The sequence below is a fragment of the Pseudomonas alliivorans genome (assembly GCF_017826695.1).
In the GTDB taxonomy this organism is placed as follows: domain Bacteria; phylum Pseudomonadota; class Gammaproteobacteria; order Pseudomonadales; family Pseudomonadaceae; genus Aquipseudomonas; species Aquipseudomonas alliivorans.
This window is the reverse complement of the sequence record NZ_JAFFZW010000001.1, coordinates 862,420-1,052,446: the sequence shown is the minus strand read 5'-3', so window position 1 is coordinate 1,052,446 and position 190,027 is coordinate 862,420. Positions and strand designations below refer to the sequence as shown.

Here is a 190,027-nt window from a genome sequence, read left to right as displayed (position 1 = left end):
TTCCGAGCGTTATCCCCCACTACCAGGCAGATTCCTAGGCATTACTCACCCGTCCGCCGCTCTCAAGAGAAGCAAGCTTCTCTCTACCGCTCGACTTGCATGTGTTAGGCCTGCCGCCAGCGTTCAATCTGAGCCATGATCAAACTCTTCAGTTCAAACATCTAACTGGGTTTTGAGAAAACCCTAAACTTGGCTCAGCAATCGTTGGTTACATCTTTGATTTCTCGCGGAGTAACTTGGGTTGCTGATAATCTGTTGACTTCAGTCTGACACCACAAGCACCCACACGAATTGCTTGATTCAGTTGTTAAAGAGCGGTGGGTTGAGCCTTTCGTCTCAACCGAGGCGCGCATTCTACAGCGTCCTCTGTAACTGTCAAGCGATTATTTTCTGAAGTTTTCCAAGTTTCCTGATCAACTTCAATCACTTGCGCTTCGATCAACTCTGCGTTGCTCGTCAGCGGGAGGCGAATTCTACAGCGTTACAACCGCGTGTCAAACTCTTTTTTCTCACCGCTGTCGATTCAAACAAACTCGACCGACTTCCTCGCTGACCTCATCCGACAAACCCTTGTAACTCATTGAATCGCAAGGCTTTTTCGTTTCCGTCTGCGCCGGAAGTGGGGCGAATTATAGACACCTCAACGAGCGCGTCAACCGTTATTTTCAAAACGCTGAGAAATAGGTATTCGATACCTGTTGCTATATAGAAGAGGGTTTGCAGGTGCGCAATATATTGCCCAATGACCTAATATTCAGCATCATGTCCACGCATCACATCACCTCCCTGACAGGACGCTTTACCGATATGTCTGCCAAACCCCGCAACATCGCCCCCCTCCTGTTCCCTCTGGGATTGCTGATCATCGCAATGATATCGATCCAGAGCGGTGCATCTCTGGCCAAGAGTCTCTTCCCGGTGGTCGGTGCGCAAGGGACGACCGCGCTGCGTCTTATCTTCGCCAGCCTGATTCTTCTATTAGTGTTGCGGCCATGGCGCGCACGCCTCACGGCCAGATCATTGCGCACGGTGATGCTCTACGGCATTTCGCTGGGCAGCATGAACATGCTCTTCTATATGTCATTACAGACCGTACCGCTGGGTATCGCCGTCGCGCTCGAATTCACCGGGCCGTTGGCCGTAGCCCTGTGGGCATCACGCAAGTTGATCGATTTCCTGTGGGTGGCCCTGGCTGTGCTAGGCCTTCTGCTGCTCATCCCTTTAGGGGAGTCGAGTACACGTATCGATCTGGTGGGGGCTGGTTATGCGCTGGGAGCAGGCGTTTGCTGGGCGGCCTACATACTGTTCGGGCAGAAAGCGGGCGCCGATAACGGCATTCAGACCGCAGCGCTGGGTGTCACGATCGCGGCCGTTTTCATCGCGCCCATTGGCTTGGTGCATGCAGGCGCCGCCTTGCTGGATCTTTCGCTGATCCCGGCAGCACTGGGCGTTGCCGTTCTTTCGACCGCCCTGCCCTACAGCCTGGAGATGGTCGCACTGACCCGAATGTCAGCACGCACCTTCGGCACCCTCGCCAGCCTGGAGCCGGTGTTTGCCGCCCTGTCAGGGTTGATTTTTCTCCACGAGGATCTGTCGCTCACCCAGTGGCTGGCCATCAGCGCAATCATCGTTGCCTCTATCGGGGCGACGCTGGGCTCGACACCGACCAAACCCCAGCTCGTGCATGCGGACTGAACGTGTTGGTCTGGAACCAGTCACAAGGCACTGGTAATTGTCACGCGCTTGAGCCATGTTTAGTCCGTAGCCCATCTCGTTTTCGAGATTCGATCTGCGCGTTACCCCGGAAACACATAATAAGAAACTCAAGCACGTAAGGCGCTCACGTAATGGTTTGCTCAAGGAAAGGAATGAAATACATCTTTATCGCAGTGGCCGTTCTGGCCATGGCTGGTTGTGCGGCAACCTCGAAACCAGTCAAGCAGACCAAACGCGGAATTCATATCAATTGCTCCGGGCTGTCATCGTCCTGGGCCAAATGCTACGAGCTTGCGACCAATGCCTGCACGTCAGGGACTTTCAAGGTCATCGCCAAATCAGGCGACGCCGAGGAAGAGCCGGAAGACTACCCGTTCGGCCTCAATCCAGCCGGCTACACCAGCCGCAGCATGATCATCGTCTGCAAGAAAGGCTCATCGTTGAGCAATCAGTTGCCGAAGCCCTGAGACTGCGGCAACTGAAACCAGGATCAGATCGCAGCAGTCCGCGCCTGCAGCCATTGCAGCGCAGTGCCTTCAAGCAGCGGACTCAAACGCTGGCTGACGTGGGCATGGTAGTCATTGAGCCATTCTCGCTCCTCAAGACTCAGCATCGAAAGCTCGATGCATCGCGTATCGATCGGGCAAAGGGTCAAGGTTTCAAACTTCAGAAACTCACCGAACTCGGTCTGCCCCGCCTCTTGATTGATCACCAGATTCTCGATGCGCACGCCCCAGCGTCCCGGCCTGTAGGTTCCAGGTTCGATTGAAGTGATCATCCCCGCAAGCATGGCCGTCTGTGGAGTGGCCGGAGCCTGATAGGCGATGACTTGCGGCCCCTCATGCACGTTGAGGAAATAGCCGACACCATGACCCGTGCCGTGACCGTAATTGACGCCCTCGGTCCAGATCGGTGCGCGAGCAATGGCATCAAGCAAAGGGGACAGGATGCCTTTGGGGAAATGCGTACGCGAGAGCGCGATGACGCCTTTCAGTACTCGGGCGCAATCCTGCTTCTGTTCAAGGGACGGTGTGCCTATCGCGACCATACGGGTGATATCTGTGGTGCCACCCAGGTATTGTCCGCCAGAGTCGATCAGTAACAGGCCGTTACCCTCGATCTGCGCGTGTTCGGCTTCGGTCGCCCGGTAGTGCGGCATGGCGCCATTGGCGTTGAAGCCGGCGATGGTTGCGAAACTGGCGGAGATATAACCCGGACGGCGTTCACGCGCAGCGGTCAGTTTTTCATCGATGGTCAGCTCGCTGACTGGCTGCTGCCCCAGCGCATTGTCCAGCCAGGCAAAAAATTCACAGAGCGCAGCGCCATCCTGCTCCATCGCCTGACGAATATGTGCGGTGTCGGCTTCGGTTTTCTGCGACTTGAGCAAGGTGCTCGGATTCAACCCTTCGACCAGAGTGACTTCGCTGTCCAGGTAATCAAGCAGACCACAGGTCACTCGAGCCGGGTCAATCAGCAGACGTGCAGACTTTGGCAATTCACGCAGCGCGGCACCGATTTGCGTGTACTCCATCAGGTTGACGCCATCCAGTTCCAGATTCCGACGGACCTCGGCACTCACTTTCTTCGAGTCGACAAACAGCGTGACACTTTGCGGACCGATCAGGGCAAACGAGATAAACACCGGGTTGTACGAAACGTCGGAGCCGCGCAGATTGAACAGCCAGGCAATGTCATCCAGCGTCGGAACGAAATGCCAATCCGCGCCCTTTTCATCCATCGCCTGGCGAACCAGGTTCAGCTTGTCGCGGCGCGAGACCGACGCCTGGGGCGGCAGGTGTTCGTAGACCGGGCTGACCGGCAGGGCTGGGCGATCCTGCCAGAGCTCGATGAGCAGGTCGGTATCGGTCCGCAACCGCGCACCGCGCGCATACAGTTTGCTTGCCAGGGTGCGTGAAGACGCCACCGCCAGCACAGCACCGTCAACCGCAACCACAGTTTCGGCAGTCGCCTGATCAGCGAGCCACTCCAGCGGTCCCTGTTGACCGGGGATCAATTTGACCAGTTCGATGCCACTGCCGGCCAGTTCCTTGGTCGCCTGCTCCCAATAGCGACTGTCCGCCCACACGCCAGCGAAGTTCTGGGTGATGACCAGCGTGCCCACGGAGCCATGGAAACCCGATAACCACTGGCGCCCTTGCCAATAACCGGGCAAATACTCGGAAAGATGAGGGTCTGCCGACGGCACCAGATAGGCATCGATGCGCTCCCTGCTCATCAAGGCGCGCGTTTGCGCCAATCGTTCTGCCACTGCGTTACTGGCGCTCGCTTGCGTACTCATTGATTCTCCTGCTGACCGAAAATGGCTGCTATCACCGGTCAGATAATGGAGCACTCATCAAGCGTGAGCAACTGCCCAGAACACAGGCTGGGTCACGCTCGCACGAATGGCTTCGGCGGCACGGCCGATGTCCTGCTCGCAAGTAAAGCGCCCGATGCTCAGGCGGATTGTCTGACTGGCAGCCTGCGGACTATGGCCCAGCGCAAGCAAGACGTGCGAGGGCGTATTTTTCGCTGAATTGCACGCTGACGTCGAAGAAAACGCGAGGTGCTGTCCCAGTGCTGCGACATTCAAGTCATGGTTACCGAAGGTGAGGCTCAGCGTATGGGCAATCCTTCTCGAAGGGCTGCCATTTATACAAATGCCGGGTATGCCGCGCAGTTGCTCGCGAAGCAGAGTGTTCAGGCGTTCGATTTCCGAAAGCTCCTGATCAAACGTTTCGCCTGCCAACGCGAACGCGGCGCCCATACCCGCAATCTGGTGGGTGGCCAGGGTACCGGAACGCAATCCGGATTCATGTCCCCCGCCATGAATCTGCGCCAGGACGCGCTGCTGCGCGCGGGGGCCGACGTACAAGGCACCAATGCCTTTGGGGCCGTAGATCTTGTGAGCGGAAAATGACATCAGATCGACGGCAAGACTGTTCAGGTCAATCCTGACCTTGCCCGCGCCCTGCGCCGCATCGACATGCAGCAGCGCGCCATGGCTGCGGACACGCCGACCGATCTCGGCGACATCATTGACCGTACCCAATTCGTTATTGACCAGCATGAGTGACACCAGAAAAGTGTCCTCACGCAAGGCGGCACTGACGGCATCGGCGCTGATCAGACCGTCGGCATCAGGTGCCAGGTAGGTGACGGTGAAACCACTCGCCTGCAACTGCTGTGCGGTATCGAGCACCGCCTTGTGTTCGATCTGGCTGGTGATGATATGCCCGCCTGGCTTGTCAACGCGCCCTGCCCGCTCCTGGGCGACCCCCTTCAAGGCCAGATTGTTCGACTCTGTCGCCCCGGAGGTCCAAATGATCTGTGAGGCCCGAGCCCCCACCAGACCCGCAACCTGCTGACGGGCGTTCTCGACCGTCAGGCGGGCGCTCCTTCCGAAGCCGTGGGAACTGGAAGCAGGATTTCCAAAATTGCCCGACAGGCCTAGGCACTCGACCATCACCTGGATGACGCGCTCGTCGACAGGCGTGGTGGCGGCGTAATCGAAATACAGGGCTGACTCTTTCATGGCGATTCCTCTGACTGGCGTGGCCTGCGCGATGCAATATCCAACTGATCACCGAGCCATCGCGATCAGGCCTGTGAGGTCATCATGCACGACCCACCATAGAACCAAAAATTATCAATTGATATTTGTATATTCTTTTTAAATATAAAGACCAAGCACGCAATACATCAGTTGCGTGATGGACGTGCTTCAGCACTTGAATTCACTCTACCGCCTGTCCGATGGGTCCGGGTTTTACAGAAAGTTCGCCAGCGCGCCGTGCCCAAACGCATTTTCCACGTCAGCAAAACGTCCCACTTGACCGCCCCCGCCATCACTTCAGGCACTCACAGGTAATAAAATCCGCTTTACCACGTATTGAAACAATCACACACCGTGACTGATTTGAATCAGTCTGCGATCACTGGATTGACAGGAATCACACACTGTAAAGACGCCTGAAAACTGTCAATTCACAGGCTCTGCATAATGGTTGTTTTTTGACGCCCAGTAAAATCAATGAATTAGTCATTGAATGAAACCATTTATCAAAAATTTAACAGAAAGCTGACGAAATAATTTGACAGAATCGCTGACGCTACCAATATATAGCACTGTCAGACACCTCCTGGTTTGTACGCTAATGCCACAGTGCACGGCGCTGGATGTTGTCAAGCTATCGCTATTTGCAGTTCTGCCCGCGAAGTTAGTTGTTTCCACAGTGCCTTATCGGCGCCGGTGGATGTCTGTTGACTCATAAAAGCCTTGAATTTACTGAACGCGTTCGGTGTGGCGGTAGCATTGCCTGAAGCAATCTGCCACTCGATGCAGTGGTAACCAAGTGTCGCGTGGGCATTCGTCGGATAGATGTAGAGCATGGATCGCATGATTCGGGCGGTAGCGTGCCCGATAGACCGTTTTCCCACTCAGCAGCCAGTTATATGTATTTGGTTGTCCGCCTCCCCTGAACCGAGGTGCCACCGAATGCCCTGCCTACCCGATTTTAATACGCAACATGTTCAACACTTGGCCCAGGACATGGATACCCGGGGTTTTGCAATATTAAAGAACGTACTCAATGAAACCGATCTCGAACAGTTAAGGGCCTTTACCGACCGACAGGCCTCGCAACACCCCGGTGAATACTTCGCCTATCACGGCGAAACGGCATTGAGCGAGAGCCTGTTGGCCAGCCTGTGGTCGACACCTGAATTCAAACACCTGCTGGGCCAACTCTATGAGCACGGTGCACAGCAGCGAAGCATCAGCGATCAGATCTTTCCTGTGTTGCGCTGCGTGCAAGGCGAACAGGGTTTGCGCGAGTCCAACTGCTTTCACTATGACGCCAGCCTGGTGACCGCACTGATCCCGATCTACATCCCGACAGAGGGAGAAGAATGTGGCGACCTGATGCTGTTCCCCAATCTGCGCAACGTCCGTCAGCACATCGCACTCAACATCATCGAGAAGTTGCTGCTGCAAAACCGCCTCACGCGCTGGGCCATGCGCATTGCGATCAGGCGAGGATGGCTCAAGCCCAAGGTACTGAAACTGCAACCCGGCGATATTTACCTGTTCTGGGGTTATCGCACCCTGCATGCCAATCAGGCCTGCAGCCCTGGCCTCAAACGTGCGACGGCGATCTTCCATTTCGGTGACCCGCACAGTGGCAGCCGGGTGACTCGCCTGATTCTCGACCACACCCAACAACGGGCTGCACGTGTCAGCGCGCAGACCGGCAGTTCGCCTCCGAAGACCGATACACGGCAGTCGCCGACGCTCTGAATCAACCCTCGCTACACACTGATCCACAGGAACATGGAGGCTTCGATGATTAACGTGACCAAGACCTACCTTGGTGATATCGACAAGTTCAAGCGGTATGTCGAGGGGATCTACGCACGTGGCTGGCTGACCAATCACGGTCCGCTGGCTGGCGAGCTTGAAAACAGGCTCAAGGAGTATCTGGGGGTCCGGCATATCATCCTGACCAATAACGGCACCCTGGCCCTGCAAGTGGCGTATCGCGCGCTGGGTCTGAGTGGCAGCGCCGTCACAACACCGTTCAGCTTTGTGGCGACCAGCAGTTCGTTGCAGTGGGAGGGCATACGGCCGATCTTCGCCGATATCGACCCTGGCACCTGGAACATTTCGCCCCGGCACATCGAAAGCCGTATCGAAGAAGACACCACCGCTATCGTCGGCACCCACGTGTTCGGTAACCCATGCGCGGTAGATGCCATCGAGCAGATCGCAAGCAAGCACAAACTCAAGGTCGTGTATGACGGAGCCCATGCGTTTGCCGTACGTCACGCCGGTCAGTCAGTGCTCAATCGGGGCGATATCAGCACGCTCAGCTTCCATGCGACCAAGCTGTTCCACACTATTGAAGGCGGCGCGATCATCACCAATGATGACGAACTGGCCCGGCGCGCCTATCTGCTGTGCAACTTCGGCATTGCAGACGTCGACAAGATTGACGGCATTGGCATCAACGCCAAGCTCAATGAGTTCTCGGCGGCCATGGGGCTGTGCATTCTGGACAACATCGAGAACATCCTCGAAGAACGTGCCGAGATTGCCCATCGCTACACCTCACGGCTTGAAAACTATCTGGATCTGCAGGAGCCGCAGGCCGACAGCGAGCTGAACCACAGCTATTACCCGATAGGCCTGCGTGACGAACAGGCGCTGCTGGAGGTGCGGGCGGCGCTCAACCTGCGCGAAATCAATCCCCGCCGCTACTTCTACCCGTCGCTGGACACCCTCGAGTACCTGCAACCGCAACCAGGACAGCCCGTCTCCCGTGCGTTGAGCGAGCGCGTGCTATGCCTGCCGATCTACCCCGGTCTGCTCAAGGATGACCAGGACCGGATCATCCAGACTCTGCTTGAATCATGCAGCCTGGACCGCCTGAGTTACCAAAGCCCTGCCATCGCTCAGGTCATTTGATCAACATGTCCAACAAACGGTCCGTTATTCGCAACACCGCCCTGAACTATTTGGGCCAGGCCTACGTCCTGCTGGTCGGCATTCTGATCCTGCCCTTCTACCTCGGCCATCTTGGCGCCGAGGTATATGGACTGATCGGGTTCTTCACGGTGCTGCAGGCGTGGCTGCAATTGCTCGATGCAGGATTGTCACCCAGCCTGGTGCGTGCCGTGGCTCACGGGCAAGGGACGCCTGCCGGCGAACATACAGCGGGCCGTCTGCTGCGGTCTTTCGAACTGATGTTTCTGCCGATGGCGATCATCAGTTGCACGACGATTTACCTGACCAGCCCGTGGATTGCCACGCACTGGCTCAACGCCAACACGCTGCAACCGCAGACACTGATCAACTGCATCGGTCTGATGGGCGTGGTGATTGCGCTGCGGTTGTATTCGACCCTGTACAAAAGCGGCATTCAGGGCCTTGAGCAACACGGCTGGCTGAATGCGGTCAACGTGCTGATCGCCACCCTGCGCTATTTCGGCGGCCTGGTGCTGGTCAGCCAGTTCTCGCAGGATCCACAGGACTTCTTTGAGTTTCAGGTGATCGTGGGGCTGATCGAAGCCTTGATCTTCGCGACCCGCGCCTGGCAGCAAATGCCGGTTGCCCGTTGGTCCACCGGTCTGGACTGGTATCTGGTCAGGCCGATCCTGCCCTTCGCAGCCAGCATGTCGTTCAGCGCGGTGCTATGGATCGTGCTGACACAAATGGACAAGGCGTTGCTGTCCAGCCTGCTGCCGCTGGACCAGTACGGTTATTTCTCACTGGTGGCGTTGATGACCACCGGCATCATGATGCTGACCAATCCGCTGGTTCAGACCCTGCTGCCACGCCTGACCGTGCTGATGGCCGAGGGCAGACGCGATGACATGCACGCCCTGTTTCTGGCAGCCCATCGTTTCGTCTGCACCTTTCTGTTCCCACTGGCGGCAGTCATTGCTCTCCATGCCGAACCGTTGGTGCTCGCCTGGACAGGCGATGCGGACGCCGCCCGCTGGAGTCGGCCGATCCTGAGCTGGTATGCGCTGGGCAGCGCGATCATGGCAGCCAGCGCCTTTCAGTTCTACCTGCAGTACGCCTACGGCCAGATGCATCTGCACCTCTGGTACAGCGTCATTTCAGCCGTCATCACCGTACCGACGCTGTTTCTGGCCATTCACTTTCAAGGCGTTTACGGCGCGGCGCTGGCCTGGTTCTTTCTGCGTGCAGCGTCGTTCGCCATCTGGCCAATGATCGTCCATCAACGTCTCGCACCGGGCATTCATGGCCAGTGGCTGCGCGACGTCCTGCGCATCAGCGTGATGACCGCCGCGGGCCTTTTCATCAGTCAGCCGGCGTTCGACCTGATTGCCGGTCAGAGCCGCGTCAGCCTGTTTCTGGCTCTGGCGGCGAGCGGCTTCATCACCCTTGCGCTGGTCGCCGCGAGCTACAAGCCACTGGCATTGAAGATCTACATCTTGTTCAGCAAACCGAGTACATGAGCCATGGATGTCACTGCAAAAACCGCCGGCACAACGCGTCCGGAGCCCCAGACGCCACTGCTGAGCATCGTTTGCCCGGCCTACAATCAGGAGGCGTTCATCGCCCAGACGCTGGACGGCTTTCTGTCGCAGCAAACCTCGTTCAGCTACGAGATTCTGGTCCACGACGATGCCTCTACCGACGCAACGGCGCGCATCATTGCGCAGTACACCGAGCGCCACCCGACGATCATCCGGCCTTTCTATCAGCAGACCAACCAGTACAGTCAGGGCATTCCCTGCGTACCGAACCTGTTCGCCAAGGCGCGCGGGCGTTACATCGCCTACTGCGAGGCCGACGACTACTGGACCGACCCGCGCAAGCTGCAACTGCAAGTGGATTTTCTTGAAAGCCATCCTGACTACGTCATCACCTACCACGATGCGTTCGCGTTCGACGAGAACGGCCAGTACGGCATTCAGTTGCAAGGCAACCTGCGCAGCGACGCCACGAGCCTGGAGCTGCAGAAGGCGCGCCGTATTTCGACCCTGACCACCTGTTTTCGCAATGTGTTCAGCGCCATGCCGCCCGAACTGCACATTCGCATCGCGCCGTTGAATGACCTGTGCTGGTGGTCACTGCTGGGTGCCCACGGCAAGGGCAAGTTCATGGCCGAGATCAAACCGGCTGCTTACCGGTTGCATCCGGGTGGCGTGTTCTCGATGCGCAGCGACAAACGCAAGTTGCACATGAGTCTGCAGACCTGCTCAAGCCTGGCCAACTACTACAACCGCCTCGGCAACCAGGCGTTGTACGAGTACTTCCTGATGCAAAACGTCTGCCTGTCGCTGTCGGCACTGGAACCGCGCCACAAGCTTCAGACGCTGTTGATGGTGGCGCGCAATTTCGCCGTCAACCTGAGCAAACGACTCTGGTCCGCCACCGGCAAAGCCCATGTTCAGTAACGTGCTGGTGGTGTGCGTTGGCAACATCTGCCGCAGCCCGATGGCGGTGGCGCTGTTGCGTCATCGTCTGACAGACCCGGATGTACGCGTTCAGTCGGCAGGCATTGCCGCGCTGTCCGGCTCGGCGATGGACCCGCTGGCCAAGGCGGTCCTGCAGTCGCATCAGGTACCGACCCGCCGCCATGAAGCTCGACAGGTAAACCGGCATCTGCTCCTTCAGGCGGACCTGATCCTGCTCATGGAGCAGGCCCACGTTCCCCGAATTCTCAAGCTGGCGCCGGAAGTGCGCGGCAGAACTTTCCTGCTCGGCAAGTGGCAGCACACGCTGGAAATAGCAGACCCGTATCGACGACCCAAGTCAGCCTTTGAACAGACCTATCAGCATCTCTCGCGATGCATCGATGACTGGCTTCCCCATCTTCAGTCAGGAGAAACAAGATAAATGACCGTCATGAACCGTCCCACCCTGGACTATTACCAGGACACCCGGATCGATTTGGCAACTATCTTGCGCATGTTGTTCGATCACAAGGCCTTGATAATCTGGACCGTCAGCCTGTTTTTCCTGACCGGGCTTGCGTACGCCATTCTCGCCACGCCGGTGTTTCAGGCCAGTGCAATGATCCAGATCGAGCCGAAGAAGGTCGGTATCGAGGGCACACCCGAGGTCAACAACAAGCCGTCGTCGGTCTCCCAGGCCACCACCGAAATCGAACTGATCAAATCACGCGCCCTGCTTGGCAAGGTAGTGGATGACCTGAAGCTGAATCTTGTCCAGACACCTGACTTCTTTCCGGTCATCGGGCCTTATCTCTATCGCACGTTCAAGCCTGAATATGAGGGTGCGCTGGCCGAGCCACTGTTCGGCATGACCCAGTACGCCTGGGGCGGCGAGAAAATCGATGTCTTCCAGCTGGAAGTACCCGAAGCCCTGCTGGGCGAGAAGCTGACGCTGGTGGCAGGCAACCCCGGCCAGTTTTCGCTGTATGACAGCGACCACAACCTGTTGCTCAGCGGTGCCATCAACCGGATCGTGGAGGGCAACGGCGTGAAGATCCAGGTCGCCGCCCTGCATGCGCATCCTGGTACTGAGTTCACCGTTTCGCGCCAGCGAACACTGACCTCGGCACTGATCTATCAGAATCGTTTGAAGATCACCGAAGCGGGCAAGGACTCCGGGATCATTTACCTGTCCATCGAGGATCAGGACGCCGACAAGGCCAACAAGATTCTGGACGAGGTCAGCCACCTCTATGTGCGCCAGAACGTTGAGCGCAGCTCGGCCGAAGCCGCACAGCGCCTGCAGTTCCTGCGTTCGCAACTGCCCATGGTGCGCAAGCAGTTGGAAGAGTCCGAAGTGGCCCTTAACAACTTTCAGACCAGCGCCAAATCGGTGGACCTGAGCATCGAGACCAAGGGCGTGCTGGATCAGGTCGTCAAACTGGACTCGATGCTGTCGGAGCTCAAGCTCAAGCGCGTCGAGATCGAACGGCTGTACACCCAGGAGCATCCGACCTATCGCAGTCTGATGAGTCAGATGAGCCAGCTTGAACAACAGAAACAGGGCCTGTTGAAGAAGATCGAGGCCCTGCCTATGACGCAGCAGGAATTGCTGCGCCTGACCCGCGACATGCAGGTCACCAGCCAGACCTACACCCTGATGCTCAACAAGAGTCAGGAACAGGACATTCTGCGGGCGGGAAGCATCGGTAACGTCCGGGTGATCGACAACGCAGACACCAACGTCGAACGTCCGGTGAAGCCGATGAAGACGCTGGTCGTGCTGCTGGCCACGCTGGTCGGAGCACTGGTGGCCGTGACCATTATTTTTGTTCGCCAGGCGTTCTACCGCGGCGTGGAAAGTGCCGAAGTCATCGAAAACAGCGGCATGCCGGTCTACGCATCGCTGCCGTACTCCCGCCAGCAGGATCGTCTGGAGAAAACCACCAAGGGCGGCGGTGCTCCCAAGGAATCCCGGCTGCTGAGCATTGCGGCGCCCAACGAACTGGCTATCGAGTCCTTGCGCAGCCTGCGCACCAGCCTGCATTTCGCGATGCTCGAAGCGCGCAACAACGTGCTGATGATTTCCAGCCCGTCGCCCGGTGCGGGCAAGTCATTCGTGTCCAGCAACCTGGCCGCCATCATCGCCCAGACGGGCAAACGCGTACTGCTCATCGACGCCGACATGCGCAAGGGCTACCTGCACCGCATCTTCGGCCTGCAACCCAAACATGGCCTGTCCGACACGCTGGCCGCTCGCCTGAAATGCACCGAGGTCATCAATCACACCCAGATTCGCCATCTGGATTTCATCTCCTGCGGCTTTGCGGCCCCCAACCCTTCCGAGCTGCTGATGCATGACAACTTCAACAAGATGCTCACCGAGTTGTCGCCCCTGTACGACCTGATCCTGGTGGACACCCCGCCCATTCTCGCGGTCACCGATGCCACGCTGGTCGGCCGTCAGGCGGGCACCTGCCTGCTGGTCGCGCGTTTCGGCATCACCACGCTCAAGGAAATCGAGGCCTGCAAACGCCGCCTCGGTCAGAACGGCATTCTGATCAAGGGCGCCATCTTCAACGCCGTGGTCCGCAAGGCAACCACCTCGGACTACGACTGCGCGGCGTATGGCTACAACTACCACCCCGTCAACAAATGAACGCGCCGGACGACGCGCTCTTCAAGCCCTAAAAGGAATTAATCATGGCCAGAACCGTAGCAATGATGCAGCCATACCTGTTTCCCTATCTGGGCTATTTCCAGCTGATCGCAGCCGCTGACGTGTTCGTCCTGGGCGACGACCTGCAGTACATCCGGGCGGGCTGGGTAAACCGGAACCGGATCCTGAGCAACGGTCAGGCCCGGCTGATTACCTTCCCGCTGAAAAAAGACCACTTCGAACTGCCCATCATGCAGCGCAGCCTGATCGACAACTTTGCAGACGAAGCCAGTCGCCTGATCAATATCATCGCTCAGAGCTACCGCAAGGCGCCGTACTTTGCGCAGGTCATGCCGTTGCTGGAGCGACTGATCCGCCATCCGCAGCACAACCTGGCGCTGTATGCGGAGAACGCCTTGCGCGAGCTGTGCGCTTATCTGCAAATCGATACGCCAATGGTTCGGGGCTCCGACCTGAAGATCAACCAGTGCACCGACAAGCAGGACCGGGTGATCCGGGTCGCTCACGCGCTGTCCGCCAGTTCGGTGCTCAACCCGCTGGGTGGCCTTCAGCTTTACGACCGCGACCGCTTTGCCCGCAATGGTCTGCTGCTGCGCTTTTTCTCTATGCGACCCTTCACGTATCCACAGTTGGGCCAGCCCTTCGTCAGTGATCTGTCGATCATTGACGTGTTGATGTTCAACAGTCTGGAACAGGTTCAGGCGCTGCTGAGTCATTGCACGACTCACGATCTGCAGGTTGCCAACGATACCTGTGTGCGGATTGGCTCTGACGCAACACTTGCCCCTTCCCCGCAACTGGCAGTGGAGTGACCCCATGTCCATGTCCGAGCGCCCCGCCCGCTGGTATCTGATTCAGACCAAACCCCGTCAGGAAGCCCGTGCCGAGGAGCACCTGCAGCGCCAGCATTTCGAGTGCTACCGGCCACTCAAGTCAGGGGAAAGAAAGCGCAGCAACCGTACGCCGATCGAGGAAGAACTGTTCCCGGGCTACCTGTTCATCCGCATGGATCAGGTACACGACAACTGGTACCCGATCCGCTCGACACGCGGCGTGGCCCGCATCGTCACCTTCGGCGGCCACCCGGTGCCGGTGCGTGACGAGCTGATCGAGCAGATCCGCGAGCGCCTGTCTGCTCCCGTCCCAAGGATTGTGTTTACCCAAGGCGAGCCGGTGCTGATCAAAGCGGGAGGCTTTTGCGATGTCGAAGCCATCTTCCTGGCCACTGATGGCACCGAGCGCGCCGTGATCCTGCTCAACATGCTGCAACGTCAGCAGAAGGTCGTTTTGCCGATCAGCAGTCTGACGCGGATGGAAGCGCGGGCTTGAGGGCTCGCGCAGTGCATGCCAGCCAGCCACATCATGACCATCGGCGTTCCCCTTCAAGCCACCACCGGAAACAGACCATGACCCACCGGACCACCCTGGTGACGCTCACCTATGGTGATCGTTTCAACTACCTGCACACGCTGGTCAGCCGCTCGCTTGAAAGCCCATTGATCGAGCGGGTCATCATTGTCAGTAACGCTTCGGTCGCGCCGCTGCAGAATCTGAGCAGCAAGTGGCCCGGTCAGGTCGAGGTCATCCGGCTGGAGCACAACACAGGTTCGGCACATGGCTATTCGGTCGGCATTCAGGCCGCGCTGGATGCCGGGGCCGAGTACATATGGCTGATGGATGACGACAACGCCCCCACCATCAACGCCATCGAAGTGCTTCACCATCATCTCCATCAACGGGAAAGCATCGATGGGCGAGACAAGACCGCCGTGCTCGGGTTTCGTCCCACCCATCAGGCTGACATCGCAGCAGGCGTACCCCGACGATACGCGGTTCAGCTGAGATCGAGCTTCTTCGGCTTTCACATCGCGCAACTGCCTTACAAAATCTGGCGTCGTCTGCCATGGGGCAAACCGGTGGCCGATCACGCTGTGCCACAGACAGTCCAATTGCCCTTCGCCACCTACGGCGGATTACTGGCCCATCGCAGCCTTTACGTCAAGATCGGCCTGCCGCTGGAAGCACTGAAGCTGTATGCCGATGACAGTGAGTACACCTGGCGAATCACCGCGGGTGGCGGGCGGATTTATCTGGTGCCCGAGGCGCTGCTCGATGACCTGGAAGACTCCTGGAACATCAAGGCACGCACCCGAAATGTCTACGAAAACTATCTGCTGGCCGGTTCGGATCTGCGTGCCTATTACGGGGCACGCAATCAGGCCTGGTTCGACAAAAACGTCTGGGCGTCGTCCCCTCTGCTCTACCGACTCAACCGCTGGGTGTTTTTCTGCCTGCTGCGCGTGATCGCCAGGCGTTGTGATGCCGGACAGCGCCTGAGCCTGATCGAGCAGGCCATCCACGATGGCGAGGCTGGCGTGCTGGGCCTCAACAGGTCATATCCTCTATGAAAATCCTCTTCATCAGCAGCCTCTATGCACCTGACATCGGCGGCGGCGCGGAAATCATCCTGCAGCGCACGGTCGAAGGCCTGCAGAAGCGTGGCCACGCGGTTGCCGTGCTGGCCACCACGGACCAACCCGGATTGCACATGACCGCCGTCAACCAGATCAAGGTTTACCGCGCCGGCCTGCATAACCTGTACTGGCATTTCACAGCGCAGCGGCCCGGCCGTCTGATCCGCCTCGGCTGGCACCTGCGTGACCGCTACAACGTGGGCATGCGCGAGTACGTCAGTCAGGTCATGGAAATGGAGCAGCCGGACCTGGTGGTGTGCCATAACCTGACCGGCTGGTCGGTCTCGGCGTGGGATGAAATCACGGCGTCAGGCCGTCCCATCGTTCAAGTCCTTCACGACCTCTATCTGCTCTGTCCCAGCAGCACCATGTTCAAGAAAGGCCACAGCTGCCAGCGCCAATGCGTGATGTGCAAGCAGTTTCGCAAGGGACATGACGAGCGCTCGGCCCAGGTCAGCACGGTGGTGGGCGTCAGTCAGTACATGCTCGACACGTTGCAGGCCCAAGGCTATTTCAAGGGTGCCAAAAGCTACGTGGTGCACAACGCAAGTCCCATACCGATTGCCCTGCCACAGCCACGCAGTATTGATCCGCAAACGGCAGAGCCGAGCAACGCGCCGCTGCGTTTTGGCTATCTGGGCACCCTGTCGGACTCGAAGGGCGTGGGCTGGCTGATCGATCAGTTTCAACATCTGCCATTCAACGCAACGCTGCAGATTGCCGGACGCGGACAGATCAACGACGAGAAACGCTTCAAGGCCATGGTGACCTCACCGAACATCAGCTTTGTCGGTTACCAGAAGCCCGAAACGTTCTACAGCCAGATCGACGTGGCCGTGGTGCCGTCCATCTGGAACGAGCCGTTCGGCATGGTAGCCGTGGAGGCCTGTGCCTATTCCCGTCCGGTCATTGCCAGCCGCATGGGAGGGTTGACAGAAATCATCCAGGACCAGCTCAACGGCCTGTTGTGCAGCCCGGACGATCCCGACTCATTGGGGCTGGCGATGCTCAAGCTGCACCAGCAGCCCCGCCTCCTGGCACGACTCAGTGCTCAGGCGCGCAACAGCGTCGCGTCGCTGCTGAACCTGGACCTGATGCTGGATCAGTACGAGACGCTCTTTGCCCAGACCGTACTGGACAGCATCACAACACCCGACCAGCGCCAGTACAACCCGGTCTAGGATCGGGCAATTCCACGATGCAGTGATCTTCCTCGGCACGTGCTCCGCCAGACAGTGCTGCGCAGCGTGCTTCCTGACTGAGCCAAGACATGTCCAAGCCACCCGCACTCCGTCGACGACGATCATTGACGGTCTTTCTGCTGGGGCTGTTCACCAGCCTTTTCGCCACGGGCGAGGAACACTTCATCATCGGCGTCGACGCGCAACTGATGAGCAGCGACCGCCTGCCGACGCAGGCCCTCGAGTTGCTGGAGCGCGCAGGCGTCAATTCGGTTCGCGACAGCGCGTACTGGACCCAGGTCGAACCCCGACGCGGCTTTCTGCGCATCAATCCCGTCTGGCAGGCGTATCTGGACGGGGTTCGCGAGCATCGTCTGAGGCCGCTGCTGGTGCTGGGTTACGGCAGCCCGTTTTATGACAACCACGCCAAACCGCGTCACCCAGTCGTGCGCCAGGCATTCGGCAACTACGTGAGTTTCATCACACAGGAACTGGCCAACCGGATCGATCTTTACGAAATCTGGAACGAGTGGGATCGGGAAAACCCGGTCGATGCCTGGGCGGCGAAGGACTACAGCACGCTGGTCGAAGAAACCGCGGCCCGCATCAGAACACAGAAAAAGCCGGTCACGATTCTGGCCGGCGCCGTCACCAGCCTGGGAATGGAGCTGGGGTTCGCCGAGCGACTGATCCAGAACGGTCTGCTCAATCAGGTGGACGGCCTGTCACTGCATCCCTACGTGCATTGCCGGACCGAGCAGCGCCACACACCCGAGCGCTGGATCGCGTGGCTGCGCTGGATCGATGCGGACCTGCGTGCGCTGGCGACCCGTCCGGTACCGCTGTATTTGACCGAGATGGGCTGGCCGACAGGCACCGGTGACTGCAGCGTCAGCGAACAGAACCAGGCCGCCTTTCTGGCGCGCAGCTTTTTTCTCGCCCGCACGCTGCCGGATATCAAGGGGCTTTGGTGGCACGGACTGATCGACAGCGGCACTGACAGTGAAGACCCGCAACAGAACTTCGGCCTGCTCAGGAAAGACCTGAGCACCAAGCCTGCCTACGCGACGCTCAATGCCATCAGCAGGACCTTGCTGGATTACCAGTACGACGTCGAGAGAAGCCAGGAAATGGATTCGACTTACCTGCTCAGGTTCTCCCGCGGCCAGGAGCAGATTCTGGTGGCGTGGACCACCGGTGTGCCACACCTGACCCATGTCGAAGCGAGCAGCGTGCAGCGCGGTAACGTGGAAATTATCGACAGCGGCCAGCCGGAAAAGGGCCGCTTCGAGACCGATACACCCTGGAACTGCACCGACGCCCGCTGTTCGGCCCAGATCCGGATTGACGAATTTCCGAAAATCATCAGCCTGGGCATGAGGCCCGTGCTGTTCGCCCAACAAGAACGGGATCGAAGGTCGCAAACCCTTCAAAAAAGCACCCGCATCCACCCTACATCACCATGACCTTGCAGGATGCTTGAGATGATCTTTATCAATTCACGGTTTCTCACCCAGGACGTCAGTGGCGTTCAGCGTTATGCCGAGCAGATCTGCATGGCGCTGAAAAGGCTGCGCAACGATCTGGTATTCGTCGCGCCTCACGGCATCAAACTGCACGAAAGTGCCAAAGCGCTGAACGTACAGTGCATCGGTCATAACAAGGGTCATCTCTGGGAACAGATTGACTTGCCCCTGTACCTGCGGCGGCAGAAAAATCCGCTGCTGATCTCCATCAGCAGCACCGGCCCGATGTTTTACCGCAACCAGATCGCCACTCATCACGACATCAATTACGTACGCTTTCCACAGAGCTATACCCGGCTGTTCCGCCTGGCCTACCGCACCATCACACCGATCCTGCTGTCGCGCATCAAAACCCTGGTGACCAGCAGCACCTTCTCCAGAGGCGAGATAGCGCAGTTCTACGGTTTTCCCGAAGCCAGGGTGCTGGTCGTGCCGGCTGCGGTGAGCGACAGCTTCCGTCCTCGCCCGGTGCAGTCCGATACACCGAAATACCTGCTGGCTGTGTCCTCACCCGCTGCGCACAAGAACTTCAACCGTATGATCCAGGCGTTTCTGAGCTTGCGGGATCACAACGATCTGCAACTGCACATTGTGGGCGCCGCCACTGGCATCTTCGCCGATCCGAACCTGCAGCGCCTGGCCTGTCGTGATCCGCGCATTCGTTTTCTGGGACGGCTCAGCGATGCCGAGCTGATCGAGCAGTATCAGGGCGCGACCGCATTTGTGTTTCCGTCCCTGTACGAAGGGTTCGGCATACCGCCGCTGGAAGCCCAGGCGTGCGGCTGCCCGGTGCTGGCCGCCAATGCTGCCTCGATTCCGGAAGTACTGCAGGCCAGTGCCCTGTATTTCGATCCGCTTGACGTCGGCCACATGGCAGCGGCCATGCACCGGGTGCTGGTCGATGCCCCGTTGCGCGACGCCTTGCGCCTGCACGGGCTGAACAATGTGAAACGCTTTTCCTGGGAGTTGTCCGCACACCGCCTTTCCCAGCGCATCGATGCCTTGCTGGGGCCGGAACCGGCGCTGCTCGGCAAACAGCGCATCAGCCCCGAATCCTCTTCAAGCAAACCCTGAATCAATAACAGCAACGTCAAGACGCGCCCTGTCGCGCCTGCAGTAGAGCGAGCGAATACAGCAAGGAATCTCCATGAGAATTGCGATCGTCCACGACTGGCTGGTGACCTATGCCGGTGCCGAGCGTGTGCTGGCTTCACTGATCAATATCTGGCCCCAGGCCGACCTGTTTGCCGTGATCGACTTTCTGAACGATGAGGACCGTGCCCATTTGCACGGCAAGGTGGCCACCACCACATTCATCCAGAACCTGCCAAACGCCAGAAACCGCTACCAGCGCTACCTGCCCCTGATGCCGCTGGCTATCGAACAACTGGATCTGTCCGGTTACGACCTGATCATCAGCAGCAGTCATGCCGTGGCCAAGGGCGTGCTGAGTGGCCCGGATCAACTGCACGTCAGCTACATCCATTCACCGATCCGTTATGCCTGGGACCTGCAACACCAATACCTGCGCGAAGCGGGCCTGAACACCGGCATCAAAGGCCGGCTGGCGCGACTGGTGCTGCATTACATCCGCCTGTGGGACCAGCGCACCTCGGCCGGTGTGGATGCCTTCATCGCCAACTCAGGGTTTATCGCCGCGCGCATCTGCAAGGCCTATCGGCGCGAATCGACGGTCATTTACCCGCCGGTCGATACGCTCGGCTTCACCGCTAACGGTACACGCGAGAACTTCTATTTCACCGCCTCGCGCATGGTCCCCTACAAGCGCATGCCGATGATTGTCGAAGCCTTCGCTGCCATGCCGGACAAGCGTCTGATCATGATCGGCGACGGTCCTGACCTGGCCAAGGCGCAGGCCATCGCAAGCCGGGCGCCCAACATCACACTGATGGGTTTCCAGCCGGCAAGCGTCCTGATCGAGCACATGCGCACCGCCAGAGCATTCGTGTTCGCTGCCGAAGAGGATTTCGGCATCAGCCCGGTGGAAGCCCAGGCCTGCGGCACACCAGTGATCGCTTTCGGCAAGGGTGGCGTGCTGGAGACCGTGCGCGGGCTGGATCATCCACACCCTACCGGGGTGTTCTATCCGCAGCAGACCGTTGAATCACTGATCGCAGCGGTCAACGAGTTCGAAAGTGCGCAGGCGCGCATCACCGCGCAGGCCTGCCGCGCCAACGCCGAGCGGTTCTCGATTATCCGTTTCGAGCAGGAAATCAAAGCCTTTGTCGACAACCACCTGGCCACCGCACACCTGTCCCGCCTGCCCGCTCAGCCCTGGACACCCCAGACCTCGCAAAGCCTTGCCAGCGAGTTGCCGTCCCGAGTCGTTCCCATCAAATCCGTTTGAGCGAGCACCGTCATGCGCACCTCCGTTCGCGGCATTCTGCATGCCCATCAGTCAGCGCTGTCGGTCGCTCACCGTCTGCTGGACCTGGCGGTCATCGTACTGATCGGTTACTGGCAAAGCCGACTGGCAATGATCGACAGCACCGAGGCCTGGCTGCATATCATTCTGGCTGTGCTGGTGTTTCACTGGGTCGGCGAGTACCACCAGCTTTACGGCTCCTGGCGCGGCGAGCGAATCCTGCGCGAGCTGACCAAGGTATTCAATTACTGGGCGCTGACCTTCATCACGCTGCTGTCAGTGGATTACCTGCTGCTCGACCGGGACAACCTGCCGGATAACGGACAGATGACCTGGTTCGCGCTGGTGCTGGCGATCCTGTGTGGTTATCGCCTGCTGATCCGCCTGCTGCTGCACAGCCTGCGACGCCACGGTTTCAACACCCGGCGCGTGGCGATTGTCGGCACCGGTCAGGTCGGCGAGCGGCTGGCCGAGTCGATTTCCAGCGCGCCCTGGATGGGCCTGAATCTGCTGGGCTTCTACGACTCGAATCCGCAGCAGATGAACCTGAAGGCCACTGGCAGGCGTGTGCCGGTGCTCGGCGATCTCGAGCAACTGGTCGAGGACGCCCGTCAGGGCCGGATCGACAAGGTGTACATCACCCTGGCGTTCAGTGCCGAACCTCACCTGCGCGAACTGATCACCGGCCTCAGTGACACCACTGCCTCGGTGTACCTGATACCGGACGTGTTCATGTTCGAGTTGCTGCACGCGCGCAGCGAAAGTATCAACGGGCTGGCCAGCATCAGCATTTTCGACTCGCCCATGGATGGCGCGTGGAGCGTGGTCAAGCGCGTCGAAGACATCCTGCTGTCGAGCCTGATTCTGGTGTTGATCGCGATTCCACTGTTGCTGATTGCCCTGGCCATCAAGCTGACGTCTAAAGGTCCGGTACTGTTCCGTCAGCGCCGTTACGGGCTGGACGGTCGGCCGATCATGGTCTGGAAGTTTCGCAGCATGAACGTGCAGGAAAACGGCGATGTGGTGCGCCAGGCCACGCGCAACGACACACGGATCACGCCGCTGGGTGCGTTCCTGCGCCGCACGTCGCTGGACGAACTGCCCCAGTTCTTCAACGTGTTGCGTGGCGACATGTCCATCGTCGGCCCGCGTCCGCATGCCGTGGCTCACAACGAGCAATACCGCAAACAGGTCAGCGGCTACATGTTGCGCCACAAGGTCAAGCCGGGCATCACCGGCTGGGCGCAGATCAACGGCTGGCGTGGCGAGACCGACACGCTGGACAAGATGCGTAAACGGGTCGAGTTCGATCTGGAATACATCGAACACTGGTCGATCTGGCTGGACCTGAAAATCATTCTGCTGACGCTGTTCAAAGGCTTCTTCAACAAGAACGCCTTCTGACTTTCCATTGACTAGACGACGGCTCCGGCAGCCTTTGCCCGGAGGGAGGTATGTGCGCGCGCTAAAAACGATCACGACGTGGACCGGTGCTGCTGCCGGTAGTGGAAATGGACGTAACGAAATCATTCAGGTGCAAGGTGCACCGTCACGAAGGAACACTCCCATGAATCGAAGCCTGGCTGTCCTGCTACTCTCCTCCCTGATCCTGCAGGGGTGCGTATTCGCTCCCGGCCAACACATGACACCCGGCGATGTCACCACCAGCGACCCGGACGAACCCAAGGCGCAGCTGGTCGACATCAGCCCGAAGACCCTGCAGCAACAGCAGCAGAACACCGCGATGGACGCCAAGGCCTTGCCCGCCGAATTGCTGAACTACAAGACCCCGGAGTACGTCGTAGGGCCTGGCGACACATTGCTGGTGACGGTCTTCGAACACCCCGAGCTGACCGCGCCGGGCTCGCAGGACCAACTGGACGCCAACACCCGAGAGGTGCTGAGCGACGGTACGCTGTTTTTTCCGTATGTCGGCAGGATTCGCGCGGGCGGCAAGACCGTCAGCCAGATTCGTGAACAACTGCGCATGGGCCTTGCGCCGCAATACACTGAAGTCAAGGTCGACGTGAAGGTGCTGCGCTACAACAGTCAGCGCGTGCTGCTGTCCGGCTCGTTCAAAAGCCCTGGTCCGCAATCGATCACCAATATTCCGCTGAGCCTGGTGCAGGCCATCAGTGTCGCGGGCATCGACCTGACCGACGCCAACCTGGCAGGCCTGACGCTGCGCCGTGATGGTCGCGACTACATGATCGACATCGACTCGCTGAACCGCAAAGGCTCGCAACTGAGCAAGGTCTTCTTGAAGGACGGTGACTACCTGCACCTCAACAGCGCTTCCAAGAACAAGATCTACGTGTTGGGCGAAGTGCGTAATCCGCAGGTGATTTCCTTCGCCACCACCAACGTGACCCTGCTCGAAGCTCTGGGCAATTCCGGCGGTCTGAGTCCGGACAGCGCCGATGGCGATGCGGTCTATGTGATCCGCGGCGCAGAGAACTTCGCCAATGCATCGTCCACCGTGTATCACCTGAACGCCAAGAAGCCCACGGCCTACCTGCTGGCCGGACAGTTCGAACTCAAGGCTCAGGATGTGGTGTTCGTAGGCCCGGCCAACATCACCCGCTGGAGCCGCTTCATCAGCCAACTGCTCGGCTCGGCCAGCGTTGTGCAGACCGGGGCGGCCTTCCGTAACTGATCCGCTCGACGTTCGAACCTTGTACCCGCGACTTCGGTCGCGGTTTTTTTTGCCTGGGGTTTGGCAGAAGTGTTGCGGGCGCAACAGCAGTTCAACAGTTGGCCGGCTTTTCAGCAGCTATTGCAAGGTGCGCTTTGCACGGGAAAAAGGCCACAGCCCCAGTGTTTCAGAGGCATGAGCCGCTGCATGACGCTCTGGCACACAAGCTGCTTTACAGCCTTACGCTTATCGCAAGGAATTCCCGCATGCTCGTTGTGTCACTGTCAGGCAGTCCCTCCCCCAAATCCCGCTCAGGCGTTGTGCTGGCTCACGCTGGACGCTGGCTGCAAAGCCACGGTGTCGGCGTAACCACGCTACGTATTCGTGATTTCAATGCCGAAGATTTGCTGTTCGCGAAATTCGACAGCCCGCAAGTGCTGGAATTTGTCGAAGCGGTTCGGCAGGCCGACGGCCTGCTGATCGGAACGCCCGTCTACAAGGCCTCGTTTTCCGGCGCCTTGAAAACACTGCTCGACCTTTTGCCCGAGCGCGCCCTGCACGGCAAGGTGGTACTGCCACTGGCAACCGGCGGCAGCATTGCCCATATGCTGGCGGTGGATTACGCCTTGAAGCCTGTGCTGTCGGCGCTCAAATCCCAGGAAGTGCTGCACGGCATTTTTGCCATCGACACCCAGATCACCTATGGCGACAACGAGGAAGGTGGCACGCTCGACGAAATCCTCACCGAGCGGCTGAACGAAGGGCTTGAGCACTTTTACCTCAGCCTGCAGCACCGACTTCAGGCGCGACACAAGGCGGCAGGCGGGCATTTACAGTTAGCGTTGTGATCGGCTGAACCTGCTCCCGCAGCGAAACACAGGGCTGTGGGAGCCATCATGAGACGTCCCGGCCATCAATGCTCGATAATCAGCGGATACAGCGACGCCACCAGCAAGGCAGCCATCACACCGTTGAATATCCGCAATCCGACGGGATCACGCAGCACGTTGCGCAGCAGACTGCCGAATCCGGCCCAGATGCCGACGCTTGGCAGGTTGATCAAGGCAAACACGCCCGAGATGATCACCACATTGGTAAAGTAACCCTGCATTGGCGTGTAGGTGCTGATCGCGCCAATCGCCATGATCCAGGCCTTGGGGTTGACCCACTGGAAGAGCGCTGCGCCCATGAAGCTCATCGGCTCGCCACGACTTTCGCTGGAGTCGGAGGCCGGGCCGGCAGTGGCGATTTTCCAGGCCAGGTAAAGCAGATAGGCCGCGCCCACGTAACGCAACAGGGTGTAGAGCATCGGCCAGGCCTTGAACACACTGCCCAGACCAAACCCCACCGCCAGAACCAGAACGAAAAAACCGATGCTGATGCCCAGCATGTGCGGCAGCGTGCGGCCGAAACCGAAGTTGACGCCCGAAGCCAGCAACATCATGTTGTTGGGGCCGGGGGTCACCGACGTGACGAAGGCAAACGCGAAGGCCAGCAGTAAATCCAGAGAGAACGACATGAAGCGATCCAGGTGTCTGTGAAGCCGTGAGTCGGGTACTCACCCTATCGAAAGACCGACAGGAAACACATGGACAGTTAAGCGAAGTTTCTTACCATACAGTTCGAGCGAAAACCTCGTTCAAGCCTGACTGTTAACCTTGAGGATTCTGGCTCAATGTACCGCGATCAACGCTGATTTCACCCTGGTCGTCGAACTGGCGAACCTGCTGGATCTGCGGATCTGCAAGGAGTTGCGCCTTGCGGGCCTGATACTCCTCAAAGGACAGACCGCGACGATTGAGGTCTTCCATCGCCAGTTGATGGCTCTCTTCGACCGAGTAGGGACGCAACTCGACCGCATGATGAGTCGAGCAACCGGAGACCAGTGCGACGGTGAATGACAGAACAAGAGCAAGGGCAAATAAACGGTTCATGGCGGGCCTCCAGGCTGGCTTCATTTCGGGAATGAAGCAAGGTTACGCCCCGACCCTGCGTGGCAAAAATCAACAGCCGTGATAGTGGCTATCGACTTTCACGCCCCCTGTTCACGGGCATGCTCAATCAGCACCTCGCGCAGTGCCTGAGCCGCCGCCGACAGCTTGTGATCGGCCAGCATCATCAACCCGATACGCCGTTCGATACGCGGTTCCACCAGCGGTACGCAACGCGCACCAAGCTCCCGCATCTGTTCGATGCACAACGATGGCACCGCACTGACGCCCAGACCGTTGGCGACCATGCGCCCGATGGTCGAGAGTTGATGACTTTCAAAGGCCACCGACAGCTTGCCATGTTGCGACTCGATGGCGTGTTCCAGCAGCAGGCGTACGGCTGAAGGCCGCTGCAGGGCAATGAAGTCTTCGTTCAACAGCTCGGCCCAGGACACTTCCTCGCGCCCGGCCAGCGGCGATTGCTTGGAGACCACGGCCACGAATCGATCCATGTAGAACGGCGTGAACGACAGTGCGTTGCTTGATTCAGGCTCGAAACCGATGCCCAGCTCGACCCGCCGATGCCGCACCATTTCCAGGACCTGCTCGTTGACCACGTCATGCACCGCCACGTTGACCCGTGGGTAGCGCTCTCGAAAAGTCTTCAAGGCGCCGGGCAAAAGGTTGCCTGCAAACGATGGCATGGCGGCGATGGACACACGTCCCATCTGCAAGGTGAAACGCTGGCGCAGCAACTCCTCGGTATTGTCCCAGTCGGCCAGCAGCTGGCGTGCCAGTGGCAGCAGCGTCTCGCCCTCGGGCGTCAGGCTGACATTGCGCGTGGTGCGCGTGAGCAACTGGCCGCCAAGGTCCTCTTCCAGGCTTTTTATCGTCAGGCTCAGGGCCGGTTGTGACAGATTCAGCCGTTCGCCCGCCTGCGCAAAGCTGAGGTACTGCGCCACGGCCAGAAAAGCGCGGAGCTGCTTCACGTTCATATATTTATCTTTCTTATCAATCCATCAGAAAAACAAAATTAACAAATCATTGAAGCCGAGAGAAGATGCAGGCAACCCGATCCTCCGGCAGCACCTGCCGGTCACAACTATAAAAGGCGGATCATCATGGCTGGACTCGACAAGCGAGTGGCAACTTACGAAGAGGCCCTCGCCGGCCTGACCGACAACATGACCGTGCTCTGTGGCGGCTTTGGGCTGTGCGGCATCCCGGAAAATCTGATCGCGCAAATCAAGCGCATGGGCATCAAGGGCCTCACCGTCGTCTCCAACAACTGCGGCGTCGATGGCTTCGGTCTGGGCATCCTGCTCGAAGACCGCCAGATCAGAAAGATGATCTCGTCCTACGTAGGTGAAAACGCCCTGTTCGAACGCCAGTTGCTGAGCGGCGAACTGGAAGTCGAACTGACACCGCAAGGCACCCTCGCCGAAAAACTTCGTGCGGGCGGCGCAGGCATCCCGGCGTTCTACACCGCCACCGGCTACGGTACTCCCGTCGCTGAAGGCAAGGAGACCCGCCAGTTCAACGGCCGCAACGTGATTCTTGAAGAAGCCATCACCGGTGACTTCGCGTTGATCAAAGGCTGGAAGGCTGACCATTTCGGCAACGTGATCTATCGCCATACCGCGCAGAACTTCAACCCCGTGGTCGCCACAGCAGGCAGGATCACCGTGGTCGAAGTCGAGGAGATTGTCGAACCCGGCGTGCTGTTGCCGACCCAGATTCACACTCCCGGCATTTATGTCGACCGTGTGATCCAGGGCACTTTCGAAAAACGCATCGAGCAGCGCACCCTCAGAAAATCCTGAGGGCGACAGGCGCTTCACGAAGCAGGAATCGGCACACAACCACAAAGAGCATTCAGACCATGGCACTTTCCCGCGAACAAATGGCTCAGCGCGTCGCCCGCGAACTCAAGGACGGCTATTACGTGAATCTGGGGATCGGCATTCCAACGCTGGTCGCCAACTATGTCCCGACAGACATCGACGTCATGCTGCAATCGGAAAACGGCCTGCTGGGCATGGGTGAGTTTCCCACCGAAGACACCATCGACGCCGACATGATCAACGCCGGCAAGCAGACGGTCACCGCGCGTGTTGGCGCATCGATTTTCTCTTCGGCCGAATCCTTCGCCATGATCCGTGGCGGCCACGTGGACCTCACGGTGCTGGGCGCGTTCGAGGTGGACGTCGAGGGCAACATCGCCTCGTGGATGATTCCCGGCAAGCTGGTCAAGGGCATGGGCGGCGCAATGGACCTGGTGGCAGGCGCGGACAACATCATCGTGACCATGACCCATGCTTCCAAGGACGGCGAGTCCAAACTGCTGCCCCGCTGCAGCCTGCCACTCACCGGTGCGGGCTGCATCCGCAAGGTATTGACCGATCTGGCCTATCTTGAAATCGAAGACGGCGCATTCATCCTGCGCGAACGTGCGCCGGGGGTCAGCGTTGAAGAAATCATCGCCAAGACCGCTGGCAAGCTGATCGTACCGGACGATGTGGTCGAGATGACGTTCTGATCGAGCAACCTGACGCAAACCTGGTTTGAACGACTGCTCTTCAGACAACAATGTAACTTGCTGAATAAACGCAGTCTCCTGTGGGAGGCGACTTGCCGGCGATAGATTTTTTCAGGCGCTACCGCTGCGACTGAACTGACGTCATCGCCAGCAAGCCGCCTTCCACCGTCCGGAGTGTGCCAAAAGACACGCCGGAAACGCTCGCACACACGCTCCCAATAATAATGACAACAGGACGCCCAGATGGCCGCCAACCTCGAAGAAAGCCGCTCCGCCCGATTTGCCCTGCGCTGCGCTGCCTGGGCTGAACGCTGGTTCCCCGACTCATGGGTCTTCGCCGCCCTGGCAGTGGTGATTGTCACCGTAGCGACGCTGGCCATCGGTGCAAGACCAGCAGAAGCGGCCAAGGCCTTCGGTGACGGCTTCTGGAGCCTGATTCCGTTCACCATGCAGATGGCGTTCGTCGTGATCGGCGGTTACGTGGTGGCCAGTTCGCCGCCTGCGGTCAGGCTGATCGACCGACTGGCGCGTATTCCGCGCAATGGCCGCTCGGCGGTGGCCTGGGTCGCGCTGATTTCGATGCTCGCGTCGTTGCTCAACTGGGGGCTTTCCCTGGTGTTTGGCGGTCTGCTGGTACGCGCCCTCGCCCGCCGCACCGATCTGCGCATGGATTATCGAGCCGCCGGTGCAGCGGCCTATCTGGGGCTGGGCGCCGTCTGGGCGTTAGGGCTGTCGTCATCGGCGGCGCAATTGCAGGCCAACCCGGCCAGCCTGCCACCGTCGATCCTGGCGATCACGGGCGTTATCCCCTTCACCGAAACCATTTTCCTCTGGCAGTCCGGCGTGATGCTGGCGGCGCTGGTGGTCATTTCCCTGATCGTCGCCTATGCCACTGCGCCCGGCCCGAACAGCGCTCGAGATGCGAAAGACTGCGGCGTGGACCCGGCCTTCAACCTGCCACCGCTGCCTGTCCGTTCGCGGCCCGGTGAATGGCTGGAATACAGTCCCCTGCTGATCATTCTGATGGTGTTGTTAGGTGCGGGCTGGCTGTTCAACGAGTTCTCGACCAAACCGGCGATCACTGCGATTTCCGGGCTGAACACCTATAACTTCCTGTTCATCATGCTGGGCGCACTGCTGCACTGGCGGCCACGCAGTTTTCTGGATGCCGTGGCGCGGGCAGTACCGACCACCACCGGGGTGCTGATCCAGTTTCCGCTTTACGGCTCGATTGCCGCGCTGCTGACCACGGTCAAGGGCGGCGACGCGCAGACCCTGGCGCATTACATTTCGACGTTCTTCACCAGCATCGCCTCCCACGACACCTATGCGGTGCTGATGGGCGTGTACTCGGCGGTGCTCGGTTTCTTCATCCCGTCGGGCGGCGGCAAGTGGATCATCGAAGCACCTTATGTGATGCAGGTCGCCAATGAACTCCAGTATCACCTGGGCTGGGCGGTGCAGATCTACAACGCCGCCGAAGCCTTGCCAAACCTGATCAACCCGTTCTACATGCTGCCGCTGCTGGGTGTTCTGGGCCTCAAGGCGCGCGATCTGATCGGTTTTTCGTTCGTGCAGTTGCTGGTTCACGCGCCGCTGGTGCTGTTCCTGCTATGGGCACTGGGCACGACACTGACCTACACCCCACCTGTCATGCCCTGACAGCAGACCGGCCGACTCACGCGTACTCGTCGCCGTAGTCGGCCGCTGCAACCTGCGCCAGCAGGGTGCGCAGTTCCAGTGCCAGTTCAGGCCCCAGCGCGGTTTCATAGGAGCGCTGGGCCTGTTCCCACAATGCCTGGGATTCCAGCAGTTTCTCGACACCAGCCTGCGTCAGGCGCACCAGGCGACTGCGTTTGTCGTTCGGGTCGACGTCCACCGACAACAACCCTTCACGTTCCAGCGGCTTGAGATTCTGCGCCAGCGCCGAGCGATCGATAACCAGAATCGTCGCCAGTTCGGTCATGGTCGGCGCCTGATTGCGGGCGATCTGCATCAGGATCGAACGTTGCGTCGAACGCAGGCCGCACGGCGCCATGACGGCGTCGTATAGCTGGCAGATGCGTCGGCTCGCCCTGCGCAGACTGGTGGCGTGGCAAATCACCTGCGCGGGAACATCCAGGCCTTCCGGAATGCGCACCGTGCCGTTCGGAGTCAGGTCGTGATTCATAAGGGCTCCCGTGTCTGGAGCCCAATGCTGGCATATCCCCGCAAATTGAAACAGCACCTTGGGTCGCATTCCCTGTTTCAACTGCTTTACGCAGTGCTGCGCGGTGTCAGGCTGCCCGGCATCAAAATGAATAGTCGCGCTCGACCTTGCACACCCGCGTCGTGAACGACTGGTACCAGTACGCCCGGCCCTGTTCACGAACCTCGGTATGCTCGGCATGAGCCTTCCAGGCCCGAATCGCGGCCTCATCGGACCAGTACGACACGGTAATGCCCAGACCGGTTTCGTCACGCGCCGACTCCACCCCGAGAAATCCAGGCTGCTGCCGGGCCAGTTCGACCATGCGTTGCGCGGCTGAGTTGTAATCCTGCCCGTCATCAGCACTGCGCAGTGATGTAAACACCACCGCGTAATAAGGCGTGGGAAAACGCGAGGCGATCATCGGGCGTCACCGCTGCACGCCTGAACGAACGCCTTGGCCAGCGCGGGCGTGCTGCCCAGTAACGCGGCACGCTCAGGCTGAAACAACGTGGCGACGAAAAACGGATGACCTTCCAGTTCCATGCTGCGCACTTCACCTTCGGGACCTCGTCCGCTGATTTTCATTGCCGCGCCGAAAACCTGCTGTTCCAGCTCACGCACCAGACCGTAACGACAGTGATAACGCTCCTCGATCTCCAGCCTGCCGTAGGCCCGGGCAATCAAGGTGTCCGGCACCAGATGAATCGTCGACAGTGCATCGACGAGAGAACAGCTCAGCGGCGCAATGATCGCGTTCGGGGCGTCCGGGGCTGATTCAGCGTGCTCGGCATCGCTCCAGCCCAGGTCGTTACGGGCGAACTCCAGCAACGCATGCTGAAATCCGCCACAGGTACCGAGAAACGGAATGTGCTGCTCGCGCGCCAGACGAATCGCTGTCATCGCGCCCTGCATGTCCTGATAGGGACTGCCCGGCACACACCACAGGCCATCGAAGGCCGTCAGCCGGACTCCCTCTCCGATTTCAGGCGTTGGCAACCACTGCGCCTCGACTTTCAACTGCAACGCGTCACCTGCCATCTGCAAGGCCTGCGGTATTGCCTGATGCGCCGCGAACTGCGTATTGAAATCCCCTACCAGACCGATTCGCACGGTTTTGCCTGCCCCGCTCATTGCGTCCATGCCCTGCTCCCTGATTGATGTCATGCGTGATGGGCCGGACTATAGACAGGCAGCAGCGCAAGCAGAATGGGCGATCAGGCAAGCCATCCGTGCAGCCACGCACGACCGCTCAACTGTGAACAGGCGTCAGTACAGGCTTGCCGGCAAAGAAGGCCAGCAGGTTGTCATTGACCATCTGCACACTGTCTTTCGATGCCTCGGGCGACAGGCCTGCCACGTGTGGCGTCAACACCACATTGCCCAGGGTCTTGAACACGTCAGGTACGCTGGGCTCATCGTCGAACACATCCAGTGCCGCTCCGGCAATCTTCTGCGCTTGCAATGCGGCGACCAGAGCGTCTGTGTCGACGACACTGGCGCGGGCGATGTTGACCAGAAACCCGTCGCCCCCCAATGCCGCGAGCACCGAGGCGTTTACCAGATGATGGGTGCTGCTGCCGCCCGGCGTGGCAATGACCAGAAAGTCCGACGCTTCGGCCAGCGACTGCACGGAGGCGTGCCAGGTGTAATCGCAGTCGGAGCGTGCCTTGCGATTGTGATAACCGATGCTGATATCGAAAGCCGCCGCGCGCCGGGCAATCGCCAACCCGACCGCGCCCAGCCCGATGATGCCCAGACGCTTGCCCGCCAGCGACGGACGCACCGCCTTGCGCCACTCGCTGCGCCGCACCGAGGCGTCAGCCTGAGGAATGTCACGTACCAGTGAAAGCAGCAGTGCAAGCGCATGATCGGCCACGGTGCAAGCATTGACCCCCGCACCATTGGTGACAGTAATGCCACGTGCTTCGGCCGCTGGCAGGTCGACCTTTTCATACCCCGCCCCGCTTACGCAGATGATGCGCAGGTTGGGCAAGGCGTCCATCTCTTCGGCGAAGAAACCCAGCGGGCCACGGGTCACGACCGCGCTGATGGCCGCCCCATGTGCGGCAATCGCTTCGGCACGCTGCGCGGCTGTGGGTGCGCGAATCAGCTCGAAACCACTGTGTTCCAGAATCGGCAGATAGGTATCCAGATTTTCGACCAGCACCAATACCGTTGTCATGCCCACTCCTGCCTGATGATCAAAAACCTGACAGTAACCCGAGTCGACGCGCTTGGGCAGAGGCATTCGCCGAATGAACAGCCTGCGTTCATACAGCCGTCTCATTCGTCGCCCAGACTGTGCGCCAGCCCTCGGGGCCATGCGGCTGCGGCGTTGCGCTATCGTTGTGTGCCGTAAATGACATTCAGGACGACATCACGCAACCGGGAACGACACTGCACTTGCCGTATCGAAAGCGATGTTGTTAATGCTTCAGGGTGCGTCTCCGTCGAACTGTACGAGGCGATCAACTGTTTTCTCCATTCAAGGAATCATCGGCCCATGCAAGGATTTTCCTCTTTCCGGTTCACCAGAACGCCCTTGGCTCGACTGCTGGCGGCGACCGCCATCGCAGGTGTGATGCTGTCGTCAGGCACAGCATCGGCCGCAGATGCACCGGGTAAAGTATTGAGCGAAAAACTGGGATTGCCATGGCCTGCGGTGGTCGCTCACCGGGGCGCCTCGTTCGACGCCCCGGAAGAAACCATCCCGGCCTATACCCTGGCTCGCGATCTGGGCGCGGACTATCTGGAGATGGATATCCAGCGCACCAAGGACGGCGTGCTGATCGCCCTGCATGACGATGTGCTGGAGCGCACCACCAACATTGCCGAGGTTTTTCCGAGCCGTGCCAAGGACCCGGTCAGCACGTTCACGCTGGCCGAGCTCAAGCAACTGGATGCCGGTTCGTGGTTCAACAAAGCCTACCCGGACCGCGCCCGTGACAGCTACGCCGGTCTGCAGATTCTGACGCTGGATGAGGTGATTGATATTGCCGAAGGCGGCGCGAACAAGCCGGGGCTGTACATTGAAACCAAGGTGCCGTCGCAGTTTCCCGGTGTCGAAGCCGACCTGAAGAAAGTCCTGGCCAAGCGCGGCTGGCTGGCGCAACGCCCTGCTGCAGCGCCGGGCCATGTGAACGTCGCGCACATGCCGGGCCGTGTGGTGTTGCAGACCTTTGAGAAACAGAGCCTGGAGCTGCTGCAGAAAGAAATGCCGAAAGTGCCGAAAGTCATGCTGCTGTGGATCGGCAAAGGCTCCATCGAACCCAAGTCCGATGTGGCGTTCAAGGATTCAGGCATGAAGGACAAATCCAGCTATTACGCGAGCCAGGAGGTCAAGTCGCCGGAAGAGTTCGAGAACTGGATCAACTGGGCCAAGGCCCACGGCGCCATCGGCACCGGCCCGTCGTCACAACTGGCCAAGGGCGGCGACCAGAGTTACATGGATCTGGTCAAACCCTGGATGAACAACCTGACTCACGAGAAAGGCATGGTCATCCATCCGTATACCGTGGATGACCCGGCGGACTTCAAGCGCATCAGCCAGGATGGTGCAGACGGCTTCTTCACCAATCGCACCGCCGAGCTGCTGAAGTACTATGGCCGTCCGGCCAAGGAAAGCATTGACACGATCCTCAAGCGCAACGGCTACTGAGGGCGTGACAGACCGGCTGACGGTGTCAGGGGGCACTGTCAGCCGGTTGTCGATCAGAAGTCGATGGTGCCCGACACTTTCAAGGTGCGTGGCTCACCCTGAGTCAGGTAACCGCCGTTGGTGGACGCCCAATAATCCTTGTTCATCAGGTTTTCGACGTTGGCGCGCAGGGTGATGTCTTTCTGCGCCACGTTGAAGGTGTAACGTGCGCCCAGGTCGAAGCGGTTCCAGGTCGGGATGCTCAAGGTATTCGACGCGTTCAGGTACTGGCCTCCGGTGCGCAGCATGCGTGCGTTGATTGCCGCGCCTTCAATGCCGGGAATGTCCCAGTCTGCCCCGGCGTTGAACTGGAAGGTCGGTACGCCCACGGCATCGTTGCCATCGTTGCTGCCGCCCGCAGTGCCGCTCAGCTCAGTGTCCATCAGAGTCAGACCGGCCAAAAGACGCAGTCCGCTGACAGGCTCACCGAATACATTCATTTCCACGCCCTTGTTACGCTGCTCGCCATCGCGGACATAGCGGGTCCCGCTACCGTCCTGAACTTGATAACCGTCGGCCGGCTGCTCGATACGGTACACACCCAGGCTCGCGCCGAAAGTGCCCATGTCGAGCTTCACGCCGGCCTCGACCTGCTTGGAACGCGCAGGCGGGAAGATCTCGCCGGGGTTGATCGTCACCGTACCCGGCGCGGTCGGCCCTTGGGCCAGGCCCTCGATACGGTTGGCATAGAACGAAACGTAGCGCCACGGTTTGAACACGACACCGTAGATCGGTGTGGTGATTGCTTCGTCATACAGCGATGTGCGCGGACCGCTGCCGTAGGCATAACCCTGGACTCGCAGTTGCTGACGACGCAGACCTGCGGTCACCAGCAGGCGGTCGTCGAAGAAGCCCAGGGTGTCGGAGAATGCCGCGCTGCGCATGCGGCTCTTGCCGGTGATGCCGGGATCGTTCAAGTCGCCGGCGGTGATGCCGTTGAGAGCAGGACGCTCGGTCGACACCGGGTCGTAAAGGTTGCTGCCGGCGCGGCTGCCGCCGAACAGGTACGCATTGCGTTGTTCGGTCCAGATCCCTGACAGTCCGAAGTTGACCTTGTGGCTGACCGGACCGGTCTGCAGGTTGCCATTGATGCCCGCCATGGCGGTCTTGTTGTCTTCATCATGAGGGATGAAAGACGGCGTCGCCGTTATGTTTCCAGCTGCGTCGTTGATGGTCGGGGATCCATAGATACCGGTTTCGCGGGTGTGTTTGGCACCGGCAGCGGCATAGAGCATCCAGTCATCGTTGAGGTCGTATTCGACCCGGCTCATGCCGAAGGTGTCTTCGGTTTCGGTCCAGGTCCAGTTGGGCGCGTAGTTGGTATCGGCGTCAGGCGCGTGCGGTACGCTGGTCAGGCCGCTGCCCACGAACACGGTGTTGCGGCTCTGATTGATGCGCTGTTTCTGATAAGCGAAATCACCGGATATGCGGAAGTTATCGCCGCGATAATCCAGGCCCAGCGCGAACAGCTTGCTGCGGTGCTCTTCGTCATCGACGCCGGTTTCACCTTCGCGCTGGGCCAGGTTCAGGCGTGCGCCGAACCGGTTGTCCTCACCGAAGCGCTGCCCCAGATCCAGGTGCTCACCGACCCGACCGTCGCTGCTGATGTCGGTGGTGAAACGACGTGTCGGTGTGTCTTTCGCACGCTTGGGCTGCAGGTTCACGCCGCCGCCGATGCCGGAACCGGTTGGCGTCACGCCATTGATAAAGGCGTTAGGACCTTTGAATACTTCGACACGCTCCAGCGCGTCAGTCGAGATGATCTGCCGAGGCAGTACGCCGTAAAGGCCGTTGTAGGAGATGTCGTCAGTATTCAGCGCGAATCCACGGATCACAAACACCTGCGAGGCGTTGGCATAACCGGAGGACTGACGAACCGACGCGTCATTGAGCAGGACGTCGCCGATGTTTTCGGCCTGCTGGTCCTCGATCAACTGCTCGGTGTAGCTGGTCATGCTGAACGGCACATCCATAATGTCCGAACTGCCCAGTACACCCAGTTGCCCGCCGCGAGCCACCTGGCCACCGGCATAAACGGGCGGCAACGCTTGAGGGGCGACCTTGTCAGCGCTGATTGCGGTTTCGCCCAGCACCATGGGGCCGCCTGACGAGGCAGACGTGGCCGTAGCGGCCCAGGCGGGAAGACCAAAGGAGCAGCAAAACGCAATCAGCGTCAGGCGAAAAGGAAACGGCGAGGTGTGCATGGAGATGTCCTGCTGAACGATAAGGTGGGCTGGGCAGTGTCCTTCCATGAATGCGCCCTTGTTATGGGAATGCGAAATGCTATCAGGTGTTACTGGGAACGGTTATCGTTTATTTGTATGCAAGCGGCTACAACGCGGGTTTCACGACGAAAGGCGTGGCGGGAGCGGCCGTTCAGGCATGCCCACGCGGAGCATGGGCACGATCGATACGTCGGACCATTGTTGCGGATCAGTCAGTCGCTCGAGTTGCATCACCTTTTCAGAGCGCCAGATGGGATCAGGAAATGCCTTGAAACGCATGGTCACAACCTGAAACAGGACACTGGCGGCGACCTGATGCGTTGGGTGGTGTAAGCTCAGCCGCTGTTGGTTATCCCATCGAGAGGCCTATGCAGTCCAACTTCCGACGCTCGACCCTGGCGGCGCTCCGCGGTTTTGCCTTGCCGAGCGATGCAATCTCCATCGTCCCCTCTGCCGCCGACTATCGGCGCTGCCTGCTGGAAAGGATCGCTTCGGCGACCCGTCGCATCTATATCATCGCGCTGTACCTTCAGCAGGATGAAGCGGGCCAGGAAATCCTCGATGCCCTTTACGCCGCAAAAACCGCCCGCCCCGAGCTGGAAATGGTAGTGCTGGTGGACTGGTTCCGGGCGCAGCGCGGCCTGATCGGTGCCGGACGTCAGCCGGGCAATTCGACCTGGTATCAGGCGCAGAATCTGGAGCACGACCAGGAAGTGCCCATCTACGGCGTGCCGGTCCAGACCCGGGAATTGTTCGGCGTGCTGCACCTCAAGGGCAGTGTGATCGACGATTGCGTCATCTACAGTGGCGCCAGTATCAACAACGTGTACCTGCACAAGCTCGACAAGTATCGGCTGGACCGCTATCACCTGATCGAGAGCTCACCGCTGGCCGACAGCTTCGTGGATCTGGTACAGCGCGAAATACTGCCCTCACCGGCCGTGCATCGCCTGGACCTGCAGTCTCCGCCCAGTTCCCGCAGCCTGCGCGGCGAGATTCGCGCCTTTCGCAGCAACCTGAAGCGGACGGCCTACGACACCTCGGCGGGCGAAAGGGAAAACGGCGAATTTCGCGTCGTACCGCTGCTGGGCGTCGGTCCGCGCAACGGGCTGAATCGCGCCATCTGCGACCTGATCGCCTCCAGCAAGATCCAGCTGACGATCTGTACACCCTACTTCAATCTGCCGGTGGCCGTGACCCGCGAGATCAACCGGGCACTCAAACGCGGTGTGAACGTCGATATCATCATCGGCGACAAGACCGCCAACGACTTTTTCATCCACCCGGACGAACCGTTCAAGGTGATCTCAGCCCTGCCATACCTCTATGAGATCAGCCTCAGGCGTTTCACCCAGAAGCACCGCAAGGCCATCGCCCAGCACCGTTTGAACGTGCACCTGTGGAAGCATGGCGACAACACCTTCCACCTCAAGGGCATCTGGGTCGATCAGCGCTATACCCTGTTGACCGGCAACAACCTGAACCCGCGCGCATTCAACCTCGACCTGGAAAACGGTCTGCTGATCGATGATCCGCAAGGTCAGTGGACTGCGCCGCGAGAAGCAGAGATCGCCCACCTGATGCGCAACACCCAGCGCGTCAACCAATACGACGAGCTGGATACGCTGGCGAATTACCCGGAAGGGGTGCGCAAGTTTCTGCGCCGCGTGAGTCGTGTCAGGGTCGAGCGTCTGCTGTACCGGATTCTGTAGAAGACGCTGACGGTCGAGAACAGTGTTCGCGATAGGGTTCGCGAACACTGTTGCGATCATTCAACAAGCGCAATCAACTGCTGCCGCTGCGCATCGGTCAAAGTCGGACCGAACCCGGCGCCGACGTTTTCGGCCATGTAGCGCGGGTTCCCGGTTCCGGGAATCACACAGGTGACAGCGGGATTGGCCAGCAAAAACTTAAGCGCCAGTTGCGGCCAGCTGTTCACTTCGACCTGGGCAGCCCAGCCCGGCAAAGGCTTGTCCTTGAGGCGCGACAACAGTCCGCCGCCGCCAAACGGCCGGTTGCAGATCACGGCAACACCGCGCTCCTTGCACAGCGGCAGGATCCGTTTCTCGACGTCACGGTCGTCAAGCGCGTAATTGATCTGCAGAAAATCCAGTTGCTCGCTCTTGAGCACTGCTTCAACGTCCGCGTAAGCCGCCGAGGTGTAGTGGCTGATGCCGATGTAGCGAATGCGGCCTTGCTCCTTCCACTCGCGCAACGTTGGCAGATGGGTCTTCCAGTCCAGCAGATTGTGAATCTGCATCAGGTCGATCCGGTCGGTCTGCAGCAGTTTGAACGACTCTTCCATCTGCGCGATGCCTTCGTTGCGCCCGCGGGTCCAGACCTTGGTCGCCAGAAACGCCGGTGACCGCGGTTCATGGATCGACAGCAATTCTCCGGTGGTTTGCTCAGCGCGTCCGTACATGGGCGAGCTGTCGACCACACTGCCGCCTGCCGCGAACAGCGCGTCGAGAACAGGGCGCAATTGCTTGTAGGCCGGGCTGGAAGTGGCCACATCAAAGCCGCGATAAGTGCCCAGGCCAACGACAGGCAGCGGTTCGTTGCTGGAGGGAATCGCTCGAGTCTGCATGGTCTTGCCTCCGGGTTTCAGCTTTGTGGGAAGTGAGGAAGGGTCAGACGGCGATGGCAGCGTCGGCGGCTTATCGTCGCTGGCGGCTGTGTCGAACAGCAGTGCGGCGCTTACACCTGCCGCAAGAGTCAGCAGTCTTCTGCGGGTCAGGTGCTGGGGTGGCGTCATGACGTTCTCCTTATCTGTCCTGCATGTGCTTATGATTCTTCAGGCCTGCACTGCGCGGGCACACCCCGGGCGACCGATCACTGCGTGAAACCGCCCGTTCAAGGCCGTTTGGCCCCCAACTGCTTCCACATCTTTTGCGTGATTCTCTGCCGGTTACGGTAACCCTCCCACGGATCGCCTTTCAATTCACGCAGACGTTGCTCCAGATTGGTGATGTCCCACTGGGCCGATGACGTGAGGCCCGCCAGTTCATCGAGCGCTATCGGCACCGAGACGGGCAGCCCGGGCCGGGCACGAACCGAATATGCGGTGACCGTGCTGCCACCTCGGCTATTGCGCAAATAATCGACGAAGATGCGGCCGACGCGGTTTTTCGGGCCCATGGTGGCCGTAAAACGCTCGGGCAACTGCTGGGTCACAAACTCGGCAATGGCTTTGGCGAAGCCTTTGACCGTCTCCCAGTCGGCATGTCGGGCGAGCGGCACGATGATGTGCATGCCTTTGCCGCCGCTGGTTTTCAGAAAGGCCTCGAGTCCCAGTTCTTCAAGTACCGCCAACACCATTTGCGTGGCTTCGATCATGCTCCGCCAGGGCAAGGCCGGATCGGGGTCAAGGTCGAGCACCAAATGGTCAGGCGTTTCGATGCCGTTACTGGTCGCACCCCAGGTGTGAAACTCGATAGCCCCCATCTGCGCAGCACCGACCAGGGCCTGCACGGTGTCGATTTCCATCAGCGCGGCGTGGCCCGGATCGAGCTTGCGGTCAAGTTGCCGGATGTGGGGAATCGCCAGGCGCTCGGAGTGCTTCTGAAAGAACTGCTCGCCATCGACGCCCTCGGGGCAACGCAGCAGCGCGACGGGGCGATTGTTCAAATATGGCAGGATCCAGCCGGCGATCGACTCGTAAAACTGGGCCAGCTCGATCTTCTGCGTGCCGCTCTTGCTGTCAATCACCCGGTCCGAATGGCTGATACCGACCCCGGCTACATTGGCCTTGCCTCGTGCAGGCTTGCGCGCCACGGGTGCCTGCGCAGGTTTGGTTTTCGAGCCCTTGGCCACTTTTGGACGGCTGGCGACGTCTGCCGACTGAGGGTATTCGCGCGCCACCTCGCTGGCGAGTTTGTCGCTACGCAACCCTACAAAAGCCGCCTGACGCAGAATGCCTTCGCGCGTCCACTCCGCGAATTCCACCTCGCAGATCAATGTGGGCTCGACCCACTGCACACCGCGTCCTTGCATCGTGGTGAGTTTCTTGTCCAGTGGCGAGGTGTCACGCTCCAGCGGCTTTAACTGCTCGTGCAGTTGCTTGAGGGTCTGGCTGGTGAAACCGGTGCCGACCCGCCCGGCATAGACTAGGCCGTCGTCGTCATTGACCGCCAGCAGCAAGGCACCGAATGCCGAGCGACTGCCCTGCGGCGCGGTATAGCCGACGATCACGAATTCCTGACGCAGCCGGCATTTGAGCTTGATCCAGTCGGCGTTGCGTTTGCTGACATATGGGCTGCCGGCCCGTTTACCGATCACGCCCTCCAGCCCCATCGCGCTGGCGCTTTCGACGATGTCCTTGTGCCCCGAACGAAACGCATCGGAGAAACGCAGCAGACGGCTGCGCTGTTTGCCGAGCACCTGTTTGAGCGCATCGCGGCGCTGCTCGATGGGCACCTCGCGCAAGTCCTCGCCAGTCAGGTATGGCATGTCGAACAGGTAATAGAGGATGTCCTTGCTGCGACCGATCTCGAACGCATTCTGCAACGCCTGAAAATCCGGAAGTCCCTGTTCGTCAAGCACCACGACTTCGCCATCGAACCAGGTGTCCTGCAGTTTCAGCGCCTTGATCGCCTTGACCAGTTCAGGCAGCCGTTCGGTCCAATCGTGGCCATTGCGCGTGAACAGCCGCACGTCGTCGCCCTGAATACGCGTCATGATGCGATAGCCGTCGAACTTGATCTCATACAGCCACTCGCCTGCAGGCGGCGCGTCCACCAGTGTGGCGAGTTGCGGGGTGAGCAATTCCGGGAGCGCGCTCTTGGCTTTGGTGCGGGAAGAGGCGCGAGAAGGTTTTGCAGGCGCGGTAACGCTTCTGGTCTTCGCCGAGCGAGACTTGGCCTTCGACGCAGGAACCCGCCCGACACCGACGTGGGCACCGCTGATCACGCTCTGCGGCTGTTGCTCGGTGATGTCGTATTCATCGGCAGACCGGGCGACCGAATCCTTTTCCTTGATCAGCAGCCACTGCTCCTTGCTGCCGCTGCCCTTGAGCCGGGTACGCACCAGTGCCCAGTCACCGGTGAGCTTTTCGCCGACCAGCGTGAACTTGAGCTTTCCCTCGGCGTAGGTCTTGCGCGGGTCGCCATGCGGTTCCCAGACACCACGGTCCCAGACGATAACGTCGCCACCACCGTACTGCCCTTTGGGAATACTGCCTTCGAAACTGGCGTAACCCAACGGGTGATCCTCGACATGCACCGCCAGACGCTTCTGCGTCGGATCGAGGCTCGGCCCCTTGGGCACCGCCCAGCTTTTCAGCGTGCCATCCAGTTCGAGACGAAAGTCATAATGCAGGTGACTCGCGTCGTGTTTCTGGATGACGAAGCTCAACGCATGAGCCTTGGTTGTGCGCTTTTCACTGCCAGCCTCGGCAGGCTCCGAGGTGATGTCGAAGTTGCGTTTGCGCGTGTATTCGCTGACAGGCTTGGGCATGGTCAATGTCTCCGAACGGCTCAGGAGGCCTTGCTGGTTTTCTTGCGAGCCGGCGCACGGCGCTTGGCGGGTTCTTTGGTGGCGGGCGCTTTGGACTTGCCGCTGGCAGGTTTGCTCGCCTTGCTCTTGCCCGGGGTGCCCTTGCCCGCCAGGCTTCGACGCAACAGGTCGGTCAGATCAATGACATCGGCGCTCTTGCGTTCTTCCTCACCCGAATCGGTTTCAAGGTCCTGGATCTTGCCCTCTTTTGCCTTGGTTTCGACCAACTGCATGATCTTGTCCTGAAAGGTGTCGCGGTAGTCTTCCGGCGTCCATTCAGCGCTCATGTCCTTGACCAGGCGTTTGGCCATGTCGCGCTCGCTCTTGTTCAATTGCACGTCGGTGACCGCATCGCTCAGGTCCAGATCATCGAGTTCACGCACATCGGCGGGCCAGCGCAGGATCACCATCACCAGTGCCGAAGCCAGCGGCATGACGGCAGCCAGATGTTCCTTGGTGTGCAGTACCACATTGGCCAGCGCCACTTTTTTGGTGTCGTGCAGGGTCTCGCGCAGCAGAGCGTAGACTTTTTCGCCACGCTTGTCGGGAGTCAGAAAGTAAGGTGTGTCGATGTTTTGCAAAGGGATCTGCTGGCTATCGACAAAGCCGAAGATATCGATGGTTTGCGTGGACTTGGGATGCGCAGCGCGAATCTCCTGCTCGCTGAGCACCACATATCGGTCTTTTTCGTACTCGACGCCCTTGACGATGTTCTCGCTGGACACTTCCTTGCCGGTCACCTTGTTGATGCGCTTGTAACCCACCGGGTCCATGCTGCGTTTGTCGAGCCAGTCAAAATCGACGCCTTTCGATGATGTCGCCGAAATCAGTGCCACCGGTATATGCACCAGCCCGAAACTGATCGCGCCCTTCCAGATTGCCCTTGCCATTGCCTGACTCCCTCTGAACTTAGAAAGGTGACAGGTCGGAGTGGGCAAAGTTTCGGCTGGCGGACGAGCGCCAGAGGGATGCGGGTCAGGCATCTTGAGCAATAGCTTTTTGATATATAACTCAAGCGTCTAAAAATATGGATTAACGTTCTTTTACGGAATAAATCTGAGTGTCTATAAATGGCGTCACTTCGAGGCTCTGTTGACCTGCTGTATGTGATCCAACAGCTGCCTTCACCGACTCTGACCCGGCCGACCACTCAAGGATTTTTCATGAACGTTTTCTGGTTTCTTCCGACTCACGGCGATGGCCACTACCTGGGCACGACCAAGGGCGCGCGCCCGGTCACGCTCAATTACCTCAAGCAGGTGGCGCAGGCGGCTGATGATCTGGGTTACTACGGCGTGCTGATCCCCACCGGGCGCTCATGCGAAGACTCCTGGGTGATCGCCTCGGCGCTGGTGCCGCTTACTGAAAAGCTCAAGTATCTGGTGGCGATTCGTCCGGGCATTATTTCTCCTACCGTGTCGGCGCGCATGGCGGCAACGCTGGATCGGTTGTCCGGCGGGCGTCTGCTGATCAATGTCGTCACTGGCGGTGACCCCGACGAGAACCGGGGCGACGGCAGCTTCCTCGATCACAGCGAACGCTACGAGGTCACCGATGAGTTCCTGAAGATCTGGCGTCGGGTCTTGCAAGGCGAAGCTGTGGACTTCGAGGGCAAGCACCTGCGCGTGCAGAACGCCAAGGCCCTCTACCCGCCGATCCAGAAACCCTACCCGCCGTTGTATTTCGGCGGTTCCTCCGACGCAGCCCACGATCTGGCCGCCGATCAGGTGGATGTCTACCTGACCTGGGGCGAGCCTCCGGCCGCCGTCGCCCAGAAACTGGCCGATGTACGTGAGCGCGCCGCCCGCAAAGGCCGGACCGTGAAATTCGGTATCCGTCTGCACGTCATCGTTCGCGAAACCAGCGAAGAAGCCTGGAAAGCAGCAAGCACGCTGATCGAGCACATCAGTGACGAAACCATTGCCGCAGCGCAGAAATCCTTCTCGCGCTTTGACTCCGAAGGGCAACGCCGCATGGCTGCCCTGCACGACGGGCGTCGTGACAATCTGGAAATCGCCCCGAACCTGTGGGCTGGCGTCGGCCTGGTACGTGGCGGTGCTGGCACCGCGTTGGTGGGCAATCCCGAAGAAGTGGCGGCACGCATCAAGGAGTACGCAGACCTGGGCATCGAAAGCTTCATCTTCTCCGGTTACCCCCATCTGGAAGAGGCCTACCGTTTCGCGGAGTTGGTGTTCCCGCTGCTGCCTGAGCCGTACGCCAGCCTGGCGGGACGCGGCATCACCAACCTGACCGGCCCGTTCGGCGAGATGATCGCCAACGATCTGCCGCCGCAGGCCAAGTAATGTCGGTGCAACTGCTGACCCTACCTCACTCGCCTGCGCTGGCCACCTCGATCAGGGCCACTGCGCAGGTGTTCGAAGACCCTAAATCCAAGGCTCTGCTGGAGCACGTCAGGCAGGTCGCACCCAGTGATGCCAGCGTGTTGATCATTGGCGAGACCGGCACCGGCAAGGAACTGGTTGCCCGTCATGTTCACGCACTCAGCGCCCGCCGCGACAAACCCTTCGTGGCGGTCAACTGTGGAGCCTTTTCCGAAAACCTGATCGAGGCCGAGCTGTTCGGTCACGAAAAAGGTGCCTTTACCGGCGCGGTTGGCACCAAGGCAGGCTGGTTCGAGGAAGCCAATGGCGGCACGCTGTTTCTCGACGAGATCGGCGATCTGCCCATGAGCCTGCAGGTCAAGCTATTGCGCGTACTTCAGGAGCGCGAAGTGGTACGCCTGGGTTCGCGCAAGAGCATTCCGATCGATGTCCGGGTGCTGGCGGCCACGAACGTACAACTGGAAAAAGCCATCAACGCCGGGCATTTCCGTGAGGACCTTTACTACCGGCTGGACGTGGTCAATCTGGAGCTGAGCCCGCTACGGGAGCGGCCCGGTGATATCCTGCCGCTGGCGCTGCATTTCATTCAGGTCTATAGCCAGCGTCTCAGACATGGCCCTGTCAGGATCAGTCCCGAGGCCGAGCACAAGCTGAAAACCTACAGCTGGCCCGGCAACATCCGCGAGCTGGAAAACGTGATTCACCACACGCTGCTGGTATGCCGTGACGGCGTGATTCAGCGCGACGACTTGCGCATGTCCAACCTGCGTATCGAGCGTCAGGATGAGTCTGCGCAGCAGGAAGAGTCCCCGGAACAGTTGCTGAACCGCGCGTTCCAGACACTGTTCGAGGAACAGGCCGGTGCCCTGCATGAGAAGGTCGAGGACGCGCTGCTCAGAGCCGCGTATCGGTTCTGCCATCACAATCAGGTACACACCGCCAGCCTGCTGGGCCTGACGCGCAATGTCACTCGCACCCGGCTGATCAGGATCGGCGAGCTGGCCGTCAACAAACGCAGACCGGGCGAGGCCCTGCAGGGCGACCGTATGCTGCACCTGTCCGTGTAACCGGACCGTCGCTCAAGGACGAGCCATCACCTGCCCCATGATCCGAAAGCTGCCAAATGTGGCGCTCGTGGCCCGGTAGCGGCGCATCAGCGTGTGCAGATCCAGCTCAGGGTTTTCCACATTGAGCCCGATGTCTTCACAGTGCGGCCTGGAGTGCCAGAGCACATGATGCAAGACACGCACCCCGTCTTCACTGGCCTGCACACTTGAGCTGATGAAGCCTGGGCAGGTCGAGATGAAGCGTTCGTCTCGCACGACCAGCGCATTGATCAGATCGTGCTGATGCTGTGCCTCGACGACGAACTCCACGACCTGACTGAACGGATGTTGAGCAGCTGATAATCCCATGACAGTTCCCCGCTGGTGCTATTGCGACTTAAGTGCAGGCAGGGTAAAACCTCTACCTAACTAGAGGTCAAGCGGATTGCGCGAACATGATTAACCACCCGGAAAAGAAGCCTGCGCCGATGCTCACCGTAGGCCAGTTGGCGGCCCGCAGCGGTGTGGCAGTGACCGCGCTGCATTTTTACGAAACCAAAGGGCTGATCAGCAGCCAGCGTAATGCGGGCAATCAGCGGCGTTACCCGAGAGAAACACTGCGTCGCGTATCGTTGATCAAGGTCGCTCAACGCCTGGGCATTCCGCTGGCCAGCGTTCACACCGCCTTTCAGAACCTCCCCGAGGACCGTGCACCGAGCGCGGCTGACTGGCAGCGGCTGTCCGAGCAATGGAAAACCGAACTGGATGAGCGAATCCGCAGCCTGATCGCGTTGCGCGACCAACTGACCGGTTGCATCGGTTGCGGGTGTCTGTCGATGGAAGCCTGCCCCCTTCGCAACAAGGGGGATGAGCTGGGTAAACGCGGGGCAGGACCTTATCTGCTGGATCAGGCCTGAAACGGAGTGGACTCAGTCTGCCAGATGAATCGCCAGCGCCTTGGCCTGAGTGCTTATATCCATGATGGCAGTGCTTTCCCACCACACCCCTCGCAACGGCGGCCCCATTGCGAACAGGCGCGATGAATGACGACCCTGTGCATCGAGCACGGCACCGTGGGGATCGGCTGCGATGCCCAACGCCAGTGGACCTGGCTGGACCAAACCTCTGGCCAGCAATTGGCGCGGCAGCGGACGGTTGACCCTGCGCCAGTCGTATTCGATGCCGGTGGAATTGACCAGCGCGTCGCCGGTGACCAATGACGGCTGATCCTGCCCCCGATAGCGCAGCGTGATCTGCACCTGTCCGGACGCCAGTCTCCCAACGCCCTGCAACGACGCTGCATCGACGGTCAATCGCCCCGCTTTCACCAGCCGGTCCAGCAAGGCTGCACCCAGCGGCGGCGAACGATGATGATGACTTTCCCACCAGGGCCGCACATGACGGACAAATTGCCGACGCTGCGTGTCAGTGGCCTGACTCCACAGTCGACCAATGTTGGCGCGCACCGTGTCGAGCGGTGCCTGCCAGTCGATCCCGCTCTCGATGGCCAGCTCACATTGTTCGCGGACCTTGCGAAGCAACTGTCGGGTGCTGCGAATGCTGTGATCCTGGCCGAGAAAATCCGGCCATTCAGGCGGCTGTCGTCGAACATGGGGCAACAGTCCGTGACGGGAATAGACCTGAATCGGCCCCCGGTGTCCGGCCTGTTCGAGCGATACCACGGCGTCCACCATCGTCAACCCGGAGCCAATGATCAACACCCGTGCCTGCGGGTCGAGCTCGCGCATGACCTTGACGTTCCATGGATCGAGGGCCATTGCATTGAGCCCGCTCGACTCGCGCTGCGGGGTACGCGACGCCGCGTACATACCGGTCGCCAGTACCGCGAAGTGACCTTGCAGTACGCGGCCATCGGCAAGCGTGGCAGACACTCCGGCGGCCTGTTCCTGAAGATCCACGACTTCACCGCGCACGTGCTCCACGGTCGATCCATGAGTCGCACCCAGTGCCTGGGCTTCCCTCAATCGCTGCTGAACGTAGAGTCCGAACACCCCGCGTGGTGGAAACAGCTTGGCGACGGGCACCCGTTGTGTGGCTGCCTCGGGCCAGCCGCCTTTGGCCAGGTATTCGGTAAGCCAGCGTGTCAGATCGTCAGCGTCATCCGCGTCGGCACTCATGCGAGCCGCATTGCCGTTAAGGGTGTGACCTGTTTCCGTCGCACTGTAAGCCTCACCGCAGCCCAGTTCTTCACGGGTTTCGACAATCAGGATTCGACGCTTTCCCGGTCTGCGCAACAATTGCACGGCCAACAGGGTGCCGCTCAGGCCACCGCCGATAATCAGGAAGTCGGCGGTCATGTTCTTGTCATCGGTCATCGAACGTGGCCTCGCGCAGGCGCCTGAATGAACGGGTTAATAGCATTACAGCACTACGTTGCGTACAAACCTCAGCGTAACGTTATCTTCATTGCAATAGCGATGCGGCTGGCTGCTGGGGAACATATAGAACTCGCCGGGGCCGACGTTGCGAGGTTCGATTCCATCGGAAAACCGAATGGTCAGATGCCCTTCAACGACATAGACCTGCTCGCTCCAGCCTTCCGGATCTGCATCGGCTGAGTACAGGTCGCCGGGCGCCAGACAGAACTCCCACAACTCGACTTCGCGCCGCGCATTGGCCTTGGCCAGCAGAACGGCCTTGCTGCCATTAATTGTGCCAGCCCAGGCCAGTTCGTTGATACGACTATGATCGCGAATGTCCGGGGCCTGGATCAAGTCGCTGAATGCGACGTCCAATGCTTCGGCAACACGGTCCAGGGTCGCCAGGCTGACATTCTTTTCACCGGCCTCGATGGCCACCAGCATGCGCCGACTGACCCCGGACCGTTCTGCCAGCGCAGTCTGGCTGAGGTCGGCAGCGTTGCGCAGGCGTCGCACGTTTTGACTGACGTGCTGCAGTACCGGCGCGCGCAGGGAATTTTCTTTGTCCATGGGAGTGCTCATCCGAATCCGTTGCGCATTATACTGCACACTTTCGCGGCACCATTGTGTGTCGACCCTCTTGTCACAAGCAAGGCCGTGGGATCTGGAGCCGACATGAAGTCTATCAGCCGTACACCCCGTATCAGCAAGGCGGAAGCCGTACTGATCTTCATTACCATGCTGTGGGGCGGTACGTTCCTTCTCGTGCAGCACGCCATGACCGTCAGTGGTCCGATGTTCTTTGTCGGCCTGCGCTTCGCTGCTGCCGCCGTGATCGTCGCGCTGTGCTCGATGAACGTCATGCGCGGCCTGACGCTGCTGGAGCTCAAGGCCGGCGTCCTGATCGGTGCGGCAATCATGCTGGGCTACGGCTTGCAGACCATCGGTCTGCAGACCATTCCCAGCAGCCAGTCGGCGTTCATCACTGCGCTCTACGTACCCTTCGTGCCGTTGCTGCAATGGTTGGTGCTGGGACGGCGCCCTGGCCTGATGCCCAGCCTGGGTATCGTACTGGCCTTCACCGGACTGGTATTGCTCTCGGGTCCGCAGGGCACTTCGCTACAGATGAGCCCCGGTGAAATCGCCACGTTGATCAGCGCCGTGGCCATCTCTGCCGAGATCATTCTGATCAGCGCCTACGCGGGCAAGGTGGATGTGCGACGGGTGACCGTGGTGCAGCTGGCGACCGCCTCGGTTCTGGCCTTCCTGATGATCGTCCCGACCCAGGAGCACCTGCCGGACTTCTCCTGGCTGCTGGTGCTCATCGCCGTGGGCCTCGGCGCCATGAGCGCGGTGATTCAAGTGGCCATGAACTGGGCCCAGAAAAGCGTCTCGCCGACACGGGCAACGGTGATTTATGCCGGTGAACCCGTATGGGCCGGCATTGTCGGACGACTGGCGGGTGAGCGCTTGCCCGGTATCGCATTGGTGGGCGCAGCGCTTATTGTGGTCGGCGTCATTGTCAGTGAAATGAAACGCCGTTCAGTGACTGTAGAGCAGACATGCACTGACGAAGACGGCTTTAAAAAACCGGATTGACGCAACAGTCCGATGCTGTAATCGACATCCGCCCCGGTGAAGCTGGCGTACAAAACGCCATCAGACACTTTTTGTAGGAAATTCGGAAAACTGTCCCTTTGGTATCGAAGTGTCTGGCACGTATGATGCTTGATATTTCCCTGCAGATTAGAAGCCTATGTCCCTGATAGTTCTACTGCTTCTGCCTTTCATCGGCAGCTGTCTGGCGGCGTTTTTGCCGCACAATGCGCGTAACGCAGAATCCCTTCTTGCAGGTCTCGTCGCCTTGATCGGCGCGGTTCAGATGGCCTTCTGGTTTCCGCAGATCGCAGACGGCGGCGTCATCCGCGAAGAATATTTCTGGCTGCCGAGCCTAGGGCTGAATTTCGTCCTGCGCATTGACGGCTTCGCCTGGCTGTTTTCAATGCTGGTGCTGGGGATCGGCGCACTGGTATCGCTGTATGCCCGTTATTACATGTCGCCGGACGACCCTGTACCCCGCTTCTTCGCATTCTTTCTGGCTTTCATGGGCGCCATGCTCGGACTGGTGATGTCCGGCAACCTGATTCAGATCGTGTTTTTCTGGGAACTGACCAGCGTGTTCTCGTTCCTGCTGATCGGCTACTGGCACCACCGCGCCGATGCCAGGCGCGGCGCCTACATGGCGCTGATGGTCACCGGCGCAGGCGGTCTGGCCTTGCTGGCGGGGATGATGATCCTCGGCCATATCGTTGGCAGCTATGATCTGGACCGCGTTCTGGCTGCCGGCGACGCCATCCGTGCCCACGCGTTGTACCCGGTCATGCTGACCCTGGTGCTGATCGGCGCACTGAGCAAAAGTGCACAGTTTCCGTTCCACTTCTGGCTGCCCCACGCCATGGCCGCCCCCACGCCGGTCTCGGCCTATCTGCACTCGGCAACCATGGTCAAGGCAGGCGTCTTTCTCATGGCGCGCCTGTGGCCTGCCCTTTCAGGCACCGAGCAGTGGTTCTGGATCGTCAGCGGTGCCGGAGCCTGCACCCTGATTCTCGGCGCCTACGCCGCGATCTTCCAGAATGACCTGAAAGGCCTGCTGGCCTACTCGACCATCAGCCACCTTGGCCTGATCACGCTTCTGCTGGGCCTCAACAGCCCGCTGGCTGCCGTCGCTGCGGTGTTCCACATCCTTAACCACGCCACCTTCAAGGCCTCGCTGTTCATGGCGGCGGGCATCATCGACCACGAAAGTGGAACCCGGGATATCCAGCGACTCAGCGGGCTTATAAAGCTGTTGCCCTACACCGCGACGCTGGCCATGGTCGCCAGTGCTTCAATGGCGGGCGTACCGCTGCTCAATGGTTTTCTGTCCAAAGAGATGTTCTTCGCCGAAACCGTATTCATTTCTGCCACGACCTGGGTCGAAATCGCGCTGCCCGTGGTAGCGACCATTGCCGGTGTGTTCAGCGTGGCCTATTCGTTACGCTTCACCGTCGATGTCTTCTTCGGCCCGGCCGCCAAGGACCTGCCGCACATGCCCCATGAACCGCCGCGCTGGATGCGTGCGCCGGTCGAGTTTCTGGTACTGGCCTGCCTGATCGTCGGCATCTTTCCGTCCCAGTCGGTCGCGCCCTTGCTGGCTGCAGCGGCTCAACCGGTGGTGGGAGGAACCTTGCCCGAGTACAGCCTGGCGATCTGGCACGGCTGGAACGCGCCGATGATCATGAGTCTGGTGGCAATGGCGGGAGGCATCATTCTGTACCTGCTGCTGCGCAACTCCCTCAAGACCGACCGGTTCCCCGTTCCGCCACTGATAGGCCGCCTCAACGGCAAGCGCTTTTTCGAACGCAGTCTGGTGGTCGTGATGCACTGGGCGCGGCGCTTCGAGCGCAAGGTCAGCACGCGCCGGCTGCAGCCGCAGTTGTTCCTGCTGGTACTGGCGGCCGTCATGGGCGGTTTCATTCCGATGTACTTCAGCGGCCTGACCTGGGGAGACCGTCCGAAGATTCCGGGCTCCGGCGTGTTCGTGACACTGTGGCTGATCGCGATTGTCTGCGCACTCGGCGCAGCATGGCAGGGCAAATATCACCGCCTCGCGGCACTGGTCATGGTCAGCGTCTGCGGCCTGATGACCTGCATCACCTTCGTCTGGTTCTCGGCGCCTGATCTGGCCCTGACCCAACTGGTCGTGGAAGTCGTGACGACCGTACTGATTCTGCTCGGGCTGCGCTGGCTGCCGCGCCGTAACGAAGATGTCGCGGCCACCAGTACGCGCCTCAGAGCCCGCACCCGCCGGATCCGCGACTTCGTGCTGGCGGTCATGGTCGGTCTCGGCATGGCGATCCTGTCCTACGCCATGCTGACCCGCCAGACACCAAACGCCATTTCCTCGTTCTACCTGAGCCGCGCCCTCCCGGAAGGCGGCGGCACCAACGTGGTCAATGTGATGCTGGTGGATTTCCGCGGCTTCGATACCTTCGGCGAGATCACCGTGCTGGCCGCTGTCGCCCTGACGGTCTTCGCCCTGCTGCGCCGTTTCCGCCCGCCCAAGGAGAGTATTCCATTGCCTGCCCAGCAGCGTCTGCTGGCGCGCGACGTCGTCACCGACCTGATCAACCCGCGCGGCGCCAGCGACACCGCACTGGGCTTCATGATGGTCCCGGCCGCACTGGTACGCCTGCTGCTGCCGATCGCCTTCATCGTGTCGATGTACCTGTTCATGCGCGGCCATAACGAGCCAGGCGGTGGTTTCGTTGCCGGGCTGGTCATGTCGGTGGCGTTCATTCTGCAATACATGGTCGCCGGCACGCAGTGGGTCGAAGCGCAGATGAGCCTGAGGCCCTTGCGCTGGATGGGCACCGGCCTGCTGTGCGCCGTGCTCACCGGGGCAGGCTCGATGGCGCTGGGTTATCCCTTCATGACCACCCACACCGCGCATCTGCATCTGCCGATCCTGGGTGATATTCACTTTGCCAGCGCACTGTTCTTCGACGTCGGCGTTTACGCCGTGGTCGTGGGTGCCACCCTGCTGATCCTCACCGCACTGGCTCACCAGTCGGTACGCAGCCATCGCCCGACCCCGTTGCCCAAGCCCGTCGCCAACCCGCAAGGAGCCCTCTGATGGAAGAAGTCATCGCAATTGCCATCGGCGTTCTGGCCGCATCGGGTGTGTGGTTGATGCTGCGACCACGAACGTTCCAGGTGGTAATGGGGCTCTGCCTGCTGTCCTATGGCGTGAACCTGTTCATCTTCAGCATGGGCAGCCTGTTCATCGGCAGAGAGCCGATCATCAAGGACGGCGTTCCACAGGACCTGCTCAACTACACCGATCCCCTGCCACAGGCACTGGTGCTCACGGCCATTGTGATCAGTTTTGCCATGACCGCGCTGTTTCTGGTGGTGCTCCTGGCTTCCCGAGGCCTGACCGGCACCGACCACGTTGATGGCCGGGAGCCCAAGGCATGAGTTGGCTGAATCAACTGATCATCGCCCCGATACTTCTGCCACTGGCGACTGCCGGGCTGATGCTGTGGCTGGGCGAGAAACGTCGTCCGCTCAAGGGCCGTATCAATCTGTTTTCCAGCATGATCGGGCTGGGTATCTCCGTCGTGCTGCTGTTCTGGGTTCAGGACACCGGCAGCACCGGCTCGATAGGTGTGTACCTGCCGGGCAACTGGGGCGTGCCGTTCGGCATCGTGCTGGTGGTGGATCATCTGTCGGCCATGATGATGGTGTTGACCGGCATTGTCGGCGTCTGCGCGCTGCTGTTCGCCCTGGCCCGCTGGGACCGGGCCGGAGCCAGTTTCCACGCGCTGTTCCAGATTCAGTTGATGGGCCTGTACGGCGCGTTCCTGACCGCCGATCTGTTCAACCTGTTCGTGTTTTTCGAAGTCCTGCTCGCAGCCTCCTACGGTCTGATGCTGCATGGCTCCGGGCGCGCCAGGGTCACCTCGGGCCTGCATTACATCTCGATCAATTTGCTGGCGTCGTCACTGTTTCTGATTGGCGCAGCCCTGATCTACGGGGTCACTGGCACCCTGAACTTTGCAGACCTCGCGATAAAGATCCCGCAAGTGTCCGAAGCCGATCAGGGCCTGCTTCACGCAGGTGCGGCGATTCTGGCCACCGCGTTTCTGGCCAAGGCTGGCATGTGGCCGCTGAACTTCTGGCTGGTGCCTGCTTACTCTGCAGCCAGCGCCCCGGTCGCGGCGATGTTCGCGATCATGACCAAGGTTGGCATTTACACGCTGCTGCGGCTGTGGACGCTGCTGTTTTCCGGCCAGGCCGGTGCGTCGGCCTTTTTTGGCGGCGACTGGCTGATTTACGGCGGCATGGCGACCATCGTCACGGCGGCCATCGCAATCATCGCGGCCCAGCGACTCGAACGTATGGCCAGCCTGAGCATTCTGGTGTCGGCAGGCATTCTGTTGTCGGCCATCGGATTCGCTCAGCCGAGCCTGACGTCCGGCGCACTGTTTTATCTGGTCAGTTCCACGCTGGCCATGAGCGCAATGTTCCTGCTGGCCGAACTGGTCGAGCGCTCGCGGTCGGCCAACGAGATTCCTCTGGAAGAAGACGCCGACCAGTTGCCGCGTACCCTGGAGTCGCTGCATCCGCCGCCCGGGACCAACCTGGACGAAGAGCAGAAAGTCGTGGTCGGGCAAGTCATCCCGGTCACCATGGCGTTTCTGGGCCTGAGCTTCGTGATTTGCGCGCTGCTGATCATCGGCATGCCACCGCTGTCGGGCTTCATCGGCAAACTGACGCTGCTCAGCGCGCTCATGAACCCGCTCGGTCTGGACGTGGCGCAGGACGAAGCCCTGTCGACCCCTGCCTGGATGCTGATCGGTCTGCTGATCTTCTCCGGCCTTGCGTCGCTGATCGCTTTCTCCAGACTCGGCACCCAACGATTCTGGACGCCATACGAGCGCCCTTCGCCAATTCTGCGTCGCAACGAATGCCTGCCGATTATCATTCTGCTGGGCCTGTGTGTTGCCCTGACGTTCAAGGCCGAACCATTGCTGCGTTACACCCAGGACACGGCAGCCGCCCTGCATGAACCCAAGCAGTACGTGCAGTCGGTTCTGGCGACGCGTCCGGTGCCCGGCCCCAACAGCAACGCTGGCGCGCCGGAGGTACAGCCATGAAACGCCTGTTTCCTGCGCCTGTCTTTTCGCTGGCTCTGTGGATGTTGTGGCTGGTACTGAACCTGTCGATCAGTCCGGGACATCTGTTGCTCGGTGCCGTGCTGGGCTTTCTGGCCCCACTGCTCATGGCACCGCTGCGACCGATGCCGGTGCGCATTCGCAAGCCGGGCACCCTTCTCAAATTCCTGCTGATGGTTGGACGGGATGTGGTTGTCTCCAACATTCAGGTCGGGGTGAGTGTCTGGCGACTCAAGCGTCGTCCACCGCGCTCGGCCTTCGTACGGATACCGCTGGACCTGCACGATGCCAACGGCCTTGCGGCCCTGGCGATGGTGACTACCGTCGTGCCGGGGACCGTCTGGTCGGAACTGGCGCTGGATCGCAGCGTGCTGCTGATGCATGTCTTCGATCTGGAGGACGAGGCGCAATTCATCGAGCACTTCAAGACCGTCTATGAGCGCCCCTTGATGGAGATTTTCCAATGAGTGCCCTGCTCGACAATGCCATTCTGGTCAGCCTGCTGATCTTCGCCCTGTCCATGGTCATTACGCTGATCCGGCTGATCAGAGGACCCTCTGCCCAGGACCGCGTCCTGGCGCTGGATTACCTGTACATCACCGCGATGCTGATGATGCTGGTACTGGGTATCCGTTATGCCAGCGACACGTATTTCGAAGCCGCCATGCTGATTGCACTGTTCGGCTTCGTCGGCTCATTCGCCCTGGCCAAGTTTCTGCTGCGCGGAGAAGTAATCGAATGACTTCACTACCGATGAACGTCCCTTTCTGGGCCGAGGTACTGACTGCCGTGCTGTTGATTGCCAGCAGCCTGTTCACGCTGACCGGCGCACTGGGTCTGCTGCGCCTGAGGGACTTTTTCGAGCGAATGCACCCGCCTGCGCTCGCCTCGACAATGGGTGCCTGGTGCGTCGCACTGGCCTCGATCATCTATTTCTCCGCACTCAAGTCAGAGCCGGTGATTCACGCCTGGCTGATTCCTGTGCTGCTGGCGATCACAGTCCCTGTGACCACACTGCTGCTGGCGCGGACCGCACTGTTCCGCAAACGCATGGCCGGCGATGACGTACCGGCAGAAGTCAGCGGCGGGCGCAATGAAGGCGAATCCGCTGGCGGATGACCCTGCAATCGCCAGCGTTATTCGCTGGCCTTGAACGATAGTTCGCCCTTGCGCCATTTCGCAGCCTTGCCGACGGCGGTCTTGAGCGTCTTGCTCATGCCGGATTGAAGCTGTTCTGTGGCGGCAAACACCATGAACACCGTATGGCCTTCCTTGAAGACGATACCGTGACCTTCCGCAGTATCGACGAACGCGTAATCGCCAAGACCGTAGACAGTCAGTTTTATTTCGCGAAACCTGATTTCGAATTTCCCGCCTTCACGGCTCGGAAGGACAGAGGCGCGAAAATGATCGCCGACCTTGAGTTCAAGGCGCGGCTTGTCATCGACGACCATGGCGGACTCGGTGTCGATCTCTGCGATGTAGATGCCTTCGGCCGACTGTTCGGTGACGTAGACAAAACGTGATTGAAACTGCTTGACCAACTGTGCCCGCAGATCGCCGAGCACGAACAACGCGTGCGTATCCAGGTTGCTTACCGCCAAAGTACAAACCCCCAACGTGATAAATGATGCTGCCCGGTATGCGGGCAGTTGAAAGTCGTTCATCCGTGTTGCCGCATGGCGCGGCCAAGACCTGCTGACGCGCTGCACTGCGGTGTGCCAGGCAGGCCACCCCGTACCCTGTGCAGGCTGGCGACGGATTCTACCGGCTCACAGCGTCAGCGGGATATATACCTTTTGTACAAACGATGTCGTAGACGCGCCACCTGCGATTGACCCCGGACGCGAGGGACATGTAAGGGGCACCTGATTCTTACTGGAGAGAACTCGTCACCGGTATGAACATAGCACTTGCCTTGCGTCCAGGAAAAGTCAGCGTATGCAGAAGGAAAAAAAGCATCGAACTCTTGTCCGGCCCCACCACTCCGATACTGAACCAATGACTGTACGGGGTTCGCCCTCGTCGAGGAGATGACATGGAATTGCCCAACCCTGACCTGCCAGGCCTGTTCGCCCAATTGGGTCTGGACAATGACGAGACAAGTATCGATGCTTTCGTTGCGCAACATCGATTGTCCGATGATGTGAAACTGATCGACGCCGAATTCTGGACACCTCAACAGGCAGCATTCCTCAAAGAAGAGCTGCGCGCCGACGCCGAGTGGGCGCCTGTGGTCGACGAACTGAATGTTCTTCTGCACAAAAAACCCTGACAGCATAAGAGTGATGCAGGCCAGCCTGCATCACTCTTGCGTCAAGGCTTACTGAGGATAGCCCGGCTGACCGATATTAGGGTGCAATATCCGCCCGCCAGGCTCGGGAGCATGCACGAACACCGCATCACTGAGGCTGCCCAGCCTGCCTATCGCCGCGCTCCAGTGGGCCGAATGATGGATGTAGCGCCAGCGAAGAATCTTCTCTTCATCGTCACTCAGGTTGTAAGGATCCCCCCGCGCATAATCGATCAGCTTGGAGGCAATGCCTTCGAGTTCTGGCGGCAGCTTGAGGTCCTGTGTAAGGGGAATCGGTTCGAACGGCACGCCCTCGTCACAGGCCAGCGCATGCATAACCCGCAGATGCACCCGTGACAGATGGCCGAACACCTGACGCCGCAGACAGACGGCAATCACTGTCGAACGCCCTCCGAAAGATGTCCTGCCGCGGGATCTGTATTGCGCATCACACGCCTGAACCTGCAGCGAGGCCTGGGTGTCCAGCGGATCGATCCAGCGTTCTGCATCCATCGCACTCAGCTCGGCCTGCGCTTGCAGCCATGCCGACGTCGATTCGGGCAGATCGTCGGCATACAGCGTGCTGATACGTGGCCGGGTGAGCAAGACGTTTTCCTCCATCTGCGGAAGATACCCGCCGCCGATGTCGGCATGCGCTCCCGGCAGAACGATTTCTCGCGGCCACACCGGCCTTATGCTGTTCAACGCAAAATTGCGTCGCAGTTCATCCCGGGCCACCAGATGCAGGACCTGTTGTGCGCAATCGGGCGGCAGGTAAAGATTGACGCGGCGATTGGCCGAGTCACTGACGCTGCCCAGATCCTTGAGGCTGCCGATGGCCGCCACGGTATCGAACAGACCGACAACCTTGATCCGCACGCTACCGCCCTTCCAGCTGAAGTCTTCGCTCAACCGAACCTTGCGACTGCTCAATACAGGCTCAAGCAAGCCTGCGGACTGTTTGAGCACTTCGTTGACAAAGTGTCTGGCCGATGCGGCGCCCCGGCTGAACCCAAAGACGTCCAGCTCGATTGCTTCAATGACACACCCCGGGTTGGAGTGCGCAAACGCCCTGAGCCGCGAGTCGAGCTTTTTGATCGCCCGCTCGACTTTGGCCACAACACCCGTGGGCCCCCGCCCAAAGCTCTGCCCCGGCCAGAGCGAATCACGACTGCCCGACGTCGTTCCGGCACCACTCACATAGATCGACCAATAAACCCGCAACCCACCACCGTCATTGGCGGCAACTTGCTGATCACGATAAAGATCGGCCAGTCGGGCGATATTGGTCAGATCATTGCTATAACTGCTGGAAGGATCGGAATGCCGTCCTGCACATTCTCGAATATGCCGCTCGCCATTGACTTCCATAAGCGCCTGACAATCCGCGCCGATCCGGCTATTGAGTCTGTTATTGCCTGTTCCATCGAAGAATACGCCTGCCCGTAGGGTCACGCGCAGCGCCGCCGCGTCCGAAACGACAGCGTCTCCTTTAACATTCCCTGTATTTTTCATGCTGTTTCCGTCCTTAGATGTTCCCTGTAACGGCAACTGTCAAATCAACCATTCATGCCGTCGATTTAACTAGCTTGCTCAAGCCATAAGAACAGTCAAGTAACGGAAAGACTTTTCGGAAACTTCCTACAACAATAAAATAACAATAAAAAATCGGGAAAATAAACACTGTAAAAACAGAGAAGCGATATTTTTATATATCCACTCCGACGACGGACGCATTCAATATAGTTGCCGATCTTTTGAACTGCGCCCCTTCAGCGTTGAGTGGTCTGTTATTTCATGGCCGTGGCTTCGGGCTTGTAGCCCAGCCTCAAGCCGCCCCAATGCCTGCCCTTGACCATGATCGGCACAGACAGGTCATGCATCAGTTCACCGGTGTCGCGGGTATAGGTCTGCAACAGCACGGGCTGTTGATGGCTGCCGCAACGGATGCCGGTCCGGTCATCGAATTTGCGCTTACTGCGGTTGCGGGCGTTGTCGACGGCAGAATCGCCGGTCAGAGGCTGATTGAAGGCATTGTTGTGCGTCGGTACGTAACCCTGCTGCGTGCAGGCAATGGCGAAGACCAGCCCCTCATGCCGTGACAGCAACGGTTCCTGCACAGCGGGCAGGACCTGATCGGTATAACGGTCGAAACGGGTATTGAAACGCGTCGGCGACGTGTTCGGGATGGGTTTGTACTGCCGGTCGAACAAATCATCGAGGCTGACGGTTCCCCGTTCGATATCGGCTTCGAACTTCGCTGCGATCTGCTGTGCACCTTCGCGGGCCAGGTCATAGATGCGCTGATGGTAGTCATCCAGACCGACCTGTGCCAGACGCTGGCTGATGGTTTCAGCCTGCCCCTCCATCTGTACGGCCGCCTGAGCCAGATGCCGGGTCTGCTCATCGCTGACGGCCAGATCGCTGCGCATGCGCTCGACCGCAACGAACAGGCCAGCCAACTGATCCTGATTGGTCTGCGCGCCATGGGCAATTTCACCCACCTGACTTTCCACCTCGACCGCCAGACGTGCAATGCTCTCAAGGTGCTCGCCGGTCAGTTCCACCTGCTGGACACCGCTGTCCAGATCCGTCGACAACTGGCGGATCTGCTCGACAACCTGACTGGTGCGTTGCTGGATATCGGCGACCATCTGCCCGACTTCCTGCGTAGCGCTGGCTGTGCGGCCGGCGAGTCCGCGCACCTCATCGGCCACCACGGCAAAGCCACGCCCGTGCTCGCCAGCGCGCGCGGCCTCAATGGCAGCGTTGAGTGCCAGCAGGTTGGTCTGGCTGGCAATGGACTGGATCACCAACGTCACACGCTGGATTTCTTCACTGCGTTGATTCAACGCCTCGATCAATTCACGGCTGTCCACCGCTCCCTGACTCAGGCGGTGCATGCGCTGGATGGATTCGTTCAGGACCACGCTGCCCGCATCACTTCGCTGACGGGCCTGGCTGGCCGCGCTAAGGGCCTGCTGACTCAGTTGGGCGGTCTGTCGTTCAGTGGCAATCATGACATCGGCGCTGCCCACCACCTGTTCCGCAGCATCGAGTTGCGACTGCACCCTGCCTGCCAGCTGGCGCACGGAAAACGCGACCTGCGCAGCGGAAAGCGCGTTGTGGCTGGTGGTGTGGGAGAGGTCACGGGTCAGACGCCCGATGGCGCTGTCTTCCGGTGCTTCCACGGGCCGGGCGGTGTTTGCGGGCAGCAGACGTGGCAACCAGATCACCAACAGGACAACCGGCACGGCGAGGTAAAGGGAGACGCTGGCAAAATTGCTCGTCGCCAGCAGCAGGCACAGGGCGAGCGTCTGTAGCACGGGGACCCAGAGCCGTTTTGCCACGAATGCGTTGTCGGACATGCTGCATCACCCCAAGCGTCTATTTATCGTTGTTTGTCCTCATTAAACGCTAGAAACCGGCCATCTGCCATGAGCCATTGGTGGTAGTGGGCAACATTCCCTTTAATAAATCGCAGGCACAAGAAAACCGGGAGGCAATTGCTCGCCTCCCGGTTTCGTGACACCTGCCCGCTGCCTGTGGATCAGGCCTGGCGCTGGTGCTTGTCGATCTGCTCGTGGCGCTCTTGCGCTTCGATGCAATACTTGGTCGTCGGGCTGATCAGCAGACGCTTCAGGCCGATCGGCTCGCCACTGTCATCGCACCAGCCGAAGGTGTCTTCAGCGATACGCGAAAGGGCCATTTCCAGCTGCGGCAGCATGCGCTGGTCACGGTCGATCACGTTTACCAGCCAGTGACGCTCTTCTTCGACAGAGGCAGCATCGGCAGGGTCGGCAGGCGTATCCAGGCTTTCGATGGCAATGCGGCTCTGCTCGATTCGCTCGTGGATTTCGACCTTCATGTTCTGCAACAGCTCGACGAAGAAAGCGTGCTGCTCGGCGTTCATGTAGTCATCGGCCGGCATGGCCAGCAACTTTTCCTTTGTCATTGATTTCTCTATAAAAAAACGTGCATTGAGGAGCGGCTCAACGTTGCCGTACAAGCGCCATGATCTCCAAGCGCCACCAGGCACTCAATTTACGAGGGGCGGCAGTCTAAGGCCGCCTCGCGCACTCGGCAACACAATTGAAGTTTTTTGGCCAACAATTGCGCGGCAGCCCCTGAAAACCGGGCACCAAACCTGTATTGCGCTCGGTTGGATGAGGGTCTGACCGGCACAGAACCAATCGGTTCCAGCTACCTTGCAACACACAAAAGGGCCTCGAAGGCCCTTGTGTGTACAGGTTGCGCTCAGCGTTTGGTCTTGCGCTTGTTGCGATACTGATCGATGACGACCGCCACTACAATGATCAGCCCTTTGATGATGTCCTGAACGTAAGCATCGACTCCGACAAAGGTGAACCCGCTGGCCATGACACCCAGGATCAACGCGCCGATCACCGTACCGGTGATGCGCCCTACTCCGCCCGCCAGACTGGTGCCACCGATCACCGCAGCAGCGATGGCGTCCAGCTCATAAGACATACCCATCCCCGCCTGCCCGGTCGCTGCCCGCGCCGATGCCACCACACCGGCAAGACCTGCCAGCAATCCGGCGATGCTGTAGACAATGACCAGATGGCGTTTGACGTTGATCCCCGAGGTACGGGCCGCCTGCATGTTGCCGCCGATGGCATAGGTGTACTTGCCATATTTGGTGTATCGCAGCGCGATGTGGAAGATGACCGCCACCACCAGAAAGATGATCACCGGCATCGCGCCTTGACCGATAGCGGTGTAAGAGTCCGACAGCATGCTCACTGGCTGGCCTTCAGTGTAGAAGCGCGCCAGGCCGCGGGCCGACACCATCATGCCGAGGGTCGCGATGAACGGAGGAATACCGGTGATGGCAATGATGCTGCCGTTGATCGCACCCGCCAGCAATCCGACCCCCAGACCGACCACTACCGGTATCCACACCGGCAGATCCGTCAGTGAAGGAAAGACCGCACGGGAAAAATCCGAGGTCTGCGCCAGACTGGCAGCGACCATCGCCGACAACGCCAGCACCGATCCTGAAGACAGATCGATGCCGGTGGTGATGATCACCTGCGTCACGCCAATGGCCAGCAGTCCGATGATCGACACTTGCAGGATCATCAGCACCAGCCGCTGCGAATTGAGCAGGAAGCTCTGATCGCGGACGATCCAGCCGAACAGCTCGAAGATCAGACCGATACCGATCAGGACCAGAAAAATGCTCAGCTCGGTCGGCAGTCGCCGCTTGTTTTTGGTCGGCGCCAGGGCCGGCTTGTTCTGCAAGATAGCATTGCTCATGGTGTTACCCTCTTGTTCTTGTTCTGGCGTGCTCTTCTGGCCAAGGCTGGCCCTGCGAACTCAATGGACTCGATGTCCGGAAGCCAGATGCATGACTTTTTCCTGAGTCGCCTCACTGCGCGGCAAGATCCCCATCATTTCGCCTTCGTGCATGACCATGACCCGGTCGCTCATGCCCAGCACTTCGGGCAACTCCGAGGAAATCATGATGACCGCCATGCCTTCGCTGGCCAGAAAGGCAATCAGGCGGTAGATCTCGGCCTTGGCGCCCACGTCGATACCGCGGGTCGGCTCGTCGAGAATCAATACTCTGGGGTTGGTCATCAGCCAGCGGGCCAGCAACGCTTTCTGCTGATTGCCTCCGGACAGTGTGTCGATGCATTGTTCCAGCGAAGGGGTCTTGACCCGCAGCTTCTTGCACATGTCTTCGCACAGCGCCCGCAAGGCTTTCTGTTTGACGAAGCCATTGCCTGCGTAGTTGGCCAATACCGCCATTTCCATGTTTTCCATCACTGACAGGCAGGGAAACAGCCCGGTCAATTTACGATCCTCGGTCAACAACGCGAATCCCAGCCCGATGGCCTGATGAGGGTCGCCGATGCGCACCGCTGTGCCATCGTAATGAATCTCTCCGCCGTCGCTGGGCGTGATGCCGAACAGGGTTTCGGCCACGTTTGTTCGCCCCGAGCCCATCAGCCCGGCAATGCCAAGAATCTCGCCCGCATGCAGGTCGAAGGACACGTCCTTGAAAATGCCGTCCAGGCGCAGATCACGTACCGACAGGAGTAGATCCCCGATCGGTTTTTCACGCTCCGGAAAGAGCTGGGTCAGCTCGCGACCGACCATCATCGAGATCAGGCTGTCGCCGTCCATGCTTTCGGCGCGCTGCAGGCCGATGTAGCAACCATCACGAAACACGGCTACTTCGTCTGCAATCTCGAACACTTCATTCATCTTGTGCGTGATGTAGATGATGCCCTTGCCCTGCGCACGCAGGTCGGAAATGATCGAGAACAGATGCGCGACTTCGGTCTCGGTAATGGCCGAGGTCGGCTCGTCCATGATCAAGACATCGGAGTTGTAGGAAACCGCCTTGGCGATCTCGACCATCTGTCGTTCGGCGATGCTCAGATTGCCCACCAGTTCCTCCGGATCCAGCTTGATGCGCAGGCGCTCGAGCAGTTCGGCGGTGCAGCGGAACATCTCCCGGTGGTCGATCATGTGCAGCCCGTTCAGTTGCTCACGGCCGATCCAGATGTTCTCTGCAATGCTCATGAACGGCATCAGGTTCAGCTCCTGATGGATCATGGCAATCCCGGACTGCAGGGCGGACAGCGGGGTGTCGAACGTGACGGGCTTGCCCCGCAGGCGGATTTCGCCTGCGTCGGGCTGATAGATGCCGGCAATGATTTTCATCAATGTCGACTTGCCGGCGCCGTTCTCGCCCATCAGCGCCAATACGCTGCCGGGACGGACCCGCAGTTGCACGTCGTTGAGTGCAATGACGCCTGGAAAACCCTTGCTGATGTTGCTGATTTCCAGCAGGTAAGGCGGTTGGGCATTCAGGGCATCGTGACCTGCACTACCGGAAGAGTCGCGCTGGGCGGGCGTGGGGGTGGCAGTCGCTGAACCGGACATGGTGACAAGCTCCTCAAGCGACAGGACCGGGGTGCAGGATCCGCCCCGCCTGTCGGCTGTTCTTATTTGAAGGTGACGACGTTTTCAGGCGTGATCAGGCGGTACGGAATGACGATGGTCTGAGACTCGAGGGTCTCCTTTTTCGCCATTTTCACGGCTGCATCGATAGCACCGTTGGCCTGACCCTTGGCGTCCTGGAAGACCGAGACCGTCAGATCACCCTTGGTGATCGCATTGAGCCCGTCGGGCGTGCCATCCACACCGGCGACGAAGACCGAGCCCTGCTTCTTGCCAGCCTGCTTCAGAGCCATTGCCGCACCGATTGCCATCTCGTCGTTATTGGCGAGTACGGCGTTGAAATCACGGCCCTGGGTGATCCAGTCATTGGTCAGATCCATGCCTTTCTGGCGCGACCAGATGCCAGTCTGTTCCTGGTCGATCTTTATGCCGGGGTATTTTTTCAACACTTCCTTCACGCCGTCGGTACGGCCTTTCGTGGAGTTGTTGGCCAGATCGCCCAGCAGGATCATTACGCTGCCCTTGCCGCCCATTTTTTCGGCGATGTACTCCATCTGCAGCCGGCCGGCCTCGACGTCATCGGACGTGACGGTAGCAACGCCTGCGGGCAGTCTGGGATCGTCAGGACGACGATTGACGTAGACCAGCGGAATGCCGGCTGCGACTGCAATTTTGGTGATTCTGGCGGTGGCGGCAGTGTCCACCGGGTTGACGATCAGGGCGTCGACTTTCTTGCCGATCAGCTCCTGGACCTGATCGAGCTGCTTGTTCACGTCAGCTCGTGCATCGACGAACTGCAGCGACACGCCATCCGGCATGGTCTTGGCCTTGGCGCTCATGTCTTCGCGCAGGTAGGTCAGCCAGGTGTCGTCGAACTGCGACATCGCCACGCCCACCTTGATATCGGCCAGGGCGGCACCGCTGCCGAGCATCAGCGCCAGGGCCATTGCGGTGAAACGAATCGGGGTCTTCATGAAGGTCTGTCTCCAAATTCTTGTTGTTGTTCGGACTTGGTAACGACGTAGCGATGAAGCTATCAAGCAAAGGGGGACTTATCGGGGCAGGCGCACCCCGGTTGCGCCGGGAATGCAGAACAGCAACGCATCCTTTTGGCGCACACACATGCCGCTTGCGACGAGGGTCAGGAAGCGCTCCATGAGCCGGATCCAGAATGCGGAGGGTGCAGAACGCTTGGCGGGTACGCCAGAGATGGGGGTTTTCATCGACATTACCTATCTTGTTTTTGTTGGCTTGCTACCTGTGACGTTCAGACATGTCTGACAGCCCAGAGGGTTCGATAGTCGGTAACCTGAAAACGACTCTATTGGAAAATATTTTCCAATTCAACTGATTTTAGAATTTATTCTGTTTTTTCTTTTGTCTGCCCGAGAATGCCAGAAAGCCCGACTCCCTCATGGGTGCCGGGCTATCCGAATGCATCTATTCATCCACTTGAAACGTTACAGAACCACGACGCGTCCCTCACGTGAACTCAGACGTGCTGCGTCCATGACCTGAGCCGACGCAATGGCATCGTGCGGATCCACCGGTAGCGGTGCCTGCCCCTGAACCGCGTCCTGCAACTGGCGATAGAACGCCAGCCAGCAGCCGCGTTCGGAAGGCACTCGCTCACGATGATCGCCCTGCTCGAACCAGCCCCAGCGTCGATGCTCCTCCACGCCCCAGCGCTCGCCTTCGGAACGCGGCGTCAGTCCTGCAAACGCGGCATCCTCCTGACCGTCCAGCCCCTCGACGCTGTAACAGCCCTGCGAACCGCTGACCCTGAAACGCGGCCTCGGGGTGTTCTGCAGACAACTGCCGGACAGGTGCGAAACCACACCATTGGCATGGGTCAGCGCGACGAAGAAGGTATGGTCCAGTTCACGTTCAGTGCCTGCGAACTGCAGCTCGGCGTACACCCGTTCTACCGGCCCGAAAAGCACCAGTGCCTGATCCACCAGATGACTGCCCAGATCGCGCAATACCCCGCCGCCACTCGCCTTGCCCACGGAGCGCGGCGAATAGCGCTCGATACTGGACTCGAAACGACTGATCGTCCCCAGCACCTGATTGTCGATCAGCTTGCGTACCGTCAGAAAATCCGAATCCCAGCGTCGGTTCTGATAGACGCTGAGCAGCACGCCACGCCGTTCGGCAGCCTCGACCAGCTCGCGCGCCTGAGCGGCGTCGTTGGCAAACGGTTTATCGCTGACCACCCCTACGCCCAGCTCGATAGCTTCCAGTATCAGCTCACGACGTGACGCCAGGGGCGTGGAAATCACCACCACATCGACCCCGGCGTTCACCAGTTCAGCCAGCGTGTCGAACGTGGCCACGCCGGGATGATCGTTGGCCACTTCCTGCCGTCGCTCGGGTGAGCGGGTAACGACGCCCACAAAAGTCGCGTCGGGCAAACTCGAAATCAGCGTGGCATGGAAGTAACGCCCTCCCTTGCCGTAACCCACCAGTCCTGTTCGCATGGCATTCTCCTGTCCAGCAATAGCCTGGCAATGGTTCAAAACAGGTGCCGCTTATAGAGCGGCGCCTTTACGTCAGCCCTGGGTCAGCTGTAAAACACCGGGCGTTGTTCCAGGCTGATCGGCACGATCGCTCCGCTGCCCTGCGCCTGGACGCAGGCATCGGCGGCGACCGCGGCGCAATAGCCGTCCCAGGCCGAAGGACCCGTGAGTGTGCCAGCAGAGACGCCATCAATGAAAGCCTGCAGTTCGACGTCATAGGCAGCGATGAATCGATCCTTCCAGTCCATCAGGATCGCGTTGGACAGCTTGGCCTCGCTGCGCAGCTGGACTTGCGACGGCTCAGGCAGTTTGGCGATGCCGGTTTCGCCGACCACTTCGCATTGAATGTCATACCCATACTGGCAATTGACGAAGACCTCGACATCGATGCGCGTGCCGCGCGCGGTTTCCAGCATCACGATCTGCGGGTCGCGCATGTGGGCCAGCGCCTTGCTGGTCTTGCGCGGGAAGACCACTTGCACCGAGACGTAATCGTCGTTGAGCAACCAGCGCAGCACATCGAGTTCATGAATCAGCGTGTCGGTGATCGCCATGTCGGTCTTGTAGTTCTCGCCGACCCGCGGATTGCGATGCGCGCAGTGCAGCATCAACGGCTCGCCGATCTGACCGCTGTCGATCACCGCCTTGAGGGCGCGGTAGCCATGATCGTAGGGCCGCATGAAGCCGACTTGAACCAGACGCCTGCCGCCCGCGATTTCGGCTTCGACGATGTGCCTGCAGCCTGCCGCCGTCACGGCAAGCGGCTTCTCACAGAACACCGGCTTGCCCGCTGCGATGGCGGCCAGCACGTACTCTTCGTGAGTTGCACCCCATGAGCAGACCAGCACCGCCTCCACGTCGGGCGCTGCGATCAGCGCATGGCCGTCGGCATACACCTCGGCTTTGATGCCCAGATCGCTCACCACTTTTGCGGCCTGCTCCAGATTGATGTCCGTGACGGCCACCACCTGACTGCCGATCAAGGCTTTGCTGCAACGACGGATATGGTCCTGACCGATTGCGCCTGTACCGATCACACCTAGTTTCAAAGTCATTTCACTGTCCTGTCTGAATGATTGTTCTTGTTTGAAGGTCTGAAAAAACGCGGGTGATCAATACTGGCGAGCCTTGGCCAGTTGCTGGTTGAGCTTTTCGTACACCTGGGCCGTGGTGCCGGTCGTCGATACTTCGGCCACTCCGACCCGCCACCACGACAGGTATTTGTGAATCATGGTCTTGGGCAAAACCTTGATATCGATCAGGGTGGAGACGGTGTGACGCTGCGCATCCGCCAAGGCTTCATGCAGCTGTTCGGCGGTACTGACCTTGTAGGTCTTGCAGCCATAGGCCGCCGCGCTCATGGCAAAATCCACCGGCACGAAATCGCCGTCGAGCTGGCCAGTCTCCTGGTTGCGGAAACGAAACTCGGTGCCAAAACTGTTCATGCCGTGTTCCATCTGCAAGTTGTTGATGCAACCGAACGTCATGTTGTCGAGCAGCACGATGTTGATCTTGCGCCGCTCCTGAATCGAGGTGGCCAGTTCGGAGTGCAGCATCATGTAGGAGCCATCCCCCACCAGTGCGAATACTTCCCGCTGCGGCTGAGCGAGCTTCACGCCCAGCGCGGCGTTGACCTCGTAGCCCATGCAGGAGTATCCGTACTCGACGTGATAGGTATCAACGCCGGTGCTGCGCCAGGCACGCTGCAGATCGCCGGGCAGGCTCCCCGCCGCGGCGACAATCACCGCGTCAGTGGGCAGGTTCTGATTGAGAATTCCCAGCACGCGGCTCTGGGTCAGACACGACCCGGTCAGCTCGATGAATTCGCGCAGCACAGCCGGATCCGTGTGGTCATTGATTTCCGGGACGAAATCCTCGTGCTGATACTCCACCGCATACACGCGGTCGACTTCGGCATCCAGTTCGGCCTTTGCCGCGCGCGGTGCATCGCCCCAGGCAGCCCGGTAATCGCGGTTTTCCAGGTGCCCGATCAGCGCCTGCAAGGCCGTTTGCGCATCGGCCAGCACCTGCACACCGTCCAGCTTCTGCACATCGAAGGCGCCGACATTGAGGTTCAGGAACTGTACGTCAGGGTTCTGGAACAGCCATTTGGACGCAGTGGTGAAATCGCTGTAACGGGTGCCGACACCGATGATCAGGTCTGCTTCCTTCGCCAGGCGATTGGCCGCGACGGTGCCAGTTTCGCCGATGCCACCCATGTTCAATGGATGCGCCGAGACGATGGCGCTCTTGCCCGCCTGGGTTTCAGCGAAGGGAATACCGAAGCGTTCTGCAAAGGTTTGCAAGGCCTGCGCAGCACCGGAATACCGCACGCCCCCGCCACATATAAGCAGCGGCTTGCGCTTGCCGGCGAGCAACGCCAACGCGTCATCGAGCATTGCCTGGCTGGGCGGTCGGCGGTCGATACGGTGTACGCGCTTCTGCAGGAAGCTGTCAGGGTAATCCCAGGCTTCAGCCTGCACATCCTGAGGCAGTGACAACGTCACGGCGCCGGTGTCGGCAGGATCGGTCAGCACGCGCATGGCATTGAGTGCGGCGCTCATCAACTGTTCGGGACGGTTGATGCGGTCCCAGTATTTGCTCACGGCCTTGAACGCGTCATTGGTACTGATGCTCAGGTCATGGAATTGCTCGATCTGTTGCAGCACCGGGTCCGGCTGACGACTGGCGTAGACATCGCCGGGCAACAGCAGCAACGGAATGCGGTTGGCCGAAGCCGTGGCGGCTGCCGTGATCATGTTCGCCGCACCCGGCCCCACCGACGAGGTGCAGGCGTAAATCTTGCGACGCAGGTGTTGCTTGGCAAAACCGATGGCCGCGTGGCACATGCCCTGCTCATTACGGCCCTGATGAACCACCAGCTCGCCACTGTCCTGTTCCAGTGCCTGGCCCAGGCCCAGTACGTTGCCGTGACCAAAGATGGTGAACATGCCAGCAACGAATTTGCTCTGTACGCCATCGATTTCGACGTACTGGTTATCAAGAAACTTCACCAGAGCCTGAGCCATGGTCAGTCGGGTAGTACTCATGTTCGCACCTTGTTGTTGTTTGAGGTGGAAGGTGTTTTCAGCCCGGCTGACGTCGGTCTTCGGGCTTTTTTCCTTTTCTGCCGTGCTGCTCGGCGCAGCAGACAAGGGACTGTGGGAGGCGGCTTGTTGGCGACTGCGTCAGTCCGGTCACCGACACGTCGTCAGGCAGAATGCATCGTCGGCAAGCCGCTTCCCACAGACTGTTTATCTGTCACAGTTCGTTAACCCGCCGCTACAGCGCGGGAAAGGTGGCCCATGCTTGCCGACATCGCCTGAGCGATGTCGGCAAGCGCATGCACGCTCTCGGCAAAGGGCTCGAAGGACAGGTAACCGGTATAGCCGCCACTCAGCAGGCGCTCTATCTGTGAGGTGTTGCCAAGAATGTCGGCCTCGCCCACCAGTACCCGATGCCCGTCGCGAATGCTGTTGAGCGGTGCATTTGAATCTTCGACGCCAGAGATATGCACCAGCCCGGTCAACTCCGGAAACAGTTCGACCTCGCCCGCCAGATGGTGGTGAAAGGTGTCGTGAACCAGACGAAACACATCCAGACCGCCCACCTGTTTGATCGCATCGACCGCCTGACGCTTGAGGCGCAACGCGCACTCCTCGAACCCCAGCGGCTCGACAAAGCCCAGAAGGCCATGCTCGCGCAGGATCGGCGCCAACGCCGTCAGTGCAGTGCGCAGGGCCGAGGCACGCTGCGCGGCATTGCGCGGGTCGGCACGGTCATTGAGTGGACACAGCACCAGCCCCTCTGCGCCACAGTCCCGGGCGTACTGCGCCAGTTTCGTCACCTGCGCACGACGCTCATCGTTCCAGACGTCGAACGGATACAGCGCATTGATCGAAAGGACACGCACACCTTTTGCGGCGCACTGCTCACGCACCCTCTGTGGCGGCGTACCGTCCTCGATCTCGATGCCCTTCAGGTCATTGCGGATTTCGATGGCATCGGCCCCAAGGCTGACCGCCATATCAAGGAAATCAACCAGCGACAGACGCGGTGCGACCATACGGTTGAGGGCAAAACGAAGGGATTGGCTCATTGTTTTTGTTCTCCACTTCCCGTTGAAGAAAACCTATTTGGCAGTCGGCATGCTGAATTCCGGGCCCTTGGCAATGCTGTCCGGCCAGCGCTGCATGACACTCTTGTAGCGGCTGTAAAAGCGCAGACCTTCCTCGCCGTAGGCATGGTGATCGCCAAACAGCGACCGCTTCCAGCCGCCAAACGAATGCCAGGCCATGGGGACTGGAATCGGTACGTTGATGCCGACCATGCCGACCTTGATGGATCGGGCAAACGCACGTGCCACCCCCCCATCGCTGGTGAAACACGAGACGCCGTTGCCGAATTCGTGAGCGTTGATCAGCTCGACCGCACGGGCGAAATCAGGTGCATGCACGATGCCCAGCACCGGTCCGAATATCTCTTCCTTGTAGATCTGCATGTCTGGCGTAACGTTATCGAACAGCGTCGCACCGACGAAGAAGCCCTGCTCGGCACCCGGCACCTTGAAGTTGCGCCCGTCGACGATCAGTTTCGCGCCCTCCTTGACGCCCTGGTCGATGTAGCCTTCGACCTTGGCCTTGTGCACCGCAGTGACCAGCGGGCCCATGTCCGAATCGGCGTTCATGCCGTTGCCAACCTTGAGCTGATCGATGCGCGGCAACAGCTTGTCGATCAGCGCCTGACCCACGTCACCCACGACGACCGCGATGGAGATCGCCATGCAGCGCTCGCCGGCGGAGCCGAAGGCAGCGCCAATCAGTGCATCGGCGGCCTGATCCAGATCGGCATCGGGCATCACGATCATGTGGTTCTTCGCACCGCCCAGCGCCTGTACGCGCTTGCCGTGCGCCGTGCCCTGCTGATGGATGTACTCGGCAATCGGTGTCGAGCCGACGAAGGACACCGCTTCGATATCAGGGTGCTGCAACAACGCGTCGACTGCGACTTTGTCGCCCTGTACCACGTTGAACACACCATCGGGCAGACCGGCTTCCTTCAACAGACGCGCCATCAACAGGCTGGCCGAAGGGTCACGCTCGGACGGCTTGAGAATGAAGCAGTTGCCAGTGACGAGTGCCATGGGAATCATCCACAGCGGGACCATTACGGGGAAGTTGAACGGAGTGACTCCGGCACAGACGCCCAGTGGCTGGCGCAGGTTCCAGTTGTCGATGCCACCGCCGATGTTGTCGCTGAAATCGCTCTTGAGCAGGCTGGGTGCACCGCAGGCAAATTCGACGATCTCGATGCCGCGTACCACTTCGCCGCGAGCATCGGACAACACCTTGCCGTGCTCGCGGCAGATGATCTGCGCCAGCTCGTCATGATGACGGTCCAGCAATTCCTTGAACTTGAACATCACCCGTGCACGCCGCAGTGACGACTGATCGGCCCAGGCCGGGAAGGCCGCTTTTGCCGAAGCGACCGCTTCATCCACGGTCTTGAGACTGGCCAGCGCCACGCGTGCCTGAACATTGCCGAGCGCCGGATTGAACACGTCGCTGTAGCGTTCGCCATCGCCGTCATGCACCTGCCCGTTGATGTAATGGCCGATCACCGGTGAATCGCTCATCTGACTGACTCCATGTAAAAGAGAAAATTAAAGTTCCAGCAGCCAACTGTGCTGCGGATCGTTATGGAACTGCCACGCGCGGGTCGGTCCGGCCATCACGTTGAGGTAATAGGATTCGTAGCCATAAGGCACGGTGACCGGGTGATAGCCCTTGGGCACAACCACCAGATCGCTGTTTTCCACCGCCATGGCCTGATCGATGCTGCGGTCATCGGTATAGACGCGCTGGAACACAAACCCCTGAGGTGGGTTGACCTGGTGGTAGTAGGTTTCTTCGAGAAAGCTCTCGTGAGGCAGGTTGTCCCGATCATGCTTGTGGGGCGGATAGCTGGAGGAGTGACCCGACGGCGTGCGGACCTCGACCACCAGCAGCGAATTGGCGACTTCGGTGTCCGGCAGAATGTCGCACACGTAACGGGTATTGGCGTTCTTGCCACGCACACTGCGCTTCATGCTGTCGGGTGTGATCAGGCGCGCCGGGGCGCGTTTCGTGCGGTCGCCAGGCGCTGCACAGACCGCCAGATGAGCCGGCCCCAGCGCCGTGAAATGCGCCTGACTGTCAGGCGGCAGGTAAACGGCGAACGGCGATTTCTCTTCGAATACCGAGTGCCGGTCGCCGATGTTTTCCCAGCTGAACGCACCCTGCCCCGGCGCTTCGCCGCTGACACTGGCATGCCCGGTGAGCAGCACCACGCACAGCTCGTGGTCTCCAGCGTTCAGCGGCAAACGGTCCCCGGCTTCGAGCCGGTAGGCAGAGAAGCCCACGTACTCGAGTGTGCCCTCAGGTAACGCAACGATGTCTCGACCCTGAGCTTCGCTTTTGATCAACAGATTCATTGTCCAGTCCTCTTTATCGAGCATCGGCCAGCAACTGGCGCAGCGTGTCATAACCCTTTTTGGCGTAGACGTAGCTGGGCGCGACGGCTGGATCCTGTTCGGCCTCGACCACCAGCCAGCCGTTGTAATCGGCTTGCAACAGCACCTTGAGCAACGCCGAAAAATCAATATCACCATCACCCGGCACCGTGAAAGTGCCGTTGATGATGCAGTCAGGAAAACTCCAAAGATTGTTGCGAGCCAGTTGCACGACCGGCTTGCGCACATCCTTGAAATGCACGTGGCAGACGCGGTCGATATGGCGGCCAAGCACATCGACCGGCTCGCCGCCGCCCATGTAGCAGTGACCCGAATCGAACAGCAGACCCACTTCATTGCCAGTCAACGCCATCAGGCGGTCAATGTCCTGCGGTGATTCGATGTACGCGCCCATATGATGGTGGTATGCCAGTCGCACACCTTGCGACAGCGTGAATCGGGCCAGCTCGGTGAGCTTGTCGGCATACTCGCGCCAGGCGGCATCGGTGTGAAAGCGCGGTCGTTCGACCAATGGAACACGCTGCCCCTGGATCGAGTCGGCCACCTCGCCATACACCAGCACCGAGGCACCGTTTTCGGCCAGCAGTTGCACGTGCGAGGCAATGGCTTCGATTTCTTCGGCCACGGAGCGACGGGCCAGCCGACTGGAATACCAGCCGGACACCAGGGCCAGATCGTGGGGGCGCAGGACATCGCCGACGCCCTTGGCATCCTTGGGGAATTTGCCGTTGAGCTCGAAACCCTCGTAGCCGATGGCCTTGCCTTCACTCAGCGCAGTACTGAGCGGCGTTTCGCCGCCCAGCGCAGGCAGGTCATCGTTGCTCCAGGAAATCGGGTTGATGCCGATGCGGATGTTGGATACGGAAGCGGGCATGGCTGGACCTTTTTGTTGTTATCACGGCGTCAATGACGTTTGAATTCAGGCGCGGCTTTCGCGCCAGGATTCAATCAACCAGTTGAACGTGCTCTGGACCCTGGCCACCAGGGTCGCGTCATCGATCTCCCCGGCCATCCAGGCCCGGCTCGGTTCGCGAAAGATTGTCCGGCCGACGGCAAATCCCTGACAGGTGCGGCTGTCGCGTGCCGCGGCAAATCCGGCCGCCAGGTTTTCGACAGGCGCGTTCAGACCCAGCAGCACCACTCCACGGCAGTACGGATCGCGCTCTTCGATCAAGGCATCCAGCTGCTGCCAGACTTCGGCGGTCTGCGCCTCGATCTTCCACCACGCAGGATAGATGCCCAGGTTGTACAGGCGCTTGAAGGCTCGCAGCATTACGTCGGGATAAGTCGAGGGGTGATCTTTCGGCGGGATGATTTCCAGCAGCAACTCGTGTCCGCTGACCTTCGAGGCGTCATACAACGCCTTGATCTGCGCTTCCTGTTCCAGGCGCAGCATCGGTTCATCATCGGGGTGGTATTGCACCAGGCACTTGATGATCTGCTCCTGCGGCCAGTTGATCAGGTTGCTGCCAATCGAACGGCCATGTTCGAACGCCAATGGTCTGGAGCCCTGAATTTCCACAGGACGCGCCACCCACCAGCCACGACCGGTGGCGGCATTGAGCGCATCCTGGCCAAAACGCTGGTCGGCCAGCAGTCCCACGTCAGCCTCGATACCCCGGTTGCGCAAATCGCTTTCGACCCGGTCCACCGCTTGCACGAACAATTGCTTGATCTTGCCGATACTGCTCAGGTCACGACCCGCCTGCTGCGCCAGTTCGACAAGCTGCCCGCGATGATCGAACGCAAAAATGAACAATTGCTTCCACTGTTTGCGTGGGATGCTGACCTGATGCAGGCGTTGCAGGCCGACATCCTGGTCCGGCCGGGTGATCGGTGCCGAACTGTTGAACAGGTAGTCCAGCTCGGCAGGCGTCGGCATGGCCGGGGCGCAGGCGTGACGGGACACCACCAGACCGCCACAGGCGTTGGCCAACTGGCAGCAACGCTCGTCGCTGGCGTCCTTGAGCCAGCCGCTGAGAAAGCCGGACATGAAGGCGTCGCCCGCCCCCAGCACATTAAGTACTTCGACACGCACGCCGGGGTAGATCGCGCCGTCCTCCAGACGCGCCGGAATTGCACCATGGATCACCGTGCAGCCCTGCGGACCGAGTTTGACCACCAGCGTGGCGGCCGTATGCTCGCGCACCGTGCGCAGGGCGCTCAGCAAATCCGTCGCACCGCCTGCAATCAGGAACTCTTCTTCAGTGCCTACAATCAGGTCGAAACGCGGCAGGATGCGCTGCACATGCTGGGTGACGTTCCGATCGGCGACAAAGCGCGTTTCGCCGTCGGCCTTGCCGGCCAGCCCCCAGAGCACGGGGCGGTAATCGATATCCAGCACCCGGTGCACCTGATGCTTCTCGGCGTAATCGAGGGCTTGAATGCTGGCTTTGAACACCTGATCGGTGGAGAAATGCGTGCCGGTGATCAACAGCGCCTTACTGGACGCGATCTGTGCTTCATCGATGTCTTCGGCCCGCAGGGCCATGTCGGCGCAATTCTCGCGGTAGAACACCAACGGAAATGTTTCGCGATCTTTCAAGCCAAGCAGCACCATCGCGGTCAGCCGCTCGGGGTCGCGCTTGATTGCGCTGACATCGCAGCCTTCGCGCGCCAGGGATTCAACCAGGAAACGTCCCATGTGGTCGTCGCCGACTCGACTGAGCATCGCTGATTTCAAGCCCAGCCGCGCCGTGCCAAACGCGATGTTGGCCGATGAGCCGCCCAGGTATTTGGCGAAGCTTGAAACGTCCTCGAGGCGGGCACCCACCTGCTGCGCATAAAGATCGACGCCCAGGCGTCCAAGACAGATTAGATCCAACTGACGCCCGGTAGCAAAGCGTGTCTGGCCCATGGTGGCTCCTGTTATTTTTATCAGCCTGCACGGCGAATATCGTGTACGCGTCGTGCCTTTGTGAATGCAGCCTAAAACGTCCCGCAGGATCAATCAATATTTATTCTATAATTTTTTATTGTGGAATATTTTTTCCATAAGCCTTTGCAAGTGCTGGCACAATGGGCGGGCAGGTGCGATATAGTTCCAGCCCTGCCAAAAGCAGCCTTTATTGTCGGGGCTTCCGTACACGCCAACGCCCCGAAAAAACGTAAGAAGGATTGACTATGAACAGCACCGACCAGCCGTCTCTGCCAGACGCTAGCGTCGACATGCCACCGACCAGCGCCGAAGGCCTGTTGCGGCTGATCACCGACGAGTACGACGCCCTGCCCCGTCAGCTCAAACGCATTGCCAGCTACATGAGCCAGCAGAGCGACCGGATCATGGTCGACCGGATCAGCGATATTGCGCGCGAATGCGAGGTCCACCCGTCAGCCATCGTGCGTTTCTCGCAGCGCTTCGGGTTCAGCGGGTTCAGTGAAATGCAGGCGCTGTTTCGCGAAGCGTACACGCACAAGACCACGCCGGTGCAGAACTACCAGCAGCGTATTCGCAGCATGATCGCCAACAAATCCCACAAGGCCAGTGGCGGTGACCTGGCCCGTGAGTGCGTGAATGCGACCCTGTCCGGGCTGGAACGCCTGGGTGCGGAACTCGATGATGAGAAATTCGATAAAGCCGTGGATCTGGTGGTCAATGCCGACAACATCTACGTGGTGGGTGTACGCCGTTCATTCGCGGTCGCGGACTATCTGGTCTACAACCTTCAGCACACCAACAAACGCATCCACCTGATTTCGGGGCTCGGGGGCAGTTACCGTGAGCAGATGCGCAGCGTACGCGCCAACGATCTGGTGATCGCCATCAGTTTCACGCCATACGGCAAGGAAACCCAGCACTGCCTGCGTATCGCCCAGCACCATCAGGCCAAGACACTGATCATCACCGACAGTAACCTGTCGCCGCTGGCCAAGCGGGCAAATTCGGTCCTGCTGGTCAATGAGGGCAGTTCGTTTGCCTTCCGCTCACTCAGTGCCACGCTGTGCCTTTGTCAGGCACTGTTCATTGCCGTGGCGTATCGACTGGAGCTGAAAGTGGACGAAATACACGAACAGGTGGGATTCGATGATTGAAGACGGATGCGAGACGGGGAAGTGAGATCCGCCAGAACGGCTTCCACTTCCCCGCCAGGGTCAGGACTTGGCCTGCTCCCCCATGCGCTGCTGGTTTCGTTCGCCCATTTTCTTTGCCCGCTTCTCCAGCACCAGGTACACCACCACCGCCAGCAACAAAGGCAACAGGAAATAAATCGCACGATAACCGATCAACGCGGCCAGCAGGCTGCCCTTGGAGAACTCGTGCGAAAGCAGTGTGATGAATACCGTTTCCAGCACGCCAAGCCCGGCAGGAATATGAGTGATCACACCTGCAATGCTGCTGATCAGCAGCACACCGAGAATCGCCGGGTAGAACGCTTTTTCCGGTAGTAGCGTGAAAATTACCGCCGCCATCAACGACCAGTTCAAGGCACCGAGACTCGCCTGCATCAAGGCCTGCTTCATCGAAGGCAGGTTGAATTCCTGATCGCGAATCTTCCACGAGCGGCGCTTGGAGAAACGGCACGCCGCCAGGTACGCAAAGCACACCGCCAGCAGACCGAAACCGATCAATTGCAAGGTGTCAGTACCGATCGACCATTCCTTGGGCAACGACAGAAAGCGCATGGAAAACACAAAACCCGCGAGCAGCATGTAGCCCAGCCAGTTGGTAATCAGGCTCAGGCTGAGAATGCGCGTGATGGTCGCCACGTCCAGCCCGAGCCGGGAATACAGCCGATAACGCAAGGCAATCCCGCCCACCCAGGAACTCAGATTGAGGTTGAAGGCATAGCAAACAAATGTCACCGGAACGATCTGCTTGATCGACAGCTTATGGCGTGTGTAGTAACGCGCCAGCACATCGAAGCCGCAGTAGGTAAGGTAGCTGAGCAGCGCCACGAAGGCAGCCATCAACAACGTGCTGAGCTTGTAGGATTGCAGCGCCTGCTTGACCTCCTGCCAATCGAGGTTCTTGACCAGCAGGAACAGCAGCACCGGCACGGCGATAAAGAAAAACAGGTTGAACGCCCGTTTCGCCCACTTCCACTTGTCACTTTTCTTGTTGCCCTTTGCGCCCTGCGAGGATGCGCTGGCTGCCTGCGTCATGATGTCTTCTCCTGATCCAGCTCGTGATGCGCCTGTTGCTGCTCAATGACTTTGGCTTCCGGCACCACATCTTTCGCCCGCAACGGCTTCAGGCGCATGCCATGAACCGGAAACAGGCCGGCGATTGCCGGAAATCTGCGCAGGAAAAAGAAACTCAATACAATCATCGGCGCGCGCCACCACTGGCCACGCGCCGCCCCCTTCAAACTCATCTGGGTGCTGTGCGCGGCCGCAAGTTCCATCAGATGGGTCTGCAGCCGATCATTGAGCGACTGATCGCGGATAAACAGATTGGCTTCCAGGTTCAGCGCCAGGCTCAGCGGGTCGAGGTTGCTGGAGCCTACGGTGGACCAGTCCTGATCGATCAGCGCCACCTTGCCGTGCAGCGCACGCTGTTTGTATTCGTGAATGACCACACCATCGCGCAGCAGATAGGTATAGGTCAGGCGCGAGCACACCCGCACAAAGGGCATGTCCGGTTTGCCCTGCAGGATCAGTGTCACCTTGACGCCACGTCGCGAGGCATTGCGCAGCTCACGCAGGAAGCGGTAGCTGGGGAAGAAATAGGCGTTGGCCAGCGTAATGCGCTGTTTCGCCTCGCGGATTGCCTCGAGATAGCGTTCTTCAATGTCGGTGGTGTGCTCGGCGTTATCGCGCTCGGCCAACAACATACGCGCAGCGCCTGCGGGCTCGAGCTTGAGCGCAACAGGCGTCAGTTTGGCGCGTACTGCATCACTGAGCATGTGCACGGCGCTGCGATGGATGTCCTGAATGATCGGCCCGCGCACCAGCACGGCATAGTCCTGCTTGGCGGTCAGACCGGTGTCGGTCATGTGATCGACGCTGTAATTAATACCGCCGATGAAGCCGATTTCGCCGTCGATCACCACCACTTTGCGGTGCAGACGGCGAAACAGATTGGTGCGCATGCCCATGAACCGGGGGCGCGGGTCGAACAGTTGAATCTGAACGCCCGCATCGATCATGGCCCTGACGAACGCGGAGCTGAGGTCGGAGGTACCGTAGTCATCGACCGTGATCACGACTTTCGCGCCGTTTCTGGCCGCTTCGATCACAGCCTCCTGCAGGCCGATCCCGATACGGTCTTCGAAAATGATGAAGGTCTCGATCAATACTTCCGTGCGAGCGGCACGGATGCACTCGAACACCCGAGTGAAGAAATCCTCACCGTTGATCAGCAGCTCTACCGAGTTGCCGTCGCGCCACTGTTCTTCAGTGCGGCCAGTCGTGTTTCTCATAAGGTCACCTCCACCGCCAGCGGTGCATGATCGGAAAGATGAGACCAGGGTCGATTGGAAAGCACCTTGGGTCTGTGGGTCGTGGCGTTGCGTACGTAAATCCTGTCCAGTCTGAGCAATGGCCATCGCGCCGGAAAACTCTTTGCCGGCGAGCCAAAGCGCTCCACGAAAGCTTCATGCAACCCGGTTCCCTGCAACAAGGCGTCGGCCCGCTGACGCCAGTCGTTGAAATCTCCGGCAACGATCACCGGTTCTCCGGCGGGCAAACGGCCCATCAGTTCAGCAAGCAGTCCGAGCTGCTTGCGCCGATGACTTTCGAACAGGCCCAGATGCACGCAGACGGCATGCACGTGACCATGATTCGGCACATCGAGAATGCAATGCAGCAGACCGCGCTGCTCTGTTCCATCAATGGAGATGTCGAGATTTTCATGGCTGACGATCGGGTACTTGGAGAGCAACGCATTGCCATGATCACCGTCCGGGTAGACCGCATTACGACCGTAGGCGAAGTCGCTCCACATGCTGTCGGCCAGAAACTCATACTGAGAAATGGTCGGCCAGTCCTTCACATTCCGGGCATGGCTCTGATGCTCGCCGTGCACTTCCTGCAAAAACACCACATCAGCCGACACGGTGCGCACCGCTTCACGCAATTCGGGAAGAATGAAGCGACGATTGAAAATGCCGAAGCCCATGTGCATGTTCATGGTCAGTACATTCAGGGAAATGCTGGCCGATACCGGCGTTGTCTGGCCGACGGGCGTATTGGCACTGGTCAAGACTGACTCCTGGATAGATATTCAACGTATATGAAGCCGCTCGGTGGCACAGGTTCCGTTGCTGAACGGGAATGCCATGCCTTTGCCATATCGGCCCACTCGTCGAGCCTGAAGGAACTTTGATCGCCTGATTTATTCGGACTTTTGCAAGCGCAGTGGAGAAAATCCGCATCGAGGAACCACACGATGTTCAGGTCATGGATCAAGTCGTGGAAAGGACGTTGCGTCATTCTTGCAGCGTGCCTGCTATATGCCGGTATCGCCTGGGGTGAGGCTTGCGACGTCACGACAACGTCCGCCAGCCCACAGGTGCCTGTCGTTCAGGGCCATACCTGCTATGAGTTTCAAAACATGCCGCCCGGCAGCATCGATTGGTCATGCAGTAACGAAGAAAAGGGTTCAAAACCGCGACAGAAACGAAAGGTCTCAACATGCCCGGATAAACCGATAGCCTCCTGCAGCGCGACGCTGACTCAGGAAGCATTGGCCAACGAGCAGTCGACCAGCAAGGAACCGGGACAAGCCACGCTGGCTATTCCCGACAACGCGAAAGTGATCACCTGGTATTACGATCTGCCGGAGCAGGCTCAGGCCAGAATTGATTGCGAGCAGGCTGGGGGTAGGTTCGAATACCCACTGAAACAGCATTGAGGCACAAGGCTTGCTTATTCACACGTGTCAGGAGGACTCTTGTCAGTAAACCGGCATTCTGATCAGCGTATGGGCGCAGGCCCATGCACTGCCGGTGAACGCATTGCCGCTGACAGACTCTTACGCTGTGTGCCGAATCGGATGCACCCTGCCTGAAAAAAGCGACAAGGAATTAACCGTGGATGCACTGACGTCGCAACGCTACACCTCCAAAGCCCGGTGGTTGCATTGGGTTATGGCTGCGCTGATCGTGCTGGCATATACCCTGATTCTCAGCCGCACACAGTTCGGCAAGGGATCAGAGTATCGCCTGCTGGTCGTGCAGAGTCATTTCTGGGTCGGCCTGCTGATTCTGACACTGGCATTCTTCCGCGTCGCCGAGCGACGTCGTCATCGGCCACCGGGCATCACGCCGCCGCTGGAAGGTGTGTTACGCGCTGCTGCGACGGTTTCGCATTACGCGCTTTACGCATTTCTGTTCATTCAGCCGGTGCTGGGGTTGCTGACTGTGATGGTGGAAAAAGGCGCCCTGCCCGTCCCGCTTACGGACTTGCAGATTCCCTGGCCGTTTGCGACCTCGGATCGCACGGCGGAATATTTCGAAGACCTGCACAAACTGCTGGCCTCGATCTTCTATTACGTGATCGGGCTGCATGTGGCCGCAGCTATCTGGCACCATTTGGTGCGCAAGGACAATACCCTCAAGCGCATGCTCTAGCGGTAATCAAGGGCTTTCACTGAAAGCCCTTTTCCCCGTGCCGTCGGGCCAGATACCTACTGAGCAGACAACACCCGCGCCAGCGTCGACTTGACCTTGCCCATCCCGTCACGCAAAGCCTGCTCGATTTCAGCCATGGTGATGACAGCGGTCGACTTGCCTGCCGCCGGGTTCACGACCAGCGCCAGACAGGCATAATCCAGCTCCAGCTCGCGAGCGAGCGCCGCTTCGGGCATGCCGGTCATCCCGACGATGTCGCAGCCGTCGCGCTCCAGACGAATGATCTCGGCCACGGTTTCCAGACGAGGCCCCTGCGTACAGGCATATACACCACGATCACTGAACTCGCAGCCTTCAGCCGCCAGCGCCGTAACCAGACGGGCGCGCAGCGCTTCGCTGTAGGGATAGCTGAAGTCGATGTGAGTGACCTGCTCCAGATCGTCGGCGAAGAATGTATGCTGACGGCCGCTGGTGTAATCGATCACGTCGTGGGGCACGCAAAAGTGCCCGGTGCCCATCGCAGGATGAATGCCGCCCACTGCGTTCACGGCCAGAATCGCTTCGGCGCCGGCCTGTTTCAAGGCCCAGATATTGGCGCGGTAGTTGACCTGATGAGGCGGCAGGCGATGCGGATGACCATGACGCGCAAGAAACATCACTTCACGCCCGGCGTACTCACCTATCTGAATGTCGCCGGACGGCGCCCCGTAAGGCGTGTTCATGGGCAGCGACTGACGAATGTGCAGCCCTTCGAGCTGGGTCAGGCCGGTGCCACCGATAATCGCGTAAACAGTCATTGCTAATCCTTAATCGATCAATTGGGCGCTGCGCAGTGCAGCAAGCGCAGCGAGCCAGCGTGGATGCTGTCGGTACTCGGTGCTGGCAACGGCATTGCTCCGCATGCGGGCAATACGCGCCGAAGGCTTGACCTTCATGCGCTGCGCCGCGCTGAGCGCCAGCTCTGCGGCCGCACGGTCATTGCACACCAGCCCCATGTCGCAGCCGGCGGTCAACGCGGCCTCGATGCGACTTGCTGCATCGCCCACCACATGCGCGCCCGCCATCGAGAGGTCGTCACTGAAGATAAACCCGTCAAATTTCAGTTCGTCGCGCAGGATGTCCTGCAACCAGCGGCGTGAGAAACCGGCCGGCTGCGAATCCACTTTCGGGTAGATGACATGAGCCGGCATGACTGCGGCCAGTTGCTGACTCAGGCGTGCGAACGGCACCAGATCATTGGCACGGATCTGCTCCAGGCTGCGTTCATCGTTGGGGATCGCCACATGAGAATCGGCTTCCGCCCAGCCATGACCGGGGAAATGCTTGCCGGTGGCCGCCATACCGGCTGCATTCATTCCACGAATAAATGCACCTGCCAACAGGGCCGCGCGCTCGGGATCACCCTCGAAGGCTCGCGTGCCGACGACCGCGCTGCGCTGATAATCCAGATCCAGCACCGGGGCAAAGCTGAGGTCAAGCCCTACGCCCAGAACCTCGGTTGCCATCAGCCAACCGCAATGCTCAGCCAGAAGCTCGGCCTCGCGCTTTTCTGCAATGGCGCGCATCGCCGGGAGTCGTACAAAACCCTGACGAAGACGCTGGACCCGCCCGCCCTCCTGATCCACTGCAAGCAGCAAGTCAGGCCGAATGGCACGAATCGCGGCACTCAGTTCACGAACCTGACGGGGATGCTCGATGTTTCGAGCGAAGATGATGAGACCGCCCACCTCGGGCTGACGCAGAAACTGACGGTCTTCGCTGGTCAGCCAGGTACCGGCGACATCGACCATCAGGGAGCCTTGCAGGCCAGAACTCATAGAAAAACCCTTACACACCAGTGCCCGATTGCAATGCGGGCATGGTGCTTGATCCTGAAGCCCGGTGCAATGCGAAGGGCTTCAGTGACGTCAGGCCTTGGCGGCGACAGGTGCAGGTGTGCTGCTGCTCTTGCTGCGCGGCCTGAGCTGGGCAGCGATCATGGCGGAATCGGTCACCCCGGTGTCCGCGCGCATACCGGCAGCCAGGAATGGCACCATCAGGCGCATGACCTGCTCGATGGAGGTGTTGACGCCGAAATCGGTTTCGGCAATGGCACGCAAGGCCTTGATGCCGGACATGCTGAACGCTGCGGCACCGAGCATGAAGTGCACGCGCCAGAACAGCTCGATAGGCGGAATACGCGGCGCAGCCTCGTTGACCAGCGTCATGTAACGGCGAAACACCTTGCCGTACATGTCCTCGAGATAGCGTCGCAAATGGCCCTGGCTCTGACTGAAGGCCAGTCCCAGCAAGCGCATGAAAATGGAAAGATCGTTACCACTGCGCGGCTGTACGACCAGCGCCTGCTCTACCAGGATTTCGAGCAGTTCTTCAAGCGTGGGCTTGTGCTCGGGTCTGGACTGACGACGCTCCAGCTCACGCTCAAGGCTGATACAGAACGGCCCCAGAAAACGCGAGAACACCGCCTGAATGAGCGCTTTCTTGGACCCGAAATGGTAATTCACCGCAGCCAGGTTGACAGAGGCCTTGCTGGTGATGAGACGCAGCGAGGTTTCAGCGAAACCTTTCTCTGCGAACAACTGCTCCGCAGCATCAAGAATGCGTTCAACGGTTTCCGACTGGGCCATGGCTCTCTGCCTAACAAACGAACGTTTGAAACATACGTATCATACGCCCCGATTGTCAAGCAAACGCGTTCATTTTATGGCCAGACAGTCACGAATTCATGAAATAAACGATGAAATCATCTGGCGTCAAGTACAGCCGTTGCATCGCCCCGCACATCGGCAGGCACGCTAATTCACAACCGCTCGGCGGCGAAAACGAAATAGTCGATTGCCATTGCGCTTTCACTGTATATAATCCCAGTCACTGTATAAAAAGACAGAGCGCTCGACATGATCAAACTGACGCCACGCCAGGCCGAAATCCTGGGTTTCATCAAACGCTGTCTCGAAGACAACGGCTTTCCCCCGACACGTGCGGAAATCGCTCAGGAACTGGGCTTCAAGTCGCCGAACGCCGCTGAAGAACATCTCAAGGCGCTTGCACGCAAAGGCGCAATCGAAATGACACCGGGCGCCTCACGCGGCATCCGTATCCCCGGCTTCGAAGCCAAACCCGACGAGAGCAGCCTGCCTATCATTGGCCGTGTTGCTGCCGGTGCGCCCATTCTGGCGCAGCAGCACATCGAAGAATCCTGCAACATCAACCCGACCTTCTTTCATCCCAGCGCCGACTATCTGTTGCGCGTGCACGGCATGAGCATGAAGGACATCGGCATTCTCGACGGCGACCTGCTGGCGGTGCACACCACGCGTGAAGCCCGCAATGGCCAGATCGTTGTTGCCCGGATCGGCGACGAAGTCACCGTCAAACGTTTCAAGCGTGAAGGCAGCAAGGTCTGGCTGCTGGCTGAAAACCCGGAGTTCGCACCCATCGAGGTCGACCTCAAGGATCAGGATCTGGTGATCGAAGGTTTGAGCGTCGGCGTCATTCGCCGCTAAGGAGACGTTATGCAGTTCCATCAAGCACCGCATTCGCAATTACCGCTGTTCGAGGCGTTCATGGCCCAGCCCATCGCCCCGATGCTCACGGACATCGTCGAAACGCCCTGGAGCAATGAGCCGGAGCCTTTCAGCGAACTGTCCTTGCGTGGTGCTGCAGGGAACTGCATGAACCTGCTCGCCCCTATCCTTCGCGAGCTCAGTCAGGATGACGATGCGCGCTGGCTGACCCTTATTGCGCCGCCATCGAACGTGACCCAGGCCTGGCTACGTGATGCCGGTCTGAACCGGGAAAGGATTCTTCTGCTTCAGCCACGCGGCAATCAGAGTGCACTGGAATTGACGCGGGAGGCGCTACGGCTGGGACGCAGCCATACCGTGGTGAGCTGGATCAATCCACTCAGCACGTCGTCGCGCCAGCAGTTGATCGGTGCAGCGAGGGTTGGTGAAGCGCAAAGCCTGAATATCAGACTGGGCTGAAGGCCGGTCACTGATCAGCATCGCCGATCAGTGCAGAACGTGAGGCCCGTCATCCTTTTCGATTTCGCCTTCGGCCAGGCGACCAGCCATTTGAACACCTACGCTCAACATGGCCTTGGCAACTTCGACATGCTGACCCTGCATGAACGCCTTGGCATCGGCCGAGAAATCCAGCGTGACCAACGAGCCCTCGTCATCAGCGCGACGCAGTTCAATGCGACCGTCAGGCAGTTCGACAATTTCAAGAAAAGAGGTAGGCATCAGTACAGTACTCCGCAATAGGCTGGCATTGTAACAGCCTGCCAGCCCTTCCATCATTGCTTTTCAGCACTCGCTCAAACCTTCACGGAAACGGACCGCCAGACTTTTCAGCTGTTGGCGCCAGCTTTCCAGCTCTTCACGGGTCAATTCCGGCTCTGACTCGGCATCCAGATTCACCGCCACAATCATCGGCTGAGTCACGTCACCCTTGGGCTTGACGGGGGCACGAGGCGGCTGGAACAGCGAGTTGTAAGCCGCCAGCAGCCTGGCCAGCCACGTCTCGCGGTGCTGAGCCAGTTCGACCAGTTCAGCCATCTCCGGGATCGCAGTGGCGTCCAGCACGTCCTGCGTCAGCAATTGCTCGGCACGCGGGGCGTTGGCCTGTGGCAGACGGTAGTAACCTGCGATCTCGTGGCACAGCCCCAACAAGGCACCGTACAGATGAAACAGAACCGATTCGCGCTCCGCCTGCTGCAATGCTTGCGCATTGATGACCTGACCGTTTTCCGCTTTGCCCAGAGCCTCGAGCGCGAGACCGGCGAAATAAATCTTCTGGTTGGTGCGGGTGTAGAGTTCATGAGCCATGGCAACACTCTCCATCACAATCGAATAAGACCAGCATAGCCTGACCGCATTGTCGTGGAAGAAGGTCCGGCAGGTGAATGCCGGACCTCAGTCGATCAACGCTTGTCTTCGACCTTCCAGGCACTACCATCGTAGAACGCACGCCAGCCGGTAGGCTTGCCTTCAACCTCGGTCTGCACGTACTGCTCCTTGGTCTTGCGGCTGTAACGGATCACCGACGGACGGCCGTCCGGGTCCTTCTTCGGCGCTTCGCAAAGGAAGTGATACTTCGGATCGATCTCGTCTTTGTGCGGCGCGATCTCGATGACCAGAGGCGCGCGGGTCTCACGGTTCTTCGGGAACTGACTGGCCGCCAGAAACAACCCGGAAGCACCGTCACGCAGGATATACGTGTCGTCGACCTTGTCGCACTTGAGTTCCGGCATCTTGACCGGATCCATCTTCGGCGGCGCCGCATCGCCACTCTTGAGCAGCTTGCGGGTGTTTTTGCAGTCAGGGTTGGTACAGCCGAAGAACTTGCCGAAACGGCCAGTCTTGAGCTGCATCTCGCTGCCACACTTGTCGCATTCCAGGCTCGGGCCTTCGTAGCCCTTGATCCGGTAGGTGCCCTTCTCGATCTCGTAGCCGGTGCAATCCGGGTTGTTACCGCAGATGTGCAGTTTGTGATTCTCATCCAGCAGGTAGGCATCCATGGCCGTGCTGCAGATCGGGCAGCGATGCTTGCCACGCAGAACCCTGGATTCGGACTCGCCCTCGTCATCCTCGGCAATCTCGTCGCCAGGGGTGAGGTTGACGGTGGCCTTGCAGCGCTCCTTGGGCGGCAGGCTGTAGCCCGAGCAACCAAGGAAAACACCGGTGGAGGCGGTACGAATCTGCATCGGACGACCACAGACCTTGCACGGAATGTCGGTCATGACCGGCTGGTTGGCACGCATGCCGCTGTCCGGCGCTTCGGCCACTTCCAGCTTCTTGCGGAAATCGCCGTAGAACTCGTCCAGCACGTTTTTCCAGTCACGCTGCCCTTGGGCCACGTCGTCGAGATTTTCTTCCATGCCGGCGGTGAAGCCGTAGTCCATCAGATTGGCAAAGCTCTCGGACAGGCGACCGGTAACGATGTCCCCCATTTTCTCCGAATAGAAGCGACGATTGTGCAGCGCCACGTAGCCGCGATCCTGAATGGTCGAAATGATCGCTGCGTAAGTCGAAGGACGACCGATGCCGCGCTTTTCCATTTCCTTGACCAGGCTCGCTTCAGAGTAACGCGCAGGCGGCTTGGTGAAGTGCTGGGTCGGATCGAGCGTGTTCAGCTTCAGGGTTTCGCCCTGCGCCATGTCCGGCAACACGTCGTCGTCGCCAGGCTTGGCCATCTGCGGCAATACGCGGGTGTAACCGTCGAATTTGAGGATGCGGCCCTTGGCACGCAGCTCGAAATCGCTGGCTGCAACGCTGACGGTGGTCGACAGGTATTGCGCAGGCGGCATCTGACAGGCCACGAACTGGCGCCAGATCAGTTCATACAGGCGCTCGGCGTCGCGCTCCATGCCCGACAGCATGGACGGGTGCATGTTGACGTCGGAAGGACGAATCGCTTCGTGCGCCTCCTGTGCGCCTTCCTTGCTGCTGTAGACGTTTGGCGATTCCGGCAGGTATTTCTTGCCGAACTCGGTTTCGATGTAATCGCGCGCCATGCTCACTGCGTCGGCCGACAGGTTGGTCGAGTCGGTACGCATGTACGTGATGTAGCCTGCTTCATACAAACGCTGGGCCATCATCATGGTCTTCTTCACGCCGAAGCCCAGACGATTGCTTGCGGCCTGCTGCAGGGTCGACGTGATGAACGGCGCCGACGGCTTGCTGCTAGTAGGCTTGTCTTCACGCTTGATAATGCTGTAGCTGGAAGCCTTGAGCTTTTCCAGCGCGGCCATGGCCTGCGCTTCGTTCAAGGGCTTGAAGGCCTCGCCGTTCTCACGGGCGACTTCGAAGCGCACGTTGGCACCCTTGGCAGTGCCCAGGTCGGCGTGGATCTCCCAGTACTCTTCGGGATTGAACGCACGAATTTCGCGTTCGCGCTCCACCACCAGCTTCACGGCAACCGACTGCACACGGCCGGCGGAAAGGCCGCGGGCGACTTTCTGCCATAGCAGCGGCGAAACCATGTAACCGACCACGCGGTCCAGAAAGCGACGTGCCTGCTGGGCATTGACCCGTGCGATGTCCAGCTCGCCCGGTTTGGAGAAGGCTTCCTGGATGGCTTTCTTGGTGATTTCGTTGAACACAACGCGCTTGAAGCGGCTGTCGTCGCCGCCGATGGCTTCGCGCAGGTGCCAGGCAATGGCTTCCCCTTCGCGGTCCAAGTCCGTCGCGAGATAGATGGTGTCGGCATCCTTGGCGAGCTTGCGCAGCTCTTCGATCACCTTCTCTTTGCCGGGAAGGATTTCGTACTTGGCTTTCCAGCCGTGCTCCGGATCAACGCCCATGCGAGAGACCAACTGGCGCTGCGCCTTTTCTTTCGGCGTCAGTACCGGGCCCTCGCCTGCGGCGGCCTTGCCACGCTTGGCGGCAGGCTCTTTGGCAGCACTGGCCGAACCGCTGGTGGGCAGGTCTCGGATATGGCCGATACTCGACTTCACCACGTACTGGTTGCCCAAATACTTGTTGATGGTCTTGGCCTTAGCCGGGGATTCCACGATGACCAGCGATTTGCCCATGGATCAGAAAATTCCTGAATACTAGATGAAAGACAATGACGAGCTTGTAAAGGCCACGCTATATATAGTGGCTACAAGGTGAGGTCAAGCACAGCCTGTTGTGAATTTCCGAGTCACGAACCCGAAAACAGGCTCGGTTCGGCCTGGACCAAAGCAAAGCGCGGGACTTGCTCGCCGTCAACCTCGACGGACTCCAGGAACATTTCCAGAGGACGAACCCACATGCCGAAATCGCCATAGAGCGCCTGATAGAACACGACCTCTTCTTCGGTTTCAGAATGCTTCGCCACACTGAATACCCGATATTCCGGGCCTTTGTAGTGGCGGTAGAGCCCTGGTTGCAATTGCATGATGCAGCCCTCGTGAAACGGGTTCAAAACAGAAACACAGTCAAGACATTGGGTCTGAAACTGCTTTTTCAAAAAAACAAAAGCCGGGGCATCAAGCCCCGGCTGCATCACTTCAGGCAAATCAGACGCGTTCGAAAACGGTCGCGATGCCCTGACCCAGTCCGATGCACATGGTAGAAACCCCGAGGTTGCCGCCATTCTGCTTCATAACATTGAGCAAGGTGCCGGAGATGCGTGCACCGGAACACCCAAATGGATGGCCCAGAGCAATGGCGCCGCCATGCAGGTTAACCTTCTCGTTCATCTTGTCGAGCACTTTCAGATCTTTCAGCACTGGCAGGGCCTGTGCAGCGAACGCTTCGTTGAGCTCGAAGAAGTCGATATCCGAGATGCTCAGACCGGCGCGCTTGAGGGCCTTTTGAGTCGCAGGAACCGGGCCATAGCCCATGATTGCGGGATCTACACCGGCAACGGCCATGGAACGGATAACCGCCATTGGCTGGATACCGAGGTCCTTGGCACGCTGCGCCGACATCACGATCATGCACGAAGCGCCATCAGTGATTTGCGAAGACGTGCCCGCTGTCACGGTGCCACCCTTCGGATTGAAAGCCGGCTTGAGCGCCGCCAGACTTTCCAGAGTGGTGTCCGGACGAATGGTTTCATCGTAGTCGAAGACCTTGAGGAAGCCGTTTTCATCGTAACCCTGCATCGGGATGATCTCGTCCTTGAACTTGCCCTCCAGCGTCGCCTTGTGGGCGAGCTGGTGGGAACGCAGGCCGAAGGCATCCTGTTGTTCGCGGCTAATGCCATGCATTTTGCCAAGCATTTCTGCGGTCAGACCCATCATGCCCGATGCCTTGGCGGCATACAGCGACATGTGCGGGTTCGGATCGACGCCGTGCATCATGCTGACGTGGCCCATATGCTCCACGCCGCCGATGACGAATACATCGCCATTGCCGGTCATGATCGCTTGCGCAGCGGTATGCAGCGCGCTCATGGACGAGCCGCACAGGCGACTCACGGTCTGTGCAGCAGAGGTGTGCGGGATCTGGGTCAGCAGCGACGCCATGCGCGCGATGTTCCAGCCCTGCTCCAGGGTCTGGTTGACGCAGCCCCAGATCACATCCTCGACTTCAGCCGGATCAATCTTGTCGTTGCGCTCCAGCAGCTTGCTGATCAGGTGCGCAGACATGTCTTCGGCACGGGTGTTGCGGTGCATGCCGCCCTTGGAGCGGCCCATCGGGGTACGACCGAAGTCGACAATCACGACGTCTCTTGGATTCAAGCTCATACGTTCATTCCTCAGAAGGCGCTTAACCGAAGAAGCTCTGGCCGTTGCTGGCCATCTCACGCAGCTTCGCGGTCGGTTGATACAAGGCACCCAGCTCGGCATATTGGTCAGCGAGGGCAACGAATTCGGCGACACCGATCGAGTCGATGTAACGCAGCGCACCGCCACGGAATGGAGGGAAACCAATACCGTAGATCAGGCCCATGTCGGCTTCGGCGGCAGTTTCAACGATGCCGTCTTCCAGACAGCGCACGGTTTCCATGCACAGCGGAATCATCATCCAGTTGATGATGTCTTCGTCGGTGACTTCACGCTGCTCGAAAACGATCGGCTTGAGTACGTCCAGCACAGCAGGGTCGTTGACCTTCTTCGGCTTGCCTTTCTTGTCCATCTCGTAAGCGTAGAAGCCCTTGCCGTTCTTCTGACCCAGGCGATTGGCTTCGTACAGAACGTCGACAGCCGAACGACGGTCGTCCTTCATGCGGTCCGGGAAGCCTTCGGCCATGACGTCACGACCGTGGTGGCCAGTGTCGATACCAACCACGTCCATCAGGTACGCAGGCCCCATCGGCCAGCCGAATTTTTCCATGACCTTGTCAATGCGCACGAAGTCGACGCCAGCGCTGACCAGCTTGGCGAAACCGCCGAAGTACGGGAACAGCACGCGATTGACGAGGAAGCCCGGGCAGTCGTTGACCACGATCGGGTTCTTGCCCATTTTCTTGGCGTAAGCGACGGTGGTAGCGACCGCTTCTTCACTGGACTTCTCACCGCGGATCACTTCCACCAGCGGCATCATGTGCACCGGGTTGAAGAAGTGCATGCCCACGAAGTTTTCGGGGCGCTTGAGCGCCTTCGCCAGCAGACTGATCGAAATAGTGGAAGTGTTCGACGCCAGGATGGTGTTTTCACCCACCTGCGCTTCAACTTCGGCCAGAACTGCCTGCTTGACCTTAGGGTTCTCGACCACGGCTTCAACCACCAGATCGACGTTACCGAAGTCGCCGTAGGACAGCGTAGGACGAATCGCATTCAGCGCTTCAGCCATCTTCGCAGCGGTCAGACGGCCTTTTTCGACACGGTTGCCCAGCAGTTTCGACGCTTCGTTCAGACCCAGTTGAATGGCTTCTTCACGAATATCCTTCATCAGGATCGGCGTGCCCTTGACCGCCGACTGATACGCAATGCCGCCGCCCATGATGCCAGCGCCGAGAACGGCAGCCTGCTTCACGTCTCTGGCGACTTCGTCATAACCCTTGGCTTTCTTTTTCAGTTCCTGATCGTTCAGGAACAGGCCGATCAGGCTCTGCGCAGCAGAAGTCTTGGCCATTTTCACGAAACCGGCAGCTTCAACCTCCAGCGCCTTGTCACGACCGAAGTTCGCGGCTTTCTGGATGGTCTTGATCGCTTCGACCGGTGCCGGGTAGTTCGGGCCGGCCTGACCTGCGACAAAACCCTTGGCGGTTTCGAAGGCCATCATCTGCTCGATGGCGTTGAGCTTGAGCTTGTCCAGCTTGGGCTGACGCTTGGCCTTGAAATCGAACTCGCCGGAAATGGCGCGTTTGATCAGGTCGAGAGCCGCTGCCTGTAGTTTCTCTGGCGCAACGACCGCATCCACTGCACCGACCTTGAGCGCGTCTTCGGCAGCGTTTTCCTTGCCGGAGGCAATCCACTCGATGGCGTTATCGGCACCTATTATGCGTGGCAGACGAACCGTACCGCCGAAGCCCGGGTACAGACCCAGCTTGACTTCCGGCAGGCCGATCTTCGCACTGCTCGACATGACGCGGTAATCGGCCGCCAGACACATCTCCAGACCGCCGCCCAGCGCGATGCCGTTGATGGCGACGACTGTCGGCACGCCAAGGTCTTCGAAATCGCTGAAGATCCGGTTGGCTTCCAGGTTGCCGGCGACCAGTTCGGCTTCGGGCAACTTGAAGTTGTCGACAAACTCGGTGATGTCAGCGCCGACGATGAATGCGTCTTTGCCGCTGGTGACGATCACACCTTTAACCGACGCGTCAGCCTTGACAGCATCCACTGCCTGACGCAGTTCGTTGAGGGTGAGACGGTTGAACTTGTTGACGGACTCACCCTTGAGATCGAAATTCAATTCGACGATGCCACTTTCAAGAGCCTTAACCGTGATGGCTTTACCTTCGTAAATCATCAACTGATCTCCACAATATGGAAGCTGAACAATACTCTCTGAACCTTACGTTCAGCGAGACTACGACGTCGCCGTCGATGAACACGCCAAATCACACGTACATCCGCTGCGACGCGGTAGCCAGGATTCTGTCAGAGCCGTCTGACGACCAAACGCTCATTTCATACGCCCGTTTGATTTGGGTATGCACACCATCAGGCAAAACCGGATAATTGTCAATTCGCCAAAACTCCGATGAAAACGGCGGATTGCAAAAGGCACAAGCGATTCCTGACCAGCAAACCGAGGTTTGATTTGCCACCATTCAACAAACTGATAATGCAAAGGTGAGCTCAAACCCTGCAGATCCTGCACCGTTGAGGCTCATTTGAGGAAAGCGTCGAGAAAAACGCGACAAAAGGGAGCAGAAGGTCTAGAGTCAGCGCACTGCGCCACAAGAGGCCCGCGATGATTCCGATCACGGGTGCGCAGCGGTGATAACCGGCATTCAGAGACTGGATGCCGGCATACCAGGAATTATCGGCCTGCCTGGCCAACCCCGGCCCGATGTTGTTATCGGGCTTTTTATTGCCTGCGATTCTGTAACAGTTCAGGCCAGCGCCTTGAGCGCCGCATTAATATGCTGCAACACATCTGCCTCGCCCCGCTCGGCCCAGTACACGGCGATCATTTGCGAATCCGCCTCGACCTTGAAGACATCGGCCGGCAGTGTACGGAAATGCGCCAGCAATGTGGCGTCCTCGCAGGGCTCACGCCAGCGGTTGACCCAGACTCCAGGTTCAAGCTGCCAGTAGGTCCACGCATCGGGTTTTGAGCCTCTGCGCGGCCGATGGTATTGCGCGCACGGGCTGGGCGGCTGCCTGGGGAGCCAGTGAGGCCACTCCTGCGGCGCGAGCTGCATCGCCATGCCGATGCGCCGCGCTTCCATGCGCAATGCCATCCTGCCGCTCTGATGACGCGACGGACGCAACCACACAAGTGGGCTCAACATCACACAAATGATTGACAGGACTATCCAGACCGTCATATTTCTTGCCCCCGCCCGATTCAGGCTAAACAACAATTTGAAAACAGTGGCTTGCACGGGGTCTGCCCAGATGCGAACGAAAGAGCCATACTCACCCTATCGCAACCCTCTCGGAGGACACCCTCATGTCGTATCAACATATTCTGGTTGCCATTGACCTCACCGACGAATGCAGTGCGGTGCTCAAACGTGCACTGGAGCTGGCAAAAGAGAGCAATGCGAAGCTGTCCACGGTGCATATCGTCGAACCCATGGCAATGGCCTTCGGAGGCGACGTCCCGATGGACCTGTCGCAGCTGCAACAACAGCAGTTCGATCAGGCCAAGGAAAAACTGGAAAAGCTGAAAATCACCCATCCTGATTTGAGAGCCGGCGAAAGCCATCTGGTGTATGGACAACCCCGCCAGGAAATCCACCAACTCGCGAGCAAGCAGGACTGCGACCTGATCGTCATCGGCAGTCACGGCCGCCATGGCCTTGCATTGCTGCTTGGCTCCACCGCCAATGACGTCCTGCACGGCGCACCTTGCGACGTGCTGGCGGTACGTCTCAAAAAGTCCGAGTAGCGTTGGCATAGCATAAATGTGAAAAGCCCGGACATGATCCGGGCTTTCTGCTTTCAACGCCAGGCGATCACTCGTCCAGCTCGGCCCAGCGCTCCAGCAAGGCATCCAGCTCGCCTTGCAGACTTTCCATCTGCGCCAGCGCCGCAGTGGTCTGCTCGGCCGGCTGCTGATAGAAGCCCGGCGCAGCCATTTCAGCAGTGAGAGCAGCCATCTTGCCTTCGACTTCGTCGATCTGGCCCGGCAAGGCTTCCAGCTCACGCTGATGCTTGTAGCTGAGCTTCTTTTTGGCGACCGGCATTTCCTGAGCGGCTACCGGGGCAGCCTGAACAACAGCACTGGCCAGCTCGGCCTTGCCCGACTTGGTATCCGCCACACCCAGCAGACGTGGGGAACCCCCCTGACGTAGCCAGTCCTGATAACCACCTACGTATTCGCGAACCTTGCCCTCACCTTCGAATACCAGTGTGCTGGTCACGACATTGTCGAGGAATGCCCGGTCGTGACTGACCATGAGTACCGTGCCCTTGAAGGTCAACAGCACTTCTTCGAGCAGTTCCAGGGTTTCAACGTCCAGGTCGTTGGTCGGTTCGTCGAGAACCAGCAGGTTGGCAGGTTTGCTGAACAGCTTGGCCAGCAACAGGCGGGCACGCTCACCACCCGAAAGCGCTTTCACCGGAGTGCGGGCGCGCTGAGGGCTGAACAGGAAATCCCCCAGATAACTCAGCACGTGACGGCTCTGCCCATCAATATCGATGAAATCGCGACCCTCGGCGACGTTGTCGATCACGGTCTTTTCCAGATCGAGCTGGTGACGCAACTGGTCGAAGTAGGCAACGTCGAGACGCGTACCGACTTCGACCTTACCGCCGGTCGGCTGCAGGTTGTCGAGCATCAGCTTGAGCAGCGTGGTCTTGCCGGTACCGTTGGCACCCAGCAGACCGATACGGTCCTCGCGCTGCAGGACCATGGAAAAGTCCTTGATCAGCATCGGACCGCCCGGGTGCGCAAAGCTGACGTTGTCCAGCACCATGACCTGCTTGCCGGATTTCTCGGCAGTGTCGAGCTGAATATTGGCCTTGCCGGTGCGCTCGCGACGTTCGCTGCGTTCGACACGCAGCTCCTTCAGCGCACGTACACGGCCCTCGTTACGGGTACGACGGGCCTTGATGCCCTGACGAATCCAGACTTCCTCTTGGGCCAGACGCTTGTCGAACAGCGCGTTGGCGGTTTCTTCGGCCGCCAGCGCTGCTTCCTTGTGGACGAGGAAACTGGCGTAGTCGCCGTTCCAGTCGATCAGGCCGCCGCGATCCAGCTCCAGAATACGGGTCGCCAGATTCTGCAGGAATGCCCGGTCGTGCGTGATGAACAGCACTGCGCCCTGGAAATCCTTGAGGGCTTCTTCCAGCCAGGCGATTGCGCCGATGTCCAGGTGGTTGGTCGGCTCGTCGAGCAGCAGCAGATCGGGTTCGGAAACCAGCGCCTGTGCCAGCAGGACACGACGACGCCAGCCACCAGACAGCTCGGCGAGCGTCTTATCGGCAGGCAACTGCAGACGGCTGAGGGTGCTTTCGACCAGTTGCTGCAGACGCCAGCCATCACGGGCCTCGAGGTCCTGCTGCACGTGCATGAGCTTGTTGAGGTCGTCCTCGGTCACGCAGTTCTGGGCCAGATGGTGGTATTCGGCGAGCAAGGCACCCACGCCATCCAGACCTTCGGCCACCACGTCAAACACTGTCCGTCCGTCGGCTACCGGCAATTCCTGGGGCAACTCGCCGATCTTGAGACCGGGTGCACGCCAGACAGCGCCTTCATCGGGCTTCTGAACGCCCTTGACCAGCTTCAACATGCTGGATTTGCCAGTGCCATTGCGGCCAATGATGCACACCCGCTCACCACGGGCGATCTGCCAGGACACCTTGTCCAATAACGGCATGGCGCCGAAAGCAAGGGACACATCGCTGAATTTGAGCAGGGTCATGAGCTTCTCCAAAAACCGGGCGCGCATTCTACCTGAGATAGCCGGTGGATGTCGGGATTCGTCGCGCAGGCGGTCGACACAGCGTCTTCTTTATACCCGCCAATTATTTCTTCATGAGTCAAGCTCGTCGGCAGTGCTTTCACGATGAGCTGGCAAAAGGCTAAGCTAGCCGCACTTTTCACGACTCATCTGCTCGGAAGTCTCATGCGCAGTCGTTTGTTCAGCTTTCTATCGTGCCTGCTCCTCTCCGCCACTGCCGTCCAGACCGCTCACGCGGCAGACCTTACCCAACAACGCAAATATTACGACGAGGCCAAGCGTGCGCTGGCCAAGGGCGATTCAGGCCCGTACCAGATGTACAGCACGGCACTGGCCGACTATCCGCTCGAGCCGTATCTGGAATACGACGAGCTGACTGCGCGCCTGAAGACCGCCAGCAATGCCGAGATCGAGAAGTTTCTCGCCGAGCATGGTGATCTTCCCCAGGCCAACTGGATGAAGTTGCGCTGGCTGCGCTGGCTCGCCGAGCGCGGCGACTGGCAGCCGTTCGTAAAGTATTACGACCCCAAAATGAATTTCGTCGAACTGGACTGCCTGTATGGCCAGTATCAGTTGAATAACAACAAGCGCGCCGAAGGCTATGCCAGTGCCGAGAAGCTGTGGATGACCGGCAAGACCTTGCCGGCTGCCTGCGACGCGTTCTTCGCGCAATGGGCTGCGGCAGGTCAGTTGACCGAGCAGAAACGCTGGCAGCGCGCCAAGCTGGCGGCACAGGGCCGCAACTACACCCTGGCCAACACGCTGGTCAACAGCCTCAACTCGCTGGCACCACAGGGCAAACTGCTCGTTGCTGTGGCCCAGAAGCCGGAGATGATCAACAACCCGGGGCAGTTCCTGCCGGTGGATGAAGCCATGTCAGACGTCGTGGGCCTTGGCCTGCGTCGATTGGCACGTCAGGACCCGCAGAAAGCCCTGGCGATGCTGGACAGCTATGCGATCACCATGCACTTCTCCCGGGAAGAGCAGGTGGAAATCGCCAAGGAAATCGGCCTGACGCTCGCGCGCCGCTACGATGACCGTGCACTTGAGGTCATGACCAAATATGACCCGGACCTGCGCGACAACACCGTGACCGAATGGCGTCTGCGCCTGTTGCTGCGTCTGGGCCGCTGGGAAGATGCCTATGAACTGGCGCGCCGCCTGCCCAAGGATCTCGCCACCACCAACCGCTGGCGTTATTGGGAAGCCCGCGCACTTGAACTGGCCCAGCCCAACAGCCCGATGATTGCCGCGCTGTACAAAGACGTAGCCAAGGAGCGTGATTTCTACGGTTTTCTGGCCGCCGACCGCACCCAAAGCCCTTACCAGCTCAACAACAAGCCGCTGGTGCTCAGCCAGGCGCTGATCAACAAGGTACGCAACACGCCGGGTGTCCGTCGCGCGCTGGAGTTCCATGACCGGGGCGAGATCGTCGATGGTCGTCGCGAGTGGTACCACGTCAGCCGCCATTTCAATCGCGATGAAATGGTTGCGCAGGCCAAGCTGGCCTACGACCTGAAGTGGTATTTCCCCGCCATCCGCACCATCAGCCAGGCGCAATACTGGGATGACCTGGATATCCGCTTCCCGATGGCGCACCGCGACACGCTGGTTCGCGAAGCGAAGATTCGCGGCCTGCATTCCAGCTGGGTATTTGCGATTACCCGCCAGGAAAGTGCCTTCATGGACGATGCGCGCTCAGGTGTAGGCGCCAGCGGCCTCATGCAACTGATGCCCGCCACAGCCAAGGAAACCGCTCGCAAGTTCAGCATCCCGCTGGCCTCGCCCCAGCAGGTGCTCGACCCGGACACCAACATCCAGCTTGGCGCTGCTTATCTGAGCTCGGTGCACAGCCAGTTCAACGGCAACCGCGTGCTGGCCTCTGCCGCCTACAACGCCGGCCCCGGCCGCGTACGTCAGTGGCTCAAGGGTGCCAATCACCTGGCATTCGATGTCTGGGTGGAAAGCATTCCGTTCGACGAAACCCGTCAGTACGTGCAGAACGTATTGTCGTATTCGGTGATCTACGGCCAGAAACTCAACTCGCCGCAGCCGCTGGTGGACTGGCACGAACGGTTTTTTGATGACTTATGAGGTGAAGCAGACATCGCTATAAAGATGCCTGCCTCGACGCTGATAGTGCCCACCGCGCCGCGTGGGCATCCATCCCGTGACGCTACACGTCACACAGGGCACAGATTGCGGATTCAGTGAGCCGAGCGCAGGGCTCACGTCACCCTGTCACTCCAACACCTCCACCTCCATCCCCACCTCGAGCTCGCCCGGCCCGATATTGACCATGTTCTGCCCAAACATGACGTTGCCTTCGACTTCACGGTAGGTCTTCAGGATCGCAAAGGGTTCGCGGTCAGGGCTGCGTTCACCGGTGGCAGGGTCGACAGTGGTGAGGATGCAGCGGGCACAGGGCTTGAGCAGTTCGAAGTGCATGTCGCCTATGCGGATACGCTTCCAGTTGTCTTCGGCGAAGGCTTCGGCGCCTTCGATCACCAGATTGGGCCTGAAGCGCAGCATTTCCACATCCCTGCCCAGCCTGGCAGACAGGTCGTCGAGCGAGCCCTGGCCGATCAGCAACAGCGGAAAACCGTCGGCAAAGTTGACGCGGTTGTCATTGGGGCCATAGCCGCCAGGCAGCCAGCGCGCACGCTCGACGGGCATATAGACCATGCGCGTCGGTTTGCCGATGAAGCGACTGACCCATTCGGCCGCCTCTTCGCCTGCGTCAGGCACCTGCAGCGAATCGCGCCATACGGTCACGCCGCGCAGGTTTTCATGCACATCGGCCGGGACAGCGACATCAAGCGGCTCGAAGTCTGGCGCACTCAGGGTCACGCCTCCGCCAGCGTTCCACAGCACCGAAAGTTGTGACATGTGCGACACGGCGCGCTGGGTCAGAAAACGCCCCGTACTCTCATCAACCAGCATCCAGCGTCGATCACCCGCCAGCCCCAGGCTGTCGAACGACGCCCTCTGCAGGATTTGCGCCTTGCAGGATTTGAGAGGGAAACGATAAAGCGCGCGCAGACGTAACATGAACGGTTCCTTGGGTGGCTCGATAAGCTTTGCCGTGAGCGGTAAAGCTTATACGAACAGGAACCCGACAGGCAGTCTCGATCAGGCAGTGAATCAGTGAGTCAGCATCATCAGGCGCTCGCGCACCACTTCCACCAGCTTGTCGGGCTGGAACTTGGACAGGAAGTTGTCGCAGCCGACTTTCTTGACCATCGATTCGTTGAAGCTGCCGGACAGCGAGGTGTGCAGCACGATGTACAGCGCCCGCAGACGCGGATCGTTACGAATCTCGGTGGTCAGACGGTAGCCGTCCATTTCCGGCATTTCCGCATCGGTAAACACCATCAGCAGCTTTTCATGCACGTCCTCGCCCGCATCAGCCCAGCCCTTGAGCATGTTCAGTGCTTTCAGACCATCACTGGCCACGTGCAACTTGAGACCCAGTTGCGACAAGGTGTCGCGCAACTGTGCCAAGGCCACCTTGGAGTCATCCACCAGCAGCACTTCGCGACCACGCGCGCCCTCAAGCACCGGATCCTCGAGCTTCTCGCGGGACACCTTGGCGTTGTAAGGCACGATCTCGGCCAGCACTTTCTCGACGTCGATGATTTCCACCAACTGGTCATCGACCTTGCTGATCGCGGTCAGGTAGTGCTGACGACCAGCGCTGGTAGGCGGCGGCATGATCGCGTCCCAGTTCATGTTCACGATACGGTCCACACCGCCCACCAGAAACGCCTGAACCGAGCGGTTGTATTCGGTCACGATAATGGTGCTGCCGGGGCCAGGCACCAGAGGTCGCATGCCGATGGCCTGAGACAGGTCGATGACCGGCAGCGTCTGGCCGCGCAGGTTGACGACGCCGCAGACGAAGGAGTGCCGTTGTGGCATCAGCGTGAGTTTCGGGAGCTGCAACACTTCCTGAACCTTGAACACGTTGATCGCGAATAGCTGGCGACCGGCAAGGCGGAACATGAGAATTTCCAGGCGATTCTCGCCCACCAGTTGTGTGCGTTGATCTACTGTGTCGAGAATGCCAGCCATTTTAGCTCCTGAAGCGTTGGTCACGATGAGTCTGCTTAACGTGTATCGGCTGAAACGAGCCGGACCTTAATGGCGATGAAAGGCCAATTTCAGACATTGATGTCACATTAACATCATGCTTTACTGATGTCGCATTTCAAAAAGTGTCCGTGCGACAACAAACTCGCTCCCGACGCTCCCCCCCGATAAACAGGGTCGATACGCTCGGCCCTAGGTGTTGCCCTGAATGTCTATCGGGGAAAGCCTGATATGATCGCTATCTCATTGCCACTATTGTGACGCCATTCTCATTGCACGAAGGGAGTCAGGCTTGTGTTCGCGTTCCAGTCCTTGCAATCGACCAGCCCCGTTGAGATCGATGTTTTGCTCGCTCGGGCCGCCATTGCAGACGAAGCAGAGCGTTTTTTACGCCCTGACACAGGGATCGGATCCACATTGACGACCCCCGGCGCATATCAATACGACATCGCTGAGATACATTCCGAAACGCCCTACAGACTTTCAGATGAAATCGACATTAACTGTCAGCCATTCGCGGCGGGCGAGAGTTCGCTGTCCATGATGTGTGGAGATACAGGATGCTGAGCAGTAACGATTGGCAGCAGAAACATGAACAGTTTCTGGCCGAGTCCCAGGCGCTTCTATATAAATCGGAAGAGTGCCTGTTACACCTTGAGTTGATCGGCGGCGATGAAGATGCAGTCGATTGCTTGCTGGCATCACTGCTGACGCTGACCCATAAAGCCGACGACGCATCCGTCCAATGTATAGCGGATTTTACCCGGCGACTGCGCAGTCTTCTCGATGACGCCGACCCGGTCACCGGACTGTCACAGGAAACACTGGCGACCGTCAAAAGTTGTCTGGCCCTGATTTCCTGGCAGTTGGAGTTTCTCGATCCGAACACCGGCGAGTTGGTGATGGACAATGAGGAACAGCAGGAATTGCTGGGCAGACTGGCCTCCCTCGCGGCCTGTTCAGGCAAGCCTGAGGATGCTGTCCGCGAATAAACCATTGCAGGTCGACCCCTCGTTACTGAAAACGCTTGACCCTCCTGCACATGGCGAGGAACGGGCGTCGTGCTCTCTCCGGTGGAAGCTGAGACTTGCGTACGAATACCCCTTTGAATTCCCTGCCCTGCATGTCTTCCATTCCGTCGGCGCATACTGCAGTTAAACGCTTGGTTGACGCTGCAGTACGGTAAGATTGTCCGACACCCATGACTTGCTGTTCCCGGACGTGACCGCGGACATGAATGCGGGTTTGACTGGAACGGAATCAAAAGTGTCGAGTTCAATTTCCTTGAATATACTCAAACAGTCAGCTGACCCTGCAATTAATATCAAATTGACATCAAGCTGTCCGATTATTGGCTATGGCTATTAATGGCGCGAATCGATATGCATGCCATCGTTCGGTCTTTCTGGTTGGGTTCTGATACAACCAACCGGGTCAAATGGGTCACAGCCGCGTTCTGTACCAGCGCAGCACTGGGCAATATCGTGCTGTTTGCCCGCTCTCCGGATTTTCCGGCATCGTTGCTGACGCTCAATCTGATCACATTCGCGAGCATCTGGCTGTGGATGTGGCGCAACAGCCGCTTGATCCAGCTGCAACCGCAGGAACTGGCGCAGCGAATGCTGGATGTTCAGGAAACCGAGCGGCAACGCCTGAGTCGCGAACTCCATGATGACATCGGTCAGATGCTGACAGGCGCGCAGTTGCAACTGGCCTGGCTGCAGCGCCGACTGCCTGACGCATTGAACACCCCTGCCGGGCAACTTGAGTCCACCCTTGCAGAAACACTGGAAAAAGTCCGCGACCTGTCCACCATTCTCAATCCTCGCCAGCTATCCAGCCTGGGGCTTGAAGACGGCCTGCGCGCCCATCTGGTCAGCGTTCTGGCCAACAGCCAGATCAACTGGAGCCTGGAGTGCAGACAGCACCTGAACGGGGTTCCCGAAGAGATGGCTGTCGCCGCCTATCGCGTCTGCCAGGAAGCAGTGACCAACATGCTGCGCCATGCGCAGGCAAAAAATCTATTGATACGTTTCGAGCGTCAACCTGCAGGGTTGTTGCTTCTGATCGCCGATGACGGCACGGGCTTCGAGCCTGCCGTCGGCCCGCGACCTGAAGGCAATGGCCTGACCGGCATGCGTGAGCGTGTCATGTTGCTGGACGGGTCCTGGTCGCTGCACAGCGGCCCGGGGCGGGGTACTCGAATCGAAGTCATGTTTCCCTGGGCGCCCCGTTCGGGCGAGCGCGCCCGTTTACACAAGAAAACACAATGACCTGCAACCTGTTACTGGTCGATGACCACTCACTGATCAGAGCCGGCGTACGCGCCCTGGTCTCGGACATTCCCGGTTACGCCATCGTCGGGGAGGCGTGCGACGGCAGTCAGTTGTCGAGTCTGGCACAGCGCCTCAAACCTGACATTGTCCTGCTGGACATCGGCATGAAAGACATGAATGGCCTGGACGCACTGGAGCAACTGCTCAATGTCCAGCCGGACTGCAAGGTTCTGATCCTGTCGATGCACACCGAGCCGGACATCATCATGCGTGCGCTGGAAACCGGGGCTCATGGCTATCTGCTCAAGGACGCCACAGCGACCGAGCTGGAGCAGGCGTTGAAAGCCTTGCGCAATGGTGAACGCTACCTGAGTCCCGCCATCGCCCATACCGTGATCAACCGGGCCTTGCAGGGCCAGCGCGCAGGAAAGTCCGAATTGCCGCAGGAGAAGTACAACCTCACGGCTCGCCAATTGGAAATCCTGCGCCTGATCGTGCGGGGTAAATCCACGCGTGAAATCGCCAGCGGCTTGAATCTGAGCATCAAGACCGTGGAGACTCACCGCTCACAGATCATGAAGCGGCTGCAGATCTTCGATGTAGCCGGTCTTGTGCTGTTCTGCGTCCGGGAGCGAATCATCAGCCTGGACGATTGAGCTGCTGAACCCTGCCCGCTGAAGAGAGTACCGGCGAGTCGTCCGGCAAGTGAACCCTGAGCGCCGCAGGCCGTGCCTGGAAGCGCAGGTCCTCGCCAGACAATGGCTCGCCATCCAGATTGATTTCCAGCCCCTGTGCAGACTTGAGTTCCACCCACGGCAGACGCGCACGAACGAACATGTTGTCGAAGCCAAGCCCGCCTTCAAGCAGGCTCCTGAGCGTACCGACCACTTCCTGAGGTGCAGGCAGGATGCTGATATCCAGCAAACCGTCATCGGCCATTGCCGTCGGGCACAGCACATGCCCGCCGCCCGCCTGCCGCCCGTTGCCGATGCCCAGCGCCAGCAGATCACCACGCCAGTGGAAATCCGGACCGATCAGTTCGCCGTGAGCGGAATGCAGTTCGCTGAATCGGGTAAGCCCGGTAAACAGGTAAGCCGCGCCACCCAGCACTTTCTTGAGGTCTTCCGAGGTGTTGGCTGTCACCTGACTGCCGAAGCCGCCAGTGGCCATGTTCAGGAACAGCTTGCCACCCACTTCGCCCAGATCAACGGCACGCGGCGTACCGTCCATCAATTCCAGCGCCCTGTCGATTTCAAGCGGCACGCCAGCGGCGCGCGCGAAATCGTTGGCGGTGCCCAGCGGCAGGATAGTGAGACTGGTATCGGTCTCTGGCGCCTGTGCCAGCGCCTCGGCGATGTCGCGCAATGTGCCATCGCCACCGCCCGCCACGATATGACGATGCCCGGCCGCAAGTGCTTCACTGACCAGACGCTGAGCATCGCCCCCCTCCCAGGTCAGGCGCACATCCAGTTCCCAGCCCTGCCTGCGCTTTTCAGCGACCCCATCCCTGACCTCTTCATTAAGCGATTGCTTGCCGTGAAGAATGAGCATAGCTCTGCGTTGTGTCATGAAACCCCCTCTGGTGACCGGTACGAGTACCACGTATGAGTGACGCTTTCGTTTGCCAGCGCCTGACTGCATTTGGCACAGCGCAGGGTTGTGACCCCGCCGGATCGAAAAAAGCCCGTCCACGTGAATATTTTTTTATGCCCTTGACGGAGGGTTTGCCCCCAAAAAACAGGAGGCAAGTCAGTTCGCCAGAGTGCTAGCCATTCACAGGCACAGCTCATCGCAACATTCGCCCTACCGGTTTCTGTTTCATGAGCTTTACTACAGCGAACCCCTTCGTTTGAGGGTTTTCACTCACAAGCAGCTGAAATTTCTCACGTTAATGCGAGTGCTGGTCGATATACACAAAGTGGTATCTACAAATAGCAGGGTTCAAAACCCATCGTTTCGACAACTTATTGGCTACGCTTCAGCAAAACCCGTAAAGAAGGTGTTTTTTTGACTCTGCGCTTTGACGACACAGCTCATATAAAGATTAGGCCCGGGTGCCGCGGGGTTACAGGAAGTAAGGGAGCTTTATGAGGTTGCAACCGGTAGACAGCCTGTCGCTCACTCGCACCAGTCTGGTGGAGTATTTTCTGTTCGGTATCCGCATCGCACACGCGCTCGCCTGCATGCTTCCCGGCCTGCTGCTCGGAGCATTCATGCAAGACGGCGTAATGGAAAAGCCGCAAAATTTTCTGGCGATGCAGGTCTTTTTCGGCATTGTTGTGGTGCTGATCTTTCAAGCCATGGGGGTGTACTCGGAGGCGCTGTTCAGCAACGCGCTGCGATTGCGCTCGATCGTGATTGCCTGGTCCGCTTCGTTCGGCCTGCTGCTGTTCATGCAACGCACACTGGGTCTGTTCGGCTACCTCTCCAATGAACACCTGGTGTTCTGGTATCTGGCCAGCCTCTTCCTGTACTGCATCATTCGTCTGTTGCTGCTGGCATTGTTCAAGCACCAGATGCGCAAAGGCGTGTTCCTGCAGCACGCCGTGATTCTGGGAGCAACCGAGAACGGTATGCGTCTGGCCGAGTACCTGCTCCAGCATCAGGACATCCGCTCTGGCGTGACCGGCTTCATCGATGACCGCATCGGCCGCATGCCGAAGACCGTCGCCAACCTGCCGCTGCTGGGCAACACCAGTGACCTGGAGCGGTTGATCCGCGAAGAGAAGGTTACGCAAGTGCTGGTCGCCCTGCCCTGGACCGCCGAAAACCGTATGGACCACATCATTCACGAGCTGCGCCGGTTTCCGGTCAACGTGTTGCTGGTGCCGGACATGGTCGCGTTTCGTCACAGCCATAACCGCATCACGGAAGTGGCCAAACTGCCGATGTTCAACGCCTCGGACGTACCGCTCAACGGCTGGTCTCCATTTATCAAGCGCGCCGAGGACATCGTGCTGTCCTCGCTGGCGCTGCTCGCCCTGTCGCCGTTCATGCTGCTGGTCGCCTTGGCAATCAAGCTCGACTCGCCAGGTCCGGTGTTCTTCAGGCAAAAGCGCTACGGCTACAACAATCGCCTCATCGAGGTGTTCAAATTTCGCTCAATGCATCAGCACCAGGCCGATGCAACAGCGGAAAAACAGACCATCCGGGGCGATGCCAGGATCACCCGGGTCGGGCGCTTTATCCGCAAGACCAGCCTGGATGAGCTGCCACAGCTGTTCAACGTGGTAGCAGGCAGCATGTCGATGGTGGGCCCGCGCCCCCATGCAACGGCAACGAAAGCGGCCGGCATTCTTTTCGAGCAAGCGGTGAAGGAGTACACGTCGCGACATCGGGTCAAACCCGGCATCACCGGGCTGGCTCAGATCAACGGCTATCGTGGGGAAACAGACACCGTGGAAAAAATCGAAAAACGCGTCGAATTCGATCTTGAGTACATAGAAAACTGGTCCGTCTGGTTCGACCTCTACATCCTTATGCGCACTGTTCCGGCAGTGCTCTTCACTCGTGAGGCTTATTGATGAGCACCCTTATTCCCTGCATCATCGCCGGCGGCTCCGGCACCCGTTTGTGGCCTGTCTCCCGTGAAGCCATGCCCAAGCCGTTCATGCGCCTCCCCGACGGCGAAAGCCTGCTGCAGAAAACCTTCAAGCGCGCGGCCGCCCTGCCCCATGTCGAGCGCCTGCTGACGGTGACCAACCGGGAAGTGTATTTCCGCACCGTCGATGACTATCGGCAATTGAACAAAAGCAAGGTCCGGCTGGATTTCATTCTTGAACCATTTGGTCGCAATACCGCAGCGGCTATTGCTGCAGCCGCTGTGCATGTCACCCGCCTGTATGGCGGCGACGCGCAGTTGCTGGTCTTGCCAGCCGATCACCTGATCACCGATATCGAAGCCTTTTCAAGGGCGGTCACATCGGCACAGTCACTCGCGGCACAAGGCTGGCTGGTGACGTTCGGCATTGTGCCGACCAAGCCGGAAACCGGTTTCGGTTACATCGAGAAAGGCCAGTCACTCAATACCGACGCGTATCAGGTTGCATGTTTCGTCGAGAAGCCCGATGCGGCGAGTGCCCAGGGCTATCTGGACGGCGGCCTGCACCTGTGGAATGCCGGGATGTTCTGCATGCGCGCCGATGCGGTTTTGCGTGAACTGGAAACCCATGCACCGGACGTATTGAGCGCTGTCCGGGCATGCCTGGAACTGAGTCAGAGCAAAGAAGGCAACCGCGAATTGCAGGTTGAACTCGACAGCGAGTCGTTTGGCCTGGTGACGGATATCTCCATCGATTACGCCCTGATGGAGCGCTCCGACAAAGTAGCGGTCGTGCCCTGCGAACTCGGCTGGAGCGACATCGGCTCCTGGGAAGCGGTGCGCGAACTGAGCGGCGCCGACACCCACGGCAACCAATGCAACGGCCAGACCGTGCTGCATGACGTGACCAACTGCTACATCGACTCGCCCAAGCGGCTGGTCGGCGGCGTCGGTCTGGACAACCTGATCATCATCGACACGCCGGACGCCCTGCTGATCGCCGATGGCACGCGCAGTCAGGACGTCAAAATCATCGCTCAGGAACTCAAGCGTCAGGGTCATGACGCCTATCGCCTGCACCGCACAGTCACTCGCCCCTGGGGCACTTACACCGTTCTGGAAGAAGGCAAACGCTTCAAGATCAAGCGCATCGTGGTCCGCCCGCAGGCGTCGCTCTCGCTGCAGATGCACCACCACCGCAGCGAACACTGGATTGTCGTGAGCGGCATGGCGCGGGTTACCAACGGCGAACGCGAGTTCATGCTCGACACCAACGAGTCGACCTTCATCAAGCCCGGATTTACCCATCGACTGGTCAACCCCGGGGTCATTGATCTGGTGATGATCGAGGTACAGAGCGGTGAGTACCTGGGCGAAGACGACATCGTGCGGTTTACCGACGTCTACGGGCGTGTTCCCGAGCAGACCTTGAAAATCTGATCAGACTCAATGCGAGCAGGCCGCTGATGGCGGCCTTCGCTCAACCACCCTAGAGGACTGGACCCACCCGATACGAACCTGGCTGTAGCCCTACACCATGATTTTATTACCCGAAAGGGAGCCGTATTCGTGCATGACAGGAGTTCAGGATAAATGAAACGCATGATGCTGATCGTCAGCGTATTGCTGCTTGGCGCTTGTAATACCCCATCCAGGGTCGGTCTGCCCGACGACCCGGCGCAGATCGAAGCAGGCCAGGCAGCCGGCAGGGCGCTGGCGGGCAAGCCGTTGCCACCGGAGCGTATCCGGCCCGGTGACACCTTGCGCATCGTGCGTAATACCGGAGAGTCGCCGTCCATCTCGGCGTTCACCGCCAACTCGATCTATGAGCTGACCCTGTTTCAGGTGCTCAACGATGGGACCTTTTCCTATCCCTACATAGGTACGGTCAAGGCAGCCGGTCTGACCCTCCAGCAGCTCAATGACCTGCTGGAAAGCAAGCTGCAGAACGTCTATCGCGAAACGGCTCTGACCATCAACATCTCCCAGTCTCCGGGCAATACGGTATTCGTGGGCGGTGCCGTGCGCAACTCGGTGACCCTGCCGGTCAACGTGGCCACCAGTCTGGCTCAGGCGATTGTCGGTGCAGGCGGTGTCGCACTCGATGCCGATGCCTCTCTGGTGGCCCTGTTGCGCCAGGAAGACGACGGCCTCTACAAGACCTATTTCTTTGATTACAGCAAGTTTCTCTGGGCAAGCGCGGGCGGCCCCACGGCGCCAGTCCTGCTCAAGCGCGGCGACATCGTGTTCGTTCCCAAATCCACGGTCGGCAACAAGGTTGACGGCGTAACCCTGTACTTCAACCAGTTGATCCCCTTCGCGAAGTCGATCGGGCTGGGTCTGAATTACGAGTTGCGCAACAACAATTAATTGTCAGGGAAACAGACATGATCAATATCCGCTCATTTCGCGACCTGCTGCGCCTGCTGTTTATTTTTCGGCGTGAGGTCAAGATCACCGTCATAGCGACCTTCGTCGTCGTACTGCTGGGGGCCTTGCTGCTGCCCAACCGTTATGAATCCACCGCACTGCTGCTGGTCAAGCCCGGCCGGGACAGCAGCACGGTGCCTATCGAGCTGTCCAACCGTCAGGCCATCGTGGTGCCCAGCGCATTGCGCGACCCCTTGCTGGACGAGGAGCGCATGCTGACGGGACGTCCGATCATGCGCAAGGTGTCGGAAAAGTACCTGGCTGAACTGTCTCGTGCCGAACCTGAATCCGGTGTTCTGGCCTCGATCAAGAACGGCCTCAAGGGTATTGTCGGCGCGGTCGTGGACGCCGGTCGCAGCGTCCTGCAATTCATCGGACTGGTCGAAAAACGCACTCAGGCCGAACGTATGGCCGAAGACCTGGAAAAGAACTTCAAGGTCCGTCACGAACCCGGCTCGTCGGTCATGGAACTGACTTTCACCTGGAATGACCCGACCACCGCCCAGACCGTGCTCAGAACCTGGATCGAAGAATATCAACTGCAACGCACCAAGACCCTGGGCCGCGTCAGCCTGTATACGTTCTACGAGTCGGAGGTGAAGAACACCGGCGACAACATCATTTCGTACAAGAAGCAGATTCAGAACTACCTGAATCAGCTGAGTGCAGTGAGCATTTCCCAGCGTCTGGCCGACACCTCTCAAGGTTTGAACGACTTGCGCACCGAGCGCAACAACACGACCCGTGCCATTGCCTCTACCAAGGCAGGGCTGGATCTGTTGAAAAAACAATTGGCCGCACAGCCCAAGACGGTTTCCGCGGGACGGGAATTGACCCTCAACCCCAACCGCCAGGATCTGCAGAACCGCATCAATGGCAAGGAAGTCGAGCGTCAGGAACTGTTGCGCTCGTTCAAGGAGCAGGCGCCGCCAATCCGGGCAGTGAACGAGGAAATCAACAACCTCAAGAAACTGCTCAACGAGCAGGACACCACGGTTCAACGCTCGGAAAGCATCACGCCCAACCCGATCTACAACCGCATGCAGAACGTGTATGCCGACCAGCAGACCAGCTTCGCCCGCCTGCAGACCCAGCTCGCGCAGCAGAATGCCCAGATCGCCCAGCTGGAAGCCGATCGTCAACAGGCACTGAATCTGGAACCTGAGCTTTCGCGACTGCAGAACGAGCTGGATGCAGCCGAGAAAAGCTACGCGCTGTACACCGACAGCCTGGAAAAGGCGCGCATCGACCGTGAGCTGGACAACAGCCAGATCAGTAACATCGCGACCATCGAAGAAGCCACTTACAACCCGAGCCGGGTCTTCCCGAAAAGCCTGCTGATGGTGCTGCTGGCCTTCCCGCTCAGCCTCGTGGTCGGCGCGCTGGCTCTGTACTTCTTCTACCTGCTGGATCAACGCATCCATGACGGCGACAAGATCGAGAGCACGTTCAAAGTGCCGGTCTGGACCACCCTGCCCGACCTGGAACACGCTCAGGAACGCAGCGCCGCGTTCATCTCCAACCTGCATCGGGTATACGGCATCCTGCCGTTGGATCAGGTGGATGAGAAAGGTCTGACGCTGGGCTTCACCTCGGTGAAGGCCGGCGCCGGCGTGTCGTTCGTGATCGAGCGCCTGGCCGCGCTGCTGATCGAGCAAGGGCATCAGGTGCGTACCGAAAATCGGGCGCCTGCGCGGCCGGGCGAGATCGTGCTGATCAACGCCTCGGGTGTATCGACCAATCAGGAAGCCTTCGTGTTGCTGCGCAATGCCGACCTGATTCTGCTGGTAGTGCGGGCCAAGGACACCACGGTGCCAATGCTCGAAGACACCTTGCACAACCTCAATACCGCGTTCAAGAAAGTCGACGGCGTCATCATCAACCGCCGTCGTTTCGAAGTGCCCGAGAACGTGCTGAAGTTCCTCAAGCGTATCGGGAGCCGTGGCTGATGCGTATTGCCTTGCTCGCCCCCCTGCCACCGGAGCAGAACGGCATCGCCGACTATGCGGGCCATTTAAGACATGCGCTCGAAGCGCTGGGGCTGCACGTGGTCACGCCGTTGCAGGGCGTCGGCAACGACCCACGTGCCGCCATACAACGTGTGGCCGAAATCGACTGGAGCGCAATCGACGTGGTGCATGCCGAACTGGGCGGTGGCCGACTGGCTGAGTTCCAGGCGTTGCGCGCGTTGCAGCGGGGCTTTCCCAAATTGCCGCTGACCGCCACCGTGCATGACCCGGAGCGTCTGGTCTGGCGCCGTGAAAAGCTGCCCTGGCCGCTGTCGATCGCCAGTGGCATGCGCTCTCCGCTGCCGGAAATGGCCACTGTGCTGGCCGATCCGTTGTGCCTGTATGAAGAGCGGCAACTGGCCCGGCACATGACCCGCCTGGTGACACTGACGCAGGCTGGCAGCCAGAGCCTGCGTCAGCGCATGGGCCTCAAGCCTGCGCAGATGGAAGTCATCAGCCATGGCAACAGGGACATTGCTCCGGCACCGTTACCGCCGATGAAACCTCTGCGCCTGCTGTACTTCGGTTTCATCTATCGCGGCAAGGGCATCGAAGACCTGCTCGATGCACTGGCCGGGGTCTTCACCGCAAAACCGGCGTTACGCTCGACCGTACGCCTGACCCTGGCGGGCGGCAGCGAGCCGGAAATGGCGTTCGGCCCTTCCGGCAGTTATCTGGAGCAACTGAGGCTGCGTATCCGCCAACTGGGTCTGGTGGACCTGATCGACTGGCAACTGGACCTGCCCGCCGAGCAGATTCCACAGGTCATCCAGGCGCATCACGTGATGGTCTTGCCGTACCGCGAATCCAGCAAATTGAAGATCTTGGGCAAATTGCGCGGGACCAGCGGCGCGCTGTCCTGGGCCGTGGCCTGCGGTCGCGGCGTGATTACCTCTGACGCACGCTCGTTCGCCGAAGAGGTGTCGCACGGTAACGGCATGATCTATCCGCAGGGCGATGTTCAGGGGCTTGCCGATGCGCTGGTGAAAGCCTGCACCAGCCCGGAGCTTATCGCTCAGTGGGCCGAAAAGGCTTCACTGATGGGCCGGGCCAGAGTCTGGAGCCACACCGCCGAGCGATTCCAGAAGGTATTCCGGCAAGCCTGCGAGGTGCATTGAAATGTTCCATCGTTCAATCGTGTGGCGGTCTGTTGCCGCTGCTCTGATCAGTGCCACGCTGGCCACTGCCGGTCAGGCGGCGACCGTGCTGAAAGCACCGCGTCCGGTGGTCTGGCAGGACTTTCTAGGCGTCAACGTGCAGTTCCAGTATTTTGCGCCGGACATCTATCAGCAACAGATGGCGCGTCTGGACGAGCTGGGACTGAATTGGGTCCGCCTGACCATTCACTGGCCCATCATCGAACCGCAGAAAGACAAACTGGCGCTGTCGGAACTGGACGCGGCTATGGAGGCGATCAAGGCGCACCGCTACAACACGCTTGCCTATATGGTGGGCTCCGCGCCTTTCGCCAGCAGTGCACCGGCCGGCGCGACCGGTCGTGACCAGTATCCACCCAAGGATTTTTCCACTTTCGCCGCGCGCATGGTGACCCTCGCCCAGCGTTACCCGCAGGTGAACAACTGGCAGGTATGGAACGAGCCGAATATCGTCTGGCTGCCCAAGGAAGACCCGGCAGCCTACGGTCGACTACTGACGACCACCGCCCAGGCCCTGCGGACCGCACTGCCGGAAAAAACCATCGTGACCGCCGGCATGGCCTACTACAGCCAGATGCACAGCACGCCCGGCTACATGCTGCAGAGCCTGCTCGACGGTGGCCTGGGCACTCAGAACATCGTGGCGGCCTATCATCCGTATTCCGAGTACCCCGAAGGCGACTCGATCCCGGATCGGGATTTCCTGGTGCGGGCCAATGCCATGAACAACCTGCTGCACAGCAACGGTGTCAGTCAGGTATGGGCCACCGAGTGGGGCTGGTCGAGCTACGACGGCCCGGTGGAAATGCAAAGACTGATTGGCACGTCCGGTCAGGCCGACTACACCCTGCGTCGTCTGGCCCTGATGAGCGCTCTGGATTTCCAGCGCATCTTCCTGTTCAACCTCAGCGACCTGGACGAACGCGCCTCGGCCCGTGATCAAGGCTATGGCCTGCTGGATCTGCAGGCCAGCCCGAAGCCTGTCTACACCGCGCTGAAGAATTTTCTGACCATCACCGGACCACGCCTTACACCGACCGACCCGCCCGCCGTCAGCCAGGTGCCCGATGACCTGTATGCCGTGACCTGGAGCCGCGAAGACGGCAAGCATCTGCTGATGGTGTGGAGCGCCTCGGGCGTCAGCCTTACCTTCCCCGCGATCAACGATGCCATCGTGCACGACCCGCTGACCGGCAGCCGGATTCCCTTGTCCGCCACCAAGGGCATCACCCTGGCGCTCAAGCCGACCCTGCAAATCCTGGAATGGAAGCCCTGAACATGCGGATACTCTGGACGCTCCCGTACCTGCCCTGGCCCACCACCAGTGGCGGCAAGACCCGGGAATATCACCTGTTGCGCAACCTGGCCGCACGCGGCCATCGCATCACCTTGCTGGTGCAATCCAAGATGGCGCTGGATGACAGCTGCCGTTCGGCACTCGAGCCCTGGCTGGAGCGGCTGATCGTTATCGAGCGGCGCCCTCTGCACAGTCTCAAGACCTTGCTGGCCGTCGCGCTGGCCAAACCGCCAATGCTTGCCAGCGTCAACGGTTATGCGCCGAAACTGGAAAAGGTCTTCGAAGAACTGTTGCTTGAAGACTGGGACGTGATCCAGCTGCAGCACACCTATGCCTTCCAGCCTTTCGAGCAGGCGCTCAAGCGCTCGGGCAAACCGTTCGTGCTCACCGAACACAACGTCGAATCAGACCTCGGCGCCGCCAGTTACGAGCGCATACCACGCTGGGCCAACGCGTTCGCGGTGTATGACCGCTGGCGTTATCGCCGCTGGGAGACCCACGTTTTCCGTCAGGCGGGTGAACTGGTCGCCGTGACCGAAGACGATGCCAAAGTTCTCTCACGCCTGAGTGGCAAGGCCACGTCTTTCGTGGTCAACAGTGTGGATTGCGGCTACTACGCCAGCGTCCATGCCGACCGCACGAGCCGTCGGCTGCTGTACATCGGCAATTACGAATACGGTCCCAACATCGACGCCATCGAATGGGCGCTGGACGAGATCATGCCCCAGGTCTGGACCAGATCGCCCGACGTACGCTTTGCCATCGGCGGTTTTGCGATGCCTGAGTCGTGGCGCGAGCGCTGGCCGGATCCACGCATCGAATGGCTCGGGTTCGTGCCAGACCTGCGCGCATTGCAGACCACCACAGCGATCTTTTTCGCCCCGCTGCGCCAGGGCGGCGGCTCGAAACTCAAAACACTGGAATCGATGGCCGCCGGATTGCCCATCATCACCACCAGCCAGGGCGTCTCGGGGCTGGCGGTCAACAACGGTGAGCATTATCTGGGCAGCGAAGAGGCCGCGGGGCTGGCGGACTTGATCATCGACAACATCGACAAGCCCACATGCCTGGACAGAATCGGCGAAGCCGCGCGCGTTTACGTGCGCTCTCACCACGACTGGTCAGTATCGGCGTCACAACTGGAAGTCATCTACACCCGACTCACGCACACAGGCAAGGATCGCGCTCATGCGTATAGGACTTGATTACCGCGCAGCAGCCGGTTACCCCGTCAGCGGCATCGGCCGCCAGAACTTCGCGCTCGAAGAAGCGTTTCGCGCTCATCCCGACGTTCAATTGCAACTGTTCGGCGTGGCCCCTTACGACCATCCGATCCGGCGGTTGATCCATGCGCCGCGGTGGGCCACGCCCCTGAACGCGGTACACCGGATCCCGGACCGGCTGCGCTTCGAAGGTTTATTCCTGCCGCGTGCCTTGCGCGACGCGGATATCCAGATTTACTTCGCCAACATCAATATGGGGCTGCCACTGGGTCGTAAACCGGAGGGCCTGCGTTACGTGCTGCAGCTGCACGATGTGTTTCAGATCACTCAGCAGAACAACCATGGATCGCGCCTCAAGGCCCGTGTCTATCGCCTGACTGACTACCTCTCGATTGCCCACTCGATCCGGGTTGCCGATCAGGTCTGGCTGCCGTCGAGCTACACGGCGAGCGAAGTCTTGCGTCTTTTTCCCAACGCGCGGAACAAGATTCGCATCGTGCCGCTGCTCGTCGAGGGTTTCAAAGGTGAAGCGGCCGATATCCGTTCATTGAGACTGCCGCAGCGCTATTGGCTGTGCGTAGGTACCCGGGAGCCGCGCAAGAACATCAGATGGTTCGTCGATGCCTGGCAAACGGCGCGCATGCAATTCGTGGACACACCGGATCTGGTGCTGGTCGGCGGTGACGAACCGCTGACCGAGGCCCAGCGTCAGCTTCAGGGCCTGCATGTATTGACCGGCCTGAGCGATGCCGAGCTGCATGCCGTCTACCGCGACGCGGATCGTCTGTGGCAACCGTCGCTGTGTGAAGGATTCGGCCTGCCGGTTATCGAGGCGCTGAGCGTCGGCACCCGCGTGGCCGTTGCGACCGGCTCGTCGCTGGATGAAATCTCGCCGCCCGACAGCCCGCATTTTTCGCCCACCGACAGCGCTGGCCTGATTCACCTGATGGGCGCGCTGTCGAACGCCCCCGCAGAAGATCCGGCGGTATCGAAAGACTGGGCAGCCCGCTACAACCTCGACGCGTTCTGCAAGCAGGTGCATGCCACGCTTGAGGAGCTTCGCTGATGCCGATGGCCATGCCCATAGGACTGTTTTTCAGTCTGCTGTTCGGCGTGATGATCTGGATGCTGCCGGTGCCGTTCGTGTTGCTGGCGGCTGTCGGTGCTGCTTCGGTCATCACCATCATCAGACGTCCGGTACGCGGGCTGCTGCTGTTTGGGGTGATCGCGACGTTCATTCCCTACTCCACCGTACAGATCGGCATCCGCACCACGGTGTCCGAAGCCTTGATCATGCTGACCTGGGGCAGTTACCTGCTGCAGGCCGTGATCCAGCAACAGGCCCGGATTCCGAAAATGCTGCGCACCGAACGGTTGCTGGTAGCGCTGATGATGTTCAGCGCGTTCCCGTTCCTGATCGGCGAATTGACCGTGGTGGCTGAAGGTAACGGTCCGATCAACTGGGTGCGCTGGCTGTTCAACCTGTCGGTCCTGTTTCTGGTGCCGCGCCTGCTGGTGGACCTGCAGACGCTGGAAAAGCTTGTCATCGCTTTGCTCGGCGGCACGCTGATGCTGTTGCTGCTGTCGATCCCGATCTATGTCTTCAGCGGTTCGGCCCTGAGCATCACGCCCATCCTCAGGGTGATGGGCTACAGCGGTGCCGATGTGCTGGGTGAGGCCTTGCTGTCGCTGTCCAGCCGCATGGGCTCGCCATGGATGCACCCCAACGTGGCCGGCGGCGCACTGGCGATGCTGTTGCCGCTGGCGTTCTGTTTCGGCATGACCCGCACAGGCTCCGCCCGTGCACTGGGTCTGTCGGTCGCGGCGCTGGGTGCCCTCGGGCTGTTGCTGACCGGATCACGCGGCGCGCTGGTGAGTCTGGTTGTCGTCATGCTGTGGATGACCCGCCGACGCATTCCGCATCTGGGGAGGATACTGATGGGCGGTGCGGCGGCAGGCGTGGTACTGATGATGTTCTACCCGCCGCTTCAGGAACGCCTGATGGGCCTGTTTTCCGATGACGACACCAGCACCGCGATTCGCTTTCTGGAGTACAGCCACTTCCCGGATGCAATGGCCACCTTCCCGTTCGGGATCGGTTTCAAGACCGACCCGCCGGTACTCGGTTACACCGACTTCGGGATCTCCAACCTGTGGCTGAACTTTATCTACAAGATGGGCCTGCCGGGCATGCTGCTGTTCATCGCCATCACGGTCAGTTGGTGGAAGGAAGTGCGTCCGCCCGTTGGCAGGATCGTGCTGACACCGGAAAACGCCATCAACCTTGGCTGCATGAGCGGTGTACTGGCTGCGTTGTGCAGCGGCCTGTTCGACCACTATTTCAGTTTTACCAGCGTCCTGGTCGCGCTGTTCTGGCTGTTCATCGGCATCAGCCTGCATGAAAGCAGACGCCTGCGTGCCGTAGCCGCCAGACCGCAACCATCCCCCGTCGCCTTACCCGAGCAGGGAGCCGCCACATGAAACATCGCATGATGCACTCGCACAATCTGCGCGACGCATTGCCTGATTACGCACGCAAGATGGGTGTGCCGCTTGAAGAGCTGCAATCCACCTATCAATGGATGCTGCACAACGAAGTGTGCTTCGAGACGCGCATCAAGGACACCACCCTGTCGTTCATCTGCTACCTGAACATCGAACCCAGAATCGAGCCGCCGCTGGCTCGACGTTTTTATCGCCTGCTGGCCAGCGAAACCCTCGGCGCACTGATCCCGCTGTACGGCATCAACTGGCCGACCCTGCGTGACCGGATGCTGCGCACTTGGGAACAGATGTACAACATCCTGATCTGCAAGATCCCCAGTCACACCCTGCGTCTGCTCTGGTTGCGCATGGGTGGCGCGAAGATCGGCAAGGGTTCGACGGTGTGGCGCAATACCGAAGTGCTGGGCGTGGACAGCCTGCGCATCGGCAGCGACACCACGGTGGGCTGGCATTGCCAATTGGATGCACGGGGCGGTCTGGTGATCGGTGATCACGTCACCATCGCTTCCCACGTGCTGATCATCGCCGGCGGACATGACCTCAACGAGCCTGAATTCTGGGCCGTCGGCGGTCCGGTGTTCATCAGGGACTACGCGTGGATCTGCAGCCGCGCCTTGCTGTCGTTCGGGGCTGACATTGGCGAAGGCGCCGTGGTCGGCGGCAACAGCGTGGTCTCCAAGCCGGTGCCGCCCTACGCCATCGTCAGCGGTCCGAATGCTGAAATCAAAGGCGAGCGAGCGCGCAATCTCAACTACAAGGTGGGCGGCAAAGGCCTGTTCACTCTGTTTCACTGACAGAAACGACGACCATGTTGGGTTCGACATTGTGGCTGACCCTGGCCACCCTCACTGGACTGGCGGCTGGCTTCGCCCGCGAGTGGCTGCTGGTTGCCGCCTGGGGCGCCGGCGGGCAAAGCGATGCGTTTCTGGTGTCGATGTTTCTGCCGGAAGCCCTGCGCATGTCGCTGGCCGCCGGGCTGCTCAGCGCCGCCGCCCTTCCCCTGTATCAACAACGCTCAGCGGACGGGCAACAACGCTGGCTGGGCGCAATGGTGCCCCGCCTGACACTGGCTGGCGTCCTGCTCAGCGCGCTGCTGGTGGTGGGTGCCGGTCTGCTGGTGCGCCTGATCGGACCGGGTCTGGATGCAGACGGCTACGCCCAGGCAAGCAGTGGTCTGCGCTGGCTGGCCTGGTGCGCGCCGGGTTTCATGCTGCACGGTCTGCTCTGTGTGCCGTTGCAGGCGCGCTCGCGATTTGTGCTGGCAGGGCTGGGGTCATTGCTGTTCAACCTGCCGCCGGTAATCTATCTCGCCACTCTCGGCCATGCCGCCACCCCCACGGGACTGGCCGGCGCCTGCGTGTCGGGCAGCCTGCTGATGCCGGCCGTGCTGTTGCCGAGCCTGTATCGCTCGGGCTGGCGACCCTGGCAGTGGAAGGCTGAATCGGGCGTGGTGCGTGAACTGTTGCAACGCATCGGGCCGCTGTTGAGCAGTAATCTGGCCAGTCAGGGCCTGGCGCTGCTGGAGCGCATGGTTGCATCGCTGCTGGGTGAAGGGGCTGTGACCTGGGTCAATCTGGCGCGCAAGCTCATCAACCTGCCGTTGATCGCCTTGATGAGCCTGAATCAGGTGTTGCTGGGATTGATGAGCGGCAGCGCGGGCGATCAACGGCTGACGTTGCTGAAACGGGGACTGGGCAGCGCGACACTGCTGACCCTGCCTGCCGTCACGGGCCTGATCGGCGCAGCGGGCGCACTGGTAGTTCTGCTGTTGCCCAACCAGACCCACGACGGTCCGCTGCCGGGCTTGCTCGCGTGGTTTGCCGTGCCACTGATGTTCGGCGCCTGGAATGCCTTGTTGGCGCGTTACGCCTATGCTGCCGGAGACACGCGCCTGCCGCTCAACTGTGAGCTGATCGGCAGCCTGTGCAACGCCGTGTTGCTGGGCCTGTTGCCGCTTATGTTCGGTTTGACCGGCATCGCCATCGCCGCGCTGGGCGGCGCACTGGTGACCGGCCTGCTGCTGATGCGCCGCCAGTCGCTGATGAGCGTTCTTCCGTGGCGCAGCCACTGGCTGCTGGCCGCAGGGCTGATGACCGTGGCTGCGCTGATGCTGCATCCGTTGCAGGATACCTGGCTGCAGCTGGGGCTTAGCTGCACCTATGGCGCGCTGTTGCTGGTGGGGTTGGCGCTGTGGCTGAAGCCGTGGCGAGTTGTGATTGATCAGGCCTGAAGCAGCGCTGTTGCGTGGCAAACGCCTGTCCGTTGGAGGCGGGTTTTCCTCTCACGCCTCACCCGCCGACTCCCTGCATTGTTCGCTGAACCGCTGCAGACGGGTCGAGACAAACTTGTCGCGATGACGGATCAGGAAGAACCGGCGGGTCAGCGGTGGCAAGGGGCTGTTGAGCAACTGCAGCTCTCCGCTCGCCAACAGGTCAGCCACTACCCGGCGGGACAGACAACTGATGCCGATCCCTTGAGCCAGGGTGCGTTTGATCGCTTCCGAGCTGCCCATCTGACGCATGTCTTCAAGGTCATGGAGGTGCCTGAGTAATAGATGCTCCACCTCGCCACGCGTCCCCGACCCTGGCTCGCGCAGCAGCCACTCGGCGTGTTGCAGGTCACTCAGCGACACCTGCTTCTGCACAGCCAGCGGGTGATCACGTCCGGCAACGATGACCATTTCATCGACCAGCCAGGGTTCAGCGATCAGTTCGGGCAGATGACACGGCGCCTCGATCATCCCCATGTCGATCTCGAATTGCGCCACCTTGCGAGCAATCAGAGCGCTGTTGCCGATGTCCATGTCCACCCGCAAGGAAGGCGCCGAGGTACGCAGCGCCGCAACGATCTGCGGCAAAACATAATTGGCGATGGTGCTGCTGCAGCCGATCCGTAACCGGGTATTCAGACCGGCATCGGGCAACAGAAAGCTGTCTTCGATCTGCTGGGCACTTTCCAGTATCTGCCTGGCCTGGGGCAGCAATGCATGTCCGTTGTCGTTCAGAACAAGCCGCTTGCCGACCCTATCGAAAAGCCGGGTACCCAGCGCGCTTTCCAGCTCGTTCAAGGCGGCACTGGTCGCCGATTGCGAAAGTGACACGGCAAGGCCTGCGCCAATGGTGCTGCCGTGCTGAGTAACGGCGCAGAAGATTTGCAACTGCCGCAGGTTAAGTTTCAAACGATGACTCCCGTAGACTTATCTACCTGAATAACAGGTAACGGGAATCGAGATTACCCGTTTAGAGAATTGTTCGCACACCCGTAGACTGCGCCGGTCAACCATCGCTGCCCGCAGGAGAACGTCATGAGCAGGCTTGCAACCGTCATAGAGGGCATTGCTCCCCTCGCCTCGCTATCGAGCCCGCGCGAAGCTGTCAGGCAATTCACCCCCAACTGGTTCGCGGTAACCATGGGCACAGGGGTTTTATCGCTGGCGCTTGCTCAACTGCCCGGCGACATGGCATTGCTGCGCAATGTGGGCGAAGTCCTGTGGCTCTTCAACATCGGCCTGTTCGTGCTGTTCAGCGTCATGTACGCCAGCCGCTGGCTGCTGTTCTTCGATGAGGCGCGGCAGGTGTTCGGGCATTCGACGGTGTCGATGTTCTTCGGCACGATCCCCATGGGCCTGGCGACGATCATAAGCGGTCTCGTGGTGTTCGGACCCAAGCGCTGGGGTGACGGGGTGATCCCAGTGGCAGAAGCCCTGTGGTGGCTGGATGTGGCGATGGCCATGGCCTGCGGTGTGTTGATCCCGTTCATGATGTTCACACGCCAGGAGCACAGCATCGAAAAGATGACCGCTGTCTGGCTGTTGCCCGTGGTCGCAGCAGAAGTTGCCGCTGCCTGCGGCGGCCTGCTGACCCCGCACCTCATCGACACCGCCTCGCAATTCACCGTGCTGATCACCAGCTACGTGCTGTGGGCCTACTCGGTGCCGGTGGCGCTGAGCATTCTGGTGATCCTGTTGCTGCGCCTGGCGTTGCACAAACTGCCTCATGAAAGCATGGCCGCCTCAAGCTGGCTGGCGCTGGGCCCCATCGGAACGGGCGCGCTGGGCATGCTGGTGATGGGCAGCGAAGCACCTCAGGTGTTCGTCGCGCACGGACTGGCGTCGGTCGGCGAGGTGGCCGCAGGTATCGGCGTGATTGTCGGCACGCTGTTCTGGGGCCTCGGCCTGTGGTGGATGGCGCTGGCTGCGTTGATCACGCTGCGTTATTTCAAGGCCGGTATCGAGTTCAATCTGGGCTGGTGGGCCTTCACCTTTCCACTTGGGGTATATGCGCTGGCCACGCTGAAACTGGGGTCAACCCTGCAACTGGGCTTCTTCGACCGTTTCGGCATGGTGCTGGTCGCCCTGCTGGTGCTGATGTGGACGCTGGTTGCAACCCGAACGGTGGCAGGCGCATGGCAAGGTCATCTGTTCGTTTCACCTTGCATTGCCACTTGCCAGAACAGCCGCGCTAAAGGTCCATCTGCCGAGGCACCGAACACACCTCTTTAAGGGTCTGGCGCAGCCAGCGGTGCGCCGGGTCCTTGTCGAAGCGCGGGTGCCAGGCCTGGTTGACCGACACGGTTTCCAGCGCCAGGGGAATGGCGAAGGCACGCATCTTGAGGCCCAGCTGCTTCAGGCCCCAAAGCACTGGCTCGGGCAACGACAGGATCAGATCGGACTCGGCGACCCCGAAAATCGCCGAGTGAAAATGCGGTGTAATGAGCGCGATGCGCCGTTCAAGGCCCAGCTCTGCCAGTGCCGGATCGATCGGCCCGCGAGCACGCCCCCTGCGAGACACGCTGACGTGATCGAACCCGGCGAATCGCTCGGGTGTGATCGGCCCGTCGAAGATGGGATGCCCTTCACGCGCAAGACCGCAGAAGCGGGTGTTGAACAGGTTCTGTATCTTGATCTCCGGACCGAAATTGAGCCGTGACGAGATGTACAGATCGATCCGCCCTTCACGCAACGCATCATCGTCGTCGGCTCCTTCGGGCACGAAGCGCAGGGTGCATCCTGGCGCACCGACGCGGATCGCCTCCAGCACACGCGCCCCGAACGAGCCGAAGAACACGTCGTTGGAGCGCACATTGAAGCAGCGCTCCAGGGTGCTCATGTCCACTTCATCGCGGGCCTGAAACACCTGAGCGGCCTGTTCGACCAGTTCGCGCACCTGCGCCTGCATGGCCAGCGCACGCGGCGTAGGCACCAGCCCGCGTCCGGCACGTACCAGCACAGGATCGCCGGTGGCTTCACGAATCCGCGTCAGTGTGCGACTCATGGCCGCCGGGCTCAGGTGCATGCGCCGCGCCGCGCCCACGACGCTGCCTTCATCGAGCAAGGCATCAAGGGCGATCAACAGGTTCAGATCGGGCAACTGCATAAGGCTATCCGCTGGCAAGGTGCGCCGATGATAGCGCGACTGGTCCGCCGAGGCAGGCTGCGAATGGTCACCCGCCGGGCATATTCCTTGAACTAAAGCGGCCGCCGGAGCGCCTCATTCAGACACTTCAGCGCAGAGCCTACTCATGCACACCTCAAACTTCGCCGACAACCACGGCGCGCGCGACCAGCGCATCGTCATCAATACCTACACCACGGTGCTGCGCAGGCCCGGCGTGCCCCACGAGCTCTTCGCCACTTACTGGCGTGACGTGCACGGTCCTTTGTGCGCACGTCTCGATGGCCTTGGCTGGTACGTGCAACACCACCTGTCCCGCGAACAGGACGCTCATCTGTGGCCGATCATCGAAGGCGTCAAGCCACTGGAAGGCTACGTGCTGGATGGCGGCGTGGAGATCGGCTTTCTGTCGGCCGAAGACCAGCAGCGCTTCCAGAAAGCCAGCTCGATTCTGTTTTCCGATGAGCAGAACATGTTCGAGGAGACCCTGGCCTATGATGTGCCGGACGGTTCCAGCACGCTGATGGATCGCCTGCCCGACCCGTCCCCCAACGAAACCTCGACACTGGATCGCCTGCACCTGCACTTTCATCTGAATCCCGACAACCTTGCCGTCGCGCGCCAGGCCATCGACACCCTGGCCCGCGATCTGGCCGGTCTGGACGACGTACTCAAACTGCGCCTGCACCTTGCAGAACCCTACGACAACGACCAGCCCGCGCCCCCTGCCCCGGACGTCGCTCATTACGCCAGCGAGTCTCGCCTGAACATCGTGTTCATGGAACTGACCTTCGAATCCGCCTGGGCCCGGCGCACCTGCTATGCCAGCGAACGCTTCAAGGCACTCACCCATGGCATCAGTGCCCACGTCAGCCACATCACCCCGTTTGGCGTCAGCGGCGTCTACACCTACGTACGTGACGGGGCCATGACCACAGCCGGTATACGGGGCAGTCGTCAGGCCGAACTGATTCGGCAGTTGGGCGCTATCAACCAGACGCAGCCTGAAGTCGAAACGCTGTTCGGTGCAATCCGGCCCGATGAAACACCCGCCGAGTGACAGCAGGACGACCGGCTTTTATGCTGGTCGCCCTTTTCAGCCTGATCGCGGACACCCATGAGATCCACTTCAACCCTGAGCGCCCGTGAGGTCTATCAACGCTTGAAAGAGGCAGCGCTGGGTGTTCGTTCGTTGCGCCGCCTCGATGATTGCGAGTCGAATCCGATCAGGATCGACATTGAAGGCTGGCGCCTGACGCTGGAAATCTCGGGCAGTCGCGTGACGGGTTGCCTGCATTGCCTGAGTGCAGACGGCCAGCAAGGAACCGCCGAAGACTGGCCACGCACCGACCCGGTAAGCCTGCTCAGCGAATGGGAGCAGGCGCAGATCGAGGGCCTGCTGAGTCAGATGGATTGATCACGATTCCTGCCGCGTCACGCCTGAGAAAACACCCCGCGCCCCAGCTCAAGCGCCCTCGCCAGCGTGACGGCAGGGTCCGCGGTCTCGGAATCCAGCAACAACGCTGATTGCAGAACAGGCGCGCCGCAGTAGCCAAAGATGCCGTGGTCGATCTGGGTCTTGATGGCCTGTTCGTAACCGTGTCTTTCGTAAGTGCCTGCGTCGGCACCGCCCACCCCGACAAGGTGCACCTTCATGTGCCCGAGCTTTTTCACCAGACCTGCGTCAGGGCTGAAGTCGAATGCCCAGCCGCTGATGAATACCCGGTCGATCCAGCCTTTCATTAGAGCCGGCATCGACCACCAATAAATCGGATACACCAGCACCAATGCGTCGGCACGGTCGATCCGTGCCTGTTCGGCGAGCACGTCGGCGGGTGGCCGGGCCTGTTCGCGATGTACCCTGTGATCATCTGCGGTGAACACGGGTTTGAAGCCTTCGGCAAACAGATCGACGATCTCGGCGCTGTGGCCGGCGCCAGTCTGTGAAACCCCCTCCGCAACATGGCGAGCGACGCTCTGACTGAGCGATGCAGGGTCGTAATGGGCAACGATGATAAGCGCGTGCACATGAATCTCCTGATGATGGACAGTCGGCACTACCTTATGTACCTGACAAAGCAAAATAGCGCTTCTGGGCAAATCTGCAGCGTGTGTGCACGAATACGGCTAAATTCTGCTCCACAGCGTCCACGACTTTGGCTAGACTCCGCTGACTGCTGAAACGTTTAATCCAGTCCAGCACACCCATAATTCCAATAAGTCAAAAGGACAAACCATCATGAAAACCCTTCCCCTGCTGGCAGGCCTCAGCGCCCTTTCCCTTGCGTCCAGCGCCTTTGCCTGGGACTACGTTCTGCTCGACACCGACAAGGCTGCGCAGAACCAGCAGATCACCAGCAAGCAACTGGGCGTCAAGACCGACAAGCCGTTCACCGTTACCCTGCGCACCCTGCATGGCGGTCGCCAGGAAGGCGTGAGCATCATCGATATCGACAATGGCACCATGAAGCTCTCGGTTGTGCCGACGCGCGGCATGAACGTGCTGCAGGCTTCGGTTGGCGATGTGCGCATGGGCTGGGACTCGCCGGTCAAGGATGTGGTCAACCCGGCGTTCATCGAACTCAATGGTCGCGGCGGGCTGGGCTGGCTGGAAGGGTTCAATGAACTGGTTACCCGTTGCGGCTACGAATGGGTCGGCCACCCAGGCATGGACAATGGCGAATTGCTGACCCTGCACGGTCGCGCCGCCAATATCCCGGCCAGCAAGGTGACGCTGCACATTGACGAGAAGCCGCCTTACGCGATCCGCCTCAAGGGCGAACTCAAGGAGCAGGCGTTCAAGAAGGTCGACTTCTCGGTGCAGACCGAACTGGTCACCGAGCCAGGCAGCACCCGCTTCTCGCTGAACGACACGCTCACCAACAACGGCGACTATCCGAAGGAATATCAGGCGCTGTACCACAGCAACTTCAGCACGCCGTTTCTGGAACAGGGCGCGCGCTTCGAAGCGCCGGTCAAGCAGGTGTCGCCGTTCAACGAAAAGGCCAAGGGTGATCTGGGCGACTGGCAGACCTACCGCGGGCCGACTCCGGACTACGACGAAACTGTCTACAACATCGTGCCGTACGGCGATGCCAAGGGCGATACTGTCACTGTGCTGCACAACAAAGCAGGCAGCCTGGGCGTGGCGGTAGGTTTCAATACCCAACAATTGCCAGTGTTCTCTCTGTGGAAAAACACTGACACCAAGGGCCAGGGCTATGTGACGGGTCTGGAGCCTGGCACCAGCTTTTCCTACAACCGCCGCTTCCAGCGTCCGCTGAATCTGGTGCCGACCATTGCGCCGAAGGAGCAGCGCCAGTTCCAGATCAGCTACAGCCTGCTGGCGGACAAGGGCGCCGTCGACAAGGCACTGGGCCAGATCAAGACGATTCAGGACGGCCGAGACACCGAAGTGCGTCAGGAGCCGCTGGTGGACCTGACCAAGGAATGATCGCTCGCGCCTGACACAGGCGGTCATCGTTGCTGCATGACAAGGCCGGATCTCGACGCATTGATGTCGAATCCGGCCTTGTTTCATTCACGTTCAGCATTGCGCACAACACTTGACGTTTTCGTCTGTCTACACCTTCTCACTCCTTCAACGACGAGCACACTCATGAAAATCCTGATGGTTCTGACTTCACATGACCAACTGGGCGACACCGGCAAGAAAACCGGTTTCTGGCTCGAGGAATTCGCGGCGCCCTACTACGTCTTCAAGGACGCCGGCGCCGAAGTCACGCTGGTATCGCCTGCAGGTGGACAGCCACCGCTGGACCCCAAGAGCGATGAGGAAGACGCACAGACCGCCGAAACCCAGCGTTTTCGTGAAGACTCTGCCGCGCAGCAGGCGCTCGCCAATACGGGCCGCCTGGCTGACGTAAAGGCCGACGACTTCGACGCCGTGTTCTACCCGGGCGGCCATGGCCCACTGTGGGACCTGGCGGAAGATCCAAAGTCCATCGCCCTGATCGAAGCCTTCGCCAGGGCCGACAAACCCCACGCGCTGGTTTGCCATGCGCCCGGCGTGCTGCGCAAGGTCCGCGCGGAAAACGGCGAGCCGCTGGTCAAGGGTCGTCGCGTCACCGGCTTCACCAACAGCGAAGAAGAAGGCGTTGGCCTGACCGATGTCGTACCTTTTCTGGTTGAGGACATGCTCAAGGAACTGGGCGGCGACTATTCGAAGACCGATGACTGGGGCGTCCATGTTCTGACCGACGGCAAGCTGGTGACCGGCCAGAACCCGGCCAGTTCGGCTCAGACGGCCAAGGATCTGATTACCCTGCTGAGCTGATCAGACAGATCCGGCACTGCCTGTGCGGTTGCCGGGTCGTCATCACGATAAATCGAATCTTGGGCGCGCCACGTTGACCAATACCCAGAGAGTCCATCTAGTTGGAGGCAGGTCATGAACCAGGAATCAGAACGCGAAGACCTCGATCACAAGCCGGAAAACGCCGGCAAAGTGGGCGAGAAGAACAAGCAGCTCAATGAAAAGGGCGAGCAGCCACGGCCGGCAACCGAGCCTGATCCGCAGAAAGACCGCTGATCAGAGCAGCCCCTGCTCGGCACACACCTTGACCACCTGTTCGCGGAACCAGCCATTGGCTTCGTCCTGATCGGCATGAGCGCTCCACACCATGTCCAGGCTGAAGCCCGGCAGGTCAGGCGGCAGCTCGTAAACCGCTACCCAAGGCTCGTTGCACAACAGTGTCTGGATACGCCGTGGCAGCACCAGAATGAAATTCGTCCCCTCCAGCAACTGCAGAGCTGCCCGGTAACTGTTGGCCCGCGCCACGATGTGACGCTCAAGGCCCTTGGTCTGCAGCCAGCCATCGATCATGTTGGTATCGGACGTCCACGGCGTCGGGTAGACGTGATGCCGTTCGGTAAACGTGTCGAGGTCGATCTGCGCGCTCAGCGGTGCCGACTGGCTGTCCATCACACAGACCAGATCGTCTTCCAGCAGCACTTGGGCAATCAGACTGTCAGGCACCCTGTGAAACCCCGGCCCGAAACACAGTGCCAGATCGAAACGACCGTCGGCGAGCCGCTCGACCGGCAGGTGCCTGTCCAGTTTCTGAACATTGACCGCAACCGAAAAGCCCGCAGCGACGAAGCCGCGCAACAGATGCGGCAGCACCAGCAGCTCAAAGTATTCAGGTGCGCAGACCGTGAAGGTGGTTTGCCCGCTGCTCGGGTCGAACAGGTTCAACCCGTCATGGCAGAGGTTGACCTTGAGCAGTATCTGCTGCACGTGACCGAGCATGGCGATGGCCTTGCGCGTGGGTCGCATGCCGTTGCGGGTGCTGATGAACAGGTCATCCTCGAAGTTGGCCCGCAGCTTCTTGAGGCAGTAGCTGACCGTGGACTGGCTGACATTCAGCGCCTCCGAGACCAGCGTCAGGTTGCGCTGTTCGAAGACCGAGACGAAGATCATCAGGTCCTGCATGTCCAGCTTTCTGAGGGCATTACTGTTGAGCATCGAGTCATCTCGTTGGCACTGCGATCAAGGACCGGATCAGCACCCACAAGATAACATCAAAACGCAATCACGCCGTCTTCCCGTCAGCGATACCGGCATGCCCTGTCGAATCGTGCAGGTGCCGGGCATAGTGCCGTGGATCGAGGCGCACGACCATCAAAAGCATTACGGCGACCAGCCCGATCAACGACCACCACGCGCCTGCAAAACTGCCTGTCATGTCACGGATCACCCCTGCCAGCAACGGCGACAGGCCAGCGATCAGATAACCCACGCCCTGGACGAATGCAGTCAGGCTGCCTGCCTGCTGCGGATCATCGTAATGGTCCATGGACACGATCAGGCTCATGGGGAAAAGACCGCCGATGCCCAGACCCAGCAAGCCGGTCCACAGCAGGCTCAATTGCTGCGGCATCAAGATAAGACCGACGAAGCCCGCCATGATCAACCCCAACAGCGTCGCCAACACCAGACGCTTGTCGCGGCTGCGGTTGGCCAGCGCCGGTGTCACCAGACCCGACACCACTTCCATCAGGGTCATGAAGCCCAACAGCAGTCCGGCGTCCTGCTCGCTCCAGCCATTTTCAAGGTAATACGGTGCCAGCCAGGCCAGCGCGCAGGTGTAGGACGCCGTGCCCAGACCAAAGAAGACGCCCAGCATCCAGGCCCTGGGCATCCGCGAAAACGCATGTTTGCGGGGCGCGGCGGACGATCCGCTGCTCTGGAATGCGTTTCGCTGAAAGGCCCAGAAACACAAGGCCAGCAGCGCCAGCGCAGCCCAGATCGCCAGGCCGAACCGCCAATTACCGCTGAGACTCAGCATCAGTGGGCTGAAGGACGCGGCAATCGCTGCGCCGCCCATGATCGCCGTGACGTACAGCCCCATGCACAACGAAACATTGTCTTTGAAGCGTGACTTGATCAGCGCAGGCATCAACGCCTGGATCATCGCGATACCCAGCCCGGCCAGCACGGCACTGAAAATCAGTTCAACCGCCGAGTCGAGAAACAGCCGGGCCAGGGTCGCTACGCCGATCAGCGCCAGCGAGATCGTGATGGTCCGGTACGAACCGACACGAGCGGCGATGCCCATGCCGACGAACATCGCCAGCCCCATGGCCATGACCGGCAGCATGGTCAGCAGTGACGCCATGCCGAAGCCCAGCGAAATATCCACCCGGATCGCCGACAACAATGGACCGACCGCTGCCATCGAGGGGCGCAGATTCAAGGCCACCAACACGATGGCGACCATCAACCAGACACCTTGAGAAGCTGACCCGCGAGCACCTTGCATATCATTATCATCCTTTCAGAGAAGAGATGATTAGGCCGGGCCGGGTGACAGGCGGCAAATCAAAAAACAGGCAGCCCTATCGATAAATCAGTTCGAACCCTTTGAAACTCAAGCGCTCTGGCGACGGCGACTGCAGGCTGCGCCCTGGCCTTCAAACCTGGCTTCAGACTCGGTTTCAGGGGTGGCGACCTCATCGACGCTCATCCACCAGGTCATGCCGCGGCAGGGATAATCCATGTAGAACGGCTGGCCCATCATGGGTGTGGTGATGGTCACGTTCTGCTCCCAGGCCAGGGCCAGAATCCGGTCGAACGGCTCGTGCCAGGCGTGCATCGACAGGTCGAAGGTGCCGTTGTGGATCGGCAGCAGCCAACGACCACGCAGGTCGAGGTGCGCCTGCAGCGTTTCCTCAGGCTGCATGTGCACCTGAGGCCATTCAACGTTGTAGGCACCGGTTTCCATCAGGGTCAGGTCGAACGGGCCGTATTGCTCGCCAATAGTCTTGAAACCATCGAAGTAACCGCTGTCGCCGCTGAAGAAGATCCGCTGCCGGTCGTTGATCATCACCCAGGACGCCCACAACGTCTGGTTGCTGTCGCGCAAGGTGCGGCCCGAGAAATGCTGGGACGGCGTGGCGACGAATTCAATGCCCTCAACGTCTGTGGACTGCCACCAGTCCAGTTGCCGCACCTTGTGCGTCGGCACACCCCACTCGATCAACGTATCGCCCACGCCCAGCGGCGCGATGAAGTGCTCGGTCTTCGCCATCAACGCCTTGATCGCCATACGGTCCAGGTGATCGTAGTGGTTGTGCGAGAGAACCACTGCGGTGATGGGCGGCAGGTCTTCCAGGCTGATCGGCGGCTGATGAAAGCGTTGCGGCCCGGCCCACTGCACCGGCGACGCCCGCTCGGCAAACACCGGATCGGTCAAAAAGAAGCGGTTGCGCAGTTTCAGCAGAACGGTGGAGTGCCCGAGTCGGTAAACCGTGTTGTCGGGCGCGGCCAGCAGTTGCTGACGGGACAGCGGCTGAACCGGCACCTCGCCTGCCGGACGGGTGTCCTTGGGTTTGTTGAACACCTGATCCCAGAAAATGCCCAGCGTTCGAACGAGGCTGAACGGTTTCATCGGCGCATGATTACGATAACGCCCCTCGTGACGAGACAGGACGGGCAGTGAAGAGACATCCGTTTTCTGGTGGGTCGTGGCCATGGTTTGCTGACTCCCTGGGACAGGTTGAGGCTCAGCCGTGCAAAAGTGGTCTGCGATTACGTTGCAGGATTCTGATGTCAAGCATGTGGCATCGACAACATCGCTTTAAGTGTGTAACAGTGCATTACACTACACGGTGTAGTTTTAAGCTTGCATGATCCTCCGCTACAAGTAAACTGCCGAGTGTAATTTTCTCTAAACGCACGTTTGAAGCGAGCCTATGACAGCCCCCATGCGCCTTACCGATCAGAAACGCGAAGCCATCGTCCTGGCAGCCATTGCCGAGTTCGGTGACCGTGGTTTCGAGGTCACCAGCATGGACCGCATCGCCGCGCGCGCCGAGGTTTCCAAGCGCACAGTCTATAACCACTTTCCCAGCAAGGAAGAGCTCTTTGCCGAGATACTCCAGCGTCTCTGGAGCTGCTCTCCCCCGCAATCAGACGTGGTGTATCACGCCGATGTCGGTCTGCGCGAACAACTGAGGGACCTGCTGTGGGGCAAGATGCGCACGCTTAATGACAGCAGTTTCCTGGACCTCGCCCGGGTCGTGGTCGGTGCAACCATCCATTCCCCCGAGCGTGCTCAGGTCTGGCTCGCGCGCATCAACGAACGTGAGGAAACCTTCAGCGCCTGGATTCGCGCCGCACAGAAGGACGGACGTCTCAAGCCGGTCGATCCGGGCTTTGCCGCCACGCAAATGCACGCACTGCTCAAGTCGTTCGCGTTCTGGCCGCAGGTGACGCTCAGCGCCGCTCTGCTCAGCCCCGAGAAACAGGACGAAGTGGTCGAGTCAGCCCTGAACCTGTTTCTTGGCTGGTACGAGAAGCCGATCGAGTCCTGATGGGCAGCCAAAAGCACCCCGGAGGCTGACATGGTGTATGACCTTCTGATCCGTGATGCGTATGTGATCGACGGCAGCGACGCGCCCGGCTACCGCACCGATGTGGCCATCCATGACGGACGCATCCTGCGCATCGGCGCGCTGCACGACATCTGTGCAGCCGAAGACATCAACGCCCATGGTCTCGTCCTGGCCCCCGGATTCATCGACGTGCACACCCACGACGACACCGTGGTGATTCGCAAGCCAGAGATGCTGCCCAAGATCAGTCAGGGCGTCACCACCGTCATTGTCGGCAATTGTGGCATCAGCGCTTCACCGGTCAGCCTGGCCGGCGATCCTCCCGACCCGATGAACCTGCTCGGTTCAGCCCGCGAATTCGTCTACCCGCGCTTTGCCGATTATCGTGCCGCCGTGCAGGCCGCCCGACCAGCCGTGAATGTTGCCGCTCTGATCGGTCACACGGCCCTGCGCAGCAACCACATGAAGGACCTGCTGCGCACCGCCAGCGCGGTCGAGATCAGCGCCATGCGCGAACAGTTGCGCGACAGCCTTGCAGACGGCGCGCTGGGGCTGTCCACCGGACTGGCTTACGCATCGGCCTTCCACGCCGAGACCGACGAAGTCATGCAACTGGCCGAAGAACTGACGGTGGCCGGCGCGGTTTACACCACGCATCTGCGCAGCGAATTCGAGCCGGTGCTGGAAGCCATGGACGAGGCGTTTCGCATTGGACGTCATGCACAGGTGCCGGTGGTTGTCTCACACCTGAAATGCGCAGGCGCAGGCAATTGGGGCCGCAGTCCACACCTGTTATCCGCGCTGGAAAACGCAGCGTCGAGTCATCCGGTGGGCTGTGACTGTTATCCCTATGCGGCCAGCTCTTCGACGCTGGACCTCAAGCAGGTGACCGATGCGTTCCGGATCACCATCACCTGGTCCACACCGCACCCGGATCAGGGCGGGCGCGACCTGACGGACATCGCCGCCGACTGGAATCTCTCTCTGGAGGAAACCGCACGCCGGTTGCAGCCTGCGGGCGCAGTGTATTACGGGATGGACGAGGCTGATGTGGAACGCATCCTAAGCCATCCGCTGACCATGATCGGCTCTGACGGCCTGCCGGAAGATCCCTTCCCTCATCCGCGTCTGTGGGGTGCGTTTCCCAGGGTGCTGGGGCATTTCAGTCGAGACCGCAAATTGTTCGAGCTGCACACGGCCGTACACAAGATGACCGGGCTTTCGGCCGCGCGCTTCGGGTTGCATCAGCGCGGTTTGATACGTGAAGGCCACTGGGCGGATCTGGTGTTGTTCGACCCGCAGCGCATCAGGGACATCGCCGATTTCAAGGACCCGCAACGCGCCGCCGAGGGCATCGAGCGCGTCTGGGTCAACGGCCGCTTGAGCTACGCCGACGGCGCCGGGCAGACCGAACGATGGGGACAGTTTCTGCCCCGCACCGATTCGGGGGTGGGCGGTTTCAACGCGGGTTGACCACTGGCACAACCGTCAGCCGACGATGATGCCGCTGCACTCGCCGAAGCCGATCGACACCTGCCCCTCGCGATGACAACGCGCACGCAGAATCACTTCGTCGCCGTGTTCCAGAAAGCGTCGTTCCTCGCCATTGGGCAGGGTCACCACCTGTTTCCCGCCTTCAGTCATCTCCAGAAGACTGCCGAACTGTCCCGGCTGCGGGCCGGACAAGGTGCCGGTCCCGAACAGATCACCCGGCTGCAACTTGCAACCATTGACGCTGTGGTGCGCCACCATCTGGGCCACGGTCCAGTACATGTTCAATGAACTGCTCACGGCAAGCCGGTGTGCCTGAGCGCCAGCAGCTTTCATCTTCGCCGTCAGCAACAGGACTTCGAGCTGGATGTCCAGTGCGCCGACCTGCTGATCCGCCTGATCGAGCAGATACGGCAACGGCTGAGGATCGCCTTCGGGACGAGCTGGCTGGGCGCTGCGGAAAGGCTCCAGCGCTTCCGCTGTCACCACCCAGGGAGAAATCGTGGTCGCAAAGCTTTTGGACAGGAAAGGACCCAGCGGCTGGTACTCCCAGGCTTGAATGTCGCGTGCCGACCAGTCATTGAGCAGACAGAAACCGGCGATGTGTTCGCTCGCCTGCCCGATCCCGATGGCCTCGCCCTGCGCATTGCCCGGGCCGATCCAGACGCCCAGCTCCAGCTCGTAATCCAGGCGCTTGCAGGGTCCGAAGGTCGGAGCGTCCTGGCCTGCCGCAAGGGTCTGGCCATTGGGGCGTTTGATCGGTGTGCCCGAGGTGCAGAGTGTCGAAGCCCGGCCGTGATAGCCGATGGGCACGTATTTGTAATTGGGCAGCAGCGGATTGTCGGGCCGGAACAGCTTGCCGACGTTCAGTGCATGATGAATCCCGACATAGAAATCGGTGTAATCGCCCACCCTGGCGGGCAAGTGCATTTGGCAGTCGCTCATCGGCAACAGCAGTTGCCCGGCGTTGGCTTGAGGCGCAGTGGCTTCATCCAGCCAATGCAGCAGCGCTGTGCGCAAGGTGCGACGGGCATCTGCGCCGAGGGCAAAGAAATCGTTGAGCTGATCGCGACTGGCGATTGCGGCAACCTCGGCTGCGGCACCGACGAAAACACCGGCCTGAACGGCAGCCTGCAGATCAAGAATACGGTCGCCGATGGCCACGCCGCCACGCGGCCCGGAGTCGCCGTGGCTGAACACGCCCAGTGGCAGGTTCTGCAAAGGGAAATCAGCGTGGCCATTGGCAGACGCCACCCAACTGCGGCGGTTCAAAGCGGTAGTCATCAGGGCATTTCCTTGTGGAAGGTCTTGGCCATGCCGTTCCAGCAGGCGTCGTAATCGGTCTGTCGTTGCGGACATTCCAGCGCATGGCGACTGGGGCGCAAGACCCTGCCGGTCTCGAACATGAACGCCATGGTGTTCTCGATCTTGTGCGGTTTGAGCTCGGCGGCGGTGGCTTTTTCCGCCGTGACGTTATCGGGTCCGTGCGCGCTCATGCAGTTATGCAGCGAAGCGCCGCCGGGCATGAAGCCTTCGGCCTTGGCGTCGTAGGCACCTTCGATCAGGCCCATGAATTCGTTCATCAGGTTGCGATGAAACCAGGGCGGGCGGAAGGTGTTTTCCGCCACCATCCAGCGTGGCGGAAAGATCACGAAGTCGACGTTGGCCTGACCATGAATGGCGCCTGGCGAGGTCAGCACTGTGAAAATCGACGGATCGGGATGATCGAAGCTGACGGTACCGATGGTATTGAAACGGCGCAGATCATACTTATAGGGCACATTGTTGCCGTGCCAGCCGACCACGTCGAACGGCGAGTGATCCAGTTGCGTGGTCCAGAGTTCGCCGAGAAATTTCTGCACCTGTTCCACGGGTTCGTCGCGCTCCTCGAACCAGGCGACCGGCGCCATGAAGTCCCGTGGATTGGCCAGACCGTTGCTGCCGATAGGCCCAAGATCAGGCAGGCGTAACGCACACCCGTGGTTCTCGCACACATAACCACGCGCATCGCCGTCGAGCAGTTGTATGCTGAACTTCATGCCGCGCGGCAGCACGGCGATTTCCTGCGGCTCGATATCCAGCAGCCCCAGTTCGGTGACCAGTCGCAAGCGACCTTGTTGCGGCACGATCAGCCATTCCCCGTCAGCGCTGAAGAACACTCGCTGCATCGACGCGTTGGCCGCATACACGTACACACTGACGCCTTCGGCCTGCTCTGCCGCCGACGTACTGGCAAGAGCGATCAGGCCGTCGAGGAAGTCGGTGGGTTCAGTCGGAATATCGAACGCATTCCAGCGCAGGCGGTTAGGCGTGATCGCCCCCTGACCGACTCCGGCAATCTGTCGTGTCATGCGTTGATAGGCCGGATGGGCGGCAGACGGTTTGATGCGATAGAGCCAACTGCGTCGCGCTTCATTACGCGCCACAGTGAAGGCCGTGCCGGATAACTGCTCGGCGTACAGGCCCAAAGGGGGCTTCTGTGGCGAGTTCTGTCCGAGGGGCAACGCGCCGGGCAGTGCTTCGCTGCTGAACTGATTGCCGAAGCCGGTTTGATAGACTAATGGCTGTTGCGGGAAGTGGGCAGGCATCTGGACCTCTTGTTGTTATGGGTCAAGCGACTGAAACGTGACTGAAAACACAACTGGAAACGTAAAGCGATTACGCATAACGTAATTTGAGTTTACGGGCCGGTCAAGCTATAAAGCTGCCTTTCCAGACCGGCGTACTCCACATGACCCAAGAGACCGATAGTCCGCCCAACGGACGCCAACAGAAGGTCCAGGCTGCCGAAGTGGGCCTTGGCGTGCTCAAGGCCCTCGCCGAACTCTCACCTGCCACACCGCTGTCAAAACTGGCTGAACACCTGGGCATGCCCGCCGCCAAGGTTCATCGCTACCTGCAGGCGCTGGTCGCCAGCGGCTTTGCCGAACAGGATGCCGTGACCAGCCACTACGGCCTGGGCCGCGAAGCGTTGCAGGTCGGACTGGCGTCACTGGGCAAACTGGATGTGCTTAAAATCGCCGCGCCCTGGCTCGCGAACCTGCGCGACGAACTGAATCAGACCTGCTTTCTGGCGGTGTGGGGCAACAAAGGGCCGACCGTGGTCTACGTTGAGCCGTCAGCGGGTGCGGTGACGCTGGTTACGCAGATCGGGTCGGTACTGCCGTTGCTCAGTTCTTCCACCGGCATGGTGTTCGAAAGCTTTCTGGCAACTGCCGAAACAGCGCCCCTGCGCCAACAGGAAACGCCCCAGCTGAACGCTGCTCAATTGAAGGAAGTCGATCGGCACTTGCAGGAGATCCGCACAGCAGGCGTGCATCAAATCCAGGGTCTGCTGATGCCCGGCATCAACGCGGCTTCCTGCCCGCTGTTTGCCATGGGCAACAAGTTGGTCGGGGTCATCACAGTGGTCGGTCCGGGCTCGATACTGACCGATCAGGCACAAGGTACGGCGGCCGCTCGCCTGCTGGAAACGGCAACGGCCATCAGCAAACGCATGGGCGGCACGATGCCAGGTTGAAGGCAATGCCCGGCGCTGACCGCGCCGGGCAACAACGTCATCAATCGGCGGTCAGTACGCCACGCTTGATCTGGTCCCGCTCGATGGATTCGAACAGCGCCTTGAAGTTGCCTTCACCGAATCCGTCATCACCCTTGCGCTGGATAAACTCGAAGAACACCGGCCCCATCAGGGTTTCAGAGAAAATCTGCAACAGCAGACGACGCTCACCACCGTCGGACGAGCCGTCGAGCAGAATGCCACGGGCTTTCAGCTCGTCCTCGGGTTCACCGTGGTTTGGCAGACGGCCTTGAAGCATCTCGTAATAGGTATCCGGCGGCGCGGTCATGAAGCGCATGCCGATAGCCTTCAGCGCATCCCAGGTCTTGATCAGGTCATCGGTGAAGAACGCCACGTGCTGGATGCCTTCGCCGTTGAACTGCATCAGAAACTCTTCGATCTGTCCCGCGCCCTTGGATGATTCCTCGTTCAGCGGGATGCGGATCATGCCATCGGGCGCGGTCATGGCCTTTGAGGTCAGCCCGGTGTATTCGCCCTTGATGTCGAAGTAGCGAATTTCGCGGAAATTGAACAGCTTCTCGTAGAAATTCGCCCAATACGCCATGCGCCCCCGATAGACGTTGTGCGTAAGGTGATCGATGAATTTCAGGCCCGCGCCGACCGGATGACGGTCCACACCTTCGATAAAGTTGAAGTCGATGTCATAGATCGAAGTGCCTTCGCCAAACCGGTCGATCAGGTACAGCGGCGCACCGCCGATGCCCTTGATCGCCGGCAGACGCAGCTCCATCGGTCCGGTGGCGATTTCCAGCGGCTGCGCGCCAAGTTCCAGCGCGCGGCTGTAGGCCTTCTGCGCATCCTTGACCCGGAACGCCATGCCGCACACCGAAGGGCCATGCTCGGCCGCGAAGTACGACGCGAGGCTGTGCGGCTCGTTGTTGAGAATGATGTTAATAGCGCCCTGGCGATACAGCGTCACATCCTTGGAGCGGTGGGTCGCCACCTTGGTGAAGCCCATGATCTCGAACACAGGTTCGAGGGTGTTGGGGGTCGGCGAGGCAAATTCGATGAATTCAAAGCCCATCAGGCCCATCGGGTTTTCGTAGAGATCAGCCATGTCTGGCTCCTTGCAGGTAAGTGGGTAATCGGAAAAATTGCCGTCACTTTCCTGCGGGTGGCGCACACGGGATCCCTCGCACGCTACGGGCGAGGAAGTCTCCGAAAATCAGTTGCAGTCCAAGAATCTTCATAAGGCCAGCCTACTCCGGCTTGTCCGATTGTGCATCAGGGTGGGCCTGTAAAAAGGCCGGATGCTGCAAGGCTCGCTGCTCCACACGGCGAATCCTGAGCCAGGCGTCGAGGCAGACATTGAAGCGACGCGCCGCATACAACTGGGGCAGCAGGTACACATCGGCGATGCCGGGCGTGTCGCCAAAACAGAAAACATCGCCTTCGATCAGTTGCTCCACCGCATTGAAGCCTTCGCTGATCCAGTGGCCGATCCAGTCCGAAACGACCTGTTCATCATGGCCAAGGCCGCGCAACCGGTTGAGCACCGACACGTTGTGCAACGGGTGGATATCGCACGCGATGATCGCGGCGACCGCACGCTGCCGGGCACGCAGGGTCAGGTCACCGCCCAGCAGGGAGGGCGTCGGATAGCGTTCTTCCAGGTATTCGATAATGGCCGGCGATTGAGTAATCACGTCACTGTCGTCCAGACGCAACGCGGGCACCCTGCCCTGCGGATTGATCGCGCGGTATCCAGGCGTGTGCTGCTCACCGCCGTCGCGAATCAGATTGACCGGGATTACCGCAGGCTCAAGCCCCTTGAGGGCCAGCGCAATGCGCACCCGATAGCTGGACGTCGAACGGTAATAAGTGAAGAGATCCACCGAAGTCACCTGCTGGAACGCACCTGGCGTTGCCTGTTGTTATTGTGTGCGTCTTCGTAATTGATTTACGTAATGCGTAAACTGCGTGATCACTGAACACATGTCAACACACGTCTTTTTCATGTCAGGCCCAGCCCTCCAGCCGCAGCGTCGCACGGACCAGCCTTTGCTCTTCGTTTTCAATCTCGCGCAGGTTGTCGCTGACGCTTTGAATGTGCGCCAGCGCGGCCTTGCGCGCCTGTTCCGGAAGACGACCGGTAACGGCGTTGTACAGGCGGGCATGCTGGCGGTCGATCTGGCGCTTCTGCGGCTCGCGGTGATACAGGTTGTTGACCGAGGCAAACACCGTGTTAAGCAGTAGATCGGTCAGTGAACGCAGGGTCTGCACCAGCACCGGGTTGTGCGAGGCTTCGCAGATGGCCAGATGAAAAGCGTGATCAAGACGCGCATGCTCGCCGGCCGACAGGTCACTGCCTTGCGCGGCGACCAGTGCATCGTAGCTGCGGGTAATCAGCACGAAGTCCGCATCGGTGCCACGCAACGCTGCCAGCCGCGCGGACTCACCTTCCAGCAGGCTGCGCACCTCGAACAGATCGTAAAGCGTGCGCGGTTGCGAGCCGAACAGATGCATAAGCGGCGAGGAGTGCTGATCGGCATCCATCCGCGCGACGAATGACCCCTTGCCTTGCCTCGTTTCAATGATGCCCCGCGCCCGCAACAGTTTGAGACCTTCGCGCAATGCCGTTCGCGACACGCCGAGCTTTTCGGTCAGACGCCGCTCGGAGGGCAGTAACTGCCCGACCTTCAGCACGCCATCGACAATCAGCCGCTCTATCCGCTCGCAGACCACGTCTGCAACCTGGGCGGGTCTTGGGGTGGATTCGTTGTTCATGAGGTCTCCGCTGGATAAACGCTGCCTTTTCTGTAGGAGGCGCGGGCAAGGCAACTGGTATGACCAGTAAAACCGACCGACGAAGCATCCGTTCAAATACAAAATAAGGTGTTGATTTAAAATGACTAAAAAAAAAGCGCCTGAAAACCACTGCTTAAAAACTGGTTCGACCAGCCCGTTTCCTCGTAGACACTACGGCTCACAGCACCAATGATGCAAGTCAACCGCTAGCCCGATAAAAACAATCCTGGGTTGCCTGATGAACATTCTTTACGACGAACGCCTCGACGGTGTGCTGCCTGTTGTGAACAAACAACAGTTGCTGCACGACCTTCAACGACAGTTACCCGATCTGGACATTCTGCACCGCGCCGAAGAGCTGCGACCCTACGAATGTGACGGGCTGTCCGCCTACCGCACTACGCCGTTGATGGTGGTGTTGCCGCGCCATATCGAAGAGGTCCAGACGCTGCTCAGGATGTGCCACGAACGGCGCGTGCCTGTGGTCGCTCGCGGCGCTGGAACCGGGCTGTCGGGCGGCGCATTGCCGCTGGAACAAGGGGTGCTGCTGGTGATGGCGCGCTTCAACCGGATTCTGGAGATCAACCCCGCGGCACGCCTGGCCCGCGTTCAGCCTGGCGTGCGCAATCTGGCCATTTCCCAGGCCGCAGCGCCACATGGCCTGTATTACGCGCCCGACCCTTCTTCGCAGATTGCCTGTTCCATTGGCGGCAACGTGGCTGAAAACGCCGGCGGCGTGCATTGCCTCAAGTACGGCCTGACCGTGCATAACCTGCTCAAGATCGAGATTCTGACCGTCGAAGGCGAGTACATGACGCTGGGCAGCGAAGCGCTGGATTCCCCCGGCTTCGACCTGCTGGCTCTGTTCACCGGCTCCGAAGGCATGCTCGGCGTCATCACCGAAATCACCGTCAAACTGTTGCCCAGGCCGCAAGTCGCCAAGGTGCTGCTGGCAGCGTTTGATTCGGTGGAAAAAGCCGGACGTGCGGTGGGCGATATCATCGCTGCGGGGATCATTCCCGGCGGTCTGGAAATGATGGATAACCTGGCGATCCGCGCTGCTGAAGACTTCATCCATGCGGGCTACCCGGTGGAAGCAGAAGCGATTCTGTTATGCGAACTGGATGGCGTCGAAGCCGACGTTCACGATGATTGCGAGCGTGTGCGCCAGGTGTTGACGCAGGCGGGTGCCACAGAAGTGCGTCAGGCAAAGGACGAAGCTGAACGCGTGCGCTTCTGGGCCGGCCGCAAGAATGCCTTTCCGGCAGTCGGCCGCCTGTCGCCGGACTATTACTGCATGGACGGCACCATTCCACGTCGGGAACTGCCCGGCGTGTTGCGGGGTATTACCGAGCTGTCCCAGCACTACGGCCTGCGCGTCGCCAACGTGTTTCACGCCGGTGACGGCAACATGCACCCGTTGATTCTGTTCGATGCCAATCAGCCGGGCGAGCTGGAGCGTGCCGAGGAACTGGGCGGCAGGATTCTCGAATTGTGCGTCAAGGTTGGCGGCAGTATCACGGGGGAGCACGGCGTGGGCCGGGAAAAAATCAACCAGATGTGCGCGCAGTTCAACAGCGACGAACTGACCTTGTTTCACGCCATCAAGGCCGCCTTCGATGCCAGCGGTCTGCTCAACCCCGGCAAGAACATCCCGACGCTGCACCGCTGTGCTGAATTCGGCGCCATGCACGTGCATGCAGGACAACTGCCCTTCCCCGATCTGGAGCGCTTCTGATGATTGCACAGGACAGAGACGCCAGTGCCGCCCTGCTCGATCAGGTCAATCAGGCCTTGCAAGACGCCACGCCACTGCGCATTCAGGGCGGTAACAGCAAGGCGTTTCTCGGCCGCGAAGTGTCAGGCAACGTGCTGGACACGCGTGCTCACTCGGGCATCGTGAGTTACGACCCGACCGAACTGGTCATCACCGCGCGTGCCGGTACGCCGTTGAACGAGCTGATGCAGACACTTGAAGATGCAGGTCAGATGCTGCCCTGTGAGCCGCCAACCTTCGGCGACGCCACGCTGGGCGGCATGGTCGCCGCCGGGCTGTCGGGGCCGCGCCGCCCGTGGAGCGGATCGGTGCGCGATTTCGTGCTGGGCACCCGTGTGATTACCGGTCACGGCAAGCACCTGCGGTTCGGCGGCGAAGTGATGAAGAATGTGGCGGGCTATGACGTCTCGCGCTTGATGGCGGGCAGTATGGGGTGTCTGGGTGTACTGACCGAAGTGTCGCTCAAGGTGCTGCCAAGGCCGCGCCTGTGCAGCAGTATTGCGCTGGAGATGGACAGTGCCCGCGCGCTGACGAGCCTGACGCAATGGGGCCAGCAGCCGATGCCGATCAGTGCCGCCAGCCATGACGGAAAAATACTGCGTCTGCGCCTTGAAGGTGGCGAAGGCTCGGTGGCCGCTGCCCACGACAGACTGGGGGGCGAAAAGCTGGAGCCGACGTACTGGCAAGCACTCAATGAGCAGCGTCTGCCGTTCTTTGCCGATCCGCGGCCGCTGTGGCGCATCTGCGTACCGGCCGATACCGGCGTACTGAATCTGCCGGGCGAGCAGCTCATCGACTGGGCCGGGGCGCAGCGCTGGCTGAAATCCGACGCCAGCGGTGAGACCATTCGCAGCATGGCAACGGCGGTCGGCGGGCATGTCACCTGTTACGCGCCAGGCCACCATGACAGTCCTTTCCAGCCGCTGGTCACGCCGTTGCTGCGCTATCACCATCAACTCAAGAACCGGCTTGATCCGCAAGGAATCTTCAACCCCGGCCGACTGTACGCGGAGCTCTGACCATGCAGACCACCTTGAGCGAACAGGCCCGACAACTGCCCCGCGCTGAAGAAGCCGAACGTATTCTGCGCAGTTGCGTGCACTGCGGTTTCTGCAACGCCACCTGCCCGACCTACCAGTTGCTGGGTGATGAGCTGGACGGTCCGCGTGGCAGGATCTATCTGATCAAACAGGTGCTGGAGGGCAATGAAGTCACCGAGAAAACTCAACTGCACCTGGACCGCTGCCTGAGCTGTCGCAACTGCGAGACCACCTGCCCGTCGGGCGTCGATTATCACAACCTGCTGGACATCGGTCGCGCTGTCGTCGATGCCGCGGTGCCACGTCCGCTGGGTCAGCGGCTGTTGCGTGAAGGGTTGCGAAACGTCGTGCCCAACGCGAGTCTGTTCAAAACGCTGACCCGCATGGGCACCACGTTTCGCCCGCTGCTGCCGGGCACGCTGAAAGACAAACTGCCGACCGACATCAACCCGGCAGGCGTACGCCCGGTCACTCGCCACGCACGCCAGGTGTTGATGCTGGAAGGCTGCGTGCAACCGGCGCTGTCGCCCAACACCAACGCGGCCACCGCTCGCGTGCTGGACCGTCTCGGCATCAGCGTCACTCCGGTCCGCGAAGCGGGTTGCTGCGGCGCGGTGGATTATCACCTCAACGCGCAGGAAGCCGGACTGGATCGTGCCCGGCGCAACATCGACGCGTGGTGGCCAGCCATCGAGGGTGGCGCACAGAGCATTGTCCAGACGGCGAGTGGCTGCGGGGCATTCGTCAAGGATTACGGCCATTTGCTGCGCCACGACCCGGCTTACGCCGATAAGGCTGCGCGGGTCAGTGCGAAGGCCCGTGATCTGGTCGAAGTGCTGCGTGACGAACCTCTGGAAACGCTGGCCATCAAAACCGACACGCGGCTGGCGTTCCATTGCCCCTGTACCTTGCAGCACGCGCAAAAGCTGGGTGGCGAAGTCGAACGGGTATTGACTCGTCTAGGCTTCAACCTGACGGCTGTGCCGGATGGTCATTTGTGCTGCGGCTCGGCAGGCACCTATTCAGTCACACAACCGGTCCTGGCCCGCCAGTTGCGCGACAACCGGATGAATGCGCTGGAGAGTGGCAAACCACAGGTCATCGCCACCGCGAACATCGGCTGCCAGACCCATCTGGCGAGCGCCCATCGAACACCGGTACGGCACTGGATCGAGCTGATCGACCAGGCGCTGAACGGTACGCACTGATTATTTCGACCCATTTTTCTCAGGAGCTCTCATGAAAATCAAAACCGTATTGACCCAGAACGAAGTCAGCCAGATGCTCATCGCCGCCCGCAACGAGGCGCAGGCCAACGGCTGGGCCGTAGCGATTGCGATTGTCGATGATGGCGGCCATCTGTTGGCCTTCGAGCGCCTGGACGATGCCTCAGCGATCAGCAGCTACATCTCCATCGAAAAAGCCCGTACATCGGCGTTGGGCAAACGCGAATCCAAGGGCTATGAAGACATGGTCAACGGTGGCCGCACGGCATTTCTCAGCGCCCCGTTGCTGACCTCGCTGGAAGGCGGTGTGCCGGTGATTGTCGATGGCCAGGTGATCGGCGCAGTCGGCGTATCCGGCGTAAAGGCCGAGCAGGATGCCCAGGTCGCCAAGGCAGGTATCGCGGCGCTGAATGCGGATTGAGGGGCCCGACACTTTTACAGATCATGCCAACGCGGAGCATTGGCACGATCAGAACCTTAACCAGGAACCTTCCCCATGACCGACTTCATCAAATGCCAACGCCTCAAGGTGGCCGTCAACCTGCAACGTTTCGTCGATGAAGAAGTCCTGCCCGGCACCGGCCTGGACCCGGAAACGTTCTGGGACAGTTTCGATGCGCTGGTGCACGAACTGGCCCCGCGCAACCGCGAGTTGCTGGCCGAGCGTGCGCGCTTGCAGGACGAACTCGACACTTGGCACAAAAAGCATCCCGGCCCGATCAGCGACATGCCCGCCTATCGCGAGTTTCTGAAATCGATCGGTTATCTGCGTGCGGTCCCCGAGCGGGTCAGCGCGACGACCTCCAATGTCGATCTGGAAATCAGCGAACAGGCCGGCCCGCAACTGGTGGTTCCTGCCAGCAATGCGCGTTACGCGCTCAATGCCGCCAATGCCCGCTGGGGATCGCTGTACGATGCGCTCTACGGCACCGACGCAATCTCCACCGCCAACGGTGCCGAAATCAGCGCAGGCTACAACCCGCTGCGCGGTGCCAAGGTGATCGTCTTCGCCCGCGAACTGCTCGACACCAGCGCGCCGCTTGCCAAGGGCAGTCACGTCGATGCCCGTCGCTATCACATCGAAGACAGCCAGTTGCACATCACACTGGCCAATGGCACCCGAACCACGCTGCAGCAACCGGAAAAATATGTGGGTTTTCAAGGCGAGCCCGACAAGCCTGACGCCATTCTGCTCAAGAACAATGGCCTGCACATCGAGATCCAGATCGACCCACGCCACCCGGTCGGCAGCAGCGATGTGGCGGGCATCAAAGACCTGCTCCTGGAGTCGGCGCTGTCCACCATCATCGACTGCGAAGATTCGGTGGCCGCCGTGGATGCCGACGACAAGATACAGGTGTACCGCAACTGGCTGGGCCTGATGAAAGGCGACCTTGCCGCCACTCTCGATAAGGGTGGCAAACCGGTGACGCGCACCCTCAATCCCGATCGCACCTACACGGCGGCCAAGGGCGGCGAACTCAAGCTGCGCGGCCGTTCGTTACTGTTCATTCGCAATGTCGGCCATTTGATGACCAACCCGGCGATTGTCGACCACGACGGAAACGAGATCCCCGAGGGCATTCTGGACGGCGTGATGACCAGCCTGATTGCGCTTCACGACCTGAAACGACGCGGCAATTCCCGCGCGGGCAGCATTTACATCGTCAAACCGAAAATGCACGGCCCGGACGAGGTCGCGTTCGCCGATCAGCTGTTCAGCCGTATCGAGGACCTGCTCAAACTGCCTCGCCACACTGTGAAGATGGGCATCATGGACGAAGAGCGGCGCACCAGCGTCAACCTCAAGGCATGCATCGAAGCGGCTTCGGCACGGGTAGCGTTCATCAACACCGGCTTTCTGGACCGCACCGGCGATGAAATCCACAGCGCCATGCAGGCAGGTCCCGTGCTGCGCAAGGGCGAGATGAAAAACACGCCGTGGATCAAGGCGTATGAGCGCAGCAACGTATTGGTGGGCCTGGCCTGCGGGCTGCGTGGACGGGCGCAGATCGGCAAGGGCATGTGGGCGATGCCGGACCGGATGGCCGACATGCTGGAGCAGAAAATCGGCCATCCGCAATCAGGCGCCACAACGGCCTGGGTGCCATCGCCGACTGCCGCTACCCTGCACGCCCTGCACTATCATCGGGTCGATGTGCGCGCCGTTCAGCAGACGCTTGAACAGCAGAATCCGGAGGATGTCAGGGAACAGTTGCTCGACGACCTGCTTACCATCCCGGTGGTCGCCGATCCGCAATGGACCCAGGAGCAGATTCGCGAGGAGCTGGAGAACAATGCCCAGGGTCTGCTGGGCTACGTGGTCCGCTGGGTGGAACAGGGCGTGGGCTGTTCCAAAGTGCCGGACATTCACAATGTGGGGTTGATGGAAGATCGCGCGACGCTGCGCATCTCCAGTCAGCACATGGCCAACTGGCTGTTGCACAAGGTGGTCGATGCCGAATACGTGCAAAGCGTGCTGGAGCGAATGGCCAAGGTGGTGGACAAGCAGAACGCCGGGGACTCGCATTACCAGGCCATGGCGAAGGACTTCAAGCACTCGTCCGCATTCAGGACCGCCTGCGATCTGGTGTTCAAAGGCTGCGAGCAGCCTGCCGGGTACACCGAGCCTCTGCTGCACGAGTCCAGACTGGCATTCAAGAACCGCAGGCAGCAGTAGATCACCCGCACTGCCGTGCCGAATATTTCTCTGGCCCGTGCGCGGTGCCTGGAGAAACATTCGGCGTTTGTCTGAAGGAAGGTATTCGAAACACTGGTGGCGGCGAGATCGGTGCAGGCAATGCTACAGCTTGTAGATGGAGATCCAGTTCATGTCGGTATGAGTGCTGTAAAGATGAGTACCTGCCCTGTTCAGCACCGAGCCTCCCATGGACGGAAAGAAGGCGACGCAACTGACCGTTCCCTTGACCGTGTCGATTCTGTACACGTCGAAGTTGCAGGTATAAACCGCGTACACGTAACGGTCATCCGGCGTGATGCCGATGATGGTGACCGGGTAGCCCTGCGCGCCGATTTTCTCGCGGTAGAACATTCTGCATGTGGTCGCGTCGACCACGTACACCTCGTCAATGCCACCGACGTACAAATGGGCTCCACTCGAACTGATTGCCAGTGATCTGGGGTCGGTGAAGCCGGGAATGTCGTGCTGCAGATAATTGATCGTGCCGATGGCGCAGATGGCTGTCGTGCCGATGCCGTCCGCCAGTGCCGAGGCGTATATACGGTCGTTCCCGGGACTGACCCCTAATACCAGCGACGCATTGGACAGGGTGCCCAGATCGAAATCGTTGACGACGCTGTAGTGTTGCGTCTCGATCTGGCGGATCATCCCTTCCAGCGCGTACTGGAACGACAGGTAAATGAACCGGCCGTCCGGGCTGCAGACAATCCTGTTGACGCTGCTGGAAGGAATGACCCGGATCACCTCGTGCGTGAGTGTGCTGATCACAAAGCACTTGTTGTAGCCCGCCGTATAGAGCCGCCTGCCGTCGGGACTGAGGGTGATATCGCCCGCCCCTGCCCCTTTGATACTACTCACCACACTCGATGTCCCGACATCAACCACGCTGATTTCTCTACCGTTTTCATGAGACACATAAAGCGTCTTTTCATCGGGGCTGACGACAATTTCCTTGGGCACGAAACCCAGCGGAATAATGCCCGTCAGCCATGCAAGGTCCAGCGGTACTCCTGCGCCGTCCGGATCTGCCATGTGGGTAAAAGCGTTTACGTCCTGAGATGCTTTTTTGTGCATGTCACTCACCTGTGAATAGGTCTCGCGAGACCGCCACGATGGGGGAAAGATAAGAAGGTATGGCCCCATCAACAAACGATGCGGCAATTGCACTTATGCCACTCGGATCCAAAAACCTCAGGTCATTGAATACTGGCCGAGACGGGTTGGGTACTGACAGAAATGACAGTTTGAGGCGGGCCAAACGTGGTGGCAAAAAGAGCTTTCAGAGGGTGAAACGCAACGCTGTCGGGGGCTGGAGCCGTCGCGGTGCAGGCATGTGCAGGTGGCTCACCATTGGTCAGCAACCTGCTCGACGCTGAATCACGAACTTTCGCGCAGCACCAGTTCGAACCCGAGGTCAACCCTGGCCTGCTGGGGTACGCCGTCGAGCAAACCCAGCAGCAACTGTGCGGCGCGCTGGCCGACTTCCTGTCGCGGGGTGCGAATGGACGTCAGGCGCGGCACCATGTGTGCCGAGCCCGGCAGGTCATTGAAACCCACCAGCGAGACCCGTTGCGGAATAGCGACGCCGAGGCGCAAGGCTTCCAGCGAAGCGCCCTGCGCCAGGTCGTCATTGCAGAAAAAAATACCGTCCACATCAGGGTGTTCATCCAGCAGCCGGGCGAACAGTTCGCCACCCAGGCCAATGGACGACGGCAGCGGTGTCGTGACTTGCAGTTGCGCGTCGAAACGGCCAGCGTCTTCCAGAACCTGACGAAAGCCCGCACCGCGCTGCAGTACCCGTGTGTCGAGCTGGGCCGCCACGTACGCGAGCCGCGTTCTTCCCCGGCCGAGCAAATGAAGGGCTGCCTGCGCGCCCGCCTGTTCCTGGGAAAAGCCGACACTGTAGGCGCCCTGACGAGGATCCAGCTCCATCATGTGCACACAGGGAATGCCACTGGTTTCCAACATCTGATGCGTCGCCGGCGTGCGGTCGAAGCCGGTGAGCAGAATGCCCCGCGGCCGGTTGACCAGATGGTTGCGCAGCAGCGTTTCCTCTTCCTCCGGGGAATAGTGATAGTTGCCGATCACCACATCCAGACCACGAGGGCGCAACACATCCTGAATGGCCTCCAGCGTCTCGATGAACAGCTGGTTCGACAGCGATGGCACCAGCACCACGACCGTCTGGCTGCAGGACGACGCCAGTGCCCGTGCTGCGGGGTTGGCGACATAGCCCAGGCTCTGGGCCGCCGCGCGGACCTTTTCAACCAGTTCCGGCGCAACGGTCGCGACGCCACGCAACGCACGGGACGCGGTAATAGGGGAAACCGCGGCAAGGCGGGCAACTTCATTGAGGGTCGGACGGCCGGTAGAGCGGGAACCAATGCGTATCATGCGTTGCCAACTAACATAGGGGTTGCCAAATGTGTCGAATGCCCCATAAGGTAGCGCTGTCTCATGGACCGTGACAACGCTTTATCGCTGGTTTCACATTTGCCGCCCGCGCCGGGTTGCCACGGAGAACAGCCTCCGATGTGTATTGTTGAACCCAAAACAACGACAAGAACTGGAACAGCCACGGCTGGACATGATGTCCACCGAACAAAGACAGCGCTGTCTCCAGATGAGGTGCCTACTGTGACAACTGCGAATACTGCTATTTCGGCCCTTGTGGTGATGGGTGTATCGGGCTGCGGCAAAAGCGCCGTGGGCGCCGAAATTGCGCTCAAGAGCGGAGGTCGCCTCATCGAAGGTGATGCCTTCCACCCACCCGCCAACATCAAGAAGATGAGCGCCGGAACGCCCCTCAACGACGACGACCGTGCCGGCTGGCTCACCCGCCTGGGCGAAGAAATGGTCGCCGCGCTCGCCCGAGGCGAACACCCTGTCCTGACCTGCTCGTCCCTCAAGCTGATTTACCGTCAGCGTCTGCGTGACGCCGTTCCGGGGCTGGGTTTTGTTTTTCTGGAACTGACCAAGGAACTGGCTGCCGAACGTTGCTCGCACCGTCCGGGGCATTTCATGCCCGCCAGTCTGGTCGACAGCCAGTTTGCAACGCTCGAGCCTCCGTACGGTGAACCTCTCACCCTGGTAGTCGATGCCACCCAATCCATCGAAGAGATTGGCACGCAAGCGGCAGCCTGGTGGAAAGATTCCCACGCCTGATAAAGGCGTGAGTGCAAAAGACAGCGCTGTCTTGCACACACGAAGCACGGATGGCGCTGGCAGTAGCTGGTAGCACCCTAGAATAATAACCGGAGAGACACCCATGTTCGGTATGACCCATGAGACGTTCCTGCTAGTCGATGCGTTGGTGACGATCGTCGGCCTTGTGCTGCTGATCACCCAATTCAAGGTTCACCCTTTCGTCGCGCTGACCTTGGCGGCTGGCTTTCTCGGCCTGACCTCCGGGATGCCGGTGGAAAAAGTCATGAAATCCTTCCAGGACGGCTTCGGCGGCGTACTGGGCTTTGTCGGCATCATCCTCGGGCTGGGCACGATGCTCGGCAAGCTGATGGCCGATTCGGGCGGCGCGGATCAGATCGCGCAGACCCTGATCCGCACCTTCGGCAAGCAGAAGGTGCACTGGGCGATGATGTTTTCCGCGTTTCTGGTGGGCATCCCGCTGTTCTTCGAAATCGGCTTCGTACTGTTGATTCCGCTGGTCTTCATCGTCGCGCGTCGCACCGGTGTGTCCATCGTCAAGATCGGCATCCCGCTGCTGGCAGGTCTTTCGGCCGTGCACGGTCTGGTTCCGCCGCATCCGGGCCCGCTTCTGGCCATCGGCATCTTCGGCGCTGATATCGGCAAAACCATTTTCTACGGCCTGATCATCGCGCTGCCGACCGCAATCATTGCCGGCCCGATCTATGGCAAGTGGATCTCCAAATACATTCCCGGTACGCCTTCGCAGGAATTGATGGACCAGATCGCCAAGGAATCGAGCACCGAGAACCTGCCAGGCTTCGGCATCACGCTGGTGACGATCCTGCTGCCGGTGTTCCTGATGCTGCTCAAGACCTTTGCTGACGTTGCGCTGCCGGAAAGCAACATGTTCCGCATCTGGATGGACCTGATCGGTCACCCGATCACCGCCCTGCTCGCCGCGCTGCTGCTGGCGTTCTACACCTTCGGTGCCGCACGCGGCTTTGATCGTTCCAAGATCATGAAACTGCTGGATCAGAGCCTGGCTCCGGTCGCAGCCATCGTGCTGATCGTAGGCGCCGGTGGTGGTTTCAAACAGATGCTGGTCGCCAGCGGCGTGGGTGACGTGATCGGTCACATGGCGGTACAGGCGCAGATCAATCCGATCATGCTGGCCTGGCTGGTGGCTGCGGTGATTCGTGTCGCAACCGGTTCGGCGACCGTTGCGACCATCACCGGCGCAGGCATCGTGGCTCCGGTAGTGGGTCTGATTCCAGGCGTGAACCGCGAGTTGCTGGTGCTGGCCACCGGCGCGGGTTCGCTTATCCTGTCGCACGTGAACGACGCAGGCTTCTGGCTGGTCAAGCAGTACTTCAACATGACAGTGGCCGAAACCTTCAAGACCTGGACTGTGATGGAAACCATCCTTTCGGTCGTCGGCCTGATCTTCATCATGTTGCTGTCCATGGCGCTTTAAGCTCAAAACGTCCAGCACCTTCGCGGGTCGGCAGGCCCGCGAAGTTGGAACGCCTCCCTCCTCGACCCTTCTGATTTTTCCCGCCTGTTCCTTTATCCCGTTTCCTGTCCGGCGCGCCCCTACATAACCCGCCTTTGCTGCCGACAACATGACAGAGCGATTCGATTCGTGTCTGCGAAACCTGTCTGAAAGCTGTTTCCTACGAAGGCCTACAGCGCTTTCAATTGAATTTTCGGAAAGCTCAGGCAATGTTTCAAAGTCATGCCTACGCTTAGGAACAAAGCAGCATCAGACCGCCCAATCGCTTCCAGCGCAGTCATGGCAAAGCCGATTTGTGCGCAGAATCACGTTACTTTTTAAGTTACACCAGTAAATACGGGCATTCTCAGGCCAAAACGGGCAGAATTGGCGCACTCGTCGTACCGTGGATGCAAATCCCGATGACAAGAAAATGAACCGAGGGAATTAAATTCACCACCGCAACGTCATAAGACGGATGCATTTGGATGCACTCGGCAACAATCACCACGCAAAGGCAAACGCCAGCCTCTTGAGAGAGGCGTTTTCAAGAGGCCATCAAGGAAAAGATTATGTTGATACTCACTCGCAAAGTTGGCGAAAGCATAAATATCGGTGACGAGATCACCGTGACGATTCTTGGCGTTCAAGGGCTTCAGGTCCGGCTGGGCATCAATGCACCCAAAAATGTGTCTGTACACCGTGAAGAGATCTACAAACGCATTCAGGCAGAACTGGCTCCAAACCAGGACCCACAATAACTCCCTCGCCACACCCCCTTATTCAATGCTGATCTGCCCTCGCGGCGGGTCATCAGCCGTACGGCGTCTTTCATGACGCCGTTTTTTATGCCTGCCGTTCTCCGCGCGCCGCGGCACGACCACTGGTCACCCTCTCGGAACATCGCCAAAAAAACACCAGTCGACTCTCTGCAAGCAAGCACATCGATGCCAGCCCGTAGTATGCAGTGAGCCGAGCATTCTCTTTATCTGGGGACAGAAACGGTGAATGATGATGGTGACTACCAACGAAACTTCCATGAGCGGCAATGCCCATACCGCCAGCACGAGCGGCCAGGATCATCTGCGTGGGCTACAGGATGACGATCAGGGCAACGCACATGGCAACGCAGAAAATGTCGCCCGACAGGGAGGCGAACAGTTCGAGCAGTACCGCGACAGCGCTGCAGAGCAGATAGAGAACCTTGCGCAGAATGCTCAGTCAGCCGCGCAGCAGATTGACAGCAATGACACACTGGGCCTGTCGGGGTATGTCACGGACATGGCGCAGGCCATGACCCGCCTCGCCGACAACCTGCGCAACAAGAGCGCCGAACAACTGCTGCAAGATGCAGGCAGGCTCGCCCGGGAGAATCCGGTCCTGTTCATCAGCGGCAGCGTCGCACTCGGCCTGGGCCTGTCGCGGCTGCTGAAAGCGACTACTGCTTCGAGCGACGCCCACTCCGACACGACCCTCTCCGAAGGCTCGACATCAGGCGCATCGACATCCGGTTCGCCCAGCCCGGGCGATCTGACAGACGTTGATTCGGCGGCCCCTTATGACCCCATCAGTCCGTCGGCGCTGGCCGCCGAAGAGATGGTCGCGACTCATCCCCACGACAATGACGTTCTGCACAGCGCACGCCCGGGAACGGGGATCCCTGACACTCCGGCCATGACTGAATTCAACGACGACCTGGACGATGAAGTGACGCGTGATGGCTCGCCCAGGTCCGGCTTGTCCAAAGGAGACGTGTGATGAGCACCACACCCAATACTCAGCAGGACAGAAACCCTGAAAATGAAACGTCGGTGCTGAGCCTGATCCGCCAACTGGCGCATGAAGTGCCTGCGTTGGTCAGCAAGGAAATGGCGTTGGTGAAAGCCGAGTTCCGAGAGTCGATTCAGGCCACCAAGCAAGGGGCGACTACCGTCGGCATCGGCGCTGTCGTGATGCTGGGCGGTCTGATCATGGTCCTCATGGCCGCCGTTTACGCCCTGAGCTACGTTATGGAACCCTGGCTGGCCGCCCTGATTGTCGGTGTCGCTGCTCTGGTCGTCGGTTTTTTCATGGTTCAGGCGGGCAATAAAAAGCTCGATGCCTCGAACCTGATTCCAGAGCGCACCACCGGCACCCTGCAAAAAGACAAGGAAGCCATTCAGAGGAAAGTCTCATGAGCATCGACAGCAGCTTCGACACACCTGAACATTTTGAAGAAGTGTCGCAAAAGAGCCCGGAAACCCTGGAGCGGGAAATCGATCAACAGCGTTCCAGCATCGGCAATATCGTCGATGCGCTGGAAAAGAAAATGTCGCCCGGCCAACTGGTCGATCAGGCTCTGGCCTATGTGAAGGATAACGGCGGGGAGTTTTTCGGCAATCTGGGCCAAAACGTCAAGGCCAATCCTGTGCCTGCGGTACTCACCACCGTCGGCGTGCTCTGGATGATGATGGGCAGCAATCGTCCGGCATCTGCGGGCTACTCCGGCAATTCGTCAGTATTGAGCAGCGTCAGTGATCGGGTCGGCAGCGTGGCTGGCTCAGTAAGCGACGGCCTGGGCAGCGCAAAGGCACGCGTACAGGAAACCGTGGCGCACTTGAAGGACACGGCCAGCAAAGTCAAGGACAAGACATCTCAGATGACCCACAGCATGCGCGACACGTTATCGGGCAGCTCCGACTCGATGCAGGACGCAGGCCAGCCCCTTCAGGAACAGCGTGAGCGAATCAAGAGCGGCACGCGGCACCTGATCAACGAGCAGCCTCTGACGTTAGCGGCCATGGGCATCGCCGTGGGGGCTCTTATCGGTGCAGCACTGCCTGCCACGACGAAGGAGAAACAGATCATCGGCCAGGCACGGGAGAAACTCAGAGGAAAAAGCAGCCCTGAATCGACCTCGACGTCCACCCCGACTTCCGGTAACTACAGCACTCTGCCCGGCGCCGGTCAGGATGGCGGCGGTGCGGGCACGTCGTTCGCCGGAGACCGCCCTACATCGCCGGGACTCGGTTGACGGTGTAATGAAAACACGTGAGCGGCCCCTTTCCGGGGCCGTTTTTCATGATCTATCCGGCGTTGCTCAGACAGCGTTACCGTCTAGATTTCGGAAAGACGCTGGACGATTCGATCCTTCACCAGCAGGCGCTTCTCCTTGAGCTTCTTCAATGCGTCATCGCCGATACCTCCTGCTGATCCTTTTTCGGCATTCAGCACTTCGACGTCGGCGCTTTCATAGTCATTGAGCAACTGCTGAAGCCTGGCATCCCGCCTGCCTCGCTCGGCGACCTCGTCTCGGGTCAAGCTCAAATCCGCGAACAAATCGTGTTTGACTGGCATGAGTAGCACCTCCAAATGACTACTTGAATGCAGGGAGTAGCCGCGACGATTCAATACCTCACGGCTGTTCCCGAATGCGGCGTGCTTCGTACGCCCTGACATGGGTGCAGGCAACTTCCAGCACCGACAGTTGATTCGAAGCGACACCCAGAGCGTTACGCCTGACCAGCATATCGCCCAGAATCTGTTCGACCTCGGTGGGTGCACCCCGTTCGATGTCTCTCATCATCGAGGCCGTGAGTGTCGAGCCACGTGCCGTCAGCAGTTCAATCTGAGCGTGACGCACTTTTGCATCCAGCGGATAACCGACCGCCAGTGCGATCGCTGCGCATTCGGACAGTGTCTTCAGGATCAACCCTTCTCCGCCTGCCTCCAGCACATCGCCGATGGCTGCGCGCATGCTTGCAGTGACCGCCGCCAGCGCGGCGATGAAACACCACTTGTCCCACATGGCCTGCACGATGTGCTGACTGAGACTGGCTTCGAACCCCGCGTCGGCCAGTGCCTCGGCAACCCGCAGAATACGCGGAGTCAAGGCGCCGCTCAGTTCGCCGAATGACAACTGGTGCATCTCGTTCAGGTGCAGAATCGCCCCGGTCGAGTCGCGGTCCACAGAAATCAGACACTGCCCGCCCAGCACCGCCTCCTTGCCGAAACGCTCGGTCAGGCGATCAAGGTGAGCCATGCCGTTGAGCAGCGAAAGGATCGAGGTCTCAGGCCCGACTGCCGGTTCAAAGGCGTCGATTGCCGAGTCCAGGTCGAACGCCTTGCAACTGAGCAGAATGAGGTCAAAAGGATCAGCCAGCCGGTTGGCCAGTACATAAGGAGGCGACGGGTACTGAAAGTTGCCGTGCGGACTGCGCACGACGAGCCCGTCACGGTCCAGCTCTTCCGCCCGGCCCGGCCGGACCAGAAAGGACACCTGACGCCCGGCCTCCAGCAACCGACCACCGAAATAGCCACCAATGGCCCCTGCCCCAACGATCAAGATACGCATGGCTCTGGATCTCCTGGTTGTGCTGCGTTTCAGAACGCTGGCAGCGTTCAACCACCCTGGCTGCAGGGACGTCGCCACGCACCACGTCTGCCATCAGGCCTGAAAACGGGGTTCCAGCTGCATGAACCCGGCCATGCATGAAGTATCGACGGCAGACGCCTTTTGTTGCAATCGCGCGGTGACGGCCTGAATCACAGCCCGACTGGCATCATGATGAAATTGCCAGACACCGTAGATTCTTCCATCGAACGACGGCTCGCTGCCCAATCGAGGATCTGCCCCCAGACCGGCACCCAGACCGAACAGATAAAGCCCTTTCAATCGTCGCCCGTTTTGATCCATCGGGCACCCCGCCGGATCTGAATCCAGGCCGCCCTTGGCCTCACGCAAGGTGATCAGAGTGCCGTCGCCGTAACGCATCACGGGCAACTGCGGCTGATAACCGGAACATTGCACCACCACACTCGACTCGGCCAGCGCGCTTTTGGCTTTCTCGAACGCACCAGCGGGCCCTTCCCGCGTCTGCAACAGTTGGACCCGTACGCCGGTTTTGCCGATACGGCCGTTGTTCAGCGCCTCGCGACCGATGTCCAGCGCCCGGTAGCGCAGCCCACCGGAGCGATTGATGCGCCCGGAAACCGGACACACATCCAGTTGAGCATCGAATACATAGCCCGCAGCGTCCGCATGTTCGGCACTTTCGTAAAACAGTCTGATCCGGGTTCGATGGATCAGCGTCAGCTCTTCGAGCCCCGCGAATTCCAGAGCATCAGCCAGGTTTTCCAGGATGGAAAAGGCACTGTGCGAACCGCCGACCACGCTGATGCGACCCCCACTGGCCAGCGCAAGTGCAAACACTTCGCGCAATTGCACGGCATTCATGCGCAACAGCCGGTCGGCGCTTTGAATATTGGTAGCCGGTGACAGTGAAATCCCTTGCTGCGCAAGGCTTGCGATCAGATGCCGGGGATCCTGACGCCCGCCCAGATTGAGTACCAGCGTCTGGCACCTGACGAGCCTGACGCAACCTTCCGCCTCTACCGTGAGGCAGAATTCGTCATCTTCGCTGACCACTTCGATGATGGTCGTGCTGCGCCAGATTTTCACCCCGTAACAGCGCGTCAAGTGCTCCAGCACCAGTCGCGAGGCTTCGGCCATCAGTTGCCCCACATCCGACAACTGCGGGGCACTCTGGGCCTGACCGCGAATACGCCAATAGGCCGGTGAATATTCCAGCGGCTCGAAGATCTCACGCAAGGCCGGGTCACGCAGGCAATCTATAAAAACATCGCCTACCGAGTTGGCGGTGATCCGGTATTGTCCCAGTGCACCGGTACCCGGTCTGTCACTGGCATCGATGACAATCAGCCCGCTCGCGGCAATGTCCGCCAGCGTGCCGCTTTTCAGGGCGTTGAACAGAAAGCCCATACCGGCAAGCCCCGCGCCGCCGACGACACAACCGCAGACTGTTTCCGAAGGTTTTTCAAACATGATGATGCTCCATCGTCGTAGCTAAACGTTGGTGCATTCCAGAAGTTCTGGATGATCGAATACCTGGCCAGCACTGCAAACCAGCGTCCATGCACAATTAAAAAAAGAGAACACGACAACACGACAAACAGCGCACGCGCAGCATCGTCAGAACCCGGCTGAAGGCCCCGCTGTTTTTTATAAATAGAAATGAGCCGTTACATACGCTGACCGGGACGGCGATCCACCCGATACCTGAACCGTTGAAAAAAACAATGCGCCACGCTACCGCCGAACCGTCGAATGAGGTTTAACGCCAGGTAGTTGATCAGAAGGGTTTAAGCACAACGAAGCGGGTGGATTGAAAGAATAGTTGCAAAGAAACGATGAAGTGTCAAATAAGCCGCAGCCGCATTAAAACGCGCTGGCCGCGTCGCAAGTACCTGATTTTAAATGACTGCACGTTTCAGCCAGGTAAAAATATTAATCACGGTGTTCACGAGCACGCCATGAATGACGTTTATTTTTTTGATGATGCATTGTAAAACTCGCGCTAAATCCAGCGCCGGGATATTGACTGACGCAGACCGTGAGCGGTGCATGAACGGGCGAAGACGTGCGGGCAAGACAACCCTGAACAGGGACGGAGTGCCAGCAGGAAAAAGGTGTTCCGACCTGAACAGATCGGAACGGGGACGCCGTGTGCAATACGCTACGCCGACGCAGATGCAGTCAGGCGGTCAGGCGGTCAGGCGGTCAGGCGGTACGGTATTGCTTCTGCCGGACACCATGGGAGCTGGGCTCGTCACGCAGTTCGCTGCGCAGTTCCGATACCAGATTCGATATGTCGCGAGGGCTTTTCAACCCGTGCGCAGAGATACCGGTCACCAGCAATTCAACCCGGCCTGAATCCGGGTCATTGACCTGCACCGTCATGAAATAGTCCGGTGCAATCGTACAGGTACAACGCAACGGTAAAAATGCACTTTCGACGATACTGCGCAGTTCCAGAGTAGACAGTCCACTCGCGATCATTTTCCATCTCCTTATTGTGTAAGCGCTGCCGGACCCCAGCAGATTACTGTCGCTATTTATAGTTAATTAACTGAAACCAGGCACACCCTTGCCTGCCAATTAATTGTCGCCACTTACTTGATCCTTGACGCTCTTTATACGCCAGCCTCTATCAACTCGGCAACGTGCAGCGTAGATCACGCCCTGCCACGACGGATGTGTTTATTTGTAAACAATTTCAGAAAAAACGATTCACTCTATGTCTTCAAGCGGCGAATAGCATGATCTGCGTCATTAAAGAGATATTGCGCTGATTTTTACATTATCACGGGGTGACGAACGGTCATAAAAATGGTTGGTTCTGTTCACTTATGAAACATCTCAAACACACTTTTCTGACCCTGGCGACGGCTTGCAGCCCACGTGATTCGCCGAGGGGAAAAGGTAGCTTGCGCGAGGCGGTCGGCACACTGACTCTGCAATCAGTGCCCTGTATTGGCGCGCAGCGTCGCGGGATGCATGCCCACGCGGAGCGATGGGCACGATCAGGGTCGAGTCAGACGTGTGTGTAGCGACGCACGATGCGTCCGGCGTCACTCCACGGATCTGGGCAGACGGAAGTGGATAACCGCAACCCGTGCACCCTGTTTGTCACGTCGCTCTTCAATGGCATAAGGGCGGAAACCCATGCGCGGGTAGAACAGCAGGCCCGGAACGTTATGGTTGTAGCAGGACGCAATCAGCTCGGAGGCTTCGTGCTTGTCAAAGGCAATGTCCATCATGCAACTGATCATGTAGCGCCCCACGCCTCGGGACCGGGCCTTGGGGGCAATGATGACGTTACCCAGCGCGCAACGACCGCGAAAATCACAGCGGGAGAAATTGGCATACCCCACCACTTCGCCATCCATTTCGATCACGATGGAGTCGTAGCGAGTCTCCAGCGCGTCCGCCAACTGGGCTGGCGTAAACGGATAAGTGGCCCGGGGAAACATGTAGAACAGCTCGTCGGCATTCTGGGGCAGCTCACAGACGATCGGAATGTCTTTTTCTTCCAGGGGGCGATGTAGAAACATTGAGCGGTAACCTCTTGAAGAAATTGAAGAACCTACAGAGCAGGTTAGCCATGAAACTGCGATTTCGGCGCCTCCAGGCGACAGAAATACAGCGCCCTTGCGCCTACAGCATAATCCGCGGCTATCAAAAAGCGCTAATTCAATAGCAAACCGGACTAAAAACAGCCGATGGATGCGTTGCCCTGACATCGGCTGATGCAAACCACTGAATAAGGAGGATTTCAGGATTTTGGTGTTATCCGTTGTTAGCCGCGGGTGGCGTCGAAGGGAACGTCTTGAAAGGTCGCCTCCCTTGAAATTGAAAATCGCCTCCCGACCTTTCTCGATTGACTGACGCAATATCCTGTAACCGATATTTCCCCTCGGGTATTGCAACGCCTGGACGGAAACGGCATTTATTTCATTTTGTTTACTGGAATACATACCCTCATGCCCTCTTTCCCTCTTGTCCGTCTCAAGGCACATCCTTTCAGGTGGTTGTGCATGATCGCGATCATCGTCGGTCTGCCAGTCGGTTGCGCGGTGCTGGAGCACAAGGAGCGCGAGCTGGTGTTCCGTATCGAGCCGGGCACCGCCAGCTGGTACAGCGGCCTGCCCGCCGATGTTCAGGAGATGGAACTCAAGACGCCCGATTTCGGCACTTCGCAGAACATTCACGCCTGGTGGTGGCCAGCGCCACGCAAGGACGCACCGGCGGTGTTGTATCTGCACGGCTCACGCTGGAACCTGACGGGCCAGTTGTTCCGCATCGAACAGCTCAGGGCACTGGGGTTTTCGATTCTGGCCATAGATTACCGGGGCTTTGGCCAGAGCATGGGGCAGCTGCCCTCCGAAAAGACGGTGTACGAAGACGCGCGCATTGCCTGGGAACGCCTCAAGCAGTTGCAACCGGATCCACAGCGTCGGGTGATCTACGGTCACTCACTCGGGGGCGCAGTCGCCGTGGACCTGGCGGCGGAACTGGGTCGCGAAGCGGAGAAGGACCAGACGCCAGTGGCGGCACGGGGCCTGATCATCGAATCCACCTTCACCAACCTGGCAGACGTCGCCACGGCGATCGCCAACACGTCGCTGCCGGTTCGCTGGCTGTTGTCGCAGAAATTCGATTCGGTCGACAAGATCGCCGACATCCACATGCCTGTGCTGATCGTGCATGGCACCGATGATCGTTATGTCCCTGCCCGGTTCAGCGAAGAGCTGTTCGAGGCCGCACGAGAGCCGAAGAACCTGTTGCTGGTGCCCGGCGGTACGCACAACAACAGCATGCGTCTGGGGAACCAGGCTTACAGTCAGGCGATACAGACATTACTGAAAACGCCCTCGTCATCACCTCAGGTCACCAAAAAGGGCGATATGCCGAAACACGCAGGCTAAACCCCGGGAAGACCTGCATACGGCACTCATGGAACGATAGACATCCGTGGCGGCAGGCGATAGCGTCGGCGTTCCCTGCTTCAGGACTGCGCCATGCATCGCGTTATCGAGTACTCGGACGACCAGCACCGTCAGGCGGTCATCGATCTCTGGACAGCCGTTTTCGACGACGGCGCTCCGCACAACCGCCCGGCTCTGTCGATCGACATGAAGTTGTCGGTGGAAGACCGACTTTTCTTTGTCGTTCTCGTTGACGGCTGTCTGGCAGGCACCCTGTTGGCGGGCTATGACGGGCACAGGGGCTGGCTCTACTCGGTGGCGGTCGATCCCGCTCATCGTGGACGCGGGCTGGGAAGCGTGTTGGTCAGGCATGCGGAACAAGCGCTCATCGGGCTTGGCTGCCTGAAGATCAATCTGCAGATTCGTACCAGCAACGAAGCCGTCAAAGCCTTCTATGCAGCACTGGGCTACGTTCAGGAACCCCTGATCAGCATGGGCAAGCGGATCCCGTTCAATCCCGACACAAAAGCGTAGGAATCCGATACACGTTACGTCAGGCAATTCCCTCATTTACATGAGAATTAATATCAAATTACAATTATTGCTATTAACGTCCTGACAGAGCATTTCCTTTGAGCACCTTCCATCGCCCTCGCCGCCCCGGCCCTTTTCTGCTGTCCGCAATGTCCCTGGCCATGTGCTCGGGCGGTACGGCACATGCAGCAGATGCTGCAATGTTGCCCGCGACGCAGGTATCTGCCGCCGCTACCCAGAACGAGGAAGGCTACAGCGCACAAAGCGCCAGTACCGCCAGCAAGAGTGACGTACCGCTCAAGGAAGAAGCGCAGACGGTCAATGTGGTGACCCCCCGGACCATCGCCGACTACAACGTGCGCTCGCTGGACGACGCCATGAAGTTCGTCAGCGGCGTCAGTCAGGGCAATACGCTGGGCAACACCAAGGACTCACTTGTCAAACGCGGCTTCGGGACCAATGACGATGGATCGATTCTGCGTGACGGCGTGCGCTCGGTGGTTTCCAGGAACTTCAGCGCGACCACCGACCGGGTCGAAGTACTCAAGGGTCCGGCCTCGCTGTTGTACGGCGCGATGGAGCCGGGCGGCCTGATCAACGTGATCAGCAAACAGCCGCAGTACGTGCAGAGCACGACGTTGAGCGGTTCGGCGTTCAGCGAAGGTGGCGGCAGTTTTGGCGTTGACACCACCGGCCCGCTGGGCGACAGCGGCCTGGCCTATCGTCTGGTTGCCGAACGCCAGAGCGAAGATTACTGGCGCAACTACGGCGTCGATCAGCACACGCTGATCGCACCGTCGCTGTCCTGGACCGGCGAGCGTGCAAGCCTCACGCTTGCCTACGAGTACAACGATTATGTCAGCCCGTTCGACCGCGGCACTGTATTCAGCGGCGGGCATCCGACCGATGTCAGCTACAACAAGCGTCTGGATGAAAAATGGGCCAACACCGTTGGCATCAGCGAAACGGCGACTGCGCGTTTTGAATACCAGCTCAGCGACGACTGGAAGACCCGCCTGACCTATGGCTGGAACAATGACCGCTACAGCCTTTCCATCGCCCAACCCAGCACCCTGTCAGGCACAGGCGTGCTGCGTCGTCAGGCCAACGGCGGGCATTACGACTATGAAACGCGTTATGCCAGCTGGGACTTCATCGGCAAGCAGGACATCCTCGGGCAAGAGCACGACCTGCTGATCGGCGCTGAACAGGAGGACTCCGACAAGTTTCGCGGCAAGACGTACCGCAACACCGCACAGAACGGCTTCAACATCTTCAACCCGGTCTATGGCGGCCTGGCTGAACCGAGTGTGGTCAACCAGCCCACCAGCAACCTGAGTAATCAGCTGACCTCGTCTTCGCTTTATGTGAAGGACAACTGGCACCTGAACGACCGCTGGATTCTGGTGCTCGGCGGTCGCTATCAGCATTACGACCAGTACATCGCCCAAGGCCTGGGTGCCAGCCGGGCTGTGAATCTGGACAAGAATGATGACGTGTTCCTGCCCATGGCGGGACTGGTGTTCAAGGTCAATGAAGACCTCTCGCTGTATGGCAACTACAGCCGCTCGTTCGTGCCCAACGAAGACGTGAACGATGACGGCACCACCTTCGATCCCGAGGAAGGTCGCAGCTACGAAGTCGGTGCCAAATACGCGCTCGCGCCAGGCCTGGACTTCAACATGGCCGTGTTCGATATCGAGAAGAAGAACGTCGTCACTCCAACCGGCGTGACGGGTGTCAGCGAGGCGGCTGGCAAGGTCGGTTCAAGGGGTGTGGAGCTGGACGTGACCGGTCGCATCGCCGAGCGCTGGGATATGATCGGCACCTACGCCTACACCCACACCGAAGTGCTGGATGACCCGAGCAACGAAGGCAATCGCCTGAGCCAGGCGCCGAAGCACACAGCGAGCCTGTACCTCACGCATCACCTGCAGGTGCCTTCAGGTCTGGGCGACTGGCACGCCGGTGGTGGCGCACGCTACGTGGGCGAGCGCGCCGGGGATGACGCCAACTCGTTCTACATGAGCAGCTACACCGTGGCCGATGCATTTCTGCGCTGGGATGTGCCGATGGCCGGTTACAAGACCCGTCTGCAGTTGAACGTAGATAACCTGTTCGACAAGCAGTATTACCCGTCCAGCACTGGCAGCCAGTTGCAGGTCAACGTGGGTGAGCCACGCACCGCGCGGCTCAGCGCCAGCGTCACCTTCTGATAAGGGTGAAGGGGCTGGATCCGCTCCAGCCCCTTCAGCCTGCTCAGATAAGACCTTTACCCGCCGCGTCTTCAAGCGCGCTGCGCGCCAGATCCCTGATGACCTTGTCGCTCGACTCGTTGAACGGCAGGGCAAAGATCAGCACCAGGTGCATCCAGGTGGTGAGTTTTTCCTGCTTGCTGACCTGCCCCAGCTTCTTGCCTTCACCATCGCGGAAGGTCAGTTCCAGCGACAGGGTGTTGTCGACCTTGTTCGGGATCAGAAAGAACGTGAAACCGGTCAGGAATGCCAGGCCAAGACTGCCTTCTTCGTGATTGCGCAAGGTTGCCGTGACGTAGAGATCGGACGGCTCCCGCTCAATGCTTACGTTGCTGAAACGCTGACTGCCCTGCAGCTCTTCCTTCAACAACTTCTCCAGCGCAGCAATGTTGGTGCCGCTATTGGCGCGATCTTCGTTCAGCGCATGTTCGACCTGCACCTTGAGATAGGCCGCCGGTTTGACCTTGGACGATGTTGCCGGAGGCCATTGCGAAGCCTGCACCAACTCATGGTTCGAATAGGTCATGCAGCCTTGCAACGACAGTGAAAACAGCACAGCCAACAGCATGAAAAACTTGTTCATTCGAAATTTCCCTTTCAACGAGGCAATTGGCCGGTGGCATCGACCAGCAGCGTCTCGACCAGATCAGTCAGTTGATTGGCTCCCATGGAAGGGTTGAAATAATCGCGGTCCCAGAGCCCGGTGTTCACGTCGCGCTTGAACGTCTTTTGCGACAGTGCCAGTTGCTTGCCGTGGCTGTCGTTGATACGCAGTTCCGCCGCCAGATCATAGGCGTCGACGTAGATCGGGCCGTTGACCCAGATCCAGATCGTCAGCGTCAGCAGAGCGCCGGGGAAATACGCCGGGTGTGGCGTACGCTTGCCTTTGAGAGACGTGAAATTGAAGGCCAGTTCGACATCCTTTTCGCCCAGCTTCGCCGGAAAAACGATCATCTTCTGGAAATACTCGCCACGCTCGACGTGCGCACCGATCTGTGCCGTGAGCTGCGAACTGATGTTTCGCTTCTGAAGCTCATCGATGGCCGGATCAGTGATCTTCACATCCTTGATCATTGCCCCGACCGGCAACGTATTCTCGACGGCCTTGGCGGGAAGACCAATGGGCCCTGCGGGCACGAAAGATACACACCCGGTCAACACCAACCCCATCAGTGCGATGGCGGCGTACTGCAGCTTGTTCATTTAACGTCCTTGAAGATGTCGCACCCGCGACACCCGAAGCAAATATTGATGGCATGCCACGGGACTTGCCGATCCATGGCATGCGAGAAGAGATAGCACTATGCTATCTCGAGCGAGATTGTAACCAATTTGCTTCAGGCGTGCCTGCTCTCGCAGAGCGCAGAGACGGCGCAGGTCAGGCGGCCTCCTGCCGGGCGTGCATTCAGTCAGAAAGATTGACCATGGGTGTCGTGCAGACGATCCGATACAAGAAACGGCTCAGTACTTGATCCGGTAGATGTTTATGACTTTCTCGTTGTAGAACAGGTACTCGACCTTGCCGATGAACGCGCTTTTTTCCAGCCAGTCGTTCGGCCCCAGGGGCACCTGAAACTGTGGGGTGCAGGTGCATTGATAGTGCCCGTCGGAAATGGGCCATACGCCGTTCTGAAGCTGCTCCTGCCCGACCTCGTCCATGACCAGCACCCCTTTGCTCTCCACGTTGATCAGCTCGCCCATTCGGGTTCGCAAAGTGAAGCGCGCATTGAAATAGGCAAGCTCGCTGGACAGCTCGACAAAAAAATCACTGCCACCCGGCAGCACCGAACCCCGAATATTCTCGCCCTCGAACTCGCCGCCGATGATGGAGCTGTTACTGCGCAGACCATCGCTGCAGATTCCCATCAGCGTAGGAGCATCCGTCTTCAAGGTAATCGACAGGACTTTCTCCAGCAGCGGTGCCCTGGCGATTGCCACTTCACGAACGGATGGCTTGCAAGGCTTCTTGAAGTCGATGATGTTCACGGGTCTGCTCACTCCACTATTCGGTCAACACTGCAGTTGGGGCCAGAAGCTTTATAGCTCAGGCATCTGCCGGGTTCGGCATTGATGCGGCGGCGTTTATTTGAGGCTTCGTTTCCAGTAAGCTCCTCGGAGACGAAATAAATCGTACCGAACGGTTCAGTTTTAGTCCACGTTAATTTGCGTGACACAGGCAAACGAAGATTCCCTGAAGGATTGAGGATTTAAATGAAGGTGCGTACCGAAGCTCGCCGTGAAGCCATCATTGATGCGGCAGCCAGCGTTTTCCTCGAAATGGGCTACGAGCGCACTTCGATGAACGAAGTCACCAAGCGAATGGGCGGCTCCAAGGCAACGATCTACAGCTACTTCCCGTCAAAAGAAGATCTCTTCATCGCCGTGGTTGATCGGCATGCCACGTCTCATCTGGCAGAAGCCGTATCGGAGCTTGCGACCTATGGCGAAAAGGATCTGAACCTCAGAGCCTTGCTCAGCCGCTTTGGCGAGCGAATGCTGGCGGTGCTGATCAACGACAACACAGTGCTGGCGGTGTATCGGATGGTAGTCGCCGAGTCGGGTCGTTCTGAAATCGGCATGATGTTCTATGAATCCGGGCCACGCCAGTGCATGCAAACCATTTCCTCCCTGATGACCCAGGCCATGCAGAACGGACAACTTCGCAAGACCGACCCTGAGCTTGCAGCGCTTCAGCTAACTTCACTGCTTACAGCGGAAACTGAAATACGGCTCTATCAGCAAAGCCCGCAGCCACTGGGCTGCGAGCAAATTCGCACCATGGTAGATCGGGCGGTCGAAACCTTCCTGCTGGGCATGGGCCAACGCTGAGTTACCGTCACGCATAACTGACAGCCCTTCTGCCTGACGCTTCAGGCGCTCTTTTTCAGAGACCGCGCATCTCCAGCCACTGGGCTTTACCGATGCGCGGAGCGCTTTATATTGCACTTGTCATCAAGAAAACCTCCATGCAGGCGATAGGCTTTCTAATCACCCATGGAGAAGGCACATGTTCTTGCGCAAACTCAACCTCGCACCTCGCTCGGCTTTATGCTTCGGTTTGTTCTGCCTCATGATTGTCGCACTGGGACTGCTCGCGTTGCGACAAGCCGCCATTCTCAACGAAGCGGAAAAATTCATCGAAACCAATGTACTGCCCAGCGTCAAGCTGCTCGGTATGCTGGACCGTGAGTTTGTCGGTATCCGCGGTAACAACGCCCGTCTGCGCAATCCACTGGAGCCCCAGGAACGCAGAGCCAAGGCGCTGAACGACATCAAACAATCGCGGGTCCTGATCGCCGACTACTCGAACTCGTTGGGCAAACTGATTGTGACGCCACAGGGGCGCGAGGGATTTGACGCACTCAACAAGGCCAACGCCGACTATCAAGTCAATCAGGACCGTTATCTGGCCTCGATCGCTGCGGGCGACCTGGAAACCGCTGTCGCCATCTCCAACAACGAGATGAAGAACGCCGCCGATCAGGTGGAGTCCTCGCTGAAGAACCTCATCGGCATCAACGACAAAAAAGCCGAGAGAGCGGGTGACAACGCTGAATCGGCCTACAGCCAGACCCTGTGGCTCGTGGGGATCTTCATCGCGGTCGGCGTTACAACCACGCTGTTGCTTGCCTGGCTCTATACCCGCAGCCTGACCGGTCCCATTGGCGATTCCCTGAAAATAGCCGAACGCATTGCAGCCAACGACCTGAGCAAGAACATCACGGTCGAAGGCAGCGACGAAGCGGCCAAACTGATTGCCGCACTGGCGACCATGCAGACCAATCTGCGCAGTGCGCTGACCCTGATCGGCGACTCATCGACTCAACTGGCGGCCACCTCCGAAGAAATGCATGCCGTGACCGAGGATGCGTCGCGCACCATTCTGCGTCAGAGCAATGAAATCGAAATGGCGGCGACGGCCGTCAACGAGATGAGCGCTGCGGTCGAAGAAGTGGCCAGCAATGCGGCCTCTGCCTCTCAGGTCACGTCGCAATCCAGCACCGCGGCCATGGCCGGACGTGCCCAGGTCGATGAAACGGTTTCGGCGATCAACCTGATGGTGTCCAAGGTTCAGGTCACCTCGACCGAGGTGCAGGGTCTGGCGGTCATGGCCACCGACATCAGCAAAGTGCTGGACGTGATCCGCGCCATCGCCGAACAGACCAACCTGCTGGCGCTCAACGCCGCCATCGAGGCTGCTCGCGCCGGTGAAGCAGGTCGAGGTTTTGCCGTGGTCGCAGACGAAGTGCGGGCGCTTGCTCACCGCACCCAGCAGTCGACCCGGGAAATCGAGCAGATGGTCAGTTCGATTCAATCCGGCACCGGCAACGCAGTGACCGCCATGGAACAGACCAGCTTTCAGGCTCAGAAGACCCTGGACATGGCCAATGGCGCAGGCAAGGCGTTGCTCGACATCACTGATTCCATCAGCCAGATCAACGAACGCAACCAGATGATCGCCACCGCTGCCGAGCAACAGGCTCAAGTGGCACGTGAAGTGGACCGCAGCCTGGTCAGCATTCGCGACCTGTCCAGCCAGACCTCCGAAGGTTCCAGCCAGACCGCCATCGCTACCGCTGAACTGACCAAACTGGCAGCCGACCTGAGCCGCCTGACTAAACAATTCCGCGTCGCCTGAGTCCCTTTGGCCGGGGAACGTGGTTCCCCGGCCTTTCCCCGCTCGAAGCATCTTCCCCGCAATCGCCCCACCGGCGCAGGCAGCGTCCACTTGTCAGGGGCGCGCACCTCGTCTAAGTTGTACGACGACAGATGAATATGCTGTCTGCCAGATCATGCCAAGCGCATGTTCCGGCCACCCCACAATGACAATAAAAAGGAATGCGCATGAGAAAGCTCAAACTGCTCGTAGGATTTGTCTGCCTGTTCACAGGCTACGTCGTCGCCGCGCCATCGGACGAGGCTGACGTGGCGCAGGCGGTGGACAAGTTGACCCAGGCCATGTGGCACAAGGATATAGCACAGCTTCAGGCGCTGACGGCCGACAACCTTACCTATGGGCATTCCAGCGGCAACATCCAGGACAAACAGGCGTTCATTGCCGACATCGAAACCGGCAAGAGCGCCTTCAATGACCTGAAAATGCTCAACCAGAAGATCACAATGTCTGGCGATGTCGCGCTGGTGCGCAACCACTTCTCGGCGCAGGCCGTGAACAGCGGCAAGGTGGTGCCGACCGAAATCGAGAACTTCCAGATCTGGCAAAAGCAGAACGGCCAATGGCTGCTGATTGGCCGTCAGGCATTCCGCTTCTAGACGTCAGCCACGTCCACGCAGCAAGTGACAGCATTCACTGCTGCGTGCCGAACATCGCGGTCCAATAGACGCCTGCATCGCTCTTGGGATCAGTGGCATAAGCCGCGCCCAGTTCACGGAACCCGGCATTCATCAGATTCGCGCAATGCCCGGGGCTCGCCAGCCAGCCGTCCACCACCTTGCGCGCGGTGTCCTGACCGGCAGCGATGTTTTCGCCCACCTGCTGACCGATATAGCCAGCCAGTTCCGCTCGATCGCCAGGCATGCGCCCTTCCCGGTCCTTGTGATCGAAGAAGTTGTTGTTGGCCATGGCCTGAGAGTGAGCCTGAGCTGCCGTGCCCAGCGTGGCGTTCCAGGTGAGCGGCGTGGTCGCGGGAAATGCCTGAGCACCGCACTGGCGTGGCGTGGTGCGGGCAACGTTGATCATCTCCAGCACCTTCTGACCTTCGGCCTGCCAGTCCCCCAGACGCGACGCGACCAGCGAACGCGCCAGCACGATTCGCCAGTTCTGCCCTTCCCGGCTCACGCCAATGTCGATGAACTGCGGGTCGAGCACGACCTTGCAGAAGCTCTCCTGCACAGCCTTCAGTGCCGAGGCCGCATCACGCGGCCCGGAAAGGCTGATCGCCTGCACGGTGACCATTGGATAGGAAGCACGCGACAGTGCCGGCCCCAGCTCCACCCCGCCACTGGCGGGTAGAATCAGGCGCTTATCGCTGACCAGTGGCGGCAGCTCCATGGACACCTGATCGCCGCAGCGCTGCGCCTGCCCACGCCAGGCATTGAGCGAGTCGATCAATTGCGTCTCATCGGAGGCCAGAGCCGATTGGGCGACAAGCACCCCGAGTGACAATATAGCTACGCGCAGGACGGACGTGATGGACCCCATGAAAATCTCCGGAAAATTGAGAGCGCCTATCATGCGCGACCTCACCCGGTCGGGTGCAACTGCTTTTTGCGGCTGGCGGCGGGATTATCACGAGCAGACAGGTAAAGAAGCAGGCCGGCTGGAAGGACATTGTTCCGGCAGCCAATGCAATGGTGGGAGGCGGCAAGCCGCCTCCCACATCAAATGCAGCAGATGCAGCAGATGCAGCGTTTGTTCAGCAGAAGATGAGGTATCTACCCACTCAGAGCTTGAACTTCGCCACCATTCCATTGAAGGACGTCGCCAGTCGAGACAGCTCTTGACTCGATGCGTTGGTCTGATCGGCGCCTGCCGCGCTCTGGGTCGAGAGGTCCTGAATGTTCAGCAGGTTGCGGTCCACTTCGCGGGCCACCTGAGCCTGCTCTTCGGAAGCCGAGGCGATCACCAGATTACGCTCGTTGATGGTCGCGACACCCTGAGTAATCTTTTCCAGCGCAGAACCGGCGCGCAGGGCCAGTTCCTGAGTATTGGTGGCCAGCGAAAGGCTCTTGCCCATGGCCGCCACGGCCCCGTCGGCACCTGACTGCACGGTGCTGATCATGCCTTCGATCTCGACGGTCGACGCCTGCGTGCGATGAGCCAGTGCGCGCACCTCGTCAGCCACTACCGCAAACCCGCGCCCCTGTTCACCTGCACGTGCCGCTTCGATGGCTGCGTTGAGTGCCAGCAGATTGGTCTGTTCGGCAATGCTGCGGATCACGTCCAGCACTTTGCTGATCTCACGCACATGCCCGGCCAGTTCGGAAACGGCCTCGGTCGACTCGGTGATCTCATGCACCATAGTGGTGATGCCTTTGACCGTGTGATCCACCTGACCGCGACCATCGACAGCGTCTTCGGTTGCGGTCTTCGAGGCTTCAGAGGTCGACACGGCATTGCGGGCCACTTCTTCCACGGCCGCTGTCATCTGGTTCACGGCAGTCGCGGCCTGCTGAATTTCGTCGTTCTGACGAGTCAGCCCACGGGTGCTCTCGTTGGTGACAGCGCTGAGTTCTTCTGCCGCCGAGGCCAGTTGATCCGAAGCGCTGGCGATCTGTTGAATGGTGCCTTTCAAACCGTCCTGCATGTTCGACAGGGCATCGAGCAACAGCCCGGCTTCATCGCTACTGGTGGACACGATCGGCTGGGTCAGGTCACCGCCCGCGATACGTTGTGCGCTGACCACGGCCACCGCCAGAGGGCGGGTGATCATGCGGGTGATGAAGATGCCCAGCAGAATCGCCACAATGAACGCAATCACGACGCCGATCTCAAGCATTAACACGGATTTGTTTCTCAGCTCTGCAGCCGCTACAGCGCCTTCCTTGATCTGACGATTGTTGGAATCGATGATGGTGCGCAGATAAGCGCGAATTTTCACGAACCCGTCGGTAGACAGATCGTTGAGGCGAGTCCTGGCGCCTTGCAGGTCACCGGCCCTCATCAACTCGATCACTTGCTGCGAACCCGCAATGTAGGCAGGCAACATCTGCTCAAGCTGATCGCCGGCGACACGCTCGTCGTCTTCAAGCGGCGTCGCTCGGTAAATGGAAAACACTTTCTGAGCGCGCGCAAGGTCATCGGCAATCGCCTGACGAACACGCTCCTTGTCGGTTTCCGATACGCCGCCATCCTGCGCATCAAGCAGGCGATATAGGCCACGGTTATGGGCAGTCATGCTGGTCAGCGTTTCGTTGGTGTTACTCACCGAAACCAGGTTGTTGGAAAACGTCTGTTCCAGCGCGTTGCCCAGACGGGTCACCCCTGTCATGCCCAGCCCACCCACAGCCAGCGTGATAAGCGCACAGATGATGAACGCCGAGAGAAGCTTTGTCGAAAACTTGAACTGACGCAGAATATTCATAGGGTGGACCGTTGCGATATGAGGGATTGCGACTACGCTGAAATGATTTTGCACTCAGCAATGATGTCATAGTGACTTCACTCATCTCGCAAACGTTCAACACCCCATAAAATTAATTACACCTCGGCATATCATGCTGCGGAGCAGTCATCCGAACCCTGCCAGACCCTGATGGTTGAGGATCAGTGAAGCAGAATCGGCTGTTGTTCCCCGCCCGGTCCTTCATGCCGCTCAACAAAGTCCCTCGCCTCGTGCGTCATGCGGTCAAGACGTCGGTCACGTTCCTTTTCGGCATCGGCCATTGCCTTGTCTCCGTGCTGTTTGAGCAGGTAGGCGTGAATCTGTCGCACTTCGACCGAACTGTAGATCGGCGCGATGTCCATGACTGCGAGCAGGCCTTCAGTGCCGTGATCGCGGGTGTTCATGATCACGTGCGGCCCGCGGGCACCCAGTACCTGGAAGCCCAGCGACTCGAAATACGGCACCTTGTCGACCACGCAGTACAACTCCGCGTGCGGGTATCGGCTGACCATCTTCTCCAGCATCGAGCGCGCAATGCCCTGTCCCCGATGGCTTTCCCGAACCGCCATATAGGTCACCGCGCACGCGTCCGGATCGCCCTGCACGGGCAGATACAGCAGAAAACCCAGCACCGTCTCCGGATCTTCGTCATCCAGGGCCACGATCAGCTCCACGGTCATGCTGCCGGAGCCATTCATAGCATTGAGGTAAAGATGCACCTCGTAACCGACGCCGTACTGATAGAGGTTGTACAGCGGATTGCTCGGCGCAATGGCAACCAGACTGATGTCGGTCACGTAATCCACCACCATCTGCTGGATCTGGCTTCGAATGAATTCTGGCGGCGGGGTTTGCAACAGCATGACAGTGGACATTGAACGTCTGGCTCCGAAGGGTAAGGCTTGCCTGAGGCAGGTGACGCGACATGATAACCCGATGGGATGACATGAACCGAACCCCGCAGCTCGAAAGGATAAATCCATACCGACCTATGAATGGGTAATTTTCTGCCTAACTGTTACAGCGTATTTCTTAGTTCAAGTTGCCAACATGAAAATCGACTATCAAATAGCCACTACTTTTCGAGTGTTGGCACTGATTAATCTGGTACGTTCGTCCTTGAACGAAAAAATTGGTGAGCGGCTTTCTTTTTATGAACAATACGATCGGTTTTCATTAACGGACAAACGCTCGCCAGGCCGCGCAATGAAGAGTGGCACAAAAAAAATGATTAACCAGAACAATATCAATCACTTATAGAATTACCATTTAAATATAAAGTCATGCCTTTACATGAAAATAATGTTAATGCCAGCCGCCTGAAAACTCATCAACACTATTTCCAAGACAACTAGTCAGTCGGTTCCGCTGCCCGACAAGTATTTATCTCAATCACCCCGATTGATTTTTATAATCGCCCACTTTCCCCCCGCGCGCATAACATGGCCCGGCCTACTAAAAAAATATGAGGGATTCAAAAATGCCGTTATTAAACTGGTCCAGAAACATGGTTCGTTTAACAGCAGTCGGCCTTATCAGCATTCCGGCCGCCTACGCAGCCGACACTCTGACCCGCGACAATGGCGCGGCGGTCGGGGACAATCAGAACTCGCAGACAGCCGGCACCCAGGGCCCGGTACTGCTGCAGGACGTTCAACTGCTGCAGAAACTGCAGCGCTTTGACCGCGAACGTATCCCGGAGCGTGTGGTGCATGCCCGCGGTACCGGCGTGAAAGGCGAGTTCACCGCGTCGGCCGACATCAGCGACCTGAGCAAGGCGACCGTCTTCAAGTCCGGTGAAAAAACCCCGGTCTTCGTCCGTTTCTCTTCCGTGGTGCATGGCAATCACTCTCCTGAAACCCTGCGCGACCCGCACGGCTTCGCGACCAAGTTCTACACGGCAGACGGTAACTGGGACCTGGTAGGCAACAACTTCCCGACCTTCTTCATCCGCGATGCCATCAAGTTCCCGGACATGGTGCATGCCTTCAAACCTGATCCACGCACCAACCTGGACAACGATTCGCGTCGTTTCGACTTCTTCTCCCACGTGCCTGAAGCCACCCGCACCCTGACCCTGCTCTATTCCAACGAAGGGACACCCGCCGGCTACCGCTTCATGGACGGCAACGGTGTACACGCCTACAAACTGGTCAACGCCAAGGGCGAAGTGCACTACGTCAAGTTCCACTGGAAAACCCTGCAAGGCATCAAGAACCTTGACCCGGACGAAGTGGCCAAGGTCCAGTCCAAGGACTACAGCCACCTGACCAACGATCTGGTCGGCGCAATCAAGAAAGGCGATTTCCCGAAATGGGACCTCTACATTCAGGTGCTCAAGCCTGAAGAACTGGCCAAATTCGACTTCGATCCTTTGGACGCCACCAAAATCTGGCCTGACGTCCCCGAGAAGAAAATCGGTCAGATGGTCCTGAACAAGAACGTCGATAATTTCTTCCAGGAAACCGAGCAGGTCGCCATGGCCCCGGCCAACCTGGTACCCGGCATCGAGCCTTCTGAAGACCGCCTGCTGCAAGGTCGCGTGTTCTCTTACGCAGACACCCAGATGTATCGTCTGGGCGCCAACGGCCTGAGCCTGCCGGTGAACCAGCCGAAAGTCGCTGTGAACAACGGCAACCAGGATGGCGCGATGAACGCCGGCCACACCACCAGCGGCGTCAACTACGAGCCAAGCCGTCTGGAGCCGCGTCCATCCGAGGAAAGCGCGCGCTACAGCCAGTTGCCAATCAGCGGCACTACCCAGCAGGCGAAGATCACGCGCGAGCAGAACTTCAAGCAGGCGGGTGATCTGTATCGCTCCTACAGCCCGAAAGATCAGACCGATCTGGTCCAGAGCTTCGGCGAGTCGCTGGCCGATACCGATACCGAAAGCAAGAACATCATCCTGTCGTTCCTGTACAAGGCCGATCCAACCTACGGCACTCGGGTAACCGAAGTGGCCAAGGGCGATCTGGGCAAAGTCAAATCGTTGGCTGCCAGCCTCAAAGACTGATGATCTGATGTCCCGCCCCGGCGCTCGAAGGCCGGGGCGGTTCAGGCCAGACCAGGAGAACGCCCATGAAAACCCTTCTTTACGGACTGCTGCTGTTGACCGCCGTTGCTCATGCCGAGCAACCTGTACCCGCCCAACCCGACCCTGTCCAATCGACACCTGCCCAGAACCTGACCGCCGAACAGACGGCCAGCCAGTTGCGCACGCTGTTCTTCGATGCTTCGCGTGAAGGCAACAATCCGATGCTGGATACCTTCATCGAAGCGCATTACGACCTTAACGTCCGGGACGAACAGGGCTATACCGGTCTGATCCTCGCCGCCTATCACGGTCACGAAGATTCTGTCGTACGCCTGATCGATGCCGGCGCTGATCCTTGCGCCAAGGACAAACGCGGTAATACCGCCCTCATGGGTGCCATTTTCAAAGGTGAGCTCAGCATCGCCAAACGCCTTGTGCAGGCCGATTGCGGCGCCAACCTGACCAACAATGCCGGTCAGACGGCCGCCATGTACGCGGCACTGTTCAAACGTACCGAGGTGCTCAAGGAACTGACCGACAAAGGCGCCGACCTGAGCCTGCGCGACAGCATGGGCAATGATGTGCAGGGGTTGTCCAAAGGTGAATTCCAGGTCATGCCGACCCGCTGAAACACGATCATCGGTTGGCCGCTCGGTGGAAAACTGCCATCCGTATTAGGACAGCAGTTTTTGTCGACCCCATTCGATCGTCAAACCTGACCGTTGTCGCTCCCCGGAGAGGCAGGCATCTCTCCCGAGCCCAGCTCGGCCCCTGTGACCGGCACTTGCGCAGTAGGATCGGATTGCGTCCTCTGCTTCATGACCATCAAGGTGGCTTCATCATCCTCGCTGAGCATGACCGACGCCGTTCCGTCTCCGCCATCGACGGCGGGAAGCGGATGCTCGACGTACTCGAAGTCCTCGTCGCTGTTCCACGGACCACGCGGGCTCGCGTCGCCATTCGACATATTGAAGTACTTGCGGCTGAACTCCGGCATGCCTGGCAGCTTGCCCTGCGGGAAGTTCGGCTGAATCGAGTGCAGCGCTTTTTCGAAGGAAAGCTGGTGGGCGATTTCCCGGGTCATCAGGAACCCGAGCGCGTCCTTGACGCCAGGGTCATCGGTCACGTTCATCAGGCGTTCGTAAACGATCTTGGCCCGCGCCTCCGCGGCAATGTTGGAGCGCATATCGGCCGTCGGCTCACCGATGGTATCGATGTAGGCCGCCGTCCATGGCACCCCGGCGGAGTTGATCAGCGGTGCGCCCGCGCCATAGAGCACGCTGGTGATGTGCGAGTCATTTCCCGCCCCGTTGATTTCCCGATACAGCTCGCCCTCCGCCTGGATGCCCTCGGCAATCTTGCCCTTGGCCCCCTTGTTGAGCATGACGATGATCGACCCCACCACCTCCAGGTGGCTCAGTTCTTCGGTCGCGATGTCAAACAGCAAGTCCTTGCGGCCCGGGTCATCTTCGGACAGCGCTTGAGTGAAATAGCGACCGGCCGCGGCCAGTTCGCCCTGGGCACCCCCGAACTGCTCCAGCAACAGATTGGCCAAACCGGGGTTGGGCTCGGAGACACGAACCGTGTACTGCAAACGTTTATTGTGAAGAAACATGATTTCTCCCCTTTCAGGCGTAACGCTTGGTTTTGTTTGGGCAAAATCAGCTAACGACCGTCAGAGACGGGTCGACGACTTAGCGAACATCATCGCCATCAAGGGTTGAGAGGCAGCAATCGGATAGAAAGATTCGCAAGAGCTACGGGCGTGCGACGGAAGGTTGGCGCGCCAAAGTTTCATAGTCTTTTTTAACGGCGCACCGTTCCGGTCACCCTGGTTTTACAGGGACCGGAACGTGCGAGCCGGCAAGGCGGCTGGTCGCGACGTCAGTCCTCGCGCTCGATCATTTCGTAGATCCGGCTGGCGAGCGCTTCCATGGTGAACGGCTTGGTCAGCACCCACATGCCCGGGTCCAGATGGCCGTTGCCGATGATGGCGTTTTCCGCGTAACCGGTGATGAACAGCACCTTCAGGTCAGGACGGATGACCCGCGCTGCGTCGGCCAACTGGCGACCGTTCATGCCGCCCGGCAAGCCTACGTCCGTGACCAGCAGGTCGATGCGCTTGTCGGATTCCAGCACCTTGAGCGCCGATGCACCCTCGCCCGCTTCGATGGGAATGTAGCCCTGATCTTCAAGCACTTCGGCCACAAGCATGCGGATCGTAGGTTCGTCGTCGACGATCATTACGGTTCGCAGGCTCTGGGTTTTCAGCGATTCGCACGCTTCGACGGTTTCGACCTCTTCAGGCGCACCGACGTAATGACGCGGCAGATAGAGGCACATCGTGGTGCCCTGGTCCGGTTCGGAATAGATCCGCACCTGACCGCCGGACTGGCGCACGAAGCCATACACCATCGACAGCCCGAGACCGGTGCCCTGCCCCAGCGGTTTGGTAGTGAAGAAGGGATCGAAGGCGCGGTTCATCACCTCCGGCGTCATCCCGGTGCCGGTGTCGCTGACACACAGCGACAGGTATTGACCGGGTGAAAGATCACGGGTCTGGGACCCGCGCTGGTCGATCCACTTATTGGCGGTTTCAATGGTGATCCGTCCGCCTCTCGGCATGGCGTCACGGGCGTTGATGCACAGGTTCAGCAGCGCGTTTTCCAGCTGTGGCGCATCGATGAAGGTTGACCACAGTCCGACCGAGGTCACGACTTCCACCGTGATGTGCGGCCCCACTGTGCGGCGAATCAACTCTTCCATGCCCACCACCAGTCGATTGATATCGACCGGCTTGGGGTCCAGCGTCTGCCGCCTGGAAAACGCCAGCAGGCGGTGGGTCAGTGACGCGGCGCGCTTGGAGGCGTCTTGAGCGGCGGCCACGTAGCGGTCGATTTCAGTGAAGCGCCCCTGGCTGAGACGATTCTTGAGCAGCTCCAGCGAGCCGGTGATGCCCGTCAGCAGGTTATTGAAGTCGTGAGCGATACCGCCGGTCAACTGGCCGACCGCTTCCATCTTCTGCGACTGGCGCAACGCCTCTTCGGCTTGCGTCAGACGCTCCTGCTCACGGCGCCGCTCGCTGACGTCGTAGGCGAACAGGTAGGCACCGATCGGCTGGCCCTCGGCATTGCGCAAGCTGCTGTAGCGCATCTCGAAATGGCTGGCAGGATCGTTGGAATCAGTGAAGTTGACGCTGATGGCGAAATCTTCGCCTGACAACGCCCGAGCCCAGCGCTGGTGAAGACCGGCCTGACTTTCGGGCCGATCAATGAGCATCTCCAGCATGCTGTCGCCGACCTTGGGCCGTACGCCGAACAGGCGCTCGAATTCCCGTGACGCCGAGCCGTTGATGGCGATCCAGCGATAGTTGGAGTCGATGACATGAATGAACGCGTTGGTGCCGTTGACCACATCGGCAAGCACATTGCGTTCGGCCACTGCTTCAACAATACGGGCTTCAAGGGTTTCGTTGAGGTGTTGCAGAGCACGCTCGGCACGCTTGCGTTCGGTGATGTCCTGAAACAGCACGGCAACCTGCTTGCGGCTGGCCGGCTCGATGCGAAACGCCGTCAATGCCAGATAGCGGCCGGTTGCCTCCAGCTCACGCTCGAAGCGGATCGGCTCGCCGGTGGCCAGCACCTTTCCGTAGAACCTCACCCAGTCATCGGCCTCTTCGCGCACCATCTCGCGCAGCCTCTTGCCGACCACGTTGGGAATGCCCGCGTGGTATTCGTAAGCCGGGTTGGCCTCGATGTGGATGTAATCACTGAGCGGGCCATGAGGGCCGTCGAAAAATTCGATGACGCAAAAGCCTTCGTCCATGGCGTCGAACAGAAAGCGGTAACGCTCCTGAGACACTGCCAACGCATGCTCGGCCTCGCGCCCGTTGACGCTCAAACGTTCCTTGAGCAGGGCATTTTCGTCCTCCAGGGCCTTCATGCGGCTCTGAAGATGTTGCAGTTCGGTCGGGGTCAAAACGGCTTTACCTGGAAGAATGGTCGTTGCCGTTTCCCCATTCAACAGGCCGGCACAGGCACGCTACGAGAAAAATGGCTCGCTGGCAAAAATAAAGGAGGTGTGCAGCGCGAAAACGGTGCGTGGGCATTCAGCCGTGACGCTCTGCGTCACATTTCCGAGCGAGCAGACGTTTCTCGCTCAGCTACCGCGCCTGCGCAGCCACTCGTCCACCACCTGGCCCATCCGCTTGGGTTCGGCGTCGATAATCCAGGCCATAAAGGCGCGATCAAACCTGAACTGCGGTCCGCACTGTTCGGTCATGAAGCGTCGCACGTTCTGGGTGTTTCGGTAGTGCGCATCTACGGCGGTGTCGCGGGTAATCAAATCGCTGTGCCAGTCGAATGTCATGTCAGATCCAACCAAAGAGGAAACGCGGTCCGTTATAGCGCGTTTCTGACGTGACCACGAATCAGGCTCGGTTCGCATGAGCGTAAAAGCCCTCTACGGCAGCTGATTCGTCAGCTCATTTCAGGTCCTTGAATGGACATTTCTCTTTCTCTTGAATGAAATTTCCGAGAAAATCCTGCCCCCTTGCGCCTCTCGATTCGGGCCTCTACTGTGCGCCGGTCGCTGCCAATCAGCGATCGGGTTTAGTCGCCCGGCAACGTTAGGCGCATGGCCTCACCTGAGTTCAGACGGATCTTACCGTCCGCACTTTATGGTGGCCGTGCCCAGGGCACCTTCGGGTGCGCCGGTTCCTAACGCCCGGTCGACTAACCTGCGCACGGCTGCCACCTTTCGTTTAGTCGCGAAAAGGAAGTCAAATCATCAAGCGTTGGGAACACTAAAACATGCACCCTACCGAATCCGATTCACTGTCAAACCCTGCAAACCCGCCACGCCCTCTCGCCACCCTCGAACAATCCCTGAACTACGCCGCCGAACTGCTCTGCTGCGCCGCTGCCACAGCCTACGAAAGCGGTGATCGCCTGAGCGGAACCGACCGCCAGTTGGCGTTCGCGGTCGTGCATCTGGTCGAACTGGCCAAGACCGTGATCGACCGCTCGCTGAGCGGGATCGAGATCAGCGCGTAAGATGAGGCCATGGCCCGTAAGCGCGCAGGCATTTGCGGGCCAACGACAGAGAGCCCCATGACGAAACCGGGCACCTGCGAATTCAATTCCCTTGCGCTAGACATCGCTCCCAGGATCAGGAATTTGAATCTGGCGTCTATCAGCGTGTGTGGTTCGAATTGTTGCACCGACGCTTTCTGAATGGCATCCGGGTAGCCCCACTCCAAACCGATGGAGATCAGCTATCTGACTGGCGCGAATCACCATGGATCGTTCTCGGTTGGGCAAGGCTTGAGCAGCTCCAGATCAGTGCCACTCCCGACGCTCGTGTCGACAGCGCCTTCGGCATCAAGATAGATATCAGTGCCCCAAAGGGTTGGGGTTATCACAACGCAATGTCGTCCAGCCGAGCCCCCCCACCATTCAAGCCTCATAAAAAATCTTTCATTACGTAATAGTTCGCCCCAATCGAAAGAGCTTTCGCCCGGAAAAAGCGTCCCTCTGTAAATCCGGTGATTGGTATTCCAGATAAAACCCAACGTTTTTTTTGCCTCGACCGGATAATGGAGCCATGCATCGGGGGTGATAAGACTGACGACGACCAACGGAGAGACTAGGAGCATAATGCAGCAGAAAGACTTAAAACCAAGGCCTGGCGTCCTATGCCGCATACGTTAATTCCGGCAAATGGACAACGACAACGATCACTGGCATTAGGCATCAACCAGTGCACCTGCCTTTTCAGCCCGGTCCAAAAGCTCTGGATCACTCATTAACGCGTCCAGCCTGACCTCATCCACCGAACCGTCATCGCGCAACATCCCGAGCCGGGAAAAGTCGACCACACCGCCATTACTCGCGTTAAACCCACCCACCACATCCGGGCTGCCGTTGACGATCATTCCGCCATGGCTGGTAGGGCTGCCCAGATGGGCCATGGGGCGGCCGTTGACCCGTATCGACGGGAAGCCCGCGACGATAACAGCGCCGCAGGCACAGACGTCGCCGACCCGCGCGACGTTCATGACGTTGGCGAGCACATCGCCGGACGCGCTGACGATGGGTGTTGGAAGGTGCCCGGGAATGGGGCAGACGTGCAGGTCGCCCTGGCGTGCGGAAGGAATCATGTGAGGTCCTTTGCTTAATCGCCTGCGGAATGCAGGGGTGACGACGCTAAAGGACATGCTCGAAGTTATATGTCAGACGCTTCCGAAGCTGATGCACGAAGCCTCACTATCGAGGCCTGTTCATTCCCCGGCAAAGGGCACCAGCGAATCCAGCAGCCACGAACCGGCCGGCCCCAGGCTGCGTTGAAACGACCAGATCACATCCACGGCCGAACGGCGCGGCCAGCCGGAAACGTTGAGTTCCTTGAGCAATCCGCCTGAATAACGCGACACCAGCCAGCGCGGTAACGCCGACCAGCCGAAGCCGAAAGCGGCCATGTCCATCAGCAACAGGTAATTGGGTGCCGACCAATGCCTGTGGCCGCTGGTAGGCAGGTCATCGGTGGGTATGCTTTGCTCGACCAGCGTGTTGAGGCGCAGCGCCCGGTAGCGCGCCAGTTGCTGATAATCGACCCGTTCCAGCGCGGCCAGCGGGTGCTTGTGCGACACGAACAGACCGAAATCGGCACACTCGTCGATGGTCGCATGGCCGATCTCCGGCGGATAACTGGACTGCGCCGAGAGCAGACCCAGCGATGCCCTGCCCGACTGCACCAGGCTGATCGCATCCCCATGCTCGGCAAACACGCACTCCATCTCCAGTTCTGGAAAGCGCTGATCCAGCTCGGCCATCAACCGCTCGAAATCGGCAAACTGGTTGGCGTCCGACAGCACCAGCGTCAGCCTTGGCTCGACGCCCTCGACCAGTCTTCCTGCGGCACGCCGCAAGCGGTCGGCAGCGCACAACACATCATCGACCCGGCCCAGCATCACCTTGCCTGCTTCGGTCAACACCGGCTGACGTGACGAGCGATCAAACAGTTCCAGCCCCAGATCAATCTCCAGCCGGGCAATCGCTTCGCTGATGGTCGACTGGCTCTTGCCCAGCCGCCGTGCCGCCGCACTGAACGAACCCAGCGCGGCGATCTGTGCAAAGGCTTCCAGCGCCTCGGGTGAATAACTCATGAGCGACCTCTATCGGTTTTACCGATGGCAATGATTTTCAGCTTAACGCAAAGACCGATGATAATGCGGCCACGAATGACCACAAAGGACCGACGCGTCATGAGCCGCACTCTCACCAATACCTCTGAACAGACTCAGGTACCGGGCAAATCCCTCAAGGAGCGCATCCTGCACGCCGGTCTGTTCGAGCTGGGCGGCGTGATCCTGGTCGCCCCGCTGCTGGCTTGGCTGATGAACCACTCGCTGACCCTGATGGGCGCGATGACCGTCATGATCTCCACCGTCGCCATGCTCTGGAACATGATTTACAACGCGTTGTTCGACCGCCTGCGAGCCCGGACCGGCTTCGCCATGAGCCTGACCACGCGGGCGCTGCATGCACTGGGTTTCGAGGGCGGCCTGATTCTGGCGGTCGTACCGCTGGCCGCCTGGTGGCTGTCGATCAGCCTGCTCGAAGCGTTCGTGCTGGATATCGGCCTGCTGTTGATGTTCCTGCCTTACACCATGCTGTTCAACTGGGCCTATGACAAGCTGCGTGAGCGGGTCCGGCAGCGGCGCCTGTCGAAATGCGAAGCGGTTTGAGGCCCCATCATCCATCAGGCCTGTATATGCACCGCATAAGGATTTGCGGTTGGATTATCGGCCCGCCTCTGGAGCACACTGTCAGACCTGACAACGGCAAAGGACCCGCAACAATGGCGACTGAAATACTCAAACTGGCTGCGTTCAGCGACGGGGATCAAGGGGGAAACCCGGCTGGCGTGTGGATTGGCGAGGCACTGCCTGACGATCAGGTCATGCAGCAGATTGCCGCCGACGTCGGATTCTCCGAAACCGCGTTTGCCGCGCCTCTCGATGGCGACTGGCGTGTGCGTTATTTTTCGCCGCTGGCCGAAGTGCCGTTCTGCGGTCACGCGACGATCGCCCTGGGCGCAGCACTGGCCGCGCAGCAAGGCGACGGCGTGTTCAACCTTGCGCTCAACAACGCACGGATCACTGTCGAAGGCCACGCTCAGGGTTCGCTGACCTCGGCCGCGCTGCAGTCCCCCGCCACGCACAGCAAGCCGATCAGCACAGAACTTCTCAACGAGGCCTTGGCGCTGTTCGGTTATACGCATGCCGATATGGATACTCGCATCCCACCTGCCTACATCAATGGCGGGGCCGGGCATCTGATTCTGGCGTTGAACAGCCGGGCAGCGCTCAAGGCCATGAAGTATGACCAGCAGACAGGACGCGACCTGATGGTCCGCGAGGGCTGGGCCACGATTCTGCTCGCGTATGCCGAAAGCGAGCAGTTTTTCCATACCCGTAATCCGTTTGCCTTCGGCGGGGTGTACGAAGACCCGGCAACCGGCGCAGCCACGGCGGCACTGGCGGGTTATCTGCGTGACATCGGCTGGCCACACGGCGGGGTCATCGACATTCTGCAGGGCGAGGACATGGGCAGCCGTTCGCGCCTGCGCGCCGAGATACCGCAGCAGATCGGCAGCTCGATCCGCGTGTCCGGCATGGCGCGCAGGCTTTGAGGTTCAGGTCCTCAATTGGCTTCCGCCGATTGCGACGCCCAGCAGCATCACGGCGACGATCATGAAGGCGACTTCAAGGCTGCTCACATGGGCGATGAAGCCGATGGCAGCAGGCCCGATCAGAATCCCGGCGTAACCCACGGTGGTGATCGCCGGAATGGCCACGCTTTGCGGCATGGTTTTCTGCCGACCGACTGCGCTGTAGCACACCGGCACGATGTTCGAGCAGCCTGCGCCGACCAGCGCATAACCCAGCAGTGCCGCTTCCCAGGCCGGAATCAGTGTGGCTACGGCAAGACCTGCCGCTGCGCACAGTCCGCCGAGGATGATCACCCGGTTGGAGCCCACCCGGCGCACGACCGCATCGCCGAACAGCCGCCCCAGCGTCATGGTCACTGCGAACACCGCATAGCCCAGTCCGGCGTAGGATGCCTCGACACTGCGCAACGACGTCAGAAAGACCGCGCTCCAGTCCAGCATTGCGCCTTCGGCCAGAAACACCGTGAAGCACAGCAGCCCGATGAACAACACCACGCCATGCGGAATCGCAAACGCCGGCCCGTCCGAGCGGCTGCCGTAGGACAGAAGATTGGGCGCAGCCTTCGCCAGTGCCAGCAGCGTCAGCGCGACGACGACCAGCATCGACGCGAACGGTGAAATGCCCAGACTGAGCAGGCCACTGACACCGGCAGCTCCGACAATGCCGCCCAGACTGAACAGGCCGTGGAAACCCGACATCATGGTCTTGCCGCTGGCCCGCTCGACGATCACCGCCTGCACATTAGCCGTACAGTCCACGCCGCCCATGCTGGCGCCGAACAGAAACAGCACCGCGATCAGCAACGGCAGACTCGATACGGTCGCCAGCAGCGGCAGGCACAGACAGATCAACAGCGTAGAGATCACCAGCAGACGCCGACAACCAAAACGCGCCGCCAGCGCCCCGGCCAGCGGCATGGCGATGATGGAACCCACGCCCAGACACAGCAGCAAGAGGCCCAGCGTCCCTTCGTCAAGCCCCATCCGTTGTTTGGCATAAGGCACCAGCGGTGCCCATGAGGCCACACTGAAACCGGCAATGAAAAACGCAATGCGCGTCGAGGACTGTTCGGCCCGAGCCTTGGCATCCTGGGCTACGGTGCTGAAAGAGGTCATGCATGCTCCTTGTTGAGGCGGGATGCCGTCAGCACAGGTGACGATCCGGATAAAAAGGGTTAACGGCGGGCTTACACCATAAATGCAAGTCTAAAAATTATGAGCTTATGCCTTAAAAATCAAATACACCTGTTATCAACTTAGGCCAAAAGCCAGTATTCATTGACCAAAACAGAAAGTCGTTATTAATCATAAGCATCGATAACGATACGCGTACCGTTCATTCAAATACATAAGTTCTATAACGTCTTTTAATAATCTTTGGTTCTATGGACGCGTGTTGCCATGCTGTAAGCGTCGATATAGATTCAGTTTCGCACGTAACCGGTGCGACCGTCTGCCGCAACGACTTCGCCATGAAGCATCGAACGCGTCAGGGAAGAACCTGTAATTCAAGGAAGACTGGTTTATGGATACGCGTCACTCAGACAGCGAAACGTCCTCGTTCAAGGCAACCCATCAGTACTTTGCAACCGTTTTGAAGCACCCTGCGCACCGCCGGAGCGCTGACGCCTCGTTGCACTCACGGCTGGCGAAAACCCTGCAATTGAGGTTGCTCGAAATGAACTGCGCCACTGTCGAGGCACGTGCCGGATCAGCGATTGAAACCCGACAGACAAAGCCTGCCCCGGCTCAGGCTGCAACACACGATGGCAGGCTCCGTCGCCGGCGTGATTCCACGATATAGGGCAACCTGGCCCGCTTTACCGACTTGACCGAACGCTGAACCTGATCGGCTTGCCCCCAAGGCAGCCCGAAAGGATTTCGTGTACGCGTTCGCCCGTGTTTTCCAATGAATACATCCGATTTTACCGATGAGGAGATGATTATGACTGGACTCAGAGTTGGCATCGTTGGTCTTGGCGCACAAATGCAGGAAAACCTGCTGCCCACACTGCTGCAAATGCCGGATATCCGTATCGTTGCGGTCTGCGACAGCGACCGCAGCCGTGCCGAGCAGATCAATCGCTTCGTATCCCATGTGATGATTACCGACAACTTCGACGAGATGCTCGCCTCTGCTCAGGTCGATGCGGTAGTCATGGCCTGCCCGCCCCAGGCACACCGGGATCTCGCATTCAAGGCGATGGCCAGGGGCGTGCATGTTTTCGTCGAAAAACCGCCTTGCTTCACCCTTGCCGAGCTGGAAGAGCTGATCGACGCCAGCCGTCGCTCCGGCGTAGTCACGGGTGTCGGCATGAACTTCAAGTTCGCCAAACCCATGGGCCAGTTGCGGCAGATGACGGGCACCGAGCAATTCGGCGAGATTGTGCATATCCAGCTCAATCATTACGCGAGCAAACCGACCTCACCGCTGTGGGGGCTTGATTCGACCCTGCGGTCTTTCCTCCTGGCACAGGCGATCCACACCATCGACCTGGGCGTGACCTTCGGTGGCGGCGAACTGCGCAATATCGAGTCGCGGGTACAGCGCCATGGCGACTCGTTGCTGGTGAGCCTGGAGCTGCAATTCACCACGGGAGCCACGGTCAGTCTGCTCAGCGGCACCATGTTCCCCTACTTCGAATTCGACATGAAGATCGTCAGTTCGAACTCGATGATGGTCGAGCTCAACAATCTGTGGAACATCACCATGCACGAGCCGGTACACGGCACCAGCGCCACCGGTGCAGGCAAACGCTGGCGTGGAGCCTGGCAGCCAGGGCCGCTGGATTCGGGCTACGAACGCAGTGGTTATTTCGGCGAACTGGAAAAGTTCTTCGCCGCAGTGCGCAACAAGACAGCTTATGAGGCGAGTTTCGAAAGCCTGCGGCCAACCTACAGGGTCATCGAGCGCATCTGCGACGCAGACGCGGTTCGCCCCGACCTTGCCCTCAGCGCCTGACCCCTCGCCCATCAAACATCTGTTTTCGGAGCCTGCAAACATGTCAGCCAACCTTTCAAATGCCGTGACCGCCCGTCCACCCGTTTCGGATAAATATCGTCCGGTGTACGCCGACGACCTGCTGACCATGCAGCAGACACTGGAGCGCCCGTTGTCGGGCACCAGCGATGTGGTCGGTGAATACGAGAGCAAGCTTGCGGCCTGGTTCGACGCCCGGCATGCCATCGCCGTGTCCTCGGGTGGCGCCGCACTCAGCGTAGCGATCTATGCATCGGGTGTAGGTCCGGGCGACGATGTCCTGCTCACGCCCAGCTGTCCGCTGTGCACCATCTACCCGATCATCGCCGCAGGGGCCAACCCCATTTTCGTCGACACCCGCAGCCATGGTTTCGGCGCCGACCCGGCATCGATCAAGGCACGCATCACGCCGCAGACCAAGGCAATCATCGACATCCCGATGTGGGGCTACCCAAGCGAAGTCGATGAACTGCGCAGCCTGACTCAGGCGCTGGGCATCACGCTCATTCTGGACCTGGCTCACTCCCATGGCACGACCCTCAAGGGTCAGCCGCTGTCCCGGTTCGGCGACATTTCATGCTTCAGTACGCACGAACGCAAACCACTGGCGACCGGCGAAGGCGGCTTCATCCTTACCGATGATGATGCCCTGGCCAAGCGCTGCCGCGACTACAGCCGTTTCGGCAATCTCAACGGCAAGGATTTCGGCCTCAACTACAAACTGGCTGCACTGCCCGCAGCGCTGGGCGGCAGCCGTCTGGCCTCGCTGTCCGGGCAGATCGAGAAGCGCAGGGAGAATGCGGCGTACTTTCTCGGCAAGCTCGATCACAGCAAAGTGCGCGAAAAAACCATCATCAAGGGCGGTCAGCCGAACTATTACTTTCTCAATCTCGAACTGCACTTTGCCGACAACCGCGCGTTCATTGACTACCTTGATGACGCCGGTATTCCTTCCGACATCAAGCGCTATGGATGCAAGGCGTTGTACGAATTTCCGGCACTGGCGCAATACCGCAACGAATGCCCGAATGCCGAAGCCCTGCTGGCGGGCATGACGACCATCCCGGTTCACCCGGACATCACCCACGCCGAACTGGATTACATGGCTGAGCGCATCAACCAGTACGGTGCCGTATAAATGAACGAACCACTCGATCGCTCACAACTGGATCGGCACTTCACGGCATCCGGGTTCGTTTTGAACCCGGATCGGAAGATGCTGCTGCTGCATCACCGCAAGCTCGGCGTCTGGCTTTATCCGGGCGGTCATATCGAGCAAGGCGAAACCCCTGACGTGGCGGTATTAAGAGAGATTTTCGAAGAGACCGGCATTCACGCCCACCTGCTTGGCGAGCGCGATGAAGCGCTTGCCGATCCCGAAACCGACGTCACCGTGCTGCATCAGCCGTGGCGGGTGCTGTGCGAGTACATCGACGACAAGCGCGGGCCGCATTATCACCTGGACCTGATCTACGTCACGGCGACCCATCTGCGTGCCTGCCCGGACGACAGAGAAGTGGAGCATGCGCGATTCTTCAGCCTTCAGGAAACGGCCGATCTGAAGATGTTTCCCAACTTCCGGCGAATGGTCGACCGGGTCTTTGCAGACGATGCGCTGTGGGATCTGGTGGGGATGAAGGTGTCGTCATGAGCCTGCGAACCCTGACGCAGAAGGGCGCGATGGACTCGCCTGACGACCTGCGGGAACTGGAGCGGGCCCTGTATTCGGGCCTGACCGGCACCTCGCCGGTGGTCGAAGAGTACGAGACCGCCCTTGCTACGCTGTACGGCGTTCGTCATGTGATCGCCGTGTCGTCGGGCGCGGCCTCGGTCACCGCTGCGCTGGCCGGGGTGGATTTCCAGCCGGGCGACGAGGTCATCGTCGCGCCGACCGGTCCCATCTGTACGGTGCTGCCGATTCTCTCGCTCGGGCTGGTGCCGGTATTCTGCGATGTAGCGCCCGACAGCTTCGGGCTTGACCCACAGGACCTGCGACGTTGCATCAGCAAGCGGACCTGTGCCGTCATCGAAGTGCCGATGTGGGGTTATCCGATCCGCTCGGACGAGACCTGGGCGTTTGCGAAGGATGTCGGGTTCACGCTGATTCAGGATCTGGCCCACGCTCACATGACACGTCTGGAAGGCACCTGGCTCGCACGGCATGGCGACATCAGCTGCTTCAGCACCCACGACTGCAAGTTCATCTCGACCGGCGAAGGCGGCTTCGTGATGACTGACGACGACCAGCGGGCCAGCCGCATCCGTGCCTACACGCGCTTCGGCAACCTGACCGGAGAAAAACTGGGCATCAATCTGAAACTGGGCGGCCTGCAGGCTGCGCTCGGGCTGGCGCGCTCACGAAACCTTGTGAAGCACCGGGAGCGTCGCCTGGATAACCGCACGCGGTTGCTGGGCCTACTGAACAATCCGGCGTTCCGCGAGTTGCCACTGGTTCGGCATGGCGAAACCAATGGCTATTCACTGTTGCTGCAATCGGTCGGGCATGACGGGCGTCAGTTGGTTCACTACCAGCAACGGCACGGCATCGAGTCGGACATCGGCAAGTACGACAATCAGCCGCTGTACCAGATGCCGATACTCACCCGTTATCACCGCAACTGCCCAAACGCTGCCAGGCTGCTGCGCTCGCTGACGACGGTGCCATTGCACCCGAGCCTGACGGACGACGACCTGCATTACATGGCCAAGGTGCTCAATGACTACTCCCCGAACTGAACCGGCTTCGCGTGCCAGGCATGCAGTGGTGATCGGCGGCAGTGTAACCGGCTGCCTGACTGCAGCCGTGCTCGCACGTCGTTTCGAGCGTGTGACCGTGATCGAGAAAAGCGACTTCCACGACGAGACCGGGCCGCGTCAAAGCATTCCACAGGAACACCACGTGCACCTGCTGCTGTTGCGCGGCAAGCAGATCATCGAAGGGATCTTTCCCGGCATCCTGAGCGCGCTCGAGGAAGGTGGTGCTCAGGTGGCAGATCTGGGCCATGACGTGAAATGGTTTCAGGGCGGCCGCTGGAAAAACCGTTATCGCAGCGGCATCAACGCCCACTATTGCAGCCGCAGGCTCATCGACAACCAGTTGCGCCGCTGCCTGAAGAGCGTGCCGCAGGTGGACATCCTGTCCGGTACACGGGCCACACGCATCGAGTTTGCCGGTGACAGTGGTCAACGCCATGTGCGCGGCGTGTTCATTGACGACGGCACGGGCGAGCGCAGCCTGTCCTGTGATCTGCTGGTGGACGCGAGTGGCCGGGGCACACACCTGCCGTCGTGGCTGAAGGAGGCAGGCTTCGGCACGGTACAGAACAGCGTGGTCAAGACCGAACTGGGTTACGCATCGCGCATCTACCGCAGAGTTCCCGCGTTCGCCGAACAGTGGCAGGTTCTGCTGGTACTGCCAAAGGCTCCGGTCCAACGCTCGATGGGCGTGATCAGCCCCATTGAAGGGGATCGCTGGATGGTGACCACCGGCGGCTGGTTCGGCCACTTCCCGGGCAAGGATCCGGACGATTTTCTGCAGGCGCTGGCCAATCTGCCGGTGCCCGACATTCACGACGTTATCCGCGAAGCAGAGCCCCTGTCCGAGGTGTTCACTTTCAAGATGCCAGGCAGCCGCCGCACTCACTACGACCGGCTCGACCATTGGCCGGAAGGATTGTTGGTCGCGGGCGATGCATTGAGCAGCATGAATCCGCTGTACAGCCAGGGCATGACCATTGCCGCGCTCGAAGCCGATTGCATCGATTCCAGGCTGGCGGCGCTGCTGGAGGGTTCGCTGAGTTGCCATCAGTTGCAGGGCCTGCTGTGCGCGGTGGTCGATGGCGCCTGGAACATGGCCACGACTGAAGACTTCCGTTTTCCGGAAACGTCGGGCGAACGCACCTGGCGCACCCGTTTCGACCATTGGTACGGCGCGGGGCTGGGCAGACTCTCGGCGAACAATCGTCGTGCGCTGGAAACCCAGATAGGCGTGACCAATCTGGTGGTAGAGCCCGGCCGGCTTTACGCACCCGCCATTGCCTCGCGCATCGCGCTCAACGCCCTTTTGCCCTGGAACACCCGACAATGATCAACGACCTCCTGAACTTTACCGGCGTCGAACACGTGGTGTTCGACTGGAACGGAACCCTGATTGACGACATCGATCTGGCAGTCTTCGCCGTCAACCGGTGCGGCGAGTATTACGGTGTCGCGCCCATCACCGCTGACCAGTATCGGGCTCGATTCGACTTCCCGATTGCCGGTTTCTACGCGGCGCTGGGTTTTGATCTGGACTCTGTGCCTTTCCCGATCATCGTCCAGCATTACCTTGAACACTTCGATGCCCACGTGGCCGAGTGCCCGCTGCAGCCTTATGTGATCGAATTTCTCGACGCCGCCAGACGCGCCGGCATCGGGGTGTCGATCCTGTCGGCATCGCATTGCGACGTGCTGGTCCAGACGCTCAAGGCCAAGGGTTTGTATGACCGCTTTGAGCATGTCGTCGGGCTGAACCATAACCAGGCCACCAGCAAGACCGCCGAGGCCCTGGTGCTGCAGAAAACGCTGGGCACACCCGCGTCCAGAACCCTGTTCGTCGGCGACACGCTGCATGATTTCGACGTCGCCTGCTCAGCAGGATGGTCGCCGGTGCTGGTCTCGACCGGCCATCAGGACAGCGAGCGCCTGCGCCTCAGTGGCGCCCCGCTGTTCAGGAATCTGGGCGAGCTGCTGGAACGTTTTGTGCCTGCCCGTACCCTTCAAACCGAAACCGGGAGCGCCTGATCGTGGAGACTTCACAGACGGTTCTGGTCGGCCTGATCGCCACAGCCCTGCTATTGCGTGCGATGGTCGCCTTCTACTACCGCGACAGCACGCGCATCCTGCGCCTGCTCAAGTTGATCCCGCGAACGCCCGGCCGCAAGGAACAGTATTACCGGCCACTGGACGGCTGGTTCGCACCGCTGCCCTTCCTCTGGACATGGCTGGATATCGTGGCGGCCGTGCTGCTGGCCTCGCTCTATTCGACGCCACTGATGTGGCTGGTGGTGGTGCTGTGGACGGGTGGACGCCTGCGCGCCCTGCAGGAGTTCGGACACAACGCCGTGCACTTCGCGCTGTGCCCGCACCATGAATGGCAATGGTGGCTGAGCAACGTGTTTTACCAGTTTCCGGCCTTCAAACGCGATATGCGCAGCCGCCATCAGACTCACACGCTGGAACACCATCGCAATCCCAACCACCCGAGCCTTGACCCCAATCGGGCCAGGGTTCACGCGGGGGGATACGTCGCCGGCATTTCTCCCGGCAGCTTTTACGCGCGGTTGCTCTATCCGCTGACG

Annotated in this window: 173 protein-coding genes, 1 rRNA gene and 1 pseudogene (1 of these 175 cut by a window edge); 94 read left to right on the top strand and 81 right to left on the bottom strand. The window is 59.6% G+C overall.

The window, feature by feature from the left end:
- A 16S ribosomal RNA gene (locus JTJ32_RS04675) occupies positions 1 to 155 on the bottom strand; the annotation flags it as partial.
- A 652-nt stretch (positions 156 to 807) separates the two neighbouring features.
- On the opposite strand from JTJ32_RS04675, the gene rhtA reads away from it, so the two are divergent.
- Both rhtA and JTJ32_RS04665 read left to right on the top strand, forming a co-directional pair.
- Positions 808 to 1,695, top strand: coding sequence for a threonine/homoserine exporter RhtA (gene rhtA, locus JTJ32_RS04670; protein ID WP_210041084.1), 888 nt, complete (start codon positions 808 to 810; stop codon positions 1,693 to 1,695).
- 173 nt (positions 1,696 to 1,868) lie between these two features.
- Positions 1,869 to 2,183: a hypothetical protein gene (locus JTJ32_RS04665; RefSeq protein WP_099228513.1), complete on the top strand. Its 315-nt coding sequence runs from the start codon at positions 1,869 to 1,871 to the stop codon at positions 2,181 to 2,183.
- Between the two features lie 23 nt (positions 2,184 to 2,206).
- Here the strand turns inward: JTJ32_RS04665 and JTJ32_RS04660 are convergent, their stop codons facing one another.
- The 3 genes from JTJ32_RS04660 to JTJ32_RS04650 form a co-directional block, all read right to left on the bottom strand.
- Positions 2,207 to 4,015: an aminopeptidase P family protein gene (locus tag JTJ32_RS04660; protein ID WP_099228512.1), complete on the bottom strand. Its 1,809-nt coding sequence runs from the start codon at positions 4,013 to 4,015 to the stop codon at positions 2,207 to 2,209.
- Positions 4,016 to 4,072: 57 nt separating this feature from the next.
- Positions 4,073 to 5,251, bottom strand: coding sequence for a cysteine desulfurase family protein (locus tag JTJ32_RS04655; RefSeq protein ID WP_099228511.1), 1,179 nt, complete (start codon positions 5,249 to 5,251; stop codon positions 4,073 to 4,075).
- Positions 5,252 to 5,901: 650 nt separating this feature from the next.
- Positions 5,902 to 6,108 (bottom strand): hypothetical protein, encoded by a 207-nt coding sequence (locus JTJ32_RS04650; protein ID WP_099228510.1) that lies wholly within the window; start codon positions 6,106 to 6,108, stop codon positions 5,902 to 5,904.
- A gap of 106 nt (positions 6,109 to 6,214) precedes the next feature.
- On the opposite strand from JTJ32_RS04650, the gene JTJ32_RS04645 reads away from it, so the two are divergent.
- From JTJ32_RS04645 to ssuE, 16 genes are all read left to right on the top strand, one after another.
- Positions 6,215 to 7,015 (top strand): hypothetical protein, encoded by an 801-nt coding sequence (locus tag JTJ32_RS04645; protein WP_099228509.1) that lies wholly within the window; start codon positions 6,215 to 6,217, stop codon positions 7,013 to 7,015.
- Positions 7,016 to 7,060: 45 nt separating this feature from the next.
- Positions 7,061 to 8,182 (top strand): DegT/DnrJ/EryC1/StrS family aminotransferase, encoded by a 1,122-nt coding sequence (locus JTJ32_RS04640; protein ID WP_099228508.1) that lies wholly within the window; start codon positions 7,061 to 7,063, stop codon positions 8,180 to 8,182.
- A 5-nt stretch (positions 8,183 to 8,187) separates the two neighbouring features.
- Positions 8,188 to 9,702, top strand: a complete 1,515-nt coding sequence (locus tag JTJ32_RS04635; RefSeq protein WP_210041082.1) for a lipopolysaccharide biosynthesis protein — start codon at positions 8,188 to 8,190, stop codon at positions 9,700 to 9,702.
- 3 nt (positions 9,703 to 9,705) lie between these two features.
- A complete protein-coding gene (locus JTJ32_RS04630) occupies positions 9,706 to 10,647 on the top strand; it encodes a glycosyltransferase family 2 protein (RefSeq protein WP_099228507.1) in 942 nt (313 codons plus the stop codon).
- The gene (locus JTJ32_RS04625) at positions 10,637 to 11,089 is read left to right on the top strand and encodes a low molecular weight protein-tyrosine-phosphatase (protein ID WP_099228506.1); all 453 of its coding nucleotides are present in this window, start codon (positions 10,637 to 10,639) and stop codon (positions 11,087 to 11,089) included. The genes JTJ32_RS04630 and JTJ32_RS04625 overlap by 11 nt, the downstream gene beginning before the upstream one ends.
- Positions 11,090 to 13,306 (top strand): polysaccharide biosynthesis tyrosine autokinase, encoded by a 2,217-nt coding sequence (locus JTJ32_RS04620; RefSeq protein WP_210041080.1) that lies wholly within the window; start codon positions 11,090 to 11,092, stop codon positions 13,304 to 13,306.
- Between the two features lie 44 nt (positions 13,307 to 13,350).
- The gene (locus JTJ32_RS04615) at positions 13,351 to 14,139 is read left to right on the top strand and encodes a WbqC family protein (protein ID WP_210041078.1); all 789 of its coding nucleotides are present in this window, start codon (positions 13,351 to 13,353) and stop codon (positions 14,137 to 14,139) included.
- A gap of 4 nt (positions 14,140 to 14,143) precedes the next feature.
- On the top strand, positions 14,144 to 14,656 hold the full coding sequence (rfaH, locus tag JTJ32_RS04610; protein ID WP_099228503.1) for a transcription/translation regulatory transformer protein RfaH: 513 nt from the start codon (positions 14,144 to 14,146) through the stop codon (positions 14,654 to 14,656).
- Between the two features lie 77 nt (positions 14,657 to 14,733).
- A complete protein-coding gene (locus JTJ32_RS04605) occupies positions 14,734 to 15,735 on the top strand; it encodes a glycosyltransferase (protein WP_184320062.1) in 1,002 nt (333 codons plus the stop codon).
- Entirely contained in the window at positions 15,732 to 16,982 is a 1,251-nt protein-coding gene (locus tag JTJ32_RS04600; protein WP_099228501.1) for a glycosyltransferase family 4 protein, read from the top strand. Before JTJ32_RS04605 ends, JTJ32_RS04600 begins: the two co-directional genes overlap by 4 nt.
- A gap of 89 nt (positions 16,983 to 17,071) precedes the next feature.
- Positions 17,072 to 18,448 carry a hypothetical protein gene (locus tag JTJ32_RS04595; protein ID WP_236059158.1) on the top strand — a complete coding sequence of 459 codons (1,377 nt, stop codon included), beginning with the start codon at positions 17,072 to 17,074 and terminating at the stop codon, positions 18,446 to 18,448.
- 18 nt (positions 18,449 to 18,466) lie between these two features.
- A complete protein-coding gene (locus tag JTJ32_RS04590; protein WP_210041076.1) occupies positions 18,467 to 19,582 on the top strand; it encodes a glycosyltransferase family 4 protein in 1,116 nt (371 codons plus the stop codon).
- Positions 19,583 to 19,655: 73 nt separating this feature from the next.
- A complete protein-coding gene (locus tag JTJ32_RS04585) occupies positions 19,656 to 20,876 on the top strand; it encodes a glycosyltransferase family 4 protein (protein WP_099228499.1) in 1,221 nt (406 codons plus the stop codon).
- Between the two features lie 12 nt (positions 20,877 to 20,888).
- Positions 20,889 to 22,298, top strand: coding sequence for an undecaprenyl-phosphate glucose phosphotransferase (locus tag JTJ32_RS04580; RefSeq protein ID WP_184320056.1), 1,410 nt, complete (start codon positions 20,889 to 20,891; stop codon positions 22,296 to 22,298).
- A gap of 163 nt (positions 22,299 to 22,461) precedes the next feature.
- The gene (locus JTJ32_RS04575) at positions 22,462 to 23,550 is read left to right on the top strand and encodes a polysaccharide biosynthesis/export family protein (protein ID WP_184320053.1); all 1,089 of its coding nucleotides are present in this window, start codon (positions 22,462 to 22,464) and stop codon (positions 23,548 to 23,550) included.
- Positions 23,551 to 23,795: 245 nt separating this feature from the next.
- Positions 23,796 to 24,377: an NADPH-dependent FMN reductase gene (gene ssuE, locus JTJ32_RS04570; RefSeq protein ID WP_184320050.1), complete on the top strand. Its 582-nt coding sequence runs from the start codon at positions 23,796 to 23,798 to the stop codon at positions 24,375 to 24,377.
- A gap of 65 nt (positions 24,378 to 24,442) precedes the next feature.
- Here the strand turns inward: ssuE and JTJ32_RS04565 are convergent, their stop codons facing one another.
- From JTJ32_RS04565 to JTJ32_RS04555, 3 genes are all read right to left on the bottom strand, one after another.
- Entirely contained in the window at positions 24,443 to 25,048 is a 606-nt protein-coding gene (locus JTJ32_RS04565) for a LysE family translocator (RefSeq protein ID WP_210041074.1), read from the bottom strand.
- A gap of 133 nt (positions 25,049 to 25,181) precedes the next feature.
- Positions 25,182 to 25,463: a hypothetical protein gene (locus JTJ32_RS04560; RefSeq protein ID WP_099228494.1), complete on the bottom strand. Its 282-nt coding sequence runs from the start codon at positions 25,461 to 25,463 to the stop codon at positions 25,182 to 25,184.
- A 98-nt stretch (positions 25,464 to 25,561) separates the two neighbouring features.
- Positions 25,562 to 26,455, bottom strand: coding sequence for a LysR family transcriptional regulator (locus tag JTJ32_RS04555; RefSeq protein ID WP_210041072.1), 894 nt, complete (start codon positions 26,453 to 26,455; stop codon positions 25,562 to 25,564).
- Between the two features lie 126 nt (positions 26,456 to 26,581).
- On the opposite strand from JTJ32_RS04555, the gene JTJ32_RS04550 reads away from it, so the two are divergent.
- From JTJ32_RS04550 to JTJ32_RS04540, 3 genes are all read left to right on the top strand, one after another.
- The gene (locus JTJ32_RS04550; RefSeq protein ID WP_004887055.1) at positions 26,582 to 27,283 is read left to right on the top strand and encodes a CoA transferase subunit A; all 702 of its coding nucleotides are present in this window, start codon (positions 26,582 to 26,584) and stop codon (positions 27,281 to 27,283) included.
- 59 nt (positions 27,284 to 27,342) lie between these two features.
- Complete coding sequence (locus JTJ32_RS04545; protein WP_099228492.1) at positions 27,343 to 27,999, top strand: CoA transferase subunit B; 657 nt, start codon at positions 27,343 to 27,345, stop codon at positions 27,997 to 27,999.
- Positions 28,000 to 28,242: 243 nt separating this feature from the next.
- Complete coding sequence (locus tag JTJ32_RS04540) at positions 28,243 to 29,661, top strand: short-chain fatty acid transporter (RefSeq protein ID WP_099228491.1); 1,419 nt, start codon at positions 28,243 to 28,245, stop codon at positions 29,659 to 29,661.
- Positions 29,662 to 29,677: 16 nt separating this feature from the next.
- On the opposite strand, the gene JTJ32_RS04535 is transcribed toward JTJ32_RS04540, so the two are convergent.
- From JTJ32_RS04535 to JTJ32_RS04520, 4 genes are all read right to left on the bottom strand, one after another.
- Complete coding sequence (locus JTJ32_RS04535) at positions 29,678 to 30,169, bottom strand: MarR family winged helix-turn-helix transcriptional regulator (RefSeq protein WP_099228490.1); 492 nt, start codon at positions 30,167 to 30,169, stop codon at positions 29,678 to 29,680.
- A 121-nt stretch (positions 30,170 to 30,290) separates the two neighbouring features.
- On the bottom strand, positions 30,291 to 30,611 hold the full coding sequence (locus tag JTJ32_RS04530) for an antibiotic biosynthesis monooxygenase family protein (protein WP_210041070.1): 321 nt from the start codon (positions 30,609 to 30,611) through the stop codon (positions 30,291 to 30,293).
- Complete coding sequence (locus JTJ32_RS04525; protein ID WP_210041069.1) at positions 30,608 to 31,330, bottom strand: CTP synthase C-terminal region-related (seleno)protein; 723 nt, start codon at positions 31,328 to 31,330, stop codon at positions 30,608 to 30,610. The genes JTJ32_RS04530 and JTJ32_RS04525 overlap by 4 nt, the downstream gene beginning before the upstream one ends.
- Before the next feature lie 109 nt (positions 31,331 to 31,439).
- Positions 31,440 to 32,372, bottom strand: a complete 933-nt coding sequence (locus JTJ32_RS04520) for a 2-hydroxyacid dehydrogenase (protein ID WP_184320035.1) — start codon at positions 32,370 to 32,372, stop codon at positions 31,440 to 31,442.
- A 321-nt stretch (positions 32,373 to 32,693) separates the two neighbouring features.
- Between JTJ32_RS04520 and JTJ32_RS04515 the strand changes: the two genes are divergently transcribed.
- Entirely contained in the window at positions 32,694 to 33,848 is a 1,155-nt protein-coding gene (locus JTJ32_RS04515; protein WP_210041068.1) for a glycerophosphodiester phosphodiesterase, read from the top strand.
- Positions 33,849 to 33,901: 53 nt separating this feature from the next.
- On the opposite strand, the gene JTJ32_RS04510 is transcribed toward JTJ32_RS04515, so the two are convergent.
- The gene (locus JTJ32_RS04510; RefSeq protein ID WP_210041067.1) at positions 33,902 to 36,091 is read right to left on the bottom strand and encodes a TonB-dependent receptor; all 2,190 of its coding nucleotides are present in this window, start codon (positions 36,089 to 36,091) and stop codon (positions 33,902 to 33,904) included.
- Positions 36,092 to 36,480: 389 nt separating this feature from the next.
- Here JTJ32_RS04510 and pssA point away from each other — a divergent pair, with 389 nt between their 5' ends.
- Entirely contained in the window at positions 36,481 to 37,824 is a 1,344-nt protein-coding gene (gene pssA, locus JTJ32_RS04505) for a CDP-diacylglycerol--serine O-phosphatidyltransferase (protein WP_210041066.1), read from the top strand.
- A gap of 56 nt (positions 37,825 to 37,880) precedes the next feature.
- Here the strand turns inward: pssA and JTJ32_RS04500 are convergent, their stop codons facing one another.
- The 3 genes from JTJ32_RS04500 to ku form a co-directional block, all read right to left on the bottom strand.
- Entirely contained in the window at positions 37,881 to 38,867 is a 987-nt protein-coding gene (locus tag JTJ32_RS04500; protein ID WP_210041064.1) for an aldo/keto reductase, read from the bottom strand.
- A gap of 98 nt (positions 38,868 to 38,965) precedes the next feature.
- Positions 38,966 to 41,566: a DNA ligase D gene (gene ligD, locus JTJ32_RS04495; RefSeq protein WP_210041062.1), complete on the bottom strand. Its 2,601-nt coding sequence runs from the start codon at positions 41,564 to 41,566 to the stop codon at positions 38,966 to 38,968.
- A gap of 20 nt (positions 41,567 to 41,586) precedes the next feature.
- A complete protein-coding gene (ku, locus tag JTJ32_RS04490; protein ID WP_210041060.1) occupies positions 41,587 to 42,495 on the bottom strand; it encodes a non-homologous end joining protein Ku in 909 nt (302 codons plus the stop codon).
- Between the two features lie 273 nt (positions 42,496 to 42,768).
- Between ku and ssuD the strand changes: the two genes are divergently transcribed.
- Positions 42,769 to 43,908 carry an FMNH2-dependent alkanesulfonate monooxygenase gene (ssuD, locus tag JTJ32_RS04485; protein ID WP_025995890.1) on the top strand — a complete coding sequence of 380 codons (1,140 nt, stop codon included), beginning with the start codon at positions 42,769 to 42,771 and terminating at the stop codon, positions 43,906 to 43,908.
- Positions 43,908 to 45,014: a sigma-54 interaction domain-containing protein gene (locus JTJ32_RS04480; protein ID WP_099228480.1), complete on the top strand. Its 1,107-nt coding sequence runs from the start codon at positions 43,908 to 43,910 to the stop codon at positions 45,012 to 45,014. Before ssuD ends, JTJ32_RS04480 begins: the two co-directional genes overlap by 1 nt.
- Positions 45,015 to 45,026: 12 nt before the next feature.
- Here JTJ32_RS04480 and JTJ32_RS04475 read toward each other — a convergent pair whose 3' ends face one another.
- Complete coding sequence (locus JTJ32_RS04475) at positions 45,027 to 45,362, bottom strand: antibiotic biosynthesis monooxygenase (protein ID WP_210041058.1); 336 nt, start codon at positions 45,360 to 45,362, stop codon at positions 45,027 to 45,029.
- An 86-nt stretch (positions 45,363 to 45,448) separates the two neighbouring features.
- Between JTJ32_RS04475 and soxR the strand changes: the two genes are divergently transcribed.
- Entirely contained in the window at positions 45,449 to 45,910 is a 462-nt protein-coding gene (soxR, locus tag JTJ32_RS04470) for a redox-sensitive transcriptional activator SoxR (RefSeq protein ID WP_236059157.1), read from the top strand.
- A gap of 12 nt (positions 45,911 to 45,922) precedes the next feature.
- Here the strand turns inward: soxR and JTJ32_RS04465 are convergent, their stop codons facing one another.
- Together JTJ32_RS04465 and JTJ32_RS04460 are read right to left on the bottom strand one after the other, a co-directional pair.
- A complete protein-coding gene (locus JTJ32_RS04465; protein ID WP_210041056.1) occupies positions 45,923 to 47,329 on the bottom strand; it encodes an FAD/NAD(P)-binding protein in 1,407 nt (468 codons plus the stop codon).
- Between the two features lie 45 nt (positions 47,330 to 47,374).
- Positions 47,375 to 47,944, bottom strand: coding sequence for a helix-turn-helix domain-containing protein (locus JTJ32_RS04460; protein ID WP_210041054.1), 570 nt, complete (start codon positions 47,942 to 47,944; stop codon positions 47,375 to 47,377).
- A gap of 105 nt (positions 47,945 to 48,049) precedes the next feature.
- On the opposite strand from JTJ32_RS04460, the gene JTJ32_RS04455 reads away from it, so the two are divergent.
- The 7 genes from JTJ32_RS04455 to JTJ32_RS04425 all read left to right on the top strand — a co-directional run bounded on the left by JTJ32_RS04455 (position 48,050) and on the right by JTJ32_RS04425 (position 55,212).
- A complete protein-coding gene (locus tag JTJ32_RS04455; RefSeq protein ID WP_099228476.1) occupies positions 48,050 to 48,973 on the top strand; it encodes a DMT family transporter in 924 nt (307 codons plus the stop codon).
- A gap of 157 nt (positions 48,974 to 49,130) precedes the next feature.
- Positions 49,131 to 52,049: a monovalent cation/H+ antiporter subunit A gene (locus JTJ32_RS04450; protein ID WP_184320009.1), complete on the top strand. Its 2,919-nt coding sequence runs from the start codon at positions 49,131 to 49,133 to the stop codon at positions 52,047 to 52,049.
- Positions 52,049 to 52,393: a Na+/H+ antiporter subunit C gene (locus JTJ32_RS04445; RefSeq protein WP_004883771.1), complete on the top strand. Its 345-nt coding sequence runs from the start codon at positions 52,049 to 52,051 to the stop codon at positions 52,391 to 52,393. The genes JTJ32_RS04450 and JTJ32_RS04445 overlap by 1 nt, the downstream gene beginning before the upstream one ends.
- Positions 52,390 to 54,075 carry a monovalent cation/H+ antiporter subunit D gene (locus JTJ32_RS04440; RefSeq protein WP_184320006.1) on the top strand — a complete coding sequence of 562 codons (1,686 nt, stop codon included), beginning with the start codon at positions 52,390 to 52,392 and terminating at the stop codon, positions 54,073 to 54,075. The genes JTJ32_RS04445 and JTJ32_RS04440 overlap by 4 nt, the downstream gene beginning before the upstream one ends.
- Positions 54,072 to 54,560, top strand: a complete 489-nt coding sequence (locus JTJ32_RS04435; RefSeq protein WP_184320003.1) for a Na+/H+ antiporter subunit E — start codon at positions 54,072 to 54,074, stop codon at positions 54,558 to 54,560. Before JTJ32_RS04440 ends, JTJ32_RS04435 begins: the two co-directional genes overlap by 4 nt.
- A complete protein-coding gene (locus JTJ32_RS04430; RefSeq protein WP_099228472.1) occupies positions 54,557 to 54,835 on the top strand; it encodes a K+/H+ antiporter subunit F in 279 nt (92 codons plus the stop codon). The genes JTJ32_RS04435 and JTJ32_RS04430 overlap by 4 nt, the downstream gene beginning before the upstream one ends.
- On the top strand, positions 54,832 to 55,212 hold the full coding sequence (locus JTJ32_RS04425) for a Na+/H+ antiporter subunit G (protein WP_210041052.1): 381 nt from the start codon (positions 54,832 to 54,834) through the stop codon (positions 55,210 to 55,212). The genes JTJ32_RS04430 and JTJ32_RS04425 overlap by 4 nt, the downstream gene beginning before the upstream one ends.
- 17 nt (positions 55,213 to 55,229) lie before the next feature.
- Here the strand turns inward: JTJ32_RS04425 and JTJ32_RS04420 are convergent, their stop codons facing one another.
- Entirely contained in the window at positions 55,230 to 55,697 is a 468-nt protein-coding gene (locus tag JTJ32_RS04420) for a hypothetical protein (protein WP_029241447.1), read from the bottom strand.
- 434 nt (positions 55,698 to 56,131) lie between these two features.
- Here JTJ32_RS04420 and JTJ32_RS04415 point away from each other — a divergent pair, with 434 nt between their 5' ends.
- On the top strand, positions 56,132 to 56,368 hold the full coding sequence (locus JTJ32_RS04415; RefSeq protein WP_099228470.1) for a DUF2789 domain-containing protein: 237 nt from the start codon (positions 56,132 to 56,134) through the stop codon (positions 56,366 to 56,368).
- A gap of 48 nt (positions 56,369 to 56,416) precedes the next feature.
- Here the strand turns inward: JTJ32_RS04415 and JTJ32_RS04410 are convergent, their stop codons facing one another.
- From JTJ32_RS04410 to JTJ32_RS04340, 15 genes are all read right to left on the bottom strand, one after another.
- Positions 56,417 to 57,901 carry a T6SS phospholipase effector Tle1-like catalytic domain-containing protein gene (locus tag JTJ32_RS04410; RefSeq protein WP_210041050.1) on the bottom strand — a complete coding sequence of 495 codons (1,485 nt, stop codon included), beginning with the start codon at positions 57,899 to 57,901 and terminating at the stop codon, positions 56,417 to 56,419.
- Positions 57,902 to 58,176: 275 nt separating this feature from the next.
- Positions 58,177 to 59,406: a methyl-accepting chemotaxis protein gene (locus JTJ32_RS04405; RefSeq protein WP_408004572.1), complete on the bottom strand. Its 1,230-nt coding sequence runs from the start codon at positions 59,404 to 59,406 to the stop codon at positions 58,177 to 58,179.
- Positions 59,407 to 59,936: 530 nt separating this feature from the next.
- The gene (locus tag JTJ32_RS04400) at positions 59,937 to 60,341 is read right to left on the bottom strand and encodes a TraR/DksA family transcriptional regulator (RefSeq protein ID WP_004883780.1); all 405 of its coding nucleotides are present in this window, start codon (positions 60,339 to 60,341) and stop codon (positions 59,937 to 59,939) included.
- Positions 60,342 to 60,643: 302 nt separating this feature from the next.
- The gene (locus JTJ32_RS04395) at positions 60,644 to 61,669 is read right to left on the bottom strand and encodes an ABC transporter permease (protein WP_025993042.1); all 1,026 of its coding nucleotides are present in this window, start codon (positions 61,667 to 61,669) and stop codon (positions 60,644 to 60,646) included.
- 60 nt (positions 61,670 to 61,729) lie between these two features.
- On the bottom strand, positions 61,730 to 63,307 hold the full coding sequence (locus JTJ32_RS04390) for a sugar ABC transporter ATP-binding protein (RefSeq protein WP_099228466.1): 1,578 nt from the start codon (positions 63,305 to 63,307) through the stop codon (positions 61,730 to 61,732).
- Positions 63,308 to 63,369: 62 nt separating this feature from the next.
- On the bottom strand, positions 63,370 to 64,299 hold the full coding sequence (locus JTJ32_RS04385) for a sugar ABC transporter substrate-binding protein (protein WP_099228465.1): 930 nt from the start codon (positions 64,297 to 64,299) through the stop codon (positions 63,370 to 63,372).
- Positions 64,300 to 64,377: 78 nt separating this feature from the next.
- A complete protein-coding gene (locus JTJ32_RS04380; RefSeq protein WP_184320204.1) occupies positions 64,378 to 64,548 on the bottom strand; it encodes a hypothetical protein in 171 nt (56 codons plus the stop codon).
- Positions 64,549 to 64,785: 237 nt separating this feature from the next.
- Positions 64,786 to 65,805: a Gfo/Idh/MocA family protein gene (locus tag JTJ32_RS04375; protein ID WP_184319992.1), complete on the bottom strand. Its 1,020-nt coding sequence runs from the start codon at positions 65,803 to 65,805 to the stop codon at positions 64,786 to 64,788.
- Positions 65,806 to 65,888: 83 nt separating this feature from the next.
- Positions 65,889 to 66,899 carry a bifunctional inositol 2-dehydrogenase/D-chiro-inositol 1-dehydrogenase gene (locus JTJ32_RS04370; RefSeq protein WP_099228463.1) on the bottom strand — a complete coding sequence of 337 codons (1,011 nt, stop codon included), beginning with the start codon at positions 66,897 to 66,899 and terminating at the stop codon, positions 65,889 to 65,891.
- Positions 66,900 to 66,956: 57 nt separating this feature from the next.
- A complete protein-coding gene (iolD, locus tag JTJ32_RS04365; protein ID WP_210041048.1) occupies positions 66,957 to 68,894 on the bottom strand; it encodes a 3D-(3,5/4)-trihydroxycyclohexane-1,2-dione acylhydrolase (decyclizing) in 1,938 nt (645 codons plus the stop codon).
- Positions 68,895 to 69,115: 221 nt separating this feature from the next.
- A complete protein-coding gene (locus JTJ32_RS04360) occupies positions 69,116 to 69,943 on the bottom strand; it encodes a TIM barrel protein (RefSeq protein ID WP_210041046.1) in 828 nt (275 codons plus the stop codon).
- A gap of 33 nt (positions 69,944 to 69,976) precedes the next feature.
- A complete protein-coding gene (locus JTJ32_RS04355; RefSeq protein ID WP_184319983.1) occupies positions 69,977 to 71,479 on the bottom strand; it encodes a CoA-acylating methylmalonate-semialdehyde dehydrogenase in 1,503 nt (500 codons plus the stop codon).
- Positions 71,480 to 71,506: 27 nt separating this feature from the next.
- Complete coding sequence (gene iolB, locus JTJ32_RS04350) at positions 71,507 to 72,316, bottom strand: 5-deoxy-glucuronate isomerase (protein ID WP_210041045.1); 810 nt, start codon at positions 72,314 to 72,316, stop codon at positions 71,507 to 71,509.
- A 13-nt stretch (positions 72,317 to 72,329) separates the two neighbouring features.
- The gene (gene iolE, locus JTJ32_RS04345; protein WP_099228459.1) at positions 72,330 to 73,229 is read right to left on the bottom strand and encodes a myo-inosose-2 dehydratase; all 900 of its coding nucleotides are present in this window, start codon (positions 73,227 to 73,229) and stop codon (positions 72,330 to 72,332) included.
- A gap of 45 nt (positions 73,230 to 73,274) precedes the next feature.
- Positions 73,275 to 75,212: a bifunctional 5-dehydro-2-deoxygluconokinase/5-dehydro-2-deoxyphosphogluconate aldolase gene (locus JTJ32_RS04340; RefSeq protein WP_210041043.1), complete on the bottom strand. Its 1,938-nt coding sequence runs from the start codon at positions 75,210 to 75,212 to the stop codon at positions 73,275 to 73,277.
- A 266-nt stretch (positions 75,213 to 75,478) separates the two neighbouring features.
- Between JTJ32_RS04340 and JTJ32_RS04335 the strand changes: the two genes are divergently transcribed.
- Positions 75,479 to 76,387 (top strand): MurR/RpiR family transcriptional regulator, encoded by a 909-nt coding sequence (locus JTJ32_RS04335; RefSeq protein WP_210041041.1) that lies wholly within the window; start codon positions 75,479 to 75,481, stop codon positions 76,385 to 76,387.
- Positions 76,388 to 76,447: 60 nt separating this feature from the next.
- Here JTJ32_RS04335 and JTJ32_RS04330 read toward each other — a convergent pair whose 3' ends face one another.
- The 3 genes from JTJ32_RS04330 to JTJ32_RS04320 are packed head-to-tail and all read right to left on the bottom strand — an operon-like array spanning position 76,448 to position 79,499.
- On the bottom strand, positions 76,448 to 77,458 hold the full coding sequence (locus JTJ32_RS04330) for a lysylphosphatidylglycerol synthase domain-containing protein (protein WP_099228456.1): 1,011 nt from the start codon (positions 77,456 to 77,458) through the stop codon (positions 76,448 to 76,450).
- Positions 77,455 to 78,717, bottom strand: coding sequence for a cardiolipin synthase ClsB (gene clsB / locus JTJ32_RS04325; RefSeq protein WP_099228455.1), 1,263 nt, complete (start codon positions 78,715 to 78,717; stop codon positions 77,455 to 77,457). The genes JTJ32_RS04330 and clsB overlap by 4 nt, the downstream gene beginning before the upstream one ends.
- A complete protein-coding gene (locus tag JTJ32_RS04320) occupies positions 78,714 to 79,499 on the bottom strand; it encodes an endonuclease/exonuclease/phosphatase family protein (protein WP_210041039.1) in 786 nt (261 codons plus the stop codon). Before JTJ32_RS04320 ends, clsB begins: the two co-directional genes overlap by 4 nt.
- A gap of 186 nt (positions 79,500 to 79,685) precedes the next feature.
- Between JTJ32_RS04320 and JTJ32_RS04315 the strand changes: the two genes are divergently transcribed.
- On the top strand, positions 79,686 to 80,150 hold the full coding sequence (locus JTJ32_RS04315; protein ID WP_210041037.1) for a hypothetical protein: 465 nt from the start codon (positions 79,686 to 79,688) through the stop codon (positions 80,148 to 80,150).
- Positions 80,151 to 80,328: 178 nt separating this feature from the next.
- Positions 80,329 to 80,868, top strand: coding sequence for a cytochrome b (locus JTJ32_RS04310; protein ID WP_099228453.1), 540 nt, complete (start codon positions 80,329 to 80,331; stop codon positions 80,866 to 80,868).
- Positions 80,869 to 80,924: 56 nt separating this feature from the next.
- Here JTJ32_RS04310 and JTJ32_RS04305 read toward each other — a convergent pair whose 3' ends face one another.
- From JTJ32_RS04305 to psrA, 3 genes are all read right to left on the bottom strand, one after another.
- A complete protein-coding gene (locus JTJ32_RS04305; RefSeq protein ID WP_099228452.1) occupies positions 80,925 to 81,665 on the bottom strand; it encodes an S-methyl-5'-thioinosine phosphorylase in 741 nt (246 codons plus the stop codon).
- Between the two features lie 9 nt (positions 81,666 to 81,674).
- Positions 81,675 to 82,685 (bottom strand): beta-N-acetylhexosaminidase, encoded by a 1,011-nt coding sequence (nagZ, locus tag JTJ32_RS04300; RefSeq protein ID WP_210041035.1) that lies wholly within the window; start codon positions 82,683 to 82,685, stop codon positions 81,675 to 81,677.
- 90 nt (positions 82,686 to 82,775) lie between these two features.
- Complete coding sequence (psrA, locus tag JTJ32_RS04295) at positions 82,776 to 83,495, bottom strand: transcriptional regulator PsrA (RefSeq protein WP_099228450.1); 720 nt, start codon at positions 83,493 to 83,495, stop codon at positions 82,776 to 82,778.
- A gap of 270 nt (positions 83,496 to 83,765) precedes the next feature.
- Between psrA and lexA the strand changes: the two genes are divergently transcribed.
- Together lexA and sulA are read left to right on the top strand one after the other, a co-directional pair.
- Positions 83,766 to 84,374 (top strand): transcriptional repressor LexA, encoded by a 609-nt coding sequence (lexA, locus tag JTJ32_RS04290; protein ID WP_004883801.1) that lies wholly within the window; start codon positions 83,766 to 83,768, stop codon positions 84,372 to 84,374.
- Between the two features lie 9 nt (positions 84,375 to 84,383).
- On the top strand, positions 84,384 to 84,854 hold the full coding sequence (gene sulA / locus JTJ32_RS04285; protein ID WP_099228448.1) for an SOS-induced cell division inhibitor SulA: 471 nt from the start codon (positions 84,384 to 84,386) through the stop codon (positions 84,852 to 84,854).
- Between the two features lie 27 nt (positions 84,855 to 84,881).
- On the opposite strand, the gene JTJ32_RS04280 is transcribed toward sulA, so the two are convergent.
- From JTJ32_RS04280 to JTJ32_RS04250, 7 genes are all read right to left on the bottom strand, one after another.
- The gene (locus JTJ32_RS04280) at positions 84,882 to 85,115 is read right to left on the bottom strand and encodes a hypothetical protein (protein ID WP_099228534.1); all 234 of its coding nucleotides are present in this window, start codon (positions 85,113 to 85,115) and stop codon (positions 84,882 to 84,884) included.
- 63 nt (positions 85,116 to 85,178) lie between these two features.
- Complete coding sequence (locus JTJ32_RS04275; protein ID WP_210041033.1) at positions 85,179 to 85,700, bottom strand: DUF6586 family protein; 522 nt, start codon at positions 85,698 to 85,700, stop codon at positions 85,179 to 85,181.
- A 95-nt stretch (positions 85,701 to 85,795) separates the two neighbouring features.
- The gene (topA, locus tag JTJ32_RS04270; protein ID WP_210041031.1) at positions 85,796 to 88,408 is read right to left on the bottom strand and encodes a type I DNA topoisomerase; all 2,613 of its coding nucleotides are present in this window, start codon (positions 88,406 to 88,408) and stop codon (positions 85,796 to 85,798) included.
- A gap of 113 nt (positions 88,409 to 88,521) precedes the next feature.
- Entirely contained in the window at positions 88,522 to 88,758 is a 237-nt protein-coding gene (locus tag JTJ32_RS04265; protein ID WP_069144420.1) for a DUF1653 domain-containing protein, read from the bottom strand.
- 121 nt (positions 88,759 to 88,879) lie between these two features.
- Entirely contained in the window at positions 88,880 to 90,055 is a 1,176-nt protein-coding gene (gene fadA / locus JTJ32_RS04260; protein ID WP_099228445.1) for an acetyl-CoA C-acyltransferase FadA, read from the bottom strand.
- Between the two features lie 22 nt (positions 90,056 to 90,077).
- On the bottom strand, positions 90,078 to 92,225 hold the full coding sequence (gene fadB, locus JTJ32_RS04255; RefSeq protein ID WP_099228444.1) for a fatty acid oxidation complex subunit alpha FadB: 2,148 nt from the start codon (positions 92,223 to 92,225) through the stop codon (positions 90,078 to 90,080).
- 589 nt (positions 92,226 to 92,814) lie between these two features.
- The gene (locus JTJ32_RS04250) at positions 92,815 to 93,252 is read right to left on the bottom strand and encodes a hypothetical protein (protein ID WP_184320187.1); all 438 of its coding nucleotides are present in this window, start codon (positions 93,250 to 93,252) and stop codon (positions 92,815 to 92,817) included.
- A gap of 125 nt (positions 93,253 to 93,377) precedes the next feature.
- Here JTJ32_RS04250 and JTJ32_RS04245 point away from each other — a divergent pair, with 125 nt between their 5' ends.
- A complete protein-coding gene (locus tag JTJ32_RS04245; protein ID WP_004883809.1) occupies positions 93,378 to 93,818 on the top strand; it encodes a universal stress protein in 441 nt (146 codons plus the stop codon).
- Between the two features lie 67 nt (positions 93,819 to 93,885).
- Here JTJ32_RS04245 and JTJ32_RS04240 read toward each other — a convergent pair whose 3' ends face one another.
- On the bottom strand, positions 93,886 to 95,796 hold the full coding sequence (locus tag JTJ32_RS04240) for an ATP-binding cassette domain-containing protein (protein WP_099228442.1): 1,911 nt from the start codon (positions 95,794 to 95,796) through the stop codon (positions 93,886 to 93,888).
- Positions 95,797 to 96,000: 204 nt separating this feature from the next.
- Between JTJ32_RS04240 and JTJ32_RS04235 the strand changes: the two genes are divergently transcribed.
- A complete protein-coding gene (locus JTJ32_RS04235; RefSeq protein WP_099228441.1) occupies positions 96,001 to 97,929 on the top strand; it encodes a transglycosylase SLT domain-containing protein in 1,929 nt (642 codons plus the stop codon).
- Positions 97,930 to 98,076: 147 nt separating this feature from the next.
- Here JTJ32_RS04235 and JTJ32_RS04230 read toward each other — a convergent pair whose 3' ends face one another.
- Entirely contained in the window at positions 98,077 to 98,886 is an 810-nt protein-coding gene (locus JTJ32_RS04230; RefSeq protein WP_210041029.1) for an MOSC domain-containing protein, read from the bottom strand.
- 93 nt (positions 98,887 to 98,979) lie between these two features.
- Positions 98,980 to 99,909 carry a chemotaxis protein CheV gene (locus tag JTJ32_RS04225; protein ID WP_184319957.1) on the bottom strand — a complete coding sequence of 310 codons (930 nt, stop codon included), beginning with the start codon at positions 99,907 to 99,909 and terminating at the stop codon, positions 98,980 to 98,982.
- Positions 99,910 to 100,487: 578 nt separating this feature from the next.
- Between JTJ32_RS04225 and JTJ32_RS04220 the strand changes: the two genes are divergently transcribed.
- The 3 genes from JTJ32_RS04220 to JTJ32_RS04210 all read left to right on the top strand — a co-directional run bounded on the left by JTJ32_RS04220 (position 100,488) and on the right by JTJ32_RS04210 (position 102,859).
- On the top strand, positions 100,488 to 100,919 hold the full coding sequence (locus JTJ32_RS04220; RefSeq protein ID WP_099228437.1) for a hypothetical protein: 432 nt from the start codon (positions 100,488 to 100,490) through the stop codon (positions 100,917 to 100,919).
- 390 nt (positions 100,920 to 101,309) lie between these two features.
- Entirely contained in the window at positions 101,310 to 102,200 is an 891-nt protein-coding gene (locus JTJ32_RS04215; protein ID WP_099228436.1) for a sensor histidine kinase, read from the top strand.
- Positions 102,197 to 102,859: a response regulator gene (locus JTJ32_RS04210; RefSeq protein ID WP_099228435.1), complete on the top strand. Its 663-nt coding sequence runs from the start codon at positions 102,197 to 102,199 to the stop codon at positions 102,857 to 102,859. The genes JTJ32_RS04215 and JTJ32_RS04210 overlap by 4 nt, the downstream gene beginning before the upstream one ends.
- On the opposite strand, the gene yegS is transcribed toward JTJ32_RS04210, so the two are convergent.
- Entirely contained in the window at positions 102,843 to 103,772 is a 930-nt protein-coding gene (yegS, locus tag JTJ32_RS04205; protein ID WP_099228434.1) for a lipid kinase YegS, read from the bottom strand. The two genes, JTJ32_RS04210 and yegS, sit on opposite strands and share 17 nt — an antisense overlap.
- Positions 103,773 to 104,290: 518 nt before the next feature.
- On the opposite strand from yegS, the gene JTJ32_RS04200 reads away from it, so the two are divergent.
- The 11 genes from JTJ32_RS04200 to JTJ32_RS04150 all read left to right on the top strand — a co-directional run bounded on the left by JTJ32_RS04200 (position 104,291) and on the right by JTJ32_RS04150 (position 118,595).
- Complete coding sequence (locus tag JTJ32_RS04200) at positions 104,291 to 105,727, top strand: undecaprenyl-phosphate glucose phosphotransferase (protein WP_099228433.1); 1,437 nt, start codon at positions 104,291 to 104,293, stop codon at positions 105,725 to 105,727.
- The gene (locus tag JTJ32_RS04195; protein WP_099228432.1) at positions 105,727 to 107,184 is read left to right on the top strand and encodes a mannose-1-phosphate guanylyltransferase/mannose-6-phosphate isomerase; all 1,458 of its coding nucleotides are present in this window, start codon (positions 105,727 to 105,729) and stop codon (positions 107,182 to 107,184) included. The genes JTJ32_RS04200 and JTJ32_RS04195 overlap by 1 nt, the downstream gene beginning before the upstream one ends.
- Positions 107,185 to 107,337: 153 nt before the next feature.
- A complete protein-coding gene (locus tag JTJ32_RS04190) occupies positions 107,338 to 108,114 on the top strand; it encodes a polysaccharide biosynthesis/export family protein (protein ID WP_099228431.1) in 777 nt (258 codons plus the stop codon).
- Positions 108,115 to 108,131: 17 nt separating this feature from the next.
- Positions 108,132 to 110,123: a GumC family protein gene (locus tag JTJ32_RS04185; protein WP_210041027.1), complete on the top strand. Its 1,992-nt coding sequence runs from the start codon at positions 108,132 to 108,134 to the stop codon at positions 110,121 to 110,123.
- On the top strand, positions 110,123 to 111,301 hold the full coding sequence (locus tag JTJ32_RS04180) for a glycosyltransferase (protein ID WP_184319945.1): 1,179 nt from the start codon (positions 110,123 to 110,125) through the stop codon (positions 111,299 to 111,301). The genes JTJ32_RS04185 and JTJ32_RS04180 overlap by 1 nt, the downstream gene beginning before the upstream one ends.
- A gap of 1 nt (position 111,302) precedes the next feature.
- On the top strand, positions 111,303 to 112,616 hold the full coding sequence (locus JTJ32_RS04175; protein WP_210041025.1) for a cellulase family glycosylhydrolase: 1,314 nt from the start codon (positions 111,303 to 111,305) through the stop codon (positions 112,614 to 112,616).
- Positions 112,617 to 112,618: 2 nt separating this feature from the next.
- A complete protein-coding gene (locus JTJ32_RS04170; protein WP_210041023.1) occupies positions 112,619 to 113,842 on the top strand; it encodes a glycosyltransferase family 4 protein in 1,224 nt (407 codons plus the stop codon).
- A complete protein-coding gene (locus tag JTJ32_RS04165; protein WP_210041021.1) occupies positions 113,826 to 114,926 on the top strand; it encodes a glycosyltransferase family 4 protein in 1,101 nt (366 codons plus the stop codon). Before JTJ32_RS04170 ends, JTJ32_RS04165 begins: the two co-directional genes overlap by 17 nt.
- Positions 114,926 to 116,341: an O-antigen ligase family protein gene (locus JTJ32_RS04160; protein WP_099228426.1), complete on the top strand. Its 1,416-nt coding sequence runs from the start codon at positions 114,926 to 114,928 to the stop codon at positions 116,339 to 116,341. The genes JTJ32_RS04165 and JTJ32_RS04160 overlap by 1 nt, the downstream gene beginning before the upstream one ends.
- Complete coding sequence (locus JTJ32_RS04155) at positions 116,338 to 117,159, top strand: acyltransferase (protein ID WP_210041019.1); 822 nt, start codon at positions 116,338 to 116,340, stop codon at positions 117,157 to 117,159. Before JTJ32_RS04160 ends, JTJ32_RS04155 begins: the two co-directional genes overlap by 4 nt.
- A gap of 14 nt (positions 117,160 to 117,173) precedes the next feature.
- A complete protein-coding gene (locus tag JTJ32_RS04150) occupies positions 117,174 to 118,595 on the top strand; it encodes a lipid II flippase MurJ (protein WP_210041018.1) in 1,422 nt (473 codons plus the stop codon).
- Between the two features lie 51 nt (positions 118,596 to 118,646).
- Here JTJ32_RS04150 and JTJ32_RS04145 read toward each other — a convergent pair whose 3' ends face one another.
- Complete coding sequence (locus JTJ32_RS04145) at positions 118,647 to 119,543, bottom strand: LysR family transcriptional regulator (protein WP_210041015.1); 897 nt, start codon at positions 119,541 to 119,543, stop codon at positions 118,647 to 118,649.
- Between the two features lie 126 nt (positions 119,544 to 119,669).
- On the opposite strand from JTJ32_RS04145, the gene JTJ32_RS04140 reads away from it, so the two are divergent.
- Entirely contained in the window at positions 119,670 to 120,866 is a 1,197-nt protein-coding gene (locus tag JTJ32_RS04140; RefSeq protein WP_210041013.1) for a TDT family transporter, read from the top strand.
- On the opposite strand, the gene JTJ32_RS04135 is transcribed toward JTJ32_RS04140, so the two are convergent.
- The gene (locus JTJ32_RS04135; protein WP_122409998.1) at positions 120,826 to 121,740 is read right to left on the bottom strand and encodes a LysR family transcriptional regulator; all 915 of its coding nucleotides are present in this window, start codon (positions 121,738 to 121,740) and stop codon (positions 120,826 to 120,828) included. The genes JTJ32_RS04140 and JTJ32_RS04135 overlap by 41 nt on opposite strands.
- A 145-nt stretch (positions 121,741 to 121,885) precedes the next feature.
- On the opposite strand from JTJ32_RS04135, the gene JTJ32_RS04130 reads away from it, so the two are divergent.
- Complete coding sequence (locus JTJ32_RS04130) at positions 121,886 to 122,818, top strand: hypothetical protein (RefSeq protein WP_210041011.1); 933 nt, start codon at positions 121,886 to 121,888, stop codon at positions 122,816 to 122,818.
- Between the two features lie 57 nt (positions 122,819 to 122,875).
- Positions 122,876 to 123,175, top strand: a complete 300-nt coding sequence (locus JTJ32_RS04125; RefSeq protein WP_210041010.1) for a DUF7693 family protein — start codon at positions 122,876 to 122,878, stop codon at positions 123,173 to 123,175.
- A gap of 17 nt (positions 123,176 to 123,192) precedes the next feature.
- Here JTJ32_RS04125 and JTJ32_RS04120 read toward each other — a convergent pair whose 3' ends face one another.
- Entirely contained in the window at positions 123,193 to 123,786 is a 594-nt protein-coding gene (locus JTJ32_RS04120; protein WP_099228418.1) for an NAD(P)H-dependent oxidoreductase, read from the bottom strand.
- 211 nt (positions 123,787 to 123,997) lie between these two features.
- Between JTJ32_RS04120 and JTJ32_RS04115 the strand changes: the two genes are divergently transcribed.
- The 3 genes from JTJ32_RS04115 to JTJ32_RS04105 all read left to right on the top strand — a co-directional run bounded on the left by JTJ32_RS04115 (position 123,998) and on the right by JTJ32_RS04105 (position 126,310).
- A complete protein-coding gene (locus JTJ32_RS04115) occupies positions 123,998 to 125,212 on the top strand; it encodes an aldose 1-epimerase family protein (RefSeq protein ID WP_099228417.1) in 1,215 nt (404 codons plus the stop codon).
- 165 nt (positions 125,213 to 125,377) lie between these two features.
- Entirely contained in the window at positions 125,378 to 126,055 is a 678-nt protein-coding gene (locus JTJ32_RS04110) for a type 1 glutamine amidotransferase domain-containing protein (protein WP_099228416.1), read from the top strand.
- Between the two features lie 114 nt (positions 126,056 to 126,169).
- Positions 126,170 to 126,310, top strand: a complete 141-nt coding sequence (locus JTJ32_RS04105; protein ID WP_099228415.1) for a hypothetical protein — start codon at positions 126,170 to 126,172, stop codon at positions 126,308 to 126,310.
- Here the strand turns inward: JTJ32_RS04105 and JTJ32_RS04100 are convergent, their stop codons facing one another.
- The 3 genes from JTJ32_RS04100 to JTJ32_RS04090 all read right to left on the bottom strand — a co-directional run bounded on the left by JTJ32_RS04100 (position 126,311) and on the right by JTJ32_RS04090 (position 129,755).
- Entirely contained in the window at positions 126,311 to 127,246 is a 936-nt protein-coding gene (locus JTJ32_RS04100; RefSeq protein ID WP_099228414.1) for a LysR family transcriptional regulator, read from the bottom strand.
- A gap of 67 nt (positions 127,247 to 127,313) precedes the next feature.
- Complete coding sequence (locus JTJ32_RS04095; protein ID WP_210041008.1) at positions 127,314 to 128,543, bottom strand: cyanate transporter; 1,230 nt, start codon at positions 128,541 to 128,543, stop codon at positions 127,314 to 127,316.
- A gap of 108 nt (positions 128,544 to 128,651) precedes the next feature.
- Positions 128,652 to 129,755, bottom strand: a complete 1,104-nt coding sequence (locus tag JTJ32_RS04090) for an MBL fold metallo-hydrolase (RefSeq protein ID WP_210041006.1) — start codon at positions 129,753 to 129,755, stop codon at positions 128,652 to 128,654.
- Between the two features lie 220 nt (positions 129,756 to 129,975).
- On the opposite strand from JTJ32_RS04090, the gene JTJ32_RS04085 reads away from it, so the two are divergent.
- Together JTJ32_RS04085 and JTJ32_RS04080 are read left to right on the top strand one after the other, a co-directional pair.
- Positions 129,976 to 130,596, top strand: coding sequence for a TetR/AcrR family transcriptional regulator (locus JTJ32_RS04085; protein WP_184319904.1), 621 nt, complete (start codon positions 129,976 to 129,978; stop codon positions 130,594 to 130,596).
- 30 nt (positions 130,597 to 130,626) lie between these two features.
- Complete coding sequence (locus tag JTJ32_RS04080; protein WP_184319901.1) at positions 130,627 to 132,090, top strand: N-acyl-D-amino-acid deacylase family protein; 1,464 nt, start codon at positions 130,627 to 130,629, stop codon at positions 132,088 to 132,090.
- 15 nt (positions 132,091 to 132,105) lie between these two features.
- On the opposite strand, the gene fahA is transcribed toward JTJ32_RS04080, so the two are convergent.
- Both fahA and hmgA read right to left on the bottom strand, forming a co-directional pair.
- The gene (gene fahA / locus JTJ32_RS04075) at positions 132,106 to 133,392 is read right to left on the bottom strand and encodes a fumarylacetoacetase (RefSeq protein WP_099228409.1); all 1,287 of its coding nucleotides are present in this window, start codon (positions 133,390 to 133,392) and stop codon (positions 132,106 to 132,108) included.
- Complete coding sequence (gene hmgA / locus JTJ32_RS04070; RefSeq protein WP_099228408.1) at positions 133,392 to 134,696, bottom strand: homogentisate 1,2-dioxygenase; 1,305 nt, start codon at positions 134,694 to 134,696, stop codon at positions 133,392 to 133,394. Before hmgA ends, fahA begins: the two co-directional genes overlap by 1 nt.
- 143 nt (positions 134,697 to 134,839) lie before the next feature.
- Between hmgA and JTJ32_RS04065 the strand changes: the two genes are divergently transcribed.
- Positions 134,840 to 135,628: an IclR family transcriptional regulator gene (locus JTJ32_RS04065; RefSeq protein WP_210041004.1), complete on the top strand. Its 789-nt coding sequence runs from the start codon at positions 134,840 to 134,842 to the stop codon at positions 135,626 to 135,628.
- Between the two features lie 40 nt (positions 135,629 to 135,668).
- Here JTJ32_RS04065 and hppD read toward each other — a convergent pair whose 3' ends face one another.
- The 3 genes from hppD to glcC form a co-directional block, all read right to left on the bottom strand.
- Positions 135,669 to 136,745 carry a 4-hydroxyphenylpyruvate dioxygenase gene (gene hppD, locus JTJ32_RS04060; RefSeq protein WP_184319889.1) on the bottom strand — a complete coding sequence of 359 codons (1,077 nt, stop codon included), beginning with the start codon at positions 136,743 to 136,745 and terminating at the stop codon, positions 135,669 to 135,671.
- A 142-nt stretch (positions 136,746 to 136,887) separates the two neighbouring features.
- The gene (maiA, locus tag JTJ32_RS04055; protein WP_210041002.1) at positions 136,888 to 137,523 is read right to left on the bottom strand and encodes a maleylacetoacetate isomerase; all 636 of its coding nucleotides are present in this window, start codon (positions 137,521 to 137,523) and stop codon (positions 136,888 to 136,890) included.
- A 124-nt stretch (positions 137,524 to 137,647) separates the two neighbouring features.
- Entirely contained in the window at positions 137,648 to 138,415 is a 768-nt protein-coding gene (gene glcC / locus JTJ32_RS04050; protein WP_099228404.1) for a transcriptional regulator GlcC, read from the bottom strand.
- A gap of 259 nt (positions 138,416 to 138,674) precedes the next feature.
- On the opposite strand from glcC, the gene glcD reads away from it, so the two are divergent.
- From glcD to JTJ32_RS04025, 5 genes are all read left to right on the top strand, one after another.
- Positions 138,675 to 140,174 carry a glycolate oxidase subunit GlcD gene (gene glcD, locus JTJ32_RS04045; RefSeq protein WP_210041000.1) on the top strand — a complete coding sequence of 500 codons (1,500 nt, stop codon included), beginning with the start codon at positions 138,675 to 138,677 and terminating at the stop codon, positions 140,172 to 140,174.
- Entirely contained in the window at positions 140,174 to 141,232 is a 1,059-nt protein-coding gene (gene glcE / locus JTJ32_RS04040) for a glycolate oxidase subunit GlcE (RefSeq protein ID WP_210040998.1), read from the top strand. Before glcD ends, glcE begins: the two co-directional genes overlap by 1 nt.
- Before the next feature lie 2 nt (positions 141,233 to 141,234).
- Complete coding sequence (gene glcF, locus JTJ32_RS04035) at positions 141,235 to 142,461, top strand: glycolate oxidase subunit GlcF (protein ID WP_210040996.1); 1,227 nt, start codon at positions 141,235 to 141,237, stop codon at positions 142,459 to 142,461.
- A gap of 31 nt (positions 142,462 to 142,492) precedes the next feature.
- On the top strand, positions 142,493 to 142,900 hold the full coding sequence (locus JTJ32_RS04030; RefSeq protein ID WP_210040994.1) for a heme-binding protein: 408 nt from the start codon (positions 142,493 to 142,495) through the stop codon (positions 142,898 to 142,900).
- Positions 142,901 to 142,975: 75 nt separating this feature from the next.
- Positions 142,976 to 145,159: a malate synthase G gene (locus JTJ32_RS04025; RefSeq protein WP_210040992.1), complete on the top strand. Its 2,184-nt coding sequence runs from the start codon at positions 142,976 to 142,978 to the stop codon at positions 145,157 to 145,159.
- Positions 145,160 to 145,282: 123 nt separating this feature from the next.
- On the opposite strand, the gene JTJ32_RS04020 is transcribed toward JTJ32_RS04025, so the two are convergent.
- Positions 145,283 to 146,254: a YncE family protein gene (locus tag JTJ32_RS04020; RefSeq protein ID WP_408004560.1), complete on the bottom strand. Its 972-nt coding sequence runs from the start codon at positions 146,252 to 146,254 to the stop codon at positions 145,283 to 145,285.
- A gap of 303 nt (positions 146,255 to 146,557) precedes the next feature.
- The gene (gene gntR / locus JTJ32_RS04015) at positions 146,558 to 147,574 is read right to left on the bottom strand and encodes an HTH-type transcriptional regulator GntR (RefSeq protein WP_210040990.1); all 1,017 of its coding nucleotides are present in this window, start codon (positions 147,572 to 147,574) and stop codon (positions 146,558 to 146,560) included.
- 282 nt (positions 147,575 to 147,856) lie between these two features.
- Between gntR and JTJ32_RS04010 the strand changes: the two genes are divergently transcribed.
- The 6 genes from JTJ32_RS04010 (at position 147,857) to JTJ32_RS03985 (ending at position 152,832) form a co-directional block, all read left to right on the top strand.
- A complete protein-coding gene (locus JTJ32_RS04010) occupies positions 147,857 to 148,345 on the top strand; it encodes a gluconokinase (protein ID WP_099228532.1) in 489 nt (162 codons plus the stop codon).
- A 103-nt stretch (positions 148,346 to 148,448) separates the two neighbouring features.
- Positions 148,449 to 149,801 (top strand): GntP family permease, encoded by a 1,353-nt coding sequence (locus JTJ32_RS04005; protein WP_099228396.1) that lies wholly within the window; start codon positions 148,449 to 148,451, stop codon positions 149,799 to 149,801.
- 590 nt (positions 149,802 to 150,391) lie between these two features.
- Complete coding sequence (csrA, locus tag JTJ32_RS04000) at positions 150,392 to 150,580, top strand: carbon storage regulator CsrA (RefSeq protein WP_002554157.1); 189 nt, start codon at positions 150,392 to 150,394, stop codon at positions 150,578 to 150,580.
- A gap of 247 nt (positions 150,581 to 150,827) precedes the next feature.
- Complete coding sequence (locus JTJ32_RS03995) at positions 150,828 to 151,577, top strand: hypothetical protein (RefSeq protein ID WP_210040988.1); 750 nt, start codon at positions 150,828 to 150,830, stop codon at positions 151,575 to 151,577.
- Positions 151,577 to 151,996 (top strand): phage holin family protein, encoded by a 420-nt coding sequence (locus JTJ32_RS03990; protein ID WP_099228394.1) that lies wholly within the window; start codon positions 151,577 to 151,579, stop codon positions 151,994 to 151,996. The genes JTJ32_RS03995 and JTJ32_RS03990 overlap by 1 nt, the downstream gene beginning before the upstream one ends.
- Positions 151,993 to 152,832 carry a DUF3618 domain-containing protein gene (locus JTJ32_RS03985; protein ID WP_210040987.1) on the top strand — a complete coding sequence of 280 codons (840 nt, stop codon included), beginning with the start codon at positions 151,993 to 151,995 and terminating at the stop codon, positions 152,830 to 152,832. The genes JTJ32_RS03990 and JTJ32_RS03985 overlap by 4 nt, the downstream gene beginning before the upstream one ends.
- A gap of 83 nt (positions 152,833 to 152,915) precedes the next feature.
- Here JTJ32_RS03985 and JTJ32_RS03980 read toward each other — a convergent pair whose 3' ends face one another.
- The 5 genes from JTJ32_RS03980 to JTJ32_RS03960 form a co-directional block, all read right to left on the bottom strand.
- The gene (locus tag JTJ32_RS03980; RefSeq protein ID WP_099228392.1) at positions 152,916 to 153,155 is read right to left on the bottom strand and encodes a DUF465 domain-containing protein; all 240 of its coding nucleotides are present in this window, start codon (positions 153,153 to 153,155) and stop codon (positions 152,916 to 152,918) included.
- 58 nt (positions 153,156 to 153,213) lie between these two features.
- Positions 153,214 to 154,152 carry a ketopantoate reductase family protein gene (locus JTJ32_RS03975; RefSeq protein WP_099228391.1) on the bottom strand — a complete coding sequence of 313 codons (939 nt, stop codon included), beginning with the start codon at positions 154,150 to 154,152 and terminating at the stop codon, positions 153,214 to 153,216.
- Positions 154,153 to 154,245: 93 nt separating this feature from the next.
- Positions 154,246 to 155,643 carry a pyridine nucleotide-disulfide oxidoreductase gene (locus tag JTJ32_RS03970; RefSeq protein ID WP_099228390.1) on the bottom strand — a complete coding sequence of 466 codons (1,398 nt, stop codon included), beginning with the start codon at positions 155,641 to 155,643 and terminating at the stop codon, positions 154,246 to 154,248.
- 735 nt (positions 155,644 to 156,378) lie between these two features.
- Positions 156,379 to 156,657 carry a DUF1652 domain-containing protein gene (locus JTJ32_RS03965; protein ID WP_099228389.1) on the bottom strand — a complete coding sequence of 93 codons (279 nt, stop codon included), beginning with the start codon at positions 156,655 to 156,657 and terminating at the stop codon, positions 156,379 to 156,381.
- A 572-nt stretch (positions 156,658 to 157,229) separates the two neighbouring features.
- Positions 157,230 to 157,712, bottom strand: a complete 483-nt coding sequence (locus JTJ32_RS03960) for a GNAT family N-acetyltransferase (protein ID WP_099228388.1) — start codon at positions 157,710 to 157,712, stop codon at positions 157,230 to 157,232.
- A 429-nt stretch (positions 157,713 to 158,141) separates the two neighbouring features.
- On the opposite strand from JTJ32_RS03960, the gene JTJ32_RS03955 reads away from it, so the two are divergent.
- The 3 genes from JTJ32_RS03955 (at position 158,142) to JTJ32_RS03945 (ending at position 161,836) form a co-directional block, all read left to right on the top strand.
- A complete protein-coding gene (locus JTJ32_RS03955) occupies positions 158,142 to 159,086 on the top strand; it encodes an alpha/beta hydrolase (RefSeq protein WP_210040985.1) in 945 nt (314 codons plus the stop codon).
- Positions 159,087 to 159,179: 93 nt separating this feature from the next.
- Positions 159,180 to 159,620, top strand: coding sequence for a GNAT family acetyltransferase (locus tag JTJ32_RS03950; RefSeq protein WP_184319851.1), 441 nt, complete (start codon positions 159,180 to 159,182; stop codon positions 159,618 to 159,620).
- 161 nt (positions 159,621 to 159,781) lie between these two features.
- Positions 159,782 to 161,836, top strand: coding sequence for a TonB-dependent siderophore receptor (locus JTJ32_RS03945; RefSeq protein ID WP_408004570.1), 2,055 nt, complete (start codon positions 159,782 to 159,784; stop codon positions 161,834 to 161,836).
- A gap of 43 nt (positions 161,837 to 161,879) precedes the next feature.
- Here the strand turns inward: JTJ32_RS03945 and JTJ32_RS03940 are convergent, their stop codons facing one another.
- From JTJ32_RS03940 to JTJ32_RS03930, 3 genes are all read right to left on the bottom strand, one after another.
- On the bottom strand, positions 161,880 to 162,458 hold the full coding sequence (locus tag JTJ32_RS03940; protein WP_099228384.1) for a hypothetical protein: 579 nt from the start codon (positions 162,456 to 162,458) through the stop codon (positions 161,880 to 161,882).
- 14 nt (positions 162,459 to 162,472) lie between these two features.
- Positions 162,473 to 163,078, bottom strand: a complete 606-nt coding sequence (locus tag JTJ32_RS03935) for a hypothetical protein (protein ID WP_099228383.1) — start codon at positions 163,076 to 163,078, stop codon at positions 162,473 to 162,475.
- 258 nt (positions 163,079 to 163,336) lie between these two features.
- Positions 163,337 to 163,861, bottom strand: coding sequence for a DUF3237 domain-containing protein (locus JTJ32_RS03930; protein WP_099228382.1), 525 nt, complete (start codon positions 163,859 to 163,861; stop codon positions 163,337 to 163,339).
- Between the two features lie 225 nt (positions 163,862 to 164,086).
- Between JTJ32_RS03930 and JTJ32_RS03925 the strand changes: the two genes are divergently transcribed.
- The 3 genes from JTJ32_RS03925 (at position 164,087) to JTJ32_RS03915 (ending at position 167,149) form a co-directional block, all read left to right on the top strand.
- Positions 164,087 to 164,704, top strand: coding sequence for a TetR/AcrR family transcriptional regulator (locus JTJ32_RS03925; RefSeq protein WP_210040981.1), 618 nt, complete (start codon positions 164,087 to 164,089; stop codon positions 164,702 to 164,704).
- Positions 164,705 to 164,882: 178 nt separating this feature from the next.
- On the top strand, positions 164,883 to 166,514 hold the full coding sequence (locus JTJ32_RS03920) for a methyl-accepting chemotaxis protein (protein ID WP_210040979.1): 1,632 nt from the start codon (positions 164,883 to 164,885) through the stop codon (positions 166,512 to 166,514).
- A gap of 206 nt (positions 166,515 to 166,720) precedes the next feature.
- Positions 166,721 to 167,149, top strand: a complete 429-nt coding sequence (locus JTJ32_RS03915; protein ID WP_004887223.1) for a nuclear transport factor 2 family protein — start codon at positions 166,721 to 166,723, stop codon at positions 167,147 to 167,149.
- Between the two features lie 34 nt (positions 167,150 to 167,183).
- Here JTJ32_RS03915 and JTJ32_RS03910 read toward each other — a convergent pair whose 3' ends face one another.
- From JTJ32_RS03910 to JTJ32_RS03900, 3 genes are all read right to left on the bottom strand, one after another.
- Entirely contained in the window at positions 167,184 to 168,038 is an 855-nt protein-coding gene (locus tag JTJ32_RS03910) for a CAP domain-containing protein (protein WP_210040977.1), read from the bottom strand.
- 241 nt (positions 168,039 to 168,279) lie between these two features.
- Positions 168,280 to 169,920 carry a methyl-accepting chemotaxis protein gene (locus JTJ32_RS03905; RefSeq protein ID WP_210040975.1) on the bottom strand — a complete coding sequence of 547 codons (1,641 nt, stop codon included), beginning with the start codon at positions 169,918 to 169,920 and terminating at the stop codon, positions 168,280 to 168,282.
- A 182-nt stretch (positions 169,921 to 170,102) separates the two neighbouring features.
- Positions 170,103 to 170,816 (bottom strand): GNAT family N-acetyltransferase, encoded by a 714-nt coding sequence (locus tag JTJ32_RS03900; RefSeq protein ID WP_210040974.1) that lies wholly within the window; start codon positions 170,814 to 170,816, stop codon positions 170,103 to 170,105.
- A gap of 175 nt (positions 170,817 to 170,991) precedes the next feature.
- On the opposite strand from JTJ32_RS03900, the gene JTJ32_RS03895 reads away from it, so the two are divergent.
- The 3 genes from JTJ32_RS03895 (at position 170,992) to JTJ32_RS03885 (ending at position 173,604) form a co-directional block, all read left to right on the top strand.
- Entirely contained in the window at positions 170,992 to 171,201 is a 210-nt protein-coding gene (locus JTJ32_RS03895; protein WP_210040972.1) for a hypothetical protein, read from the top strand.
- Between the two features lie 247 nt (positions 171,202 to 171,448).
- Positions 171,449 to 172,954 (top strand): catalase KatB, encoded by a 1,506-nt coding sequence (gene katB / locus JTJ32_RS03890; protein WP_184319839.1) that lies wholly within the window; start codon positions 171,449 to 171,451, stop codon positions 172,952 to 172,954.
- A gap of 65 nt (positions 172,955 to 173,019) precedes the next feature.
- Entirely contained in the window at positions 173,020 to 173,604 is a 585-nt protein-coding gene (locus tag JTJ32_RS03885) for an ankyrin repeat domain-containing protein (protein ID WP_122445905.1), read from the top strand.
- An 80-nt stretch (positions 173,605 to 173,684) separates the two neighbouring features.
- On the opposite strand, the gene JTJ32_RS03880 is transcribed toward JTJ32_RS03885, so the two are convergent.
- From JTJ32_RS03880 to JTJ32_RS03870, 3 genes are all read right to left on the bottom strand, one after another.
- A complete protein-coding gene (locus JTJ32_RS03880) occupies positions 173,685 to 174,590 on the bottom strand; it encodes a manganese catalase family protein (RefSeq protein WP_210040970.1) in 906 nt (301 codons plus the stop codon).
- Between the two features lie 269 nt (positions 174,591 to 174,859).
- Positions 174,860 to 176,953, bottom strand: coding sequence for a hybrid sensor histidine kinase/response regulator (locus tag JTJ32_RS03875; protein ID WP_210040968.1), 2,094 nt, complete (start codon positions 176,951 to 176,953; stop codon positions 174,860 to 174,862).
- A 180-nt stretch (positions 176,954 to 177,133) separates the two neighbouring features.
- The gene (locus JTJ32_RS03870; protein WP_099228373.1) at positions 177,134 to 177,343 is read right to left on the bottom strand and encodes a DUF6434 domain-containing protein; all 210 of its coding nucleotides are present in this window, start codon (positions 177,341 to 177,343) and stop codon (positions 177,134 to 177,136) included.
- A gap of 443 nt (positions 177,344 to 177,786) precedes the next feature.
- Between JTJ32_RS03870 and JTJ32_RS03865 the strand changes: the two genes are divergently transcribed.
- Complete coding sequence (locus tag JTJ32_RS03865; protein WP_099228372.1) at positions 177,787 to 178,029, top strand: DUF6124 family protein; 243 nt, start codon at positions 177,787 to 177,789, stop codon at positions 178,027 to 178,029.
- A 698-nt stretch (positions 178,030 to 178,727) separates the two neighbouring features.
- On the opposite strand, the pseudogene JTJ32_RS03860 reads toward JTJ32_RS03865, so the two are convergent.
- Both JTJ32_RS03860 and JTJ32_RS03855 read right to left on the bottom strand, forming a co-directional pair.
- Positions 178,728 to 179,135, bottom strand: a pseudogene (locus JTJ32_RS03860) (PAAR domain-containing protein); the annotation flags it as partial.
- 120 nt (positions 179,136 to 179,255) lie between these two features.
- Positions 179,256 to 180,140, bottom strand: coding sequence for a LysR family transcriptional regulator (locus tag JTJ32_RS03855; protein WP_004883824.1), 885 nt, complete (start codon positions 180,138 to 180,140; stop codon positions 179,256 to 179,258).
- Between the two features lie 99 nt (positions 180,141 to 180,239).
- Between JTJ32_RS03855 and JTJ32_RS03850 the strand changes: the two genes are divergently transcribed.
- Together JTJ32_RS03850 and JTJ32_RS03845 are read left to right on the top strand one after the other, a co-directional pair.
- A complete protein-coding gene (locus JTJ32_RS03850) occupies positions 180,240 to 180,722 on the top strand; it encodes a multidrug/biocide efflux PACE transporter (protein WP_184319818.1) in 483 nt (160 codons plus the stop codon).
- A gap of 113 nt (positions 180,723 to 180,835) precedes the next feature.
- On the top strand, positions 180,836 to 181,669 hold the full coding sequence (locus JTJ32_RS03845; RefSeq protein ID WP_184319815.1) for a PhzF family phenazine biosynthesis protein: 834 nt from the start codon (positions 180,836 to 180,838) through the stop codon (positions 181,667 to 181,669).
- Between the two features lie 3 nt (positions 181,670 to 181,672).
- On the opposite strand, the gene JTJ32_RS03840 is transcribed toward JTJ32_RS03845, so the two are convergent.
- Complete coding sequence (locus JTJ32_RS03840) at positions 181,673 to 182,824, bottom strand: MFS transporter (RefSeq protein ID WP_210040965.1); 1,152 nt, start codon at positions 182,822 to 182,824, stop codon at positions 181,673 to 181,675.
- Positions 182,825 to 183,653: 829 nt separating this feature from the next.
- Between JTJ32_RS03840 and JTJ32_RS03835 the strand changes: the two genes are divergently transcribed.
- The 7 genes in view from JTJ32_RS03835 to JTJ32_RS03805 are tightly spaced (at most 40 nt apart) and all read left to right on the top strand, a layout consistent with a single transcriptional unit that may run on beyond the window.
- Positions 183,654 to 184,670, top strand: coding sequence for a Gfo/Idh/MocA family protein (locus JTJ32_RS03835; protein WP_210040963.1), 1,017 nt, complete (start codon positions 183,654 to 183,656; stop codon positions 184,668 to 184,670).
- A gap of 40 nt (positions 184,671 to 184,710) precedes the next feature.
- The gene (locus tag JTJ32_RS03830) at positions 184,711 to 185,826 is read left to right on the top strand and encodes a DegT/DnrJ/EryC1/StrS family aminotransferase (RefSeq protein WP_184319805.1); all 1,116 of its coding nucleotides are present in this window, start codon (positions 184,711 to 184,713) and stop codon (positions 185,824 to 185,826) included.
- The gene (locus tag JTJ32_RS03825) at positions 185,827 to 186,339 is read left to right on the top strand and encodes an NUDIX hydrolase (RefSeq protein ID WP_210040960.1); all 513 of its coding nucleotides are present in this window, start codon (positions 185,827 to 185,829) and stop codon (positions 186,337 to 186,339) included.
- Positions 186,336 to 187,424, top strand: coding sequence for a DegT/DnrJ/EryC1/StrS family aminotransferase (locus JTJ32_RS03820; RefSeq protein ID WP_210040958.1), 1,089 nt, complete (start codon positions 186,336 to 186,338; stop codon positions 187,422 to 187,424). The genes JTJ32_RS03825 and JTJ32_RS03820 overlap by 4 nt, the downstream gene beginning before the upstream one ends.
- Entirely contained in the window at positions 187,405 to 188,775 is a 1,371-nt protein-coding gene (locus tag JTJ32_RS03815) for an NAD(P)/FAD-dependent oxidoreductase (protein WP_210040956.1), read from the top strand. The genes JTJ32_RS03820 and JTJ32_RS03815 overlap by 20 nt, the downstream gene beginning before the upstream one ends.
- Entirely contained in the window at positions 188,772 to 189,470 is a 699-nt protein-coding gene (locus JTJ32_RS03810) for an HAD family hydrolase (RefSeq protein ID WP_210040954.1), read from the top strand. Before JTJ32_RS03815 ends, JTJ32_RS03810 begins: the two co-directional genes overlap by 4 nt.
- A gap of 2 nt (positions 189,471 to 189,472) precedes the next feature.
- Positions 189,473 to 190,027: the 5' end (the start) of a fatty acid desaturase family protein gene (locus tag JTJ32_RS03805; RefSeq protein ID WP_210040952.1), read on the top strand. 561 nt of this gene lie beyond the right edge of the window; 555 of the gene's 1,116 nt are visible here — the first part of the coding sequence; it begins with the start codon at positions 189,473 to 189,475; the stop codon falls past the right edge of the window.

Excerpts from the sequence above, each read along its gene's own strand:
- rhtA (WP_210041084.1), top strand. The coding sequence starts at position 808 with ATGTCTGCCAAACCCCGCAACATCGCCCCCCTCCTGTTCCCTCTGGGA.
- JTJ32_RS04665 (WP_099228513.1), top strand. The coding sequence starts at position 1,869 with ATGAAATACATCTTTATCGCAGTGGCCGTTCTGGCCATGGCTGGTTGT.
- JTJ32_RS04660 (WP_099228512.1), bottom strand. The coding sequence starts at position 4,015 with ATGAGTACGCAAGCGAGCGCCAGTAACGCAGTGGCAGAACGATTGGCG.
- JTJ32_RS04655 (WP_099228511.1), bottom strand. The coding sequence starts at position 5,251 with ATGAAAGAGTCAGCCCTGTATTTCGATTACGCCGCCACCACGCCTGTC.
- JTJ32_RS04650 (WP_099228510.1), bottom strand. The coding sequence starts at position 6,108 with ATGCTCTACATCTATCCGACGAATGCCCACGCGACACTTGGTTACCAC.
- JTJ32_RS04645 (WP_099228509.1), top strand. The coding sequence starts at position 6,215 with ATGCCCTGCCTACCCGATTTTAATACGCAACATGTTCAACACTTGGCC.
- JTJ32_RS04640 (WP_099228508.1), top strand. The coding sequence starts at position 7,061 with ATGATTAACGTGACCAAGACCTACCTTGGTGATATCGACAAGTTCAAG.
- JTJ32_RS04635 (WP_210041082.1), top strand. The coding sequence starts at position 8,188 with ATGTCCAACAAACGGTCCGTTATTCGCAACACCGCCCTGAACTATTTG.
- JTJ32_RS04630 (WP_099228507.1), top strand. The coding sequence starts at position 9,706 with ATGGATGTCACTGCAAAAACCGCCGGCACAACGCGTCCGGAGCCCCAG.
- JTJ32_RS04625 (WP_099228506.1), top strand. The coding sequence starts at position 10,637 with ATGTTCAGTAACGTGCTGGTGGTGTGCGTTGGCAACATCTGCCGCAGC.
- JTJ32_RS04620 (WP_210041080.1), top strand. The coding sequence starts at position 11,090 with ATGACCGTCATGAACCGTCCCACCCTGGACTATTACCAGGACACCCGG.
- JTJ32_RS04615 (WP_210041078.1), top strand. The coding sequence starts at position 13,351 with ATGGCCAGAACCGTAGCAATGATGCAGCCATACCTGTTTCCCTATCTG.
- rfaH (WP_099228503.1), top strand. The coding sequence starts at position 14,144 with ATGTCCATGTCCGAGCGCCCCGCCCGCTGGTATCTGATTCAGACCAAA.
- JTJ32_RS04605 (WP_184320062.1), top strand. The coding sequence starts at position 14,734 with ATGACCCACCGGACCACCCTGGTGACGCTCACCTATGGTGATCGTTTC.
- JTJ32_RS04600 (WP_099228501.1), top strand. The coding sequence starts at position 15,732 with ATGAAAATCCTCTTCATCAGCAGCCTCTATGCACCTGACATCGGCGGC.
- JTJ32_RS04595 (WP_236059158.1), top strand. The coding sequence starts at position 17,072 with ATGTCCAAGCCACCCGCACTCCGTCGACGACGATCATTGACGGTCTTT.
- JTJ32_RS04590 (WP_210041076.1), top strand. The coding sequence starts at position 18,467 with ATGATCTTTATCAATTCACGGTTTCTCACCCAGGACGTCAGTGGCGTT.
- JTJ32_RS04585 (WP_099228499.1), top strand. The coding sequence starts at position 19,656 with ATGAGAATTGCGATCGTCCACGACTGGCTGGTGACCTATGCCGGTGCC.
- JTJ32_RS04580 (WP_184320056.1), top strand. The coding sequence starts at position 20,889 with ATGCGCACCTCCGTTCGCGGCATTCTGCATGCCCATCAGTCAGCGCTG.
- JTJ32_RS04575 (WP_184320053.1), top strand. The coding sequence starts at position 22,462 with ATGAATCGAAGCCTGGCTGTCCTGCTACTCTCCTCCCTGATCCTGCAG.
- ssuE (WP_184320050.1), top strand. The coding sequence starts at position 23,796 with ATGCTCGTTGTGTCACTGTCAGGCAGTCCCTCCCCCAAATCCCGCTCA.
- JTJ32_RS04565 (WP_210041074.1), bottom strand. The coding sequence starts at position 25,048 with ATGTCGTTCTCTCTGGATTTACTGCTGGCCTTCGCGTTTGCCTTCGTC.
- JTJ32_RS04560 (WP_099228494.1), bottom strand. The coding sequence starts at position 25,463 with ATGAACCGTTTATTTGCCCTTGCTCTTGTTCTGTCATTCACCGTCGCA.
- JTJ32_RS04555 (WP_210041072.1), bottom strand. The coding sequence starts at position 26,455 with ATGAACGTGAAGCAGCTCCGCGCTTTTCTGGCCGTGGCGCAGTACCTC.
- JTJ32_RS04550 (WP_004887055.1), top strand. The coding sequence starts at position 26,582 with ATGGCTGGACTCGACAAGCGAGTGGCAACTTACGAAGAGGCCCTCGCC.
- JTJ32_RS04545 (WP_099228492.1), top strand. The coding sequence starts at position 27,343 with ATGGCACTTTCCCGCGAACAAATGGCTCAGCGCGTCGCCCGCGAACTC.
- JTJ32_RS04540 (WP_099228491.1), top strand. The coding sequence starts at position 28,243 with ATGGCCGCCAACCTCGAAGAAAGCCGCTCCGCCCGATTTGCCCTGCGC.
- JTJ32_RS04535 (WP_099228490.1), bottom strand. The coding sequence starts at position 30,169 with ATGAATCACGACCTGACTCCGAACGGCACGGTGCGCATTCCGGAAGGC.
- JTJ32_RS04530 (WP_210041070.1), bottom strand. The coding sequence starts at position 30,611 with ATGATCGCCTCGCGTTTTCCCACGCCTTATTACGCGGTGGTGTTTACA.
- JTJ32_RS04525 (WP_210041069.1), bottom strand. The coding sequence starts at position 31,330 with ATGGACGCAATGAGCGGGGCAGGCAAAACCGTGCGAATCGGTCTGGTA.
- JTJ32_RS04520 (WP_184320035.1), bottom strand. The coding sequence starts at position 32,372 with ATGACAACGGTATTGGTGCTGGTCGAAAATCTGGATACCTATCTGCCG.
- JTJ32_RS04515 (WP_210041068.1), top strand. The coding sequence starts at position 32,694 with ATGCAAGGATTTTCCTCTTTCCGGTTCACCAGAACGCCCTTGGCTCGA.
- JTJ32_RS04510 (WP_210041067.1), bottom strand. The coding sequence starts at position 36,091 with ATGCACACCTCGCCGTTTCCTTTTCGCCTGACGCTGATTGCGTTTTGC.
- pssA (WP_210041066.1), top strand. The coding sequence starts at position 36,481 with ATGCAGTCCAACTTCCGACGCTCGACCCTGGCGGCGCTCCGCGGTTTT.
- JTJ32_RS04500 (WP_210041064.1), bottom strand. The coding sequence starts at position 38,867 with ATGACGCCACCCCAGCACCTGACCCGCAGAAGACTGCTGACTCTTGCG.
- ligD (WP_210041062.1), bottom strand. The coding sequence starts at position 41,566 with ATGCCCAAGCCTGTCAGCGAATACACGCGCAAACGCAACTTCGACATC.
- ku (WP_210041060.1), bottom strand. The coding sequence starts at position 42,495 with ATGGCAAGGGCAATCTGGAAGGGCGCGATCAGTTTCGGGCTGGTGCAT.
- ssuD (WP_025995890.1), top strand. The coding sequence starts at position 42,769 with ATGAACGTTTTCTGGTTTCTTCCGACTCACGGCGATGGCCACTACCTG.
- JTJ32_RS04480 (WP_099228480.1), top strand. The coding sequence starts at position 43,908 with ATGTCGGTGCAACTGCTGACCCTACCTCACTCGCCTGCGCTGGCCACC.
- JTJ32_RS04475 (WP_210041058.1), bottom strand. The coding sequence starts at position 45,362 with ATGGGATTATCAGCTGCTCAACATCCGTTCAGTCAGGTCGTGGAGTTC.
- soxR (WP_236059157.1), top strand. The coding sequence starts at position 45,449 with ATGATTAACCACCCGGAAAAGAAGCCTGCGCCGATGCTCACCGTAGGC.
- JTJ32_RS04465 (WP_210041056.1), bottom strand. The coding sequence starts at position 47,329 with ATGACCGATGACAAGAACATGACCGCCGACTTCCTGATTATCGGCGGT.
- JTJ32_RS04460 (WP_210041054.1), bottom strand. The coding sequence starts at position 47,944 with ATGGACAAAGAAAATTCCCTGCGCGCGCCGGTACTGCAGCACGTCAGT.
- JTJ32_RS04455 (WP_099228476.1), top strand. The coding sequence starts at position 48,050 with ATGAAGTCTATCAGCCGTACACCCCGTATCAGCAAGGCGGAAGCCGTA.
- JTJ32_RS04450 (WP_184320009.1), top strand. The coding sequence starts at position 49,131 with ATGTCCCTGATAGTTCTACTGCTTCTGCCTTTCATCGGCAGCTGTCTG.
- JTJ32_RS04445 (WP_004883771.1), top strand. The coding sequence starts at position 52,049 with ATGGAAGAAGTCATCGCAATTGCCATCGGCGTTCTGGCCGCATCGGGT.
- JTJ32_RS04440 (WP_184320006.1), top strand. The coding sequence starts at position 52,390 with ATGAGTTGGCTGAATCAACTGATCATCGCCCCGATACTTCTGCCACTG.
- JTJ32_RS04435 (WP_184320003.1), top strand. The coding sequence starts at position 54,072 with ATGAAACGCCTGTTTCCTGCGCCTGTCTTTTCGCTGGCTCTGTGGATG.
- JTJ32_RS04430 (WP_099228472.1), top strand. The coding sequence starts at position 54,557 with ATGAGTGCCCTGCTCGACAATGCCATTCTGGTCAGCCTGCTGATCTTC.
- JTJ32_RS04425 (WP_210041052.1), top strand. The coding sequence starts at position 54,832 with ATGACTTCACTACCGATGAACGTCCCTTTCTGGGCCGAGGTACTGACT.
- JTJ32_RS04415 (WP_099228470.1), top strand. The coding sequence starts at position 56,132 with ATGGAATTGCCCAACCCTGACCTGCCAGGCCTGTTCGCCCAATTGGGT.
- JTJ32_RS04410 (WP_210041050.1), bottom strand. The coding sequence starts at position 57,901 with ATGAAAAATACAGGGAATGTTAAAGGAGACGCTGTCGTTTCGGACGCG.
- JTJ32_RS04405 (WP_408004572.1), bottom strand. The coding sequence starts at position 59,406 with ATGATTGCCACTGAACGACAGACCGCCCAACTGAGTCAGCAGGCCCTT.
- JTJ32_RS04400 (WP_004883780.1), bottom strand. The coding sequence starts at position 60,341 with ATGACAAAGGAAAAGTTGCTGGCCATGCCGGCCGATGACTACATGAAC.
- JTJ32_RS04395 (WP_025993042.1), bottom strand. The coding sequence starts at position 61,669 with ATGAGCAATGCTATCTTGCAGAACAAGCCGGCCCTGGCGCCGACCAAA.
- JTJ32_RS04390 (WP_099228466.1), bottom strand. The coding sequence starts at position 63,307 with ATGTCCGGTTCAGCGACTGCCACCCCCACGCCCGCCCAGCGCGACTCT.
- JTJ32_RS04385 (WP_099228465.1), bottom strand. The coding sequence starts at position 64,299 with ATGAAGACCCCGATTCGTTTCACCGCAATGGCCCTGGCGCTGATGCTC.
- JTJ32_RS04380 (WP_184320204.1), bottom strand. The coding sequence starts at position 64,548 with ATGAAAACCCCCATCTCTGGCGTACCCGCCAAGCGTTCTGCACCCTCC.
- JTJ32_RS04375 (WP_184319992.1), bottom strand. The coding sequence starts at position 65,805 with ATGCGAACAGGACTGGTGGGTTACGGCAAGGGAGGGCGTTACTTCCAT.
- JTJ32_RS04370 (WP_099228463.1), bottom strand. The coding sequence starts at position 66,899 with ATGACTTTGAAACTAGGTGTGATCGGTACAGGCGCAATCGGTCAGGAC.
- iolD (WP_210041048.1), bottom strand. The coding sequence starts at position 68,894 with ATGAGTACTACCCGACTGACCATGGCTCAGGCTCTGGTGAAGTTTCTT.
- JTJ32_RS04360 (WP_210041046.1), bottom strand. The coding sequence starts at position 69,943 with ATGAGCCAATCCCTTCGTTTTGCCCTCAACCGTATGGTCGCACCGCGT.
- JTJ32_RS04355 (WP_184319983.1), bottom strand. The coding sequence starts at position 71,479 with ATGAGCGATTCACCGGTGATCGGCCATTACATCAACGGGCAGGTGCAT.
- iolB (WP_210041045.1), bottom strand. The coding sequence starts at position 72,316 with ATGAATCTGTTGATCAAAAGCGAAGCTCAGGGTCGAGACATCGTTGCG.
- iolE (WP_099228459.1), bottom strand. The coding sequence starts at position 73,229 with ATGCCCGCTTCCGTATCCAACATCCGCATCGGCATCAACCCGATTTCC.
- JTJ32_RS04340 (WP_210041043.1), bottom strand. The coding sequence starts at position 75,212 with ATGGGCCAGACACGCTTTGCTACCGGGCGTCAGTTGGATCTAATCTGT.
- JTJ32_RS04335 (WP_210041041.1), top strand. The coding sequence starts at position 75,479 with ATGAACAGCACCGACCAGCCGTCTCTGCCAGACGCTAGCGTCGACATG.
- JTJ32_RS04330 (WP_099228456.1), bottom strand. The coding sequence starts at position 77,458 with ATGACGCAGGCAGCCAGCGCATCCTCGCAGGGCGCAAAGGGCAACAAG.
- clsB (WP_099228455.1), bottom strand. The coding sequence starts at position 78,717 with ATGAGAAACACGACTGGCCGCACTGAAGAACAGTGGCGCGACGGCAAC.
- JTJ32_RS04315 (WP_210041037.1), top strand. The coding sequence starts at position 79,686 with ATGTTCAGGTCATGGATCAAGTCGTGGAAAGGACGTTGCGTCATTCTT.
- JTJ32_RS04305 (WP_099228452.1), bottom strand. The coding sequence starts at position 81,665 with ATGACTGTTTACGCGATTATCGGTGGCACCGGCCTGACCCAGCTCGAA.
- nagZ (WP_210041035.1), bottom strand. The coding sequence starts at position 82,685 with ATGAGTTCTGGCCTGCAAGGCTCCCTGATGGTCGATGTCGCCGGTACC.
- psrA (WP_099228450.1), bottom strand. The coding sequence starts at position 83,495 with ATGGCCCAGTCGGAAACCGTTGAACGCATTCTTGATGCTGCGGAGCAG.
- lexA (WP_004883801.1), top strand. The coding sequence starts at position 83,766 with ATGATCAAACTGACGCCACGCCAGGCCGAAATCCTGGGTTTCATCAAA.
- sulA (WP_099228448.1), top strand. The coding sequence starts at position 84,384 with ATGCAGTTCCATCAAGCACCGCATTCGCAATTACCGCTGTTCGAGGCG.
- JTJ32_RS04280 (WP_099228534.1), bottom strand. The coding sequence starts at position 85,115 with ATGCCTACCTCTTTTCTTGAAATTGTCGAACTGCCTGACGGTCGCATT.
- JTJ32_RS04275 (WP_210041033.1), bottom strand. The coding sequence starts at position 85,700 with ATGGCTCATGAACTCTACACCCGCACCAACCAGAAGATTTATTTCGCC.
- topA (WP_210041031.1), bottom strand. The coding sequence starts at position 88,408 with ATGGGCAAATCGCTGGTCATCGTGGAATCCCCGGCTAAGGCCAAGACC.
- JTJ32_RS04265 (WP_069144420.1), bottom strand. The coding sequence starts at position 88,758 with ATGCAATTGCAACCAGGGCTCTACCGCCACTACAAAGGCCCGGAATAT.
- fadA (WP_099228445.1), bottom strand. The coding sequence starts at position 90,055 with ATGAGCTTGAATCCAAGAGACGTCGTGATTGTCGACTTCGGTCGTACC.
- fadB (WP_099228444.1), bottom strand. The coding sequence starts at position 92,225 with ATGATTTACGAAGGTAAAGCCATCACGGTTAAGGCTCTTGAAAGTGGC.
- JTJ32_RS04250 (WP_184320187.1), bottom strand. The coding sequence starts at position 93,252 with ATGACGGTCTGGATAGTCCTGTCAATCATTTGTGTGATGTTGAGCCCA.
- JTJ32_RS04245 (WP_004883809.1), top strand. The coding sequence starts at position 93,378 with ATGTCGTATCAACATATTCTGGTTGCCATTGACCTCACCGACGAATGC.
- JTJ32_RS04240 (WP_099228442.1), bottom strand. The coding sequence starts at position 95,796 with ATGACCCTGCTCAAATTCAGCGATGTGTCCCTTGCTTTCGGCGCCATG.
- JTJ32_RS04235 (WP_099228441.1), top strand. The coding sequence starts at position 96,001 with ATGCGCAGTCGTTTGTTCAGCTTTCTATCGTGCCTGCTCCTCTCCGCC.
- JTJ32_RS04230 (WP_210041029.1), bottom strand. The coding sequence starts at position 98,886 with ATGTTACGTCTGCGCGCGCTTTATCGTTTCCCTCTCAAATCCTGCAAG.
- JTJ32_RS04225 (WP_184319957.1), bottom strand. The coding sequence starts at position 99,909 with ATGGCTGGCATTCTCGACACAGTAGATCAACGCACACAACTGGTGGGC.
- JTJ32_RS04220 (WP_099228437.1), top strand. The coding sequence starts at position 100,488 with ATGCTGAGCAGTAACGATTGGCAGCAGAAACATGAACAGTTTCTGGCC.
- JTJ32_RS04215 (WP_099228436.1), top strand. The coding sequence starts at position 101,310 with ATGCATGCCATCGTTCGGTCTTTCTGGTTGGGTTCTGATACAACCAAC.
- JTJ32_RS04210 (WP_099228435.1), top strand. The coding sequence starts at position 102,197 with ATGACCTGCAACCTGTTACTGGTCGATGACCACTCACTGATCAGAGCC.
- yegS (WP_099228434.1), bottom strand. The coding sequence starts at position 103,772 with ATGACACAACGCAGAGCTATGCTCATTCTTCACGGCAAGCAATCGCTT.
- JTJ32_RS04200 (WP_099228433.1), top strand. The coding sequence starts at position 104,291 with ATGAGGTTGCAACCGGTAGACAGCCTGTCGCTCACTCGCACCAGTCTG.
- JTJ32_RS04195 (WP_099228432.1), top strand. The coding sequence starts at position 105,727 with ATGAGCACCCTTATTCCCTGCATCATCGCCGGCGGCTCCGGCACCCGT.
- JTJ32_RS04190 (WP_099228431.1), top strand. The coding sequence starts at position 107,338 with ATGAAACGCATGATGCTGATCGTCAGCGTATTGCTGCTTGGCGCTTGT.
- JTJ32_RS04185 (WP_210041027.1), top strand. The coding sequence starts at position 108,132 with ATGATCAATATCCGCTCATTTCGCGACCTGCTGCGCCTGCTGTTTATT.
- JTJ32_RS04180 (WP_184319945.1), top strand. The coding sequence starts at position 110,123 with ATGCGTATTGCCTTGCTCGCCCCCCTGCCACCGGAGCAGAACGGCATC.
- JTJ32_RS04175 (WP_210041025.1), top strand. The coding sequence starts at position 111,303 with ATGTTCCATCGTTCAATCGTGTGGCGGTCTGTTGCCGCTGCTCTGATC.
- JTJ32_RS04170 (WP_210041023.1), top strand. The coding sequence starts at position 112,619 with ATGCGGATACTCTGGACGCTCCCGTACCTGCCCTGGCCCACCACCAGT.
- JTJ32_RS04165 (WP_210041021.1), top strand. The coding sequence starts at position 113,826 with ATGCGTATAGGACTTGATTACCGCGCAGCAGCCGGTTACCCCGTCAGC.
- JTJ32_RS04160 (WP_099228426.1), top strand. The coding sequence starts at position 114,926 with ATGCCGATGGCCATGCCCATAGGACTGTTTTTCAGTCTGCTGTTCGGC.
- JTJ32_RS04155 (WP_210041019.1), top strand. The coding sequence starts at position 116,338 with ATGAAACATCGCATGATGCACTCGCACAATCTGCGCGACGCATTGCCT.
- JTJ32_RS04150 (WP_210041018.1), top strand. The coding sequence starts at position 117,174 with ATGTTGGGTTCGACATTGTGGCTGACCCTGGCCACCCTCACTGGACTG.
- JTJ32_RS04140 (WP_210041013.1), top strand. The coding sequence starts at position 119,670 with ATGAGCAGGCTTGCAACCGTCATAGAGGGCATTGCTCCCCTCGCCTCG.
- JTJ32_RS04135 (WP_122409998.1), bottom strand. The coding sequence starts at position 121,740 with ATGCAGTTGCCCGATCTGAACCTGTTGATCGCCCTTGATGCCTTGCTC.
- JTJ32_RS04130 (WP_210041011.1), top strand. The coding sequence starts at position 121,886 with ATGCACACCTCAAACTTCGCCGACAACCACGGCGCGCGCGACCAGCGC.
- JTJ32_RS04125 (WP_210041010.1), top strand. The coding sequence starts at position 122,876 with ATGAGATCCACTTCAACCCTGAGCGCCCGTGAGGTCTATCAACGCTTG.
- JTJ32_RS04115 (WP_099228417.1), top strand. The coding sequence starts at position 123,998 with ATGAAAACCCTTCCCCTGCTGGCAGGCCTCAGCGCCCTTTCCCTTGCG.
- JTJ32_RS04110 (WP_099228416.1), top strand. The coding sequence starts at position 125,378 with ATGAAAATCCTGATGGTTCTGACTTCACATGACCAACTGGGCGACACC.
- JTJ32_RS04105 (WP_099228415.1), top strand. The coding sequence starts at position 126,170 with ATGAACCAGGAATCAGAACGCGAAGACCTCGATCACAAGCCGGAAAAC.
- JTJ32_RS04100 (WP_099228414.1), bottom strand. The coding sequence starts at position 127,246 with ATGCTCAACAGTAATGCCCTCAGAAAGCTGGACATGCAGGACCTGATG.
- JTJ32_RS04095 (WP_210041008.1), bottom strand. The coding sequence starts at position 128,543 with ATGCAAGGTGCTCGCGGGTCAGCTTCTCAAGGTGTCTGGTTGATGGTC.
- JTJ32_RS04090 (WP_210041006.1), bottom strand. The coding sequence starts at position 129,755 with ATGGCCACGACCCACCAGAAAACGGATGTCTCTTCACTGCCCGTCCTG.
- JTJ32_RS04085 (WP_184319904.1), top strand. The coding sequence starts at position 129,976 with ATGACAGCCCCCATGCGCCTTACCGATCAGAAACGCGAAGCCATCGTC.
- JTJ32_RS04080 (WP_184319901.1), top strand. The coding sequence starts at position 130,627 with ATGGTGTATGACCTTCTGATCCGTGATGCGTATGTGATCGACGGCAGC.
- fahA (WP_099228409.1), bottom strand. The coding sequence starts at position 133,392 with ATGACTACCGCTTTGAACCGCCGCAGTTGGGTGGCGTCTGCCAATGGC.
- hmgA (WP_099228408.1), bottom strand. The coding sequence starts at position 134,696 with ATGCCTGCCCACTTCCCGCAACAGCCATTAGTCTATCAAACCGGCTTC.
- JTJ32_RS04065 (WP_210041004.1), top strand. The coding sequence starts at position 134,840 with ATGACCCAAGAGACCGATAGTCCGCCCAACGGACGCCAACAGAAGGTC.
- hppD (WP_184319889.1), bottom strand. The coding sequence starts at position 136,745 with ATGGCTGATCTCTACGAAAACCCGATGGGCCTGATGGGCTTTGAATTC.
- glcC (WP_099228404.1), bottom strand. The coding sequence starts at position 138,415 with ATGAACAACGAATCCACCCCAAGACCCGCCCAGGTTGCAGACGTGGTC.
- glcD (WP_210041000.1), top strand. The coding sequence starts at position 138,675 with ATGAACATTCTTTACGACGAACGCCTCGACGGTGTGCTGCCTGTTGTG.
- glcE (WP_210040998.1), top strand. The coding sequence starts at position 140,174 with ATGATTGCACAGGACAGAGACGCCAGTGCCGCCCTGCTCGATCAGGTC.
- glcF (WP_210040996.1), top strand. The coding sequence starts at position 141,235 with ATGCAGACCACCTTGAGCGAACAGGCCCGACAACTGCCCCGCGCTGAA.
- JTJ32_RS04030 (WP_210040994.1), top strand. The coding sequence starts at position 142,493 with ATGAAAATCAAAACCGTATTGACCCAGAACGAAGTCAGCCAGATGCTC.
- JTJ32_RS04025 (WP_210040992.1), top strand. The coding sequence starts at position 142,976 with ATGACCGACTTCATCAAATGCCAACGCCTCAAGGTGGCCGTCAACCTG.
- JTJ32_RS04020 (WP_408004560.1), bottom strand. The coding sequence starts at position 146,254 with ATGCACAAAAAAGCATCTCAGGACGTAAACGCTTTTACCCACATGGCA.
- gntR (WP_210040990.1), bottom strand. The coding sequence starts at position 147,574 with ATGATACGCATTGGTTCCCGCTCTACCGGCCGTCCGACCCTCAATGAA.
- JTJ32_RS04010 (WP_099228532.1), top strand. The coding sequence starts at position 147,857 with ATGGGTGTATCGGGCTGCGGCAAAAGCGCCGTGGGCGCCGAAATTGCG.
- JTJ32_RS04005 (WP_099228396.1), top strand. The coding sequence starts at position 148,449 with ATGTTCGGTATGACCCATGAGACGTTCCTGCTAGTCGATGCGTTGGTG.
- csrA (WP_002554157.1), top strand. The coding sequence starts at position 150,392 with ATGTTGATACTCACTCGCAAAGTTGGCGAAAGCATAAATATCGGTGAC.
- JTJ32_RS03995 (WP_210040988.1), top strand. The coding sequence starts at position 150,828 with ATGATGATGGTGACTACCAACGAAACTTCCATGAGCGGCAATGCCCAT.
- JTJ32_RS03990 (WP_099228394.1), top strand. The coding sequence starts at position 151,577 with ATGAGCACCACACCCAATACTCAGCAGGACAGAAACCCTGAAAATGAA.
- JTJ32_RS03985 (WP_210040987.1), top strand. The coding sequence starts at position 151,993 with ATGAGCATCGACAGCAGCTTCGACACACCTGAACATTTTGAAGAAGTG.
- JTJ32_RS03980 (WP_099228392.1), bottom strand. The coding sequence starts at position 153,155 with ATGCCAGTCAAACACGATTTGTTCGCGGATTTGAGCTTGACCCGAGAC.
- JTJ32_RS03975 (WP_099228391.1), bottom strand. The coding sequence starts at position 154,152 with ATGCGTATCTTGATCGTTGGGGCAGGGGCCATTGGTGGCTATTTCGGT.
- JTJ32_RS03970 (WP_099228390.1), bottom strand. The coding sequence starts at position 155,643 with ATGTTTGAAAAACCTTCGGAAACAGTCTGCGGTTGTGTCGTCGGCGGC.
- JTJ32_RS03965 (WP_099228389.1), bottom strand. The coding sequence starts at position 156,657 with ATGATCGCGAGTGGACTGTCTACTCTGGAACTGCGCAGTATCGTCGAA.
- JTJ32_RS03960 (WP_099228388.1), bottom strand. The coding sequence starts at position 157,712 with ATGTTTCTACATCGCCCCCTGGAAGAAAAAGACATTCCGATCGTCTGT.
- JTJ32_RS03955 (WP_210040985.1), top strand. The coding sequence starts at position 158,142 with ATGCCCTCTTTCCCTCTTGTCCGTCTCAAGGCACATCCTTTCAGGTGG.
- JTJ32_RS03950 (WP_184319851.1), top strand. The coding sequence starts at position 159,180 with ATGCATCGCGTTATCGAGTACTCGGACGACCAGCACCGTCAGGCGGTC.
- JTJ32_RS03945 (WP_408004570.1), top strand. The coding sequence starts at position 159,782 with ATGTGCTCGGGCGGTACGGCACATGCAGCAGATGCTGCAATGTTGCCC.
- JTJ32_RS03940 (WP_099228384.1), bottom strand. The coding sequence starts at position 162,458 with ATGAACAAGTTTTTCATGCTGTTGGCTGTGCTGTTTTCACTGTCGTTG.
- JTJ32_RS03935 (WP_099228383.1), bottom strand. The coding sequence starts at position 163,078 with ATGAACAAGCTGCAGTACGCCGCCATCGCACTGATGGGGTTGGTGTTG.
- JTJ32_RS03925 (WP_210040981.1), top strand. The coding sequence starts at position 164,087 with ATGAAGGTGCGTACCGAAGCTCGCCGTGAAGCCATCATTGATGCGGCA.
- JTJ32_RS03920 (WP_210040979.1), top strand. The coding sequence starts at position 164,883 with ATGTTCTTGCGCAAACTCAACCTCGCACCTCGCTCGGCTTTATGCTTC.
- JTJ32_RS03915 (WP_004887223.1), top strand. The coding sequence starts at position 166,721 with ATGAGAAAGCTCAAACTGCTCGTAGGATTTGTCTGCCTGTTCACAGGC.
- JTJ32_RS03910 (WP_210040977.1), bottom strand. The coding sequence starts at position 168,038 with ATGGGGTCCATCACGTCCGTCCTGCGCGTAGCTATATTGTCACTCGGG.
- JTJ32_RS03905 (WP_210040975.1), bottom strand. The coding sequence starts at position 169,920 with ATGAATATTCTGCGTCAGTTCAAGTTTTCGACAAAGCTTCTCTCGGCG.
- JTJ32_RS03900 (WP_210040974.1), bottom strand. The coding sequence starts at position 170,816 with ATGTCCACTGTCATGCTGTTGCAAACCCCGCCGCCAGAATTCATTCGA.
- JTJ32_RS03895 (WP_210040972.1), top strand. The coding sequence starts at position 170,992 with ATGAAAATCGACTATCAAATAGCCACTACTTTTCGAGTGTTGGCACTG.
- katB (WP_184319839.1), top strand. The coding sequence starts at position 171,449 with ATGGTTCGTTTAACAGCAGTCGGCCTTATCAGCATTCCGGCCGCCTAC.
- JTJ32_RS03885 (WP_122445905.1), top strand. The coding sequence starts at position 173,020 with ATGAAAACCCTTCTTTACGGACTGCTGCTGTTGACCGCCGTTGCTCAT.
- JTJ32_RS03880 (WP_210040970.1), bottom strand. The coding sequence starts at position 174,590 with ATGTTTCTTCACAATAAACGTTTGCAGTACACGGTTCGTGTCTCCGAG.
- JTJ32_RS03870 (WP_099228373.1), bottom strand. The coding sequence starts at position 177,343 with ATGACATTCGACTGGCACAGCGATTTGATTACCCGCGACACCGCCGTA.
- JTJ32_RS03865 (WP_099228372.1), top strand. The coding sequence starts at position 177,787 with ATGCACCCTACCGAATCCGATTCACTGTCAAACCCTGCAAACCCGCCA.
- JTJ32_RS03855 (WP_004883824.1), bottom strand. The coding sequence starts at position 180,140 with ATGAGTTATTCACCCGAGGCGCTGGAAGCCTTTGCACAGATCGCCGCG.
- JTJ32_RS03850 (WP_184319818.1), top strand. The coding sequence starts at position 180,240 with ATGAGCCGCACTCTCACCAATACCTCTGAACAGACTCAGGTACCGGGC.
- JTJ32_RS03845 (WP_184319815.1), top strand. The coding sequence starts at position 180,836 with ATGGCGACTGAAATACTCAAACTGGCTGCGTTCAGCGACGGGGATCAA.
- JTJ32_RS03840 (WP_210040965.1), bottom strand. The coding sequence starts at position 182,824 with ATGACCTCTTTCAGCACCGTAGCCCAGGATGCCAAGGCTCGGGCCGAA.
- JTJ32_RS03835 (WP_210040963.1), top strand. The coding sequence starts at position 183,654 with ATGACTGGACTCAGAGTTGGCATCGTTGGTCTTGGCGCACAAATGCAG.
- JTJ32_RS03830 (WP_184319805.1), top strand. The coding sequence starts at position 184,711 with ATGTCAGCCAACCTTTCAAATGCCGTGACCGCCCGTCCACCCGTTTCG.
- JTJ32_RS03825 (WP_210040960.1), top strand. The coding sequence starts at position 185,827 with ATGAACGAACCACTCGATCGCTCACAACTGGATCGGCACTTCACGGCA.
- JTJ32_RS03820 (WP_210040958.1), top strand. The coding sequence starts at position 186,336 with ATGAGCCTGCGAACCCTGACGCAGAAGGGCGCGATGGACTCGCCTGAC.
- JTJ32_RS03815 (WP_210040956.1), top strand. The coding sequence starts at position 187,405 with ATGACTACTCCCCGAACTGAACCGGCTTCGCGTGCCAGGCATGCAGTG.
- JTJ32_RS03810 (WP_210040954.1), top strand. The coding sequence starts at position 188,772 with ATGATCAACGACCTCCTGAACTTTACCGGCGTCGAACACGTGGTGTTC.